Annotated in this window: 141 protein-coding genes; 42 read left to right on the top strand and 99 right to left on the bottom strand. The window is 34.0% G+C overall.

What is annotated here, in order from left to right; all coding sequences use genetic code 11:
- From ACFRAE_RS10805 to ACFRAE_RS10705, 21 genes are all read right to left on the bottom strand, one after another.
- On the bottom strand, nt 1-189 hold a 189-nt coding region (locus tag ACFRAE_RS10805), incomplete at its 3' end, for a GDP-mannose 4,6-dehydratase (protein ID WP_422797170.1).
- Between the two features lie 13 nt (nt 190-202).
- Nucleotides 203-1012 carry a glycosyltransferase family 2 protein gene (locus tag ACFRAE_RS10800; RefSeq protein ID WP_422797169.1) on the bottom strand — a complete coding sequence of 270 codons (810 nt, stop codon included), beginning with the start codon at nt 1010-1012 and terminating at the stop codon, nt 203-205.
- Between the two features lie 5 nt (nt 1013-1017).
- Nucleotides 1018-2217, bottom strand: a complete 1200-nt coding sequence (locus ACFRAE_RS10795; protein WP_422797168.1) for a glycosyltransferase — start codon at nt 2215-2217, stop codon at nt 1018-1020.
- 4 nt (nt 2218-2221) lie between these two features.
- Nucleotides 2222-3328: a polysaccharide pyruvyl transferase family protein gene (locus ACFRAE_RS10790; protein ID WP_422797167.1), complete on the bottom strand. Its 1107-nt coding sequence runs from the start codon at nt 3326-3328 to the stop codon at nt 2222-2224.
- Nucleotides 3329-3330: 2 nt separating this feature from the next.
- Nucleotides 3331-4296, bottom strand: a complete 966-nt coding sequence (locus tag ACFRAE_RS10785; RefSeq protein WP_422797166.1) for a hypothetical protein — start codon at nt 4294-4296, stop codon at nt 3331-3333.
- 25 nt (nt 4297-4321) lie between these two features.
- Nucleotides 4322-5263: a glycosyltransferase gene (locus tag ACFRAE_RS10780; protein ID WP_422797165.1), complete on the bottom strand. Its 942-nt coding sequence runs from the start codon at nt 5261-5263 to the stop codon at nt 4322-4324.
- Entirely contained in the window at nt 5253-6494 is a 1242-nt protein-coding gene (locus tag ACFRAE_RS10775) for an O-antigen polymerase (protein WP_422797164.1), read from the bottom strand. The genes ACFRAE_RS10780 and ACFRAE_RS10775 overlap by 11 nt, the downstream gene beginning before the upstream one ends.
- Before the next feature lie 14 nt (nt 6495-6508).
- Entirely contained in the window at nt 6509-7924 is a 1416-nt protein-coding gene (locus ACFRAE_RS10770; protein WP_422797163.1) for an oligosaccharide flippase family protein, read from the bottom strand.
- Nucleotides 7925-7965: 41 nt separating this feature from the next.
- The gene (locus ACFRAE_RS10765; RefSeq protein ID WP_422797162.1) at nt 7966-10356 is read right to left on the bottom strand and encodes a GumC family protein; all 2391 of its coding nucleotides are present in this window, start codon (nt 10354-10356) and stop codon (nt 7966-7968) included.
- 35 nt (nt 10357-10391) lie between these two features.
- Nucleotides 10392-11198: a polysaccharide biosynthesis/export family protein gene (locus ACFRAE_RS10760; protein WP_422797161.1), complete on the bottom strand. Its 807-nt coding sequence runs from the start codon at nt 11196-11198 to the stop codon at nt 10392-10394.
- Nucleotides 11199-11241: 43 nt separating this feature from the next.
- Nucleotides 11242-11976, bottom strand: coding sequence for a tyrosine-protein phosphatase (locus ACFRAE_RS10755; RefSeq protein WP_422797160.1), 735 nt, complete (start codon nt 11974-11976; stop codon nt 11242-11244).
- A gap of 184 nt (nt 11977-12160) precedes the next feature.
- Nucleotides 12161-13783, bottom strand: a complete 1623-nt coding sequence (locus ACFRAE_RS10750) for a hypothetical protein (protein WP_422797159.1) — start codon at nt 13781-13783, stop codon at nt 12161-12163.
- A gap of 21 nt (nt 13784-13804) precedes the next feature.
- The gene (locus ACFRAE_RS10745) at nt 13805-14545 is read right to left on the bottom strand and encodes a hypothetical protein (protein WP_422797158.1); all 741 of its coding nucleotides are present in this window, start codon (nt 14543-14545) and stop codon (nt 13805-13807) included.
- Between the two features lie 29 nt (nt 14546-14574).
- Complete coding sequence (locus ACFRAE_RS10740; RefSeq protein WP_422797157.1) at nt 14575-15939, bottom strand: exopolysaccharide biosynthesis polyprenyl glycosylphosphotransferase; 1365 nt, start codon at nt 15937-15939, stop codon at nt 14575-14577.
- 970 nt (nt 15940-16909) lie between these two features.
- Complete coding sequence (locus ACFRAE_RS10735; protein ID WP_422797156.1) at nt 16910-18046, bottom strand: SGNH/GDSL hydrolase family protein; 1137 nt, start codon at nt 18044-18046, stop codon at nt 16910-16912.
- Between the two features lie 3 nt (nt 18047-18049).
- Entirely contained in the window at nt 18050-19036 is a 987-nt protein-coding gene (locus ACFRAE_RS10730) for a hypothetical protein (protein WP_422797155.1), read from the bottom strand.
- 13 nt (nt 19037-19049) lie between these two features.
- Nucleotides 19050-20012, bottom strand: coding sequence for an IPT/TIG domain-containing protein (locus ACFRAE_RS10725; protein WP_422797154.1), 963 nt, complete (start codon nt 20010-20012; stop codon nt 19050-19052).
- A gap of 48 nt (nt 20013-20060) precedes the next feature.
- Nucleotides 20061-21815: a RagB/SusD family nutrient uptake outer membrane protein gene (locus ACFRAE_RS10720; RefSeq protein WP_422797153.1), complete on the bottom strand. Its 1755-nt coding sequence runs from the start codon at nt 21813-21815 to the stop codon at nt 20061-20063.
- A 20-nt stretch (nt 21816-21835) separates the two neighbouring features.
- Complete coding sequence (locus ACFRAE_RS10715) at nt 21836-25201, bottom strand: TonB-dependent receptor (RefSeq protein ID WP_422797152.1); 3366 nt, start codon at nt 25199-25201, stop codon at nt 21836-21838.
- Between the two features lie 205 nt (nt 25202-25406).
- Nucleotides 25407-26579 (bottom strand): FecR family protein, encoded by a 1173-nt coding sequence (locus ACFRAE_RS10710; protein ID WP_422797151.1) that lies wholly within the window; start codon nt 26577-26579, stop codon nt 25407-25409.
- 76 nt (nt 26580-26655) lie between these two features.
- Nucleotides 26656-27219, bottom strand: coding sequence for an RNA polymerase sigma-70 factor (locus ACFRAE_RS10705; RefSeq protein ID WP_422797150.1), 564 nt, complete (start codon nt 27217-27219; stop codon nt 26656-26658).
- A gap of 308 nt (nt 27220-27527) precedes the next feature.
- On the opposite strand from ACFRAE_RS10705, the gene ACFRAE_RS10700 reads away from it, so the two are divergent.
- From ACFRAE_RS10700 to ACFRAE_RS10655, 10 genes are all read left to right on the top strand, one after another.
- Nucleotides 27528-28091, top strand: a complete 564-nt coding sequence (locus ACFRAE_RS10700) for an RNA polymerase sigma factor (RefSeq protein WP_422797149.1) — start codon at nt 27528-27530, stop codon at nt 28089-28091.
- Between the two features lie 71 nt (nt 28092-28162).
- The gene (locus tag ACFRAE_RS10695) at nt 28163-29317 is read left to right on the top strand and encodes a FecR family protein (RefSeq protein WP_422797148.1); all 1155 of its coding nucleotides are present in this window, start codon (nt 28163-28165) and stop codon (nt 29315-29317) included.
- Between the two features lie 165 nt (nt 29318-29482).
- Nucleotides 29483-32962, top strand: coding sequence for a SusC/RagA family TonB-linked outer membrane protein (locus tag ACFRAE_RS10690; protein WP_422797147.1), 3480 nt, complete (start codon nt 29483-29485; stop codon nt 32960-32962).
- Between the two features lie 19 nt (nt 32963-32981).
- Nucleotides 32982-34388, top strand: a complete 1407-nt coding sequence (locus ACFRAE_RS10685) for a RagB/SusD family nutrient uptake outer membrane protein (RefSeq protein WP_422797146.1) — start codon at nt 32982-32984, stop codon at nt 34386-34388.
- 12 nt (nt 34389-34400) lie between these two features.
- Nucleotides 34401-35189 carry a DUF4843 domain-containing protein gene (locus ACFRAE_RS10680; protein WP_422797145.1) on the top strand — a complete coding sequence of 263 codons (789 nt, stop codon included), beginning with the start codon at nt 34401-34403 and terminating at the stop codon, nt 35187-35189.
- A gap of 7 nt (nt 35190-35196) precedes the next feature.
- Nucleotides 35197-36771: a PKD-like family lipoprotein gene (locus tag ACFRAE_RS10675; protein WP_422797144.1), complete on the top strand. Its 1575-nt coding sequence runs from the start codon at nt 35197-35199 to the stop codon at nt 36769-36771.
- 271 nt (nt 36772-37042) lie between these two features.
- Entirely contained in the window at nt 37043-38431 is a 1389-nt protein-coding gene (locus tag ACFRAE_RS10670; RefSeq protein WP_422797143.1) for a retropepsin-like aspartic protease, read from the top strand.
- Between the two features lie 13 nt (nt 38432-38444).
- Nucleotides 38445-39782: a TlpA family protein disulfide reductase gene (locus ACFRAE_RS10665; RefSeq protein WP_422797142.1), complete on the top strand. Its 1338-nt coding sequence runs from the start codon at nt 38445-38447 to the stop codon at nt 39780-39782.
- Between the two features lie 143 nt (nt 39783-39925).
- Entirely contained in the window at nt 39926-40243 is a 318-nt protein-coding gene (locus ACFRAE_RS10660) for a bleomycin resistance protein (protein WP_422797141.1), read from the top strand.
- A gap of 32 nt (nt 40244-40275) precedes the next feature.
- Entirely contained in the window at nt 40276-40662 is a 387-nt protein-coding gene (locus ACFRAE_RS10655; protein ID WP_422797140.1) for a hypothetical protein, read from the top strand.
- Between the two features lie 33 nt (nt 40663-40695).
- On the opposite strand, the gene ACFRAE_RS10650 is transcribed toward ACFRAE_RS10655, so the two are convergent.
- On the bottom strand, nt 40696-41679 hold the full coding sequence (locus ACFRAE_RS10650) for an aldo/keto reductase (protein ID WP_422797139.1): 984 nt from the start codon (nt 41677-41679) through the stop codon (nt 40696-40698).
- A 171-nt stretch (nt 41680-41850) separates the two neighbouring features.
- Between ACFRAE_RS10650 and ACFRAE_RS10645 the strand changes: the two genes are divergently transcribed.
- Nucleotides 41851-42336: a hypothetical protein gene (locus tag ACFRAE_RS10645; protein WP_422797138.1), complete on the top strand. Its 486-nt coding sequence runs from the start codon at nt 41851-41853 to the stop codon at nt 42334-42336.
- 3 nt (nt 42337-42339) lie between these two features.
- Here the strand turns inward: ACFRAE_RS10645 and ACFRAE_RS10640 are convergent, their stop codons facing one another.
- The 16 genes from ACFRAE_RS10640 to mutY all read right to left on the bottom strand — a co-directional run bounded on the left by ACFRAE_RS10640 (nt 42340) and on the right by mutY (nt 57218).
- The gene (locus tag ACFRAE_RS10640; protein ID WP_422797137.1) at nt 42340-43113 is read right to left on the bottom strand and encodes a zinc-dependent peptidase; all 774 of its coding nucleotides are present in this window, start codon (nt 43111-43113) and stop codon (nt 42340-42342) included.
- Between the two features lie 139 nt (nt 43114-43252).
- The gene (gene groL / locus ACFRAE_RS10635) at nt 43253-44890 is read right to left on the bottom strand and encodes a chaperonin GroEL (protein WP_422797136.1); all 1638 of its coding nucleotides are present in this window, start codon (nt 44888-44890) and stop codon (nt 43253-43255) included.
- A gap of 85 nt (nt 44891-44975) precedes the next feature.
- Nucleotides 44976-45251, bottom strand: a complete 276-nt coding sequence (locus tag ACFRAE_RS10630; protein WP_153512622.1) for a co-chaperone GroES — start codon at nt 45249-45251, stop codon at nt 44976-44978.
- A gap of 280 nt (nt 45252-45531) precedes the next feature.
- Nucleotides 45532-45897: a preprotein translocase subunit SecG gene (secG, locus tag ACFRAE_RS10625; RefSeq protein WP_422797135.1), complete on the bottom strand. Its 366-nt coding sequence runs from the start codon at nt 45895-45897 to the stop codon at nt 45532-45534.
- A gap of 13 nt (nt 45898-45910) precedes the next feature.
- Complete coding sequence (locus ACFRAE_RS10620) at nt 45911-46987, bottom strand: hypothetical protein (protein ID WP_422797134.1); 1077 nt, start codon at nt 46985-46987, stop codon at nt 45911-45913.
- A gap of 18 nt (nt 46988-47005) precedes the next feature.
- Complete coding sequence (locus tag ACFRAE_RS10615; RefSeq protein WP_422797133.1) at nt 47006-47530, bottom strand: LptE family protein; 525 nt, start codon at nt 47528-47530, stop codon at nt 47006-47008.
- A 9-nt stretch (nt 47531-47539) separates the two neighbouring features.
- On the bottom strand, nt 47540-48811 hold the full coding sequence (locus ACFRAE_RS10610; RefSeq protein WP_422797132.1) for a sigma 54-interacting transcriptional regulator: 1272 nt from the start codon (nt 48809-48811) through the stop codon (nt 47540-47542).
- Nucleotides 48812-48833: 22 nt separating this feature from the next.
- A complete protein-coding gene (gene miaB / locus ACFRAE_RS10605; protein WP_422797131.1) occupies nt 48834-50267 on the bottom strand; it encodes a tRNA (N6-isopentenyl adenosine(37)-C2)-methylthiotransferase MiaB in 1434 nt (477 codons plus the stop codon).
- A 190-nt stretch (nt 50268-50457) separates the two neighbouring features.
- A complete protein-coding gene (locus ACFRAE_RS10600; RefSeq protein ID WP_422797130.1) occupies nt 50458-51147 on the bottom strand; it encodes an OmpA family protein in 690 nt (229 codons plus the stop codon).
- Between the two features lie 128 nt (nt 51148-51275).
- Nucleotides 51276-52034, bottom strand: a complete 759-nt coding sequence (locus ACFRAE_RS10595; RefSeq protein ID WP_422797171.1) for a hypothetical protein — start codon at nt 52032-52034, stop codon at nt 51276-51278.
- Between the two features lie 60 nt (nt 52035-52094).
- On the bottom strand, nt 52095-52490 hold the full coding sequence (locus tag ACFRAE_RS10590; protein WP_422797129.1) for a hypothetical protein: 396 nt from the start codon (nt 52488-52490) through the stop codon (nt 52095-52097).
- 3 nt (nt 52491-52493) lie between these two features.
- Nucleotides 52494-53900: a 23S rRNA (uracil(1939)-C(5))-methyltransferase RlmD gene (gene rlmD, locus ACFRAE_RS10585; protein ID WP_422797128.1), complete on the bottom strand. Its 1407-nt coding sequence runs from the start codon at nt 53898-53900 to the stop codon at nt 52494-52496.
- A 29-nt stretch (nt 53901-53929) separates the two neighbouring features.
- Nucleotides 53930-54502, bottom strand: a complete 573-nt coding sequence (locus ACFRAE_RS10580; protein ID WP_422797127.1) for a TetR/AcrR family transcriptional regulator — start codon at nt 54500-54502, stop codon at nt 53930-53932.
- Nucleotides 54503-54591: 89 nt separating this feature from the next.
- A complete protein-coding gene (pheS, locus tag ACFRAE_RS10575; protein WP_422797126.1) occupies nt 54592-55632 on the bottom strand; it encodes a phenylalanine--tRNA ligase subunit alpha in 1041 nt (346 codons plus the stop codon).
- Nucleotides 55633-55694: 62 nt separating this feature from the next.
- Complete coding sequence (locus ACFRAE_RS10570) at nt 55695-56147, bottom strand: single-stranded DNA-binding protein (protein WP_422797125.1); 453 nt, start codon at nt 56145-56147, stop codon at nt 55695-55697.
- Between the two features lie 15 nt (nt 56148-56162).
- Nucleotides 56163-57218 carry an A/G-specific adenine glycosylase gene (gene mutY, locus ACFRAE_RS10565; protein WP_422797124.1) on the bottom strand — a complete coding sequence of 352 codons (1056 nt, stop codon included), beginning with the start codon at nt 57216-57218 and terminating at the stop codon, nt 56163-56165.
- 125 nt (nt 57219-57343) lie between these two features.
- Here mutY and ACFRAE_RS10560 point away from each other — a divergent pair, with 125 nt between their 5' ends.
- The gene (locus tag ACFRAE_RS10560) at nt 57344-58201 is read left to right on the top strand and encodes a M23 family metallopeptidase (protein WP_422797123.1); all 858 of its coding nucleotides are present in this window, start codon (nt 57344-57346) and stop codon (nt 58199-58201) included.
- Between the two features lie 21 nt (nt 58202-58222).
- On the opposite strand, the gene ACFRAE_RS10555 is transcribed toward ACFRAE_RS10560, so the two are convergent.
- The 5 genes from ACFRAE_RS10555 to ACFRAE_RS10535 all read right to left on the bottom strand — a co-directional run bounded on the left by ACFRAE_RS10555 (nt 58223) and on the right by ACFRAE_RS10535 (nt 63903).
- A complete protein-coding gene (locus ACFRAE_RS10555; protein ID WP_422797122.1) occupies nt 58223-58357 on the bottom strand; it encodes a hypothetical protein in 135 nt (44 codons plus the stop codon).
- A gap of 303 nt (nt 58358-58660) precedes the next feature.
- Nucleotides 58661-60529: a M1 family metallopeptidase gene (locus ACFRAE_RS10550; protein WP_422797121.1), complete on the bottom strand. Its 1869-nt coding sequence runs from the start codon at nt 60527-60529 to the stop codon at nt 58661-58663.
- A gap of 87 nt (nt 60530-60616) precedes the next feature.
- Nucleotides 60617-61048 carry a hypothetical protein gene (locus ACFRAE_RS10545; protein WP_422797120.1) on the bottom strand — a complete coding sequence of 144 codons (432 nt, stop codon included), beginning with the start codon at nt 61046-61048 and terminating at the stop codon, nt 60617-60619.
- A gap of 1 nt (nt 61049) precedes the next feature.
- A complete protein-coding gene (locus ACFRAE_RS10540) occupies nt 61050-62495 on the bottom strand; it encodes a WG repeat-containing protein (RefSeq protein ID WP_422797119.1) in 1446 nt (481 codons plus the stop codon).
- Between the two features lie 247 nt (nt 62496-62742).
- On the bottom strand, nt 62743-63903 hold the full coding sequence (locus ACFRAE_RS10535) for an FG-GAP repeat domain-containing protein (protein ID WP_422797118.1): 1161 nt from the start codon (nt 63901-63903) through the stop codon (nt 62743-62745).
- A gap of 282 nt (nt 63904-64185) precedes the next feature.
- Here ACFRAE_RS10535 and ACFRAE_RS10530 point away from each other — a divergent pair, with 282 nt between their 5' ends.
- The 5 genes from ACFRAE_RS10530 (at nt 64186) to ACFRAE_RS10510 (ending at nt 70899) form a co-directional block, all read left to right on the top strand.
- Complete coding sequence (locus ACFRAE_RS10530; protein ID WP_422797117.1) at nt 64186-65922, top strand: GMC oxidoreductase; 1737 nt, start codon at nt 64186-64188, stop codon at nt 65920-65922.
- 9 nt (nt 65923-65931) lie between these two features.
- Nucleotides 65932-66567: a gluconate 2-dehydrogenase subunit 3 family protein gene (locus ACFRAE_RS10525; RefSeq protein WP_422797116.1), complete on the top strand. Its 636-nt coding sequence runs from the start codon at nt 65932-65934 to the stop codon at nt 66565-66567.
- 841 nt (nt 66568-67408) lie between these two features.
- Nucleotides 67409-67828 (top strand): hypothetical protein, encoded by a 420-nt coding sequence (locus tag ACFRAE_RS10520; RefSeq protein ID WP_422797115.1) that lies wholly within the window; start codon nt 67409-67411, stop codon nt 67826-67828.
- A gap of 38 nt (nt 67829-67866) precedes the next feature.
- Nucleotides 67867-68436, top strand: a complete 570-nt coding sequence (locus ACFRAE_RS10515; protein WP_422797114.1) for a GNAT family N-acetyltransferase — start codon at nt 67867-67869, stop codon at nt 68434-68436.
- Nucleotides 68437-68640: 204 nt separating this feature from the next.
- On the top strand, nt 68641-70899 hold the full coding sequence (locus ACFRAE_RS10510) for a GH92 family glycosyl hydrolase (protein WP_422797113.1): 2259 nt from the start codon (nt 68641-68643) through the stop codon (nt 70897-70899).
- A gap of 127 nt (nt 70900-71026) precedes the next feature.
- Here the strand turns inward: ACFRAE_RS10510 and ACFRAE_RS10505 are convergent, their stop codons facing one another.
- A complete protein-coding gene (locus tag ACFRAE_RS10505; protein WP_422797112.1) occupies nt 71027-72553 on the bottom strand; it encodes a sulfatase family protein in 1527 nt (508 codons plus the stop codon).
- A gap of 286 nt (nt 72554-72839) precedes the next feature.
- On the opposite strand from ACFRAE_RS10505, the gene ACFRAE_RS10500 reads away from it, so the two are divergent.
- The 15 genes from ACFRAE_RS10500 (at nt 72840) to ACFRAE_RS10430 (ending at nt 89959) form a co-directional block, all read left to right on the top strand.
- A complete protein-coding gene (locus ACFRAE_RS10500) occupies nt 72840-73403 on the top strand; it encodes an RNA polymerase sigma-70 factor (RefSeq protein WP_422797111.1) in 564 nt (187 codons plus the stop codon).
- A gap of 179 nt (nt 73404-73582) precedes the next feature.
- Nucleotides 73583-74557: a FecR family protein gene (locus ACFRAE_RS10495; protein ID WP_422797110.1), complete on the top strand. Its 975-nt coding sequence runs from the start codon at nt 73583-73585 to the stop codon at nt 74555-74557.
- Between the two features lie 227 nt (nt 74558-74784).
- The gene (locus ACFRAE_RS10490) at nt 74785-78204 is read left to right on the top strand and encodes a SusC/RagA family TonB-linked outer membrane protein (protein ID WP_422797109.1); all 3420 of its coding nucleotides are present in this window, start codon (nt 74785-74787) and stop codon (nt 78202-78204) included.
- Nucleotides 78205-78237: 33 nt separating this feature from the next.
- Nucleotides 78238-79722, top strand: a complete 1485-nt coding sequence (locus ACFRAE_RS10485) for a RagB/SusD family nutrient uptake outer membrane protein (RefSeq protein ID WP_422797108.1) — start codon at nt 78238-78240, stop codon at nt 79720-79722.
- Nucleotides 79723-79732: 10 nt separating this feature from the next.
- Nucleotides 79733-80461: a DUF4843 domain-containing protein gene (locus tag ACFRAE_RS10480; RefSeq protein WP_422797107.1), complete on the top strand. Its 729-nt coding sequence runs from the start codon at nt 79733-79735 to the stop codon at nt 80459-80461.
- An 11-nt stretch (nt 80462-80472) separates the two neighbouring features.
- Entirely contained in the window at nt 80473-81978 is a 1506-nt protein-coding gene (locus ACFRAE_RS10475; protein WP_422797106.1) for a PKD-like family lipoprotein, read from the top strand.
- 5 nt (nt 81979-81983) lie between these two features.
- Nucleotides 81984-83459, top strand: coding sequence for a redoxin domain-containing protein (locus ACFRAE_RS10470; protein WP_422797105.1), 1476 nt, complete (start codon nt 81984-81986; stop codon nt 83457-83459).
- A 163-nt stretch (nt 83460-83622) separates the two neighbouring features.
- The gene (locus ACFRAE_RS10465) at nt 83623-83952 is read left to right on the top strand and encodes an ArsR/SmtB family transcription factor (RefSeq protein ID WP_422797104.1); all 330 of its coding nucleotides are present in this window, start codon (nt 83623-83625) and stop codon (nt 83950-83952) included.
- A gap of 50 nt (nt 83953-84002) precedes the next feature.
- Entirely contained in the window at nt 84003-84467 is a 465-nt protein-coding gene (locus ACFRAE_RS10460) for a DUF6428 family protein (protein ID WP_422797103.1), read from the top strand.
- Between the two features lie 24 nt (nt 84468-84491).
- Nucleotides 84492-85100 carry a protein-tyrosine-phosphatase gene (locus ACFRAE_RS10455; RefSeq protein ID WP_422797102.1) on the top strand — a complete coding sequence of 203 codons (609 nt, stop codon included), beginning with the start codon at nt 84492-84494 and terminating at the stop codon, nt 85098-85100.
- 610 nt (nt 85101-85710) lie between these two features.
- Entirely contained in the window at nt 85711-87054 is a 1344-nt protein-coding gene (locus tag ACFRAE_RS10450; RefSeq protein ID WP_422797101.1) for a hypothetical protein, read from the top strand.
- Nucleotides 87054-88055 (top strand): phosphoribosylaminoimidazolesuccinocarboxamide synthase, encoded by a 1002-nt coding sequence (locus tag ACFRAE_RS10445; RefSeq protein WP_422797100.1) that lies wholly within the window; start codon nt 87054-87056, stop codon nt 88053-88055. The genes ACFRAE_RS10450 and ACFRAE_RS10445 overlap by 1 nt, the downstream gene beginning before the upstream one ends.
- Nucleotides 88048-88551 (top strand): hypothetical protein, encoded by a 504-nt coding sequence (locus ACFRAE_RS10440; protein WP_422797099.1) that lies wholly within the window; start codon nt 88048-88050, stop codon nt 88549-88551. Before ACFRAE_RS10445 ends, ACFRAE_RS10440 begins: the two co-directional genes overlap by 8 nt.
- Before the next feature lie 123 nt (nt 88552-88674).
- Nucleotides 88675-89409, top strand: a complete 735-nt coding sequence (locus ACFRAE_RS10435; protein ID WP_422797098.1) for a hypothetical protein — start codon at nt 88675-88677, stop codon at nt 89407-89409.
- A 10-nt stretch (nt 89410-89419) separates the two neighbouring features.
- A complete protein-coding gene (locus tag ACFRAE_RS10430; RefSeq protein WP_422797097.1) occupies nt 89420-89959 on the top strand; it encodes a hypothetical protein in 540 nt (179 codons plus the stop codon).
- Between the two features lie 11 nt (nt 89960-89970).
- Here ACFRAE_RS10430 and ACFRAE_RS10425 read toward each other — a convergent pair whose 3' ends face one another.
- Nucleotides 89971-91104 carry a DUF4932 domain-containing protein gene (locus ACFRAE_RS10425; RefSeq protein ID WP_422797096.1) on the bottom strand — a complete coding sequence of 378 codons (1134 nt, stop codon included), beginning with the start codon at nt 91102-91104 and terminating at the stop codon, nt 89971-89973.
- Nucleotides 91105-91276: 172 nt separating this feature from the next.
- On the opposite strand from ACFRAE_RS10425, the gene ACFRAE_RS10420 reads away from it, so the two are divergent.
- A complete protein-coding gene (locus ACFRAE_RS10420; RefSeq protein WP_422797095.1) occupies nt 91277-91765 on the top strand; it encodes a GNAT family N-acetyltransferase in 489 nt (162 codons plus the stop codon).
- Nucleotides 91766-92169: 404 nt separating this feature from the next.
- On the opposite strand, the gene ACFRAE_RS10415 is transcribed toward ACFRAE_RS10420, so the two are convergent.
- The 5 genes from ACFRAE_RS10415 to ACFRAE_RS10395 all read right to left on the bottom strand — a co-directional run bounded on the left by ACFRAE_RS10415 (nt 92170) and on the right by ACFRAE_RS10395 (nt 97973).
- Entirely contained in the window at nt 92170-93285 is a 1116-nt protein-coding gene (locus ACFRAE_RS10415) for a redoxin domain-containing protein (protein WP_422797094.1), read from the bottom strand.
- A 295-nt stretch (nt 93286-93580) separates the two neighbouring features.
- Entirely contained in the window at nt 93581-95002 is a 1422-nt protein-coding gene (locus ACFRAE_RS10410; RefSeq protein WP_422797093.1) for an RtcB family protein, read from the bottom strand.
- A 13-nt stretch (nt 95003-95015) separates the two neighbouring features.
- On the bottom strand, nt 95016-96071 hold the full coding sequence (locus ACFRAE_RS10405; protein WP_149912366.1) for a DNA polymerase beta superfamily protein: 1056 nt from the start codon (nt 96069-96071) through the stop codon (nt 95016-95018).
- The gene (locus ACFRAE_RS10400; RefSeq protein WP_422797092.1) at nt 96046-96810 is read right to left on the bottom strand and encodes a nucleotidyltransferase domain-containing protein; all 765 of its coding nucleotides are present in this window, start codon (nt 96808-96810) and stop codon (nt 96046-96048) included. Before ACFRAE_RS10400 ends, ACFRAE_RS10405 begins: the two co-directional genes overlap by 26 nt.
- Nucleotides 96811-96884: 74 nt before the next feature.
- The gene (locus tag ACFRAE_RS10395; protein WP_422797091.1) at nt 96885-97973 is read right to left on the bottom strand and encodes a slipin family protein; all 1089 of its coding nucleotides are present in this window, start codon (nt 97971-97973) and stop codon (nt 96885-96887) included.
- 896 nt (nt 97974-98869) lie between these two features.
- Here ACFRAE_RS10395 and ACFRAE_RS10390 point away from each other — a divergent pair.
- Nucleotides 98870-99895 (top strand): helix-turn-helix transcriptional regulator, encoded by a 1026-nt coding sequence (locus ACFRAE_RS10390; RefSeq protein WP_422797090.1) that lies wholly within the window; start codon nt 98870-98872, stop codon nt 99893-99895.
- A 380-nt stretch (nt 99896-100275) separates the two neighbouring features.
- On the opposite strand, the gene ACFRAE_RS10385 is transcribed toward ACFRAE_RS10390, so the two are convergent.
- From ACFRAE_RS10385 to ACFRAE_RS10330, 12 genes are all read right to left on the bottom strand, one after another.
- Complete coding sequence (locus ACFRAE_RS10385; RefSeq protein ID WP_422797089.1) at nt 100276-100917, bottom strand: MAE_28990/MAE_18760 family HEPN-like nuclease; 642 nt, start codon at nt 100915-100917, stop codon at nt 100276-100278.
- Nucleotides 100904-101947 (bottom strand): DUF262 domain-containing protein, encoded by a 1044-nt coding sequence (locus ACFRAE_RS10380; RefSeq protein WP_422797088.1) that lies wholly within the window; start codon nt 101945-101947, stop codon nt 100904-100906. The genes ACFRAE_RS10385 and ACFRAE_RS10380 overlap by 14 nt, the downstream gene beginning before the upstream one ends.
- The gene (locus tag ACFRAE_RS10375) at nt 101944-102996 is read right to left on the bottom strand and encodes a DNA cytosine methyltransferase (RefSeq protein ID WP_422797087.1); all 1053 of its coding nucleotides are present in this window, start codon (nt 102994-102996) and stop codon (nt 101944-101946) included. The genes ACFRAE_RS10380 and ACFRAE_RS10375 overlap by 4 nt, the downstream gene beginning before the upstream one ends.
- A 170-nt stretch (nt 102997-103166) precedes the next feature.
- Nucleotides 103167-103523, bottom strand: a complete 357-nt coding sequence (locus ACFRAE_RS10370) for a hypothetical protein (protein WP_422797086.1) — start codon at nt 103521-103523, stop codon at nt 103167-103169.
- 4 nt (nt 103524-103527) lie between these two features.
- Nucleotides 103528-104289, bottom strand: coding sequence for a relaxase/mobilization nuclease domain-containing protein (locus ACFRAE_RS10365; RefSeq protein ID WP_422797085.1), 762 nt, complete (start codon nt 104287-104289; stop codon nt 103528-103530).
- Nucleotides 104279-104587 (bottom strand): plasmid mobilization protein, encoded by a 309-nt coding sequence (locus ACFRAE_RS10360; protein ID WP_422797084.1) that lies wholly within the window; start codon nt 104585-104587, stop codon nt 104279-104281. Before ACFRAE_RS10360 ends, ACFRAE_RS10365 begins: the two co-directional genes overlap by 11 nt.
- Before the next feature lie 229 nt (nt 104588-104816).
- Nucleotides 104817-105743, bottom strand: coding sequence for a toprim domain-containing protein (locus ACFRAE_RS10355; protein ID WP_422797083.1), 927 nt, complete (start codon nt 105741-105743; stop codon nt 104817-104819).
- A gap of 265 nt (nt 105744-106008) precedes the next feature.
- Complete coding sequence (locus tag ACFRAE_RS10350; RefSeq protein WP_422797082.1) at nt 106009-107199, bottom strand: primase-helicase family protein; 1191 nt, start codon at nt 107197-107199, stop codon at nt 106009-106011.
- A 106-nt stretch (nt 107200-107305) separates the two neighbouring features.
- The gene (locus ACFRAE_RS10345) at nt 107306-107653 is read right to left on the bottom strand and encodes a helix-turn-helix transcriptional regulator (RefSeq protein WP_422797081.1); all 348 of its coding nucleotides are present in this window, start codon (nt 107651-107653) and stop codon (nt 107306-107308) included.
- 85 nt (nt 107654-107738) lie between these two features.
- The gene (locus ACFRAE_RS10340) at nt 107739-108176 is read right to left on the bottom strand and encodes a hypothetical protein (protein WP_422797080.1); all 438 of its coding nucleotides are present in this window, start codon (nt 108174-108176) and stop codon (nt 107739-107741) included.
- Nucleotides 108173-108655: a hypothetical protein gene (locus ACFRAE_RS10335; protein ID WP_422797079.1), complete on the bottom strand. Its 483-nt coding sequence runs from the start codon at nt 108653-108655 to the stop codon at nt 108173-108175. Before ACFRAE_RS10335 ends, ACFRAE_RS10340 begins: the two co-directional genes overlap by 4 nt.
- On the bottom strand, nt 108652-109737 hold the full coding sequence (locus ACFRAE_RS10330) for a tyrosine-type recombinase/integrase (protein ID WP_422797078.1): 1086 nt from the start codon (nt 109735-109737) through the stop codon (nt 108652-108654). The genes ACFRAE_RS10335 and ACFRAE_RS10330 overlap by 4 nt, the downstream gene beginning before the upstream one ends.
- A 183-nt stretch (nt 109738-109920) precedes the next feature.
- On the opposite strand from ACFRAE_RS10330, the gene hemW reads away from it, so the two are divergent.
- Nucleotides 109921-111051, top strand: coding sequence for a radical SAM family heme chaperone HemW (gene hemW, locus ACFRAE_RS10325; RefSeq protein ID WP_422797077.1), 1131 nt, complete (start codon nt 109921-109923; stop codon nt 111049-111051).
- Between the two features lie 599 nt (nt 111052-111650).
- Here the strand turns inward: hemW and ACFRAE_RS10320 are convergent.
- From ACFRAE_RS10320 to ACFRAE_RS10310, 3 genes are all read right to left on the bottom strand, one after another.
- Complete coding sequence (locus ACFRAE_RS10320) at nt 111651-114098, bottom strand: glutaminase domain-containing protein (RefSeq protein ID WP_422797076.1); 2448 nt, start codon at nt 114096-114098, stop codon at nt 111651-111653.
- 20 nt (nt 114099-114118) lie between these two features.
- On the bottom strand, nt 114119-115186 hold the full coding sequence (locus ACFRAE_RS10315) for a glycoside hydrolase family 76 protein (protein WP_422797075.1): 1068 nt from the start codon (nt 115184-115186) through the stop codon (nt 114119-114121).
- Between the two features lie 184 nt (nt 115187-115370).
- On the bottom strand, nt 115371-116615 hold the full coding sequence (locus tag ACFRAE_RS10310; protein ID WP_422797074.1) for a 3-deoxy-D-manno-octulosonic acid transferase: 1245 nt from the start codon (nt 116613-116615) through the stop codon (nt 115371-115373).
- A 59-nt stretch (nt 116616-116674) separates the two neighbouring features.
- Here ACFRAE_RS10310 and ACFRAE_RS10305 point away from each other — a divergent pair, with 59 nt between their 5' ends.
- Nucleotides 116675-117631: a UDP-glucuronic acid decarboxylase family protein gene (locus tag ACFRAE_RS10305; RefSeq protein ID WP_422797073.1), complete on the top strand. Its 957-nt coding sequence runs from the start codon at nt 116675-116677 to the stop codon at nt 117629-117631.
- Between the two features lie 28 nt (nt 117632-117659).
- Nucleotides 117660-118688, top strand: coding sequence for a UDP-glucose 4-epimerase GalE (gene galE / locus ACFRAE_RS10300; protein WP_422797072.1), 1029 nt, complete (start codon nt 117660-117662; stop codon nt 118686-118688).
- Between the two features lie 78 nt (nt 118689-118766).
- Here the strand turns inward: galE and ACFRAE_RS10295 are convergent, their stop codons facing one another.
- Nucleotides 118767-119957 carry a trans-sulfuration enzyme family protein gene (locus tag ACFRAE_RS10295; RefSeq protein ID WP_422797071.1) on the bottom strand — a complete coding sequence of 397 codons (1191 nt, stop codon included), beginning with the start codon at nt 119955-119957 and terminating at the stop codon, nt 118767-118769.
- Between the two features lie 109 nt (nt 119958-120066).
- Between ACFRAE_RS10295 and ACFRAE_RS10290 the strand changes: the two genes are divergently transcribed.
- Nucleotides 120067-122568, top strand: coding sequence for a M14 metallopeptidase family protein (locus ACFRAE_RS10290; RefSeq protein ID WP_422797070.1), 2502 nt, complete (start codon nt 120067-120069; stop codon nt 122566-122568).
- Nucleotides 122569-122625: 57 nt separating this feature from the next.
- On the opposite strand, the gene mfd is transcribed toward ACFRAE_RS10290, so the two are convergent.
- Entirely contained in the window at nt 122626-125961 is a 3336-nt protein-coding gene (mfd, locus tag ACFRAE_RS10285; RefSeq protein WP_422797069.1) for a transcription-repair coupling factor, read from the bottom strand.
- Nucleotides 125962-126001: 40 nt separating this feature from the next.
- Complete coding sequence (locus ACFRAE_RS10280; RefSeq protein ID WP_422797068.1) at nt 126002-126550, bottom strand: hypothetical protein; 549 nt, start codon at nt 126548-126550, stop codon at nt 126002-126004.
- Between the two features lie 154 nt (nt 126551-126704).
- Between ACFRAE_RS10280 and ACFRAE_RS10275 the strand changes: the two genes are divergently transcribed.
- Entirely contained in the window at nt 126705-127565 is an 861-nt protein-coding gene (locus tag ACFRAE_RS10275; RefSeq protein WP_422797067.1) for an AraC family transcriptional regulator, read from the top strand.
- A gap of 8 nt (nt 127566-127573) precedes the next feature.
- Nucleotides 127574-127993, top strand: a complete 420-nt coding sequence (locus ACFRAE_RS10270; RefSeq protein WP_422797066.1) for a DUF983 domain-containing protein — start codon at nt 127574-127576, stop codon at nt 127991-127993.
- 81 nt (nt 127994-128074) lie between these two features.
- On the opposite strand, the gene ACFRAE_RS10265 is transcribed toward ACFRAE_RS10270, so the two are convergent.
- The 11 genes from ACFRAE_RS10265 to ACFRAE_RS10215 all read right to left on the bottom strand — a co-directional run bounded on the left by ACFRAE_RS10265 (nt 128075) and on the right by ACFRAE_RS10215 (nt 142088).
- A complete protein-coding gene (locus tag ACFRAE_RS10265; protein ID WP_422797065.1) occupies nt 128075-130030 on the bottom strand; it encodes a glycoside hydrolase family 127 protein in 1956 nt (651 codons plus the stop codon).
- Between the two features lie 76 nt (nt 130031-130106).
- Nucleotides 130107-131765: a sodium/sugar symporter gene (locus ACFRAE_RS10260; RefSeq protein ID WP_422797064.1), complete on the bottom strand. Its 1659-nt coding sequence runs from the start codon at nt 131763-131765 to the stop codon at nt 130107-130109.
- Between the two features lie 4 nt (nt 131766-131769).
- Nucleotides 131770-132933 (bottom strand): aldose epimerase family protein, encoded by a 1164-nt coding sequence (locus ACFRAE_RS10255; protein ID WP_422797063.1) that lies wholly within the window; start codon nt 132931-132933, stop codon nt 131770-131772.
- Nucleotides 132934-132957: 24 nt separating this feature from the next.
- Nucleotides 132958-134112, bottom strand: coding sequence for a galactokinase (gene galK / locus ACFRAE_RS10250; RefSeq protein ID WP_422797062.1), 1155 nt, complete (start codon nt 134110-134112; stop codon nt 132958-132960).
- A 5-nt stretch (nt 134113-134117) separates the two neighbouring features.
- On the bottom strand, nt 134118-135158 hold the full coding sequence (locus ACFRAE_RS10245; RefSeq protein WP_422797061.1) for a UDP-glucose--hexose-1-phosphate uridylyltransferase: 1041 nt from the start codon (nt 135156-135158) through the stop codon (nt 134118-134120).
- 51 nt (nt 135159-135209) lie between these two features.
- Complete coding sequence (locus tag ACFRAE_RS10240) at nt 135210-136337, bottom strand: glycoside hydrolase family 43 protein (RefSeq protein ID WP_422797060.1); 1128 nt, start codon at nt 136335-136337, stop codon at nt 135210-135212.
- Between the two features lie 25 nt (nt 136338-136362).
- The gene (locus tag ACFRAE_RS10235; RefSeq protein WP_422797059.1) at nt 136363-137400 is read right to left on the bottom strand and encodes a family 43 glycosylhydrolase; all 1038 of its coding nucleotides are present in this window, start codon (nt 137398-137400) and stop codon (nt 136363-136365) included.
- A 53-nt stretch (nt 137401-137453) separates the two neighbouring features.
- Entirely contained in the window at nt 137454-138398 is a 945-nt protein-coding gene (locus ACFRAE_RS10230; protein ID WP_422797058.1) for a glycoside hydrolase family 43 protein, read from the bottom strand.
- Nucleotides 138399-138851: 453 nt separating this feature from the next.
- On the bottom strand, nt 138852-140108 hold the full coding sequence (locus ACFRAE_RS10225) for a metallophosphoesterase (protein ID WP_422797057.1): 1257 nt from the start codon (nt 140106-140108) through the stop codon (nt 138852-138854).
- A 3-nt stretch (nt 140109-140111) separates the two neighbouring features.
- A complete protein-coding gene (gene hemH / locus ACFRAE_RS10220) occupies nt 140112-141146 on the bottom strand; it encodes a ferrochelatase (RefSeq protein WP_422797056.1) in 1035 nt (344 codons plus the stop codon).
- 93 nt (nt 141147-141239) lie between these two features.
- Complete coding sequence (locus ACFRAE_RS10215; RefSeq protein WP_422797055.1) at nt 141240-142088, bottom strand: 4-hydroxy-3-methylbut-2-enyl diphosphate reductase; 849 nt, start codon at nt 142086-142088, stop codon at nt 141240-141242.
- A gap of 141 nt (nt 142089-142229) precedes the next feature.
- Between ACFRAE_RS10215 and ACFRAE_RS10210 the strand changes: the two genes are divergently transcribed.
- Nucleotides 142230-142649 carry a nucleoside-diphosphate kinase gene (locus ACFRAE_RS10210; RefSeq protein ID WP_422797054.1) on the top strand — a complete coding sequence of 140 codons (420 nt, stop codon included), beginning with the start codon at nt 142230-142232 and terminating at the stop codon, nt 142647-142649.
- A gap of 85 nt (nt 142650-142734) precedes the next feature.
- On the opposite strand, the gene ACFRAE_RS10205 is transcribed toward ACFRAE_RS10210, so the two are convergent.
- The 3 genes from ACFRAE_RS10205 to ruvX form a co-directional block, all read right to left on the bottom strand.
- On the bottom strand, nt 142735-143403 hold the full coding sequence (locus tag ACFRAE_RS10205) for a DUF2490 domain-containing protein (protein WP_422797053.1): 669 nt from the start codon (nt 143401-143403) through the stop codon (nt 142735-142737).
- A 111-nt stretch (nt 143404-143514) separates the two neighbouring features.
- Complete coding sequence (ybeY, locus tag ACFRAE_RS10200; protein WP_422797052.1) at nt 143515-143949, bottom strand: rRNA maturation RNase YbeY; 435 nt, start codon at nt 143947-143949, stop codon at nt 143515-143517.
- Nucleotide 143950: 1 nt separating this feature from the next.
- Nucleotides 143951-144364, bottom strand: coding sequence for a Holliday junction resolvase RuvX (gene ruvX, locus ACFRAE_RS10195; protein ID WP_422797051.1), 414 nt, complete (start codon nt 144362-144364; stop codon nt 143951-143953).
- 95 nt (nt 144365-144459) lie between these two features.
- Between ruvX and def the strand changes: the two genes are divergently transcribed.
- On the top strand, nt 144460-145677 hold the full coding sequence (def, locus tag ACFRAE_RS10190; protein WP_422797050.1) for a peptide deformylase: 1218 nt from the start codon (nt 144460-144462) through the stop codon (nt 145675-145677).
- 77 nt (nt 145678-145754) lie between these two features.
- Here def and ACFRAE_RS10185 read toward each other — a convergent pair whose 3' ends face one another.
- The 17 genes from ACFRAE_RS10185 to ACFRAE_RS10105 all read right to left on the bottom strand — a co-directional run.
- Nucleotides 145755-146795: a glutaminyl-peptide cyclotransferase gene (locus ACFRAE_RS10185; RefSeq protein WP_422797049.1), complete on the bottom strand. Its 1041-nt coding sequence runs from the start codon at nt 146793-146795 to the stop codon at nt 145755-145757.
- 11 nt (nt 146796-146806) lie between these two features.
- On the bottom strand, nt 146807-147160 hold the full coding sequence (locus ACFRAE_RS10180; RefSeq protein ID WP_422797048.1) for a YraN family protein: 354 nt from the start codon (nt 147158-147160) through the stop codon (nt 146807-146809).
- Nucleotides 147160-149145, bottom strand: a complete 1986-nt coding sequence (gene dnaG, locus ACFRAE_RS10175; protein WP_422797047.1) for a DNA primase — start codon at nt 149143-149145, stop codon at nt 147160-147162. Before dnaG ends, ACFRAE_RS10180 begins: the two co-directional genes overlap by 1 nt.
- 91 nt (nt 149146-149236) lie before the next feature.
- Nucleotides 149237-151159 (bottom strand): polysaccharide biosynthesis protein, encoded by a 1923-nt coding sequence (locus ACFRAE_RS10170; RefSeq protein ID WP_422797046.1) that lies wholly within the window; start codon nt 151157-151159, stop codon nt 149237-149239.
- Between the two features lie 265 nt (nt 151160-151424).
- Nucleotides 151425-153824 (bottom strand): GumC family protein, encoded by a 2400-nt coding sequence (locus tag ACFRAE_RS10165; RefSeq protein WP_422797045.1) that lies wholly within the window; start codon nt 153822-153824, stop codon nt 151425-151427.
- Nucleotides 153825-153837: 13 nt separating this feature from the next.
- The gene (locus tag ACFRAE_RS10160; protein WP_422797044.1) at nt 153838-154590 is read right to left on the bottom strand and encodes a polysaccharide biosynthesis/export family protein; all 753 of its coding nucleotides are present in this window, start codon (nt 154588-154590) and stop codon (nt 153838-153840) included.
- Between the two features lie 70 nt (nt 154591-154660).
- Nucleotides 154661-155812 carry a DegT/DnrJ/EryC1/StrS family aminotransferase gene (locus tag ACFRAE_RS10155; RefSeq protein ID WP_422797043.1) on the bottom strand — a complete coding sequence of 384 codons (1152 nt, stop codon included), beginning with the start codon at nt 155810-155812 and terminating at the stop codon, nt 154661-154663.
- A 6-nt stretch (nt 155813-155818) separates the two neighbouring features.
- A complete protein-coding gene (locus tag ACFRAE_RS10150) occupies nt 155819-156418 on the bottom strand; it encodes an acetyltransferase (RefSeq protein ID WP_422797042.1) in 600 nt (199 codons plus the stop codon).
- On the bottom strand, nt 156411-157019 hold the full coding sequence (locus ACFRAE_RS10145) for a sugar transferase (RefSeq protein ID WP_422797041.1): 609 nt from the start codon (nt 157017-157019) through the stop codon (nt 156411-156413). Before ACFRAE_RS10145 ends, ACFRAE_RS10150 begins: the two co-directional genes overlap by 8 nt.
- Complete coding sequence (locus ACFRAE_RS10140; protein ID WP_422797040.1) at nt 157016-158131, bottom strand: right-handed parallel beta-helix repeat-containing protein; 1116 nt, start codon at nt 158129-158131, stop codon at nt 157016-157018. Before ACFRAE_RS10140 ends, ACFRAE_RS10145 begins: the two co-directional genes overlap by 4 nt.
- Complete coding sequence (locus ACFRAE_RS10135) at nt 158128-159264, bottom strand: glycosyltransferase family 4 protein (RefSeq protein WP_422797039.1); 1137 nt, start codon at nt 159262-159264, stop codon at nt 158128-158130. Before ACFRAE_RS10135 ends, ACFRAE_RS10140 begins: the two co-directional genes overlap by 4 nt.
- Before the next feature lie 3 nt (nt 159265-159267).
- Nucleotides 159268-160410, bottom strand: a complete 1143-nt coding sequence (locus ACFRAE_RS10130) for a glycosyltransferase (RefSeq protein ID WP_422797038.1) — start codon at nt 160408-160410, stop codon at nt 159268-159270.
- 4 nt (nt 160411-160414) lie between these two features.
- A complete protein-coding gene (locus ACFRAE_RS10125) occupies nt 160415-161440 on the bottom strand; it encodes a hypothetical protein (protein WP_422797037.1) in 1026 nt (341 codons plus the stop codon).
- Nucleotides 161430-162602 carry a hypothetical protein gene (locus tag ACFRAE_RS10120; protein WP_422797036.1) on the bottom strand — a complete coding sequence of 391 codons (1173 nt, stop codon included), beginning with the start codon at nt 162600-162602 and terminating at the stop codon, nt 161430-161432. Before ACFRAE_RS10120 ends, ACFRAE_RS10125 begins: the two co-directional genes overlap by 11 nt.
- Entirely contained in the window at nt 162602-163204 is a 603-nt protein-coding gene (locus tag ACFRAE_RS10115; RefSeq protein ID WP_422797035.1) for an acetyltransferase, read from the bottom strand. Before ACFRAE_RS10115 ends, ACFRAE_RS10120 begins: the two co-directional genes overlap by 1 nt.
- Nucleotides 163201-164646, bottom strand: a complete 1446-nt coding sequence (locus ACFRAE_RS10110) for a lipopolysaccharide biosynthesis protein (protein WP_422797034.1) — start codon at nt 164644-164646, stop codon at nt 163201-163203. Before ACFRAE_RS10110 ends, ACFRAE_RS10115 begins: the two co-directional genes overlap by 4 nt.
- Nucleotides 164647-164931 (bottom strand): sugar phosphate nucleotidyltransferase (locus tag ACFRAE_RS10105; protein ID WP_422797033.1); only part of this gene is annotated, 285 nt, incomplete at its 5' end.

The raw sequence follows: 164931 nt of genomic DNA, 5'->3' as shown, positions 1-164931 counted from the left end.
TATGTCTGCTTTTAAAAAGCTGTAATTGGAGGATTGCTCAATATCCGAAAGGTTTTCTAGGTTACCTGCATAAGTCAGGGCATCTAAATTAATAATATGATAATCAGGATATTTTTGAACAAATTCACGAACTACATGAGAGCCAATAAAGCCCGCTCCCCCGGTTATTAATATGGTTTTGTTTGTCATGAAATTATATTATTTAATTGTTAGTTAGGTTGTTTTGATTTGAATAATCGGATATTTTTACCCCATGTTTTTTCCAAAATTTAAATAAGCTTTGGAAATGCCATTTCATTGATTTTCCAATTTTTTTACTTGATCTCATATGATTATGAATCATAACAGACTGAGGAAAATAGATTACAGATTTCCCAATTTTCCAACTTCTCAAACATAAATCTTCATCTTCCATATAAAGGAAGTAATCTTCATCGAAACCTTTCAGATTTTTAAAGTGTGTGTTTGTAAGAAAATATGCAGCTCCAACGGACCAATTAATTGGCTGGATCTCATCAATTTTAATATCCTTGCATAAATAGGATGAATTACCAAGGTTAATTTTAGAATCATCTCCTTTCGCTAATACTCTAGAAACAAATAATTTAGGAGTAATGAAACGTCTTACTGAATTCTGATATGTTAAGTCTTTATTCAACAATTTTGGAGCAAGAATTCCAATTTCTGGATTTGATTTTAGATATCTAAACAAAGCATCTAAACTATCTTTAAACAAAATAATGTCTGGATTAATTATAGCTAGGTAATCGCCCTTTGCTTTTTGAGCAGCTAAGTTATTGTTAGCGCCAAATCCTTTTGGAATTATATTTTGAATGATAATAACTTGTGGAAAATTCTCAGAAATATATTCAACAGATCCGTCTGAAGAACAATTATCTACGTATAATACCTCAAATTTAGCAGTTGTAAATCCTTCAGAAAATATGGAAGGGAATAAATCTTTTAAAAATTTCAAATGATTCATTCCTACAGTAATAATAGAAATATCCATATTAGTTATATAATAGAATCTAAATAATTCTTAGCAACAATAGTATCAGAAAACTTTTTAGCTGTTTCTATTGCGTGATTTGAAATGTCCATTTTTTCTTTAGCGCTTAGGCTATTAATATGATCAATAACTTTAGATAAACTTTTTGAACTACCAGCTTCACAGAAAAACCCATTATAACCGTCAACAATAATTTCATCCATTCCTTCTCCGCTAGAAGCTACTGTGATTAATCCTCTTGCCATAGCTTCAAGGTATACTAACCCAAATGTTTCTCCCTGACTAATCATGATAAAACAATCAGCAGCATCTAAACATTGTAAAACTTCTACTCTAGGTAGGTTACCTTTTAAATCTATTTCCCCTTTCAATTGATTATTAGACTGCTCTTGAGCGATTTTCTTTCGCAGTATTCCCTCTCCTACATATATTAATTGATATGAATCCAAAGTTTTTGAATTTTCTAGGCCTACTAATACTTTCAACGGATGTTTTCTTTCGATTAATGAACCTACATAAATAAATTTTGTGATCTTCTCAGTAAATAATTTACCTTCATTCAATATATATTGATTAGGAACCCCTGAATAACATAAGAAGTGGTTTTTTTGAAGTCCAAATTGCTTTTCAAAATTTAGTTTAATATTTGATGACCTAAATCCCCAAGCATCTACTTTTTGAAAAAAGTCTTTAAAATTAGGTCCAATATATTTTTTTAATGGTAAGGATTGTATATGATTTACTATAGCAGTTTTGGCCCCATAATAATATTTCAAATTCGCTACCATCTCAAGGTGCGGATAACAGAAATGTGCAACTATGGAATTTGGAACAAATCCATCATTTTCTAAATCTTTAATAATTAAATCAGTATGGTTTTTTATAACTTGCTTTTTAACTGCAATTTTGGGTATACATTTATATAAAGGTATTCTTGTAATTTTAACACCGTCTATTTCATATTTTGAAATACCTTTGATGTGTTTGGTAATAAAATAGCTTTGTCCAATAGACGCAGCTTTATTCCCCAATAGTTCTGCTCCGAGATGAACAATTCGTGAATAAATAGGATAATTGAAAATAACCCGTACATCATATCCCATTTTCACCCATTCCTTTGCAAAATAATGACAAACATTTGTTGAATTTAAAAGTGCTAGATCTGGAGATGGATAAATAGTGGTAAGTAATAAAATCTTCTTCATAAAATCAATCGTTAAAAATTTCTTTTAATTTTATTAAACTACTTTTATAATAGTTATCTTCTTTTATTATTAACTTCTCATAAATATCTCTTTTGCTTGAAATTATTAAATCCATTTTATTATTTATTAAATGGATAGGTTCTGAAATATCAATTAATAAATCACGAGAATCTGCATGCTCAAAAATTCCCTTTATTTTTAAATGTTTATTTAAATCTGTAAGAATAATGGGAATACAACCGTATTGAAATCCAAGCAAAGCAACATGCAAACGATTCGTTAATACGTACTCAAATGAGCTAAATATATGTGCGTTAGATAAAAATATTTGTTCAGAAATAAACTCAATATTATATTCCTGTTTTAAAAGTTGAAACAATTTATCACAGAATTGCTTATCTTCAGAAACTTGAAATCCAATAACAATTCTATTTTTAGAAAAATTACTTTTAATTATATTTTTAAGTGTAAAAATAAGTTGCTCAATATATTTCTCATTATTAGCTCCTGTAAATATTTGATCACGAAATGAAATAAAAACTCCATTTTTAATATCCTCTTTAGGAAGAACATCATAAGTCCAAGCCAAGTCTGGAAAAAAATCGACTTTATCTATACCTAAATTTTTAGCATAATTATATGAAATTTGATCTCTTACTAAATAACTAGACATAAAATTAGTTTTAAACCTTTCAAGTAATTTAAGTCTTGCATCTAATGGCCCTAGTGAAAAGCCTATTTTTATTATTTTTACTTTAAAACAATATAGAAGGAAATAAGAAAAAGCAACAATTAACTCTTTAAAAAAAGCTTTATAACCACTACCAAATTGATGTCCAGGTGGCGAAGAAATAAAATAAATTTGGTTATATTTTTTAGAATTTTGAATTATTCCTTTAATAATTTGAAATACAAAACTCAAATATGATTTGGAAACAGTTCGATTAGAAACAATTTTCAAATCCTTTAAATAATTATCCGGAGCATCTTTCAAATTTATTTCTACCTCTCCGAATTGAGTAATAAAATCTATTAAGCTTTTATTTATTAATGCATCACCAGTGTTGAAGTATTGCGTCTTACCATGGTAGTATACAATATTTTTTTTCATAATTATAATATGTCCTTTACTTTTTTCCCAAAATTATTCCAACTATTTTCTTGAATAAAAGAATCTAAACTTTTTAATCTATTTACATTCTCCAACTCATTATTTATTACCGCATTAGAATTTACTATCGACACAATATTTTCAAAAGAATCAAATACCTTAACAAAACCAAGATTAAAATAATCTATAAAAGCACCTCTTCTAGGTCCAATAACATTTCTTCCTGTGGATAAAGATTTAATTAATGCCCCTGAATTAAGAACGCTACGACCGTTATAGATGAATAATATATGCTTTGATTGAGAATGGACTTCAAATAATTCTTTATCATTCAAAAAGCAATTTTTCAGAATAATATTTGGCAATATTTTTGTCTTGCTTTTAATTTCATTAAAATAATCTAGGGATTGAAATTTTCCTACTATTAAAACTTTTAAACTACAATTAGTGTCTATCATAAATTCTATAAAGTTTTCTACACCTTTGCTTTTTCGCATTTGTCCCCAAATTAATAGGTCATAATTCTCTACATCTTTACAAAATTTTAAATTATAAAAGAAAGGGTGAACAATATAATAACACTTTTTATGGAATTTTGGATCAATATAATTGAAGCTTTCATTAGTATGAAAAATTATTCGATATGATAAATTTTGAATAATTTTTAGTATTATATTTGAAACCCAAGATTTACCTTTATGTGGCTCCAGGTTATGATGAGTCCAAATAATTTTCTTAGACTTTATTTTAGCCAAAATAAGAAAAATAGACAAAACAGGTAAATTATACCATTTCAAATTTTCAACCCAATTTAAAAAAAATAAATCTGCCTTATTAAAATATATTAAAGAGTCAAAAAATCCTCTAGTTTTTACATACATATTAACAACAGGAAATTCTTTATTAATAGCCGATGCAAAATTATATAAATAGGGATTTTCTTTCTCCAACCTATTTTCTTCCTTCATGGGAAAAATAAACGAATTCATTGCTTTATCTATTGTTATTATATTTGTTGAATAAAATTCTAAAAAATGGATAAAACAAGTTATAATTTATAACCTTAAGATATTCTTTAAGCTTAATATTAATTTCCTGAATATCTATTACAGCTTTATATAATGATAATTCATAAGTAAATCGCTTAGCTAACCAAAAAACCGTAAAAGGTTTTAATATTAAATTATTGGTTTTTACTATTTGGATTAACCATCTTACAAATAATAGACTTGCATCAATTTTTTGAACTACTATTTTTAGATCTTTACTATTTGGAGTCAAATTAAAAGAACTACTTCTCCATGAAACACATGAATTTTTTATAGTTTTTATTCCTGATTTTAAAGCAAATTTTATTACTGTTGCTTCATCACTATGCCATGCAATAGGAAATTCAACAAATCCATCATACACATTAAACTTTTCCTTCCGAAAAATATACTCTACTATATACGACTTAATTTTTCCTGAACTTTTTTTATAAATAAATTCTTCAACTTTTAAAACATCAGGAAAGATTACCCTATTTCCTATAACTATATTATTATTGTCAATAACATTTATGTTAAACCTAAAGACATCAAAATGAACATTATTTAAATTTTTAATAGTATCATAAAAATTTTGAACACAATTTGAATCCATTAAATCATCATCTGAAAATAACCAAATCCATTCTTCATCATTAACCATTTCCAAACATCTATTCCAATGTTTTACAAGATTTTCACCTCCAAGATTATTTGTGAACTTTTGGTAAACAACTTTAAGATCTGGAACAAACTCGTTAATAATACTATATAAATCTTCAGGACTATTGTCATCTCCTATATAAAGACAAAAATCCTTATTCGTTTGGGATGAAATAGATTTTAAAGTTTCTTTAAAAAACTGACTTTTAAAAGCTGGAATAACAATTGCCAATTTATTTCTCATTTTTAATTTTTATTTTTCGATCATTATACCATAAAACCATACCTAGCATTAAAGAAAATATATAATACTGACCTCCATTTATTATATATAAAAATGTAAATCCCGTGAGAATTATACGCGCATATAAACAGATAATTAAAATTTTCCAAATAGGTAAATAGTTGTTAGAAAATCTATTTATTAAAACAAGGGAAAAAAACAAGATGATTAAGAAAGTAATAATTAATCCAAAATCTGCGACTAAATCACCTATAAATGTGTAAAAAACAAACATTCTAATTCCCATTTTTTGATCTAAAGAAAACACATTTCGATCTTCTCCAGAAAAGATATTTGAGAAAGAATTTAAACCATTCAGGGTCTTTTTAGAATTCCATAAATCACCATTAAAATTCGTGAAACTTTCTCCAGAATAACGGTAAAGCCACTCAATTAAACTAAAATCACTATCTTCAAATCTTCCAACGGTAATTAAAAATACCCCTAAAAGTAAAACAAAAACCAAAATAGATATAAAAATAAGGGCAAATCGCCTAACTGAAATGCTTAATTGATTTTTAAAAATTAAATAAACAAATCCAATATAAAATAAATCTTGAATTGAACTCGTCCTAGACCCTAAATTGAATTTAAATAATGAAGGATTAAATGTCGAAAAAATGAGACCAATAGTAATTAATACTATAAAAAAATCCCATTTCTTTACTTTACTCAAAAAGTAGAACAATAATATAGGAGAAATATGGTTTAAAAATAATGTGATACTATTTAACTTACTACCTATAAAACTCATATGGGCTCTTGCATCAAAATCAGAATTACTTCTATCTTCATAATTATCACTTAAGTTCATTGTATTTCCTGACAAAAAAATATGCAATAAATTTTCTATGAAAGGTAAAATTGATGTTATTGCAGTGACATATATTAAAGATTTTAGTATTATAGGATTCCCATAAATTTTAATAATCGAATTAGATTTAAAATTTAATAAAGGAAGATTAAACACTAAATAGCAGACAAAAATGTAAAGAAATGGGAATAAAGTAATACTAGATTTAGTTATAAAATATATACTTGAGTTAAAATATAGTATAGAAAAAAAAGAAGATATTGCCCATAAAAGAAAAATATAACTAGTTGCATCAAAACCTCTATTTTTTAATAGAAATATGAAACTTACTAAATAAATAAGGCAATTAAAAGTTATATATAATATTTCAAAATCCATTCAATTTATTTTATTTAAAATTTACTTTTCAAAATGTTAATAAATGAACTGGACTTTAAAAAATAAACTTGAGATATTATGAAATAGACCAAACTTACACCAATTACAAATGCTAGTTTTAATATAATATTAGAGAAAGATAATCCTATCCAACTAACTAAAACGTAAGGGACACTATTAAGGAGTATATAAAATATATCACGATCAAATAGAAATACCCTAATTTCCTTTCTAACAAAAACTATTGAAATAATGAGAATAATAATCTCTACTAATAACCAAGTATAAGCTGCACCAATTGCATTGTATTGATTTATTAAAATAAATGCTAATGGAATTGAAATTAAGCAACCACAAAATGTAGTTTTTAAAAGCGCTTCTCTATTAATTATAGTAAGTAATTGTTGACTATATACTTGGCTTAAACCAATAACAAGTACTAAAGGAATAATAATTTTTAATATTTGATTTGAATATTCAAATTCACTTCCTGCTAAAATATTAATAATAATATCAGAATAGAATAGAGTAAAAATGATAATTGGTATAGTTAATGTATAAATAATAACAACATTTTTTTTAACCAATTTATTTACTTCAAAAACTTGTTTTGTATATAATAATGTATTTAATTTTGGTATTATTACAGTGGTCAATGAAGTAAATAAAGCAATAATTATAGCAAATAATTTAGTAACAGTTGTATAATATCCGACCATACTATTATTAGCTAAAAATCCCAGCATAATTATTAACATGGTTGTATAAAAAGATATAAACACCTTATTCAAGCCAAAAATTATAAAAGCTTTTAAATACAGCTTTAATTTTACAAACTTTAGAGAAAATTTTACAAATTTTCTAGAGTAATAAATGTTATAAATACCATTTAAAACAACCATTAAGCAGGACAGTAAGTAAAAAAGAGATGTGTCTGATTTGTCTTTAATTAAGAGAAATATTAAAATAGTAAATATTAGTTTTATAATAATAGATCTTAAAGAAATTACTTTAAAATTTTGCAAACCTTGAAATAACCAATCAATTAAAAATAGTGAAAAAACTAACTTAATTAAACCAATTAAGAAATAATCAAAATATTGATTTAAATGAGGTATAAAAAATACAGCAACTAAAAGGAAAAATATTACTAATAAAGTAAATATCAAATTTAAAATAAAGAGTGATGAAAATATAGTATTTATCTTTTCAGGATGTGATTTATTTTTTGAAATTTCTAAGACCCCAATTGTATTAATCCCCATATTTGCAAATAATAAAAAGTAGCTTATTATACTATCTACAAAATTACAGATACCTAAATTTTCTACTCCAAGTACTCTATTGATATAGGGAAATGAAACCAAAGTGAAAATATACCCAGATACAGTTAGTAAAGAATTATAAAAAAAATTTGATTTAATACTCATTATAAGAATCTAATAATTACTCTATTGAAATGAAATTATTTTTAAGATTTATTTCTTAACCAAAATTTCCAATTTGAACTACTTTTCTTTATATCTGAATAATTCCCATATCCATAGCCGTAACCATAGCCATAGCCATAGCCATAGCCATAATTTGAATAATATGATCCTTTTGACTTGATATCGTTAATAACGATTTGAAGATTTCTGAATTTACTATGTTTTAACAAATTTTTTGGAATATTTAACTGATCCTTAAAAGTAAATCCCTGACGTACTAAATATAAACACACATCTGAATACCTTTCTAGTAATTGAGCATCCGTAACCATTCCTATTGGAGGTGCATCCATAATTATATAATCATATCTTTCAGATAGAGTATCCATTAAAGCATTGGTTCTTTCATGAACTAATAATTCAGCAGGATTAGGAGGAATAGCCCCTGCTTGAATTAAATCTACATTTTCATGGGCTCCAGAAGACATCAGTATTTCATCCACTGTCATTTCTGGTCTTACAATAAAATGTGAAAATCCTTTACCAGCAGGAAGACCTAATTTCGATGTGATTGAAGGTTTTCTCAAATCAAGCTCCATTAACACAACCTTTTTATCTAATAATGCCAAAGCAATTGCTAAATTTAATGCTACATAAGATTTTCCTTCACCAGACATTGAAGATGTAAATAAGATTCTATTTCCTCCAGCCAATGTGAATTCAAGATTAGTCCTCATTGCTCGAAACTGCTCGGCAATTGGAGTACGAGAAGATTTTGTAACAACAATTTGATCATCATCATCCGAATGAGAAATCATACCCAAAATAGTTAAATTTGAGTATTTCTCGATATCATTAATCTCTTGTATTCTTACATTTAAAAGGTTTTGAATATAAAGAAATATTAATGGTATTGATAGGCCTAAAATCAACCCTAATAAATAAATCAATTTTTTATTAGGTGAGATAGGTATCTCTTCAGCTTTTGGTGAATCAATTAATTTTGAATTAGATACATTTGCAGTTCGTCCTATTGCAGTTTCTTCCCACTTCTCTTGAAGAAAAATATATTGAGCTTGTTTTATTTGTTGCAAACGAGCTAAATCAATATATCCCCTTTCTATAGTAGGCACCTGTTGAATTTGTGATGTAATTACTTTTGACAAATCCATTTCACTATTCCTAGCAATTATTAAAGAGTTCCTTGTATTAGATATATTATCAATCATATCTTTTCTCAAACCAAAAATCTGAGTGTTAATATTTTCTATTAAAGGGTTGTTTTCAGTTACACCTAACAACAATCTTTCTCGTTGTAACAATAATTCATTGTATCGGCTAATTAATGTGTTAAATGTAAGATCATTTGGAATTATTGATGAAGGTAAAATTCTTATATTTGATTCATCTTTTAAGTAATCCAAAATACCGTCCAATGAATTTACTTTTACTTCTAATTCTGCTATATTTTTATTGAAATCAGAAGAGTTTTCAATTAAAACACGACTCTGTTGCGAAAGATCAGTTAATTTTGAACTTTGCTTATAGCCAGAAATTCTATCCTCAACATTAGCTAACTCTTTTGTTATGTCAGTTAATCGGGAATTAATAAATGATAAGGTAGAATCAACTATAACATTTTTATCATTCAAATTCAATTCAACATATTTATTTATTAAGGATTTTAGTAATTGTTCCCCTCGTAGTGGTATATGATGTTTTAATGACAAATTAATAGTTGATACATTTTTATTGGTAACCTCCGCAGAAAAAACCTTAGAAATTTGTTCTACTGATTTCCTAACAGGGGAAATTTTAACTCGAAAACTTTCACTATGATCTGTAAATTTTTCATCAGGTTTAATCATTAAATTGCCGATTCCTTCAAATGAAAATGCATCATTAGATGAAACGGTAAAAGAAGTGTCACCATTAGATATTAAATATTTAGAATTGAATGTTGGATCAATTTTTAAATCTAAATGCTCGATTATTGAATCTGGAGATGTTAGTAATTTAATTTTAAAAGGCAATTTAATTATAGGAACATCATGGATTGTACCAATTCGGAAATAATTAATATATTCTTCTTCTTCTAGAATTACTTCCCTCATTAGATCCGAAGTTTTAATTACCTCAACTTCATTATCTACAGAAGATTTAGTGCCCATAATCCCTGATAAATCCGCTAATGCTGATTCACCAAGTAAACCACCTTTTTTATCATCTGAAACTAATAATTTACCCTGTATATTATAAATGGGAATTGTATACCTTAGATAAAAAAAAGACAAAACAATTCCTAAAATACCACATAACAAAAACCAAAACCAATTATTTAGAATTTTACTAATAAATTTTAAAAGTTCCTTATTGTCAGATTTTTTATGATCAGATTCCAACTCATCATCCCAATCAATTTTATTGCTCATTTTAATTTTAATAGACTGTAATAGAAAAAAATTAATTATAACCTTGTAAATGCAACCATTAATACAGATAAAAATGATCCGATCATTGCCAAAGTTTGTGTCCTTGAAGAATTATTTGCTGCGGCTTTAGCTTTTCCTGGTTCTATATACAACACATCATTTTGTCTTAAATAGAAATAGGGTGATGAAAACAAATCACTATTGTTTAAATCTAACCTAACTAATTCCTTTTGGCCAGCAATATCCCTAACTAATAACACATTTTCTCTTTTCCCATAAATAGTTAAGTCTCCTGCTAAGCCTAAAGCATCTAAAACTGTAACTTTTTCATTGGGCACAGTATAGGTAGCAGGCCTAGTAACCTCACCTAAAACAGTAATTTTAAAATTGGCAAATCGCACTTGGACATTTGGTTCTTTGTAATATTGTGACGCTTTTAAAGCAATGGCTTCACGGGCCTGATAAGTACTTAATCCTGCCAGTTTGATTTTGCCTAATAGGGTCATACTTACATATCCATCCTTATCGACCAAAAAACCAGAAATTACTTGGGATCCAACATTAGTTGCTGAACTTGCACCAACAGCTTGAACAGCCATAGACTGATTAGCCACTTGAGATGAGCTAGGATCTAAAGTTTGAATACTAATATTAATCAAATCATCCGATTGAATAACAGGCTCTTGGAAAGTCGCTGCTTGTTTTAATATTTGCAAAGTATCTACAGGAAGATCATTGAAATAAACAATCTTTTTTACAGAACAACTGCTAAATAGCAGTAGCAATAGGAAACAGCATATTCCTATTTGTTTAAATTTTTCTTGAATTTGATAATTTTTCATTGGGTTAACTTGACAATTGTAGTAGTACTAATTAAAGAATGCGTTAAGAGTAAGAAAACAACTCCGCATTCAATATTTTACATTCTTTGAAAAAACTATAAAGGTTGGACTTTTTCAAACCTATTTCTAAGGCTTTAACATGTCGTTCATGGTGAACATCAGTTCCAACAAGACTTACCAAACCTTTAGAAGCTAAATATTTAGCCACACGCTTTTCGTTTGCTCCATAATAACCTAAAACCGAAAGCAAATTGACTTGCATCAAGCAACCAATTTCCTTAAATCGAACTAATTTAGAAGGGTCTTGGTGATAAAAAACATAACGTTCAGGATGTGCTAATATGGGTTTATATCCTTGGATTTGGATATCAAAAATGGTTTTTTCGATCTGCTTATTCTCTTGAATATAAGACATTTCTATTAACACATAATTACCTGGGAGACTAAGTAAACCAGATTGATTTTCTTCTAGTGGAAAACCAGAATCCAACATGTATTCCGCTGCATAAGAACCTAACAAACTATCTACCCCTTTACCTTTTAAAGATTCAAAAGCATGGGAAATAGATCCTTCATTATTCGGATACATTTCCTTAAAAATATGTGGGGTAAAATGAAATTTTTGAATTCCAAGATTGGATAGGCGTTCTAAAATATGTAAACTATCTTCTAGCTGCGCACAACCATCATCAATTCCTGGTAAAATATGGGAATGCATATCTGCATTAATCCATTTCAAATCATTATTTGCAGAGTTACGGCTAAAAAAAGAAAACATCTAAATACGTTAATTTGGTTTGATTTTTTTAAACTCCGATTAAAAGAAATATCCGGCCGGCGCGCCCGGCCGGTATATTCCCCTACAATCACAAGTTTAACACTTGAGCTCTTCAGGCATCTTGCTTTCATTCATCTTATAAAAAATAAGATGTGTAGGTTGAAAGACAAACCTATTTATATGATTATAACTTATCGCACTCTTCAGCTAAAATAGCTAAGTTGGTCGCGCCAGCTTTATTTCCAATAATATCTCCTGAACCAATACCAACTGTAGCGGTATTATCTAACTGAACAGTATGACCGTTTACAACTTTCACTTTATCATTCCAAATTGCTTTGAAATCGTATTTAGTTCCATCAGTTTTTAATAATGTAGTTCTTAAGAATCCATTATCTACAGTACCTAAGTATTTGTATTCTACTGAACCAACAACGCGGTAATACATTTGGAAAGTTGGCAATAAAGTAATAGGAGTTGTGTTAGATGGACAACGTACATACAATTGAAGAGTTGAAGTCGTTCCAGTTACATCAGCAGGATTAGGCAATTGTATGGTTGTAACTTGGCCACAATCCGTTAAATCTGCTTCTGCTAAGAATGAACCATCTGCTTTTTTAATAACAACCTTAACTCCTGTTTTAGGAACATTATCAAAACTGATACTTGGTGAATTTTGAGAAATAGAGTATTGTGTGTTAAATATGATTTGATCACCCCAATGTGCTTCCACAAGCACAGGGTAGGTGGTACCATTTGCCATCCAATCTCCAGAGAAATTAACTACTTGCACACCGGTACAAGCCTCTCCAAACTCAGCCGCCATATAAAATGTTAAGTGAGTTATTGGAAAATTAACAAAGAAACCAGCAGCAGCAGAACCTGTTACAGCAATTTTTTGTTCAAACTTCCAAATGTTATCATTATCGCTATTACTAAATAAATCAAACTGTTGACCAGCAGCTAACGCTTGTCCAGTAATTGGACTTACATAAGAGGAAGGTATTGGCATAGCCACTGTAATAGGTTGACTAAAAGATTCTACTGACTTTCCATTAACAAACATCTTAATATCAGTAACTGCGGCAGGACTAAACGTTCCTGAAACGGTACTTCCATTAGCTAATACTACTGCATCAGAGGACAAATCGCCACCTGGCAATAAATTAACTGCTGATTCATTCTCAGGATTAATCGTAGTAACAGTAACTAGAACAGATCCACCTGTAATAATATTACCATCTTCATCTTTAAATTGTGTGCCCGCAGGGATGTTGATGACCAATTCTTCTCCTGCTACAGCTGAAGGAACTTCAACAGATGTTGCAACAGTTGTAGCACCCGTGTTGGATAGTTCAACAGTTTCTTGAACTTGTTCAGCTCCATCAGGAATAACAATTGGTTGAGTCAAAGTTACGGTCTCAATACCAGAGGATACATCTGAAATTGTTACTGGAACAGTTTGCGTAGTATAACCTGGTGCTGTAAACCTTACTCTAAAACGAATAGGTGTACTTGCCGTAGGAGTACGTTTTGGATCTACCCCAAACGTTACTAAGTTATCAACCATTTTAAAATCCTTAACTCCATTCAAGTTGTAAAGATTTTCAGTATCACCTGAAACTAAAGCAACTTGAACACCTGGAATCGTATTTCCGCTTGCGTCAACAACTTTTAAAGTGGCAAAATGTTGAATTACTTGTGTACTAATTTGTAAATTGAAATCAGTCAATGGGTTTTTACAGGATTCAAAAGCACCTAATAATGCTAATCCTAATGTAAATATGGCGAATTTTTTAATTTTCATAATTTTATATTTTAACAATGACTATTTCCAAAAACGGTAACTAAAACCAACTTCAACACGTGGTAAATAGCGATAGTTCTCCATATTACGTTCAATAATTGCAGCATTGTTCGTGTTTTCTTCCAATAAACCCGTGGCTTCCATTGCTACTGAAGGTTTGGATAGATAATAACAACCCAAATCTACATTCATAGAAAAGCGACTATCAATAATGATATTTTGCCATCCTAATCCTACATATGGATTAATTGTTTCTTTCCAATTAACTTTTGTATTAATGGTTCCTACTAATTCTGGAGAAACTTGAATATCCCCGTATTTATAAGGATTTTTTAAACGTGTCTCTATATTTCCTTCTAATTGGAAGAAATAAGCCGCACCTAATTGAAGACCAAAACTTCTAAAGAATCCACCACTGTTTACAAATGGAGTCCAACCAGCCAAAAGGGAAACATTTCCTGATTTTGCTTTGGTATTACTTACTACGTCACGGTTAGAATAAGTTCCTGCAATTTCCGTTTGAAATGGCATGTAACTCGCGCCTAAGCGTAATCCAAATTTTGTCGCTAGAGGTTTGTACACATGTACTCCAAAACCGGTAGTTCCCATATGTACACCAAGAGATAAAGGCGATGGGTAACCATAAGCATAAGCTGATTGAGGTATTTTATATCTTCCTACTTGAGCTGTCGCTGTATTCAGCGAACTAAGCACGAAGAAAGCTAAAAATACCATCACAAAGAATGAGTTTTTGTTCTTCATAATTTTATAAAAGTTATAATTCATATTCATTAATAAGCATTTTTCTCGCCTTTAACCATGTTCCAGGCGGTCATACAAATAATTTTAAAGTCCAACATTGCAGACCAGTTATTCATATATTCTAAATCATATTCCACACGTTTCGCCATCAATTCTGGCTTCGTAGTTTCACCTCTAAATCCATTCACTTGGGCCCATCCTGTAATTCCAGGTTTTACAAAATGACGAACCATATAATGTTGAATTAATTTACTATAGTGTTCCGTATGAGCTAACATGTGTGGTCTAGGTCCAACTACACTCATTTGACCTAAAAAGACATTAATAAATTGAGGAAATTCATCTAAACTAGATTTTCTTAAAAAATGACCAATAGGGGTAATTCGATCATCACCTTTTAATGCTTGTTTTGCATTAGAATCGGTATTGATCACCATACTTCTAAACTTCAAACAATTAAAGGATCGATTATTTCTACCAGAGCGAGGCTGTTTAAAGAAAATAGGTCCAGGACTTTGAATTTTAATGATTAATCCAACAATAGGTATTAACCAAGATAGTATAAAAACTATTACTAATCCAGAGATTATAAAATCAACTGCACGCTTTTTTATTCGATTATCCATCTCTGAGAGCGAATTCTCATGAGATCTAAGTACCGGTAAATCTAAAGAAATACTCTCTTCTTGCTTTGAACCGTAAGATATTCTAGCGGTTACCGCATGAACAAAATTCAGCTGAACACATTCATGATCCGCAGCCATAATTAATTCTCGACTACAGGCAGAAACATCTGGTGAATTAATTAAAAATACCTCATGTATCCCACGCTTAGAAACTTCTTCGAAATACCTTCTGAATTGATTTACTTTACCTTCTTTCGTGCTGTAATCCAACTCGTCACGATATAAAATCGTGTTTACATTGTAAAAAGCATGGTTTTGTGGAAAAGACGCCATAACATTACTTACATAATCATTATGCCCTATTAAAACAATATCCTTCATCCAACCATATCGACGTGGCATGACCGAATAAATATATGCTAATATAAATCTTGAAAATGCTGCATAAAGTAATATGAAGAAGGATAAGTAACCGATGAAGAAGATGATTCCATCAAATGGATGAGCAATTAAGGCACAGCCTGCAAATAGAAAAATGACTGATAATACAGTTTGTATGGTAGATTTAAATACTTTTTCAATGTATTCTATGGTACTATCGGAGTACATTCTTAAATACAAACTGGAAATAATCAATACTAAATTGAAGGTCACCCAAATTGAAAAAGGATTAGCAGAATTAAACAGTTGTAAATCAACAGCCTCTATATTAGAAACCAAAAAAATTGTTGACCCAAATATTAAATTCAAGCATAAAAAATCAGTCATAGCTAGTAGTAACTTTAAACAAGTCAAAACACGATTTTGAACATATCTATACATATCACACTGATTTGTGAAAAGAAAAGAACTATTTATCTTAGCTATATTATAACCGTAAAGTATGATCACTATTATCCAAGGTCATAATTTTATCTCCAATTAAATTATAACCAATATAGAATGAGAAATTATATTAAAATAACATCACCCGATGGATAAAAATAGAAATACGATTAGTAATTACTGCGTAAAATGCATAAGACGTTTCTTCTCTGTTTTTGTTGATTCTTTTGTTAATAAATAGTTTGTTTTGCAGTTCAAAGGATTTAAAAATTTCTTTTCAGGTTGATAAAAAACCAATGAACAACAATTCCACTAACTTACGTTAGGCTCAATGTGATGTACTTGTGTTTGATTGTAGACTGCAAATATAATCAATAATTGTAAATATCAAACCACAATTTAAATTTTTATGAAATAAAAATGAATTTGAATATTACTGATAATATATTGAATGAATTCATACTAGCTTATTTATATTATAATAATTGATATATTATAAATGTATTTGAAGAATACAACTTAAATAAATAATTAACATTAAATATTTATTAAAATTTCATACAATAGAAAATCATTTAATGAATATTTTGACAAAAAATGATAATTAAATTTAAAAATTAAAGATTTTTAATATTAAAAATCTTTAATTTATTCAAAAACTTAATAAAATATATTATTAATCTTATTAATGAGATAATTATTAACAACATCCGTTAATAATGGCAGCAATTTGCCAATTCCATGATTTTAGCAAAAAAAATATTGGCCTAGTTTTTGATAAAGTAGATGCCAAAAAAATAAGTCAATATAAAACAAACCTATCGTTTGCTTTATATTGACTTATTTAGATATTGAAATCCTATCTAATTTACCAGATTAAAATTTATCGATCTATTCGTATCATAAGCTAATCTTATTTTACTTGGATTAACAATGAAGATAAAACTTGTGCATACCATCTTGACAGGTAATCATTTGTATGGTTAATATTATTACCAGTCATATCTTCATAAGCTTTATAGTTTAATAACCATTGGTGCCAATAGGTCATATCAGCGACCGCAATTCCTTTTCCTTGCATTGCTAATATTCCAGACCTATAATTCGTCTGTATGTTATTATGAATAGAAGCTGGATTGGCAACCATGGTATTTATTATAATAAATTCACAATTAGGATTGGACGCTCTTATTTTAGAAATCATTCCTTTGATTTGTTCTAAAAAAGTTTTTTCAGGAACACCTGCAGTCCCATCATTCATTCCAAATCCAATTACCACTAAATCTGGTTTCTCTTCAATCACTTGACCCACCTGATCTAATCCCCAAGACGCGGCCATACCACCAACAGCTAAGTTTTTAAATGTTATTTGATCTGAAAAACTCCTTCTTAAATTATATATGAACAATTTTGCCCAATCTGGCATAAAAGGAGCCACTTTTTGAAACGCACTACTATTAGCTCCCGTTTCAATACTATTTCCCCAGAATACAACATGAAGTTGTTTGTTTTTCTTCAATTTCTGACTAGTAAGAGGAAGGTTCCGTGTCATGGTAAGTTTCAAACCTTTATCCCTATTGCTTTTATTCGGAACATAGGTTACGGCTATTTGTTTCGATCTTAAAAGTTCACCTTCACTAAACAAGACAAAGGTTCCCTTTTGTTTTCCAGGTAAAGATGCCCCCTTCTTCTCTTCAGTTAATAACAATTCATCCCTCCTAAAAAAAGGAATTTTTGATGTCTTTGGGATGAATAGTTTCCCATCCTGATAATCCCAATCAATTCCTTTTTCATAATTTTTATCTAAATAAGTATTACGAATCCTTAGGATAGATTTAGCCGGAAACAATAAACTCCCTTGAATTAAACCCTCTTGCTCTGAAATAGGCATTACAAGTTCATCATAAATAGTATCTGCAACCAAAAATGGTTGCAGATACTGATCTAATGAAATATATTTCTTCCAATCTTCACCAATTCCTTCTAATGATTGTGCATAGAGAATTGGACTTGCAAAAATTGAAATTAAACAGGTAATAATAATTTTCATTATCTAATTTTTATTAATGTATGTTAAGTTGAACTTACTAATTTCAAAACCAACATCAAATGTACCCGGTACCTCCCATCCTAAATTCATACCCGAAACTTTAAATTCCTGTTCCAATGAACCGGTGAGAAATCCTCGTTGTTTTGCAGTTTGTATTGCTTTAATGATGTAAGGAAATAAATCAATATCTACACTTATTTCATCCCCATGATGAAAGGTTTTATTACCTAAATGTGTCTCAGAAGCCAAACTATAAATAAACTTCCCAGTCGCATCATCTTTAGCTACATCTTGCGAAGCATATAATGGAATCTTTTCATACCTATAATCATAAAAGGGAATGCCAAACCACACATAATCTCCATAATATGCAGAGTTTTTATTCAAGTTTTGAATGGAAAGAAATAATTGAAATTGAGCGGTATGTAATCCTTTATCAAATTCTGAAGCTTTCATTTTAAGTTCAGATTTTGTCAATTTACCTTTAAATTTCAGCCTTAACTCCTTCAAGTCTTTAATTGCAGGCTGCTGTTTAAAAGCTTGTTCAATTAATAAATGTGGCCAAAACTCCCCATATTTCCTCGGACTTGTATACTCTTTTGAAGTCAACAAATTCATTTGAATAGGGTAAGGTTTATTTGCACCTGTATGAAATGACAATTGCTTCCCCTCATTTTGGTAAGAAACTAAATTTGAGTTATTCAACTTATCATCTTCTGTAAGAAAAAATTTGGTCCCCCATTCTGCCAATTCCCAATCAGGTTGCGCTGGTGATCCTAAAAATGGATAAATGTTTCCCGGGGATTCAGATGGGTTTCCTCGTTTTAATATCAAACCTTTTGCAAACATCTCATCATCGACAAGCGTGATCGTATCTACCTTTTGTTCCGTTTTATTTGGCCCTTGACCAACATCTGTTGCAGAAGAACAAGCAATCACTACAGGTACAGTAATGAAAAACAAGCGACTAAATGAGCTTAGAAAATTCATGTTCATATATAGTTTATAATGTTTCTACCTTTAAATTATCAAATACAATATCTACAGGATTAGCTAATCCAAAATAATAAAACCCTGGAGAACCTCCTACATAAGGTGAGGAATCTGTTACGGTTTGTTCAAGTAATATTCCGTTGGTATCTTTATTTGAAATAACAATTCGGAGGCTCCCAGCTTGTGACGAACTAACTTCAATCAAATAAGGAACTCCTGCAGCAAACCCTTCGAACTCTTGATTGATCAGAATTGATGCCCAATTGTTTAACCCATTTTCATTGGTCTTTAATAATTGAACTGTACGATCTAGAATTCTCAATAGATAAAACCTCATATTATCTGATTGTGCATTAAATATCAAACCCACGAAATTTCCTGTAGTGGCTTTCAACTCAGCATTTAATTTGAAAAAGTTCCCTTCACCGGCTTTCATACTAAGTTCTGCATCACGATACAACATATACGAATCCACCCCTCCTGCATTTGTAAATAATTGATTCGATTTTAAACTAAATACCCCTTGCACGATTTGCCAATTACTCCCTATTGGATTAGGATTGGTTGCGGAAGTCACTAAAGGCACATCGGTTCGATTAAAATCATCCGTAAAAATTTTAGACTTAACTAACGAGATATTGACTTTGTTGGAAATTTTCCCACGGGTTCTTACAGAAACCCCAAGAATATTTGAAGTAAGTTCAGGAATTTTAACCTCAATTTTTTCTGCGGTAGCGGATAATACTTCTACAATAGTTTGACCCAATTTCACTTCATTCTCACTTGGACTTTCCGAAAAATTGATACCATTGATTGTTAAGACATCTCCAACACCTACATTTTCTGGACTTAATGTAATGATGCGAGGTATGGGATCCAAATTAGGAATGATCGTATCTTTATCCTTACAGCCGCCAATTATTATTGTTAGCAGGCTTAGGTAAATAAATAGAATATTTTGATAGATTTTCATCGTTTGTTTAATTAAATAAAATCATTGAATTATTTGTTTGTCTATAGTTTACCAACCTGGATTTTGATACCATTTTTTCATTAAGGTAAGTTCCCCAAATGGAATTGGTAGAATAAGGTGATTTTCTGTATAAGATTTTCTTCTACCAGTTACAATCCTTTTGCCCACATAATTGTCTCCGGACTTACTCCATTCTATCCCGGTTGTTAATTTATCAGTACTTTCTAGAACCTTCCATCGCCTTACATCCCAAAAACGATGCTCTTCAAAGGCTAATTCAACTTGTCTTTCCCTATGAATCCGATTTCTCATTTCCTCTTTAGACAATCCCTGAGGTAAATCAGGCATCTTGGCTCTATTTCGAATAGCATTAACCGCATTATATACTTCTATACTTGGCCCTTCAGCCTCATTAGCCGCTTCCGCATAATTTAAAAACAGTTCTGCTAATCGATATTTCTTAAATCTGGAGGTACCCGTATTTGGATCAAGTTGCTTAGGGTCTCTAAATTTTCTTAAATAATATCCATTACCTGTACGTTGCATGATACTTGAGATTCCGTCAGCTCCTCCTAGATAAGTTTGTATATAGTGTGGTTTACCATTTATTTCCCCATAGTATGCATTATTATACCAAACCGTTGCATAAAATCTTGGATCTCTATTACGGTAAGGGTTTGCCTCATCATAACCGGATAACACATTGATTATAGGAAAAAGGTGGTCCTCGTCATAATATCCAGAAATGGCGGGAATGCCATTAGCCATATCATAAGCATCTACCAATTCCTGTGAAGGACTTACTCCTGCTTTATCTCCTCCTATTGAAGGTATCGCATGCATTCTAAACATTAAATGACTGAATTCATGAGCTTGATAGGTTTTTATCTCAAAAATTGTTTCCTTATCCGCCGGGTTTGCACTTAGATCAGTACGCCCTATAAAATAGGTTTCATAATCATCAAAAAGTTCATAATTACTAGCTCCTAAAACTTCTAATGAGGCTTTGCTAGCTTCTGCAGCGCTTTTCCAAAGATCTAAATCCCCTGTTTTATTGTGCAATGGACTTGCCCCAAATAATAACGCTTGAGAACGGATAGCATGTGCTACTGCTTTTGAAAACCTACCCCTTTCAGGTTCCGTAGTAATACGCATAGGTAATGCTTGTTCAGCAATGGCTTCATCACAATTTTGCTTAATAAATGCGACACATTCATTAAAGCTATTCCTTTCTAAATCTTCAAATTTATAATCACTCGTAAACTCTTTATCCACCACAGGCATTTCACCAAACATTTTAATGAGTTCTAAATAAAAGAATGCTCTCAAAACCTTTACCTCGGCAATTATTCGAGCCTTAGTCTGCAAATTATTAAATGGTGTTTCTACAATATTTTGCAAGAAGACATTGCATTGCCTAATTCCTGCCCAGTTTTTTCTATAGTAATTTCCATTCGAAGTAGCATCAGATGTGCCAGTAGAAAACTGGATATCTAAAGGATTCCAATTAGGACGTAATTCTCCATTATACCATCTCGAAGGTGCTCTACCCATGTCCGAAGGAAAATCATTATCATGAGCTTCATCTGAAAATCCCGCTAGCATCGTATAATAATTATACCCTGTACCGTACGGATTGATATTCATGTAAATCGTATTTACATATTCAGAAGCCATAAGTTCATCAGAAAACACTTCCTCCAAGGTTAAACGGCCATCTGGCATAATATCCAAAGGATCGTTTTTACAAGATTGTATGAGGATAACGATTAGTATGGCAATAATTTTTATATATTTTTTCATGATCTGTAACTGCTAGAAAATTAAAATGTAACGTTCACTCCACCATTAAATACACGATAAACCGGGTAGCTCAAGGAGTTATTAATTTCAGGATCAAAATCCTTTGTTTTCATCCAATCCCAAGTATGGAGATTCATACCATTAACATAAAACCTTACTTCTTTAGCACCTATTATCTTGGCTAATTTCGCCGGCATTCTATAGCCTATCTCCACATTTTTAAGCCTAATGAAGCTGCGATCCTCTAGGAAAAATGAATTAAACTCACGTTCACTTACCGAGCTACCTAAACTTAATCGTGGGTACAAAATCTCTGCTCCGCTAGCTGCTCGTTCTTCGGTCCATGATTGAAGATGTCTTTCTCTAAAATCCAAAAATCCAAATGTTCCATAACCTGATAACGGTTGGGTTACATTAAACATCCCTTGAAATAAAAAGGACAAATCAAAGGTTTTATAGTTTACATTAAAGGCGCCACCAAAAGTATATTCAGGTAATCCCGAATAACCTAAAGGAACTAAATCTCTTTCATCGATAATTTTATCATTATTAGCGTCCACATATTTAAAATCACCTGGTCGTACAGTATACCCAACATAATTTAAACCTTCGGATTCAATTTCTTCATAGCTTTTGTAATAACCATCTCTTAACTGATACCCAAAAACTTGTCCAATTCTATACCCTGTTTGTCTATTTCGGTAGGTAAAATCGGATGGTAACTCTAACTCATCAGAGAATAAAACTTTATTCCTGGAAAAATTCCAATTTAACTTAGATAAAATAGACCAATCCTCATTAAATCTTTTGCTGTAATTAAGCTCTAATTCATACCCTAAATTCTCAACAACACCCATATTTACAGGACTCATTCGACTTGATTCAACGCCGTAAACCATTGGAATACTTTGTCTATTTATTAAGATATTATCTCTTTTTTCATGAAATAAATCAACTACTAGATTTATGTCATTTAGAATCCCTAACTCCAAACCGATATTCGTCTTTTTAGCAACCTCCCATTGGATGTTTTGATTGCCTAAATAGCTTTCAGATATTAATCCACCTCGTCCTAATGATCCACTATAGCCACCAGAAATTTGTCTTTGTATATCATCTAGATATAAGAATCGACGACCTCCAAGTCGATCGCTTCCCACACGACCGTAGGTCGCTCTTATTTTTAATAAGTTTATTACAGAATTTATGGAGAAAAATTCCTCATTGGAAATAACCCATCCACCTGAAACTGTTGGAAAAAAGCCATAACGTTTACCTTTTGCAAATTGCTCAGATCCATTATATCCAGCATTAAATTCAGCGAAATATTTATTGTCATAACCGTAAATACCACGTAAGGCAATACCTCTTAGGTTATAAGGAAGTCGATCATTAGGCATGACCCGCATTTCTTGCTGAGCCATTAACATTCCCGTCACAGCATGCTTTTCCTTAAATGTTCTATTGTAGTCTGCAGAGATTTGAAAATTAAAAAACGATTGAAAATTTGAACCACTCCCTATACTTAATGGCGTATTCTCAGACTCTAAAAACATTCGCTTATACTCTATACTATCCATACCTATATGATTGGATGTATTAGGATCAATCACCTGCATCCAACGTTGATAATCTTTGGATGCGGACAAATTATAAATGGTTCTTGTGTCGAATGAAGCCATAAATTTCGCTGACAATCCTTCAGTTACTTGCTTTAAATCTTGTTTCAAGCCCCAAGATGCCGTAATGTTATTTCTTGTTTCTTGACGATAACCCGAACGATTTATTAATGCCCAGGGAGAAACATTATAATTTCCTGGTCCAATCAACACTTCCCCATCCGGACTTAATGGTCCTGGAAGTACTGGCGGAAAATAACTGTAGGTTCTTCTAAAAATTTCATCTGTATTTGCATTTGGAGAGTTTACTTGTTCAAAATATCCAGCAGCATTTAAAAACGTACTTAATGAACCTGATTTCGTCAATTTAGCATCAATATTGGATCTGAAATTATACCGCTTTAAATATCCAGATGGATCATATTCTTTAACGTCCGGATTTATTTTCCATTGACCTCCTTGATTCAAATAACCTACATTCACAAAATATTGCACAAAATCTCCCCCACCGTTGATATTTAAATTGTACCTCACTTGACTTACATAATCATTAAATAGCTGTTCTTGCCAGTTCGTATTGGGATAAGCTTGAGGGTAATCTTGAAATTTGAATCGATCTAATGCATATTCTGAATAGGGCGGTTGATTTACAGGATCATTGGGGTCAACATTTGGATTATCGTTACCCCATGCCTCATTTCTTAACCTCGCCCAGTCAAAAGAATTCAACACTGTTGGTGTTCTTGTGAAACCCTGATAACCCTGCTCATATGTTAAGCCTATGGCTGGCTGACCACTTTCTCCTCTTTTTGTTGTTACTAATATGACTCCATTCGCCCCTCTAACTCCAAATAATGCCGTCGAAGAGGCATCTTTTAAAATAGTGACACTTTCCACCTCATTAGGGTCAATATAAGTCATTTCTCGCTCTACCCCGTCTACTAAAATTATTGGAGCAGTTGCATTTAATGTTCCCATACCTCGCAAAAACAATGCGGTATGATCTCTACCGGGCTCACCGCTTCGCTGAAGAGTTGTCAATCCAGGTAACCTACCTGCTAAAGTTACCGCCAGATTTGCTGCCGGACTCTGTTTAATTTCTTTTGTTTGAATCGACGCAATAGCTCCGGTGACAGAAATTTTCTTTTGCTTCCCAAACGCCACAACGACCACTTCCTCTACACTTGCTGTATTATCCTGCAAAACCACTTGAAGTTGAGTAACAGCAGACTCCACTTTGATTAGTTGTGAAATAAAACCAACACGTTTAAATTCCAAAGTTTCACCTTGCTTAGCAACAATTTCAAATCGACCTTCTTCATCAGAAACTGTCCCACGATCTGTCCCTCGGACCAATACTGTGACAGCATTCAACGTATTTCCAAGGCTGTCTCTAACGACACCTTTAATGGTCTGTTGAAGATTTATTTTGCTGGTCTCAGGTTTTTCCACACGAATTTGATGTGGCTCTGCCCCCTTCTTTATTACGACCACGTCATCCTGAATTTCGTATGAAATAGATTGACCTTTAAATAGAAGATTTAATGTATTGGTCAAATCTTCATTCTCAACCTCTATATTCACGAGTTTTAATTGAACATCTCGTAAATTATAGAAAAAGCTCACCCCACTTTGTTTCTCAATTTTTTTGAGAACAGATTTCAAGGGAGCATTTTTCACTTTAAGACTCACTTTTTGCCCAAAGACATGTGCAGAAAGTTGAAAACTAAAGAAGGTTATAATAATCAGTATAAGCTTTATTCGCATAAATAATTGTTTGTTAAATAGCGGCAACAAGCATTTTAATAGTATTAAATGCATACTTTTGTATGGTTTAAGTTTAATAATCAATGTTTTCTATCTTCTGTAATTGAGATTTATTGGTTTACTTTTACCAAGCTGGAGATGTTGCAACCATTTCCAGCTTTATTACAAACCAATTTTTTTTAGCTAATTGGGTATCATGTTTTCATCAGTTAGGTTTACGATTTATGGTTAATACTTTATTATCTATCAACTCAAAACTTACGCCCGCAAGTTTTAAAATATTCAAGGCTTTACTTAGATTGACGTTCTTTGGGATCCTTCCATTAAATAAATCATCTGACTTTTCAATCTCAAAATTTACTTCGATATCATACCAGCGTTTGAATTCATTCATTACTTGATAAATATCTGCATCCACGAAATAAAAATACCCGTCCTTCCATGCGATAAACTCTTCAGGGTCTACAATCTTTTTAGTGATTTGACCTTTATACAGTATTGATTGTCCCCCTTCGTGCAGAATGACTTTCTCCAAAATTTCTTGATTCGAGTCTATGGATTTTACCGCTACAGTACCTTCTGAAACGGTTGTAATAGTTTCTTGTGCACTGCCATAGGATTTCACGTTAAAGGCTGTCCCTAGTACTTCAATCTTTTGCTTTTTAATTAGGACTTCAAATGGAACTGTTTTCCCATCGACTATCTTTTTGCTAACTTCAAAATAAACCTCCCCTGCCAATAACTCTACTGACCTAGTTCCCGTATTAAATGTCGAAGGAAAACGAATAGAGGTTTCAGAATTTAACCATACATGAGTACCATCGGCTAATTCTAATTTATATTCCCCACCACGAGGGGTAGACATAATTGCATAATTACTAGCAAGTGCTGATTTATTTTCAACGTTATTATATATCGAAGAGCCATCCAAATAAACGATATTATCTCCAATACTAACCCCGCTTTGGGTTGAACTTAATTGAATTTTATGCCCACTTTCCAATTCCAATGTTGCTTTTGTACTACCAGGCTTTATCTCCTCAAGACCTAGATTAGGCTGACTAACAGGTTTTTTAAAATAATTAATAGAATAAATTCCAATTGATATTATAACCAACAAACTAGCAGCGATGCTTACATATTTATAGATTTTAAACTTTTTGTTCCTTTCCTTTTTGTCAAAATCTAGTTTACTACTTATGCTATCAAATATTTGAAGCTTTAGTTCCTCTTCATTTTTAGCAATAGTATCAAAAACGACTAGCTCATGATCAGACATATCAGAATACCATGCTAAAAATTCTTCTTTCTCAGCTTCGGTAATTTCACCCGATATCCATTTGGATGCTAAATATTGATAACGTTGGAAATTGATCATAGTAAGGTCTATACAATAAAGTCCCCTATAGAAGGGAAATCCCCTATTGCTTATGCGAAAAAAAATAGGATCTGATTTATAATAGCGTCATCATATAGCCCGCTAATTTGGCTCGTAGTATTTTATAGGCTTTCCCTAAATGATTTTCAACTGTTTTTTCCGATATTTCTAATGCAGAAGCGATCTCCTTCTGACTCTTTCCTTCTTCTTTACTCAGCCGAAACACCAATTGACATCGTTCGGGCAACAAGACAATATTTCGCTCCAATTCATCCCTCAATTCATCAAATTCAACAGTACGCTCGGTAGTCGCCTCAATAAAATTATTGTCAATCAAGGAATTTAAATAAAGGTTCGCATGGTACTGCTTGTCTAAATGTTTAATAACCCGATATTTAACGGAGGCAGACAAATAATTTTTTAAAGAAGTATTCACTTGTAAAACATCCCTTCGATTCCATAACGACACGAAAATATCTTGTACTATTTCCTCGCCATCCTCTATACGACCCAATTTTTTAGTTGCCACAAACAATAAAGATTTCCAGTACCGATTATAAATTTCAGCAAATGCCTTATTATCTCCTTTAATAAGCAGTTCCAACAATTCCAAATCCGACATTTCGATAATGGGAGGCATCCGCAGGTTCTTTAAATTTGGTTAATGGTTATACCTTTTACAAAAATATAGCAATAAATTACCAAACTATCCTGCACTTACCTGCATTACTATTTGCTAAAAATCAATTAACCAAGCAATTATAAAAATTGAATTTTTACCCGTATTGTTGTAACTTTGAAATGTATTAAAATATTTACCTAATAAAAGAGAAGTACAATAAACATTCAACTATTACACATAAAAAGTTAACAAGTTAACAAACTTATTATTACTGAATTAAAAAAGATCACGCGTTATTAATAATAGCATTATTTACCCTAGTTGGAATGGAAGACGCTAACAGCCTCTATAAAGATATATTATTAGACGTTTCGTCCGGTAATGAAAAAGCATTTGCCTTACTCTATGATTTATTCGCTGAAGATCTATCTAAACATATTCTAGCTAAAGTTGGTGACATGTTAACGGCAGAAGATATTTTACACGACCTTTTTCTTTCTCTTTGGAAAAACCGCAAAAAACTTCCAGAAATAAAATCGCTCCCAGCTTACCTCTATTCCTCTTGTAGGTACTTGATTTTATCCTATTATAGAAATAAGGACAAACTTAGTATGTCTAATCTTGATATTCAAAACTTAGATATTCTTAATGAAGATATCCCTTTGGAAGAAAGAATGCATTATCGTTACATCATAGATATCGTAAATCAAGAAATTGAAAATTTACCAGAAAAATGTAGGGAAATTTTTAAATTAAGTCGAGTTGATTACCTCAGTAATAAAGAAATAGCGCAGCGATTAGCAATTTCAGAATCTACAATAGAAAAACATATCAACAAGGCTATCAAAAGATTAAGATTAGCAAGTAAAAATTTAACAATTATTTTATAATTTTTTAAAAGTTGAGTAGAAGCTAAGCTTAATTCTATACACATGTATTATAACGGACATAAAATGGTCATATGATACAGAAATACCAATTAATACAATTAATTACCAAATTCCTAAATACAAAGGAAAATTCTTCTCAAAAGGAAGAAGTTATAAATTGGTATAATCAGCATTCGACTTATGACCAAAAGCTTTTAGAAGAAAAAGCTGCTGTTTTACAAAAAAACACAAAAACAAGGCTTGTAAAATCCATCAATTCACCAAAGACAAAAATTGTTAAGTTTCTCAACATACGAAATGCGGTAGCAGCTTCCATTTTACTTATTGGAATATCTTCTTGGATATTTTTCTTATCCAATACGGCTAAAGTCAAATTAGCTACAGCTAATCAATTAGCAAGTGTGCAACCTGCACAGGAACGAGCCATCATTACTTTAGAAAATGGTAAAAAAATCGAATTGGATAAATTAAAAATTAATGAAACTATACAAATTGACAATATTACAATTAGTAAAGATGAGCATGGAAAAGTAAGTTACCGTCAATCAGATAGCAAAAAAGAAATTATCCAATTAAATACCTTGTCTGTTCCTAAAGCATCCATCTACAGTCTAATGCTAACAGACGGGACAATCGTGACTCTAAATGCAGGATCCAAATTAATTTACCCAAGTAGTTTTGGCGATGGTGACCGAAGCGTATTTTTAGAAGGTGAAGGATATTTTGAAGTAACAAAATCAAAAAACAATACCCGATTTATCGTTAAAACATCGAAGCAACAAGTCACAGTCTTAGGCACTAAGTTTAACATAAAAGCGTATCCTGAAGAAACAAAAACTCAAACTACCTTGGCTGAAGGAAAAGTTTCCATTAGCAACCTAGCTACTGCTGAAACAGCAAAAATATTAATGCCCAATCAACAAGCAACAAACAATAATTTTTCCCCGATGTCCATAGAAACTATTGATATTGAAAATGCCATAGGATGGACAAAAGGGCAATTTTGTTTCGATGGGAAAAATACAACTGCCGTATTCGAAGAAATTGCAAGATGGTATGATGTAGATATGGATTACAGTAATTATCAGCGTAATACTACGCAATACAAAGGAAAAATTCCAAGAAATTTATCCTTAGACAAATTAATGAAATTATTGAATTTTGCAGAAATTCACACGAAAGCTAGCCTTACAAATAACCAACGAATTAAATTACAATTAAACTAATCTAAAGAAATGATTATGAATTACACGTATACAAACAGCACTTAAGCGAACGCCATAAAAGCTAATAAAAACGGATCCTGTTGGCGCAGAATCCGTTAATAACATTAGGCTGCCTTATTAAGAAAAACCATTTAATTAATTATTTCAACCCAACATTCTAAATTAATGATTTTTAATTTAAATCCGTTCAATAAGAAGGGTAAATTTTACGCATTCTTCCAAAGCTATTTTAGGGAAAACACCCTCAAATTAAAAGAGACAGAATTTCTTAAAATAAATACCCATGAATATTTATCGCAAATATTGATGAAAATAAACACATTTGTTTTATTCTTAGCTATTTTAATTTCACAAGTAAATGCGAACTCTTTCGCACAACAAATTACGCTAAGCAGAAAAAAAGCATCCCTCACTTCAATCTTAAAAGATTTGGAGAAACAAAGTGGATACACTTTCTTTTTCAAAAAAAATGATGTTGAATCGTTAAACAACATCAATGCAGAATTCAAAAGCACTCCTTTAAATTCAGTCCTTACGCAACTACTCAAACCCAAAAATTTAACCTTTGAATATTTCGAGAAAACAATCGTTATAAAGAAAAAGGAAGAAGAGCGTAGCAGCACAAACCACATTCGTATTGATAAAAACTGGGATCTTGCGGCTGCAAATGTCCAACAAACCATTAAAGGAAAAGTAATTGATGAAAGTGGAAATCCAGTGTTTGGTGCAACAATCCGTCAAAAAAACAACAAAAACAATGCTGTAGTAAGTAATAAAACCGGTGAATTCGTATTGCCGTTAACCGCTTTAAATGAAATATTCACCATTAGTTTTTTAGGCTTCGAAAACCTAGAGTTCAAAGCTGAATTATCCAATAATTCAATCACCTATACCATTAAGAAGGATAACCGTGAAATGGATGAAGTGGTAGTAACAGGAATGATGAACTTTAAAAAAGGCTCATTTTCTGGGGCTTCCTCTACCTTTACCATTAAAGATTTAAAGCAAGTCGCGAATACAAACATTATTCAAGCTGTAAAAGCGCTGGATCCTTCCTTTTTAGTTATGGAAAACAACTTATCAGGATCTAACCCAAACGTACTTCCAAATATTGAACTAAGAGGACAAACTAGTATCAGTAGCGATAACTTAAGAGATGAATTTACAGATGATCCAAACCAACCTCTATTTATATTAGATGGATTTCAAAGTTCCCTTCGAGCAATCTTAGATTTAGACATGAACCGCATTGAAAGCATTACCATTCTAAAAGATGCGAGTTCAACAGCGATTTATGGCTCAAGAGCTTCAAATGGTGTCGTAGTCGTCGAAACAATTAAACCCAAAGAAGGAGAAATTCGATTAAACTACACTACGGACCTAAATATGGAGATTGCTGACTTAGGCAGTTATAATATGATGAATGCCGCTGAAAAATTGGAGTTTGAAAGATTATCTGGGGTATACACCGCATCAGTTTCAACACCCGAATCGCAACAATCATACTACGACCCTTTATACAACAGCAAATTAGAACGTGTTTTAAGTGGAGTGAATACTTATTGGATGAAAACTCCCATCAGAACAGGTTTTGCTCATAGACAATCTTTATATGTTGAAGGAGGAAGTGAAAACTTTGTTTTTAATGTTGGTGGAAATTATAAAAACCATAACGCAGTAATGAAAAATTCTGGCCGCAAAGAATGGGGTAGCAGAATGATCTTAATCTATCGAAAAGGTAAATTAAGTGCAACAAATAATTTAACTATTGAAGGAAATAATGAAAATGAATCTAACTATGGCTCCTTTGCTACTTGGGTAAATTTAAACCCTTACTACTCCAATTTAGACCCGAGCAATCCTCATTTAGATTTCTATAGAGATGAATTGTACGGAAAAGAATACATTGTTTACAATCCACTTTACAACAGTTCTTTAACACACTTAAACAATAAAAAAGAATTGGGTATCATAAATAATTTCCAGCTAAACTACGATTTCAATCCAAACTGGAAATTTCAATCCTCTATCCAAATTAAAAAAAATACAGATAATCATAGCAAATTTATTTCCCCTTTAAATACACAATACTTTGATAAACCAATTTTAGAAAGAGGAAGATTTGATTCTAAAAAATTAGAAGGAATATCTTATACGGCAAACGCCATGATATCCTACGCGATATCTCTAAATAAGCATAGTATTAATGCCAATGGACGTGTTGAGTTTGCCGAAAAAAACAATACCAGTTTAGGTTTTGTTGCTTTAGGATTTCCATATACAAGTAATGGAAACCCAGCATTTGCCTATGGCTATGAAAAAGATGGTGCTCCTTTAGCATTTAAAACTATAGGTAGAAGAAATTCATTTATTGGCACATTAAACTATAGTTTCGACCAACGGTACAATAGTGATTTTTCATTCAATTATGATGGTTCCACTTCTTTTGGAAGAAAAAATGTTTATTCTCCATTTTATTCTGTTGGCGGTAGTTGGAATATGCACAATGAACCTTTCCTTAAAGGAAATTCTATCGTAAATCAATTAAAATTAAGAGGAAATATAGGGGTAACTGGCAATCAGAATTTCAGCAATACAACATCCATATCTACTTATATATACCCAGATTTATTTAACTACTTTGGTCAAGGAATATCCTTAGCTACTTTTGGAAACGAAAATTTAAAATGGCAAAAAACCAAACACATTAGTACCGGTATTGACGCAATATTTTTTAATAATAAGTTCTATTTAACATTAAATGCTTATTCAAAATTTACGCATGATTTGGCTGTGGCTATTGACCTTCCAGCATCAACAGGTCTAGTAGGTTTTCCATTTAATGCGGGAGACTTAGAAGTAAAAGGTATCGAATTAATGTCAAAATACACCATTCTTTCTAAACCCGAGAAAAGATTATTTTGGAATATTGGTCTTACTGCTGCTCGAAGTCAGCAAACCTATAAAAATTTCAACAGCATACTTGCTAGGTTAAATAATTCCTTACAACAATCGCAATCATTAATAAGATATATGGATGGTTTCGGACCAAATGATTTATGGGCGATCCAATCTCTAGGTATCGATCCTGCTTCAGGTCATGAAATCTTTTTGAAGAAAGATGGCACCAAAACCTTCGATTATGACCCTAAAGATATTGTTTCAATTGGAAATGGCAACCCACTAATCCAAGGTGTATTTAATACAAACTTTAACTATGAAGGATTTAATTTCGGAATCTATATGCGCTACATCTGGGATCAGGATATTTTGAATTCAGCACTTTTCGAAAAGGTAGAAAATATCAGTTTAGAAGATATAATCACGAACAATCAGGATAAAAGAGCGCTTTACAACCGTTGGAAAAAACCGGGTGATAACGCTCAATTCAGATCCATTAGTTTGACGAGTGTTTCACAACCATCTTCCCGCTTTATTCAACAAGAAAATAGTTTTTCCATCGAATCAGTATCTCTTGGATACGATTTCAGAGAAGCTAATTGGTTAAAAAAATCAGGCTTAACAAATTTAAAAATCACCGGATTAACAAATGAGCTATTAAGATGGTCTACCATCCGTAGGGAACGTGGTATAAGTTATCCTTACGCGAGGACATTTGCCTTAACCATCAACGCAAATTTTTAATTCAATAAGACTTTCTAAAATGAAAATAACAAAACATATAATTATAATTTGCCTTATATTTTCTTTCTCGTCTTGTAATAAATGGCTTGAGATTAGGCCTGAAGACAAATTCACGAAGAAACAGGTTTATGCTAATACTGCTGGAGTAATGGAGATTTTGAATGGCTTTTACCTTAAAATGGGTGAAAACGCATTATATGGGAATCACCTTACCCTTACCTCTATGGATGTTTTAGCACAACGATATGCCGTTAAAAGCGATGTGTCTCCATTTAGAAACATGAGTGAGTATAAATTTGCAGAAAAAAATGTAAAAACTGTCTTCGCTGATTACTGGATAAAAATGTATGCAATAATTGCGAATATCAATGATTTTGTAAAAACGCTGCCAACGGTTGAAAACGGGATGACCAATGATGAAAAAAACATCCTAATTGCTGAAGCAATCGGCTTAAGAGCATTTTTACATTTTGATTTATTGCGAATATTTGGTCCTATTTATTCGGAAGAAAATAAAACCTTAGACGCAATTCCATATGTAACCGAATTATCCACTACAATACGTCCATTTTTAAATTCCGAACTGGTAATTTCCCAAATATTGGCTGATATTGAAAAATCAAATGAGTTTCTCCAATACGATGAACTAAGAAGTAAGAGTAATCCACTTAAATTAGAAAATCACCGCTTTAATTATTTTGCTTTAAAAGCACTTCAAGCTCGTGTACATTTATGGGCAGGAGATAGAGTAAATGCCCTATCAGCGGCCCAAGAAGTTATTGATGCACAAGATATCTTCCCTTGGATTACTCATCAGGCCATAACTTCTAATGGAAGTAATCCGGATAGAAAATTTATGACTGAAGTAATTTTTAGCGTTTTCAATAAAGAGTTATATAATATACAAAGATCAACTTTCGACGCTAATCTATTGGAATCCGATTTGTTAGCCACTGGCGCTGGAAACATCATAAACCAAATTTATGAAAATTTGGAATCAGACTATCGTTTCTCCTATTCTTGGCCCTATGCTTCTACTGGAGTGGGCTATAGAACCTTTGTAAAATATCAAGATATTACCGATACAAAAATTACTTCAAGATTTATGGTACCCTTAATCCGTATGTCAGAAATGTATTATATCGCCGCAGAGTCTACTTACGATGAAACCCAAGCATTAGCCTACTTAAATACCGTAAGACAGCATCGCAACATATTAGGAGAAATTTCTGACCCAACACAATTTAGAAATGAGTTGACCAAAGAATATTTAAAAGAATTTTATGGAGAAGGTCAAATTTGGTTCTATTATAAAAGAAATGCCATGCCATCCATTTTCAGTGTAAACACTAGTAATTTAAAACAAGATATTCCATTAAATTATTACCAACCCGGAATTCCTGACGAAGAATTAAATGGCCGATAAAATATTAAAAAAATGAAAAAATTACTTACATATATTGGACTAATATTAACCTGTTGCTTCTTTTCTTCTTGTAAAGAAGATCAACTCATAACTTATGAACAAAGCTCAGGTGGTGAAAATATTTATTTCACCCAAAAATTCTATGATATTAATCAAACTGATTTTTTTCAAGCAGTATCATTAGGATTAATCCCTAAATCAAAAACAGATTCTATCATAAAAATACCAGTGAGTATCACTGGGAAAGCGGTCAATTATGATAGGCCTATTTCGGTTAAATTCGCCGATACCTCTTCCATGATTTTAGGCGAACATGTTGATTTTATCAACCCTCCTATCATTAGGGCAAATCGAATAAATGATTCCATTAGTCTAGTCCTTCACAGAACACCAGATCTGGAATCGAAACGTGTTTATTTAAACTTGTTACTTAGTAAAAATGAACATTTTGACATTAATATTCCTGTCAAAAAGAATGGTTCCAATGTTAATCTTCTCCTATCCTACAAGATTTACTTTGATGATATGTTCCCCACATCATTTTTATGGACAACGTTTATTGGAAAAAGCACAATCATTGCATTCTTTGGCGAATATTCTAGAAAAAAAGTAGAATTAATGTTGGAAGTTTTACAAGTTAATCCAAATTTTTTCTTTGATATAAAATCGAGGCCTTCTATTTCTACTATTATGGCTTATGCTTCCTATATGAAATATTGGCTAAATAAAGAAAAATCAGCAGGTAGGATACATTTAGATGAAAACAATCAAGAAATTAACATGGGCAATGCTGCTCAATAATACGGCTATGAAAAATTTAAATTTATTATACATCTTCCTTGTAATTATTACCGCTAGTAGCTGTAATAAGGATCTAGGCAATTACAATTATATACAAATTGACTCTTTAATAGTTAAAGACATCCCTAAAACAATTGAAATTGGCCTGGGACAGCCTATGATTATTAATCCCAGCATCACTTCAAAATTTGAGAATATCGAACTGGACAATCTAAGCTTTGAATGGATTGCATATAACCCGGCTATTGGGGATGCGACAAAAAGCAAAATTATACTTGGTCGAGAGAAAAATCTAAATCAAATTCCACCATTATTAGTAGGGAACTATAATGCTTATCTCAAAATAACTGATAATTCATCGGGCCGAATTTGGACTTATCCTTACTCTTTTTCCATTAATGGTGCTTTCGGTAAATGGGGCTGGATCGTGTTATCGGAGAAAAACAAAGAAACACATTTAGATTATTATCAAGATGATTTAGAGCAGTTCAACAGCTATCCTATTATTTATAGAAATGTTAATTTATTATCAAATAATGCAGCTGATGGCACACAATTAGTTTTGAATGGGGAACCCATATCTATGGAAACCTACATGAATCAAGATGGAATATATCGAACGGCTAAAAACTACCTTTATTTGAATACAAGTACCAATACATACAAAATAAATTTAACTGATGGTTTTGCCTATAACACCTTATTATATAACTATAAATTTGAAACCGCATCAGGAAAACCCGCAAAAGCAGATTACATTTATCCCGGAATGTCTAATATAGCAATGACTCTTTCCGATGGAAATTTGTACAGCTATTATTATAACCTATCTAAAGTGTACAATATCCCATTAAACGCCAATAATGATGGTACGTTATACCAGGTTTCTAAATACATAGCAAATCCAATGAGCAATTCAAATATGAATATTTTATTTTTTGATAAAGACAATAAAAGGTTCATGCGTGCAAATATCAATTCTATAAAAGCTAACCCAGTCTTATTAGAAGAAAGCACCTTTAATACAGCAGATACAAAAATGGATTTAGTATGGATGGATCATACCCTTGCATTTAATGGGCAGGCTGTTGCCATCATGAAAAAAGAGGAACATTATTTTTTAATCAGGTTTAATTTCAATAGAACCGGTACCCTAACACTCAATTCCGTAACTGAGGTAACTAACTTATTAACCGACATAAGGAATGCCAGCCATTTCACGATAGATCAGCAATATGGATACTTATTCTATACTGCTAATGATAAGCTGTATCAATTCGATATGGATGCTAAAGTAATCAAAACTGTAAAAAGCTTAAATGGCAGAAAAGTATCCATGTTAAAATATGAACGGTTAGTTAGCCTTGCTACTTCCGAAAATGGATTTAATACGAATATAGCCCGAATGGCACCCATCGGTTACAGCATCATCGTAGGTACTTATTCCGAAAGCGACCCACAAACCTCTGGTAAAGTTGAATTTTGGATGGTAAAACCCCTAATGGGAGAACTGACTCAAGCATTACCGACCTTCGAAGGTTTAGGTAAAGTTGTTGATGTTCAATACACCGATAGGTACTAATAACTTTAACATTCCAAGAAACAGTATAAACAAAAATTAACCTATCTAATGAAAAGGCATGTCCCAACAAGGATTGCTAGTGTGACCCAAAGTTCTGTGAGGGGAAACGTTTACGTTTCCCCAACAGATATTCCATCGCTTTAATTAGTAAATTTTAAAAATCACATTTCACACAACCCCCATGAACAAAACAAATATAAAATCACTGTTTCTGCTGATACTTTTTGTTATTCCAACTATAAATTTAATTGCACAAGATCTTTCCAAAATTTTGGAAAGATCTTTTTTATCAAAAAACAAAGAAGAATTACTACCCTACCTATCTACCGATTTTGCAATAGCTGGAAACACCCACCTTGCAGCCTTAAATTTCCTGGACCAACTCATTCAACGATACCCCGTCAAAACTATTAAGGAGATTAATATTGCAAATCCAAGTAAACAAAACCATCGCATGTTTGAATTTGAACTTCCGAATGGAACCAAAATAAATACTGTGTTGGAATTGGATTACGAAGGAAAAATTAAATATATACACATGTTCGATGCACTTTTTGGCATGAATAGAGTCGAAAAATCCTACCAAATAGCCAAAATTCCATTTGAAAATAAAAATGGATCGATCATTCTAAAAGTCCGTATAAATGAGTATGCTAAAGAATTAAATCTACTTTTCGATACTGGAGCAGATGGTATGGCCGTAGTACAAGATTTGGCTGATTCAATTAACCTTAAAATTACGCGTCAAAATAACGCTTCAGTTGTTGGAGGAAATCAGCAGATTCAAGTTTCAGACCACAATCAAGTTAAATTAAATGAATTGACCTTAGACGATATGTCGATTGCGATATTCCCAAATCACGAGAAGGATGGAACTGATGGAATCATTGGGAATGCCCTATTTCGAAGATATATTACTGAAATAGACTTCGACAATAATGCCATCATCCTGTATACTTTTGGAGAATTTCAGTACAAGGCACAAGCACACATCCTTAAAAGCACGTTCCCAAATGGAGTCATGGAAATTCCAGCTAACCTATCAGTCACAGCTGGTACCATACTCAGTGGAAATTTCGTATTTGATACCGGAGCAAATTACAATTTAATCTGCTTTAGACCCTTTGTAGTTAAGCATAAATTATTAGTAAGTGGCTTCAAATCCGAATTACAAAGTAATACCGTTAGTCTAGGTACTGTGACGCCAACATTTACAGGAATTGCAAATCATTTTCAAATCGCACAGCTACCGCCAAACAAGCATATCGCTATAACCTTAATGGGAGCTACACAACAAGAAAACAGTTGGAATCCGGAAACGGACGGATCTATTGGAATTCGAACGATTTGCAGATATAATGTGATTATTAATTTAGCACAACATCAAGTTGCATTCACGCCCAATACGTTAAGCCAATTACCACAAGACTTTATTTGTAGAAATAACATTATTGGTTGGAACAATCAAGGTCAATTAATTTTATTACAAAACTTTAATACAAGCCAAGATCAGCAACATTCAAACATCATCACAGAATTTGATGGAATAAAAGCAGATTTGATTTCCAAAAAACCCAAATTATTAGAAAAAATTAAACAAAAAGCCGTTAAGCAAAACATCCAAATCGTATTTGAAAATGGCTCAAAATCTAACATTTAGTATAAAAAATTATATGAAAAAATTAGTGTCGCTAATTACATTGCTGTGCATAAGCTTAGCTTCCCTAGCACAGCCTAGCAATATCACAGGAACCACTACCCTAAAACAGGTTAAGAAACTATCATTATACAAAACATTAAATGGACGACTTATTGAAGTAGCAACAGCAAATACTGATCAAAATGGAAGATTTGCCTTCCGCTTTACTCCTGAATATGAAGGCTTCTATTGTATTGGCTATGGACCAGCTCATTATACTACGACAACCTACAAATTCTATTTTAAAGGAAATGAGGATTTAGAAATAAAATTGAATGCTGACAATTATGAATTAATCAAAACCAATAGCAATGCCATTAAAACCCTATTTAAATGGGACCAAGCCTTAAATGAAATAGCAAATAAATCCATGACGCTAGCTGGAAGCACCACTTATGTAGATTTCTTCCCTCTAATTGAAAGTTTTCAAAGCACCTTAGCTTCCTTTAAAAAGAACCCAAAAACAGGAAATAAAATTTTTGACGCTTGGTTTCCAACTATCGTAGATAATGACTTTGCCTATTGCGCTATAAATTTTATGTATATGCCTCATCCTGCTCACCCAAGCAAGGATGAGTACAGCTCTTATTATGAAAATTTCAATACAGAAAATTATTTTAAAGAAGACCTACTAAAACTCCCATATGGAGACCGCTTCATAAGTAATTTAGTCTTAAAAAAAGCTAGTGGTAAAAAAAATATTACTAAAGAAACTTTAATAGAAAGCATTCCACTTGATGTCTTAAAAGGACAGTATATTTTAAATTTTATAGAAAGATCAACGAATATTGTTGATTTCAATAAATTAACAAACGATTACGGAAAATATCTCACACTCCCAGAACAAAAACAACGAGTGGAAGCTATGGAAATTAAACTTGCAGAGACTAAAGCGGGAGTACCAGCGGTAAATTTTACGTTTTCCGATATCGATGCTAAACCAATTAAATTGACAGATTTTAAAGGAAAATTAGTCCTTATTGATATGTGGGCGACTTGGTGCGGACCTTGTCGTGCTGAAGAACCTTTCTGGGAAAAATTGAATGATACTTATAAGGGAAAAGAAATAGCATTCGTGGGCGTATCTACCGATCAGGATAAAGAGAAATGGGAAGCTTATATTAAAGAAAAAGCATTAAAAGGGACTCAACTTCATGCAGGCCCCACGAATCCTTTATCTCAAGCTTACAAAATAAATACTATACCCCGATATCTATTAATCGATAAAAAAGGAAACCTCATTACTCCTGATTGTCCAAGACCTTCTGACCCCAAGTTGATAGAACTTATTGACACTTGGTTAACTAACTAATTTTGCATGTTTTGATTAATTGGCTGTATACCGAAAGGTATATAGCCTTTTTTGGGTTATACGAATACGATTTATTAACTTTAAATTGATTACCTTCAATAAAACATTAGGTTATGCTACTTTCCGTATGCCCCAAATTACCCATGAGCGATGTAAAAGTTACCCGAGATTTTTATAGCCAAAAATTAGGGTTTATTCAACTATCTCCTGACTATCCCAATTACCTTATTTTACATAAAAATCAAATTGAAATTCATTTTTTTGAATTCAAAAATTTAGATCCCGCCCAAAATTACGGTCAAATATATATCAGGTGCCAGGATATAAAATCCATCTATGAGGATTTTATGGCAAAACAGGTAAGCATCCACCCCAATGGTAATTTATCTAGAAAACCATGGGGGATTACCGAGTTTTCCATCCTAGATCCAGACCTTAATCTCCTCACTTTTGGGGAATAATTAAATACTTATCTTAAGAAACAATTGTCAGCATGAACGATTCGCAAAGAGAACAAATCATATTAAATTATATAAACGCATATAACCTATTCGATGTAGATCGAATGGTTAAGGATTTTGACGAAGCTATCCTTTTTGAAAACGTACGGAATAAAATACGAACTGATTCACTTCAGGGGCTAGAAGCTTTTAAAGAACAGGCCATAGAAGCTAAAAATTACTTCAGCCAAAGGACTCAAACGATATTAAAAATGGCTCATTTTGAACAAAACAGCATCATTGATATTACTTATCATGCAGTCTTAGCCATAGACTTTTCTGACGATTTAAAGGCTGGTTATGTCGTAGAACTTCAAGGTCAATCTATTTTTGAATTTACTGAAGCATTCAAAATCAAGAAATTAATAGATCTCAGCTAGCATCATAACACCTGTCATCCAGATAAATAACGTTTAAAATGCATCAACCACTGAATTCATGAATTCCAATTCTTGAATAGACAATTGAATATCCATGGCTTTCGCATTTTGTATAGATTGTTCAGCATTTCTTGCTCCAGCCAACGCAATGCTTATTCCAGGACGCTCAATAGTCCATCGCAAAACCAATTGACTTAAGCTTGCATGCTTATCATCAGCAAGGGGTTTCAAACGCTCCAAGAGAATATTAGTCTTTTCAATAAAATCTGCTTGGAAATGAGGTAAATTAGCCCGATGATCTCCTTCCTTAAACGTATATCCTGGGTGAATTTTACCCGTTAAAAGACCCCTTTCCAAGGGGCTGTAGGCTAAGACACTCTTTTGCTTTCGAATACAATAAGGGACTACCTCATCTTCAATTCCACGATTGACCATACTGAAAGGAATTTGGTTTGAAACCAATGGTAAAGTACGTTCAGCTTCCTCCATTAATTTAGCTGAATAATTACACACACCAACATAACGTACTTTGCCCTGTTTCACCAGCTGAGACACCGCCTCAAAAGTTTCTGCTACCGCAGTTGTTGAGTCTGGCCAATGAATTTGGTATAAATCAATGTAGTCGGTTCCCAAACGCCTTAAACTATCTTCACATTCTTGTATAACACTTTCCTTACCCGCATATTTATAAATCTCTATATCTTCTCCTTGATTATTTTTGCTATGGAAGGCAAAATCTCCTTTGGCCAAATCCCAGCGCATACCGAATTTGCTAAGAATTTGAACCTGATCCCTTGGAAGATCCTTTATTGCTTCGGCAACAATTTCTTCGCTGGTACCTTGTCCATAGATAGGTGCCGTATCGATGGAACTTACTCCAAGATCAAAAGAAGCACGGATGGCTTCAACGGCTTCTTTTCTGTCGGTAGAACCCCACATCCAACCGCCTGCAGCCCAAGCCCCAAAGGTAATCGCAGATAATTTTAAATCACTAGTTGACAAATTTCTATATTGCATAATGGATGATTATTATAAATGAATAACGCTTAAATAAAAGAAACAATATGCTTTGCATACATTTATTGAAAAGTTTACTTATAAATTTAAGAATTTATAAAATACACACAAAATGTGAAAATAATAGTTGATATTTAATTAACAATACCATGAACTTAAATACCAACCCAAATGAAAAACTTTAAATTAATTTACTACATGTCCTGTTTATTCATCCTAAGTTCATGTATTCGGTTTTCTTATTCCGATGGAGAAACGAGTAATTCCATAATTTCCACTATAGAATATGATGTTGTCAAAAACTACTATGTTAAGAATACCGTTTCAGATGAATACAATGGAATTCATAAAATTAAGGATCAAACACATTTTGAATCCCTATTTGCTGCAGCTGCAAGCATGGGAGAAGGTGGAAAACCAACAGAAATAGATTTTGATAAACATTTTGTCCTCGCTATCATTCAACCGGAAACAAACAAAGAAGAAAAAGATTTAAAGATAAACATAAACTATCAGAAGGATAAAGTTATCATAAAATTAGAATTAATTGAGGGTAAAGAGCTATCCCATACCTATAGGCCGAATACCATCCTTATCTTAAATAAAAAATATCAATACCACAACATAGAATATCATGAAAATAAAAATTCTTCTTAACAACTAGAGATGTTTACCATATATTTCATTTAAGAGGCTAAATAATTCCGGATGATCCTCTTGAAGCATCTTGGGTTTTTGAAAAAAGTATTCAGAAACGACAGCTAAAAATTCCGCTTCATTTGTTGCGGCATAATCACGTATATCTGATTTATTCTTGTGGATTTCTTGAATTGTTTCGTGCATCTCCTGTAACCAGGGTTGCACCAATTCTTTCGGTATGAGATACTCCGGAACACCATCAATAGCCCCATCAGCCTTGTCAATGAGATGTACAAATTCATGAATTGCTGTATTTGAAGTAGCATACCGAGAATATCCTTCGAGCAATGCAGGCAGAGACAAAATCATTTTTCTATGCATCGCGCCATCTCCAACCATACCCAATATACTTCGTTTCTTTTCCGACACATCAAATTTTTCATTAAAATAATCCGGATATATGATCACTTCATCTAAATTTTCATACGACCATTGATCAAAATGAAACAAAGGAATCGTAGCACTGGCGGCTACTAATACACGGTGTTCATCTGTGATGATTGCGCCCTTCTCAGGACTTATTTTCGTCGTTGCTAGAAAATAGAGTACACGTGCTATAAAAATTTCCTGATCAGCTTGATTTAGTTTATTAAAAAATAAAACCTGCGCTGTCAATATCTTTTTTATATCAATTTCCGGTATGGTTTGCTCTGGTATTATTTTTTTATTACCAGGAAGTTTAATCACGATGATGACTAACACAATCGCTATCGCAAATACAATATATAAAGTCATTCATTTTTTCTTTAGTTCAAGATAATCAATTTCTTCCAAAGGAAAGCCTAAGCTCAATTTTTAAAACTGCTCAGCTTCGAAAAAACAAAGGGCTGTTTCAAAAGAAACAGCCCTTTAAAAACGTTGAGAAACAATGTTATTACATCATTCCGCCCATGCCGCCACCCATAGGAGGAGCACCAGCTCCAGCAGGATGATCTTCAACTTCATCCGCTAAAACACATTCTGTAGTCAATAACATGGAAGCAACAGAAGCTGCATTCTCTAATGCTACACGTGAAACTTTAGTTGGATCAATTACTCCAGCTGCAATTAAATTCTCATATTTATCCGTACGAGCATTGTATCCGAAATCTGCAGTTCCTTCTTTAACTTTTTGAACGATTACAGCTCCTTCAATTCCTGCATTTGCACAAATTTGACGCAAAGGCTCTTCAATAGCACGTTTGATGATATCAATACCGATTTGTTCGTCCTCATTATCGCCTTTCAGCTCCACTAAGGATTCTACTGCACGAATGAACGCAACACCACCACCAGCAACAATACCTTCTTCTACAGCTGCGCGAGTAGCATGTAATGCATCGTCAACACGGTCTTTCTTCTCTTTCATTTCTACTTCGGTAGTTGCACCTACGTAAAGAACTGCAACACCACCAGATAATTTAGCTAAACGCTCTTGTAGTTTCTCACGATCGTAATCTGAAGTCGTTGTTTCAATTTGAGCACGAATTTGACCAACACGTCCTTTAATATCTTCACCAATTCCAGATCCATTGATAATCGTGGTGTTATCTTTATCAACAACCACTTTTTCTGCTTGACCTAAATAATCAAGTTCAGCATTTTCCAGTTTGAAACCTCTTTCTTCTGAAATTACGGTACCACCTGTTAAGATCGCGATATCTTCTAGCATAGCTTTACGACGATCTCCGAAACCTGGAGCTTTTACCGCTGCCACTTTCAGTGAACCACGGATTTTATTCACGACCAAAGTAGCCAATGCTTCTCCATCTAAATCTTCCGCAATAATCAATAAAGGCTTACCTGTCTGTACTTGTTTTTCTAAAATTGGCAACAATTCTTTCATGTTGCTGATTTTCTTGTCGTAAATTAAGATATATGGATTATCCAATTCTGCTTCCATCTTATCTGAATTCGTAACAAAATACGGGGATAAATAGCCACGATCAAATTGCATACCTTCTACTGTTTTTACTTCAGTTTCAGTACCTTTTGCTTCTTCTACCGTAATTACACCGTCATTACCAACTTTTTCCATTGCTTCTGCAATTAATGAACCGATAATCTCGTCATTGTTTGCTGAAATAGAAGCAACTTGTTTAATTTTGTTATTGTCAGCTCCTACGACTTGAGACTGTGTTTTCAAGTTCGCAACAACTGCAGAAACAGCTTTGTCAATACCACGTTTCAAATCCATTGGATTTGCACCTGCAGCTACCGATTTAATACCTGGAGCTACGATTGCTTGTGCTAATACGGTTGCAGTAGTTGTACCATCACCTGCTTGGTCAGCAGTTTTAGAAGCAACTTCTTTCACCATTTGAGCACCCATATTTTCTAAAGCATCTTTTAATTCGATCTCTTTAGCTACCGTTACACCATCTTTGGTAATTGATGGGGAACCAAATTTTTTCTCAATAATTACATTACGTCCTTTTGGTCCTAATGTTACTTTTACTGCATTAGCTAAAATGTCAACGCCTTTTTTCAGCGCGTCACGTGCTTCAACATTATATTTTACTAGTTTTGCCATGGTTTAATTGAATTGATTTTATGATGTATAAACACCAATAAAATGGGTTATACGACCAATGAAAATTATATTATTTTTTAATGGGTTACAGTACAGCGTAGATATCAGCCTCACGCATGATTAAATATTCTTTACCTTCATAAGTAATTTCTGTACCAGCATATTTTCCATATAACACTTTATCACCAACTTGTACAGTAAGGGGTTCTTCTGGTTTACCAGTTCCAACTGCTACTATAGTACCTTGAGATGGTTTTTCTTTTGCAGTGTCTGGGATATAAATTCCTGAAGCTGTCTTTTCTTCTGCAGGAGCAGGTTCAACTACTACTCTGTCTCCAATAGGTTTAATACTTAAAGCCATAATTGTATATCTATTTAATTTTTTTTATATGTATTTTCCAATTAGGCATCACGAACTATGCCAATCCAAATATTCACTTTTTTTTTGTCATTTTTTCATTTCTCAGCCTTTTAACTGACATATTCCAGCTTTCATGGTGTCAAGCTGTCACCAAATATTCCGCAGGTTGAACAGGCTGATTTGCTCTGCGTTTAGCGTATTTCAATATCCCAAGGGACTGGAAATAAAAAACCCTGCTTTTCCAAGCAGGGTTCTTCTATATCTTATTGTTAAATTAAATCTATTTCGTGCTATCAGGAGCTGCTGTCGCTGGTGCAGATGTTGCAGGCGCTGCAGTTTCTGGTGCTAAATTATTATTCAAATTTAAGTTTGGAGTTTGTATTGGAGCCTCAATTTGATCACTTAAACCTCCAGTATTAGAAGAAGTAGTACCAATAATATTGATCGCCACACAAAACACCATTAAGGAAATGATTAAAATCCAAGTTCCTTTTTCTAAAATATCACCAGCGCGTTGAACTCCAATCAAGTTAGCACCTCCAGAAAATCCTGAAGACAAACCACCTCCTTTTGGATTTTGTATTAATACGAAAAACGCCAATAATAAACTAGCAAGAATAATTAGGATAATAAATAAAATGTCCATTTCTATATTTCTTTTATAACTTTTGTTCTAATTCTTTAATTCGGGTCGCAAAATACGATTTTTTTTCTGGATTATCTGCAATTAATTTTACAAATACAGCGATTGCTTTTTCATACAGTCCTTGCGAGATGTAAATATTTGCTAATGTTTCTGTTACTATCTGCAATTGATCCTCCGCACTTTTCCTAGCTTTGTTCTCATTATTTAAAGTCTCGGCTTTTGGAGGCTGAATCTGAGGCTCTTCGCGAATAAATTTTTCGATAACCTCATCTATAGGCTGATTCGATTGATATTCTACCGTTTCCTTTTTATGGGCATCACTAAGCTTATCCTCCGGATTTTGAAGGTGAAAAATATTCTCTCGAATTTGTTGATCTAAAATAGTATCATCCAATTTTCGGTGGTCAAACTGTCCCTTTTGGGGTTTAGGTAAGACGGATTGAATAAATGGTTGATAAGTCTCTGCATGCTCCAACCTCGTTTTATATAACCACCATCGAAAACTGTAAGGCATTAAATCATCATTGTATAAACTAAGTTCTTCCTCGTCTTGAGTTTTTACATTAGCTTCTAATTCTTGCGCTTCTTCTTCAGGATATTCCCGTTCGATATGATAGGCTATCGCAGGTTCAAAGACAGGTTCTTCCCTTTCATTATCCCGACTAGTATCCTTCACGGCATCGGCTTCCGAAGATATGACATCCACTTCATCCTTATATTCAACTTCTTCATGAGGGATTTCTTCTTCAGCAATAGGCCTTGTAAAATCCTGCAATTCAACAAGCTCATCCACCGAAACGTCCAGCGTCTCTTCCAATTCCACAAAGGCTATATATTCATCAGAATGCACTTCAATTTCTGGAATTTCAAGTATTGGTTTCTGAAGATAGTCCCTTAACCAAAAGGAATTATAGGCATATAACAATGTCTTTTGCCTATCCACTTCCTGGCCCTCTAATTGTTTTTTACGCTCATAAGCAAACAAAATAGGTTGCGCAAACGGATATTTAGCAAGCAAGTTCTGAAATTCAGCCTCACCTACTTCCAATGGGTTTTCTAGTACTTTTTTAAATAGTTGTTGATTATCCATCTTGGTTAAAGCGCTAATTTACCAATTATTAAATGCTTTATTAAAGATATCTTCGGTAAGCATCTTAATTATCTCTGTATTAAGCGTACTTTCTTGGTTACTAACCTCTCCACGAAACTCCTTAAACTGAGTGAAAGACTGCTCGAAATCACTCTGCCCAGTGTCATCCATTTTGTTGATATACTTAACTTTTACGGTGATAGAGAGTCTATTTAAGGCTGCCATATCTGTTCCTGCCTCTACTGCTGCTGGCGCAATGGTATAAGCTGTAATAACCCCTTCAAAATGCGCATCTCCATCCTGATTCACTTGACTTAACCTAGATTGTGTACGTATTCGCTCTTTCAATCCTTCCGTAAAACTCTGACTCAATGTATTGGAAACCAAAGGAGCTATATTTTCAAAAAATGACACCGAATACGTTTTCATATTATCTGGAATTTTACTTCCGCCTAGGCTATACCTTACTCCACAGCCTTGAATAATGAACAACATAAACACGGTTAACAGAAGGAACTTCATCTTGGTCATACGCTTCAACATATATTTCAATTAATCGAGGTTTAAATCTTTAATTTTCCGATATAAAGTACGCTCTGAAATACCTAATTCATGAGCAGCTGCCTTTCTTTTGCCCTTATGTTTTTTCAAAGCTTTCTTAATCAAATCTGACTCTTTATCCATTAAGGACAAAGACTCTTCAACTTCCTCCACATCTTGTGTATCGTATGATAAATAATCATTGCTTGTCGAATTATTTTGATTCGGATTATGAATAGTTATCGTTGAGGACTGATTCACGGGATATTCATCGGCTACTAATGCCGCTGGATTCGGACGAACCTCTTGATACAGCTGATTAATATAAGGCGAATTTTGTTCCATCGTTCCAGGATTAAAACCTTTCTGAATTAATTCTACCACCAATTTTTTCAAATCCACCATATCCTTCTTCATGTCAAAAAGAACTTTATACAACAAGTCTCTTTCGGAGAAGTTTTCTTTATTCTGATCTTTTATAGCCATGGGAAGACTACTGTGCGCTTCCGTTGGAAGATAATGTCCTAGCACGCCTCCATTTACTACACGTTCTTTCTCTAGAACGGCAATTTGTTCAGCAATATTTTTAAGTTGCCTCACATTTCCAGGCCAAGAATAATTTTTCAACACTTCCTGCGCATCCTCTGTCAACTGAATTCCTGGAGTCCGGTATTTATCGGCAAAATCCACAACAAATTTTCTAAACAACAAGTTGATATCTTCTTTACGTTCACGTAAAGCAGGAATTCGAAGTGGAACTGTATTTAAACGATAATATAAATCCTCGCGAAATTTTCCTTTTTTAACCGCTTCAAATACATCTACATTCGTAGCAGCAACAACACGAACGTTCGTTTTCTGCACTTTAGAAGATCCTACACGAATATATTCACCTGTTTCAAGTACCCGCAGTAATCTCGCTTGTGTACCTATCGGCAATTCACCTACCTCATCTAAAAAAATTGTTCCCCCATCAACGACTTCAAAATATCCTTTTCTGGCTTCGTGCGCTCCTGTAAACGACCCTTTTTCATGACCAAACAATTCGGAATCAATCGTACCTTCTGGTATAGCACCACAATTGACCGCTATAAACGGCCCATGCTTCCGTGTACTTAATTGATGGATAATATGGGAGAACACTTCTTTTCCCGAACCACTTTCGCCTTGAATGAGTACAGATATATCCGTTGGAGCGACTTGTCTCGCAATGTCAATAGCACGATTTAATAATGGTGAATTACCAATTATTCCAAATCTATTCTTAATATCTTGATGATCCATTCGTATAGAACCGTTTTTGGTATTAATCTACAATTTTTCCAATTAATGTTGCTGAGGTACAGCTTAACCCTAAAACTTCCACATAGTCACCCACTTGATAACGGGCGTCAACTGGAAAAACAACCATGGTATTTTGATCATTACGACCGCAAAAATCTTGGTCAGAACGCTTTGAGAACCCCTCTATTAATACTTTGTGGCGATTCCCAACAAATTTCTGAAGACGACTCAAACTATGCTCCCTTTGCAAATTGACAACCTCCGTTAAACGTCGCTTTTTAATTTCTTCTGGAATATCATCTGCATATCTTTTTGCCGCCAATGTACCTGGACGTTCCGAATAAGCAAACATATAAGCAAAATCATACTTTACGTATTCCATCATGGACAATGTTTCCAAATGCTCTTCTTCAGTTTCTGTACAGAAACCTGTAATTACGTCTGTAGAAATACCACATGCTGGAATAATCCGACGGATAGCGTCTACACGCTCCATATACCATGCACGATCATATGTTCTATTCATTAAATCCAAAATTCTAGAATTTCCAGATTGAACAGGTAAATGAATATAATTACAAATGTTTTCGTATTTAGCCATCGTGTGCAACACTTCATCGGTGATATCTTTAGGATGTGAAGTCGAAAAGCGTACCCGAAGTTCAGGACTTACATCCGCCACCAACGCTAACAATTGCGCAAAATTAACTTGAGGCTTAGCTTCTTCGCCTTCCCCTACATTTGGTGTATATTTATACGAGTCTACATTCTGACCCAATAAGGTCACTTCCTTATACCCAATATTGAATAAATCTTGGGCTTCTTTTACGATGGATTCTACATCACGACTACGTTCTCTACCTCGTGTAAACGGTACTACACAAAAAGAACACATATTATCGCAGCCCCTCATAATCGAAATAAACGCAGAAATACCGTTCGAATTCAAACGAACTGGACTGATATCTGCATAGGTTTCTTCCCTAGATAAAAGTACATTCACTGCTTTAGCCCCATCATCCACCTGATCGATCAAATTTGGTAAATCGCGGTATGCATCCGGCCCAACAACAACATCGACAAGCTTCTCTTCCTCCAAAAACTTGGCTTTCAAGCGCTCTGCCATACAACCTAACACTCCCACAACCATTCCTGGGTTTTTAGCCTTTGCAGATTCAAATTCTTTCAATCTATTTCTTACCCGCTGCTCCGCATTTTCACGTATAGAACAGGTATTAATAAAAACTACATCTGCCTCCTTATAATCTTTCGTGGTCTCATAACCTTTATCCATCAATATTGAAGCAACAATTTCACTATCAGAAAAATTCATCTGACAGCCGTAACTTTCAATATATAACTTCCGACCTTTCGAAAGCCCCGTAGTTACCAGGTCCAAGGCTTCTCCTTGACGTGATTCATCGTGTGTTTTTGTAGTATGTGATAACTCTAACATAGTCAATTTTCAAAGACCACAAAGTTAAGAATAAATTGCTAAAGAAATGACACTTTGTCAGCAGTTGACCAAAATTTAACAAATCATTTTTTTAGGTTTTACCTAGTTGCCGTATTATTAAACGGCTATTTCCATTTAAAAAACAAAAAGGGGCGCAATTTGCGCCCCTTTACTCTTGATATCGTTAAGCTTATTTAACCGCTTGTTGTTTTGCTTCTTCTTGCATTTTTTTACTTGCAACAATCACAATCTCAACACGACGATTTTCAGCTCTTCCTGCATCTGTATCATTGGAAGAGATAGGCTCTGAATAATTCTTACCTTCTGTTTTAACACGACCTGTTTTCAAACCTTGAGAAACTGCATACGATTTAACAGAAGCTGCGCGAGCCTCCGAAACTTTTTGATTTGCCGATAAGGTTCCTACATTATCCGTATGACCTAATACTAAAATTTCAGTATCTGGCTCTTTATTCAATGTTTCAACCAATTTCGCGATATTGTCTTTTGCCGAAGATTTCAATGCTGAACTATTGAAATCAAATAAGATTCCAGAATCAAATTTTACTAAGATACCTTCACCCACTTGCTCTACCTCTGCACCAGCTACGGTATTTTCAATTTCCTTAGCTTGCTTGTCCATCTTTTTACCTATTAATGTACCTGCAGCACCACCAATGACAGCACCAGCAATAGCACCAACTGCTGTATTTCCAGCTTTATTACCTATTAGAGCGCCAATAGCACCACCTGTGGCGGTTCCTATGACAGCACCTTTTGTTGTACTATTCGTGTTTTGAATGGTTGAACAACTGGAAAACATCATAGCAGAAGTCGCTACAGTTAATCCATAAATTGCTAATCTCTTATTCATTTTCATAATCAAAAATTTATCTTTATTATACTCTTGTTATCTATATAAATTTAATAAGCAATACATTTGCAAAGCCAGTGCCAAATTAAATATAATCGGCCAAACTTAATAGCAATATACTGAATATCAATGTGTTATTTTTCTTGAGTTGGGATTGTTAATTTGGGTAATCGTTGCGGTTGTGGGCGACCTTGCGCATTCCAAGATTTGAATGAATTGGTGATATAAGTCATTAAATCATATTCCCCCCATTTCTCTACCGAGGTTAAGGAAGGCCTATACAACTCCATAAACGATTGCAAATCATCCCCTTCTAATGAAGTCAACCTTGAAACTAAGGTTTTATTGAATATACGATCAACTTTGGTAGCTTCCAACTCCTGGCTCACATACCGTTCAAATCGTTTGGCATTTTTAGCTTCCTTACCAAACAGATTGTATAGCGCCGTCGCTGGGCTAGAAACATAAGTTCCTAAACGATTATGACCACCATTGTATATACCCTTCTTCTCATAATCTTTTAAATATTGATTGAGCTCCGCTTCTTTGGTACTTCGAGTAATAACAATTGTCTCCAAAGTTGTTCCCGCTTGCATATCAACCAAAATATCCTCCAATGTATTGATCACTGTTTTCACAGGACCATACCCCACTTTACTAATGGACAAGGTATCTCCTATTTGTACTTCTATGGTAAACACACCGTAAGAATTACTCACTACTTTAGCTTTGCTTCGTAAATTGGCAATATTAGCTTCACTTACGCGCTCACTTGAGCCCTTCTCCAGTACTAGACCAGATATAACATTATCTTTCTCTTGTGCATAACCTGTAGAAATAGAGATTAACACAAAAAAACATAGAATTAAAATATCTTTAGCTTTACAATACATCAATTTTTAAAGATAATAATACTTTAGACTGCTAAATGTTAAAAAGTTTAAAATTCTTAATTAAGCATAAGGATAAAACACAAAATTAGCCCCCTCTGCAACTATAACAAATAAACACATATATTCATTCGATGCTTTAAATTGCTTTTCAAAATAGGCTTTTTTTTCTGATTTGATAATTCCTCGCTCTACAAATTCCTCCAAAGAACTCGCATGAATAGTCCATGAAGTTCCTAGTTCAGCACGATCCAATATGAGTTCGCCTAAGTCTACTTTTAGCTGATGCGCTATGAATATCGGAAATAAGGTATACCCCTCGGTCACTAATTCGACAGAAACTTCGCGGATAGCATCTTTATAAAATTCCAGGTCTTTTTTCAAACTGACTAATGGACTTGGGCTATCTTTAGACCCCTCACCCTCGTTGCCCTTTTGAAGTAAATCTTGTAAATCCATAACTTATTTTAATCTTAATAACACCACATTTTCAACATGCTGTGTATGTGGGAACATGTCTACTGGTTTAATTCTAACTACCTCATATTTTGACTGTAGCATTTCTAAATCCCTTGCTTGTGTTGCAGCATTACAACTGACATAAACTACTTTAGCACTTTCCATTTCCAAAATACGTTGCACCACATCAGCATGCATTCCCGCTCTTGGCGGATCAGTAATTACCACATCTGGTTTACCATGCAGGGCAATAAATTCCGATGTTAATACATCTTTCATATCTCCAGCAAAAAACTTAGTATTAGCGATCTGATTGATGGAAGAATTTATCTTTGCATCCTCAATTGCAGAAGGTACATATTCCACCCCAATCACCTCTCGAACTGATCGAGCCACAAAGTTGGCAATGGTTCCTGCGCCGGTATATAAGTCATATACGAGTTCATGCCCTTCCAATTCTGCAAATTCCCTCGTAATTTTATAGAGCTCGTATGCCTGTGCCGAGTTGGTTTGATAAAAAGATTTTGGACCTACCTTAAATTTCAATCCTTCCATCTCTTCGTAAATAAAATCTCTCCCTTGGAAAACGTGTATTTCTTGATCAAATATAGTATCGTTACGCTTTTGATTTATGATATACAATAAAGAAGTAATATGAGGCCATTCAGCATGAATATAATCCATCAATTGCTCAACTTGACCTTCCTCAGGATATGCAAACACGACAATAACCATTACTTCACCGGTTGAAGAGGTTCTAATGATTAAATTACGCAATGCTCCTTCATGCTGTTTTAAATCATAAAAGCTAATACCGTTTTGACTTGCAAATGCGTAAATATTATTTCTGAGGGCATTGGATGGATCTTGTTGTAAATAACAATGGTCTATCGCTAATATTTTATCAAAGCGGCCTGGAACATGGAAACCAAGCGCATCCATGGTATTCACTTCTGCAGCTTCATCTAAATTCGTTAACCAGCGTTTGTTGGAAAAAGTATATTCTAATTTATTTCTATAATATGTTTTTTGCTCGGAGCCTAAAATAGGTTCCATGGAAGAAACATCTACTTTGCCAATGCGTGTTAAAGCATTAGCGACCGATTGCTGTTTAAATTTCAGCTGCGCATCATAAGTCATGTGCTGCCATTTACAACCACCGCATATCCCAAAATGTGAACAAAAGGGATCTACACGATATGGGGAAGCTTCGACCACTTCGCTGACTTTTCCTTCCACAAAGTTTTTCTTCTTCCGTTGCAATTCTACATTTACAACATCACCCGGAATAGCTCGTTCTATAAAAAACACAAGTTCATCTTGCTTGCCAACTCCCTTACCTTCCTCTGCGATATCAATAATTGAAATGCCCGAAATAAACTTTTTATCTTGTGGTATCCTTTTTCCCATCGGATTAAAATATGCTTTGTTAAATTAAATTATAATAGCGTTGCCTGAACTAGGTAGGGTAACATCTCCTTTTGGAAGGAAATAAAATTCTTTCTTACATCAGCCTCAGAAACTGCTGTAAATGCAAAAGAAAATACAATGTTTTTACTCGTTTTAATAAGAAAATTCAATCGCTCTTCGGGAATGGTAGATCCTATAGCTTCATTTTGTATAAAAGACCTTAACAAAAGAAATTCTAAATCATCCGACAGGATCTTTAAATACTCCTGGGCATTCGCCGATTCTCGAATAAATTCCCAACCCACAAATTCATTACAAACCGTATATGTCACACGACTAACACGTAAAATCGTATTGGCAAGAAAAGTGGATAAATCTCGCTCATTCACATTTTTATTTAATATATCATATACATTTTCTTGTATATAATCCATTAATACAGCGTGAAGAATTAATTCTTTACTCGCAAAATATTTATAAAATGTCCCTTTTGCAATGTGCGCATTTTTAGACAACTCATTTACACTGGTTTTATTATAGCCATACTTCCTAAACAAATCTCTTGCAGATTTTTTAATTGCTATGACGACTTTATCTTCCATGTAAAAATTTCAATGCGAACCTATCATTAAGCCGGTTCATGCTTATAAAGAGATCATGATTAAAATCTTAACCATGATCTCCAAACTAATTAAATTGTTTCTGTTTCAAACTGAGCCAAGAATCGAACGTCATTTTCAGAAAATAAACGCAAATCCCTGATCTCATATTTTAAGTTGGTTATTCGCTCAATACCCATTCCAAATGCATACCCACTGTATTTTTTACTGTCAATACCACAATTTTCCAATACATTAGGATCAACCATCCCGCAACCTAAAATCTCTACCCAACCCGATTGTTTACACATCTGACATCCTTCTCCCTTACATATACTGCAAGAGATATCCATCTCTGCAGAAGGTTCTGTAAATGGAAAGTACGATGGTCTAAACCTTACTTTGGTATCCTCACCATACAACTCTTTGACAAAATGATATAAGGTTTGTTTTAAATCAGCAAATGAAACATCTTCATCGACATAAAGCCCTTCAATTTGATGAAAAAAACAATGTGCACGAGCAGATATAGCTTCATTACGATAAACTCGTCCTGGCATAATCGCTCGGAAAGGTGGCTGACCAGCCTCCATTAAACGAACTTGTACCGAAGACGTATGTGTACGAAGTACGATGTCATTCCCTTCTTCTTTCTTAACAAAGAATGTATCTTGCATATCACGAGCAGGATGTTCTGGAGCAAAATTTAATGCAGAGAAATTATGCCAATCATCTTCGATTTCATTTCCATCGGCGATAATAAAGCCTAATTTCTTAAAGATATCTACAATTTCTTTTCTGACCAAAGATAATGGATGTCTAGACCCTAACACATAACCTGAACCTGGTAAGGTCAAATCCGTGCGATTAGCTCCCTGATCATCCGTAGAATCTCCTTCAAATTGTTCCAAAGCTTCTGCATAGGAATTTTCGGCAAGCTGTTTGAATTCATTCAAAACCTTACCTAATTCCCGCTTCTCTTCGGAAGAAACTGTTTTAAACTCTTCAAATAAGCCCTTAACGATACCTTTCGATACCAAAAATTTTAACCTGAATGCTTCAACATCTTGTGTAGAAGTTGGCGCGAATGCCTTTATTTCTTCTATATACTGCGTAATCTTATCTTGCAACATGCCTCAAAGATACAGCAAATTTTAAAAAGTAGATGATTTGGTTTGGTATTTAATTAGGTAGATTAAAATGGTAGACCATCATTTTCTTCATCATTCTCCGTAAAATCAACTGTTGCTTCTTTGGTTTCATCGAGGTTCGCATTATTCGAGACCTGACCTTGAGCAGTTGTTTGGGGTTCAAAATCTGAACGACGTCCTAATAAATTAAAACTTTCCGCAACAATTTCCGTGGTGTATCGTCTTACCCCTTCTTTATCTTCATAGGAACGAGTTCTCAATTTCCCTTCTATATAGACTAACTTCCCCTTACTTAAATACTTTACAGCCACATCGGCCAATCCTCGCCATAATACAATATTATGCCATTCGGTTTGTTCGACTCTGCGACCATCTTTACTAAAAGTTTCAGATGTGGCCAATGGAAAACTCGCAACGCTGACATTACCTTCCAAATAACGGATTTCGGGATCTTTCCCTAAATGTCCTACTAAAATAACTTTGTTTACGCCTGACATACAATAATTTAGGATTTAGTTAGCACTAAAATAATACTGCTCAAAAAAAGAGCTCATAAGTTTATGTTTAGCTAATTTATCTATATTTTCTGACAAAATGTAATTCCATTCATTTTTTTTATCCCATGTAGTATTTTCTATATTTATATGATAAAATGATGCGAAAATTGCTTGATGGCTTAATATATGTTTGATAGGCCCAACAATAGGTCTCGGGACCTCATCCCCAAATACCGATTGATATTCAGGCAATTCCATCAAAGCATCTAAAGTGGTATCTGCTGGCGTTTCTATCATCGGCAATTCATATAAATTTGCCCATACATCTTTATCTCCACGCTGCGTCATGAGTATCTCTCCGTTTACCTCTATTAGGAAATAGTGGAAATAGCGATTTTTACTTTTTTTACCTTTAATTTTCTTAGGAAGCAAATGCACGGTTCCTTCTTTGCGTGCTACACATTCCAAACGAAAGATACAGTCCTCACAATTTGGATTTTTAGGTTTACATTGCAAAGCCCCAAAGTCCATAATGGCTTGATTATACTCTCCAGGGTTCTCCAAATCCAATAATTCATGTGCTAGCTTCGTGAAAAGCTTCTTCCCTAACGTACTGTTTATTGGTTCATCTATTCCAAAATACCTCGACAACACGCGAAACACATTGCCATCTACGACCGCATGCGCTGTATTAACCGAAAAAGAAGCGATAGCAGCAGCCGTGTATTCCCCAATACCTGGCAGTTTTAGTAAATCCTTATAAGAGGTCGGAAACTCCCCCTCTTGTTGCTCCAGTACAATTTTGCTTGCTTTGAGCATATTACGCACCCGGGAATAATAACCCAGTCCTTGCCATAACCTTAATAACTCATCTTCTTCTGCCATTGCGAATTTTGTTACAGTTGGGTAAGTCTCAACAAATTTTAAAAAATAAGGCAATCCTTGCTCCACTCGAGTCTGTTGAAGGATGATTTCAGATAACCAAATGATATAGGGATTCCTTGTTTCTCGCCAAGGCAAGGCTCTTTTATGCTGTTGAAACCAACTTAAAATTTTATTCGAAAATGACATGTTGCAAAGATGATAATTATCCCGTTTTCATATTAGCAAAAAGTTATAAAATGTTAAAAAATGATGAATTATTTTTAACAAATCCTATTTTTACGGCCGACTAGAAAAATAGGGAGAATTGTACTATGATAAAACAAAAGACTTCCGTTGTGATTCTTGACTCCAATGGAAAATCGGATAGAAATATCCAAATACCAACCATAATCCTAAAAAACTGGAAATACGTGCTCTGTTCTGCAATCTTTGTGATCTGCTTAATATGTTCGACTATTGTCTATATAGCAACAAAAAAAACGTCTGAACATTACGAGGAAGTATTATCCAAAAAACTGGAAGCATTACAGGAAGCGAAACAATCTCTTGCTGTGGAAGAGGCATCCAACCAACTCAATATTATTCAAATGCAAAAATCATTTGATTCTATTGATAGTACTATTAACCAAATTAATGCCAAAATGCGTAAAAGAGGTTTAAAAGGATTTCCACAAATCACTAAAAATGCTGGTGGGCCTATTGAAGCCGAAGTAGATTGGGAGGAATTAAGTAAATATTACGAGAAAAAATTAAAATCTATCGACAAGAATTTGGCGGGTATCCCGCTAGGAATTCCTCATCATGGTAGAATTTCATCCAATTATGGTTATAGAAGAAATCCTTTTACCAATAGAGGCCTAGAAATGCACTCAGGAATAGATATTTCTGGCAGAATTGGTGAACCCATCAAAGCGACCGCTACAGGAAAAGTGACTCATGCAGGTTATAAAGGACAATATGGTCGTGTGATCATTGTCAAACATAGCAATGGCTGGGAGACTAGGTATGCTCACCTGTCTAGAACTCATGTACGAGTGGGTCAACAAGTGGAAGCTGGACAGATAATAGGAAGCTTAGGAAACACAGGCCGTTCTACTGGCCCACACCTTCACTATGAACTACTGCGAAATGGTAAAAAAATGAATCCAGCACCAACCATGAGGTTCTAAAGGATATCATTCTTACATAAGTTATTGAATGCCCTGTTCCATGTTATAAATGAGCAGGGCATTTTCATTACCCTTACCTGAGTCATCCTCATTTCTCGATTTCTGATTAAATAAAACATCAATTGTAGGGATCTCCTCCGGATCTCCTTCGAACATCCTTTGGAACTCGCTTTGAAAAATCCGATCAAGATCCGATGCATACCCAAGGAATAACAAAAGCTGTGAGACATGGAGTAGGAGAGAATAATTTACATGCGGCTTAATGGGCTGGTATTGTGGAAATAGCAGTTCAAACTCTAGAAAACACCTTTTCCCTGCTCCATCGCTGAAACGGATGGACTGACTAGGGCAAAGAAGGAACTCAGGACTTCAGGTACATCTTCTTAAGTTAAAGAATAAAAAAACCCAGCCCTTAGTGATACTAAGGGCTGGGTTTTCTATTAATGGAACAAGTAACCTTTAAAACTTCAAGCTATTATTTTCTTGATTTATATCCGCCAAACGTTCCGTTGGATCGATTTGTACAACTTTAGCAGGTTTGCTTAATGCGATAGTATAGGTAGGTTTTGTCCAAAACCAATCCGTCAACACAGTCCTTTTTACCCCTTGATAGATGCTGAACTCTTCCGTCGGTTTATACCCTCTCATTTCTCTCAGCGGGATATAAAAAAGTTCTTGTGTTCCGTCCTCATATTCGACCAATACATCGAGTGGCATTGCAAAATTTGATTTATTACTGATCAATATGTTTTTGGAATTTTCTGCACTTAATGCATAATCAATAACACGAGTCGTATTAATAAAAAGATTATTATACCATTTTAAATTTATTCCCGACACTTCTTCAGCAATACGTTTAAAATCATTAGGGGTTGGATGCTTGAACTTCCATAAATCATAGAACTTCAAAAACGTCTGATGCAGATTATCACGACCAATAATATAACCTAATTGTTCTGCATAAACGGCCCCTTTATTATACGCTTGGTTGCTGTATGCATAATTGGTATGGTAGTAATCTGCCAATAAACTCATAGGCTCTTCTTTGCCCGATTTTGCCAACTTATAATAGGCAGCATAAGCCATTGCGATTGGATTTAATGCTCTGACAGCAGGTTTTTCAAACAAGGCGCTCATCCCAAGTTCTTCAATATAACTCGTAAACCCTTCGTCCATCCATTCATCGACCGTTTCATTTATGCCGTATAAATGTTGGAACCAAGAATGTGCTGCCTCATGAAAGATTACCCCCACTAATCCTTTTAAATTTCGTCCCCCAGTAATTAACGTGACTGTGCCATATTCCATACCACCATCACCTCCTTGAACAATGGTATAAGTGTCCCATGGGTAGGCCCCAAACTGTTTTCCGGTCAAATCAAAAAATTCACTAGCTAAATTCAATGCTGTTTTCCAATTGGCTATTACTTCTGGATTTGTTGGTAGGAAAACCGTGTATAACGTAACATTTGATTTGGTTTTAGTAGAATCCACCACAAACTTAGGATCTGCAGCCCAAGCAAAATCGTGAATATTCTTCGCTTTAAAATGCCATGTGGCTTTATTGTTCTTCAATTTGATCTGGGGATTTGCCACATATCCCTTCACATCTTTGGGATTCTGCAACCTACCTGAAGATCCTATGATATAATCTTTATGGATTTGAATTTGCACATCAAAATCACCAAATGGAGCAATAAATTCTCTTCCTACATATTCATCCAAATGCCATCCTTGCTCATCGAAATGAGCCATTTTAGGATACCATTGCGTCATGGATAATGCGACACCCTCTTTTGAATTTCTTCCGCTCCTACGGATTTGTTCAGGCACTTGTGCTTGCCAAGTTAGTTCAAATACAGCAGTTGTGCCTGCTTTTAATTTTTTTGGCAAAACAACCTCCAAGATAGTGCCGTCTTCGATAAACGAAGCTTTAGCGCCATTAAATTTGATGCTTTTTATTTTTTGAAAACCAATTTGATTCGGACTTAACTTTTCTATACGACTTTCTAATTGAGGCTTTTCTTTAGTTCCTATATTTGTTACCATTCGGCTATCAGGATCAACGATGGATTTTAATCGCTCATCCATCATACTTCCAGGCTGAAAGGCATTAAAATATAAATGAAAATAAACTTTAGATAGATCCTGTGTGGAATTATTGCTGTATTTCAAAGTCATCTCCCCATCATATTGAAAAGTAACTTCATTGACATCAATATTCATTTTATAATCAACATGTTGTTGCCAGTAGCCTGGTCTTTGTGCCATTCCCGTCAATGTCATTAGGAACAAGATCACGATCGTTATTACTTGCTTCAATTTCATAGGTCAAATATATAAAAATTACATATTTTGCCTATTGAAAACAACGACTAAAAATAATAAGTTCAAAAAAGGTCTACTATTGCGGGCTTAACCTTGAAGAATTTCAACCTTGGTTTCCTTAAGTTTATGGATAAGCTGATCGTAATGATCTTCACCCATAAACAACTTATTTCTCCATAAGCGATAGACTTTTCGATTCTTTTTCTGATGTATAGCCAATAAATTCCCGCCAGATCGAATATGATTTTTAATGTAAGATATGTCCTCTAACAAAAAATGATGATTCTCGGATGGTCTTGATATCGTCAAACTTTGTTCATCAATTTTCCAAACCGAAGTCTGGTAACTCACTTTGACCGCAGAAAACAGAATGACTGGAATACAGAACAATAAGATAATTATTTTGGCAATTTCTTGCAGGCTAACAAAGGAAAGAAGAATTCCAGCGACAAACAGGAATCCTAATAAAAACCAAATAAATCGAGCACGGTGTAAGGTATGTATTTGAAATTCCAACATGTTAATCTTCCTCTTCTTTAACTTCTTCTCCTTTGGTATTGATATAAATTATTTCATCAAAACCTGCTTTCATTACCTCGGCTTTGCCATCCACAAAACTATTGATCATACTATAAATAAATGGAATAACCATTTGGCCTTTGGAATTAACAAGGCCATAAGTTTCCCCATCTTTTGAGGCAATAAACAAATCTTCTGCATTTGCCAAATACAATTCCTTAAAACCATCTATCAGCAATTTTTGGGTTTTCAACTCATACAGTTGAAACTCCTCTCCAGTTATGGTCGTAAAATGTGTAGGATTAAACTCATAAATAGATTCGTATTTTGCAGGCAAGACAATGATACCGTCTTTATTTACCAAACCGTTTAAATCTTTCGAAGTTATCACCGCCAAATCACCGATAAAAGTACCTAAATAATCAAAACTGCTTGTCCACAACTGCTTTCCGGATTTGTCCATTAAACTATATTGCTGATCTTTGGCATAGGTATAAGCTTGAACTTCCTCATCATATAAGATAATATCATAGACAAATGGCAATATGGATTCGCCTTTGGTATTTATTAATCCAAACATACCTGAGGTATCTGCAGCGATTGAAACAGAGGAACGAAATTCACTAATTGTCATAAAGTTTGGCGGTGTCAACACACCATTAGTCACATGCTTCAAGCCATAGTATCCACCCAATGTATCATAGTATGCAATTAAATCTTCTCCCAGTTCCATATCTTCCATATCAACGGTAGAGGATTTATTTTCCATTAGTTTAAAATCGGAAGGAACTTGAAAAAAATCAGCGGTAACATCTTCTAAAGAAATTTTAGAAGCTTCGAAATGTCCAATTCCTAAATTCATTTTGAGTACAGCACCAGGCAATTGCTTTAAAAAGGTAAAATTGCCCCATACAAAGGGTTCAATTCTTTCGGTATACCAAAGCTCGATGGTAGCCATCTCTTCTTGCGAAAAATCGTAATCCAAAGGAGTTAAAACAGCCAATTTACAGGGAAAACCTGCTATCATTTCTGTCTTCCCAGGTACAAATTCTATATCAAAGCCCTCCAATTCCGCTTCAGTTTCATCGTTAGCAAAAACACCTACAGGATTTTCAATTTTTAAATAAGTTGAGTCCCCAAAATTAATTTGATAGAGTGTTTTATTTACTTTGTCGCCCAATACCACCCAAGTGTCTGTAAAAATTGATTTCAACCGGTAATGATCCGGAGTAACCCAAGCTTCTATAACCGATTTACCCCCTTTTACCAGATCCATCAAACTTCTTAAATTAATTAAATCAGCAGACTCTTCGCTAGAAGGAGATTCGATGGCAGTTGTTAATTCCTCATCAAAATTAATAATATAGTCTAATTTATAAGCTTGAGCTTGTGCGAAGGTATGTTGACCTAGAAATAGCAAGGTAAATACGCTGAAAAGAAATTTCATTAGTTCCTGAATTTAGGCACAAACTTCCTTGTTTTTTTTGATTAAACAAAAGACATTAGCGAATTAATTATAAAGTTTTTGAAAATAATTTTCCAGAACCTCAACTAATTAAAACAATAAACACATCATTAGGCTATTGTTCTTAGGTTATAAAAGTTCTTCACCCTATAAATCAACTATTAAGCTATTATTCAATAGACTTTATGTATTGAGCAATACCTCTAAAAAAAGAGGTGGGTTTCTAAATTTATTTTACTCCTTCATTGAAAAATATACATAGACCGTCTTTTCCTGCCACAATAATATCCTTACGACCTGTATTTCTCAAATCGGCCACTGAGAAATAGATACCCGCACCTTTGCCTTCACCAAAAGGACCATAACTAATGATGTTCTTCGTGAAAGATTCTCCATTCCATTTAAAATAATACAAACCATATGGATCGTTTGCGCCAGGATCATTGCCATTATGGGCACGATACCTTTTTCCAGTGATTAATTCTGGTTCTCCATCTCCATCAATATCCTCCCATTCTAAACAATGATATTGAGAATTGTTCGCATCAATCACATGTTTTTTCCAGATTCTTTTCCCGTTCTTATCTTTTTGCTGCTCGTACCAATCCAAACCGTAAGTATGTCCTTGACCAACTATTAAATCCGCTAAACCATCCTTATTTACATCGGTCACTAACATGGGTACACTGGCATCTCCAAAATCAAAATCAGCATGCATTACCCATTTGTCGCTAGGATTTTTAGGTGCTTCTAGCCAACCGTTTTGAACAATAATATCAATGCGCGAATCGCCATTAACATCTCCAAAGCCTAGCCCATGCCCATGTTTTTCTGCCACATCTACTTTTGTGAAATACCCCTTATTGGCGATGTCTTGCTTTTTATTTAACTTATAATATTTCAAAGAAAGACCAGGAGTATTTGGAATTATTTCAGCTATACCATCTCCATCCAAGTCATATGCCCTTGCCGTTTCAATATTTCCGGTTTTATCAATAACATGTTTCTTCCACGGACCTTGGTTCCCCGGATTTTCTAACCAAAATAATGTTCCTTCGAACCAACCTCCCGTAACGACATCCATTTTACCGTCTTGATTAACATCCATTACAATGGTTGAAAAATCATCCCAATATTCTTGAACACGATTCACTTCTGCAATAAAATATCTTTTAGTAAAATCGGGGCCTTCATACCAAAAAGCTCCAGATACTAAGTCCAATTTACCATCCGCATTCACATCTATTGCTCCAACGGATTCATAAGTTTCGGAAGAAATATGTACTTTTTTAAATTGTACGGGACCTATTGGTTTTTTGCTATTGGCGTTTTGTCCATATGCAAAATATATCAAACCAAGGGTTAGGAATAAAATACTGGTTAGTCGCATGTTACAAGTTAATCAACAAATCTTTTTTAACCATCATGTGGTGTCATGTGTGAATAAGGAAATAAAATTTTACAAAAAGGTTTAATACAGGAAGAAACTTGACCTTTTCAGGGAGTAAATAAAATAGTTAAGACAACTGCTGGAAATGGGGTGATTTACGTATCAAAAATATTATACCCTTAATTCCAATTTAAGCGAATGATTTACTATATTGAACATTGCTAAATTGAGTTAGCATAAAATAAATAATTATAAACCTTAAATATCATCACATTTTAAAGAATGAGTGTTTTTCAAATTAAGGAAAATCCTGAAGTTTTTGATGCCATCGTTGTGGGGTCTGGAGCAGGAGGAGGTATGGCCGGATATATTCTTGCTAATGCTGGATTAAAAGTATTAATGCTTGAAGCAGGTCCATTTTTTGACCCCGCAAAAGATGCCTTACAAATGCGTTGGCCATGGGAATCTCCTAGAAGAGGTGCAGGTGTAATCAGACCTTTCGGTGATTTTGATGCCGCTTTTGGCGGTTGGCAATTGGAAGGAGAGCCCTATACTAAAGTGGGGGGAACAGAATTTGAATGGTTTAGAGCACGTATGCTTGGGGGAAGAACCAACCACTGGGGAAGAATTTCCTTACGAATGGGACCAGATGATTTTAAACCTACGGATGGAGTCACCGAACCTTGGCCGATAAGTTATGAGGAAGTTAAACCTTTTTATGACCGTGTGGACCGGATGATTGGTATTTACGGTTCAGTAGAAGGTATTAGAAATGAGCCGGATGGTATTTTCATGAAACCACCCAAACCTCGTTTAAATGAATTATTTATCGCTAAAGGCGCTCGCAAAGCAGGGGTTCCTGTTATTCCAGGCCGAGGAGCTGTATTGACCGAAGTTTCATCTGAAATCAAAGGCCGTGGGGTTTGTTTTTATTGTGGACAATGTGGAAGATCTTGTAAAGTATACGGAGATTTCTCATCTTCTTCTTGTTTAGTTATTCCAGCAATGAAAACTGGAAATTTAAAATTAATAGATAATGCGATGGTACGTGAGGTGCTAACCAATGATGAAGGTTTAGCTATTGGCGTATCGTACGTAAATACAACGGATTTACAAGAATATGTTGTAAAAGGTAAAACCGTGATACTAGGAGCCAGCGCATGCGAAAGTGCACGCTTAATGCTGAATTCAAAATCTGCAGCACACCCTGCAGGGGTAGGTAATAGTAGTGGTTTAGTGGGGAAATACCTGCATGACTCTACTGGAGCAAGTTTAGGTGGGTTTCTTCCCGAATTATTGGATCGCAAGCGATACAATGAGGACGGTGCTGGAAGCGTTCACATCTATTCGCCATGGTGGGGAGACCATAGTAAACTTAATTTCCCACGTGGATACCATATCGAATATGGCGGTGGATTACACATGCCTTCGTACGGATTTTTAAACTGGGTTCCTCATGTCAATGGAATGGTGCCTGACCGTAACAATGTCCAAAAAACAGCTGGTGGATATGGTGCAGAACTGAAAAAAGACTACCGTAGATTTTATGGAGCTAGTATAGGAATGGCGGGAAGAGGTACAGCCTTAGCAAGAAAAGAAAATTACTGCGAAATTGATCCTAACCAAGTAGATAAATTTGGTATACCTGTGCTACGTTTTCATTATAAATGGGCGAATGAAGAAGTTCAACAAGCGAAACATATGCAAGAAACTTTTCAGTCCATTATGCATGAAATGGGAGGCATCATTACCTCTGGTATCCCTGGTCCGGAATCTTTATATGGATTAGAAGCCCCAGGAAAAATTATTCATGAAGGTGGTACTACTCGAATGGGTGACGATAGTAAAGTGTCGGTATTAAATAAATGGGGACAGGCACACGATTGTAAGAACTTGTTTGTCGTTGATGCTGGCCCATTCGTTCAACAAGGGGACAAGAATTTAACTTGGACAATTCTAGCGCTTTCGATGAGAACCGCAGACTATATTTTAGAACAAAAGAATAAGTTAAACAGTTAATCAGCACCGATGAATAGAAGAGAATCACTAAAAGCCTTAGGGCTCATTGCTGCAGGATCTGCCGTTGTTGCTGGTGCCTGTAAAGATGATAAAAACGCTAAAAAATCTGCCGCTAACACTAGTGAAAAACTACCTGGAGTTCAGGATTTTGAGCATGAACGAAATACAAAACTTCAAGAAGAAATCTTTTTTAATGAACATGAGATGGCGACGATCACCGTGTTATCGGATATCATCATCCCTAAAGATGAAATATCAGGTAGCGCATCAGAAGCTGGTGTACCTGCGTTCATCGAATTTATGGTGAAAGATATTCCAAGTTATAAAACTCCAATGCGTGGTGGCCTAAAATGGTTAGATATACAATCTCAGAAAAGGTATTCCAATACGTTCATCAAATGTAAAAAAGAAGAGCAATTGGCCCTAATTGATATGATTGCTTATCCTGCAAAAGCGGAAGCAAATATGTCTCAAGGGGTAAACTTCTTTATTTTGATGAGAGATTTAACTTCATCCGGATTTTACACCAGTGAAATTGGCGTGAAAGATATCGGCTATGTAGGTAATGTTCCTGGTGTATGGAACGGTGTACCTGCAGATGTTTTGAAATCGCACGGCTTTGACCCAGAAAAGTTCTTTGGATAATCCTTATCCTAAACAAATAAAGAACCAAGATAAATCCTAATTAAGCTTGGTTCTTTATTTGATATTTTCAGCTTTCATGTTCATTTAGCACAACAAATTAAGTTTCTTTAGTCTACCCGATTGCCTAACAATCGTTAAACATACTCGCCGTAAAATATTCGTGCTGTAAGGAAAAGAGAGGTCTTGGTATTCCCAAGCAAAATAATTCAACCTTAAAATGCTGTACAAAGTTGAGAATCCAATAATGATTTCCTAATCAAATTCAACAAAGCTCCATGGCATATATTCCGACATTTACATTGTTATTATTGTCCAAGTAAATGAAATCAACAGCATGAAACCCAAGATCAAATAATTTTTTAAGCTATCTGATCATGCGCTCCAATTAAAGAAAATTAATAAGGAACATTTGCAGATTAAATGTTGATTCATCGCTTGATCTAACATCATTATTTCATTTTCTTATTGATGGTAAAATAAGTGCACAACCTATAATATTATCATGAATTTCTCCTTATTAAATTCATAGGTTTCCAGATGACATTCAGTCGAAAGACAATTGAAAATATTCAATGGCTTTATATTTTCCTAATAATAAAATAATATCTCAATACTATTAATGGTTCAGTCAAAAGCTGAACAATAGGAAGTCAAAATCAAGCGAATGTGTAATCAACAATCTTATTCAATCAGCAAATAAACTGGAGTAAACAGCGTTTAATCCATCACAATAGCGAGAATAATATTATATTTAAGTTAAATAATTGCTTATTTATTGTGATGTTTAAATTATTTGATATATTAGATTGAATTTTATCCAAATACAAAGACATACCCATTTATGGCGAACATCAAAGAAAGAGTGTTATTAATTGCAGAAGCAAAAGGAATTCAAAAGGTTGAATTCTTTAAAGGCTTAGGTTTATCCTATGCTAATTTTAAAGGAGTTCAAAAAAATTCTGCCTTAGGATCGGATGCTGTAGCTACTATTCTATCTACTTACAATGATGTTAGTTTAGAATGGCTAATCTTCGGAAAAGGTGAAATGTTGAAATCTACCAATGAAGAGGTTCAAGAGGTAGCAATTACCTTACCTTCCAAAATTGACAAGCACGTTTCCGCCCCTCAGTTCGTGAATGCATTAGAAAAGGTGATAAATGCGCAACAAGCCACTATTCAATCGCAGGAAATAACGATATCTGCATTAAATGCCAGAATTGAGTTAATGGACAAGAAGAAAAAAAATAAGAAAAAGCATTAAATCCAATTGCACAATAATTCTTCTTAAGAACCAATAATATGAAGATTAGGAAAGGGAAAATTGCGGATGCTGAACAAATAGCTTCCTTGCTACTGCTAGCCATGGAAGAAATAGCCTATGAATTTATTGGCGAACAAAATCAAGATAAAGCCAAGATCTTTTTAAAGGCCATGATCCTTCATCCTGAAAGTCAATATACCTATTCGAATAATTGGATTTTTGAGCTGGATGATGAAATTGTAGGTTTGGCTTTGCTCTATGATGGTGCATTATTATCTAAATTAAGAGAACCTGTAGCAGCCTATATTCAAAACCATTTTGGGAAAACCTTTAACCCAGAAAATGAAACCCAAAGTGGAGAATATTACATCGACTGTATTGCTGTATCAGCAAATCATCAAGGTAAAGGCATTGGTTCAAAAATCTTGGAATTTCTTAAAGGTGAATATGCCTTAAAGCAAGGATATACTTTAGGCTTGTTGGTTGATTTTAATAATCCCAACGCAGAGAAATTATATATACGGGAAGGTTTTAAAATCGTAGGAAATAAAAAGCTTTTGGGCAAAAATTTAAAACATTTACAATATCATTTGCCTCCTAATTCTTAAGGATTTATTAAGCGCCTAGCCAAGGAAATCATCCTTTTCAATCTATCCAAGACCATAGATAAACCTACTGGACTGCCGCAATACATTTTCTTTATATTCTCAGCAACTCATCAATTTTTAGGAATTAGTCTTTTAAATTACTGGTGAATAACATTCGTTTTGTATTTTTATGGCTTCATATAATGAACCTATTAAAAACAAATTATGCATCTATCGAAATTGTCAACTTTGAATAAAGGATGGCTAAAAGCACTGGTAATAATCCAATTTTTATCTGTCACCTCCTATTCTACGGATTTATACGGTCAAAAAACGGAAGTTGACTATGTCAATCCATACATGGGCAATATTTCTCATCTGTTAGTTCCAACTTATCCGACAATCCATTTACCAAATAGTTTGCTAAGGGTCTATCCGGAACGAGGAGATTTTACTTCTGATCGCATTCAAGGATTGCCGCTGATAGTTACGAGTCATCGCGGCAGCTCAGCTTTTAATTTGAGCCCAATCAACGATAATAACAAGGCCCTACGCCCCGTGTTACAGTATAGTTATGACCAAGAACAAATTAATCCTTACAGCTATTCTGTTTACCTGGATCAAGATCAGATAGCTGTTGACTTTGCGGTGTCCCATCAATCGGCGATTTATAAATTGCATTTTGAAGGAAAAGATAACCCACAATTAGTATTTAACTCTCGTAGAGGGGAAATGAAATGGTCGGGAAATGCCATTTCAGGAAGTCAAGATATTGGAAATCGAACCAAAGTGTATCTATATGCTGAATTTGATCAGAAACCACAGGAAATATCGATTTTAAAGGATGGGAATAAAACGGCTGGCCATGAGGCGACAGGAAATCAAGCGGCCATCGTATTGTCTTTTAACCCCAATTCTCGCGTTCTCCATGTACGTTATGGCATTTCTTTCATTGATGAAAAACAAGCACAAGCAAATTTAAACCGTGAAATAAAACACTATGACCTGGAAAAAGTAAAAGAACAAGGAAAAGCTGTATGGAATAAGGCCCTTGGCAAATTGAAAGTAGAAGGAAAAAATGAAAATGATAAAAACATCTTCTACACCTCACTATACCGCACCTTTGAAAGACCAGTAAACATATCAGAAGATGGACGATATTTTAGTGGTTTCGACGGAAAGGTTCATGATGATGAAGGCACTTCTTTTTTCACGGACGATTGGATTTGGGATTCCTATAGAGCCCATCACCCATTAAATGTTTTGATTGAACCTAGCAAAGAAGCCAAGATATTACAATCATTTGTTAGAATGTCGGAACAAATGGATCAATTTTGGTTACCTACCTTTCCGGAGATTAATGGTGATAGCCGTAGAATGAATTCCAATCATGGGGTAGCGGCACTCTTAGATGCTTATGAGAAAGGTATTCGTAACTTCGATTATCAATCGGCCTATCGTGCAGCAAAAGGAGCAATAACCGAGAAAACCTTGGCACCATGGTCCGGTAAACCTGCAGGGAAAATGGATCAATTTTTTGTGGATAATGGATATATCCCAGCACTACGACCAGGAGAAGAGGAAACTTACCCGGAGGTGCATAGTTTCGAAAAAAGGCAACCCGTTGCCGTAACTTTAGGTACATCCTACGATCTCTGGTGTTTAGCACAACTCGCTAAACATTTGGGTCATCAAAAAGACTATGAACTATTTATCAAACAGTCTTTCAATTACCGAAACCTATTTAATGAAAAGACTAAATTCTTTCATCCTAAAGATGCTAATGGCCAATTCATAGAGCCATTTGATTATGTATTTGCAGGTGGACAAGGGGCCAGAGGATACTATGGCGAAAATAATGCCTGGATTTACCGTTGGGATGTACAGCATAACATTCCTGATTTGATACAACTGATGGGTGGAAATGAATCATTCGTAAAAAATTTAGATGACATGTTTGTACAATCTTTAGGGAAATCAAAGTTCGATTTTTACCAACAATTGCCAGATCATACGGGTAATGTAGGCCAATTCTCGATGGCTAATGAACCATCATTGCACATCCCTTATTTATACAATTATGCAGATGCTGCGTGGATGACTCAAAAACGAATTAAAACACTAATCAAGCAATGGTTTAGAAATGATTTGATGGGTGTTCCTGGTGATGAGGATGGCGGGGGATTATCTTCTTTTGTCGTATTCTCTCAGTTGGGATTCTACCCGGTTACGCCAGGCTCTCCAACGTATAGTATTGGGTCTCCATTCTTTGAGAAAGCTAGCATAAAACTAGAAAATGGAAAAACTTTTACCGTCATTGCAAAGAACACTTCAGATATAAACAAGTATATTCAATCTGCAAAATTGAATGGCAAACCTTTAGATCAGGCCCTGATTTCGCATGAGGATTTGTTAAAGGGAGGAACATTGGAGTTTATCATGGGTGATAAAGCCAATAAGAATTGGGGAAAGATCCCTAAATAAATAGCCTATACCGCTTACAAAAAATGATGAACCCCTTGTGAAGATGGAAGTCTTTACAAGGGGTTTATGTTTGTTTTATAACCCTAATAGCTTAAACAGGATTCCAGAATTTCAAGCTGTAGCGAAATTAATTGACCAAAGCTAATGCCTCAACATCTCCGACGGATTTAATCTCTTTCAGCAACAGTTTCTTCATTCGAGCAACAATATGTTTTTGCGATTCTTCATCGTAGATATTCTTGAGCTCCCTAGGATCTGATTTTAGGTCAAATAATTCCCAGTTATCCACTCGTTTATAATATCGGATTAATTTGTATCGACCATCCGACACTCCAAAATGAGGCGAAACGGCATGTTCACCATTTTCATAATAATGGTAAAATAATTGTTTTCTAATAGGCTTACTTTTACCTTTTAAAAGACTAAGAAAAGATTTACCATCTAAATCTTTGGGTACAGTAGCCCCTGTCAATTCTAATATGGTTGGGGCAATATCCACATTCAACACCATCTGATCAATTTTCGTCGATTTTTGAATATAACCTGGCATTTTCATCAGCATCGGTGTCCTAAATGATTCTTCATACATAAATCGCTTATCAAACCAACCATGCTCACCCATATAAAACCCTTGATCAGACAGATAAACAACCAAGGTGTTTTCCTCCAGATTATTTGCTTTTAAATAATCCAATACCTTCCCTATATTTCTATCCATGGATTCCGCAGTATTTAGATAATCAATCATATACCGATTATATTTCCATTTGGCTAATTCCTTTCCTTGTAGTGGAGCAGATTTTAACTCTTGGTAGATCGGTTCATAGTATGCTCTATATTGCTGAAATTGCGAATCTGTAAAGCGATTAAAAGGTCCTTGTTTCCGGATACTATCCCATGAGGAAAACATTTTAAGGTCATATTCCATTTGCATGTCCTTGTCAATGCTCATTTCTTGAATAGCTGCTGCTTTTCTTGTTTCATACTGATCAAAAAAGGTTTCTGGAATAGGAATCACTTTGTCATCATTTTTTCCGAAATCTTGAGGGTCGGGCATCCAGGTACGATGCGTATTCTTATGGCCTATAATGAGACAAAACGGCTCCTCTTCATTTAACTCTTGCATCCAGTTTAATGCCTTGTCGGTGATAACATCTGCAACATAGCCTTCTTCCCGCTCTTTTTTCTCTTCGCCTGCTGAACGAGCAGAAATAAAATCTGAATTAAAATATTGCCCTTGCCCTACCAAAACACTGTAATAGTCAAAGCCTTGAAGCTTGTTTCCCAAATGAATTTTCCCAATCCATGCAGTTTGGTAGCCTTGTTTTTGCAATTGCTTAGTAAAAGTATCTTGATTGAAGTTGAAATTTGACGTTTCATTATCTTTAAAGCCATTATGATGGCTGTATTTCCCAGTTAATAAACTCGCTCGACTAGGTCCGCAAATGGAATTGGTAACATAGGCTTTGTTAAAAACAACTCCTTCTTTAGCAATTCGATCAATATGAGGGGTATTTCCTATTGTTGAGCCATAGGCTCCAATCGTCTGATAAGAATGGTCGTCGGAGATAATAATGACAATATTTGGTTTTTTTTGTTGTGCAAAACCAGTTGTAAAAAAGACAAATGGTAGAAATAATAAAATAGCGCGCATAGAAAGATGTTTATACCCAAAGATATTATAATGAAAGGAAAAAAATAAAATATTTAATCCTCATCTTATTATTATGGAAAAAAGACCAGTTTTTCCTGTATTTATTTCCATAAAGCACCAATTTATTGCTTCATAGAATTGAAATAAAGTGATAAAAAGTGATAAATAATTTAGATTTTATTAACACTTTCATCAATTTATTAAAATTTTAAAGCAAAAATTCGGTAATATTTTGGATTTATTTATTTTTTTAGGAGATTTGCGCAAAAATAAGCATCTAAATTCTGTGAAGATTATCAAACATGATCAACAACTTATTCAGGCACTGAAAACAGGGTCGGAACAAGCATTTACAGAAATATATAATCTTTATTGGAAAAAATTATTGGGTTTATCCATTCGCTATCTTCGAGATCAAACATTAGCTGAAGGCGTTGTACAAGAAGTGTTTATATCGCTGTGGAACAAAAAAGAACTTCTTCAAATTGATTCGTTGGAGCGATATTTAGCTACTGCAGTTAAATACAGCACCTTCAAAGCCATCCATAAAAACAATAGGCATATTGAAGTTGAAAGTCATGTTCCTGTTCATGAATATTATGTGGAAGATGAGCAAATAGATGCTCGATTTTTGAAAGATTATTTGGACTCCGTGGTGAATACGCTTCCTGAAAAATGTAAAATCGTTTTCAAATTAAGCCGTGATTCCCAATTAAGTAATCATGAAATATCTTCATCGCTAAATATTTCTGAAAAAACAGTGGAGGCACATATAACGAGAGCCCTTAAAGTATTGCGCTTTAACCTACAAAAAGTAGGTCTTAGTCTTCTCGCTTTTTTATTCTTTTAACAATTCCATTCCTTATACCGCATCAGGTTAGTTTCGTAACAAACCAGCAATTCCCATAGTGATCTTGAAATATCCTCTTTGATTATCACATAGAGTCTTAAACGCTTTCAACTTATTTTTCAAAATCATATAGGGTAAGCTTTGTCGAGAAGGAACATCTATATGGAAGCCCTCACTTTATGGAAGAGAAACAAATACAGCATCTGATTCAAAAATATCTATCTGGCAAAGCTAGCCCTGAAGAAATCGCCTTGCTCGAAGCATGGTACCTTTCAAAGCAAGAGGATGAGGTTATTTGGGATCTTAAAGATGATAATGTAGAGGGTCTACAAAACCGTTTAAAAGCCAACATCTGGAAACAAACGATCGAAAAACCAGTAGCAAAAAGAAAAAACACTGTTTGGTCATACCTCGCAGTTGCTTCTATAGTGCTTGTAGTAGCCTTTATCTATTTTTCAAAATCAACTTCCAAGGATAAATATTATTTAGCCGCCAAAACAACTACTAATCAGACTGAAAACAGACACCTCACGCTCCCAGACAGTAGTATTGTCATTCTTCGTCCGGGAAGTGAATTATTGATTTCTGAAAGTTTTGGAGAGATGAACCGGGAAGTGGAGCTTATCGGAGAAGCATACTTTGACGTCACTCCCAATAAAGAAAAGCCTTTTATCATTCGTACTGATCAGATAAAAACAACTGTTCTCGGTACCGCATTTTCGATTCAAGCGAATCCCAACAGCAATCAAATTGAAGTTCTTGTAGATCATGGGAAAGTTCGGGTAGAGAATGAACAAGAAGTGCTAGGAATAATAACTACTGATCAAAAATTAATAATCTCCGACAGTAAACAACTGAATAATAAGACGAAGGCTAGTATCCAAGTTGCGAAGAATGAAACTCAATGGAAAGAAGAAGATATGCACTTTGAATCCATGCCTTTCGGTCTCATCGTGAACAAGCTGGAACGTCGCTATCAAGTAACCATTGATTTTTTAAATACGGAATTAGAAAAATGCCATATGTCTGGCGTTTTTCAAGGGACTGAAAATTTAGAAGAAGTATTAACCAATCTATGTTTAACGAGTAACACATCCTATAAAAAAATAGCAGAGAATCACTATCAAATAACAGGGGAATCCTGTTTTAATTAATAAACTAACCCAAACTAAATAACAGGAATATGAAGAAAATTTACATGAAATAATACGAGAGAAAAGAAGCAAAACTCCCCCGCCCTCGGAAGCTAAAGGGAGTTATGAGATTTAACTTATTGTTTTACTTAAACCCATTACAAATAATGCAAAAACTATGGTTTTTTGCAAGGGGTAAACATTTAATTATTACCGCCTTGCATAAACGCACTAACTTTCTTTTTCTTATGAAGGTAAAATTAATATGTGCTGCGTTGTCTGCAATTTCACTCCATTTATTTGCAGCACCAGACACATTTGGACAGAATGTCCATACAACAACCGTTGAAATTAGTTTCAAACAAGCTACTTTAAAACAAGCGTTGCAAGAACTGGAGAAACAATCTGGTTTACGGTTTTTTTATCCAAGTGATATCGTCGCACAATTTGATAAAGTAACTTTAAGTACTTCCAAAGCTCCTATGGCAGAAGTATTGGAACAGCTTTTAGAAAACACTTCGTTAACGTATGTTCAGCGAGGAAAGAATATTATTCTTTCGGTAGCAAATAGAACGAGCAGTGCGCCAACTAATGAAACGGCAGTGTTCCAAAAAACAATATCAGGAATTGTCCTTGGAGAATTAAACAAGCCCATAGCTGGTGTGACTGTACAAGTGAAAAATGTAAGGAACTCTTCTTCAAATTTCAAATTGAATACGGCAACAGATCAAAATGGCCATTGGAGTTTAATTCTACCTCAAAACGAAGTAACCTTAGTTTTCTCCATGATCGGTTATGAGACGCAGGAAATAATGCTCAAAGAGCAATCTGAAATTAGGGTTTTACTTAAATCTGCCAAAGCTCAAGCAATTGAAGATGTGGTAATAACAGGTTTATTTGAAAGACCTAAGGAGATGTATACGGGTGCTGCACGATCCTTTACACAAGAAGAACTGCAAAATGTTTCAAGTGATAATGTGTTTACGGCGATAAAATCCTTAGATCCCTCGTTTCAAATGCCTGATAATTTAAACTTTGGCTCTAACCCTAATGTGCTTCCTGAAGTTACTCTACGTGGAGGAAATAGCTTATTAGATCCGAATACTTCTAGTGCCAGTCCGTTTAATTATGGGAATAGTCCGAATACCCCTTTATTTATTTTAGATGGTTTTGAAGTATTGCTAAGCCGTATCAACGATTTGGATCTTACTCGAATTAAAAGTATTGATTTATTAAAAGATGCCACCGCAACTTCCATCTATGGTTCTAGGGCTGCCAATGGCGTCATCGTCATTGAAACTATAAGACCTAAGGCAGGTAAATTAAACCTTACCTATACCGGTAATATGACCTTCGAGGCACCCGATTTAACAGGTTACGACGTACTTAATGCACAAGAGAAGCTAGCAATAGAGAATCAAATTGGCGTCTATAACAATAGTTGGAATTTTACCGATCAACAACTTAAAACTATCTACAACGAACGCTTGAGAGCGGTCAATTCTGGTGTCAACACGGATTGGTTAGCACAACCTGTAAGGACAGGTATTGGTCAAAAACATAATTTTTCTATAGACGGTGGAAAGGATGAAGTCCAATTTGGTGTGAATTTAAATTATTTTAATAATTCTGGGGTCATGAAGGGCTCAAACAGACAAACCATGACTGGTAATACCTTCTTGTCCTACCGGATAAAAAACTTAATGTTTAAAAATGATTTAACGCTCGTAAGTAATGTAGGCAACAACTCACAATATGGGTCTTTCAAACAATATACCCAACTAAATCCCTATTGGACGCCTTTTAATACGGATGGTTCTTACAAATTATATTTAGAGGAAATCTACAGTGAAGACACAGGTAATCGATTAATAAACTTTGATAGATACGATAACTTAACAGGTTACACTGGACGTCCAACGAATCCACTGTATGATGCGAGTTTGAATATAATGGATCAAAGTAAATACCACAGTATCATCAATAACTTTGCGTTGGAATGGCAAGCATATTCTTGGTTGAAACTACGAGGAACTTTCGCGTATTTATATCAGTCAGATGAATCCAATAAGTTTTTACCAGCACAGCATTCCTCATTTACAAATGTTCCTACATTTGAAAAAGGATCATATGGTAAAGGCTACGGTAAAAATCAACGGTATGAGGGTATTTTCTCGGCAAACTTCCATAAAACATTTGGCAAAAATTTAATATTCGCCACATTAGGAGCCAATATTTCTCAGGATGATAATCAAACACAAAAATTCTTAGTGCTTGGTTTTCCAAATGCCACCATGAATAACATCACGCAGGGTTTGCAATTTCAACAGGGAACAAAGCCTGAAGGGACAGAAAACATTAAACGCCTTGCCGGTATGTTTTCCAATGTATCCTTCGCTCATGATAACCGATTTTTGTTGGATTTCTCGTACCGAGTAGATGGTTCATCTCAATTTGGTATCAATAACAGATTTGCTCCTTTCTGGTCTGCAGGAGCGGGTTGGAATCTACATAATGAAGGTATCATTAAAAACATGGAAGCAATTAACCGATTTAAACTTCGTTATTCCTTTGGGTATACCGGATCACAAAACTTTGATTCCTTCTATGGATTGACCACGTCTAAGTATTTTACGGCTACCGAATACAGGGGTTTGATAGGAACCCACCTATTAGGCTATGGAAATCCTAATTTAGCTTGGCAAAAAACGCAGAAGAATAACATTGGTGTAGACATCACCTTATTCAATCGATTAGACTTAACGGCAAACTATTATATTGAAAAAACTCAAGGTTCAATAGCTTCTATTTCTACTGCCCCCTCCTCTGGATTTAACGATTACAAAGAAAATATGGGTGATTTGAAATCCAACGGTTGGGAGTTGTATTCTAAGTTTAATATCATTGCGAGCAAGGAAAATAGAAATAATTGGTCTGTTTTCTTGAATTTATTCTCGGTGAAAAATAAAATTGAAAGAGTTTCCAATACCATTGCAGCATTGAATAAAGCCGCTAATGAGCAGTTGTCCTCCACACCGATCATACGATATGCGGAAGGTCAGTCTACCTCTGCAATTTGGGCTGTCCCATCTTTGGGTATTGACCCGGCTACTGGTCATGAAATATTCTTAACTAAAAACGGTCAGTTAACCAATCTATACAATCCATTGGATCAAATCATAATTGGAGATGAGCGTTCCGATCTAGAAGGTACTTTTGGTACTAATTTCGAATATAAAGGAATCGGATTCAATGCCTTCTTACGTTTTAAAGTAGGTGGACAAGCTTATAATCAAACCTTAGTTGATCGTGTAGAAAATGTAAGTGTACCTCTCTATAATGTCGATAGAAGAGTTTCTGAAGAACGTTGGTTGAAACAAGGCGATCATACTTTTTACAAAGCGCTAGTAGACGCAGATGGTCATAGCAATACTGGGCTTACGCATGCTACCTCTAGATTTGTTCAAAATGATAATTTATTAGCATTAGAAAGTGTATCCATATTTTATCGTTTCAATGATAGCTTAACTAAAAAGTGGGGAATGAGAAATACAAAAATCACAGCTTATTCAAATGATGTAGCACGGTTTTCTAGTATCCGTAGAGAACGTGGTTTGGATTATCCTTTCAGTCGCTCCTTTACTTTGCAATTATCAACTAGTTTTTAATTAATGAAGATGGACATAAAAATGAACGTAAATATGAAAAAGCAATCCATCATTGGACTATCCATATTAGCATTAACCTTAGGGACCTTGAGTTCCTGCAATAAATGGTTGGACGTGCAACCAAGCACCCAAACCACCGAAGACAAGCAATTCAGCAGCCAACAAGGATATATAGATGCATTGATAGGTACCTATCAAAAAATGGCTGATAATAAAAGTTATGGCAAGGATTTAGGATATGGTGTTTTAGATGTTTTAGCCCAGCTATTCCAAAACAAAGCCAATCAGACTACCGACACCTATGGTCAATTAGCGCGGTATAATTATACTGATGCCGATGTAGAGACGACAATTAATAGTCTTTGGAATGAGCAATACGCGATTATCGCTCAAACAAATTACATATTGAAAGATATCGACGCCAATAAATCCATGTTTCAACAAAACAACTTTAATATAATCAAAGGGGAAGCTTTGGCGATTAGAGCAATGATTCATTTCGATTTGTTAAGGTTATTTGCACCTGTAAAGTCTCAATTGACGGCTGAAGATCAATCGACCATCCCTTATTTGAATGATTTTACGGTCAAACCAACCAAGGCTTTGGATTTTGATGAAATTATTGCACAAATTATCAGCGATTTAAATACTGCAGAAAATTTATTAGCTGTCAATACGACCATTGATCAAATAAAGGATAATACTGGAATTACGAATCTGGAAATATTTAATTCATTTCGTCAAAATAGATTGAATTATTGGGCAGTCAAGGGTATTTTAGCCCGAGTTTATCAATACAACGAGGACTCCGTCAATGCGTTAAAATACGCGAAGGAAGTTATTGACAGTGAGAAGTTCTTTTTTGTAAATGGGAACACCAATACCACCAATCCTACATTGGAGCTATCCAATGCCACATTTAGTACAGAACATATTTTCTCTGTTTATAAATCAGATCAAAAAATAGTTTCTGACCGCTATTTTAAAACCGAAAGTAGTGCCGCAGAAGGAGAAGATTATTTTTCTACGCAAAATAACTTAAACACCTACTACGAGGTTTCAGTTACGGGACATGCCATCGATATACGTGGTCCTCAAGCATCCAACAGCAGATGGAATGTGTTTAATACCTCTACCATTTACAGCAATAAATACCATGTTGGAGCGAATGTTATCAATGTAAATCAAAAACTTGTTCCTGTTATCAAATTAGCAGAAATGTACTATATCGCTGCGGAAGCAAGCCCAAGCATTGATGAAGCCTTATTTTATCTAAACAAGGTTCGTACGGCTCGCTTAATTCCTGCATTAAGTAATACAAACATTAGCAATGCGACTCAATTGGCAAATGAAATATTCAAAGAGTATCGCAAAGAATTTATGGCTGAAGGCCAATTGTGGTATTATTATAAACGCAAAAACCAATTGTCCTTACAAAATACCGTGGATTGGTCCTTTAATTTAGGAAAATATGTGTTCCCAATACCGAATAAAGAAATAGAGTTTGGAATAAACTAAGCAGTAAATAATGAAAAAATTAATACATATAGGTAGCTTATTTCTATTATTAACTGGAATAGTAAGCTGCAAAGAAGACAAACAATTAATGTATGAGGAAGATGCTCGTGTGTATTTTTTGAAAAATACAACCGCAACTTCACGTGATAGTATAGAACAAAGTTTTGCCTTTGAACCTAGTACCACATTATCTGATACGATTCCTTTAAATTTTAGAATTATCGGATTTCCTAAAGATTATGATCGTCAAATTGCCATACAGGTAAAAGATGGGGCCACAGCGAAACAAGGTTATCATTTCAAAATTGATAACTTATTTATTCCTGCAAATAGTTCAGAAGCTTCCACAGCGTTAATATTTTTCCGCCGCCCTGGATTAAAAGACAGCGTCGTTAAAGCTGATCTACTCATTGCAGAAAATGAACATTTTAAAATTGGTTATGAGGATCATATTGGAAATGCTAAAGTAAATCGGGTAACCTTAAAATTCTCAATTACGGATTTATTAAGTAAACCAACCAATTGGCCAAGGTTATGGCAGAACATGTTTGGTGATTACTCCGATACTAAAATCTTATTTCTCACTCAGCAATTAAAGTATACGGCATGGAATGCTGCTTTCCTATACCCTCAAGATCAAAGCAATATGATCAATAAAGGTAGAATTGCACTTTACGAATATGAGAAAGCGAATGGTCCTTTGATAGACGAAAATAATAACCGAGTTATTATTCCTTAATGATTAAATACATGAAAATAAATATCAGTAACCTATTTCTTGCCTTTGCATTGGGATTAATAATGTTTAGTTGTGCAAAGGACAACGGTAATTATAATTATACCGATATCCCTAAGATTGGTATTAACGATGAGTCTACCACTGGAACCTTATTTGTGCAACAGGGAGTTGCCTTAAAATTGAACCCTGAAGTACAATTAAATGGCAATAAAGATGATCTTTCATACGAATGGTTTGTTTATTTAAATTCGGCAAGTGCATCATATGTACAGGATAGTACAAAAATTGCAACTTCAAAGAATTTAGATTATGTAATAGACCCTAAAATCTTCACCATAGGGGAAAACTATAAGTTAACCTATAAAGTCACTAACAAAGCCACTGGAATATCTTCTTTCTATTTTTATCAAATTAGCATTTCTGACCTTTTCACACAGGGTTGGATGTTTTTAGAAGATAAATCTGGAAAGGCGGACTTATCAATGATTTTAAATAATGGAACAGTATACCACGACATCTATTCTTTCCGAAATAGTGAGTCTCCATTGTACAAACCAAAAGCATTTTCTATATCCAACGCTTCAATTTCTGATGATGTAGGCCCTAGTGGAAAGAAATACTACATTGTAGCCGACAAAGATGCCGTGGAATTGGATGGTACAACCATGAAAAAACGATTTGATTATAACTACTTGTTTTTTGCGCCTCCAACAGTAATTAATCCTCAATATATGGCTTGGGGTGGTAGCTCAGGAAATAATGTAGGCATCATTGTCAACGAAGGTCATGTGCACATCAATATGGTCGGAGGATTTCCAGGCGCTAAAAAGTTTGGCGCACAGCTTCGCGCTCCACAACATGGCTATGATTACGAATTAGCACCTCAGCATATTTCTGGAAATACCTATACGGATACTTATAATGTGATCATGTTTGATGCGAGAAACCAACGATTCTATGGCGTTACAACCAGTGCGTTAAACAGTTTTGATGATGCCAACCAAACCAGCAGTATCTTCGATATGAATAATATTGGATTAGACCTCATCAAATTAGATTCTTCCAACATTATTGAAATCCGTAATGCTGTCATGAAAGATAATGACGGTAAAGGATACCTATTGCAGTTCAGAACACATAGAAATGCAAATAATCCATCGATCACCATCGGAAAACAAGAAATAAATGCCCCAGGCATTTCTTCTGCCCTTGATGTTTCATCCTCTACCCTATCTCCGCACTTGTTTTATGCAAACAATACCCAGTTGATACGGTACGAAGTGACTTCCAACGCTTATACCTCTGAATACACCTTTCCTGCAAACGAAACGGTCACCAAAATCAAGTTTCAAAAACACGGATATGGAAATGCAGTTCCCCGTCTAATTGTTACCACATGGAATGGGACTGAGGGTAAAGTATATTTCTTTAAGATTACTCAAAGTGGTTCGGTAGAAGGCTTAGACAAAACCTTTACAGGTTTTGGAAAAATAATTGATTTAGCTTATAAATATTAATAAAAATGAAATTTAAAATAACAGCAGCACTACTTTTCACATCCGGCTTATTATTTGCCCAAAATACGATGGATGAAGAAACCAAACGCATCAATGATATCGCGCAAAATGGAAAACTAGCACAAAAAGAAGCACTAGCTGCAGAGCTATTGCAAGAATCGAAAAAATCCAAAGACGCAAACAGACTGGAAACGATCAGTAATTTTATCTACCGATTGGGTAAACAAGAAAGCTCCGATTCTTTAAGAAATGTGATTGCTAAGAAATTTCCAAAAAGCTTAGTAGCGCGCCAAGTATTTGTCACCAATGATTTTTATAAACAAAAAACGGCAATTGATAAAGAAAAGAGCTATAAAAAACTGCTAAAGACTTGGCCGATCCCACAGAATGATGAAATAAAAATTGCTTACGACTATTTGATTGCCAATATTGCGAGAACTTATGCTGATGAAGGCGATAAAGTCAAAGCCCTAGGTTACCTTGATCAATTGAATGAACGTTTTTGGCGTGCACAAGGCTATATTCCTGTCGCTACAACGCTTTTAGAAAATAAGGATACTGTGGCAGCATTGCCCCTTATTTTAAAATCCATTGAAGACGCAGAATACTACATTAAGCTTCCAAAAGAACAACAAGACAACCGTGCTGGATTTGCAGGTGTGGGGTATCCAGGATATGTCAGTCAATTAGCGGACGTATATAGTAACCAAGGCAAGCATGATGAAGTGTTGCAATTACTGGAAAAAGCCATTGCTTTAAAACCAGAAAACGCTTCGAAATTCAGTTCAGTATACTTTAAATCCTTAGCATTAGCTGGTAGAAAATTGGAAGCATTACAACAATTAGAGTTGATTTATAAAACGGGTAATTTCTCGCAGAAAGATAAAATGAAAGAAATTTACACCTCTTTAAATGGTACTGATAAAGGCTATGAAGCTTATATCAATAGACTAGACGTAGAGGTCGTGAAAAGTATTCAAGATCACATTAGCAAATACGCGACGAACAAGCCTACACCAGACTTTGAATTGTTGAATTTGAAAGGTGAAAAAGTATCTTTAGCAAGTTTGAAAGGTAAAACATTAGTTTTAGATTTCTGGGCAACATGGTGTGGTCCTTGTATTAATTCATTCCCCGGAATGCAAGCTGCTCAAGAAATGTATGCAGATGATAAAGAAGTGCAATTTCTATTTATCAACACCTGGGAAAGAGACAAAAACTATAAAGAAAACGTAGCAAGCTTCATCAGCAAGAATAATTATCCTTTTGAAGTATTATTTGATGATCAAAAAGATGCTGAATCCGGAAAGATATTAGCAGAAAAATTAGGTGTACAAGGCATTCCTGCTAAATTCATTATTGATAAAAATGGCGTAATACGCTATGCATTAACAGGCTCTACTCCTGATGTAAATTACATCAAATTAGAGATGAAAGAATTGATTGAAGCGACCAAAAAAGCAGCGGATAAAAAATCTTAAATCCATTGAACAGGAAAAATCATGTTCACTAATCCTTGTCCATGAGTTAAAGGCGCTTAACAAATCTGTTAAGCGCCTTTTTTAATGTTTTTGAAGTTTTTTTAAAAGGAATACGGTAACTTAAAAAATAATATCGTAATATTGCGATGTATATGTTAAACTTATGGGAATTACCAAAACAGATTTACACTCGATAGAACAAAATAAATTGTCTTTAATGTTTAAAGCATTAGGACACCCAGCACGTATCGCTATCATACAGCATATCATCAATCAACAAAGTTGTATATGTACTGATTTGGTGGTAGAACTAGGACTTGCTCAAGCTACTATCTCTCAACATTTAAAAGAACTAAAACATATAGGAATCATCCAAGGTAGTATAGAAGGAAAATCAGTTTGTTATTGCATAGATGAAGTAGTTTGGAAGGAATTTCAACAACTATTTCAACAATTTTTTAATCAAGATATCCAAACAAATAGCTGTTGCTAAAAATTTTTTATCCATTATCATCGTAATATTACATTTATAAAAACATCATTATGAAACTATCCGAAGTTAAAAGCATTTTGAACCAGTTAGAAACTGTAGAATTTCAATTAGAAAACGGACAATTTGTCCCTGAACATTTTCATGTTACAGAAGTAGGGCAAGTCCAAAAAAATTTTATTGACTGTGGAGGAGTTATTCGAACGGAAACAAAAGTAAATTTTCAATTGTGGAATGCAGACGATTATGACCATCGATTAAAACCAGGCAAACTCGCTCAGATCATCCGTCTATCGGAAGAGCAATTAGGAATTGAAGATGCAGATATTGAGGTTGAGTACCAGGCAGAAACAATAGGTAAATATGATTTAGATTTCAATGGAAAATCATTCGTATTAAAGAATAAACAAACGGCCTGTTTAGCTACAGATGCTTGTGGTATCCCTAGTCAAAAGCCTAAAGTAAAAATTGGCGAACTACCTATTCGTACTTGTTCGCCTGATTCAGGATGTTGCTAAGGTATCAACTGTATGAACTTAACAATGATGGATACCATCCAAAACCTCCCTTCATTTGAATCAATAACTGAAGGGAGAAAGAAAGCCTTACAAGGAGTAATCACGTATATTCAGGAAAAAGTAAACAGCAAAAAGGCCGTTAACCTGCACTTCATTTGTACACATAATTCTAGGAGAAGCCATTTATCCCAAATATGGGCCAAAATAGCCGCATTTCATTATGACGTTTCGAATGTAAATTGTTACTCTGGAGGAACAGAAATAAGTGAAATAAATCATCAAATCCTAGATACACTAAAAACACAAGGTTGTACCATTGCTCAGCTTTCCACTGGTATAAATCCTATTTATGCGGTAAAATTTACTGATAACGAACCCGCAATCATCGCTTATTCCAAAAAATTTGATGATATAATAAACCCTAAATCCTCCTTTGCAGCCATTATGACTTGCACGGATGCAGACCAAGGTTGTCCATATATCCCCGGTGCCGAACAAAGATTTTCTTTAGCATATGAGGACCCTAAAAAATCTGATGGAACACCTCTACAAACGGAAACCTATAGGCTTAGGAGTATTGAAATAGCGACTGAAATGATGTTTATTTTCTCCAAAATTGAAGGTAGCTTTTAAAATTAATATGCTGGACCAACGTAATTTTACCTTTCAATTTACTTACAAAGCTGTTGCTATTTATCGAATTCAAGGTAAAGCAGAGCGTACTATTTAATGTATAATTCTCTCGAAGTCAATCTTTTGCAGGAAGTATAAAACCAACCTCTTATTGCTTTCATCGTAGGAATTAATCCGATACTACCAATGAATTGATCTATCTTTACCTTGAACTCCAGTCACAATTTGCTCATCTGAGCCTCTAAAAAATGGAGGCCTTTTAGTTCGCTTTCCTTTGCTCTCCAATCTCCATTCATAAATTCCTCCAATTCCCTAATTGTTGAAGATTAACTTCCAACCCTTGGAATAATCAAGCCTATACTTATAATGAAAACAACAGCATCAGATTTACCCCATTCATCCTGTTAAAAAAATTTATTTTTCCAATAATAAAATTTTTACAAATCAATTTAAAACACTAAATTTCATATTATTAAACCAATTGTAACTGCCACTACTAAATAAGGTACCTCGTCCAAAACACATTTAGCTGCTACTTTTTAAAATCTAGAATTCCAACTTTTTAATAAAACATGAAATAAATACTATTTCATATTTTCATTTATAGGCTATGAATAATAAACTTTTAGGAATTAGGCGTATAGATCTTCCTCCATCATGGAAAAAAGATGTCCATAATAATTTTATAAACTTCATGATTTTCCAGAATGAATTGGAGGAAAAAGACATCATAGAGATTCTAAAATATGCTAAACAGGAAGGAATTACTAATCCCAGACCGATCACTCGAAAGATTTTTGAATTTGCATCCATATTACATCCAAGATTATATTTCAGCGCTAAAAAAGAAGCAAATAATCCATCCACAAATTCAGAACTCGAGCAATTCTTAGCCTCTATTAAAAAGGGAACGTTAAGCAAGCGCTATAAATATCTCGAACAATTTGATTTAACCCAGGAATATTATAACTCTTTATTATTTCTTGCAGGTTGTACTCTTAGTGCAGCTATAATCCAGAATCGCTATGCGGAAGGTACAATAGATAGTAAATTAAATAGGTTATGGCAATATTTGCATTACAGAGAAAAGGAATTTGGATTAACTAATGATATTGAAGATTTCAAAAATCAAATCATTTCAATAGGAAATGACCCTAACGATAGTCATTTGAATAAACTTAAACTCATTAAAAAACTATTCGCAAACATATTCCAGTCTATCAGTCAAAATCCCTTATCCTTTAATCCGAAAGAAATTAAAGCTTCAAACCTAAGTTCCACTGAAAAGGAAAAATTTGGATTTATAGCCGATTTCAAAAGTTCTTTACGCGAAAATTTAGTTGCAGTCTTTGTCTACGGATCATCAGTAACCAGTAAAGTTTTTAATGATTATGACGTTATCATCGTCGTAAAAGATGAAGACCAAGCCTTTAATCTTTTACAAGGAACCAATCCAACCTATCAGGGATTTGATATTAATTTAAGTGTCTATTCGCAGGAAAACTTTCAAGTCTATCAAATTTATTCTGGAGACAATTTAGATAATAATGTAATCTGTATATATGGAGAGGTGGAAATTCCTGTTAAATCAAAAGAAGTTCTGGTACTTCGAAACTTCAGTTTTGCAATTATTAGACTTCGACAATTATTAGGCATGGCTTCTTTTTTATCACAAGAAGGAAAACATTTTGGATTATCAGGCAACGAAAATATATACCATTATTTCATCAAGATACCGATGCATATTACGAAGGGAGTTCGTTCTGCCTACGGAGATCCAATTGATAAGGAAATTATCAATGAGTGGACAAAGCAACAATTCCATTATTCCATTGATCAACAAATGCAATTATGTACCGAGAACCGTACATGGGAAGCGATATCCAACGCCTATATCGCTACTTTAAAAGTTATGGATGCCTTAAATGAAGAATATCACTTTATCAAATTCTAATGAATATACCTATCAAAGATTTCGTGAAGACTGCACAAAGTGAAGCCTTTATCGCTCAACTTCAAGATTTTGGATTTTCCATTGATCTTTCTGAACAGCAAAATGATGCCTGGCAATTTGAAATCACCGAAACTTTATGTCAACACTATCCAACTGAACGAAGTCTGATCGAGCATTTTTTTAATGAGCTACCGCTTGAATTTGATGCTCTGCCAGATCTGATTGAAGGAGAAAGCAAGGTGATAAAACTTATCACAGCAAAATTAGTGATGGAGAAGTTTAAACCTACCGTTTATTCCTATACCCATAATCGCTACGGTATTGCAGAAGGAACAGACAACTTACGATTAAAATTCACCTCCGAATTATATAGGCAACTTGAACATTATCAAGACAGTATAAACCATAAACCTGTTAGTTCATTTGTTGCGGAAATCAAGAATGAGCAAGGACATTTCATGGTACAACGAAAAGTAGAGAGTTGCAACATTGAAATACGGATCAAGCGATACCATATTGGGTCACCATTACATCGATATAAATACACCGAAGAATATGAAACAGTCTTAGGTGATCATGCTCCATTAGAGAAATGGAGCCGATTTGAATTTCCCATTGTCTGCTTTGATTGGAGAAACCCTTTGAAAGACCATGAAGGAAATCGATTAGCTGACGAACCTATTTCAGATGATTATGCCATGGTCTGGATGAAGAATGTGCCTTATGCAAAAGAAATGGCAAGAAATCTATTTTTATGGATTGAGAAGTTATTTAAAGCAAAAGGAATTATCTTAATAGATATGTGCATTTTCGTGGATAAATCGGGCAAGTTAATCTATGGTGAAGTAAGTCCAGACTGTATGCGAATCCGTTGGGACAGTCAAGACTTGGAACATGCGAAACCTTTATGTAAAGACAATTGGCGAAATGGAAATTCTTCCGATGACTTGAAAGAACAATATCAGAATTTATACCATATTGTTTTTGACACGCATGAATAATCATCAAATAATAGCTTTAGACGGTCATGATGCCGTAGGAAAGACCACATTAGGTCAACTTCTCGCTGCGCAATTAAATGGAGTATATGTGCGACCCTTTCAAGGAGATTATGGAACACAACTAATTAAGCTAGCTGATGAAGAAAAATTTGAGGAACTTATCACCTTTGCTGAAAACCGTTTCCAGGAAATAAAAAAAAGTCATATCCATGAAACCTTGATCTTCGACCGCCATTGGATGACAGTGCTATCGCTATTACCCAAGACCTATTGGCTAAAATGGCAAGATTTCCCTAAAACATTTTTATTAACTGCCCAACTAGACACGATAAAACATCGTTTATCCCAAAGAATTGAAAAACAATATTCAGATGAATACCATCAATACTACTTGACTTTATATCAAGAGTTGGCCAAACAATTTGCTGTTACCACTTTGAATACGGATCAGCATACTCCACTAGAAATGTTAAACCTAATTAATGAAATACTTTAACGGTTATTCATTTTCCTCGAATTAATTCATTACGATGGAAACGAAATAAAATCAGTTAGTTAAAATAAATTTATGGATTATCGTTAAGACTAACATCTTCTATCTAACCAATACATAAAGAAGATGAATTCAACCCATATTTTAAAAAAAATCTATAGCTGTCTCGTCGCTGCACTCACGGTTAGTGCCTTAGTTTTAGTGTTAGGCAATAGTGGAACTATTTCATGGTTACCAGCAATCTATATATTTTCTAGCATTATTATCCTCTTAATTACTTCATTAATATTTCCTTTCATTTGGCATCATCGAGAAAAATCCGGCGAAATAAATAGCATGCGTATAAATAAGTTGTTAAATCAAAGTATCATTTACGCACTTGCCATTAACTTAGCAACATTTGGATTTAAAAAAATTGTAGGCCTACAATTTATTGTTCCAGAAGATGTAGCAATAAGACCCATGAATCAACAATCAGGAGAATGGTTAACTTGGTTTTATTTTGGCTATTCCAAACCATTTGCTACCCTATTGGCTCTAATTCAGATCATTGGTGCCTACCTGCTGTTTTATCGTAAAACCCAATTATTTGCTACATTATTACTTTTGGCATTCATGGTAAATCTAACGTTGATTAATATTTTTTATGGATTAAATCTTGGAGCTACTTTACAATCCATCTTGATTACTATAGGGCTTACTTACATCTTGTTATTGTATTCGAGACCACTTATTCACGCTATTTTCAACTCCAACGTAGAAATTGCAGGATTTAAAAAATCAAATACCTTCAACTTGTTTAGTTTGTTGGCGATAATATTTTCCATTAGTTTTGTTCTTTATTTAAAATACTTAGGCTAAATCAGAATTCGTGAAAACTCCATTCAAGTTTCTACTCATGTTATACCTCCTTACATCCTGCAAAGGCCAGTTTTATGAGGTGGAAAAGTATAAAAGCAGTTCCACGATCATTAAACGAGGAAAAATTGAAAGTGTACTATTTTCAAAAGATGCAGAATGCTTTCTCTTCAATCTTGCTATATCTAGGTTTACACCTACTTTAAAAGAAATAAATCAAGCTGAAATCATCCTCCAAAAAAATATAAAAGCTGCAAATTATCCAATATATAATCAGGGCAATGGCTGTCCAGTAATACATAAGAATTTAAAAAATTATAAAAGACAATATTTTGGTTACACGGATGGTAATGGCAATAAACTATTGTATGTTAACTTTTTATGGGCCAAGTATACATTGTTCGATCAAATGAAAGGTTTTTCCAAAGCTGATTTCAAGGAATGGAAGGACCAGCTCGTATTTGGTTTAGATGGATGCAGCCATTTTTGGCAAATTCACATCAATTTAACGAAACAAAAATTAGAAAATTTACAGGTAAATGGATCCGCATAATACAGTGATAATTAGTTCACTAAAGCTGCCCATGCCAATAATTCAGGATAAATATCTTTCACTTTTAATTGGGGATTCTTTCTGTATATCGCCAGTAATTCCTTATTAAACGCTTTCGATTTTGGAAATCCCTTAATCCTCATTTTATCATTTACATGGTCTATCACCTGGATTAATATGTTCTCATTCTGAGGAAATATGTCGTATACATATAAAACAAATAAGCCCCAGGTGAGGTATTCATCAAATACTTTAATTGCTGTTGGATAGTGTTCCGTGGATTTGACAGTAGCATCTACCCAAATTTCCCGTTTATCAAACACAGCACCTATCGTATCCTTAAATTCATCACTAAGTGGTCCTACATAATTATGATCTATTTCAGTAAATATGACACGACTATTCATCGCTACGTTGTATTCTTCGGTCCAATTAGACTCTTGTTTAATCGTAGGCAAATACAATAGCATTTCTTTGAAATTATTATCAGTAAAAGTTCTGGTCGCATTTATCCCTCCAATCAAAGGAGAAGTCAAAACTCGATAACTATGGATTTTATAATCAAATTTAGATTCTAACCACTGTTTTTGTTTATCAAGTTCCCCATATTTCTCATAATCAACAATAATCTTTTTATAAGTTGGAAATTGCTCCTGATAAAATTTTCTATAATTCGATACTTTTGCAAAATCTTCAAACTCCTGCAGATATTTCTCTATTGGATCTTCCTCGATATCTTTAGTGCCCACCCCTTTCGCTGGAAAGTTATAAACTTTCGTGCGGACTAATTGATCTCCCTCAAACTGAAACCCGTAGGCATTAGACGATAAGAAAATGTAATAGATGATACTCTCGTTAAGTAAAGAATCTACAATTTGAATAGCGCGATGATTAGCATATGGTTTGAAGTGATGAATCACCTCTTGATAATAGTTGCTTTTCTGATTAACCATATTAGAGTCTTGAAGTCCAGTAGCAGATATAGCCATCAGTACATAAGTCAATTCTTGGACTTCATTAATTTCTATGTTTACTTTATTATCGTTCAGCCTGCTATATTCATTTGTAAATCTTACATCTTTTGTTTGTGTATAGACAAAAGAATGAATTAGAAACAAGAGTATGATTATCCCTATTTTTTTCATAAAACCGAAAGCTATATACGTTAAACTTACAATTTTTTCTGAATTATAAAATAATTTTTAACAGATATTTAGCCTTGTTAATCATATCGCGAATTCCTGATTTATAGGAAACAATTAATTGGATAACCCATGTAAGGACAGTAAATTTACCTTGCGAAAAAATTAATTAAATATGACATCCCAAATAACCTTAAAAAAATACCAATTGGAAGATTTCGAAGTATACAAACAACTCGTAAGCGATGATGAAGTGATGCATTATATATCTGGAAAGGGTTTAAGTGAAAGGGAAGCAAAGGAGAAATTTCATTCCATATTAATCATAAACAACCAAGAAGTAGAGTTAGGTACATTTAAAGTACTAAACGCAGAAAACTTATTCATTGGAGATTGTAAACTTGAACGATATAAACATAATAATGCTCTTTTGGAGATAGGATATATTCTTAAACGTGATTATTGGCAAATGGGCTACGGCACTATCATTTGTGAAAAATTACTTCAACTAGCAAAAGAATTTGATCCGAAACTCCAAGTGATTGGCATTATTGACCCTGAAAATATCGCCTCTAGGAAATTATTAGAGAAGTTTGGATTTAAAAGCTATTTTATCGGAATAGAAGATGATTTGCCAACAGAAAAATTAATCTTAACCGTTTAAAATTCGATAGAAGTGTAGTTCTTTTCAAACTTTAATGGCCCATCATGTTCGGTTTTCACCTAATTACAAAAAACAAGATTAGTTAACTTGTTTTATACTTATATTTTTTCTTAAAACTCCTGCTCATATCTAAGAAATCGTCTTAATTCAATAAAAAAGAAAAATATATTATTTTTTAATTGGCTCTAAAAGGTAAGCTTAAAAATAATAGACTATATGGTATAAAGGACTTTTGAAAAGGTTGTGCATCTAAATCCATTAAATCATCACTAATTTTTTCTTAACAAATGAGCGGGCGCCAGGAATGTGTAGTAAATATGAGAATCAGTTAATTGTGTTTTACAGCAACAAATAGAAAACATAGTTTTCTCGATGTCTAATGACAATTGGATAATAAATGCAAGCTATTTTAGTAATATCTTAAGCTTATCTTCTAAATCTTTACCTTTCAAATTGTGTCCTATTATTATTCCTTTTTCATCAAGCAAATAGCTATTGGGCAATCCTCCAATTTCATACAACTTAAAAAGGGGGGATTGATATCCTTTCAAATCAGACAAATGTATCCAATTTTGAGTTTTGTCAGTTTGAATAGCTCTCAGCCATTCTGATTTCTCATTCTCTTTATTGAATGATATTGCTACAATTTCAAAGTTCTTATCTTTATACTTATTATAGATGTCCAAATAAAATAGATTTTCTTGGCGGCATGGAATACACCAAGAAGCCCAAAACTCAAGTAGGATTACCTTCCCTCTTAATTGTTCTAAAAATACTTCCTTTCTAGAAGTATCAAGCATCGTGAAATTGGGCGCTACAGCACCAACTGATAGTTTTTCAAATCGATTGATTTTGGATTTGACCCTTGAATCTTGATTTGTATCAATAAAATTTACTGGAATTCTCTCGTAAAACTTCTTCAACTCTAAAACATTATATTGATTTAAATATCTGTCTATTAAATCAACAGAAAATTCAGAAAAATCGTTATTCTCTAGAAAGTTTAGATCAAATACTTGATGTTTCTTTATGAAATCCTGCAATTGTTCTTGATGCTTAATTGCTTCATCATCTGTCAAAATGCCTATCATCATTTTATCAAGATATACTCTATTTCTTTGGACCGCAAGAGTTCTTAAACTATCCGATTCAAACCAATATTTAGAGTAAATCGAATTTAGTTTATCTGCATCAATTAAAGCACTATTCAGCGTTTCTCCGCTTATTATTATTTCTGAAGCAGATAAATAAAATTGTCGGAAACTGAGCAATACTGGAGGTACTGATGATTTATTATTAGTCGTGTCAAAAATACCTAATGTAACGAGTTTCGGCTTATCTATTGACCCAATAAACGTGAATTTACCATCTTCGACGATTGCGGAATTTTTGTTATTGTCAGAGATTAAATATACTGTATGGTAACTTTTAAGCTCTTTAATGTCTCCATAAACAGAATACTTTAATTGAGCAAAACAGAAATAGGGAAATACTGCCAAAAACAACACTAAAACTTTCATAATTAATAGTTTATAACAATTTAAATATAATAAAATGCAAAGAAATAGAAATATTAAGTTTCAACATTTACCTTTGCCACAAAACAAACTAAGCGGGCACCCAGAATGTTTAATTGTTTTAATAATCAGTGAGTTGTGTTTTTAAAGTAACATATAGAAAACATAGAATTTCCTGTATTTTTTGACAATTGGATTATAAATTTTGAAAGAAAGTTTGAGATGAAGTTCTTTACGACATAGAAAAAAATGTTCCTGTTATATCATATGATATAACAGGAACATTTAATTATTGTCATCAATCTTCACGAGAACCATCATCGGCCATCCGAACAATTTTTGGCGAGAAAGTAGCTACAATATTCACTAAATCCTTTTGAGCTGACATCACCGTATGAATATCTTTATACGCCATAGGTGCTTCATCCATTCCTGCTCCGATTAAGGTAATGCCATGATCTGACAACAATGTCTTAAGATCATTTTTACGTAATGTCTTTATAGCTTTTGTACGGCTCATAAGCCGTCCTGCACCATGTGATGCCGAATTAATAGAAGTTTCCTCACCTTTTCCACGTACCAAAAATCCTGGTGTAGCCATAGAACCCGGGATAATTCCCATAACGTCTTTGGAAGCAGGTGTAGCCCCTTTACGATGTACGATCACTTCTTCACCATTGATTTGCTCTTTCCAAGCAAAATTATGGTGGTTTTCTACTTTGGCTAATAATTCAGCTCCTAAGGCTGATTTTATTTTAACATGAATCATTTCATGACAAGCAGAAGCATAATCACCAGCCAAATTCATCGCCAACCAATATTCATGTCCTGCCTCAGAATCCAAATCTAAGTAGGCCAAATTTTGTGCTTTGAAAGGTAACTTACATAATTCCTTTGCCAATTTGGTATAATGATCTGCTATGGTAGCTCCCATTCCTCGAGAACCTGAATGTGTCAATAATGCCAAATAAGAACCTTTTTCAATATTTAAAACCTCATCCTTCTCTTTGAACTCCATTACCCCAAATTCCACAAAGTGATTACCTCCTCCAGAAGTACCCAATTGCGTCCATGCCTTGTCCTTCAATTCTCGAATGAAAGCATTAGTTTCAAACAAGGAGTTATCCAATACAGCATGATCCGAGCGTTCGTGCTTTAAAAAACCATGACCTGCACCAAATTTGGTGTTGTCGATTATGATTTTCTTCAATTTATGATGTTCTAAATCTAAATAAGTAGCAGGTAAATCAAAAACTGATAACGCCATTCGACAACCAATATCCACACCTACACCGTAAGGAATAATCGCATTTTTGGTAGCCAACACACCACCAATGGGCAATCCATATCCTTGATGCGCATCGGGCATCAAGGCTCCTGCAACAGTTACAGGAAGCGTCATAGCTACATTCATTTGATCTTTAGCACCTTCCTCAATATTCTCTACACCATAGACGGTATATTCATTGGGTTTATCATTCAGTGTAATCAGCTCTTCATCAATCTTTTCTATATTTAGCAAGATATTCGCCAAAGGCTCAAAAGTTGGATCTTCCAAAAAGGATTCAGGAGTTTCTAATACATCTTTAAACTTTTGAAGCATCTCTTCTTTTGTGAGCCCCAAACGTTTTTTATTAATTTTCAATGCTACTCCCATAGCATGATTTTCTTTATATCCTAAAGCAATCAAATCGTTGCCATTTATTCTTTTATTTTCCATTAATACTAACTCATTAATTGTACAAAATTGTACGTATCTCAACCAATATAGATCGCAACAATTCTATATTTAAAGTTTCTTTTAATTCACTTGTGATACTCAATTCGTTTATTTCATCTTGCAGAGTAACAGCCTTATCTAGTAACTCTTCATAGGTATATAAACCAGATTTTATCTTAAGCAGTTCTTCTCGATTTGACCTTTTAACCCGTAAATCTTTATGAAGCAATATATCCTTAGCGACTTCCTTCAGGCGTATTGTATGCATCATATTCTTGGCATCGTATCCAGTATTATGGTTCAAGTTAGCAAGAAATCGTTTTTCATTACGATTAGATTCCCAATCAAAATATTCCTTATAATTCTTGCAATGCTGTGCAAATGAATCTTGATTCACCACTAGATAAGCTTCCAATTTTTCACCTTTAGGTATGGATGAGCAGGACACGTCACAACTATCAGGTTTTGCTAAAACTCCTTTATACTTTCCATTTGTTGAGTCATGATACAAGCCGTATGTCCCTTTGCAATGATTCAATTTAGCTAATCCACAATTGGTCTGATCCCAACCTTTATTTTCCAACCATTGAACAAAAGGTTTGGCATCATTACCTTCTAGAATATAGCAAAAATCTAACAATGTTTTTCTGTCCCGTGCTATCGGATTATTGATTTTCTTATTTAGACCTTTTGCTTTTTGAACCTGAACCATTGCATAATTCGAAAATGTCTTGACAGCTTCCAAGGAAAGGCAATCTCGAATATTCAAATCTTCCATCAAAGGATGCTTATATCTCACACAATCAATAGGGGTTGCTAATATTTCCAAAGCACTCGGATTACTCTTGGACAAGAGTTCGAAAAACCGACCCAACTCGTAGTAAACCACATCATTTTTTTCATCCGCAACTTGTGCTATATATTCACCCGAATAAAAATCGACTTTAGGAAGATAGAAGACACCTTTTATATCCATGTCCGAATCTTTAGTAGCCAATCCATAAGCATGGCTACCAGCCACTACTTCAAAAAGTATTAATCCATTAGCACGAAGCGCTTCTATAGTCATCTTCCAATATTTTTAAAAATCCAACATTTGCCAATTCTTTACTTATTATCATTGCATCCAAAGTATCGGCGTAAGTCCATATTTGGTCTTGTAATTCTATGATGAATTTTCTCATTTCATCTGAAAGATTAAAAACAAAACTTTCTTCAAGCTCTAACTTCAGACTTCTCAACTCTTTACATGATACTTTTATTTTCTCCGGAAGCAAAGTCATCAAAGGTTCAAACTCCATAGGCGCATAAGTCCCAAATTTCATATTCCAATAAGCTGAAAGCAAAGAGCGCATGATATAAAAAAAAGATTTCAATTTCATTTCTTCAAAAGATACAGCTTCCATTCGACCTTTAACTATCCCCAAATAATGATGTATATGTCTTTTTGACACATAAAAATTTGGGGAAACTGATTTCATATAGTTTCTAAAATCCTTCTTTTCACAGTAAACTATAGGCGATTGCAACCATTCAAATGGAGTCACATTACTCTTATGAAGTAGCAAAAACACTTTCTTGATGTCCCAGCCTACAAAATCCAAATCATCCACTATGGCGAACCCCAATTCAGTAGATTCTTCAAATACGGTCATATAATGATCCTTCTTTCTTTTATAGATAAAACGAACATCATAGTCACTATCTGTTGATGGAAAACCCCAAGCTCTACTTCCAGATTCGCAAGCAAACAATATTTCTATGCCGTGCTTTTCTTCTATTTTCTTCAATCTTGATATTATTTTCATTTCCATTAATTCCCTATTTTTGGTTAGCGGTAGCAACCTCTTCAAAAACTACCCCTAACCGTCTAAAAATCTAATTATTTAACAAACAATTGTTTCAACTGATCAACGATTTGACCATTGCCAGAAACAGAAATGGAGTTGATTTTTTCCGCAATTTTCTCCACATATTCCATCTCTTTCAATTTGAACAACATCCCGTTTTCTTCCATCAATTTGGCTGTATTCAACAAGCTTCTTGTCGAAGCCGTCTCTTCACGACGTGTAATGATGTTAGCTTGCGCACGTTTTTCAGCTACCAAAACTTGATTCATGATTTCACGAATATCACCTGGTAAAATCACATCTTTCAATCCGGAATTAAAGATTTTTACACCTAATAATTCTACTTGAGATTCAACTTCTGCCAAGATATGCTCATTTAGAGCTGACTTATTCTCCATCAATTCGTCCAAAGTCAATTGACCTATATAAGAACGTAATGCTAACTGCATTAAAGTGTACAATTGTTTTTCAAAATCCTTATTCTCCAATAAGGATTTGATGATATCAACCACTTGGTATTGAACCGAGAAGTTGATACGGATTTGTGCTTTATCTTTAGTCAATATTTCTTGGCCCACGATTTCCATCGTTGTCAAGCGAATATCCGCTTGTGTGACGGCAATAGTAGTGGAGTTTTTCCACCAGTAGTAGGTACCAGCTTCCAACACATTGACGAATGCGCCATCGACAAATAATAACCCTTTCTCGGATGGCTCAATCTTATATTGACGAACGTAGAAAGCTAATTTCTCTAACAAATTTTTGTCTATGCTATTAGAAACTTCTATTGTCGAAATATCTTCTTTTTGGAAAGTTAATTTTTGCAAACCTTTCCAAAATATATGTCTACCTGATGCTAATGATTGCTTGAAATTACCATTTGCATAAACAATTCCAATTTCATGATCCAATACATCTACAACTTCTACCAATTCCGAAAAACCTGAAATCTGTAACAATACATCAACATCATATGGCGTATGAAATGGCTTTGCCATATCATATCTTTGTATATTCTCGCCGAATCCTAACCAATATTTCCCGGCAGTCAATATGCGAACTACAGCATTGTTTTTTACAACAAATCCAACTTCATTAGTGTTAATAGTTACTCTTTTCATATTATTGATTTTAATGTTTTTAATTATTTGAACAGTTGAACTCCTAATTCTAACTATTCATACCTCAATTCTTCTAAAAAAGCCTTTCGAGTCTTGCTCATCAGTTCGCTACGGAGTACAGAAGGAGTTTACTAAGCCACACGAGTATTCATCTATTATATTTCGATGATCTACGACCAAAGATTTCCCTAGAGATTAAATACGAATATGTTTAACAAACTTGTTCTATTCTGCTAAGAAGCAAGCCGATTTGTTATTTTCATACTTTAATTAAAGCAATTCAACAACCGAACAAGAGACGAAAAGCTTATGGTGACTTTTTGAAAGAAAGTCTAAACTTCAAAAATGGAACTTTCGTTCCTCCAACCGATGACACATGTGACAGATGTGTGCGGGACTCGAACCCGACTTTTTTGGCTATACTCTACCCACTGAGTTATTTCGTCTATGACAAAAGTAGGATTCGAACCTACGACCCTAGCATTAACACCACTGTCCTCTTGCTATGTCAGTATATTGTATTCTATGGAATCAACACTATCTTGCTATACAGAAACAAGAGACTAGGACAAGCATTCGAGCTTTGTGGTTTCTTTGTGCACGTTTGTGCACATATCTTTATAAGCTTTTCGCTTCATTATAATCAAAGAACTCATTCAGCTTAGCTGACATTACAAAGATGCAAAGGCCTATACGCAACAGTTTTGCGCAGTAAAACAATTAATGAAATAAATTTCGTATAAAAAGATAATTTACTTAAAATCAGTTGTATAATTTTTAATAAAACAATATTTGTTACAAAAATGAGGTTTGTTGGTGAATAATTACGCAAGTCCTTTGCGTAGTAAAATAATTGTCCTTACATTTAATACTGTATTTAAAGCACACAAATAGCCATGTCTGTAAATAAACTTGCACTTATACGTTATAAAACTATAGATCACTTCCTCAGACAGCGCCATAGAAAGTGGACATTGGAAGATTTGATGATAAAAATTGCAGATGCATTATATGAATACGAGGGTATTACATCTGGAGTCAGCAAACGAACGGTGCAAGGTGACATACAGTTTATGCGTTCTAATAAGCTTGCTTATAATGCACCAATTATGGTGGTAGATAGAAAATACTACACTTACTCAGACCCTAGTTACAGCATTAATAATTCTCCAATGACTGATGCTGATTTAGGTAAAATGAAAGATGCTGTAGATTTTTTGAAATATATGAATGGTTTCACTCATTTTGAAGAAATGAGTGATTTGATTGTTCGTTTAGAGTCCAATTTGAGTAAATCCGAAGGAAATAAAAAAGTAGCTATACAATTAGAAAGCAATAAGCTACTCAAAGGTTTAGAGTGGATTACAGCAATACACAAAGCCATTCGTGACGAGATACCCTTATTAATATCCTACAAATCTTTCAAGTCTAAAGCAGAAACGCAACAAGTTTATTTTCCTTACTTATTAAAGGAATACCGAAACCGTTGGTTTTTGATCTGTAAACCTAAAAAGGGAACCGTTTTAATAACTTTGGCTTTAGATCGAATACTTGAAATTGAAGAAATGGCAAAATCCGGATTTGTACCTTACGAAGGAATAGATTTTGAACGTTATTTCGAAGACACCATCGGTGTTACAAAAACTAGTCGTGACAGAGGTCAACGTGTCATTCTCGAAATAGATGCATACAATGCTCCTTATGTAGAAACCAAACCTATACATCCATCCCAACAAATTCTCAAAAAAAGAGAAGATGGAAGTATCATTATACGCATAGATGTGGTTTTGAACTTTGAATTAGAACGTGAGATTTTAGGTTTTGGAGAAAATATAAAAGTTATCTCTCCTCCTCGATTAAAAAATTTTATAAAACGAAGATTAGAAAAATCTTTGGCCAATTATGAAAATAATTACATTTAAATCGCTTATTTAATTCCTTACCTTTGCCCTATAACAACTGAGCGGGCACCCAGAATGTTTAATCAACCTAATTTTCAGCTAGTTACAAATCCAAAGTAACAAATAGAAAACATAACTTTTCCTATACTTTTTGACATTTGGATTATAAAGTTTTAAGAAAAGTTTGAAAAGTACCCGACTACGTGACTACACGACTACATTGCCATAACTGGCTTATAAACTTCGCTATCTCAATACTCCATAAAAAACAACAAACCTCGTTTAAAAGCCATAAACGAGGTAATATCTAAAGTCTGAATTTACTTTAATAGAGTGTGTGCAAAATCAGCTTATTAGTTGATCTTTATATTTTAGAATTACCAGTATAAATGATCGTTGTCTTAATTTGAATGAATAAATCTTTTATTTGCTAAATAATCCTCCATTTCTCCAACAATAAATACCAAATAATTAATTGTTTGATTTTTGATTTTTTCTAAATCAGGCATTGTATATTCTTTCCCAATTTCAGCAAATGAAAAAGTCCCATGTGCAAGATCATTTCTTTTCAATTTTATAGTGGTTAAGGATTCACCATGGCCAGTTTCTTGATAGTTGCTATTCTTTATGTTGAAACCGTAAATATCAGATAACTCTGAAATGATTTCTCTATCAATATTTCCTTTCGAGATTTTTTCCTTTTTAAAAGAACGTTTTATAATATCTTTAGTAACTAATGTACAAATTTTTACAAATTCTTCTGGGCTTGTATTAGTTTTTAAATCTTTAATTATTTGAATTTTAATCTCATTTTTTAGACAATCAAAATTAGTTTCATTGTCATGATAAATATTATCTCTAATAGCATCAATTGAATTTGACACAACAGATTCTACAAAATTATAAAGCATCAAAAGTAGATTGGCTTTTAAAATTTTAAATACTGTTCTATCAAAATTATCTTCATTTATTGCATTCAAATAATCAAAATATGCATTAATTTCATTTTTTCTACTTAAAATAATCTGCTTAGTTTCCTCCATTTTCTAAAAGATTATTTTTTACAAATTCAATTCTACCTGTTACAAATACTTTGCTATTTGCTCCATCAGAAGTTGTTAATCTTTTAAATTCAGCTGATTCTAACCATTCAGTTACATCTGATGGAACAAGGTCAGGATTTTCTCTTAATGCTAAAGTTACTCCAACTGAAATAGATTCGAATCTGACTCTTGGAGTGGATTTATGTGATGCAGCTTTTTTAAAACCATAAGGGAAATAAAGATTTACAAAGTTCAACATCTTTGAAAATTCAGCTTTCATTTCAACAATGTTTAAAGGTTCTTCATTTTTATCCTTAATATAGTTATCTAGAAAAACATCTACTCTATGTACAAAATTTTGATACCTTTCGGTATAAGCAAAATATCTTAAAACCAATTCTTCGGATTCGCCTCTACTTAATCTTTTTTCAGAAATAGGACATAACTCATTAAATAATTCTATTGAAGAACATTCAGTAAGTAAATTATAGAATTCACTGCCTTCATAAATACCTTTTCTGATTTCCATATCAGTTAAATCGTATGGATCAGTATTTATTCTTCTGAAAATATCTTTTTTAACTTCAAAATCTGCTTTTTCTGTTAATTCAATAGATCTAAGAGTTTTTCTTAAAAATCTTCTTTGTCTACTTTCAATTAAATCTTCAAAACAGAATCCGTTAAATTTATCTAACTTTTCTAGTCCAGTTAGTTTTAATCTATTTTCAAAAAAAGCAACTAAAGTCCTTATTCTTTGAGAACCATCAACAATTTCTAACTTACCATCCGTGTTATCATCTGCAAAAAAAATATAAGGGATAGGTAAATCTAACAATATAGATTCAATGAATTTAGATTGCTTACCCTCATTCCAAACAAACTCTCTTTGATAGGGAGGAATTTTATATTCTTGAGATTGATATTTTTGAACAATATGTTCTACCACAAATTCTCTTGTGTCATAGTCGACTTGAGCTTTCTCATCAATTAATTGTTGCTCAGCTTCTGCTTTTTCTTGTTCTGACTTCATATTGACAAGTGTTTTTTTATGCTTTTTGCAATTACTTCCCCTAATCTTACAGGAACTGCATTTCCTATTTGTCTTGCAATCATTACTGATGAAAAATCTTCATCATTTTTAAAAAAATGATAATTTTTTGGAAATGATTGTAAAATTGATGCTTCTCTTAGAGAGATTCCTCTATCTTGTACAGGATGTCCAAATCTACCATTTCCGTAACCAACACAATGGGTTGTCATAGTAGGAGATGGTTCTTCCCATTTCATTCTACCATAAACGCTTGAATAAGACTTCCCTGAATCTTTCTTGTGACATTCTAACATTAGTTCTTCAGACCAATCCCTCCAACTTCCACCATATGGAGTATTTTGAATTCTTTTTTTGTTTAGAGGTGATAACTTCCTTGCAAAATGCAATTTATCTTGTGGATGCGATTCACCGTCTTCAATAGGAGGAAGATTTCCGATTGCATCTTTTACAGTTACAAAATTATCTTTACGATGAGTTCTGGGCACTAAATTAATTTCTCCAAATTTTGATGCTATAAGAACTAATCTTTTTCTATTTTGTGGAATTCCGTATTCTGGACAATTTACAATTTCAAAATGTGTGAAATACCCTTGCTGTTTAAGAGTATTTAGAAAATCTTCAAAAACAGGAGCTTTTTTGAAATTTATTAATTGCGATACATTTTCCATAGAAATAATATCAGGTTCACATTCCAAAATCAACCTTTGGAACTCATACAATAATTTCCATTTCTCATTGTCCTTTTTTTCAGGATCTTTAAAGGTATATGATGAGAATGGTTGACATGGTGCACAGCCAACCAATATTTTGATTTTTGAATCACCAAATAAATTATTTAGTTCAGTTGATGATAAATCACTAACACTTTTTGAAATAAATTTTGATTTATTATTTTTTTCGAAAGCATATTTACAAGATTTATCAATATCAATTCCAGCCACAACATTGAAGCCCTCACGAATTAATCCGTGAGCAAGTCCTCCAATTCCGCAAAATAAATCTACTACCGCAATATCCTCTATTTTCATTAATTCAACTTATATTATGCTAAGTTACAAAAAAGTTTTTCTATATGATTTTTTGACAAGGATGATATAATTGATAAAGACTTAATTATTTCGTTATTACGAAATCTATTTTAGCAATCCTAATATAACCTTTCCCTTTTCCAAACAGTAAATAAACACAAGAATAGCTTTTAAAGCAAAAAACTTAAACTCATCCAACACATAAGGCAGGATGTCAAAAACAGCAATCCAAAAAACAATAACAAATACTTATTAAGAAAAAATCCTTTAAGTGCTTTATTCAATTGAGATGACGCATCAGCCGATGTTTTAGAAATAACAGCATTATACTCCTTCAATTCCGTACAATCAACAGATAGTTTTGAATTAGCTATCGAATGATTCAATCGTTTTTCAAGCTCATACATACTTTGAAGAATTTTCTTTTGTTCTAGTAAAGTTTGTTTTTGATTTTTTTCAAAGTTTTCCATCAAGGACGCTAGTGCAACCCCTAATTGATGATTTGTGAGTGATTTTTGATTTGACATATTGCTATCTTTTAAACTTATAACCTCTATTAATATTTTGCTTTTCTTCTTTCAAGTTACGTCCTGAATTCTGCAATAGTGAATCTATTCTGCCGACAGTCAATTTTCGGTCTATATCGGATGCCTTATGACCTTTAATAGTATAGCCGCTCAACTCTCCTGTAATCTTACTATATACTTTCTTTGGGGCTAGACCATTTTTATCAAGCAATACTAAAAATTGATCGAAGGAAGTAACTTTATTCTCCTTTAATAAATCACCAATAGTTTTTTTTATTATTTCTCGCTCAAGCCTAATTTCATTTTTTATATCTAAAGCAGTTCTCCATCCATAAGATAATGCGATCTTCTCTGCTCCCTCTTGAGCCTTCTTGGATATCCAACTATCGTTATATGCTTTTTTATTATATATACGATTAATTATCGCATGAATATGAACCTTACCAGTTGAATTATGAATAGCAGATATATATTGATGCTGACTCAACCCTAAATGTTCTAATTGTTTATGTAATATTTCTCTTAGCTGAGGTTTAGATAAATCTTTGCCAACATCAGGATTTGGACTTATTATTAATGAAATAGTATTATTCAAACATCTTTTATTAGTTGATTGTACAAATCGCATTTCATTTAATATCTCAGTGCCATTTCTTCCAATCACTCCACTTCTATCCAGTTCTACTGCTTTACCTAGGATTTTATCTGACAAGATATAATCAATAGCCTGACGACTACCTTGCCTTGAAGATGCTTTACTTACCATTTTTAATAAATTCTAGATGATTAAATAATTCATTGCTAACTTTTGAAACCTCCAATCCAACTTCATGCATATTTCTGTTCTTTATTAGATTTGATATATAAGTAAAATTTCTGTGGAATTTTGATAGCTCAGTATAAGCTGAAATCCTTTCTTCACTTGGTGGAGGAATGATCACTCTATGCAACGCACAGTCAATCATAAATTGACTAACTGAAAGGCCTGCATTTTTAGCATTTATCTTGATAAGCTCCTTATCAAGAAGTGAAACACGAATTTTTATAATTTGGGTTTTACTCATAATTTAAAACAAGTTTTAAATTACCACCACCCATATGGATGGTGGCGTGTTTGCGACCCTTCGGGAGCAAACCAAGAGGTGTTTGAGAAGCATTTTTGAAAAAAAATGTGCCCACAAACACACCTCTTGAATTATTGGCGCTATCTAGATGTGGTTGGAATTAATGCCTCTATGAAAAGGCATTAATTCTAAACCACAAAGCCGAATGAAAACATGCTGTAGAAACCCATTATAGGTTTCGTAATCCATGTTTGAAATTTGGCTTTTCACTATTCTTTGCAATCAACCAATCATTCACATCATTATAATCTGCATATAGATGATTTAATGATTTGAAGGAGTTTGGATATTTAATTGCTAAAAAATTTGTTGCACCCTTTCCTGATAGATCGTTATCAAACCCTGTCACAACAGAGGAGTATTGAGTTAAATCAGGAATTATATGAATGTTTTTAACGCTATTTAGAATAATGAAATCATATTTCGAATCTACACCATGAGACTTTATTGTCAGGTAGGCTAAGAAATCAGACCAAGATTCAAAAAGTAGCACCTCTTTTCGTTGCTTTAGGAAAGTCGTAATAGCCTTATTTCCTAAACACCTTTTAACTGTTTTGACGTTATTTGGAATTCTATAATTTACCTCATAACCTCCAAGGTCATTCCTAAACCCTACATTCAAAAATGATCTTGAAGTACCAATTAATGAATACTTAACTTCCATTAGAAACTTCTTACATAGATTCAAATCCAAACCTCTATTCGCGAGATACTTTAATAATTCTGCATTCTGCAAATCATACACACCTTCAATAAGATATTTTTTAGCTAAACTTTTTTCTTCCTCAGCAATCATAATCTTTCTATGCTGAGGAAAAGAAAAGTCTTTAATCCTCTCAAGGGCCTCACTAACACCAATTTGATAATAACATTGTATAAAATCTATTATCGTCCCTGAAGCTTTATATTTACCTCTTACAGCACCAAAGTCTATAAAGGAGTTAAACTTCTCATTTACCTTCATGCTTGCTGATCTTTCATTTCTAAACACTGATTTCCCCCAGTGCTCATGACCCCTACTATACTCGATTTGAAATTCAAAATTCTCTATCAGAAATTTCTTTAAATCTATTTTCTTGGCTTGCTCACAATTCATAGTTATATTCTTAAATAATTAAAAAATGATTCGAAAAGATGAAAAACACATAAACAATTGTTTACCAACTATATGCGCGTCATTTTTCCGACATCTTTCTAGCATCTTTCCATATTCAAAAGATTCAGATCATTATTTTTCTTAAACTAAAAGATAATAAGATGACCAAAAGATGCCAGAAAGATGCTTAACTAAAACCATCTTATACGCTTGATACTCTATCAATTATGTATATAAAATAAATACTTATCATCTTATCATCTTTTCATCTACTAGATTCTATACAATAATATTTCCCCTTTTTCTCTACCTTATATGGAATACCATTCTGATCCATTGTATAAGTCTCATAATTCAGTGAATTACCAATATGCTTAAGTTTCAAATCTTGTTCTAAAACTTTTTTAAGTTGCATTCTGCGTATTTTAACACCGTTAACTCTCAGTAACTTCAGCATATCAGAGTTGTTGAATTTTAGTTCTTTCAAATCATTTGCTTGCATTAATTCGTCAACAATCTCCATAACTTCATACTTAATGGGGTCTCCAAAATGAGTCTTAATCTTATTCAACTGTTCAGTTTCAATCTGCTCTGCGGTAAACCACATACGCGTTTTTTGAGGACATGATATTTCTCTATTTGTCAGGAAATAAAGGAAAGCTGGTATTTCTTGAGTCAATTTAACTCCGAAAAAAGGATCCAGATTTTCTATTTCTTCTAATTTCCTAATCCAAAATCTCGTTTCATTTTTCGATATATAAATAAAATCTTCTTCGTGATTTGAAACCAAAATAAACTTTCCAAAAAATTCAATTTCCGACGTATCAATACCCTTTGATTGAGAGCTAATAACTTTTGCTGTTGAAGCATTCTTAATCTTTTCAGAGAGCTTATTATCGGTTAAATAAACTTCTTCCATACCAATAAGAATTTTTCCCTTAGTCCAATTTGAATTAAATTGAGAAGCGAATTCTTCATTACCTATGAGCGCCATGTTATCACCATATATAGATTTGAGAAAATTTAAAAATGTCGTCTTACCCGTATTTGTAAGCGAACTCACTAAACAAAGAATTGGTAATATTTGTATAGGATATCTATACATTATTGCTAAATAATCGAGTCCTAACACATATTGGTCTCCAAAAACATGTTTAATTAAGTCTAAAATAGAATCACAATTGCCCTTAATTGGTTTAAAAGGTAATGGTTCATATTTATTATAATAATTATTTACATTCCTTTTATAATGTGTATGTGACGGGAAAAAGGTGAAATCATCAAATTTTTCTAATTTTCTATATTCATTTCTCCAATTTTCCACCTCTAAGCTAAAAAGGTGCAAAGACCATGGGATTAAACTTGTTTTATAAGAACCATCATATATTGGTCGTTCACTTTTTTTATACAATACTTTTCCTATTCGTAAATACGAATTCTTTATATCTACTGTCATGTTGTTAAAGCTTTGATTTAATGAATAGAAACTTTAACTTTGTTATATCAGGACAAAGGAGTTTCCAACTCTAAAGAAATTTGAAAGCAATCAGAAATGGTTGCTTTTAGTTTTTTCTTCTCATTTTTCTTTTCATCAGCAGAGTTTCAGCTATTTCATTTACCTCACTCTCTGACTTGTTTTTGTACTTTTTAAACCAGTCGAGTAAGTCCTTTTCAAAAAAGCGAACACCTCCACTAGGTAATTTGACGAAGGGAATTATTTCTTCGGAAACTAATTGGTATAACCGCTGCTTACTATAGCCTGTAATTTCACAAGCTAAGTCATAATCTCCAACTCTGTCGTTTTTGGGATGAACAGAATTTTGAAATTTGGAGAACTTCTCCTCTAATAATACATCTAATTGATCAAGGGTAAGATCAATAATTCTTGTGTTTTTTGTTATTATATTCATGCTGTATAACTTTTAGTACAGCACAAATATTTATCAAAAACTATCGATTAACGACTCTAGGCAACTCTAGAGTTATAATTCTATATTATTGTTTACTGTTAATTAATATTTGCTCACAGTGAGTCACATACATACTAGGAATTTCTTTGTATAGTTGACCATATAGCCTTTGAAACTGCTTATCCTCTGATTGACTTTCAAAATAAAAAACATCACTAAGTGACATACAATCCTCTTTTGTCCCAATAATACTTGATTTCAAGTATTTCAATTGAATGAGAGCTTTAACAAAGCCTCCAAAATTCAATTGATTAGCATTAGATTTATACCCTTTTGTGAGAATCCACAAATGATTTTTCTTTTCAAATAGTAATTTGCCATCAGAGTTTTCATTTATCCATTCAACCAAATCATGAATACTACAATCTTCTTTTAACCAGTAGTCAGTGAACTTCCCAGAACCGATCTTCTTATCATCAATATTTTCATGACCGACGCTATCAACAAAATTTTTATTTTTCAATAAATTACAATAAAAAGAATTAACAAATCTTTCTTCTCTTGGAAAGGAGATTTCAACATACTGCTACTTTCAAAAAGAAAAAACAGAAGAAATAAAATTGTTAAACCTATTATCGAGCCATAAGAGAAATTAGAATTGATTGATAATAAGATGCAGTAATATATAATCACTAAAAAAACACATCCTAGAAGTGCATAACTTACATAAGAAATTCTAAAATCTCTAAGTAATTGTCGTCGTATTTCATCAATATCATTCTCATAGCCTTCGAATTTCTGTTTTAGATTCTTCTTTAAAAAATGTAATTCAGACGCTTCTGGCTTAACGATCCATGTTGGATTAAACATCAAAATAATTCCCATAAATAAAAAGATACTTGAAATACCTATTAATAAAGCTGCACTATACTTACCTAATAGCGAAATACTAATTGCTATAAAAAAGGGGGAAATCCACTTTACAACTTTCTTCACATTCATAATCTAGGAAATTTTAATAATTCTTCTTCTTTTTTCTGAGAAACAATCTTAGAGTAGACCATTGTCATTTCAATCTTGGAATGAGCTAATAATTCTTTCATTGTATAGAGATCAATACCATATGTTAACCCAATTGTGGCAAAAGTATGTCTCGAGGTATGAAAGGTAACTCCTCTATGATTGTTTAAATTTGCAATTTTAGCCCATTCTTTCAAATGTATGTTTATTGCATGACTTGTACTTGGTAAGCCCCAAAATATTTTATTGCTAATTGGATGCCTTGGTATTTGTTCGATTATTTTATAGACATCATCTAATATTGGTATACTTACTAATTTTTGAGGAGTCTTTTTAGGTCGAAACACTAAGTGTCCATTAATTATATTGTCAAATGTAATTACTCGAACATCAGATATACGAAGCCCAGTAAAACATGAAAATAAATACGCAAGACGAATCTGATCATTACCCCAATCTAATTTTGTTTCTGCCAATTTCCTTACTTCTTCAATTGTTAATCTGCTTCTTTCAGTTACAATTTCTTTTACGGAAGTCCAAAATTCGAATGGACTTTCATTTATTAACCTACGAGTTACAAGCTTGTTATAATATTGTCTAAATACTGACATATATGCATGTGTAGTATTTTGAGAGACAACTATCATTAAATAACTTTGGAAAGCACCAAGAAAGTCTTCATTTACTTCAGAAATAAGAAGGCTTTTCTTCCCTAAATATTTATGCAAGTGAATGATTAAGCATTCCAATTTATAATTAAACTTCTTTGTTATACATTCTTCCAGATAATCCAATAAATCAAGAACTGGTTTATTCGGCTTCTCATACCCATGCTTTGCAAAATTTAAATCAGTTTCACGCGTATTTCTAATCGCTTGTACTAATTTCATATTTTCAGAATCTTTTTCCATTATCCGTACCCTCGGACTTGAATAATCTTTATGAACATGAATACCTAAAAATTCATAACTTCGCTTAGATTTATTATCTGAAGTCTTGTAATAAATATCAAGATACGTACTGAACATACCTGATTTTAATGGTTTAAAACGTACTTTAATCATATGTTACTTTTGTTATTTTTCACAATATAGAAGTAACAAGGTAAGTAACAAAACTTCGATAAATCCTCACATAAAGTTATATAAAAACACAGGTAAAGCAAAATTAATCTCCTGAAAACAAGCTGTTTAATTTTAAAATCTATTAATTTCTATCATAATTTATCTATACTTATATTTGCACCCATGATCTACTTCCATATTCCATTTTGCAAGCAAGCTTGTCATTACTGTGATTTTCACTTTAGTACTTCATTAAAGTACAAGGAGGAAATGCTATTAGCGATGAAAAATGAATTGAGGATACGATCATCCTACCTTGAAGACAAAAAAGTCTCCTCCATTTATTTTGGTGGGGGAACACCCTCCATTTTAGAAGCCGATGAAATTTCTCAATTAATTGACGAAGTAGCGAAGCATTTTGAGATCATTGGTCAAGCGGAAATTACACTAGAAGCCAATCCCGACGACCTACATAAAAGCAAAGTTCAAGCATTACGAATCACAGCCATCAACCGATTCAGTATTGGTATACAATCTTTTTTTGAAGAAGATTTATTATGGATGAATCGAGCACATCATGCTGATGAAGCCAGAAGTTCCATCATGCGCGTACAAGATGCAGGATTTGAAAACATTACCTGCGATTTAATTTATGGCTACCCGCTCCTTACCGATCAAAAATGGAAGGCTAACCTGCAGCAATTGATCGATTTTCAAGTGCCGCACCTCTCCACCTATGCTATGACAGTAGAAAAGAAGACAGCCTTAGACCATTTAATCAATAAAGGTAAGACACCGCCGCTCAACGAAGAACAAAGTGCTGAGCAAATGCTCATGCTTATCGACACATTAACCGCAGCAGGTTATGATCATTATGAAATTTCCAACTTTGCCAAACCCGGAAAATATGCACAGCATAACAGCAATTACTGGAAAGGCAAACATTACTTAGGAATTGGCCCTTCAGCCCACTCATTCAATGGAAATTCACGATCCTGGAATATCGCCAATAATACGCTTTATACCAAAGCTTTATTAAATAAAGAACTCCCTCAAGAAACCGAAGTACTGAGCAAAGACGATCAATACAACGAATATGTCATGACCTCCCTCAGAACCATTTGGGGAATTGATCAACACTATATCATCCGAACTTTCGGCTCCGATTACAACAACGAATTATTAAAAAACATTCAGCCCTATTTAGAAAATGGAGCTGTTCAAATAGCCAAAGAGCAGACCATTACATTAACGCCAAAAGGAAAATTGATTGCAGATCAAATTGCGTCTGATTTATTCTGTATTCAGCATTAATATCGTTGAACCTCTTTCCAAAAAGTTTTCTGAAATTGCGGAATAAGGATGCTGCCTATCTTAATAATAGTTTCTTTAACGCATAAAATTCCTTTTTATCCATGCTTTAAACATGCACAGGAACTTTACTAAGGAGATGCTTCACAGGACTCGTCATGAAAGTTAAGCGACCATTAGCCAAGCCTGCAATCGACTGCGCTGCAAGTGATTGCAGACCCATTTCTAGCGACAGAAAAACAACGAAAGCACGGCTACTGAGCAGCTATAAACCTAGATCCGTTTTCATCAGATTTACCTTAGCAGAGATTCTCTCCTATCATTTTTCTTCAGTTCCTCAGAGGTTCAAAATAAAGGAAACCATCCTTAAAAAAAAACCTATTTCAGTATAAGACAAACCGAACCTTCAATTGATCTTCTACGGATCTCCTTCGGAGCTCATACGGAAATTCAACGGAAATCATATGCAAAAATCCGAATAAGATCCGGTGAAAATCCGTCACAGCTGCAGGCTATTTACCTAGCTTATGCATTAAAACTTAGCAATTAAAAAAGGGGCTGCTCTTTCAAACAAACCCCTCCCGTTTATAACAATTTACCGATTATTTTTTCAATTTATCTTCCAGCATTTTGATGAAATACCCCCCTACTACTGCCCTAGCTTTAAACCCTCTACGTTCAGGTCTGTCTGTCCAAGTCCAATCAGACATAGGAACTCTAGTGGTCGATTCATTCATAAACAAGTGAACCGGCTTAATGAATTTTTCAAACTCCTCTTGTGTTTTAGCCATGGTCGCGGTCCATATAATCCAGTCGGTTTTGGTATACGCTTCTCTAGAATCCAATGGTAAACCATATTTATTTTGCTTGGTCAAATAATAGTTGATTTCGGTATCGATAATATCCTCATCAAATATATTCATGTCCAGTATTTTGTCCCAGACCAAGTTATACTTCTGACTCCATGTACCGCTTTTATCAAAGGTCAATTTATAGTGATCTCCATCTTTAGCCATTTCTTTCCATTTCTTAGCCATTTCTCTAGCCTTGGCAATGTAGCGCTTACCGACTTCTTCCCTTCCCAACATGTTTGCTAAATAGCCATAGGAAGCCACGCCCATAATCGCTTTTGCGGATAAGTTGGCATTATGCGCAAAATGACCGGCAAAGTCATCCGTACACAACTGGTTTTCAGGATCCTGTCCGTTTTCCACCAAATAATCTGCCCAAGTACTCAACACATTCCAATGCTGTTTGGCATACTCCGCATTCTTTTCTACACGAGCAATAGCATAACTTAGAATCAACATATTACCACTTTCCTCCAGTGGCATATCACCGCCATACGTTTGTCCATTGGCTACAGGATAGGTGCCGATATCATGCGCTGCAAAAGGTTTCGTCCATTTTCCAGATTCTGAATAATAGAAGATGAAATTCATCGTCGCCTTTGCCAATGCTGGATTATATACTAAGAACAAAGGTGCGGTCGGGTAAGTAATATCAACGGTTCCAATAGAACCATTACTATCATTTTCTTTAGAAAGCAAAACCAGGTCACCATTTGGCGCAACAACTAATTTATGGGCTGCTATAGACTGTCTGTAGGCAAGCGCACATAATTCGGCATATTCTTTACCAAATTTTTGGTATTCCTGCATAAACTGATCATCAAACTGATCAGCCTTCAGCTTTAATACATCGTACTCCTTTAATGCCGTTTTCAGAAGAGATTCCATGTTGCTATTGCCATTTCTATTCCAATAAGGTCTTAAGTCATTATCGAAATATTTAATCGCATACACATCATCATAACCTATCGCAATTTTCCCTTTGGCCGTACCATTTACAGAAACAGTATTGGACAATGCAATTTTATGCATTCCTTGATCAGTTACCTTTTTTCCTTTAATGAAACCATTCCTTAATTCACTTACAGTACCAGAAGCCACCTTAGCGTTTTCATCAAGTGACGCTAAATAAAAGTATCCCCAATCGTTTCTTACATGATCCCCTTTCCTTTCCAAGAAATTTTGATTTTGAGCGCCAACATTTACTAAGCTGATGCCGTTCAAATTACTCGCATAGGTCTTATAAAGTTGAGTAGGAAGATGCAATGCCCAGTTAGGAGAGGCTTCTAAGTAAATCTGAACATCTTGCACGTTATTGGAGGTTATTTCATAGCTTAAATAATTTACTGGACGACCAATTAAATCCAAGTTATCCAAAAACACAGGAGCTGTAAATGTAATTTTCAGTTGGACCTCCCCACATTCAAAAACATAATGTGTTTGCATCGGTTGTACATCGGCAGAAATTTGTTTTGCTGTTTTTGCGAAGAATGCTTTTTCAGCATGTTCTCTAAATAAGCCAAAATCTAAGAACCCATTTGCACCACCATTAAAACAATATGCTGCAATAATGTTTTTGCCTTTTTTAAGGCTCTTCAAGGCCTCGCCAGTCAATTTAACTCGTTTATTTTTCCCAGTTCCTCCCGTGGCTATGACGCGATGTCCATTAATGTAGATTTCAGTATCGTCATCGTGAGAATATTCCAAATAAATTGTTTTCTTGGAAAGATCTTCCGTTAAAGTAACTTCCCTGCGTACCCAAATTTTATCTGTTGTCCAATTGGTTTTAGCTAGATTTTCATTCTCCGTTGTACCAAATGCGCCTTTTCCGGCCATCCATTGGCTATCGTCAAATTTGGTGGTAAACCAGTTTTTACCTGGATCTTTCGTGCTATACTTTCCATCCCAAGACTGATCTTCCCCATTTGGAACCACCGAGCTTAAATCCAACTCTTCCACCCCCATAAATCGATAAAATTCATTACCCACTTTTAAAACCCCTAAAAAAGGCAAGGGTTTATCAGACCAATGGACGATGCCAGAATCGTATAAATTATTGGAATAGGACCAAGCACTCACATTTGGATCTATAGTCACTAAAGGATAAGCAGGTGCTCTCAACGAATTTTTAATTTGCTGAGCCTGAACCAAATTAACTGCCAAAGCAAATACCGTTAAGCATAAAATCTTTAGTTTCATATTATTTAGTTTATTAATTGTTAATTGATTACTTGTAATAAAGCTACCGCAGCAGAAGCATCATAAACTTCTGTCTTTTTCGTTGGAACTCGGTTGAAATCTTTATCCATTAAGCCTCGATCATCCCGATTTTTCCAAGCTTGTTGAATATTATCGTTTAGCCAATTTTTATAGCCTTGTGTTTTATCGTATTTAAACAGCATTGGAATATATTGAGCAAATATTGCCGCATAAATACCTTGTTCGATCCCATTTTTATAAGGCAGCAATTTTTGATCATTGGCCATGTTATTCAGCACATAATCAGCACATAATTTGGCATCGGAAAGATACTGTTTGTTTTTCGTATGTGCATAGAGTAAGGTTGCAGACCCGATACAAGTGGCCTGATTGTAGAGGTTGGTCGTCCAGTTGGTCTTATGCCCGGGAACTCGATGATCTCCAACTTTACCATCCTTCGTGTCAAATAAGTTTTCCCTAGACCAGGAATACACTTGTTCAGCTTTGTCCAAGTAGCTTTTATCCTTTGTGTTTTGATATAATAACATCGCGGCAACAGCCGTTGGATAATTGATGCATGCCGCTTTTCCACGTTGATCTGGTTTCCAACCCCAGTACATGCCCCCATGCTCTGGATCAAAGGAGCCCTTATCTTCCACCTTAGGCGTACCAGACCATACGCGTTCAAATCCTAAAACCGCATGTGCGAGGTATTTGGGATCACTGGTTAGTTCATAAGCCCTTGCAAAAGAAATAACCCACCACATGATATCATCATATATAAACCAGACCTCGGTATTATTCCAATTAAATCCATCATAATGTTTGTAATTTCCTTCATATATACGCTCCATAAGCGCCAAATGTTGCGGATCTTTTGTACGTTGATAGGCATTCATTGCCATATCCCAATAGATTGCTTGTGTCCAAATAGCTGCGACTTGATTAGAATTTGGATATACCTGATAAATGTTTTTCGTAGGATGTAGAAAAGCTTGATTAAAATCTTGTAAAGCACGATTCGCATCCTGCGCAGACAAAAAAGAAATATTCAACCATAAGCCTAGACTTAAAAAGAGGTATCTCATGAATTTATAAATGGTTTAATGACTTTATTAGTAAGACTAAAGATAGTAACTAAAACGTTTTATTAAACTTTGTAAACAATTCTTTACAAAGAAACTCGCAGGGATAAAACGAAAGCTGACAATCCTACCCATCAAGTTAAAATCCAGTAATTACCGTTCGAAAAAGAAATTAGGTTTTTGAAAATTAACTAAGCAGTTTTTCCGTTTGTAAATATTTAAGAATGATCTGGGTTGCTCCAGAGCGCTGTTGAACATAATTTTTTGCAGTGGTTCCTGCCGGTACTCGTTTCCCTTCCTGTTGCAAGGTTTTAAATAGTTCATCCAATTCAGCAAAACTGTTGATAGAAAATCCCGCACCCAATTCTATTAAATCTTTAGCCTCTTGAAACTTTTCATAGTTGGAGCCAAAGATCACTGGAATACCGTATGTTGCAGCCTCCAATGTATTGTGAATACCAACTCCAAAACCACCACCGATATACGCAATCTTTCCGTAGTAGTATAAGGAGGACAATAAGCCGATACTATCTATGAGCAGTACTCGAGTTTCTTGAATAACAGATGTCGAATATTTTTCAATCTCCGAATATTTGATCGCTTGAGGAAATACATGGAGTATTTGTTGAATATGTTCTGAATGGATTTCATGCGGCGCTAAAATTAACTTCCAGTCGGAATGATTCTCCAATAACTTAGCCAAGAGCTCCTCATCTGCAGGCCAGGTACTACCAGCCACCAGGGTGGATTGTTCATGAACAAAATTGGAAATGATTGTATTTGGCTGATGCTGTTTTGGAAGTTCAATCGCTCGATCGAACCGGGTATCACCTGCTAAACCTGCATGAATAATTCCAATCCATTTCAATAAATGCACACTTTCGATATTTTGAGCAAAAAAATAGGATACATTTTTAAGAATAGAACGGTAAAATCCACCATAGGGTTTAAAGAACAATTGGTCTTCTCGAAAGATGGCCGAGATCATAAGGAGACGAATCTGCTGTTTTTTTAGTTCGGAGAAATAGAAGTACCAATATTCATATTTTGTAAAAACAGCAAACTTTGGGCGTATGGCTTGAATAAAACGCTTCGCATTGTTGGCTGTATCCTCAGGCAAATAAAACACATAATCGGCTAATGCTGTGTTTTTACGGATTTCATAACCCGATGGGGAAAAAAAAGTTACAATTATTTTTTCATGGGGATACCGTAATTTGATTTGCTCCATTACCGCCCTTCCCTGCTCAAATTCTCCGAGGGAGGCATAGTGAAACCAGATGTATTCTTTGCCTTGTTCAACCGTTTGTTCTATGGTTTCCAACAAGCCTCGCCGACCATCGACCCAAAGCTTTGCCTTAGGATGAAATGGAGCTATTAAACGCAATAAAGCGCCATACAGAAAGATACCAAGCCGATAGAAGAAACGCATAATCTTAAAATAATGTTTATCTTCGTCAAAGATATTTAAACCTTTTTAATTTCACCATTGTGCAAGAACATAAGCGCAAACGAATATTGATCACTGGGGCTGCTGGATTTTTAGGATCACATCTTTGTGATCGCTTTATTGAAGAGGGTTTTCACGTGATTGGTATGGATAATTTAGTGACTGGTGATATTAAAAACATCGAACATCTGTTCCATTTAGCCCAATTTGAATTCTATCATCATGATGTTTCCAAATTTGTGCACGTCCCAGGAGAGCTGCATTACATCTTGCATTTTGCCTCACCAGCTAGTCCAATCGATTACCTCAAAATCCCTATACAAACTTTAAAAGTAGGTTCCTTAGGAACACATAATCTTTTAGGTCTAGCTAAAAGCAAACAGGCCCGTATTTTAGTGGCATCCACTTCCGAGGTTTATGGTGATCCATTAGTATCGCCTCAAAACGAAGAATACTGGGGTAATGTAAATCCTGTAGGCCCACGAGGGGTATATGATGAGGCAAAGCGGTTTCAAGAAGCCATGACTATGGCCTATCATAATTTTCATGGTTTGGAAACTAGAATTGCACGCATATTCAACACCTTCGGACCTCGCATGCGACTACACGATGGTAGAGCATTACCTAATTTCATTTCGCAAGCATTGCAGGGAAAAGATTTGACGGTATTTGGAGATGGTTCCCAAACACGCTCTTTTATTTATGTCTCTGACCAAGTGGAAGGTATCTTTAAATTACTTTTTAGTGATTATCCACTGCCTGTAAATATTGGTAATCCGGAAGAAATGACCTTGCTAGCGGTTGCCCAAGAGATCATTAAATTGACGCAGAGTCAATCCTCCATCCGTTTTGAAAAGCTTCCTGTCGACGACCCTAAACAAAGAAGACCAGACATTGATAAAGCGATTAGGCTGTTGAATTGGAAACCACAGGTCTCTAGGAAAAATGGATTGGAGAATACTATTAATTATTATCGAAATTTATTTCAAGAACAATAAGCTATAAAACCAAAGAATAAAGGATACTATGAGCAAAATATTAGTTACTGGAGGAACAGGATTTATTGGATCACATACCGTTGTGGAATTGTTTCAGGCTGGATATACCCCAGTGTTGTTGGATAACTTATCCAATTCCAATATTAAAATTTTAGATCAAATTGAGAAAATTATAGGCGTGAAGCCTGAGTTTCATCAATTGGATTTATGTGATGAAGCAAAAGTAAAAGCCTTTGTAGCAGCAAATACAGATATTTCAGGTATTATTCACTTTGCTGCCTCCAAAGCCGTTGGAGAATCGGTGCAAAATCCCTTAAAGTATTACCATAATAATTTCTTTTCTTTAATAAATCTATTAGAATCGTACCGTGAAAAACCGATAAATTTTGTTTTTTCGTCTAGCTGTACGGTCTATGGCGAACCCGATGTATTACCAGTAAACGAATCTGCACCCGTAAAACGTGCGACATCACCTTATGGTAACACCAAGCAAATTGCAGAAGAAATATTGGAAGAGACAGCTCTTGCCTACCATAATTATCAGGTAATCGCATTGCGCTATTTCAATCCAGTAGGAGCACATGCATCAGCATTAATCGGCGAGTTACCAATCGGAGTACCTCAAAATTTATTACCATTTATCACTCAAACAGCCATAGGTAAAAGGGAAAAATTGACCGTTTTTGGTAATGATTACGACACGGTAGATGGCTCGGCAGTACGTGACTACATCCATGTGGTGGATCTAGCAAAAGCACATGTTGCTGCTATTCGCTTGCTTGAAAAAGGAAATCCAAACGGTAACTACGATGTATTTAATGTAGGAACTGGTAAAGGTTATTCCGTATTAGAAGCAATTGCGGCCTTCGAAAAAGCTTCTGGAAAACCATTGAACTATGAAGTTGGTCCGCGTCGTGATGGTGACATCATCAAAGTATGGGGTGATGTAACCAAGTCTACCCAAGAATTAGGTTGGACAGCATCATTAGGTATTGATGAGATGATGTCTTCGGCATGGGCCTGGGAAAAATATTTGAGTGAAAACCCAATCGTATAAGGATTTTTGCTCTTCAAAATAAAAGACCGCAACTCAAGAAAAAGAGTTGCGGTCTTTTATTTGAGTATAAGTAAAACGCTAAAAGCCTAAGCCTGCAAAGGCTTGCTTAAAATCAGCTATTAAATCTTCGATATGTTCAATACCAACCGATACCCTTAGCATCCCTGAAGTAATTCCAGCGCTTGCTTTTTGTTGAGCATCGTGATGACCACCCCACATACTAGCGGGATGCACCACTAAGGACTCCACGCCACCCAAACTGGCGGCATTGGCAAATATTTTCAAATTATTTAATACCGTTTGCGCATATTGATACGCTAATTCCTCTCCATCCGCACCTATTTCAAGACAAAGCATACCAGTACCTCCTTTCATTTGTTTTTGAGCTAATTCATATTGAGGATGTGCAGGCAATCCGACATAGGCCACTTGCTTTATTGCCGGATGTTTTTCTAAATAGCTGGCCAAGGCTAAAGCATTTTGATTAATTTGACGCACCCGCAAAGCTAGAGTTTTTAATCCCCGAACTAAAAGCCAAGAATCAAATGGACTTAAGGAAGCTCCCATCACCAAGGAACGCCGCCATACTTGCTGTATAAATGTCTTCGTTCCGCATACAACTCCAGCAGTAAGATCACTGTGCCCTCCAAGATATTTAGTGGCCGAATGAATAATCACATCAATGCCAAAGTCTTTTGGACATTGGTTAATCGGAGAGGCAAAGGTATTGTCTACCATGCTGACCAATTGATGCTTTTTAGCTAATTGTCCAATAAATTCCAAATCAGTGATTGCCAGGTTTGGGTTGGACGGTGTTTCGACATAAATCAATTTCGTGTTTTCTTGAATCGCATGTTCGAAAGCTTGATTATCACTTTGATCGACATGAGTAACCGTAATACCGTAATCTGGTAGAAATTCTTTAAAAAACAACATGGCACCTGAATACAAGGACCGTTGCGTGACGATATGATCCCCCGCTTTTACAATCGCTAAAATGGCGGTGCTAATTGCAGCCATCCCCGTGGCCAATACCAATGCATCTTCGGTATGTTCTAAACTTGCAATAATAGAGGCTGCTTGGGAATTGCTTGGGTTACCATGCCGATGATAAAAGTATGGATGTTTGGATTCACTCGCTGCAATGATATATTCACTTAAATCCTGATCAGCATAATACGTGGAGGATTGATAAATAGGACTTACCACCGCTTTTGTTTGATTAAATTCATGTCCTTGATGAATGAGATTCGTTTCTAAATGAGACATTGTGGGAAGATTTTAAAATAAAGTATAGAAAATTAAATAATATACTTGTAATTCCTTAATTTGACTAGTAAAAATATTGAACTAAATTCGCGCTAGAAATATACATCTTATGAAAAAATGGCTTACAATGTTAGGATGCCTAATATCCAGCATTAGCTTTTCCTTTGCTCAAGTGAAATCCCCCGCTGAATATTTAGGTTATCAAATCGGCAGCAAGATTACACCCTATTGGAAAGTTTTAGATTATTATCAATACATCGCCAAAGAATTACCCAACCAAGTAAAAATGGAATCCTATGGTCAATCAATCGAGGGGAGACCATTGCAAATATTTCTTATTTCTTCTGTACAAAACATCAGTAAATTAGAAGAAATAAGAACCAACAATTTAAAGTTGGCACATGCTATAGCCGGAGAAGCTACGTTGAATAGCCCTGCAATCTTATGGATGAGCAATAATATACATGGCAATGAAACTTCTTCTATGGAGGCATCGATGATGACTTTATTTGAATTGGTAAACAATGCTAATCCAACTGCGAAAAAATGGTTAGAAAACACCCTAGTCATCATTGACCCATGTTTAAATCCTGACGGAACAGAACGTTATAACAATTGGCAAAATGGCATTCTTGGCAAGCAGTATAATCCAGACATCTACGCTAGAGAACATCGAGAACCTTGGCCAGGAGGTAGGTACAACCATTATTATTTTGATATGAACCGAGATTGGGCCTGGCAAACTCAACAAGAAAGCCAGTTAAGAGCCGCAATTTATAATAAATGGCTCCCACATGTTCATGCAGATTTTCATGAACAAGGCATCAATTCGCCTTATTATTTTCCACCAGCTGCCGAGCCTTTACATGAAGTAATAACTCCTTGGCAACGAGAATTTCAAACAACCGTCGGAAAGCATAATGCCAAATATTTCGATAGTAAAGGTTGGTTGTATTTTACCAAAGAACGTTTCGATTTACTATATCCTTCTTATGGCGACACATACCCAATTTATTCAGGAGCAATTGGCATGACCTTGGAAAAAGCGGGAAATGGGTCTGCAGGATTAGGTGTTTATACAGACGACAAAGATACCCTAACCTTAGTCGATCGTGCGATTCAGCACCATGCTACAGGTATGAATATTGTTGAAATAACCTCATTAAACGCGAGCAAACTTGTTAGTGAATTTAAAAAATTTGCTGATGATGCCATAGCTGGCAAACTTTCCTCTTACCAGTCTTATATCTTAACATATGATGTACAAAAAGATAGTAAGTTTAGGGCATTGATGAAATTATTGGATCAGAATAAAATTCAATACTACTCTTCAACAGGCACTATAAAAGGTTTAGATTATTTTAGCAAAAAAGAAGTCAGCCACAGCCTGCAAACAAAGGATTTAATCATCCCTGGCAATCAATCTAAAGCTGCATTAATTCGGGTATTATTTGAGCCTGAAACAAAACTATCGGATTCCATTACGTATGATATTACAGCATGGGCCTTACCTTATGTCCATGGATTGCCTGCAATTGCAAGCAAAAACAAAATCGAAAACCTGTCGCCCTATTCGCTGGACCAGGTTTCCAACACCTTAAATTCGACCTTTGGATACGCATTTAAATGGAACGGATTTGCTTCTGCACAATTGGCATCCGCATTATTGAAAAAGAAAGTGATCCTTAAATCATCCGATTATGCCTTCAAAATTGGTTCAGAAGAATTTCCAAAAGGCTCTATCTTATTGATGAAACAAGGAAACAAAAATATTCCGTTAGATAAAATTTTGAAAGAACAGGCCGACGAATTCCAAATAAAAATACATAACATCCCTTCAGGAATAGTGGAAGGAGGCAGAGATTTTGGTAGTTCAGAGGTAAAGACTATTCAAGCTCCAAAGGTGATGATGCTAGCTGGTGAAGGGATACGCGCGACCAATGTTGGTGAGGTATGGCACTTTTTCGATGAGCAACTACAATATCCAATAGCAATGGTTAATCCAAGTGATTTTTCAAGAGTAAAATGGGAAGAAATCGATGTGTTTATCATGCCCAATGGGAATTACAGCTTCCTGAAGGATGCGACACAAAAGCAAAATTTCCAAACCTGGCTAAGCAATGGAGGTAAAGTGATTGCCCTGGAGAGTGCGGTTAATCAATTGGCAACACAAGAATGGAGTAAATTAAAAGCCTTAAAAGCGGATAGCGCTAAAACAACCAAAGTAGATCCTTTAAAGAAATTTGCCGATAAAGAAAGAAAAGCCATGGAAGAATATACTGGAGGGGCCATATACAAACTTACTTTTGACGACTCTCATCCGTTAATGTACGGAACAAAAGATTATTTCACCTTAAAACAAGATGCTAATCTTTACCAATATTTTGAAAATAATGCCGGTTGGAATGTGGGATATATTACCGCAGAATCGAAAATCAGCGGATTTGTAGGGAACAACTTGTCTAAAAAATTAAAAAATGGGTTAATCTTCGGAACCCAAACTGTAGGACAAGGCACTGTTGTTTACCTGACTGATAATATATTATTTAGAAACTTTTGGGAAAATGGTAAGCTGCTGATGGCAAATGCCGTATTCCTTCAAATGAACTAACTCCTATTCTATAAACAAGAAAGGTTTGTCCATCCGACAAACCTTTCTTGTTTATTTTTAGTTCATTTCCGATAATAGATGAATCGCATATTCAATACTATTGACATGATTTATAGCAATGCGCAATTGCCCTTTGACTTCCTTAAGGTTGCTAATGTTTCCATGGTTTTGAACAAAAGCAAGAACCTGATCAAACTTTACCGATTGATAATAACTTGATTTCGGATTATTAACGAAATAGCCTTTCAGCGTTTCTTTTTTGTAGGATATTTTTTCTAAGCCGATCTCCTTCCCTAACCATTGCAACCTAAGCGTGTTGAACAACTCAAAAACTGCCTCTGGAATGGGCCCAAAACGATCTAATAATTCCTGTTCGAATTTTTTAAGTTGTGATTCATCCTTCAATTTCGCGATATCATTATAAAGATTATAGCGTTCCGCTACATTGGTCACATATTCGTCTGGAATAAGTACTTCCAAATCGGTATCTATCTGGGTAAAGGATACATAGGTCCGATCGGTTTCATCAGCAAATAATTCCCCAAATTCATCATCTTTAAGTTCTTGTACAGCCTCATCCAGGATTTTATTATACATCTCAAAGCCTATTTCAGCAATGAAACCCGATTGTTCTGCCCCCAATAGGTTTCCTGAACCACGGATGTCTAAATCACGCATAGCGACATTAAATCCAGAACCTAATTCGGAGAATTCTTCTATTGCCGATAATCGTTTATAGGCCTCAGGGGTTAATGTAGATAATGGCGGGCTTAACAAATAACAAAATGCTTTTTTGTTAGATCGACCAACTCTTCCGCGCATTTGATGTAAATCACTTAAACCAAACATATGTGCATGGTTAATGATGATGGTATTGGCATTTGGAATATCCAGACCAGCTTCAATAATCGTTGTGGCAACTAGTACATCGTAATCATGATTAATGAATTTCAACATCACATCTTCCAATTCGTCCCCATCCAATTGACCATGAGCAATTCCAACTCGAGCTCCAGGCACCAATTTTCGGATTAACATTCCCAATTGAGGTAAATCAGCAACCCGATTATGAATAAAGAACACTTGTCCTCCACGATCTAATTCAAAACTCACTGAGGCTTGAATCAGGGGGTCATTGAACACGTGCAATTCCGTTTGTACAGGTTGTCGGTTTGGTGGAGGTGTAGAAATAATACTTAAATCACGCGCCCCCATTAAGGAAAAATGCAAGGTACGTGGAATTGGGGTAGCGGTCAGGGTTAAGGAATCTACGTTTGCACGCATCACCTTTAATTTTTCTTTGACCGAAACTCCAAATTTTTGTTCTTCATCAATTACCATTAAGCCCAAATCTTTAAACTTAACATCTTTACTAACTAAACGATGAGTCCCTATAATAATATCTAGTTTACCTTCCTCCAATCTTTTTAAGGTATCTTTTATTTGTTTAGAGGTTTTAAAGCGGTTGATGTAATCTATGTTTGCTGGGAAACCTTTTAATCGCTCGGTGAAGGTCCTATAATGTTGTGAAGCTAAAATGGTGGTAGGCACCAATACAGCAACTTGTTTACTATCAGCCACCGCCTTAAATGCTGCGCGTATGGCAACCTCCGTCTTGCCAAAGCCTACATCCCCACATACCAAGCGATCCATAGGATGAGGAGATTCCATATCTCTTTTCACATCCGCAGTTGCTTTTTCTTGGTCTGGTGTATCTTCATAAATAAAAGATGCTTCAAGCTCTCTTTGTAAATAGGTGTCTGGATGAAAAGCATTTCCTGTTTGTGCTTTTCGCTTTGCATAAAGTTGAATTAAATCACGAGCAATATCTTTTACCTTTTTCTTCGTGGTTTTCTTCAGTTTATCCCAAGTATCTGTTCCTAATTTATTCATTTTAGGAATGCTACCTTCTTTACCCGAATACTTCGAAATACGATTTAAAGAATTGATATTTACATACAGTAAATCATTATCTGCATAGATTAAGCGAATCATTTCTTGACTTTTGCCATTCACATCCACTTTTTCCAAGCCTGCATATTTACCTACACCATGGTCGATATGCGTAATGTAATCCCCAGGTTTGAGTTCGCTGAGTTCCTTTAATGTGATCGCTTGAGAGCGTTCATATGCTTTCTTTCGTTTGTATTTATAATAACGGTCAAAAATTTGATGATCCGTATAGCATGCAAATTTTAATTCATCATCACGAAATCCTTCCCGAAGGGATTTATACAGAGGTGTAAAAGTAACGCTCTTATCTAAATCATCTAAAATGGCGTAAATCCGTTCAATTTGTTTGCTGGAATCGGAAAAAATCAGATTCCTTACAGCCTGTTTTTCATTCTCTTTAAAGTTATGAATCAGCAGGTTAAAATCCTTATTGAATGAAGGTTGTGGATGGGTATCAAATTGTAGGACCGCATCCGCTTTATAAAAAAATTGCTTTCCAAATTCAAGAATCGGATGCTCAAACAACATGGAGTTAAAATTCTTATCATCGGTAAAGGTAAATCGAGGATCTACCCAATCTGGATTACTCTTAATATCTTTTTCCGAAAGACCTTTCCAGAATTTGGAGGCATTTTTATAGCCCTCTTGAATAACCTCCAAGGTAAATTGGACATCTTTGACCCACAGAATGGAATTGTCATCAATATATTCTAAAAGGGAGATGTGGTTATTGGACAAAAACTTTGCTTGCACATTTGGTACAATCGTAACTGTATGAATTTTGTTTACAGACAATTGCGTTTCAATATCGAATGTTCGAATGCTTTCAATCACATCACCAAAAAATTCTATTCGATAGGGTAAATCATTAGAAAATGAAAAAATATCGACTATACCACCCCGAATAGCAAATTGGCCAGGTTCATAAACAAAATCGACACGTTCAAAATCATATTCATATAGAAACTCATTTATAAAATCTATACTCAATTTGATATTTTGCGTGATTTCTAAGGTATTCTTTTCAAGATCCAGTCTATTGATTACTTTTTCCGCTATGGCCTCAGGATAAGTAACCACAATCTTAGGAAGATCAGATTGGTGATTTAAGGAACTTAAGGTTTCTGCTCGCTGTAAAACATGGGCGCTATCGATTTGGGTGAATTCAAAAGGCTTACGGTAAGAGGCAGGAAAAAAAAGAATTTGCTTGTCGAATAAACTTTCTAAATCGCTTAAAAAAAACGAAGCATCCTCATGTGTAGGAAGAATAAAGACATTTAATCTTTTTTCTAAAACGTAATGAGCAGCTGCAATTAGTGCATCTGAGGAACCAACTAATCCTTTAAGATGAATTTTAGAATCTCCCTGTAAAATGTGTTGTTGTAATAATTTTACTTGATCAGACCCACTATATTGTATTAATAATTCTTGAACAGTCACTCGGAATATTTTTTTGCAAATCTACGAAAAAATCAATAGGCTAGGAGTTTAAGCGATGTCCCTCCGCAAAATCTAAGACATACTCCATGGGATCTTTGAGGTCAAATTGCAAATCCTCATGCAATTTTTCATAGGATGACAACGCATTTTTAATTCTGCCTTTGACATATTGTTGCAATTTAAACCCAGGGGTTAGACTTGCTGGCTTGAACAAACTTGCATATTGTTCAAACGCTTCCTGCAATATCATCAAGCGACATTCCACTACGCTAAATTTGTCTTTAGTTACTTTCTCATGTTCATTAACCAATCCACTAGCGGTTCTGATGAGTCGAGTTAATTCTCTATAGTTTGAAAATAAGGGTATGTTTTTGATTTGCGATTTTCCATTGTCAAAAACCGCCTCTAAGTTCGCTTTTAGATCTAATATCCTATTTTCTAAATCAGACTCATCTTCTAGCAATTCAAAATGCAATTGCTTTAATAGCATTTTATCTTTATTGATTAGACGCACTAATAATTTGTCCTTTTCCTTATTGGAAAGGTTGAGAACAGCTTCCTTTAAAGCAGCATTTTTGTGTAATGACATAGTTTAAAGTTAACAATAGATTCATGGATATGCAATGTAAATGATACTCTCCCCATATTATTACCAAGCATTAATCGTGTTCATCAGTAATTATTACCATTAAATAGCATTTTAATACCATAAATCATGGTAGTTATTGGTTAATTTTGTGTTAATGAGAAAAATACCTGTTTTAGAGCAATGTACGGTATCCTATTTAGATGACAAGCATTTTTTAGCCGATCATTTATCATATTATTTGCAGAAAAACCATGACTTAGTATTTCCTCATCGGCATAATTTTTACCAATTGCTGATCTTTACATCAGGCAATGGTTTTCATGAAATTGACTTTAAACGGTATGAAATAACTCCAGGTCAAGTGTATCTGATGGGGCCTGGTCAGGTTCATTCATGGATGTTTGAAGGAGAAATAACAGGTTACATCATCAATTTTGATGTAGATTATTTTAAATCTTTACTGCTTCAATCGAACTATTTGGATGCCTTAAATCTTTTTTCATCCAACAACGATGGGGTTTTCGAATTGAATGAAAAGGATTTGTTGGAAATTAGTGCATTAATGAATCAATTGGTTGCATTAAATGTAGGCTACAGCACATTGGATTTGAAACGTTCTTTATTACTTTATATCCTTCTCAAACTGGAGGAAATATATGTACCTACCTTCGCAACTAAAGGAGTCGATTATCAGTTGGTTTTATTAAAAAACTTCCATGCACTTATTGATTTACATTATAAACAATATCATTTGCCTAAAGATTATGCAAATCTATTGTATATAACTCCGAACCACTTGAATGCGGTATGTAAAGAATATTTAGGTTTACAAGCTGGAGAAATTATTCGAAATCGAATGCTTTTGGAAGCTAAACGATTATTAATATTACCTGATTGGAGTATCACCCAAATTGCGTATGAATTGAATTTTAATGATAATTCCTATTTCAGTAAATTTTTCAAAAAGATAGCAGGATTTACGCCTGAAGAGTTTAGAAAATCACAATGGAAATAAATAAAACTATGGAAATGACATATACCATACCCTCAGAACTAAAGAGTGCTATGGCGGGAAAATGCCCAAGATGTAGGACAGGCAATATGTTTGCCTCCCCTATGTTTAGTTTTGGGTCTAAACGTATGCTTGAACGTTGTCCTGCATGCGATTTAAAATTTGAAAAAGAACCTGGATATTTCTATGTGGCAATGTATGTGAGTTATGCACTAAGTGTCGCAGAATTAGTAAGTACCTGCGTTGCAACCTACTTCATTTCAGGAAATCTAGAAAACCCTTGGCTATATATCATTGTAGCCTTAGTCATGTCGCTGCTTCTAGCTCCTGTAAATAATCGATATTCAAGAATCATTCTATTGTACTGGATGACTCCTTTGTTTAAATTTAACCCTAAGGTATTTGAACGTGTAAAGGAAAAGGGACTGTAAGTTCTGAATATAATTTTCCTTATGAATAGACAAGGGCAACAATGTAGAATTGTTGCCCTTGTCTATTAGTTAGCATATGCCTTAATTGATATTAAAGGTGTTAATCCGTTCAGGAAACCAAATCTGCATGGGCGACTTTCCACGGTTATTCCAAAGGAAATAGGGAATGGCTGTTATCGATTTTTCTACTGTTTCAATTTGGCCAGACTGCCCATTCACTTGGGCTACCGGAGCTTTGAATTTGATCGTATTGGCACCTCCCAATAATTCCGGTTGGTATTGCACTTCGAAAGACGTGTTTTCTGGAATTATTAAGCCCGATTTCGCATTGGGGTTATCTACATCTTCTATGGCGTAAACGATAGGACCATACTGCAATGCAACACGACCTTTATTTTGTTTTATTTCATCGGAAGAAACTACTCGTTTCACTTGCATATCTAAATTCAAGGCTATTTTATCACCTTTTTTCCATTTTCTATGGATCTTCAAATAACCATCTTCTTCTGTGGCAGCTACTTGCTGACCGTTGACAAGTAAGGTGTATTTGGTGTCAGAAGCCCCTTTATAATGATAAAGAGATCCAGGCACAGGTGATTTCAACCAGCCCGGTATGCGTACGTATACGGCAAATTCCTTCGCTTTTTTAGGACTAACTTCTACTTCCATTTGACCTTGATATGGATAATTGGTGGTTTGCTTAATAAAGACCATATTCTTATCCAAATTGACTGTTGTTTCAGATCCAACGAATAAATTAACGTAAAGATCAGAGGCGCTTCGACTGTAGATATAAGATCCTAAAGAAGAAACCAAGCGGGCAATATTAGATGGGCAACATGCCGTACCAAACCATTCACTACGTTCATAATCTCCGTTTGATGCTAAGGGATTCCCATAGAAGAAACGATCCCCCGAAAGGCTGATTCCGTCTATTGCCGCATTGTACAATGTGCGCTCTAACACATCGATGTATTTTGCTTGGGCGGAAAGCATATTCATTTTTTGATTCCAAAAAACCATACCTACCGATGCACAAGTTTCGCAATAAGCAGACTCATTAGGAAGATCATAGGGTTTTCCAAAACCTTCATTGGATCCTTGTGCTCCAATTCCCCCAGTGATATAATAATGCTTATTCACCACATCATCCCAAATGGCATCCATGGTTTGAATATAGCCTTGATCCTTATTTTCTGCAGCAATGTCCGCAATCCCTGTATATAAATACATAGCGCGGACGGCATGTCCTGTTATTTTACGCTGTTGGCGCACGGGGATATCGTCTTGCGCATATTCAGGTGCTTTCCACTCATCCCAAATTTTCCCTACTCCATAGCCTTTACCACGTTGGTCCACAAACCAATCGGCCAGATCAAGGTACTTTTTATTTTTAGTTTGATGGTATAAACGCATTAATGCCAACTCAATACCCTGATGGCCTGACACCCAAGGTTTATTTTGCTGTTTGAAATATTGATCAATATGATCCGCAAATTTGATAGCTACGTTTAATAATTTATCTTTTCCTGTCGTATTAAAATAGGCGATCCCAGCTTCAATTAAATGTCCGGCACAATAATCTTCATGACGCTCCATATCTTTCCAACGTCCATCTAATCCAGTTAAAGTGTAATAGGTATTGAGGTATCCATCTTTCTGCTGAGCTGCCGCTATCTTATCTATCCATCCATCGGTATTTTTTTCCAAATCGGCATTGGGAAAGTTTTTCAACGAATAAGCAATCGCTTCTATCGCTTTATAAACATCGGAATCATCGTAATACATTCCTTCATGCTTACCTTTTCCTGAAGCTACATTTTCAAAATTCCGAATCCGTGCAGTTTTATCCTCAGTATATGAAACACAGGCATCTAGGGTTTGGTTCGCGACTTTATCTAATTGAGGGGACCAAAATTTATCATCGATTGCAACTTGTGAAAAATTGATGGGATATATCTTGTGCGTGGGGTCTTGAGCAAAAAGTTCTAATGTTAAGAAAACCACTGAAGCAGAACAAAGGAGTTTCTGTATCATAATTTAATAAATTTAGTAATTGAACAAAAAAAAACGGGAGTTTGATGTGGTTAATTCCATCAAACTCCCGGTTAATTTACCAGAAAATAGTATACAGGGCGGCTGTAATACCCAGTACTAACAATGCGCCGATAGCAAAACTTGTGCTGGTTTTGAACATGGACTTGTCCACTTCCAAACCATTAGGCACAACGCCTCTTCTTTGGTCAATGATCGAAATAATATACATTCCTATCAAACAGAATATGAATACAAATCCTACACGATCAATAAATGGAATTTCATATATTCCATTTATAGGCACAGAAAATCCTGTAGACGCTAGGAACGATAGATCTATAAATTTAGGTAAGAATTTCAATACGATTGACATTAAGAACCCGCCAATGGTTGCAAATAATGCTGCATTTGAGGTAGTTTTCTTCCAGAAGAAACCCAATAAGAACATGGCAAAAATACCTGGAGAAACGAATCCTGTATATTCTTGAATATATTGGAAACCACCTTTTTTATCAATCCCTAAATGAGGTGCAATGATGATCGCCAAAATCATAGAAACCACAATCGTGATTTTACCTACATTTACTAATTTTCTTTCAGAAGCGTTTCTATCAAAAATCTTTTGATAAATATCTAAGGAGAATATGGTCGCAACTGAATTTGCTTTGCCAGCTAAGGACGCAACCACTGCAGCAGTTAACGCAGCAAATGACAGTCCTTTTAAGCCTGTTGGTAATAGACTCAATAAAACAGGATAAGCTCGGTCAGGATTTAATTCTCCGTTAGCCAACATTTCCTCTTGAAATTTACCATCGTTGTAAAGAACATAAGCCGCAATACCAGGTAATACCACAATCAAAGGCATCAATAATTTCAATACAGCAGCAAATAATAATCCGTTTCTTGCTGTAGAAAGATCGGCACCTAAAGCGCGTTGAGTGATGTATTGATTACAACCCCAATAACTTAAATTAATAATCCACATACCACCGATTAAAACGCTCAATCCTGGCAAATCAATGTAATTTGCATTATCAGGTTGAAGAATCATATGGAAGTGATCAGAAGCTTTCTCATGCACAATATTGAAGCCTTCTAAGATTCCTTGACCACCAAAATGATCAGACACTAAATCTAAGGCTAAATAGGTTGTCGCTAAGCCTCCTAAAATTAAAAAGAACACCTGAATCACATCGGTGTACCCAATAACTTTCATTCCACCTAGGGTGATGATAATCGCAAATACGGCTAACCCGATCATACATAACTGAAAGTCTAAGCCTGAAATACTGGAAACCGCTAGTGCACCCAAGAATAAAATGGAGGTTAAATTCACCACGATGTAAAGCAACAACCAGAATACTGCCATAATCATAGATACGGTACTATTGTAGCGTACACTTAAAAATTGTGGCATGGTGAAAATCTTGTTCTTTAGGTATACCGGCAAGAAGAAAACAGCAACAACAATAAGTGTAACCGCAGCCATCCATTCATAGGTAGCGATGGCTAATCCAATTTTAAAACCGGAACCACTCATCCCAATAAACTGTTCCGCAGAAATATTGGAGGCAATAAGCGAAGCCCCAATAGCCCACCAAGTTAAGGAGCCCTCTGCTAAAAAGTAGTCTTTGGAATCACCTGAAGCAGATTTCTTTTTATAATAAATGTATAATCCATACCCTGCTACAATAACGAAATAGCAGAGAAATACAATATAATCTTTAATATCCATAGCCTTATTTCACTGAAAATTTATAAACGGATTTGGTTGAATAAGTATCACCAGGATTGAGTACCGTGGAAGGAAAATGAGGTTGGTTTGGAGCATCTGGAAAATGCTGTGGTTCCAAACAGAATGCTGTACGGAAGCTATCTTTAACGCCATTTTTAAGCGTTACTTTTTCCGACATAAAGTTCCCACTGTAAAATTGAATCCCTGGCTCTTGTGTATAGATATCCATCACAATACCTGATTTATCACCACGTACCGAAACTGCATAGTTTAATCCATCCACTTTTGTATCGTTCAAAACAAAATTATGGTCATACCCTTTACCAAATTTCAATTGCTCGTTCTCTTGCTCGATATCTTTACCAATGGTTTTGCTGCTGGTGAAATCAAATGGAGTTCCTTTTACATCTGCTAATTCGCCATTAGGGATTAAGGTGCTGTCTACAGGAGTATATTTATCCGCATAGAATTTAATCTCATGGTCTAATATTGAACCACTTCCTTCACCGTTTAAGTTAAAATAAGCATGATTGGTTAGGTTAACCACGGTCTTCTTGTCTGTAGTCGCTGTATAATTAATTGTTAGCTCATTATTCTCTGAAAGGCTATAAGTGACTTCCATCGATAAATTTCCTGGAAAACCTTCTTGTTTATCAGGTAAGGTGTATTGAAAAGTAACTAATTTTGAATTCGCTTCTTTTACAGTCCAATTGGCAAAATGAAGACCTTTTACACCACCATGAAGGGTATTAGGTCCATTGTTGGTAGGTAATGTAAATGTTTCCCCATCGAGAGTGAATTTTCCTTTTGCAATACGATTTCCAAAGGGTCCCACAATAGGTCCAAAAAATGGTTCTTCGGAATTATGGTATTGAGAGGCTTTATTAAAGCCCAACACAACATCTGTTAAAGTTCCATTCTTATCCGGTACCCATAGCCCAACGAGACGTGCTCCAAAATTTGTTAAATAGGCAGTAGCACCCTGCGCATTCTTTAAGGTATAAAGCGATGCCGTTTTTCCATCAATAGACTCGGTAAAACTGGTAGAATCTAGTGCTATTACTGATGTGTCTGCTTTTTCATCATTCTTAGTGGAATTAGGCTGTTGACAGTCCGTGAATCCCAGAATGCTAAAACCAAGCAATAGGTTAGCTAAGTTCTTTTTCATTTTTATAGTTTATAATTGATTCATTTAAATAATTTGCGTGCCATTATCTGTGGCCACAAAAATTGCTGTTAGTTCTAAATTAAATTTTTCTTGATACGCAGGAGCAATTCGACTGACTAAATGTTGTCCAGCTCCTTTCTTGAGAATATTGATGGTACATCCACCGAATCCTCCTCCCATCATTCGAGCACCGACTACATCATCCATAAGTTTTGCCTGATCTACTAAAAAATCAAGTTCTTCACAACTGACTTCATATTCTTTTGATAATGCATCATGTGCTAAAAACATATGTTTACCTAATTCAATGATATCGCCTTGAATTAACGCCTCACATGCTTTATTTAGCCGGATGTTTTCTTGAATGACAAATCGGCTTTTTATGTAGATTTCTTGATTTATGGGAGCAACTAGCTCATCCAGCATTTCCATCGTAACATCGCGAAGACTTTTTACAGTCGGGTATTTTTCTTGTACCCAAGAAACAGCTTGTTCACAAGCTTCTCTTCTATCATTATAAGCCGAGGAAGCCAATGAATGCTTTACATTGGTGTTTAACAACACAATTTCATAATCTCCTAATGCTAATGGAATATGCTGATAACTCAAATCTCGACAATCCAATCGGATCACATGACCAGTTTTACTTAATACGGAAGCAAATTGATCCATAATACCACACTTCACGCCAGCGTAAGTATGTTCTGCTAATTGACCTATTTTGGCAATGCTGACACGATCTAAACCTAAATTATATACATGGTTCAGACCATATCCAACAGCACATTCTACCGCGGCAGAAGAGGATAAGCCTGCTCCAACGGGTATATCACCATCAATATATAAATTGAATCCAGAAATGGTTAAATTTCGTTCTAATAACTGATTAACAACACCTAATATATAATTAGGCCAACTGATTTGAGTTGGTGCAATTTCTTCGATAGTCGTTTGAAAGGACTCTTTAAAATCTTCAGCATACAAATGAATTTCATTGTCGGAGCGTTTACCTAAAGCCACATATATCGCTTTATCGATGGCCGTTGGTAATACAAATCCTTCGTTATAATCTGTATGCTCTCCAATGATATTAATTCTGCCTGGAGATTTAGCAATTACATCGGGGTCCTGCCCATAAAGCTCTTTATATCGAGTATTAATCTGATCTCTCTCAATCATGTAAATTATGCTTGTTTGTAATGTATATCGGGTTGACTTTTTATAATTTCTGCAGCGCGCTCAGGGGTAATATCACGTTGAGGACTCGCCAGCATCTCATATCCTACCATAAATTTTTTAACAGTGGCCGAACGTAATAATGGTGGATAAAAATGCATATGCCAATGCCAAAATGCCTGGTTATCCAAATTTACTGGAGCTTGGTGAATTCCGGCTGAATACGGAAAAGAAGTTTCGAAAATATTATCGTATTTGGTCGTTAAGGTTTTTAATGTTTTTGCCAAATCTAGTTTCTCCTCTTCAGTAAATTGTCCAATATGTTGCCTATGTTTTTTACTGATTACCATTGTTTCAAATGGCCAAGAAGCCCAAAATGGCACCAATGCTACAAAATGTTCATTATCTATGATAATACGTTCTTGTTGTTTAAGCTCCAAGTTGATGTAGGAGGATAATAAGGACGTATGATGGGTTTCAAAATACTGCTGTTGTTGTTTTTCTTCCTTGAGGATTTCAGTAGGAATAGAAGCTTGTGCCCATATCTGTCCATGCGGATGTGGATTACTACAGCCCATAATGGCTCCTTTATTTTCAAATATCTGGATGTATTTAATCCATTCGACAGCTGCTAAGGCCATAAATTCACTCTGCCATAAATCGACCACCTTTTTAATATCGTTTAATGGCATTTCCGGAAGCGTAAGATCGTGTCTAGGCGTAAAAGCAATCACTTTACAAATGCCCCGTTCGGTTTCCGCTACTAATAAGTCTTCTACATTTATATCAGCAGGTTCAGTATCCTTTAATAATGCGGAGAAATCATTTACAAAAACATAACTGCTTGTATATTCCGCATTTACATCTCCATCTGCTCGTTTATTTCCTGGACACAAATAGCAGGCAGGATCGTATTCTGGCCGAGCATCTTTTGCAAGAGTTTCCACTTGCCCTTGCCATGGCCTTTTACTTCGGTGCGGAGAAACTAATATCTTTTCACCAGTAAGAATATTTAACCGTTTGTGGGGAAGATCATTAATTTCAAACATGACTATGGTTAAAGTATAACATTGTTTTAGCTGTATAAGTTACAAAATCAATTAATTGGATGTACTAGGACCATGTATTTTCAACTGCCCTTCTTTCGTGATCTCTAATGGATCTATAAATACTAATCGTTGATTTCCAGTTTTTGATGTTCGCGCATGGTAGACACAATATATTTTTCCGTCTGCGGCAAATAACAGTGAATTGTGTCCTGTACCAGTCACATCGCCACCATTGCTTGTATTTTTCTGTAATATAGGATTCGTAGTGGACTTCTTGAAAGGCCCTAATGGACTTTTTGAGGTCGCATAGCCAACTGCATAATTTTCTCCTGCAAAATGATTGGCAGAATACATCATATAGTACGTATCGTTATGCTTGAATAAATAGGATCCTTCGGTCCAGCGTCTATTAATTTCACCAGAGGTAACCGATCGGCTTTCCCACTCGGCCTGTTTATCATTCATTTTCACTGGAGGTCTTAGTAACAATTTGGGCTTTCCAACTACTCCAGACAAATCTGATTTTAATTCTACACCGTAAACCCAACTTTCTTCAATTTCCTTATACATCCCTTTATCTTTCGCCCATTGTGCAATTTCAGATTCGACGGGATGCTTATAGCAGCACCTAGAATAGTATAAATACATTTTACCATTATCGCCAATAAAAACGTTTGCATCAATAATCGGGTAGCCTGGATCAAATAAGGGTGCGCCAGTAAAATCTTCAAAAGGACCTGTTGGTTTGTCGGAAACTGCAACTCCGATTTTATAATTTTCTAATTCATTATTTGGATTGTCCTTCCAATGCGCAGAATAAAACATATAGTATTTATCTCCCCACTTATAAACTTCAGGAGCCCAAAAATCCTTGATCCCCCAGGCTTTTTCTTGTACATTGCTGTATGCTACACCTGAATGTACCCAATCTTTGAGATCATTGGAAGAATAGACCACAAATCCATTTGGAGTTCCACCGGTGCCAAACATATAATATTTACTACTATCGGCATCAAACAAGATATAAGGATCCCCAAAAGGGATATTCAATGGATTTCCAGGTAAAGTTTGCGCTACTACTTTGGATAATAATCCCTGACCCATCAGCAGCATTGTAAACAGCAGAAAATGCCTAACTGCAATGGTTTTTAGCGAATCAACTCTATTTTTTTTCATCATAATCAGTGCGTTCAGATTTAAAAAACTACTTTATAGTTGGCTTTTTTACAGGGTTGAGGGTTGGAATTCCATTTGATATATTGGGCCAACCATCTTTCCACATCAGCTCTCCTAACATTAACATCCTTCTATTTGTGCCATTTGCAAGCTTTCCTTGCTTTTTATCAATAGCATGGTAATAAATCCATTCTTTACCCGCAGCATCTTTTATTACTTTAGAGGTATGACCTGGACCTGCAATTAACTCATTTCCACTCAATATTAAGGTTCCTTTTCCACGTGTTTTTAAGTCAGCCCCATTTTGATCACTATAGGGCCCCAAAATATTTTTTGATCGCCCTACTAATACATGATATTGACTATTTGCTCCTTCACAACAGGACCCTTTAGAGCCTATAAAATAATAATAAGAGTCTTTTTTATAGATGGTTACCGCTTCAAAATCACCTGCTGCAATCTTAACCTTATGCTTATTTTTTATTTTTCTCCCATCTGCAGTTAACTCAATAGCAAATGTGCCTTGATTTTCATGATCGCTGAAACTGCCCCAAAAAAGGTAGTTTTTACCCTTCTCTGCATAAAAAAATGGATCTATTGAATTCGGCACATCGATGTCTTTACTATCAAACAATTTTCCTTGATCAACAAAAGGACCTTTTGGACTATCCGAAATTGCTAATCCAATGCCGGGGTTTGGATCCCCCCATGTAGATAGTGAATAGTATAAATAATATTTTCCATTGAGCATATTGATGTCAGGGGCCCATATTCCACCGTTTTTCTTCCAATTAGGACGTTCTTGGAAAGCTGTACCCACTAATCTCCATTGAACCATATCGGCAGATTCTAAAATGGGAACAAGCAATGATACTCCACTATTGTCCATTTTATCTTGAGTACCATATGCATAAAATAAATTCGTATTCGGATCTTTTAATACCGTAGGATCAGCCAACACAGGTTCAAAAACAGGATTTTTAAACGTATTAAGATTAGGGAGTGTGGAGTCAGGAACGGCTACACTTCTTGAATTGGAGATACTAGAACAACTAATGTTGATCATTATAAACAATGAAAACAGGACATAATTCATGTGTTTTTTTAAAATCCCCATCTTTAATTCTTTAGTAGTCTAGGCGTTAAATAGTTGGAATCAATCTGCATAACCTCTTCATTGTTTATCTTTTTAAAGGTTATAGTACTAATATACATTATTCGAGGATGAATTTTCGTCTGACTATGGTGGGCGTGGAAAACCACTCGCCAATTTCCTTCTTTATCTTTAAATGTTGCACTATGTCCAACACCTACTAAGTTTTTAGGTTTTTGAAGGATGGGATTATGTGCATATTTGGTCCATGGTCCTGTAATTTGATCGGCCGTAGCATAACCTATACCGTAAAATGGGCTTTCATAACTATTCCCAGAGTAAGTCATAAAGTACTTTTTCTTATGCTTTATAATAAATGGTCCTTCATTTACCCTAGGCCATACCTCTTCCCATTTTTGTGAAACATGAATGCAGGGCTTTTCAGTACCTTCTTTAATAGATAATAGATCGGGTTCCAATTCTGCAATCCACACATTCAACCCATCGTTAAATCGGTCATAAAGCATATACGGTTTACCATTGTCGACATACAGACTATTATCAATACATTTCTCATTGGCGATCATGGGTTTCTTAATATCTTGTGTGAACGGACCTAAGGGATGATCTGCAACTGCGACACAAATATGCTCTTCTGCAGAGTAAAACATATAGAATTTACCTTGGTAATAATGAACTTCTGGAGCCCAGAACCATTTCTCACCCCATACATCCCCTTTCTTTAGAGCCATTTTTTGTTTTGGTTCTTTCCAATTCATTAAGTCATCAGAGGTATAAACATCTATGCCATTTGGATTTGAAGTCCCATATGCATAGTAGGTTCCATTATGAAGTAAAATAAAGGGATCGCCAAAATATACAGGACTATTTAAACTATCAGATAGTGCACACTCTTTGTTGGAATTTACCTTAGCATGTGTATTGAGGTTAAAGAAAACGATAGTTAGCAAAAGGAGACAAGTAGCTTTACAAAATAAATGCCGTTGACTTAGAGCCCTAAAAACAGGAGAATATACTTCCATTTGACAGTTTACTGGTTAGTTTTAATAAGTTTATTTGAATAGAAAGTTTACTAATTTATTAAACTAAAACGATTATTCATACAGTTTTAATGATTATTTTACAAAACTGCTCATTCTATTATCTCTTGATTAAAGCTAACACTGCATGGCTGTTTGACAGCGAAATTCGGAGGTAGTAGGTTTAAAAATAATCATAGATCTTTCATTAGTATAAGTTAAAAGTAAATAAAACCTGTGAGACTATGCTAGAATAAATTAAATAGTACCTCAAGGAGGCAGGGTTTTTAATAACTGGTTTTTTCTTATAGGGACAAAAAAAATGTCACCAAAATATGGGTGACATTCCTTCGAATATGGGTTCGAAAAATAACGTTTACTACTTTAAGCAGTTACTAATTCAAAAATAGTAATTTCTGGAGCTATTCCCACACGACCTGGATAACCTAAGAAACCATAACCTGTGTTCACATATAATTTGGATTGTCCCTCTTCGTATAGACCTGCCCACTCTTTATAGATATATTTAGCCGGACTCCATTGAAAATGCTCTCCTCGGACACCAAATTGCATTCCATGTGTATGACCAGCAAACATCACGTCTACATCTGTCTCCAATACTTGAGCACGCCAGTGAGAAGGATCATGTGACAATAATAATTTCACTGCTTTATCTTCAGTTCCCATTAGTGCTTTCTTCAAATCTCCTTTCTTTGGAAATCTTCCAGTACCCCAATTTTGAACCCCTACAATGGAAATTTCGTCACTACCCATTTTTATTGTTCTATTCTCATCCATCAACAAGTCCCAACCCATCACTTTTTGAGTATCAATGATGCTTTTTAGATTTCTACTTTTCTCAATAGAATCATTTTTTCCATAATAATAATCACCATAATCATGATTACCTAAAGTTGAGTAAACTCCTAAATCTGCTTTTAGTTTTGCAAAGATGTCTTGATAATCCCTCATCTCGTTGGCAACATTATTCACCAAATCTCCAGTAAAAAATATAGCATCAGGTTTTTCGTTTAACAACATTTCAACACCGCCTAAAACTGCTTTTTTATTATAAAAAGACCCCGAATGAACATCAGAAATTTGTGCAATTTTTAACCCATGAAAAGATTTCGGCAGGTTTGGAAGAACTAACTTTTGTCTTCTAATTCGATAATCATAAGCTGTTGAAATAACCCCCCAAGCTAAAGGTACCATTGGTAATGCTGCGACAACAATTCCTGATTTCAATAAAAATTCGGAACGTGAAATTCCTTTCTTAGCAACTTCTGGCAAAGGTTTATCAATATCATCAATCCGTTCTTCACTAGATTTAGTTTTGTCAGGATTAACTAATCGAGAAATCCATACTCCTCCTCGTCTTATATCATCTATAATTAGCACGACAACATAAACGAATTTACTAACGGCAGTCAAAAAGAAAGCAACTAGTATTATCGATCGTACAGCTAATGGAATAGCATACTGAAATGAAATAAACAATCCTGTTAACAATGCAATAGAATAGCCCCACCACAAAAAGGCGAACCAGCGAGTTCTCATGAATTTGATATTCGTTGCCCTTAAGGCAAAGAATATGTAAAAATCCATTACAAATAATATGAAAGCGTTTAGTTTAAGCATATTTTAATTTCCATTTTCCAAAACCATTCTTTTCAAAGCTTCAATCCACATAGGATTATCATTTAAGCTTTCTACCATGTGTACTTCTTCACCACCCATCTCTTTAAACTCATTCGCATATTCCACTTGAATTTCATCCAATGTTTCTATGCAATCGGAAACAAAAGCAGGGCTGAAAACTAATAATTTCTTCTTCCCTTCATTCGCAAGTTGATGTAAAGTATCAGAAGTATAGGGTTGAATCCATGGTGTTTTCCCTAACCTAGATTGAAAACAGACGGTATATTTATCCTCTGGGATATTTAATTTCTTGACTATAGCCCTTGATGTGGCATAACATTGGGAAAGATAACAGAAATTATTAATTTCTTTTTGACATGAGTCACATCCAAAATCTGGACATTTCAATTCTTTTTTAGGGTCAATCTTCCCAAGTTGACGTACAGGTAATCCATGATAACTAAATAAGAAATGATCATAATAAGCTAAATCATGTTTTTGGGCATGTTCCGCAAACACATCCACCATTAACGAATTATCGCAATAACTACTTACAAAATTTAGTTTAGGAAAATATTGCCATTTACGTATAATTTCCATGACACGGTCGATAACCGAACCAGAAGTCGCTGAAGCATATTGTGGAAAAAGTGGAATTACCAACAAAGAATCTAAAAACATGCTCTCCAGTTTATCCAATACACTTTGCAAAGAAGGTTCCTGGTAACGCATAGCTAATTCTACCTGATATTCTGGACCCAAAGACTCCTGAAGCATTTTTTGCTGTAACTCACTGTAATACATGAGTGGAGAACCCGTTTGATCATCCCAAATAGTAGCATATGTTTCTGCAGATTTAGAGGCTCTTTTCGGCACAATAATACCTTTCACTAAAAGATTTCTTGAAATTGTTGGAATATCCATTACTCGTGGATCCATTAAGAATTCGGTCAGGTATTTTCTTACTTCACTGGTAGTTGGTGCATTAGGAGTACCAAGTTGCACCAGAAGCACACCCTTTTTTGCTTTGTTACTCATACGTAGCACAAAAGTAACATTATTTATAGCAAAAGGAGTTTTGCGGTTTAATTTTAAGAGACTGAACTATTGAATTTTAAATTAAGATGACGATTACATCCCTTCAATGGTTTCTTTTACCTTTTTCATGAGCCACATAGGGGTTGAAGTCGCCCCACATATTCCCACGGTATCATTTGATGAAAAGATATCGGCGGTTAATTCATTTGGATCTGACACAAAATAAGTTTGGGGATTTACCGATTGGCACACATCAAAAAGCACTTTTCCATTAGATGATTTTTTACCGGAAACAAATATTATTTTATCATACTGTTTTGAAAAATTCTCCAAATCCTCGTATCTATTGGATACTTGGCGACAAATGGTATCATTTGCTTTTACCTCATACCCTCTAGCTAACAACTCGTTTTTAATAGCATAAAACTTATCGACGCTTTTCGTTGTTTGACTATAAAGTGTGAATTTCGATGGTAAATCGACCTGATCTAACTCATCAATATCCTGAAAAACAATAGCCTCATTATTTGTCTGCCCTTGCAAACCAATTACTTCCGCATGCCCATGTTTTCCAAAAATTAGTATTTTCTCTTGGTCATCGTGAGAGGTTTTTATTCTATTCTGTAATTTCAATACCACAGGACAAGAGGCATCAATAAGTGTAATATTATTTTCTAATGCGAATTTATACGTTTCAGGCGCTTCCCCATGAGCACGGATTAACACTTTTTCATTTTGAAGATCTTGCAAATCCTCATGTGAAATAATTCGAAGACCCTTCGCTTTCAATCGTGCTACCTCTTCATCATTATGCACAATATCCCCTAAACAATACAAATAACCATCCTCTTCCAAAATCTCTTCAGCCATATCAATAGCGTATACTACTCCAAAACAAAATCCGGAATCCTTATCGATAGTTACTTGTAGGTTTTTTGACATAATACAAAGTTAGCGAATTTTAATAGCATGAGTCAATAATTTTATTACCTATACCAGCAAGTCCTTTTCATTGGAAAGTTTATGCTTGGGATAGGAATTTCCTGATTGAATAAGTACCTTTGTGAAAATTTTTTCAATAACATGGCAACGAACAGAACATTTACAATGATTAAACCAGATGCAGTAGCAAATGGTCACATTGGAGCAATTTTAAACGATATTATTGCAGGCGGATTTAAAATCATCGCAATGAAATACATTCAGTTAAGCGCTGAAGATGCAGGTAATTTCTACGCTGTACATAAAGAACGTCCTTTTTATGCAGATTTAGTAAGTTTCATGACTTCAGGTCCAATAGTTGCAGCGATTCTTGAAAAAGAAAATGCAGTAGAAGATTTCCGTACCTTAATTGGTGCTACAGATCCTTCAAAAGCAGCAGAAGGAACGATCAGAAATAAATATGCAAAATCAATCGATGCGAATGCAGTTCATGGTTCTGACTCCGATGAAAATGCAGAAATAGAAGGAAATTTCTATTTTTCTCAGTTTGAAAGATTCTAAGAAATTTAATATTTAAATAGCAAAGGGGATCATATATGGTATGATCCCCTTTTGCTTATATATACTGTCTAGTTTTTTTTGAAACTTACCAGTTTATTTGCTGATGAATGGAAAGAAGTAAATGGTTCCCCAATTTAGATTTCCCCACATGCTGCATCATATACCCCAATTGCAAGCCCAATTGATCTTTAGCCTTAAACCCCAAACCAGCATATGCCCTATTCCGATCAAAAAGAGATTCTGTCATCGGATTATCTATATTTAAGAACAACTCATCATAAAATGCTAGGTATACTCCTCCTTTGTTCATTTCTTTATTGGTCAATGGTATATCTAAAAAAAGACAATATCTAAATCTAGATTGAAATTCCTGACCTTCTACAAACCGTTCCTCCACACGTATTCGATGCCGTAAACCCAATTTACTCACTTTATGAGAGAAAAGGCCCTCCTGATAAATCCTATGTTCTGAAAAAGGAAGGTTTGGTTCTCCTTCGGCCTCCGAATAGCCATAGGCGTAACCTAGAGACACTTGAAAATACGGCTTCCATTTGTACTGACCCGCGATTCGACCTAATGTTTGCTGATGATCCCCAATTACTTGATGATCTCTAATCTGCAGCTCATGATGCAAATTAAATTTGCTGTTTTTAAAATTTGATTGGCCAAAATAAATCAGCCATCCTTTAGTCGATTGACCAAATGATGAGTTGACTAAAAATAAAAATGTAGAAATTAATAAAAGTTTGCGCATGACCGAAAATAAATCAAAATGCGCAATTCAGACTTGCTTAACTGTAACAATACCTTTATAGAACGTACTCTGCTATTGAATAAATAAGCTTATCTTCTTTTTTCAAGTCGATTAGAATACCCGAGTGGACAGGTACGTATTCTCTTTCAAAGTCATCAATTCCTTATCTTCCTTTTTCTTATCAAAGTAGCCGCACAGGTGTAGAACTCCATGAATGATCACGCGATGCAATTCATCCTCTTGAGAGACATTAAATTTTAGAGCATTCTCCTGAATACGCTCTACAGAAATAAATATATCCCCTGAAATAACGGCCTCCTCTTCTGAGGAGTCGAATGTTACAATATCAGTAAAAGTATCATGGTTCAAGTATTGTTTATTAATATCTAAAAGGTAGGCATCTGAACAAAAAATAAAGTTCAACTCCCCAATACGTTTGAAATTTTCTGACTTTATAGTACCTTGAATCCAAGTACGTAAATTCTGTTTATTTTTTACCCTGTAATTTACATCCTCAGTAAAAAAATGAATATCCTTTAAACCCATTTTAAAATGCTTTTGATTCCATATATGTTTGCAAAATTAAAGTAGCCGAAATCCGATCCACCATTTCTTTATTTTGCTTTTTACTCTTGTTCATCCCCGATTGTGCAATGGTCTGTGAAGCAATTTTAGAAGTAAATCGTTCATCAATTTCCGCAACTGGAATGTGTGGGTAAACTTTTTTTAATTTTCGCACAAAACCAAGAACATGGGGGGCAGATTGAGAAGCAGATCCATCTAACTGCAGGGGCTTACCGACTACAAATGTTTCAACTTCCTCTTTTGACAAATACTCTTTTAAAAAATCCCATAGGTCATTGGGATGTATGGTGGTTAAAGAAGTTGCTATTATTTGTAATGAGTCTGAAACTGCGATCCCTATACGTTTTGTACCATAATCAAATGCCATTAACCTCATTTCTTTTTTTTTACAAAAATACAATTAATGTTTTATAACTCTGAATATTCCAAACTTGATAAATAAGCGATAACTTTGGTAGATAATATTTACTCATGGCTCGATTCATCTATATACTTCTCTTGATTCCTACTCTGTTAAGTGCTCAAAGTTTTGAGCAACAAGTTCAAACATATAGAAAATTAAAAGCAGAGGAAATGACCAAATCCGATTATGGCCCATTGAGAAAAAACCAAATCCCTTATTTAAATTACTTTCCTGGAAATGAAAGAATGGTCGTACAGGCCAAGGTAGAAGTTCTCATGAATGAATCCAGTTTCAGAATGCCCACATATGATGGCACTTCCAATGAGTATAAACGCTATGCCCTACTCCATTTCCACATAGACAATCAAGAATTTACGCTTACCGCTTATCAAAGTGTAAGTTTATTTCAAAACCCAGCCTATCAAAATCATTTATTTGTACCGTTTACAGATTTATCCAATGGAGAATTAACCTATGATGGAGGCAGGTATTTAGATTTATCCATAGAAGACATCACAAACAATCAACTTAAAATTGATTTTAATAAAGCGTACAATCCTTATTGCGCTTATAGTAATGGGTACAGATGTCCACAACCTCTTCAAGAAAACAATTTGAACATCACTATTGACGCTGGAGAAAAAAAATATAATGGACCAAAAAACGAACGTATTGTGAATAAAAACGCTGCAAAAAACTTCAGTTCTACTGAAGAAAAAATTATTGAATCTGCTGATGAATTAAGCGTTATGCATGTTTATTTAACTACAGATGAGGAAGAATTAAAAACACTTAGGAAACCTTCTGAAGATATTAAATTTAACGACCCCTTATTGGCAAAGTTGGCTTCTCGAATGTTAAAAACAGTACAAGATCCCAAACATCAAGGCGTTGGAATAGCAGGACCTCAGGTAGGTATCAATAAAAATGTAATTTGGGTGCAGCGATTTGATAAAGAAAATGAACCTTTTGAATTCTATATCAATCCAAAAATTATTTGGAGGTCAAAGCTTACTCGCGTAGGCGCTGAAGGCTGCCTATCTATTCCCGACCAAAGGCAAGATGTCTATCGAAGCTTTTCTATTCGTTTACAATACATTGATACCGCTGGCAACTTACTTGAAGAAAATATAGAAGGATTTACAGCTGTTATTTTTCAACATGAAGTAGATCACCTTTACGGCATACTATTTCCAGATCGATTAGCCGAACAATCCGAAAAGGAGTGGGAAACTTTGAATGAAAAAACACAATTATTTATTCCTAAAGGAAGCTTAAGACCTTAATTTTTAATCGCAAATAATACAAAAAAGCCTTTCATTTTCCAATGAAAGGCTTTTTTGTATTATGATTTAATGGATGATTAACGATCCTTTAACTTAACTTCATATAATTTCGTCCAATCTTTCCCTGTCACCAATAATGATTTAGCATCCGACTTGTAGGCAATTCCATTCATTTCATTTCCCGTAGAAGCTCGTTTGCCATCATATAATCCAACAAAATTGATTTTCCCTTCGACCACTCCAGTATTGGGATCGATGATCACGATGATATCTTTATCTGCATGATATAAATTAGCATATACTTTACCATCTATATATTCCAATTCGTTTATGCTATCTACAGGTCCATTATCATCAAAAACCTGAATAAAACCAGTTTCTTTTAAAGAAGACTTATCTAAGAAAAATAATTTATTACTTCCATCCGATTTTATAAAGCGGGTCCCATCATAAGTTAAGCCCCATCCCTGTTTTGACTGTTGATAATCGAATGTTTTAATCGTATTAAAATCCTGCTTATTAAAAACAAATCCAATATTGCTCTCCCAAGTCAACATAAAAACTTCATTACCTACCACAGTCATACCTTCACCAAAATACTTTTCTTCTAAGTCTTTTTTCAACAAAACCTTCCCTGTAGCCAATTCAACCTTACGAATAGAAGAACGGCCATTCATTCCCGTACTTTCGTACAAAATAGTTCCATCATAATACAATCCTTGCGTAAATGCATTAGGATCATGGGGATACGTTTGGACCACTTCAAAAGCATATGGCTTAGGTGCAGGCGGTACAATTAATAATTCACTATAGGTTATATCCTCCTTTCCGGCAGCATATACCGTAGCGCTCAATCTTTTATTACCATACCCGATTTCGTTCGAATCAAACAGTACCGTCGTCGTATCAACCTTACGTTCAAAAACATTCCCATCAATAGCATATACAACGGAATCTACTGCTGGATTAGGGAAATTTAATTTAAGTTGAATCTTCTCCCCTTTCAGCACTCGACTTCCAGTGCTAGGAGTAAGGAATTCAAATTTACCCTGTTGTGTTTTACAACTTAATACTGAAATAATAGTTACCAATAAACAAAGTTTGGCTGTAATCTTCATGTTCATAACTTTTAATAGTTCCAAAATGCATCTTTCATATAATGCAATTTATTATTTATATAAAAGAGGAAATCAAATCGTATTTGTCCTTCATATCCTTTTTCCATCATATAGGATTCTGCTGCACGGGCAAGGTTTTCTTGTTGATGTTCAGAGATCAGATCAGAAATAAGAACATGTGATGCGTTTGAACGTACTTTAACTTCAACAAATACCAAATCTTGCTGATCTAGCGCAATGATATCTACTTCTAATTTTTTATACCTCCAATTTAATTCAATTATTTCATATCCCAATTTTTTTAGAAATAAAACCGCCATTTCTTCACCCTTATCTCCTAACGTTTTGCGATATGTTTTACCCATTATTTGACGATGGTATTTCCCAATAAGGTTCCTAATAGTTTCTCGCCTTCTTTCAGTTTTTGGTAATTTGCTATTAATATTTGGATCTCCATTTCATCCGTAATCGATTTCAATTCCTCTCTAATTTGATGCATTTGCACTTCAATCTTCACTTTTTTCATACGATAAACCAATTGATTAACAAGATCCTTCAATTGCTCTTGCTCCAATGGAACATGAATCTTGCGTTTATCATCATTCCAATTGGGACTGATTTCATATTTATTCACCAATGAATCGATTGCTAGAGCCGCTACTTCCGCATTTTCATTCGAAAAGAAAAACTTTGCCTCTGGGACTTGGAAATCTTCCGATTGTTTCTGAAATTCTTTAATAACTAGCAGACAGGCTTGATCTTTATATTCCACATCACTCAAACTCGCTAATAAATATGGAGCAACAGGGATATCACCATCTCCTTCCCAAGTCACTAATTCTCGACCATAATTTAACAATACCCGCACCAACTCTTTTTCCATCCGTATCTCTGGGGTCAAAGTGGAATTTACTGGATTAGGTAAAGATATACCTTCCGCCTGCATAGCAGCCAACATTTCCGCCGGTATATATTCCTCCTGTTCCGATTGTTGCGCTTCCGCTTGTTGTTGCTGATGGCTCTCCTTACGTTCCCTGGCTTTCGACTTTTCTATCCGGATTTTATTCAACTCGCTGAGTAAAATCCGCTCTTCCATATCCAATAAGCTACTACATTGCTTGATGTAAATCGAAACTTTAATTTCATCAGGAATTAAAGCTATACTTTGCACAACCTCCCGAATGACCTCCGCTTTTTTAATAGGGTCATTTTGAGCATCACGCAATAATATATTCGTTTTATAAAAGACAAAGTCTTCTTGATGTTTTTGGATATACTCTTTAAAAGCAGATGCTCCATAACGCTGAACATAAGAATCTGGGTCATTCCCATCTGGAAATAAGAGAACTTTTACATTGAGTCCCTCTTCCAATAACATATCTGTTCCGCGAAGAGAAGCTTTTATTCCAGCCTCATCGCCATCGTATAAGATGACCACCTGTTTGGTATACCGTGCTATAAGCTTAATCTGTCCCGTTGTTAATGAGGTTCCAGAAGAAGACACCACATTTTCCACAGCAGCTTGATGACAAGAAATAACATCAGCATATCCCTCCACCAAATAACAAACATCCTTATCAAGGATTGCTTTTTTTGCAAGATGCAAACCATATAACACATTCGATTTATGGTAAATCTCACTCTCCGGAGAATTTACATACTTAGGTGTAGATTTATCACTTTTAAGTGTCCGGCCACCAAAACCTAATATTCTACCCGTTAAATTATGTATAGGGAAAATTACTCGACCACGAAAGCGATCATACCAGGATTTATCATCGCGTTCAACCGCCAATCCCAGTTCCACCAAATTCCGATTTAGAAAACCATCTTCCTTAGCTTGATCCACTAAACCTGTCCAAACATCAGGTGAATAGCCTAATTCAAACTTTTTTATGATGTCATCACGGTAACCACGCTCATGAAAATAGCTGAGTCCAATAGATTTTCCAAGATCCGTATCCCAAAGTTGAGTTTTAAAGAATTTACCCGCCCATTGGTTCATGACGTATAAACTTTCGCGCTTATCATGAACTTCTGTTTGTTCAGCACTACGCTCCACCTCCTCTACAGGGATATTATATTTGTTGGCTAAAAAACGAATCGCCTCAGGGTATGCATACTTCTCATGATCCATGACGAACTTTAGCGAGTCCCCACCTGCACCACATCCAAAGCATTTATAAATCCCTTTAGAAACGGAAACATAGAATGATGGCGTTTTTTCATTATGGAATGGGCAATTCCCTATGAGTGAAGATCCTCTTTTTTTAAGATCTACAAATTCTCCAACAACCTCCTCAATACGGGCAGTATCTAAGACTTTATCGATGGTTTCTTGCTTAATCACGGATTATTGTATTTATCTGTTGATTTACAAAGATAAGACACCAAGTCATAAGAAAAGCTAGGTTGTAAGAATTTAACTTTTTTTAATGGGCTTAGCCATTTACTTGGTCAAGCTGTTCAAAAATTGAATTTTTTGAAATATATTCTGGAACAATTTCTTTAATCAACTCAACAAGAAGCATTGGATTTTGTTCTGCATGTTGATTACAAACTTGCTTACATAAGTCTTCAATTAAGTTCTTTTTCTCATCCAATTGATCCAATCGAACTTTAGCAATCATAATTTTCTCATGATGCGTTTTGCTTGTGTTCTCATTATCGGCAAGCAATTCTTCATAAATTTTTTCCCCAGGTCTCAAACCGGTTATTTCTATTCCAATATCTTGAGGATAATTGAAACCCTTCAATCGAATCATACGAATGGCCAGATCCATAATTTTAACAGGATTCCCCATATCAAACACATAGATTTCACCACCGTTACCCATGACACCGGCTTCTTGAACCAACTGACAGGCTTCTGGGATCGTCATGAAATAACGTGTAATATCTGGATGGGTAATTGTTAAAGGACCTCCACGTTTTAATTGTTTCTCAAACAAAGGAATGACCGAACCATTCGATCCCAATACATTCCCAAAACGAGTCACTATAAAATTTGTTTTGCTCTGTTTATTAACCGCAGACACATAAATTTCAGCAACGCGTTTCGTAGCTCCCATTACATTCGTCGGATTGACCGCTTTATCGGTAGAAACCATCACAAATTTTTCAACCCCATACTTATCGGACATATCGGCAACATTTTTAGAACCCCATACATTGGTTAATATGGATTCGTAAGGGTTTTGCTCCATTAAAGGGACATGCTTATAAGCAGCAGCATGAAAAACGATCTGAGGTCTGTATTGTTCAAAAACCATATCCATAAAGTGTCGGTCTCGCACATTGCCTACCATATACAGGATATTCTTGTCTGCATGCATCGATAAATCTTGTTGAATATCGTATAACGCTGATTCGGCTTGGTCTATCACGATCAATTGCTGAAAATTAGTAAATGCAATTTGTCGAACCAGTTCAGAACCTATGGATCCTGCACCTCCAGTAACTAGGATAACTTTGCCCTGAAACATCTCGTGAATGATAGGATTTTCCAAACGTATGGCTTCACGTCCTAACAAATCATCTATTTTCAAAGTTCTGATCTGTCTTGAAGCCACCTTTCCATTCATTAATTTGGCCGAAGAAGGCATAATTTTCAATTTTACAGGGAGGGGTTCTATCTGTGCAGAAATTTTAGACAGTCTATCTTTATTATTATCATCCAAAGCGATGATGATGCTGTCTATTTTTAATTTCACAACATAACCTTCGGTCAGCTGATTCATGTTCAAAATCTTATAGCCATTGATTAACTTCCCAATTCGATTGGGATTATCATCCGCAAAAGCCACTACCTTAAACTTCCTGCGATTATCATTGCGGAGCAAGTTTAAAGTAATCATGCCCATATTCCCAGCGCCGAAAATTAACACATATTCCACTTCACGACCTGCAAAAAATATTTGCTCATGAATAGTTCTATAAAATATACGGGCTGCCACTAAGCAGACCATCGTAAAGAAGGCATGCGTAAACAAAACAGCATAAGACAAGCGAAAATGTTGGCCTATATCTGTCGTTTGATCATAATTTAAACGTACAATGAAAGAAATAAGCATCAATATACCCCAAGCAATGAAAACCGATTTAAAAATGCGCCAAGCATCTCGAAAACCAGTTTGCCGAACAATGCCTTTGTAGGTTGAAAAATAAATAAAACTAAGGGCATAAAGTGCTGTAACCACCAAGGATTTTTTCACCATCAATTCGACCGCAAATCGACCTTTGAAACTATTGATTACATAATTGGACAAATAATAACAAAAGATGACGATAAGTAAATCAATAATTAATATTACCCATCTTGGGCTATCCTTGCGAAAATATTTTCTTAAACCGGTAATGTTCATTCGTAAACTTTGTTAATATATGCACCTAGCATAGCATATCGCTAGAAAAAACGGGGTTAGCTACAATGCCATACAACAAAGTTGATGCCACTCTCAGAAATGTTTGAAAGTAAAAATAAAATTATTTTCCATCCTAAAAGATGGTAATCGTTAACATTAAGTTGAATGTATCAACATAGCTGCTAAAGAATAAAACCAATCAACCCTCAATTTAAGTTTTGAAGATAATAAAAAAGGACACCATTTAGGTGTCCTTTCCATTGTTTTATTTTTTCTTCTTCTTAAAGAACTTCTTTACTTGCTTGTTCAGTTTGGATCTCAAAGAAACAGAACTCGAATCAATATAGCCATAACCGTACCCATATCCATAACCGTATCCATAACCTCTTGCGAAATCCACATCATTAATGACTACTGCCATATTCTTTAATTTACCATCTTCATACAATTCCTTAGGAACATTCAATAAACGACGATCTAAGTAATTTGCACGAGTCACATAGATAGTCAAATCAGCATTTTCCGCAATTAATAAAGTATCCGTCACTAAACTTACTGGCGCAGTATCTACAATTACATAATCGTAATGCGTTCTTCCGTATTCAATAACCTCATTAAAATAGCCATTCATTAATAACTCTGCTGGATTTGGTGCAATATAACCCGAATAAATGATGTCAAAATCATAAGGAGCAGGTTTCTTAATGATGATATTCTCTACCGGCATATCCGGATTAATTAAATATTGAGTAATACCAATATTCGTATGTTGCAAATGCGATAAACCTAAATAATCCAATACTTTTGGAGAACGAATATCTGCACCAATCAATAAAACCTTCTTACCTGACATAGCCAATATGCGCGATAAATTAGTCGAAACAAATGATTTTCCTTCACCAGAAGTCGTCGAAGTCACAAACATCACTGCAGATTCTTTCTTTGCGCCCAACATAAAAGAAATATTGGTCCGTAATATCCTGAATGCTTCTGCCAATGACGAACGATCATTATCTTTCACGATTGGATCTTCCGAACTTGGAATTTCTCCTAAAATCGGCGCATTAAATTTCTCTTCTATATCTTTTCTGGAATGCACCTTATTGTCTAATAAAAACTTAATGTAGAGTATTGCTAACGGAAGCAGTAATCCGACAATAAAAGCTCCAAGAAGTACAATAGATTTTTTCGGAGAAACAGGAATGTTTGATCCATAGGCTTCATCAATTACTTTTAGAATGGCAGGGGTTGCAGACGCTTTAATTTCTGTTTCTTCTCGTTTTTGAAGCAAAAATAGATACAAAGATTCTACGATCTGTTGTTGCCTAGATATATCCTTAAATCCACGCTCTTGATTTGGAAGCTTATTTAATTTACCTTCAAATTTATTCTTTTGCCCTTGTAGTGCATTTACATTGGATTGCAATACTTGCCTATAATTCGCTAATGAAGAATTTAATGTTAAACCTATTTCTGAAATACTTTTATTCAAATTTTGTACAACAGGATTACTTGGAGTTGCAGATTTCAATAAATCATCACGTTCCAACACCAAATCATTATACGATTTTACAGTAGCTTGTATTGAAGGATCTTCTAAACCAATATTGGATGGTAATAAAGCCCCATCAGTACCATTCATAGCACCACTCATCATATCAGCTAAGCGCAATTGAGTTTGAAAATCAATTAATTTTCGATCATTCTCAGTTGCACTTTGCATGTAAAGTTGAGCTTCTGTCTCCATATCGACAATATTACTCTGATCTTTAAAATCAGCAACCTTTGAATCTGCGGAAGCCAGATCTTTAGATATTAGATCTAATCTGGAATTGATAAATTGAGATGTCGCCTTACTTATTCTCGTCTTGTCTTCCGTAACATCATTATTATATTGATCAATTAAAGAGTTTAATAGTAATTGGGCTTTGTAAATATTTCCAGAATTCATAGAAAAATTAACCACGTAAGATTGTTTCTCTTTATTTGGTGTAATATTAATTTGTTTAAGCAAATCATCTACGGATCTATTTACAGGGACAAATAAAATTTCTATTTCATAATTTAATTGTCTTTTTCCTTGAGGCAAAATCATAATAGATCCTAAAGGACTATTAAATTTCTGACCAAACCCAATATTTCTTGTGCCGTAATCATTATCTGTTACTACTAATTTATTATTCTTTTGAACAATTGTAATTGAATAATATGATGAATCCAATTTACTATTCTGTGGATCTAATAAAACTAGTTTTATTGGTGATTGAGATTCTAATAATTCAGAAGACTTTACATTACCTTTGAATGTATACGTTATATTAAATCTATTTTGATCAACAACCTTTCTAAATATTCTTCGGGACTTCATCACATCGATTTGATCGGACACAAATGCCGAAGAGGAACTTCCCATTCCTGTTAATGAAGCCATTTCAGCTAACCCAGATAATTCACCAGTAGCTTTATTTTCATCTTGAAGTAATATCTTAGCAGTAACACTATAAATTTTATCTGCATAACGCAAATACACAAAGGCTATTGAAATGCAGACAATTAAAGATAAAACAAACCATTTCCAATAATAAGCATATTGTTCAAACAATTGTTTTAAATTAATTTCTTGATCCTCAGTTTTTGAATTTTTAGAATTTGGTAAATTACTCATGAATCTTGTCTAATTAACGAACAATAACAGCTACTATGGTAATAATCAAACCAGCTATCGATACAAAAATGGATGTGTTTTGCGTATATTTCGAAGATTGAATTCTTGCTCCGTTGGGTTCTACGTAAATTACATCATTTTGTTTTAAAAAATATACTGGCGAATTTAACGATTCTCTTTTAGTTAAATCTATTCGATATTCATTTTTTTGTCCATCTTCTTCACGAACAACCAAAACATTCTTTCTTACCCCATTTATGGTCATATCACCTGCCAAACCCAATGCTTCCAAAATAGAAACACGATCATTATCAATGGTAAAAGTACCTGGTCGCACGACCTCTCCTAAAACAGAAATTTTAAAATTGCGTAAGGTAATATTTGCGCCAGGATTATGAATATCTTTTCCGACTTCTTTTTTTATATAATCAATTGCTTCCAATCGTGTTAACCCTCCTAACTTGATTTTACCTAATTGTGGGAAATCAATAAAGCCATCTTGGTCAATAGTGTAAGTAGGCACAAATGGACTATTTGATTGTAATGTTCCTGCTTGATAAATATTTACTTGATTATATGGAGAACTTACTTTTAAATCATCTGCCGTAATTGAAATAGTTAAAATATCTCCAGGCTGAAATTTTGTTGTAAATTGTCTATTAGTCGTATTTAACACAACCGAATCTTGTTGAAAATAAACCAATTCATTTCTTGATGCGCAAGAGAATAAAAAAGAAAGTAAAATTATACTAAAGAGTAGTTTCATAATTCTAAAAGCTAATAATGAGTCCATGATATCAAAAATTAGTCCAACTTTTATTATAAAAATATTAACACTAAAAACTATTAATAATATCAGTTATCTTATTTCCTATTCTTTCTTTTTGTAATTCATTTAAATTTGATCCAGAAGGAAGACACAACCCATTATTAAATAAATTTTCAGAAATATCTGTACCATAATATGGAGAGTTTATAAATACTGGTTGTAAATGCATAGGTTTCCATAATGGTCTAGACTCAATATTAAATTTTTGCAATCCTAATCTCAAATCTTCACTCGTAAATTTAGATTCCTCAGGATTAATAACAATAGCAGATAACCAATGATTGGAATAATACAAGTTAGAAGGCTCAATTTGCATTTTAATACCTGGATAATTATTAAAAATTTCTAAATAAAATTTCATCATTGTTCTTCTCGAATTTATTCTATCAGGTAATACTTCCATCTGACCACGTCCTATGCCAGCACATATATTTGACATCCTATAATTGTAGCCTATATGGGAATGTTGATAATGTGTCGCCTTATCTCTAGCCTGAGTGGAGAGAAATACAGCAAAATCTTTGTCTTCTTTCGTTTGACAAACTAATGCACCTCCACCTGAAGTTGTTATAATTTTATTACCATTAAAACTCAATACCCCATATTTACCAAATGTACCACAAAACTGATTTTTAAATTTTGATCCTAAAGCTTCAGCAGCATCTTCAATCACAGGAATATTGTATCTATTTGCAATACTCATGATTTTATCAACTTTAAAAGGCATTCCATATAAATGTACAGCAATTATCGCTTTTGGAGTTTTACCAGATTTTATTCGATCTACAATTGCTTCTTCGAGTGCATTTGGACATATATTCCAAGTATCAATTTCTGAATCCACAAATATTGGTGTGGCACCAAGATATACAATCGGGTTCGCAGAAGCCGAAAAAGTAAAAGATTGACAAATAACTTCATCGCCAAAACCAACTCCGCATTCAATTAAGGCTAAATGTAGAGCTGCTGTACCAGAAGATAATGCTGCTATATTAACATTTGATTTTAAATATAATTCCAATGCTAATTCAAACTCATTTACATTCGGACCTAGGGGAGCAACCCAATTTTCATCAAAAGCCTCATGTATATATTTTAATTCGTTCCCTCCCATATGTGGTGAGGAAAGCCAAATTTTATCATTCTCTATATTTCCCATTATCTTTTATAAATTATTTTTAATTATTTTGCCAGGATTTCCTACAACAACTGAATTATCAGGAATATTACGTATAATAACCGAACCTGCACCAATTATACAGTTTTTCCCAATAGAAATACCTTGTATTATACAAGATCCAATTCCGATATGTGAACATTCTCCTATAGAAACATTCCCTGCAATACTCACCCCTGGAGAAACATGTACAAAATCTTCAATATTACAATCATGATCTATAGAACAATTACTGTTTATTATACAATGGTTGCCTATTAAAACATTTGGATTAATTATTACACCAGCCATAATAACTGTTCCTAAGCCTATTTTAGAAAAAATTGACACAACAGAATTCGGATGAATCAAGCAACTAGCTTCTAATTTATATTCATTAACTATTGACTTTCTAATTCGATTATTTCCTATCGTGACGAATGTATTCATTTCAATTTTTTCCAAATCGTGCTCAATGTCATGATCTAAAAACTTTATTTTCTCAAAGTCATTGTCATAAACATTTTTTAAAGCTAAATTATTTAATAATATAATTTCTACCACGACTTTAGCATGCCCACTAGCACCAAATATTGAAATTTTATTCATTACCTTTAAATTCTTCAGAACTAACGTGACCGACTTGATTAATACCCTCCCTTATGAAAACTTTTTTAATTGTAAGGAACAAGATTTTCAAATCCAGTTTAAATGAAATGTTCTCAACATACCATACATCTAAAGAAAATTTAGAATCCCAAGAAATTGCATTTCTTCCATTTACTTGAGCCCAACCGGTAATTCCAGGTTTAACATCATGTCTTCTTTTTTGATAATCATTGTATAGAGTCAAATATTGAATTAATAATGGCCTTGGACCAATTAAAGACATATCTCCTTTTATTACATTAATTAATTGAGGAATTTCATCTAAAGATGATTTCCTAATAATAGAACCCAAATATGACATTCTTTCTTTATCACTTAACAAGTGCCCCAATTTATCTCGTTTATCATTCATTGTTTTAAACTTTATAATTTTAAATATCTTTTCTTTATAACCAGGTCGTTCTTGAAGAAAGAAAACTTTTCCTGAATTAGAAATAAATAATAAAAAACAAATTATAATAAAAATAGGCGATAAAATTACTAATCCAAATAATGAAATTAATAAATCAATTAGTCTTTTTAGGAAACCTCTGTAAATCATTTAATATATATTTTTGAATGAATATTAGTAATATTTTTGATTTTATTCATAGTATTCCTATCAACACCATTATTTGTATTTAATAATATTTCTAAATTATTAGAAAGTTCAGTATTTGGAATAAAAAAAGGAGTATTTAACGAATTTTTCCAATTAGGATTATTAATTAAAATTCTTCCAGAAAAATTTCCCCATTTTTTCTGATTTTTCCCAGGATAATATGCCATTCCCATTTTAGAAAAGTAATCTGTGTGATTATTAACATTTATAATTACTTCTCTTTTGCTAGGACCAGGGAGATTCATTAGTGCTAATAAAATACCTCTATTACCATTGTTAAAAGTTACAGGATAATTTAATGTAATATTATTAACAACTTGAGTATTATTATCTGGCTCTATGTCAATACCTGCCATAGGTGATGTTCCAAATGTATTTGAAGCTAAAAGATTATTCACGATTATATCTGAACCATAAACAATCGAAATCCCATTTCTCCTATTGTTATCAACATGAATTCCTTCAATTAATATTTTTTTTGAATAATCATCGATATATAGACCATCCCCCCAACAACTTGAAATTTGGGCTTTATAAATTTTGACATTATTAGACCCCCTAATTGAGATACCCATACCAAATTCACCCTTATTACTAAGGTGTTTATCCTTATCTCCAATTACATTTGGAAAAAAAATCTTAATATTATTAACATTATAAACCCTTAGAATTTGATAATTATTTTCAATTGTCGGTCTTAATAATATTTTAGAGTTTTTTCTAAAAATCACTATAGAATTACTTTTCAGTGTTAAACCTTTAGAATTAACTAAAACTGGGAAGTTAGGAAGTATTATTTGAGAATTATTATTAATAGCGTTTTGTATCTGTTTAGTATAATCAACTGAACCATCAATTACATAATTCTTTGGCAAATAATTAACAGCATCAACAGCTTTTGGATAATTCAAAATTACATTATTTATCTCTTGCTCTGTAGGTATAACATTTTTTTTCAAATAGTCAGGCACATCTTTATAAACAAAAGGTTGACAAACACCTTGATTTATTAAAATCAAAATAAAAAAAACTGATGTTATTAATAATTTCATTTAAAATAACTATTGTATTCATCTAAAATCGCTTTCCACAAAATATCATTCCCATATTTTGCTTCAATATTCTTACGAGCATTTATTCCCATATTATTTAAAATATGCTTATTTAACAATACATATTCCATAACTTCAAATAAATCTTGAACTGATTTACTATCAATTATTAGTCCATTATATCCATTTTGGATGATTTCGTTTGACCCACTAATGTTTGTTACTATACTTGGTTTAGACATAGCTCCAGCTTGTAATACAACATTTGGAAAACCTTCGCGATAACTTGGTAAAATATGAACATTTGCTAATTTTAAATAAGGTCTTATATCTTCAATAAATCCTACATGTAGAATAGATGAATTATTATTAATACTATTCCTTGTTTCAATATCTATTAAATCAGATGACTCATAATCTCCAACAATTATAAGTTTACAATTAGTTTGTAATTTTGAAATTTCAAGAAATGCACTTACTAGATCACATATTCCCTTATCTTTAACAATCCTTCCTACATATACATAAACAAAACTATCTAAATCAATTTTTAAAATGTTTCTTAATTCATCAACCCCCTGAACTTCACTAGAGTTAAAATAGTTTAAGTCAACTCCATTAACATTACCGTTACCTAATATTTTTAAGTTTTTATTAGTAATTTTAAATTTCAACAAATCCTGTTTTACCCCTTCACCTTCTGGATAAATATGGGTTGCACATAAACACAATATTCTATCCATTAAAATCAAAATCTTTTGTTGAAATCCTGTTTTATAAGGAAAGATTAATCCCGTAAAGGTGTGAATTCTATAAGGACATCCTGTTATAAAAGCCGCAATCATCGATAAAAGACCCGCTTTTGGAGTGATTGAGTGAACTATGTGTGGTTTTTCCTTAATAAAAAAATAAATTAGCTTAAATAATGATACAATATCATTATATATAGATATTTTCCTTTTAATACTAATACTTTTAGTTCTAACACCTTCCCTCTTTCCAACATTATCCAATTGTATACCAGGGGAAGATAAAGCTATAACTTCAAATTCATTTTTAATATATTTCAATTGCCCTTTCAATAAAACATCCAAAGAAATAGGCACAGTAGAAGTACGAATAACCTTTTTCATTTATTAAATAATTTTTATAAATTCTTTAAAAATATCATCAATTGAATAATCTTTAGCCCTAGCTCTACTTAGTTCGCTATATCGTATATATTCATATTCATTATTTATTAAAAAACTTATAGCATTAGACAGGCCTAAAGAATCATTTACATTAATTAATAATCCATATTTACACTCAATAAATTCACCTTCTTTAATGAAAACCTCGAAATTTTCGTTTAATATTTCTAATGGCCCTGATAAGCAATTTGTAGAAATTACAGGAATTCCAACACTCATAGCTTCCAATAATGCATTAGGAAATCCTTCTGAATTCGAAGACATTACAAAAATGTCATATTCACAAAGTAATTCTGTAACATTCTTAACTCTTCCTAAAAAAGTGACTTGCTTGTCAATATTTAAGGTCTCTGAATATTTTAATAAATAATTATCTAATTCCCCTGCTCCAAAAATACTCAAATTCAATTGCTTTTTATTCAGAATATGAAATGCACGTAATATCATTTCATGATTTTTTGTTGGTATTAGTCTTCCAACACTTACTATTTTTGAAGGTTTTATAATTTGATTTGTGGGTAATTTGTATTTGTCAGGTATAACTATTGGATTGTATATAACAGTCATAGGAACCCTAATATCAAAATTATCTTTTAAATCTTTATTTATCCACAATGAATTAGAAAATATTAAATCTGACTTATTATAAAATATAGGAATCAAAATTTTATAAATAATATATCTAAAACCTTTAGAATCATATTCTATCGAAGGGTAATTTCTCTCACTTAGAATAACTCTTAATCTCTTCCCATAAAAAAACTTTGCAATTCCATTTAAAATATTTGGTCGAGTTAAAAAAGAAATAGACACATCAATTTTATTTGTTTTTATAATTCTTAAAAAATTCAAAATAAATTTAGGATATTCAAAAATTGTCTTAAACCTTGATTGATGAGGGTTCTCATTTAGAATAATAATTTTAACGTTTTCAGGAACATTAAAATGAAAAACAGGATACATTAAAATCAATGTAACATCATAAATGGTCGATAAATTTGGTAGAATTAAGCTAATAACCTTTTCTGCTCCTCCTCCTCCTAATGAAACTGCTAGTATAGAAATTTTTGTTTTATTTTCTTTCATATGATTAAAGAACAGAATGAAAAGACTGTTTTATTTGCTTGGATATAACTTTGACATCGAAAAAATTCTTGACAACTTGATATCCATTTTCACCAAAATTAGATGCTAAATCAATTGAAGTCACTATTGTTTCAAGAGAATTAATCCATTCATCTTCTTTTATAGCTCCAAATCCAATTTCCCCCATTTTTAAAACCTCATCATTCATTCCAAAAGGTGAAACTACTACAGGTAATTTTGCAGCCATATAACAAAGCATTTTATAACTACATTTACCTTTTGAGAATTCGTCATCAAAAATGGGCATAATTCCTAAATGTGAAGTTTTAATTGAACTAAATTCATTTTCTAGGGACCAATATTCGAATGTAAATTGATGGTTACTTAATTTTTTGAATACAGGAGGAGAATTAGATATAACTTTAATTTTAACAAAGGGAAATTTATCACAAATAATCTTTAACGCATTTTCAATAGAATATAAATATTTGTAATTAGAACTAGTCCCTGTCCATAAAATATTAAAAACCTCATTAGTTTTATTAACTATAGTATTATCATATTTTGAGATATCAACAGCAGTAGGAATAATATCAATCTTATTATTAAAATTAGAAATATAATTAGCTAGATATGAATTGCCACAAATAATTCTATCGGAAACTGAACAAATATTCTTTATAAAATTTCCGTTATTTCCTAAAAAGAGTGCATCATCAATATCAAAAATCAAAGGTTTTTTCAAAAATCTTTCAAATGTATAGTGATTTGAAAACATTGGTTTTTGTAACCAAACTATATCAGTTTTAGGCTGCTGTAACACTTTAATAAAATTCTCAGATATATTATTTAATGCCCAGTAAATTCTTTTACCGAAACCTAAAGGGGGATATGCCCCTGCTTTAGATGGGCTTTCTGTTATTTTACAGTTTAAATCAGTTAAATAAGGTATTAATTGACGAACTCTATATCTTGCACTAGGAACATTAATTCCAGTGGTATATGCACTAACATTTATTTTATTGTTCATTATAATTATTTAGATGGTTCAAATAAATTATTATAAAAGGAAAGATTAATAAAAATCTTGAATTAATTAATATTGGATAACCAACTTCGAACAATATTATAACAATAAAAATAAAATTCGTTGTTTTTTTATTCTGTAAATTTTTAGCCAAAAATCTATAAAAACCTAAATAAATAATAATTGGTAAAATTATTGATCCTCTAAGCGTATAAAGAATAAAACCAGAATCTGAATAATAAAGTTTATCTGAAACGGTTAAACCTATTGGAGAAAATGGATTATTTAGAATATAATCAATTGTTGGTAACAAAGGTGATTCATCTGAATATCGTCCTGCAATTCCATTTTTGTCACTGGAAAGAATATAATTTATATCAATTGAATCAAACATTTCAAGAAATATTTGATTATTTAGAACAAAGTAAACACCTATTGACCCTATTAATAATATTGGTAGAAAACTAGATAAGCCTTTAAATCTTAATAAATAAACAAATAAACCAATAGAAATAACAGTATATAAAATTGAAGTATTAGAACGGATAAATATTAACAATAGAAACAAGAGAAAAGCATTTATTAAATAAATATTCTTATGCTTTATTATAAATGTTTTCAAATTTAAATAAAGAAATAAAAAAATAAATAAAGCAGCTATTGAATGAGTTGCGAATGTGCCAACCGGTTTGCGAAGAGCCAACATATTCGGAACCAAATCTTCATAACTAGCAACATATTTATCTAAAATCAGATTTATAATCAAATCATTTTGAACTATAATTCCAAACCCAAATAAGCAAACTATATAAGTACTGAGAAGAAAAGAAATTATTAATACTTTCCCATTATTAATTTCTTTTAAATTCAAAAAGTACATCAAAAAAAGCAAAAAGAAGCTTGGAAATATACCAAATGAAAACTCTGGAAAGACATTTGAAGCAAATATTGTTGAGATGATTAATAATAAATTACCCAAAATAAATATGACTAGATTAGTGCCATATATCATTTTTGGTAAAATAAAATAGATAGAAAAAATTAGTGCAAAAACTAAATAGTAATATGTATTACTAGTAATCCCACCACTTGAAGTTGGAAAAAGAATCCCAATTATTATTAGCAATAATGGTAAAAATCTATATAATATCTTTTTAAAAGGCATTAAATGAATTTAATTATTTTAGCTGGTACTCCAGCAATTATACAGTTATCTGGAAAATCTTTGTTTACAACAGAGTTAGCTCCTATTATAACATTATCACCTATGTTAACGTTACCTAAAATTGTAACATTTTGTCCTATCCAAACTTTATTACCTATAATAATTTGCCCTTTTGATGACAACTTTCTGTCTTTGGGAGAAATTGATAAATCTGAAAAATCCAACATACCATGACCATGATCAGATATAAAGACATTACTTGCAACTAATACATCTGATTTAAAAATAATTGTGTTAATGGCTACTATTTGACAATTTGGATTTATAGTAACATTATCCCCAAAAACAATTTTAGAATTGAAAGTTTGATCATTATATTTTTTTATAGCTTGAAGCCTTAATCCTCTTCCTGCTATAAAATTTTTACCCATTACTATACTTTCTGGCCCTTTTATCAATGAAGGATAATTAAACTTAGCTATCCCATCCACCTGTTTTAAATGACGATTTATTGAGTATGTCATTAACCAACTAAGGAAAGAATTAATTTTTTGTATTACACTATAATTAATAAAATAAGATAAAATTTTAATTATTATCATTGTCTTTTTAGAAATTTAGAAATTTGATTTTTTATATTTTTATTAAAATAAACCATGAGGCTTCCATATACAAAAATACTCAAACCTATCTTTATAAAGAACATGAATATATTTGAACTATTACCGAAGATCATAATAACTATGAACATTACAACAGAAATTGTTAAGATTTTTAATATCTCTCTATAATTTATTTGTATTGGAAATATTTTTTGAACAATTATATAAGTAAATATAACCGCTAAAAAATTCACAATCAGACTTATCCATAAAGCAGACACATAACCGAATGATGGGATAAATATAAAATTCAAAATTACATTTAAAGTTGCAACAAATATTAAAATGAATAATTGATATTTAGATTCTTTTTTTATGTAAAAAAACAAATCCAAATAATAACTCTTAAGTCCTAAAATAAAAGCACTTAAAGAAACTAGAGGAAGTACTAATCTATCTAGTTTTGAAAAATTATTTCCCAAAAAGAAGGATTGCAAATCAACTGAGCAACTTAAAAAGATTATCAAAATTGGTAATGCTACTATTAATAAAAGTTGTAAGGATTGATTAAAATGTTTTATTAATCCAACAGATTTTCCTTCTTGCGAATATATTTTCATAGCTATTGGTGTTGCAGATGTTGCAGCAATTGCTATAAATACACCTATGCTTTGTTGACTAAAATCAAATCCTAATGAATATAATCCCGTTTCCTCAACGCCCCTAAAATAACTTATGATAAATCTACTTGAATAACTCAAAAGAAAGCTTAATCCCGCGGATGCCGTTAATGGTAATGCATAATTAATTAAATTTTTAAAAATCTGTTTTTGAAAATCTAATTTTACATTTTTGAAAGGAATCTGTGTAAAAGCATAAATAACTGAAATTAAAAATCCTATGGAACTGCCAATTAGCAATCCTATATAATTCATTCCATTCATAATTAGGGTTAGACCGACAATCAAAGTTAAAACTGTTTTTAAAATATTAGCATAGCTATATTTTAATGGTTCTAAATTTGACACAAATAATTGACTATAAATGGTGAACAAATATTGGAGAACAGCTATAAAAAATATATAATGAATATATGTTGAAAATTGATTTTCTAATATTAAAAATTTATCAAAACAATAATATAAGACAAAAATAAAAGCTAATAATATAATATTATAGAAAACTGTAATATGTAAAAATCCAATAAATTTATTTTCTTCATTATTGACTTTAAATTCAGGATAGAATCTCGTTAATCCATACCTAAGCCAATCAAAAAAAATTATATTTATAATTCCAGCCAGGCTAACAATTAATGAATAAACCCCATATTCTTTTGCATTTAAGAATCTTGAGAAAATCAACACACTTATAAATGAGATTAATCCTGGAATTCCCTTCCCAAGGAAATATATTATCGTGTGCCTAACAATAGTGTTCATTTAGCTAATATTAACTAAATATTCACCATAACCACTCTTTTTTAGTGGTTCAGCAATTTTTGTTAATTGATTTTTATCTATATAGCCCATCCGATAGGCCACTTCTTCTATGGCGCCAATTTTCATCCCTTGTCTTTCTTCAATGACTTGAACAAATTGACCTGCTTGCATCAGAGATTGAATTGTGCCTGTATCTAACCAAGCTGTACCTCTATCAAACACCCCAACTTTCAACTTTCCTCTCTTCAAGTATTCTCTATTCACATCCGTGATCTCCAGTTCTCC

This window comes from Sphingobacterium sp. HJSM2_6, from assembly GCF_049316305.1.
Taxonomy (GTDB): Bacteria; Bacteroidota; Bacteroidia; order Sphingobacteriales; family Sphingobacteriaceae; genus Sphingobacterium.
The sequence above is the reverse complement of the archived record's forward strand: the minus strand, read 5'-3'. Positions and strand labels throughout refer to the sequence as shown.

Coding starts and splice junctions, on each gene's coding strand:
- ACFRAE_RS10125 (WP_422797037.1), bottom strand. CDS start 161,440: ATGAACAATAAAATAAATGTTAGTGCATATACCACTGGAATTAATGTT.
- ACFRAE_RS10705 (WP_422797150.1), bottom strand. CDS start 27,219: ATGCCTCCCATTATCGAAATGTCGGATTTGGAATTGTTGGAACTGCTT.
- ACFRAE_RS10415 (WP_422797094.1), bottom strand. CDS start 93,285: ATGAAAGTTTTAGTGTTGTTTTTGGCAGTATTTCCCTATTTCTGTTTT.
- ACFRAE_RS10365 (WP_422797085.1), bottom strand. CDS start 104,289: ATGGTAAGTAAAGCATCTTCAAGGCAAGGTAGTCGTCAGGCTATTGAT.
- ACFRAE_RS10240 (WP_422797060.1), bottom strand. CDS start 136,337: ATGATGAAAAAAAATAGAGTTGATTCGCTAAAAACCATTGCAGTTAGG.
- galK (WP_422797062.1), bottom strand. CDS start 134,112: ATGATTGAGAGAGATCAGATTAATACTCGATATAAAGAGCTTTATGGG.
- ACFRAE_RS10675 (WP_422797144.1), top strand. CDS start 35,197: ATGAAAAATTTAAATTTATTATACATCTTCCTTGTAATTATTACCGCT.
- ACFRAE_RS10135 (WP_422797039.1), bottom strand. CDS start 159,264: ATGAAAAAGGTTATTCGTACTTCTACTGTGCCTATTTCTTTGGATGTT.
- ACFRAE_RS10145 (WP_422797041.1), bottom strand. CDS start 157,019: ATGATTTACAGAGGTTTCCTAAAAAGACTAATTGATTTATTAATTTCA.
- ACFRAE_RS10310 (WP_422797074.1), bottom strand. CDS start 116,615: ATGCGTTTCTTCTATCGGCTTGGTATCTTTCTGTATGGCGCTTTATTG.
- hemH (WP_422797056.1), bottom strand. CDS start 141,146: ATGAGTAACAAAGCAAAAAAGGGTGTGCTTCTGGTGCAACTTGGTACT.
- ACFRAE_RS10475 (WP_422797106.1), top strand. CDS start 80,473: ATGAAAATAAATATCAGTAACCTATTTCTTGCCTTTGCATTGGGATTA.
- ACFRAE_RS10680 (WP_422797145.1), top strand. CDS start 34,401: ATGAAAAAATTACTTACATATATTGGACTAATATTAACCTGTTGCTTC.
- ACFRAE_RS10235 (WP_422797059.1), bottom strand. CDS start 137,400: ATGATCAACATTAGTTGTTCTAGTATCTCCAATTCAAGAAGTGTAGCC.
- ACFRAE_RS10660 (WP_422797141.1), top strand. CDS start 39,926: ATGAGCGATGTAAAAGTTACCCGAGATTTTTATAGCCAAAAATTAGGG.
- ACFRAE_RS10665 (WP_422797142.1), top strand. CDS start 38,445: ATGAAAAAATTAGTGTCGCTAATTACATTGCTGTGCATAAGCTTAGCT.
- ACFRAE_RS10150 (WP_422797042.1), bottom strand. CDS start 156,418: ATGAATAAAATTTCAATATTTGGTGCTAGTGGGCATGCTAAAGTCGTG.
- ACFRAE_RS10425 (WP_422797096.1), bottom strand. CDS start 91,104: ATGAAAAAAATAGGGATAATCATACTCTTGTTTCTAATTCATTCTTTT.
- ybeY (WP_422797052.1), bottom strand. CDS start 143,949: ATGGGTTTAAAGGATATTCATTTTTTTACTGAGGATGTAAATTACAGG.
- ACFRAE_RS10655 (WP_422797140.1), top strand. CDS start 40,276: ATGAACGATTCGCAAAGAGAACAAATCATATTAAATTATATAAACGCA.
- ACFRAE_RS10295 (WP_422797071.1), bottom strand. CDS start 119,957: ATGTCTCATTTAGAAACGAATCTCATTCATCAAGGACATGAATTTAAT.
- ACFRAE_RS10290 (WP_422797070.1), top strand. CDS start 120,067: ATGAAAAAATGGCTTACAATGTTAGGATGCCTAATATCCAGCATTAGC.
- ACFRAE_RS10130 (WP_422797038.1), bottom strand. CDS start 160,410: ATGAAAGAAAATAAAACAAAAATTTCTATACTAGCAGTTTCATTAGGA.
- ACFRAE_RS10140 (WP_422797040.1), bottom strand. CDS start 158,131: ATGAAATTATTAATAACATCAGTTTTTTTTATTTTGATTTTAATAAAT.
- ACFRAE_RS10210 (WP_422797054.1), top strand. CDS start 142,230: ATGGCAACGAACAGAACATTTACAATGATTAAACCAGATGCAGTAGCA.
- ACFRAE_RS10770 (WP_422797163.1), bottom strand. CDS start 7,924: ATGAGTATTAAATCAAATTTTTTTTATAATTCTTTACTAACTGTATCT.
- ACFRAE_RS10205 (WP_422797053.1), bottom strand. CDS start 143,403: ATGCGCAAACTTTTATTAATTTCTACATTTTTATTTTTAGTCAACTCA.
- ACFRAE_RS10795 (WP_422797168.1), bottom strand. CDS start 2,217: ATGAAGAAGATTTTATTACTTACCACTATTTATCCATCTCCAGATCTA.
- ACFRAE_RS10590 (WP_422797129.1), bottom strand. CDS start 52,490: ATGGATTTACAAGATTTACTTCAAAAGGGCAACGAGGGTGAGGGGTCT.
- ACFRAE_RS10155 (WP_422797043.1), bottom strand. CDS start 155,812: ATGGGAAATATAGAGAATGATAAAATTTGGCTTTCCTCACCACATATG.
- ACFRAE_RS10715 (WP_422797152.1), bottom strand. CDS start 25,201: ATGCGAATAAAGCTTATACTGATTATTATAACCTTCTTTAGTTTTCAA.
- ACFRAE_RS10650 (WP_422797139.1), bottom strand. CDS start 41,679: ATGCAATATAGAAATTTGTCAACTAGTGATTTAAAATTATCTGCGATT.
- ACFRAE_RS10445 (WP_422797100.1), top strand. CDS start 87,054: ATGAATATACCTATCAAAGATTTCGTGAAGACTGCACAAAGTGAAGCC.
- ACFRAE_RS10735 (WP_422797156.1), bottom strand. CDS start 18,046: ATGAAAATTATTATTACCTGTTTAATTTCAATTTTTGCAAGTCCAATT.
- ACFRAE_RS10380 (WP_422797088.1), bottom strand. CDS start 101,947: ATGAAGTCAGAACAAGAAAAAGCAGAAGCTGAGCAACAATTAATTGAT.
- ACFRAE_RS10530 (WP_422797117.1), top strand. CDS start 64,186: ATGAGTGTTTTTCAAATTAAGGAAAATCCTGAAGTTTTTGATGCCATC.
- ACFRAE_RS10215 (WP_422797055.1), bottom strand. CDS start 142,088: ATGTCAAAAAACCTACAAGTAACTATCGATAAGGATTCCGGATTTTGT.
- ACFRAE_RS10525 (WP_422797116.1), top strand. CDS start 65,932: ATGAATAGAAGAGAATCACTAAAAGCCTTAGGGCTCATTGCTGCAGGA.
- ACFRAE_RS10750 (WP_422797159.1), bottom strand. CDS start 13,783: ATGAAAATTAAAAAATTCGCCATATTTACATTAGGATTAGCATTATTA.
- ACFRAE_RS10540 (WP_422797119.1), bottom strand. CDS start 62,495: ATGAAATTTCTTTTCAGCGTATTTACCTTGCTATTTCTAGGTCAACAT.
- ACFRAE_RS10535 (WP_422797118.1), bottom strand. CDS start 63,903: ATGCGACTAACCAGTATTTTATTCCTAACCCTTGGTTTGATATATTTT.
- rlmD (WP_422797128.1), bottom strand. CDS start 53,900: ATGGGAAAAAGGATACCACAAGATAAAAAGTTTATTTCGGGCATTTCA.
- ACFRAE_RS10355 (WP_422797083.1), bottom strand. CDS start 105,743: ATGAATTGTGAGCAAGCCAAGAAAATAGATTTAAAGAAATTTCTGATA.
- ACFRAE_RS10260 (WP_422797064.1), bottom strand. CDS start 131,765: ATGGATATTAAAGATTATATTGTATTTCTCTGCTATTTCGTTATTGTA.
- ACFRAE_RS10495 (WP_422797110.1), top strand. CDS start 73,583: ATGGAAGAGAAACAAATACAGCATCTGATTCAAAAATATCTATCTGGC.
- ACFRAE_RS10280 (WP_422797068.1), bottom strand. CDS start 126,550: ATGTCATTACACAAAAATGCTGCTTTAAAGGAAGCTGTTCTCAACCTT.
- ACFRAE_RS10685 (WP_422797146.1), top strand. CDS start 32,982: ATGAAAATAACAAAACATATAATTATAATTTGCCTTATATTTTCTTTC.
- ACFRAE_RS10370 (WP_422797086.1), bottom strand. CDS start 103,523: ATGTCAAATCAAAAATCACTCACAAATCATCAATTAGGGGTTGCACTA.
- ACFRAE_RS10170 (WP_422797046.1), bottom strand. CDS start 151,159: ATGAACATTACCGGTTTAAGAAAATATTTTCGCAAGGATAGCCCAAGA.
- ACFRAE_RS10185 (WP_422797049.1), bottom strand. CDS start 146,795: ATGAAGATTACAGCCAAACTTTGTTTATTGGTAACTATTATTTCAGTA.
- ACFRAE_RS10515 (WP_422797114.1), top strand. CDS start 67,867: ATGAAGATTAGGAAAGGGAAAATTGCGGATGCTGAACAAATAGCTTCC.
- ACFRAE_RS10350 (WP_422797082.1), bottom strand. CDS start 107,199: ATGACAGTAGATATAAAGAATTCGTATTTACGAATAGGAAAAGTATTG.
- ACFRAE_RS10225 (WP_422797057.1), bottom strand. CDS start 140,108: ATGCTTAAACTAAACGCTTTCATATTATTTGTAATGGATTTTTACATA.
- ACFRAE_RS10420 (WP_422797095.1), top strand. CDS start 91,277: ATGACATCCCAAATAACCTTAAAAAAATACCAATTGGAAGATTTCGAA.
- ACFRAE_RS10265 (WP_422797065.1), bottom strand. CDS start 130,030: ATGATACAGAAACTCCTTTGTTCTGCTTCAGTGGTTTTCTTAACATTA.
- ACFRAE_RS10630 (WP_153512622.1), bottom strand. CDS start 45,251: ATGGCTTTAAGTATTAAACCTATTGGAGACAGAGTAGTAGTTGAACCT.
- ACFRAE_RS10600 (WP_422797130.1), bottom strand. CDS start 51,147: ATGAAAATGAATAAGAGATTAGCAATTTATGGATTAACTGTAGCGACT.
- ACFRAE_RS10410 (WP_422797093.1), bottom strand. CDS start 95,002: ATGGAAAATAAAAGAATAAATGGCAACGATTTGATTGCTTTAGGATAT.
- ACFRAE_RS10395 (WP_422797091.1), bottom strand. CDS start 97,973: ATGAAAAGAGTAACTATTAACACTAATGAAGTTGGATTTGTTGTAAAA.
- ACFRAE_RS10110 (WP_422797034.1), bottom strand. CDS start 164,646: ATGAACACTATTGTTAGGCACACGATAATATATTTCCTTGGGAAGGGA.
- pheS (WP_422797126.1), bottom strand. CDS start 55,632: ATGTTGCAAGATAAGATTACGCAGTATATAGAAGAAATAAAGGCATTC.
- ACFRAE_RS10335 (WP_422797079.1), bottom strand. CDS start 108,655: ATGAATGTGAAGAAAGTTGTAAAGTGGATTTCCCCCTTTTTTATAGCA.
- ACFRAE_RS10245 (WP_422797061.1), bottom strand. CDS start 135,158: ATGTTTGAAATTAATGATCTTCCCCACAAACGGTTAAATATTCTTACT.
- groL (WP_422797136.1), bottom strand. CDS start 44,890: ATGGCAAAACTAGTAAAATATAATGTTGAAGCACGTGACGCGCTGAAA.
- hemW (WP_422797077.1), top strand. CDS start 109,921: ATGATCTACTTCCATATTCCATTTTGCAAGCAAGCTTGTCATTACTGT.
- ACFRAE_RS10595 (WP_422797171.1), bottom strand. CDS start 52,034: ATGTATTGTAAAGCTAAAGATATTTTAATTCTATGTTTTTTTGTGTTA.
- ACFRAE_RS10695 (WP_422797148.1), top strand. CDS start 28,163: ATGATACAGAAATACCAATTAATACAATTAATTACCAAATTCCTAAAT.
- ACFRAE_RS10375 (WP_422797087.1), bottom strand. CDS start 102,996: ATGAAAATAGAGGATATTGCGGTAGTAGATTTATTTTGCGGAATTGGA.
- ACFRAE_RS10480 (WP_422797107.1), top strand. CDS start 79,733: ATGAAAAAATTAATACATATAGGTAGCTTATTTCTATTATTAACTGGA.
- ACFRAE_RS10560 (WP_422797123.1), top strand. CDS start 57,344: ATGATAAAACAAAAGACTTCCGTTGTGATTCTTGACTCCAATGGAAAA.
- ACFRAE_RS10645 (WP_422797138.1), top strand. CDS start 41,851: ATGAAAAACTTTAAATTAATTTACTACATGTCCTGTTTATTCATCCTA.
- ACFRAE_RS10160 (WP_422797044.1), bottom strand. CDS start 154,590: ATGAAACTACTCTTTAGTATAATTTTACTTTCTTTTTTATTCTCTTGC.
- ACFRAE_RS10120 (WP_422797036.1), bottom strand. CDS start 162,602: ATGCCTTTTAAAAAGATATTATATAGATTTTTACCATTATTGCTAATA.
- ACFRAE_RS10780 (WP_422797165.1), bottom strand. CDS start 5,263: ATGAGAAATAAATTGGCAATTGTTATTCCAGCTTTTAAAAGTCAGTTT.
- ACFRAE_RS10440 (WP_422797099.1), top strand. CDS start 88,048: ATGAATAATCATCAAATAATAGCTTTAGACGGTCATGATGCCGTAGGA.
- ACFRAE_RS10580 (WP_422797127.1), bottom strand. CDS start 54,502: ATGGAAGATAAAGTCGTCATAGCAATTAAAAAATCTGCAAGAGATTTG.
- ACFRAE_RS10405 (WP_149912366.1), bottom strand. CDS start 96,071: ATGACTATAGAAGCGCTTCGTGCTAATGGATTAATACTTTTTGAAGTA.
- ruvX (WP_422797051.1), bottom strand. CDS start 144,364: ATGAGGTTAATGGCATTTGATTATGGTACAAAACGTATAGGGATCGCA.
- def (WP_422797050.1), top strand. CDS start 144,460: ATGGCTCGATTCATCTATATACTTCTCTTGATTCCTACTCTGTTAAGT.
- ACFRAE_RS10755 (WP_422797160.1), bottom strand. CDS start 11,976: ATGTTTTCTTTTTTTAGCCGTAACTCTGCAAATAATGATTTGAAATGG.
- ACFRAE_RS10620 (WP_422797134.1), bottom strand. CDS start 46,987: ATGGATAATCAACAACTATTTAAAAAAGTACTAGAAAACCCATTGGAA.
- ACFRAE_RS10760 (WP_422797161.1), bottom strand. CDS start 11,198: ATGAAAAATTATCAAATTCAAGAAAAATTTAAACAAATAGGAATATGC.
- ACFRAE_RS10345 (WP_422797081.1), bottom strand. CDS start 107,653: ATGAATATAATAACAAAAAACACAAGAATTATTGATCTTACCCTTGAT.
- ACFRAE_RS10570 (WP_422797125.1), bottom strand. CDS start 56,147: ATGTCAGGCGTAAACAAAGTTATTTTAGTAGGACATTTAGGGAAAGAT.
- ACFRAE_RS10720 (WP_422797153.1), bottom strand. CDS start 21,815: ATGAAAAAATATATAAAAATTATTGCCATACTAATCGTTATCCTCATA.
- ACFRAE_RS10115 (WP_422797035.1), bottom strand. CDS start 163,204: ATGATAATAATTAAAATTTTATCTTATTTTATTAATTATAGTGTAATA.
- secG (WP_422797135.1), bottom strand. CDS start 45,897: ATGGACATTTTATTTATTATCCTAATTATTCTTGCTAGTTTATTATTG.
- ACFRAE_RS10745 (WP_422797158.1), bottom strand. CDS start 14,545: ATGAAGAACAAAAACTCATTCTTTGTGATGGTATTTTTAGCTTTCTTC.
- ACFRAE_RS10710 (WP_422797151.1), bottom strand. CDS start 26,579: ATGATCAATTTCCAACGTTATCAATATTTAGCATCCAAATGGATATCG.
- ACFRAE_RS10740 (WP_422797157.1), bottom strand. CDS start 15,939: ATGACTGATTTTTTATGCTTGAATTTAATATTTGGGTCAACAATTTTT.
- ACFRAE_RS10470 (WP_422797105.1), top strand. CDS start 81,984: ATGAAATTTAAAATAACAGCAGCACTACTTTTCACATCCGGCTTATTA.
- ACFRAE_RS10545 (WP_422797120.1), bottom strand. CDS start 61,048: ATGTTGGAATTTCAAATACATACCTTACACCGTGCTCGATTTATTTGG.
- ACFRAE_RS10690 (WP_422797147.1), top strand. CDS start 29,483: ATGATTTTTAATTTAAATCCGTTCAATAAGAAGGGTAAATTTTACGCA.
- ACFRAE_RS10450 (WP_422797101.1), top strand. CDS start 85,711: ATGAATAATAAACTTTTAGGAATTAGGCGTATAGATCTTCCTCCATCA.
- ACFRAE_RS10520 (WP_422797115.1), top strand. CDS start 67,409: ATGGCGAACATCAAAGAAAGAGTGTTATTAATTGCAGAAGCAAAAGGA.
- ACFRAE_RS10270 (WP_422797066.1), top strand. CDS start 127,574: ATGGAAATGACATATACCATACCCTCAGAACTAAAGAGTGCTATGGCG.
- mutY (WP_422797124.1), bottom strand. CDS start 57,218: ATGTCATTTTCGAATAAAATTTTAAGTTGGTTTCAACAGCATAAAAGA.
- ACFRAE_RS10615 (WP_422797133.1), bottom strand. CDS start 47,530: ATGTTGAAGCGTATGACCAAGATGAAGTTCCTTCTGTTAACCGTGTTT.
- miaB (WP_422797131.1), bottom strand. CDS start 50,267: ATGTTAGAGTTATCACATACTACAAAAACACACGATGAATCACGTCAA.
- ACFRAE_RS10460 (WP_422797103.1), top strand. CDS start 84,003: ATGAAACTATCCGAAGTTAAAAGCATTTTGAACCAGTTAGAAACTGTA.
- ACFRAE_RS10255 (WP_422797063.1), bottom strand. CDS start 132,933: ATGAAAAAGAACTTAGCTAACCTATTGCTTGGTTTTAGCATTCTGGGA.
- ACFRAE_RS10390 (WP_422797090.1), top strand. CDS start 98,870: ATGTCTGTAAATAAACTTGCACTTATACGTTATAAAACTATAGATCAC.
- ACFRAE_RS10165 (WP_422797045.1), bottom strand. CDS start 153,824: ATGAGTAATTTACCAAATTCTAAAAATTCAAAAACTGAGGATCAAGAA.
- ACFRAE_RS10640 (WP_422797137.1), bottom strand. CDS start 43,113: ATGACTTTATATATTGTATTTGCGATAGCGATTGTGTTAGTCATCATC.
- ACFRAE_RS10400 (WP_422797092.1), bottom strand. CDS start 96,810: ATGAAAATAATATCAAGATTGAAGAAAATAGAAGAAAAGCACGGCATA.
- ACFRAE_RS10550 (WP_422797121.1), bottom strand. CDS start 60,529: ATGAAATTGAAGCAAGTAATAACGATCGTGATCTTGTTCCTAATGACA.
- ACFRAE_RS10275 (WP_422797067.1), top strand. CDS start 126,705: ATGAGAAAAATACCTGTTTTAGAGCAATGTACGGTATCCTATTTAGAT.
- ACFRAE_RS10610 (WP_422797132.1), bottom strand. CDS start 48,811: ATGGATCATCAAGATATTAAGAATAGATTTGGAATAATTGGTAATTCA.
- ACFRAE_RS10455 (WP_422797102.1), top strand. CDS start 84,492: ATGATGGATACCATCCAAAACCTCCCTTCATTTGAATCAATAACTGAA.
- ACFRAE_RS10385 (WP_422797089.1), bottom strand. CDS start 100,917: ATGGAGGAAACTAAGCAGATTATTTTAAGTAGAAAAAATGAAATTAAT.
- ACFRAE_RS10730 (WP_422797155.1), bottom strand. CDS start 19,036: ATGAATTTTCTAAGCTCATTTAGTCGCTTGTTTTTCATTACTGTACCT.
- ACFRAE_RS10330 (WP_422797078.1), bottom strand. CDS start 109,737: ATGATTAAAGTACGTTTTAAACCATTAAAATCAGGTATGTTCAGTACG.
- ACFRAE_RS10790 (WP_422797167.1), bottom strand. CDS start 3,328: ATGAAAAAAAATATTGTATACTACCATGGTAAGACGCAATACTTCAAC.
- ACFRAE_RS10800 (WP_422797169.1), bottom strand. CDS start 1,012: ATGGATATTTCTATTATTACTGTAGGAATGAATCATTTGAAATTTTTA.
- ACFRAE_RS10775 (WP_422797164.1), bottom strand. CDS start 6,494: ATGGATTTTGAAATATTATATATAACTTTTAATTGCCTTATTTATTTA.
- ACFRAE_RS10510 (WP_422797113.1), top strand. CDS start 68,641: ATGCATCTATCGAAATTGTCAACTTTGAATAAAGGATGGCTAAAAGCA.
- ACFRAE_RS10180 (WP_422797048.1), bottom strand. CDS start 147,160: ATGGGTAAAACATATCGCAAAACGTTAGGAGATAAGGGTGAAGAAATG.
- ACFRAE_RS10465 (WP_422797104.1), top strand. CDS start 83,623: ATGGGAATTACCAAAACAGATTTACACTCGATAGAACAAAATAAATTG.
- ACFRAE_RS10490 (WP_422797109.1), top strand. CDS start 74,785: ATGAAGGTAAAATTAATATGTGCTGCGTTGTCTGCAATTTCACTCCAT.
- ACFRAE_RS10315 (WP_422797075.1), bottom strand. CDS start 115,186: ATGAGATACCTCTTTTTAAGTCTAGGCTTATGGTTGAATATTTCTTTT.
- ACFRAE_RS10360 (WP_422797084.1), bottom strand. CDS start 104,587: ATGAGTAAAACCCAAATTATAAAAATTCGTGTTTCACTTCTTGATAAG.
- ACFRAE_RS10320 (WP_422797076.1), bottom strand. CDS start 114,098: ATGAAACTAAAGATTTTATGCTTAACGGTATTTGCTTTGGCAGTTAAT.
- ACFRAE_RS10435 (WP_422797098.1), top strand. CDS start 88,675: ATGAATTCAACCCATATTTTAAAAAAAATCTATAGCTGTCTCGTCGCT.
- ACFRAE_RS10505 (WP_422797112.1), bottom strand. CDS start 72,553: ATGCGCGCTATTTTATTATTTCTACCATTTGTCTTTTTTACAACTGGT.
- ACFRAE_RS10725 (WP_422797154.1), bottom strand. CDS start 20,012: ATGAAAATCTATCAAAATATTCTATTTATTTACCTAAGCCTGCTAACA.
- ACFRAE_RS10485 (WP_422797108.1), top strand. CDS start 78,238: ATGAAAAAGCAATCCATCATTGGACTATCCATATTAGCATTAACCTTA.
- galE (WP_422797072.1), top strand. CDS start 117,660: ATGAGCAAAATATTAGTTACTGGAGGAACAGGATTTATTGGATCACAT.
- ACFRAE_RS10555 (WP_422797122.1), bottom strand. CDS start 58,357: ATGTTCGAAGGAGATCCGGAGGAGATCCCTACAATTGATGTTTTATTT.
- ACFRAE_RS10700 (WP_422797149.1), top strand. CDS start 27,528: ATGGAAGACGCTAACAGCCTCTATAAAGATATATTATTAGACGTTTCG.
- ACFRAE_RS10785 (WP_422797166.1), bottom strand. CDS start 4,296: ATGAAGGAAGAAAATAGGTTGGAGAAAGAAAATCCCTATTTATATAAT.
- ACFRAE_RS10765 (WP_422797162.1), bottom strand. CDS start 10,356: ATGAGCAATAAAATTGATTGGGATGATGAGTTGGAATCTGATCATAAA.